This window comes from Microvirga alba, assembly GCF_015694465.1.
GTDB lineage: Bacteria > Pseudomonadota > Alphaproteobacteria > Rhizobiales > Beijerinckiaceae > Microvirga > Microvirga alba.
Genome location: NZ_JADQDO010000002.1, coordinates 571,035 through 800,313, shown reverse-complemented (window position 1 = coordinate 800,313; position 229,279 = coordinate 571,035). Strand labels below are relative to the sequence as shown.

The 229,279-nt window shown below is 63.7% G+C and carries 210 protein-coding genes and 2 tRNA genes (2 of these 212 only partly in view); 128 read left to right on the top strand and 84 right to left on the bottom strand.

The window, feature by feature from the left end:
- Positions 1-1,008 carry the 3' portion of an AI-2E family transporter gene (locus I2H38_RS08035; protein ID WP_196271280.1) on the top strand. 66 nt of this gene lie to the left of the window's left edge, so 1,008 of the gene's 1,074 nt are visible here — the last part of the coding sequence; the start codon falls outside the window, past its left edge; it ends in the stop codon at positions 1,006-1,008.
- An 843-nt stretch (positions 1,009-1,851) separates the two neighbouring features.
- Here the strand turns inward: I2H38_RS08035 and I2H38_RS08030 are convergent.
- The 6 genes from I2H38_RS08030 to I2H38_RS08005 all read right to left on the bottom strand — a co-directional run bounded on the left by I2H38_RS08030 (position 1,852) and on the right by I2H38_RS08005 (position 7,242).
- On the bottom strand, positions 1,852-3,075 hold the full coding sequence (locus I2H38_RS08030) for a hypothetical protein (RefSeq protein ID WP_196271279.1): 1,224 nt from the start codon (positions 3,073-3,075) through the stop codon (positions 1,852-1,854).
- 577 nt (positions 3,076-3,652) lie between these two features.
- Positions 3,653-4,198, bottom strand: coding sequence for a recombinase family protein (locus tag I2H38_RS08025; protein WP_196271364.1), 546 nt, complete (start codon positions 4,196-4,198; stop codon positions 3,653-3,655).
- A gap of 135 nt (positions 4,199-4,333) precedes the next feature.
- Positions 4,334-5,086: a hypothetical protein gene (locus I2H38_RS08020; RefSeq protein ID WP_196271278.1), complete on the bottom strand. Its 753-nt coding sequence runs from the start codon at positions 5,084-5,086 to the stop codon at positions 4,334-4,336.
- Positions 5,083-5,691 carry a hypothetical protein gene (locus I2H38_RS08015; protein ID WP_196271277.1) on the bottom strand — a complete coding sequence of 203 codons (609 nt, stop codon included), beginning with the start codon at positions 5,689-5,691 and terminating at the stop codon, positions 5,083-5,085. The genes I2H38_RS08020 and I2H38_RS08015 overlap by 4 nt, the downstream gene beginning before the upstream one ends.
- A gap of 374 nt (positions 5,692-6,065) precedes the next feature.
- Positions 6,066-7,055 (bottom strand): site-specific integrase, encoded by a 990-nt coding sequence (locus I2H38_RS08010; RefSeq protein WP_196271276.1) that lies wholly within the window; start codon positions 7,053-7,055, stop codon positions 6,066-6,068.
- A gap of 110 nt (positions 7,056-7,165) precedes the next feature.
- Positions 7,166-7,242 (bottom strand) — tRNA-Arg (locus tag I2H38_RS08005).
- Positions 7,243-7,702: 460 nt separating this feature from the next.
- On the opposite strand from I2H38_RS08005, the gene I2H38_RS20900 reads away from it, so the two are divergent.
- Entirely contained in the window at positions 7,703-8,005 is a 303-nt protein-coding gene (locus tag I2H38_RS20900; RefSeq protein ID WP_407664048.1) for a septal ring lytic transglycosylase RlpA family protein, read from the top strand.
- A 133-nt stretch (positions 8,006-8,138) separates the two neighbouring features.
- On the opposite strand, the gene minE is transcribed toward I2H38_RS20900, so the two are convergent.
- The 4 genes from minE to I2H38_RS07980 all read right to left on the bottom strand — a co-directional run bounded on the left by minE (position 8,139) and on the right by I2H38_RS07980 (position 11,014).
- On the bottom strand, positions 8,139-8,402 hold the full coding sequence (gene minE, locus I2H38_RS07995; RefSeq protein WP_196271274.1) for a cell division topological specificity factor MinE: 264 nt from the start codon (positions 8,400-8,402) through the stop codon (positions 8,139-8,141).
- Positions 8,399-9,214: a septum site-determining protein MinD gene (gene minD, locus I2H38_RS07990; RefSeq protein ID WP_196271273.1), complete on the bottom strand. Its 816-nt coding sequence runs from the start codon at positions 9,212-9,214 to the stop codon at positions 8,399-8,401. The genes minE and minD overlap by 4 nt, the downstream gene beginning before the upstream one ends.
- A 21-nt stretch (positions 9,215-9,235) precedes the next feature.
- Positions 9,236-9,949, bottom strand: coding sequence for a septum site-determining protein MinC (minC, locus tag I2H38_RS07985; protein ID WP_196271272.1), 714 nt, complete (start codon positions 9,947-9,949; stop codon positions 9,236-9,238).
- A 129-nt stretch (positions 9,950-10,078) separates the two neighbouring features.
- Entirely contained in the window at positions 10,079-11,014 is a 936-nt protein-coding gene (locus I2H38_RS07980) for a DMT family transporter (protein ID WP_229426585.1), read from the bottom strand.
- Between the two features lie 179 nt (positions 11,015-11,193).
- Between I2H38_RS07980 and I2H38_RS07975 the strand changes: the two genes are divergently transcribed.
- Positions 11,194-12,411: an MFS transporter gene (locus tag I2H38_RS07975; protein ID WP_229426584.1), complete on the top strand. Its 1,218-nt coding sequence runs from the start codon at positions 11,194-11,196 to the stop codon at positions 12,409-12,411.
- Between the two features lie 6 nt (positions 12,412-12,417).
- Here the strand turns inward: I2H38_RS07975 and I2H38_RS07970 are convergent, their stop codons facing one another.
- Positions 12,418-13,440, bottom strand: a complete 1,023-nt coding sequence (locus I2H38_RS07970; protein ID WP_196271271.1) for an NADP-dependent oxidoreductase — start codon at positions 13,438-13,440, stop codon at positions 12,418-12,420.
- Between the two features lie 191 nt (positions 13,441-13,631).
- Between I2H38_RS07970 and I2H38_RS07965 the strand changes: the two genes are divergently transcribed.
- Both I2H38_RS07965 and I2H38_RS07960 read left to right on the top strand, forming a co-directional pair.
- Positions 13,632-14,399, top strand: a complete 768-nt coding sequence (locus I2H38_RS07965; RefSeq protein ID WP_196271270.1) for a sulfite exporter TauE/SafE family protein — start codon at positions 13,632-13,634, stop codon at positions 14,397-14,399.
- Between the two features lie 115 nt (positions 14,400-14,514).
- The gene (locus tag I2H38_RS07960; RefSeq protein WP_196271269.1) at positions 14,515-14,946 is read left to right on the top strand and encodes a hypothetical protein; all 432 of its coding nucleotides are present in this window, start codon (positions 14,515-14,517) and stop codon (positions 14,944-14,946) included.
- A 127-nt stretch (positions 14,947-15,073) separates the two neighbouring features.
- Here I2H38_RS07960 and I2H38_RS07955 read toward each other — a convergent pair whose 3' ends face one another.
- The 5 genes from I2H38_RS07955 to I2H38_RS07935 all read right to left on the bottom strand — a co-directional run bounded on the left by I2H38_RS07955 (position 15,074) and on the right by I2H38_RS07935 (position 24,294).
- Entirely contained in the window at positions 15,074-16,105 is a 1,032-nt protein-coding gene (locus I2H38_RS07955) for a cysteine synthase A (protein WP_196271268.1), read from the bottom strand.
- 118 nt (positions 16,106-16,223) lie between these two features.
- A complete protein-coding gene (locus tag I2H38_RS07950) occupies positions 16,224-20,555 on the bottom strand; it encodes an autotransporter outer membrane beta-barrel domain-containing protein (RefSeq protein ID WP_196271267.1) in 4,332 nt (1,443 codons plus the stop codon).
- A gap of 255 nt (positions 20,556-20,810) precedes the next feature.
- Entirely contained in the window at positions 20,811-22,151 is a 1,341-nt protein-coding gene (locus I2H38_RS07945; RefSeq protein WP_407664039.1) for an aspartate aminotransferase family protein, read from the bottom strand.
- 4 nt (positions 22,152-22,155) lie between these two features.
- Positions 22,156-23,217 carry a phosphotransferase gene (locus I2H38_RS07940; RefSeq protein ID WP_196271266.1) on the bottom strand — a complete coding sequence of 354 codons (1,062 nt, stop codon included), beginning with the start codon at positions 23,215-23,217 and terminating at the stop codon, positions 22,156-22,158.
- A 168-nt stretch (positions 23,218-23,385) separates the two neighbouring features.
- Entirely contained in the window at positions 23,386-24,294 is a 909-nt protein-coding gene (locus I2H38_RS07935) for a LysR substrate-binding domain-containing protein (RefSeq protein ID WP_196271265.1), read from the bottom strand.
- 97 nt (positions 24,295-24,391) lie between these two features.
- On the opposite strand from I2H38_RS07935, the gene I2H38_RS07930 reads away from it, so the two are divergent.
- On the top strand, positions 24,392-25,858 hold the full coding sequence (locus I2H38_RS07930) for a catalase (RefSeq protein WP_196271360.1): 1,467 nt from the start codon (positions 24,392-24,394) through the stop codon (positions 25,856-25,858).
- Positions 25,859-25,917: 59 nt separating this feature from the next.
- Here the strand turns inward: I2H38_RS07930 and I2H38_RS07925 are convergent, their stop codons facing one another.
- Positions 25,918-26,571, bottom strand: coding sequence for an MBL fold metallo-hydrolase (locus tag I2H38_RS07925; RefSeq protein ID WP_196271264.1), 654 nt, complete (start codon positions 26,569-26,571; stop codon positions 25,918-25,920).
- Positions 26,572-26,717: 146 nt separating this feature from the next.
- On the opposite strand from I2H38_RS07925, the gene I2H38_RS07920 reads away from it, so the two are divergent.
- From I2H38_RS07920 to I2H38_RS20895, 4 genes are all read left to right on the top strand, one after another.
- On the top strand, positions 26,718-27,830 hold the full coding sequence (locus tag I2H38_RS07920; RefSeq protein WP_196271263.1) for an S-(hydroxymethyl)glutathione dehydrogenase/class III alcohol dehydrogenase: 1,113 nt from the start codon (positions 26,718-26,720) through the stop codon (positions 27,828-27,830).
- Positions 27,831-27,844: 14 nt separating this feature from the next.
- Positions 27,845-28,684 (top strand): S-formylglutathione hydrolase, encoded by an 840-nt coding sequence (gene fghA, locus I2H38_RS07915; protein ID WP_196271262.1) that lies wholly within the window; start codon positions 27,845-27,847, stop codon positions 28,682-28,684.
- 156 nt (positions 28,685-28,840) lie between these two features.
- Complete coding sequence (locus I2H38_RS07910) at positions 28,841-29,371, top strand: hypothetical protein (protein WP_196271261.1); 531 nt, start codon at positions 28,841-28,843, stop codon at positions 29,369-29,371.
- A 143-nt stretch (positions 29,372-29,514) separates the two neighbouring features.
- Positions 29,515-30,405, top strand: a complete 891-nt coding sequence (locus tag I2H38_RS20895; protein ID WP_196271260.1) for a DUF533 domain-containing protein — start codon at positions 29,515-29,517, stop codon at positions 30,403-30,405.
- A 10-nt stretch (positions 30,406-30,415) separates the two neighbouring features.
- Here the strand turns inward: I2H38_RS20895 and I2H38_RS07900 are convergent, their stop codons facing one another.
- A complete protein-coding gene (locus I2H38_RS07900) occupies positions 30,416-30,976 on the bottom strand; it encodes an NUDIX domain-containing protein (protein ID WP_407664047.1) in 561 nt (186 codons plus the stop codon).
- 356 nt (positions 30,977-31,332) lie between these two features.
- Here I2H38_RS07900 and I2H38_RS07895 point away from each other — a divergent pair, with 356 nt between their 5' ends.
- A complete protein-coding gene (locus I2H38_RS07895; RefSeq protein WP_196271258.1) occupies positions 31,333-32,481 on the top strand; it encodes an OpgC family protein in 1,149 nt (382 codons plus the stop codon).
- 11 nt (positions 32,482-32,492) lie between these two features.
- Positions 32,493-33,251, top strand: coding sequence for an SGNH/GDSL hydrolase family protein (locus I2H38_RS07890; RefSeq protein WP_196271257.1), 759 nt, complete (start codon positions 32,493-32,495; stop codon positions 33,249-33,251).
- A gap of 76 nt (positions 33,252-33,327) precedes the next feature.
- On the opposite strand, the gene I2H38_RS07885 is transcribed toward I2H38_RS07890, so the two are convergent.
- The 5 genes from I2H38_RS07885 to xylF all read right to left on the bottom strand — a co-directional run bounded on the left by I2H38_RS07885 (position 33,328) and on the right by xylF (position 37,846).
- Positions 33,328-34,080, bottom strand: a complete 753-nt coding sequence (locus tag I2H38_RS07885) for an SDR family NAD(P)-dependent oxidoreductase (RefSeq protein WP_196271256.1) — start codon at positions 34,078-34,080, stop codon at positions 33,328-33,330.
- A 22-nt stretch (positions 34,081-34,102) separates the two neighbouring features.
- Entirely contained in the window at positions 34,103-34,528 is a 426-nt protein-coding gene (locus tag I2H38_RS07880) for a GNAT family N-acetyltransferase (RefSeq protein ID WP_196271255.1), read from the bottom strand.
- Between the two features lie 22 nt (positions 34,529-34,550).
- Positions 34,551-35,330, bottom strand: a complete 780-nt coding sequence (locus I2H38_RS07875) for an ATP-binding cassette domain-containing protein (protein ID WP_196271254.1) — start codon at positions 35,328-35,330, stop codon at positions 34,551-34,553.
- Between the two features lie 12 nt (positions 35,331-35,342).
- Positions 35,343-36,641 (bottom strand): sugar ABC transporter permease, encoded by a 1,299-nt coding sequence (locus tag I2H38_RS07870; RefSeq protein WP_196271253.1) that lies wholly within the window; start codon positions 36,639-36,641, stop codon positions 35,343-35,345.
- A 158-nt stretch (positions 36,642-36,799) separates the two neighbouring features.
- Positions 36,800-37,846, bottom strand: coding sequence for a D-xylose ABC transporter substrate-binding protein (xylF, locus tag I2H38_RS07865; RefSeq protein ID WP_196271252.1), 1,047 nt, complete (start codon positions 37,844-37,846; stop codon positions 36,800-36,802).
- Between the two features lie 223 nt (positions 37,847-38,069).
- On the opposite strand from xylF, the gene I2H38_RS07860 reads away from it, so the two are divergent.
- The 3 genes from I2H38_RS07860 (at position 38,070) to I2H38_RS07850 (ending at position 43,160) form a co-directional block, all read left to right on the top strand.
- Complete coding sequence (locus I2H38_RS07860) at positions 38,070-39,278, top strand: ROK family protein (protein WP_196271251.1); 1,209 nt, start codon at positions 38,070-38,072, stop codon at positions 39,276-39,278.
- Between the two features lie 74 nt (positions 39,279-39,352).
- Positions 39,353-42,361, top strand: a complete 3,009-nt coding sequence (gene polA / locus I2H38_RS07855) for a DNA polymerase I (RefSeq protein ID WP_196271250.1) — start codon at positions 39,353-39,355, stop codon at positions 42,359-42,361.
- A gap of 73 nt (positions 42,362-42,434) precedes the next feature.
- Positions 42,435-43,160, top strand: a complete 726-nt coding sequence (locus I2H38_RS07850; protein WP_196271249.1) for a glutathione S-transferase — start codon at positions 42,435-42,437, stop codon at positions 43,158-43,160.
- Between the two features lie 41 nt (positions 43,161-43,201).
- On the opposite strand, the gene I2H38_RS07845 is transcribed toward I2H38_RS07850, so the two are convergent.
- A complete protein-coding gene (locus I2H38_RS07845) occupies positions 43,202-43,624 on the bottom strand; it encodes an OsmC family protein (protein WP_196271248.1) in 423 nt (140 codons plus the stop codon).
- Between the two features lie 139 nt (positions 43,625-43,763).
- Here I2H38_RS07845 and I2H38_RS07840 point away from each other — a divergent pair, with 139 nt between their 5' ends.
- Positions 43,764-44,420: a DUF1345 domain-containing protein gene (locus tag I2H38_RS07840; RefSeq protein WP_196271247.1), complete on the top strand. Its 657-nt coding sequence runs from the start codon at positions 43,764-43,766 to the stop codon at positions 44,418-44,420.
- Between the two features lie 286 nt (positions 44,421-44,706).
- Entirely contained in the window at positions 44,707-46,527 is a 1,821-nt protein-coding gene (locus I2H38_RS07835) for an amidohydrolase (RefSeq protein ID WP_324617361.1), read from the top strand.
- Between the two features lie 79 nt (positions 46,528-46,606).
- Here the strand turns inward: I2H38_RS07835 and I2H38_RS07830 are convergent, their stop codons facing one another.
- The 3 genes from I2H38_RS07830 to I2H38_RS07820 form a co-directional block, all read right to left on the bottom strand.
- Positions 46,607-47,149 carry a regulatory protein RecX gene (locus I2H38_RS07830; RefSeq protein WP_196271245.1) on the bottom strand — a complete coding sequence of 181 codons (543 nt, stop codon included), beginning with the start codon at positions 47,147-47,149 and terminating at the stop codon, positions 46,607-46,609.
- Complete coding sequence (locus tag I2H38_RS07825; protein WP_196271244.1) at positions 47,146-47,892, bottom strand: phosphatase PAP2 family protein; 747 nt, start codon at positions 47,890-47,892, stop codon at positions 47,146-47,148. The genes I2H38_RS07830 and I2H38_RS07825 overlap by 4 nt, the downstream gene beginning before the upstream one ends.
- 223 nt (positions 47,893-48,115) lie before the next feature.
- A complete protein-coding gene (locus I2H38_RS07820) occupies positions 48,116-49,309 on the bottom strand; it encodes a winged helix-turn-helix domain-containing protein (RefSeq protein WP_196271243.1) in 1,194 nt (397 codons plus the stop codon).
- A gap of 185 nt (positions 49,310-49,494) precedes the next feature.
- Here I2H38_RS07820 and I2H38_RS07815 point away from each other — a divergent pair, with 185 nt between their 5' ends.
- Complete coding sequence (locus I2H38_RS07815) at positions 49,495-51,006, top strand: MDR family MFS transporter (RefSeq protein WP_196271359.1); 1,512 nt, start codon at positions 49,495-49,497, stop codon at positions 51,004-51,006.
- Positions 51,007-51,042: 36 nt separating this feature from the next.
- Here the strand turns inward: I2H38_RS07815 and I2H38_RS07810 are convergent, their stop codons facing one another.
- The 4 genes from I2H38_RS07810 to I2H38_RS07795 are packed head-to-tail and all read right to left on the bottom strand — an operon-like array spanning position 51,043 to position 54,828.
- Positions 51,043-52,212 carry an ABC transporter permease gene (locus I2H38_RS07810; RefSeq protein ID WP_196271242.1) on the bottom strand — a complete coding sequence of 390 codons (1,170 nt, stop codon included), beginning with the start codon at positions 52,210-52,212 and terminating at the stop codon, positions 51,043-51,045.
- Entirely contained in the window at positions 52,209-53,162 is a 954-nt protein-coding gene (locus tag I2H38_RS07805) for an ABC transporter ATP-binding protein (protein WP_196271241.1), read from the bottom strand. Before I2H38_RS07805 ends, I2H38_RS07810 begins: the two co-directional genes overlap by 4 nt.
- On the bottom strand, positions 53,159-54,139 hold the full coding sequence (locus I2H38_RS07800) for an HlyD family secretion protein (RefSeq protein ID WP_196271240.1): 981 nt from the start codon (positions 54,137-54,139) through the stop codon (positions 53,159-53,161). Before I2H38_RS07800 ends, I2H38_RS07805 begins: the two co-directional genes overlap by 4 nt.
- Complete coding sequence (locus I2H38_RS07795; protein WP_196271239.1) at positions 54,136-54,828, bottom strand: TetR/AcrR family transcriptional regulator; 693 nt, start codon at positions 54,826-54,828, stop codon at positions 54,136-54,138. Before I2H38_RS07795 ends, I2H38_RS07800 begins: the two co-directional genes overlap by 4 nt.
- 267 nt (positions 54,829-55,095) lie before the next feature.
- Between I2H38_RS07795 and I2H38_RS07790 the strand changes: the two genes are divergently transcribed.
- Positions 55,096-56,649: a helicase HerA domain-containing protein gene (locus tag I2H38_RS07790; RefSeq protein ID WP_196271238.1), complete on the top strand. Its 1,554-nt coding sequence runs from the start codon at positions 55,096-55,098 to the stop codon at positions 56,647-56,649.
- A gap of 104 nt (positions 56,650-56,753) precedes the next feature.
- Here the strand turns inward: I2H38_RS07790 and lptB are convergent, their stop codons facing one another.
- From lptB to I2H38_RS07765, 5 genes are all read right to left on the bottom strand, one after another.
- Positions 56,754-57,644 carry an LPS export ABC transporter ATP-binding protein gene (gene lptB / locus I2H38_RS07785; RefSeq protein WP_407664046.1) on the bottom strand — a complete coding sequence of 297 codons (891 nt, stop codon included), beginning with the start codon at positions 57,642-57,644 and terminating at the stop codon, positions 56,754-56,756.
- The gene (locus I2H38_RS07780; protein WP_229426583.1) at positions 57,641-58,276 is read right to left on the bottom strand and encodes an LptA/OstA family protein; all 636 of its coding nucleotides are present in this window, start codon (positions 58,274-58,276) and stop codon (positions 57,641-57,643) included. The genes lptB and I2H38_RS07780 overlap by 4 nt, the downstream gene beginning before the upstream one ends.
- Positions 58,273-59,010: an LPS export ABC transporter periplasmic protein LptC gene (lptC, locus tag I2H38_RS07775; protein ID WP_196271237.1), complete on the bottom strand. Its 738-nt coding sequence runs from the start codon at positions 59,008-59,010 to the stop codon at positions 58,273-58,275. Before lptC ends, I2H38_RS07780 begins: the two co-directional genes overlap by 4 nt.
- Positions 59,011-59,114: 104 nt before the next feature.
- Complete coding sequence (locus tag I2H38_RS07770; protein ID WP_196271236.1) at positions 59,115-59,729, bottom strand: ribonuclease D; 615 nt, start codon at positions 59,727-59,729, stop codon at positions 59,115-59,117.
- Between the two features lie 129 nt (positions 59,730-59,858).
- Complete coding sequence (locus tag I2H38_RS07765) at positions 59,859-60,368, bottom strand: cytochrome b (RefSeq protein ID WP_324617360.1); 510 nt, start codon at positions 60,366-60,368, stop codon at positions 59,859-59,861.
- A 300-nt stretch (positions 60,369-60,668) separates the two neighbouring features.
- On the opposite strand from I2H38_RS07765, the gene I2H38_RS07760 reads away from it, so the two are divergent.
- Positions 60,669-61,136: a cupin domain-containing protein gene (locus I2H38_RS07760; RefSeq protein ID WP_196271234.1), complete on the top strand. Its 468-nt coding sequence runs from the start codon at positions 60,669-60,671 to the stop codon at positions 61,134-61,136.
- Positions 61,137-61,537: 401 nt separating this feature from the next.
- The gene (locus tag I2H38_RS07755; protein ID WP_196271233.1) at positions 61,538-62,329 is read left to right on the top strand and encodes a hypothetical protein; all 792 of its coding nucleotides are present in this window, start codon (positions 61,538-61,540) and stop codon (positions 62,327-62,329) included.
- A 443-nt stretch (positions 62,330-62,772) separates the two neighbouring features.
- On the opposite strand, the gene I2H38_RS07750 is transcribed toward I2H38_RS07755, so the two are convergent.
- Positions 62,773-62,857 (bottom strand) — tRNA-Leu (locus I2H38_RS07750).
- Between the two features lie 276 nt (positions 62,858-63,133).
- Between I2H38_RS07750 and I2H38_RS07745 the strand changes: the two genes are divergently transcribed.
- Positions 63,134-64,147: a complex I NDUFA9 subunit family protein gene (locus tag I2H38_RS07745; RefSeq protein WP_196271232.1), complete on the top strand. Its 1,014-nt coding sequence runs from the start codon at positions 63,134-63,136 to the stop codon at positions 64,145-64,147.
- A gap of 51 nt (positions 64,148-64,198) precedes the next feature.
- Here I2H38_RS07745 and I2H38_RS07740 read toward each other — a convergent pair whose 3' ends face one another.
- On the bottom strand, positions 64,199-64,915 hold the full coding sequence (locus I2H38_RS07740) for a sulfate transporter family protein (RefSeq protein ID WP_196271231.1): 717 nt from the start codon (positions 64,913-64,915) through the stop codon (positions 64,199-64,201).
- Positions 64,916-65,010: 95 nt separating this feature from the next.
- On the opposite strand from I2H38_RS07740, the gene I2H38_RS07735 reads away from it, so the two are divergent.
- From I2H38_RS07735 to I2H38_RS07720, 4 genes are all read left to right on the top strand, one after another.
- On the top strand, positions 65,011-66,303 hold the full coding sequence (locus I2H38_RS07735) for a flavin monoamine oxidase family protein (protein WP_196271230.1): 1,293 nt from the start codon (positions 65,011-65,013) through the stop codon (positions 66,301-66,303).
- Between the two features lie 285 nt (positions 66,304-66,588).
- The gene (locus I2H38_RS07730) at positions 66,589-67,074 is read left to right on the top strand and encodes a DUF4188 domain-containing protein (protein WP_229426582.1); all 486 of its coding nucleotides are present in this window, start codon (positions 66,589-66,591) and stop codon (positions 67,072-67,074) included.
- Between the two features lie 16 nt (positions 67,075-67,090).
- Positions 67,091-67,528 (top strand): DUF2141 domain-containing protein, encoded by a 438-nt coding sequence (locus I2H38_RS07725; protein ID WP_196271228.1) that lies wholly within the window; start codon positions 67,091-67,093, stop codon positions 67,526-67,528.
- 126 nt (positions 67,529-67,654) lie between these two features.
- Positions 67,655-68,377: an outer membrane protein gene (locus tag I2H38_RS07720; RefSeq protein ID WP_196271227.1), complete on the top strand. Its 723-nt coding sequence runs from the start codon at positions 67,655-67,657 to the stop codon at positions 68,375-68,377.
- Positions 68,378-68,536: 159 nt separating this feature from the next.
- On the opposite strand, the gene I2H38_RS07715 is transcribed toward I2H38_RS07720, so the two are convergent.
- Positions 68,537-68,773, bottom strand: a complete 237-nt coding sequence (locus I2H38_RS07715; protein ID WP_196271226.1) for a hypothetical protein — start codon at positions 68,771-68,773, stop codon at positions 68,537-68,539.
- 634 nt (positions 68,774-69,407) lie between these two features.
- Here I2H38_RS07715 and I2H38_RS07710 point away from each other — a divergent pair.
- Positions 69,408-70,466, top strand: coding sequence for an HAD family hydrolase (locus tag I2H38_RS07710; protein ID WP_196271225.1), 1,059 nt, complete (start codon positions 69,408-69,410; stop codon positions 70,464-70,466).
- A gap of 79 nt (positions 70,467-70,545) precedes the next feature.
- On the top strand, positions 70,546-71,268 hold the full coding sequence (locus I2H38_RS07705; protein ID WP_196271224.1) for a hypothetical protein: 723 nt from the start codon (positions 70,546-70,548) through the stop codon (positions 71,266-71,268).
- Between the two features lie 135 nt (positions 71,269-71,403).
- Here the strand turns inward: I2H38_RS07705 and I2H38_RS07700 are convergent, their stop codons facing one another.
- On the bottom strand, positions 71,404-71,817 hold the full coding sequence (locus tag I2H38_RS07700) for a VOC family protein (protein WP_196271223.1): 414 nt from the start codon (positions 71,815-71,817) through the stop codon (positions 71,404-71,406).
- Positions 71,818-72,132: 315 nt separating this feature from the next.
- Here I2H38_RS07700 and I2H38_RS07695 point away from each other — a divergent pair, with 315 nt between their 5' ends.
- The 5 genes from I2H38_RS07695 to ptsN all read left to right on the top strand — a co-directional run bounded on the left by I2H38_RS07695 (position 72,133) and on the right by ptsN (position 80,702).
- A complete protein-coding gene (locus I2H38_RS07695; protein ID WP_196271222.1) occupies positions 72,133-75,954 on the top strand; it encodes an autotransporter domain-containing protein in 3,822 nt (1,273 codons plus the stop codon).
- A gap of 210 nt (positions 75,955-76,164) precedes the next feature.
- Positions 76,165-77,922: a metallophosphoesterase family protein gene (locus I2H38_RS07690; protein WP_196271221.1), complete on the top strand. Its 1,758-nt coding sequence runs from the start codon at positions 76,165-76,167 to the stop codon at positions 77,920-77,922.
- Between the two features lie 132 nt (positions 77,923-78,054).
- Positions 78,055-79,482, top strand: a complete 1,428-nt coding sequence (gene rpoN, locus I2H38_RS07685) for an RNA polymerase factor sigma-54 (protein ID WP_196271220.1) — start codon at positions 78,055-78,057, stop codon at positions 79,480-79,482.
- 105 nt (positions 79,483-79,587) lie between these two features.
- The gene (gene hpf, locus I2H38_RS07680; RefSeq protein WP_196271219.1) at positions 79,588-80,163 is read left to right on the top strand and encodes a ribosome hibernation-promoting factor, HPF/YfiA family; all 576 of its coding nucleotides are present in this window, start codon (positions 79,588-79,590) and stop codon (positions 80,161-80,163) included.
- 80 nt (positions 80,164-80,243) lie between these two features.
- Positions 80,244-80,702, top strand: coding sequence for a PTS IIA-like nitrogen regulatory protein PtsN (gene ptsN / locus I2H38_RS07675; protein ID WP_196271218.1), 459 nt, complete (start codon positions 80,244-80,246; stop codon positions 80,700-80,702).
- 239 nt (positions 80,703-80,941) lie between these two features.
- Here ptsN and I2H38_RS07670 read toward each other — a convergent pair whose 3' ends face one another.
- The 3 genes from I2H38_RS07670 to I2H38_RS07660 all read right to left on the bottom strand — a co-directional run bounded on the left by I2H38_RS07670 (position 80,942) and on the right by I2H38_RS07660 (position 84,201).
- Positions 80,942-81,664, bottom strand: a complete 723-nt coding sequence (locus I2H38_RS07670; RefSeq protein WP_196271217.1) for an SIMPL domain-containing protein — start codon at positions 81,662-81,664, stop codon at positions 80,942-80,944.
- Positions 81,665-81,851: 187 nt separating this feature from the next.
- Complete coding sequence (locus I2H38_RS07665) at positions 81,852-82,937, bottom strand: polyamine ABC transporter substrate-binding protein (RefSeq protein ID WP_196271216.1); 1,086 nt, start codon at positions 82,935-82,937, stop codon at positions 81,852-81,854.
- 109 nt (positions 82,938-83,046) lie between these two features.
- Positions 83,047-84,201, bottom strand: coding sequence for an aminotransferase (locus tag I2H38_RS07660; protein WP_196271215.1), 1,155 nt, complete (start codon positions 84,199-84,201; stop codon positions 83,047-83,049).
- Between the two features lie 360 nt (positions 84,202-84,561).
- On the opposite strand from I2H38_RS07660, the gene I2H38_RS07655 reads away from it, so the two are divergent.
- From I2H38_RS07655 to I2H38_RS07645, 3 genes are all read left to right on the top strand, one after another.
- A complete protein-coding gene (locus tag I2H38_RS07655) occupies positions 84,562-85,566 on the top strand; it encodes a FecCD family ABC transporter permease (RefSeq protein WP_196271214.1) in 1,005 nt (334 codons plus the stop codon).
- Positions 85,563-86,348: an ABC transporter ATP-binding protein gene (locus tag I2H38_RS07650; RefSeq protein ID WP_196271213.1), complete on the top strand. Its 786-nt coding sequence runs from the start codon at positions 85,563-85,565 to the stop codon at positions 86,346-86,348. Before I2H38_RS07655 ends, I2H38_RS07650 begins: the two co-directional genes overlap by 4 nt.
- A 90-nt stretch (positions 86,349-86,438) precedes the next feature.
- Positions 86,439-88,394: a nucleoside-diphosphate sugar epimerase/dehydratase gene (locus I2H38_RS07645; protein WP_196271212.1), complete on the top strand. Its 1,956-nt coding sequence runs from the start codon at positions 86,439-86,441 to the stop codon at positions 88,392-88,394.
- Here the strand turns inward: I2H38_RS07645 and I2H38_RS07640 are convergent.
- The 5 genes from I2H38_RS07640 to I2H38_RS07620 form a co-directional block, all read right to left on the bottom strand.
- On the bottom strand, positions 88,336-89,268 hold the full coding sequence (locus I2H38_RS07640) for an NAD-dependent epimerase/dehydratase family protein (protein WP_196271211.1): 933 nt from the start codon (positions 89,266-89,268) through the stop codon (positions 88,336-88,338). The two genes, I2H38_RS07645 and I2H38_RS07640, sit on opposite strands and share 59 nt — an antisense overlap.
- Positions 89,265-90,293 carry an MraY family glycosyltransferase gene (locus tag I2H38_RS07635; protein WP_196271210.1) on the bottom strand — a complete coding sequence of 343 codons (1,029 nt, stop codon included), beginning with the start codon at positions 90,291-90,293 and terminating at the stop codon, positions 89,265-89,267. Before I2H38_RS07635 ends, I2H38_RS07640 begins: the two co-directional genes overlap by 4 nt.
- A gap of 1 nt (position 90,294) precedes the next feature.
- The gene (locus tag I2H38_RS07630; protein ID WP_196271209.1) at positions 90,295-91,302 is read right to left on the bottom strand and encodes an NAD-dependent epimerase; all 1,008 of its coding nucleotides are present in this window, start codon (positions 91,300-91,302) and stop codon (positions 90,295-90,297) included.
- Positions 91,303-91,321: 19 nt separating this feature from the next.
- The gene (locus tag I2H38_RS07625; protein WP_196271208.1) at positions 91,322-92,224 is read right to left on the bottom strand and encodes an MBL fold metallo-hydrolase; all 903 of its coding nucleotides are present in this window, start codon (positions 92,222-92,224) and stop codon (positions 91,322-91,324) included.
- Between the two features lie 97 nt (positions 92,225-92,321).
- On the bottom strand, positions 92,322-94,856 hold the full coding sequence (locus I2H38_RS07620) for an ABC transporter ATP-binding protein (RefSeq protein WP_196271207.1): 2,535 nt from the start codon (positions 94,854-94,856) through the stop codon (positions 92,322-92,324).
- A gap of 225 nt (positions 94,857-95,081) precedes the next feature.
- On the opposite strand from I2H38_RS07620, the gene I2H38_RS07615 reads away from it, so the two are divergent.
- From I2H38_RS07615 to I2H38_RS07600, 4 genes are all read left to right on the top strand, one after another.
- Positions 95,082-95,636 carry a hypothetical protein gene (locus tag I2H38_RS07615; RefSeq protein ID WP_196271206.1) on the top strand — a complete coding sequence of 185 codons (555 nt, stop codon included), beginning with the start codon at positions 95,082-95,084 and terminating at the stop codon, positions 95,634-95,636.
- A gap of 232 nt (positions 95,637-95,868) precedes the next feature.
- Complete coding sequence (locus tag I2H38_RS07610; protein WP_196271205.1) at positions 95,869-96,744, top strand: alpha/beta fold hydrolase; 876 nt, start codon at positions 95,869-95,871, stop codon at positions 96,742-96,744.
- A 111-nt stretch (positions 96,745-96,855) separates the two neighbouring features.
- Complete coding sequence (locus I2H38_RS07605; RefSeq protein WP_196271357.1) at positions 96,856-97,353, top strand: MmcB family DNA repair protein; 498 nt, start codon at positions 96,856-96,858, stop codon at positions 97,351-97,353.
- Between the two features lie 172 nt (positions 97,354-97,525).
- The gene (locus I2H38_RS07600; RefSeq protein ID WP_196271204.1) at positions 97,526-98,917 is read left to right on the top strand and encodes a calcium-binding protein; all 1,392 of its coding nucleotides are present in this window, start codon (positions 97,526-97,528) and stop codon (positions 98,915-98,917) included.
- An 82-nt stretch (positions 98,918-98,999) separates the two neighbouring features.
- Here the strand turns inward: I2H38_RS07600 and I2H38_RS07595 are convergent, their stop codons facing one another.
- Both I2H38_RS07595 and I2H38_RS07590 read right to left on the bottom strand, forming a co-directional pair.
- On the bottom strand, positions 99,000-99,557 hold the full coding sequence (locus I2H38_RS07595) for an ActR/PrrA/RegA family redox response regulator transcription factor (protein WP_196271203.1): 558 nt from the start codon (positions 99,555-99,557) through the stop codon (positions 99,000-99,002).
- A 56-nt stretch (positions 99,558-99,613) separates the two neighbouring features.
- The gene (locus I2H38_RS07590; RefSeq protein WP_196271202.1) at positions 99,614-100,999 is read right to left on the bottom strand and encodes an ActS/PrrB/RegB family redox-sensitive histidine kinase; all 1,386 of its coding nucleotides are present in this window, start codon (positions 100,997-100,999) and stop codon (positions 99,614-99,616) included.
- Between the two features lie 258 nt (positions 101,000-101,257).
- Here I2H38_RS07590 and I2H38_RS07585 point away from each other — a divergent pair, with 258 nt between their 5' ends.
- The 4 genes from I2H38_RS07585 (at position 101,258) to I2H38_RS07570 (ending at position 105,097) form a co-directional block, all read left to right on the top strand.
- A complete protein-coding gene (locus I2H38_RS07585) occupies positions 101,258-102,520 on the top strand; it encodes a polyhydroxyalkanoate depolymerase (RefSeq protein ID WP_196271201.1) in 1,263 nt (420 codons plus the stop codon).
- A gap of 76 nt (positions 102,521-102,596) precedes the next feature.
- On the top strand, positions 102,597-103,340 hold the full coding sequence (locus I2H38_RS07580; protein WP_196271200.1) for a M48 family metallopeptidase: 744 nt from the start codon (positions 102,597-102,599) through the stop codon (positions 103,338-103,340).
- A 92-nt stretch (positions 103,341-103,432) separates the two neighbouring features.
- Positions 103,433-104,620, top strand: a complete 1,188-nt coding sequence (locus I2H38_RS07575; protein ID WP_196271199.1) for a multidrug effflux MFS transporter — start codon at positions 103,433-103,435, stop codon at positions 104,618-104,620.
- A gap of 21 nt (positions 104,621-104,641) precedes the next feature.
- Positions 104,642-105,097, top strand: a complete 456-nt coding sequence (locus I2H38_RS07570; RefSeq protein ID WP_196271198.1) for a hypothetical protein — start codon at positions 104,642-104,644, stop codon at positions 105,095-105,097.
- On the opposite strand, the gene I2H38_RS07565 is transcribed toward I2H38_RS07570, so the two are convergent.
- Both I2H38_RS07565 and I2H38_RS07560 read right to left on the bottom strand, forming a co-directional pair.
- Positions 105,083-107,224: a transglycosylase domain-containing protein gene (locus I2H38_RS07565; protein ID WP_196271197.1), complete on the bottom strand. Its 2,142-nt coding sequence runs from the start codon at positions 107,222-107,224 to the stop codon at positions 105,083-105,085. The genes I2H38_RS07570 and I2H38_RS07565 overlap by 15 nt on opposite strands.
- 168 nt (positions 107,225-107,392) lie before the next feature.
- Positions 107,393-108,184, bottom strand: a complete 792-nt coding sequence (locus I2H38_RS07560; RefSeq protein WP_196271196.1) for a class II glutamine amidotransferase — start codon at positions 108,182-108,184, stop codon at positions 107,393-107,395.
- A 170-nt stretch (positions 108,185-108,354) separates the two neighbouring features.
- Here I2H38_RS07560 and I2H38_RS07555 point away from each other — a divergent pair, with 170 nt between their 5' ends.
- The gene (locus I2H38_RS07555) at positions 108,355-109,761 is read left to right on the top strand and encodes a sodium:proton antiporter (RefSeq protein ID WP_229426581.1); all 1,407 of its coding nucleotides are present in this window, start codon (positions 108,355-108,357) and stop codon (positions 109,759-109,761) included.
- A 157-nt stretch (positions 109,762-109,918) separates the two neighbouring features.
- Here I2H38_RS07555 and I2H38_RS07550 read toward each other — a convergent pair whose 3' ends face one another.
- Both I2H38_RS07550 and I2H38_RS07545 read right to left on the bottom strand, forming a co-directional pair.
- A complete protein-coding gene (locus I2H38_RS07550) occupies positions 109,919-111,013 on the bottom strand; it encodes an NAD(P)/FAD-dependent oxidoreductase (RefSeq protein ID WP_196271195.1) in 1,095 nt (364 codons plus the stop codon).
- A 64-nt stretch (positions 111,014-111,077) separates the two neighbouring features.
- Complete coding sequence (locus I2H38_RS07545) at positions 111,078-112,688, bottom strand: phosphoenolpyruvate carboxykinase (RefSeq protein WP_196271194.1); 1,611 nt, start codon at positions 112,686-112,688, stop codon at positions 111,078-111,080.
- A 455-nt stretch (positions 112,689-113,143) separates the two neighbouring features.
- Here I2H38_RS07545 and I2H38_RS07540 point away from each other — a divergent pair, with 455 nt between their 5' ends.
- From I2H38_RS07540 to trxA, 12 genes are all read left to right on the top strand, one after another.
- Positions 113,144-113,842, top strand: a complete 699-nt coding sequence (locus I2H38_RS07540; protein WP_196271193.1) for a response regulator transcription factor — start codon at positions 113,144-113,146, stop codon at positions 113,840-113,842.
- A gap of 23 nt (positions 113,843-113,865) precedes the next feature.
- Positions 113,866-115,674 carry a sensor histidine kinase gene (locus I2H38_RS07535; protein WP_196271192.1) on the top strand — a complete coding sequence of 603 codons (1,809 nt, stop codon included), beginning with the start codon at positions 113,866-113,868 and terminating at the stop codon, positions 115,672-115,674.
- A complete protein-coding gene (locus I2H38_RS07530) occupies positions 115,667-116,116 on the top strand; it encodes an HPr kinase/phosphorylase (RefSeq protein ID WP_229426580.1) in 450 nt (149 codons plus the stop codon). The genes I2H38_RS07535 and I2H38_RS07530 overlap by 8 nt, the downstream gene beginning before the upstream one ends.
- A gap of 89 nt (positions 116,117-116,205) precedes the next feature.
- Positions 116,206-116,607 (top strand): PTS sugar transporter subunit IIA, encoded by a 402-nt coding sequence (locus I2H38_RS07525; RefSeq protein ID WP_196271190.1) that lies wholly within the window; start codon positions 116,206-116,208, stop codon positions 116,605-116,607.
- A gap of 4 nt (positions 116,608-116,611) precedes the next feature.
- Positions 116,612-116,932, top strand: a complete 321-nt coding sequence (locus I2H38_RS07520; RefSeq protein ID WP_196271189.1) for an HPr family phosphocarrier protein — start codon at positions 116,612-116,614, stop codon at positions 116,930-116,932.
- A 289-nt stretch (positions 116,933-117,221) separates the two neighbouring features.
- Positions 117,222-118,622, top strand: coding sequence for an adenosylhomocysteinase (ahcY, locus tag I2H38_RS07515; RefSeq protein ID WP_196271188.1), 1,401 nt, complete (start codon positions 117,222-117,224; stop codon positions 118,620-118,622).
- A gap of 410 nt (positions 118,623-119,032) precedes the next feature.
- Positions 119,033-121,612 carry a sensor histidine kinase gene (locus I2H38_RS07510; protein WP_196271187.1) on the top strand — a complete coding sequence of 860 codons (2,580 nt, stop codon included), beginning with the start codon at positions 119,033-119,035 and terminating at the stop codon, positions 121,610-121,612.
- 20 nt (positions 121,613-121,632) lie between these two features.
- The gene (gene tsaE, locus I2H38_RS07505; protein WP_229426579.1) at positions 121,633-123,198 is read left to right on the top strand and encodes a tRNA (adenosine(37)-N6)-threonylcarbamoyltransferase complex ATPase subunit type 1 TsaE; all 1,566 of its coding nucleotides are present in this window, start codon (positions 121,633-121,635) and stop codon (positions 123,196-123,198) included.
- Between the two features lie 8 nt (positions 123,199-123,206).
- Positions 123,207-123,953, top strand: coding sequence for a nucleotidyltransferase family protein (locus tag I2H38_RS07500; protein ID WP_196271185.1), 747 nt, complete (start codon positions 123,207-123,209; stop codon positions 123,951-123,953).
- A gap of 88 nt (positions 123,954-124,041) precedes the next feature.
- Positions 124,042-127,182 carry a double-strand break repair protein AddB gene (gene addB / locus I2H38_RS07495; protein WP_196271184.1) on the top strand — a complete coding sequence of 1,047 codons (3,141 nt, stop codon included), beginning with the start codon at positions 124,042-124,044 and terminating at the stop codon, positions 127,180-127,182.
- Entirely contained in the window at positions 127,179-130,613 is a 3,435-nt protein-coding gene (addA, locus tag I2H38_RS07490; protein ID WP_196271183.1) for a double-strand break repair helicase AddA, read from the top strand. Before addB ends, addA begins: the two co-directional genes overlap by 4 nt.
- Before the next feature lie 112 nt (positions 130,614-130,725).
- The gene (trxA, locus tag I2H38_RS07485) at positions 130,726-131,046 is read left to right on the top strand and encodes a thioredoxin (protein ID WP_196271182.1); all 321 of its coding nucleotides are present in this window, start codon (positions 130,726-130,728) and stop codon (positions 131,044-131,046) included.
- A gap of 236 nt (positions 131,047-131,282) precedes the next feature.
- Here trxA and dnaN read toward each other — a convergent pair whose 3' ends face one another.
- The 7 genes from dnaN to mutM form a co-directional block, all read right to left on the bottom strand.
- A complete protein-coding gene (gene dnaN, locus I2H38_RS07480) occupies positions 131,283-132,401 on the bottom strand; it encodes a DNA polymerase III subunit beta (protein ID WP_196271181.1) in 1,119 nt (372 codons plus the stop codon).
- Positions 132,402-132,559: 158 nt separating this feature from the next.
- A complete protein-coding gene (dnaA, locus tag I2H38_RS07475) occupies positions 132,560-134,020 on the bottom strand; it encodes a chromosomal replication initiator protein DnaA (protein WP_196271180.1) in 1,461 nt (486 codons plus the stop codon).
- 775 nt (positions 134,021-134,795) lie between these two features.
- Positions 134,796-135,062, bottom strand: coding sequence for a 30S ribosomal protein S20 (gene rpsT / locus I2H38_RS07470; RefSeq protein WP_196271179.1), 267 nt, complete (start codon positions 135,060-135,062; stop codon positions 134,796-134,798).
- A 172-nt stretch (positions 135,063-135,234) separates the two neighbouring features.
- Complete coding sequence (locus I2H38_RS07465) at positions 135,235-136,026, bottom strand: TSUP family transporter (protein WP_407664038.1); 792 nt, start codon at positions 136,024-136,026, stop codon at positions 135,235-135,237.
- A gap of 3 nt (positions 136,027-136,029) precedes the next feature.
- Positions 136,030-136,803: an enoyl-CoA hydratase gene (locus I2H38_RS07460; RefSeq protein ID WP_196271354.1), complete on the bottom strand. Its 774-nt coding sequence runs from the start codon at positions 136,801-136,803 to the stop codon at positions 136,030-136,032.
- Between the two features lie 137 nt (positions 136,804-136,940).
- Positions 136,941-137,735, bottom strand: coding sequence for a DUF2189 domain-containing protein (locus I2H38_RS07455; RefSeq protein ID WP_196271178.1), 795 nt, complete (start codon positions 137,733-137,735; stop codon positions 136,941-136,943).
- Between the two features lie 353 nt (positions 137,736-138,088).
- Positions 138,089-138,970 (bottom strand): bifunctional DNA-formamidopyrimidine glycosylase/DNA-(apurinic or apyrimidinic site) lyase, encoded by an 882-nt coding sequence (gene mutM, locus I2H38_RS07450; protein WP_196271177.1) that lies wholly within the window; start codon positions 138,968-138,970, stop codon positions 138,089-138,091.
- Positions 138,971-139,066: 96 nt separating this feature from the next.
- Between mutM and ubiE the strand changes: the two genes are divergently transcribed.
- The 10 genes from ubiE (at position 139,067) to I2H38_RS07400 (ending at position 146,719) form a co-directional block, all read left to right on the top strand.
- The gene (gene ubiE / locus I2H38_RS07445; protein WP_196271176.1) at positions 139,067-139,816 is read left to right on the top strand and encodes a bifunctional demethylmenaquinone methyltransferase/2-methoxy-6-polyprenyl-1,4-benzoquinol methylase UbiE; all 750 of its coding nucleotides are present in this window, start codon (positions 139,067-139,069) and stop codon (positions 139,814-139,816) included.
- A 1-nt stretch (position 139,817) separates the two neighbouring features.
- The gene (ubiB, locus tag I2H38_RS07440) at positions 139,818-141,383 is read left to right on the top strand and encodes a 2-polyprenylphenol 6-hydroxylase (RefSeq protein ID WP_196271175.1); all 1,566 of its coding nucleotides are present in this window, start codon (positions 139,818-139,820) and stop codon (positions 141,381-141,383) included.
- 16 nt (positions 141,384-141,399) lie between these two features.
- Positions 141,400-141,756 (top strand): DUF4406 domain-containing protein, encoded by a 357-nt coding sequence (locus tag I2H38_RS07435; protein WP_196271174.1) that lies wholly within the window; start codon positions 141,400-141,402, stop codon positions 141,754-141,756.
- The gene (coaBC, locus tag I2H38_RS07430) at positions 141,753-142,982 is read left to right on the top strand and encodes a bifunctional phosphopantothenoylcysteine decarboxylase/phosphopantothenate--cysteine ligase CoaBC (protein WP_196271173.1); all 1,230 of its coding nucleotides are present in this window, start codon (positions 141,753-141,755) and stop codon (positions 142,980-142,982) included. Before I2H38_RS07435 ends, coaBC begins: the two co-directional genes overlap by 4 nt.
- Positions 142,979-143,446: a dUTP diphosphatase gene (gene dut, locus I2H38_RS07425; protein WP_196271172.1), complete on the top strand. Its 468-nt coding sequence runs from the start codon at positions 142,979-142,981 to the stop codon at positions 143,444-143,446. The genes coaBC and dut overlap by 4 nt, the downstream gene beginning before the upstream one ends.
- On the top strand, positions 143,443-143,892 hold the full coding sequence (locus tag I2H38_RS07420; RefSeq protein ID WP_196271171.1) for an RrF2 family transcriptional regulator: 450 nt from the start codon (positions 143,443-143,445) through the stop codon (positions 143,890-143,892). The genes dut and I2H38_RS07420 overlap by 4 nt, the downstream gene beginning before the upstream one ends.
- Positions 143,893-143,970: 78 nt before the next feature.
- Positions 143,971-144,933 carry a cysteine synthase A gene (gene cysK, locus I2H38_RS07415; protein WP_196271170.1) on the top strand — a complete coding sequence of 321 codons (963 nt, stop codon included), beginning with the start codon at positions 143,971-143,973 and terminating at the stop codon, positions 144,931-144,933.
- A 105-nt stretch (positions 144,934-145,038) separates the two neighbouring features.
- Positions 145,039-145,740, top strand: coding sequence for a glutathione S-transferase family protein (locus tag I2H38_RS07410; RefSeq protein ID WP_196271169.1), 702 nt, complete (start codon positions 145,039-145,041; stop codon positions 145,738-145,740).
- 70 nt (positions 145,741-145,810) lie between these two features.
- Complete coding sequence (locus I2H38_RS07405) at positions 145,811-146,008, top strand: hypothetical protein (protein WP_196271168.1); 198 nt, start codon at positions 145,811-145,813, stop codon at positions 146,006-146,008.
- Positions 146,009-146,293: 285 nt separating this feature from the next.
- Positions 146,294-146,719 (top strand): VOC family protein, encoded by a 426-nt coding sequence (locus I2H38_RS07400; RefSeq protein ID WP_196271353.1) that lies wholly within the window; start codon positions 146,294-146,296, stop codon positions 146,717-146,719.
- Positions 146,720-146,828: 109 nt separating this feature from the next.
- Here I2H38_RS07400 and typA read toward each other — a convergent pair whose 3' ends face one another.
- Complete coding sequence (gene typA / locus I2H38_RS07395; protein WP_196271167.1) at positions 146,829-148,658, bottom strand: translational GTPase TypA; 1,830 nt, start codon at positions 148,656-148,658, stop codon at positions 146,829-146,831.
- A gap of 241 nt (positions 148,659-148,899) precedes the next feature.
- On the opposite strand from typA, the gene I2H38_RS07390 reads away from it, so the two are divergent.
- Positions 148,900-149,361: a YybH family protein gene (locus I2H38_RS07390; RefSeq protein ID WP_196271166.1), complete on the top strand. Its 462-nt coding sequence runs from the start codon at positions 148,900-148,902 to the stop codon at positions 149,359-149,361.
- A 136-nt stretch (positions 149,362-149,497) separates the two neighbouring features.
- Here I2H38_RS07390 and I2H38_RS07385 read toward each other — a convergent pair whose 3' ends face one another.
- Positions 149,498-150,730 carry an argininosuccinate synthase gene (locus tag I2H38_RS07385; protein WP_196271165.1) on the bottom strand — a complete coding sequence of 411 codons (1,233 nt, stop codon included), beginning with the start codon at positions 150,728-150,730 and terminating at the stop codon, positions 149,498-149,500.
- Between the two features lie 233 nt (positions 150,731-150,963).
- Here I2H38_RS07385 and I2H38_RS07380 point away from each other — a divergent pair, with 233 nt between their 5' ends.
- The 8 genes from I2H38_RS07380 to trpB all read left to right on the top strand — a co-directional run bounded on the left by I2H38_RS07380 (position 150,964) and on the right by trpB (position 158,510).
- Complete coding sequence (locus tag I2H38_RS07380) at positions 150,964-151,593, top strand: 2-hydroxychromene-2-carboxylate isomerase (protein ID WP_196271164.1); 630 nt, start codon at positions 150,964-150,966, stop codon at positions 151,591-151,593.
- A 302-nt stretch (positions 151,594-151,895) separates the two neighbouring features.
- Positions 151,896-153,593: a 30S ribosomal protein S1 gene (gene rpsA, locus I2H38_RS07375; RefSeq protein WP_196271163.1), complete on the top strand. Its 1,698-nt coding sequence runs from the start codon at positions 151,896-151,898 to the stop codon at positions 153,591-153,593.
- 208 nt (positions 153,594-153,801) lie between these two features.
- Positions 153,802-154,767: a signal peptide peptidase SppA gene (gene sppA / locus I2H38_RS07370; RefSeq protein ID WP_196271162.1), complete on the top strand. Its 966-nt coding sequence runs from the start codon at positions 153,802-153,804 to the stop codon at positions 154,765-154,767.
- Positions 154,768-154,793: 26 nt separating this feature from the next.
- On the top strand, positions 154,794-155,105 hold the full coding sequence (gene ihfB, locus I2H38_RS07365; RefSeq protein ID WP_196271161.1) for an integration host factor subunit beta: 312 nt from the start codon (positions 154,794-154,796) through the stop codon (positions 155,103-155,105).
- A 150-nt stretch (positions 155,106-155,255) separates the two neighbouring features.
- The gene (locus tag I2H38_RS07360; protein ID WP_196271160.1) at positions 155,256-155,606 is read left to right on the top strand and encodes a lipopolysaccharide assembly protein LapA domain-containing protein; all 351 of its coding nucleotides are present in this window, start codon (positions 155,256-155,258) and stop codon (positions 155,604-155,606) included.
- A gap of 55 nt (positions 155,607-155,661) precedes the next feature.
- Positions 155,662-156,609: a bifunctional Delta(1)-pyrroline-2-carboxylate/Delta(1)-piperideine-2-carboxylate reductase gene (gene lhpI / locus I2H38_RS07355; protein WP_196271159.1), complete on the top strand. Its 948-nt coding sequence runs from the start codon at positions 155,662-155,664 to the stop codon at positions 156,607-156,609.
- A gap of 9 nt (positions 156,610-156,618) precedes the next feature.
- Positions 156,619-157,281 carry a phosphoribosylanthranilate isomerase gene (locus tag I2H38_RS07350; RefSeq protein WP_196271158.1) on the top strand — a complete coding sequence of 221 codons (663 nt, stop codon included), beginning with the start codon at positions 156,619-156,621 and terminating at the stop codon, positions 157,279-157,281.
- An 11-nt stretch (positions 157,282-157,292) separates the two neighbouring features.
- Entirely contained in the window at positions 157,293-158,510 is a 1,218-nt protein-coding gene (gene trpB / locus I2H38_RS07345) for a tryptophan synthase subunit beta (RefSeq protein ID WP_196271157.1), read from the top strand.
- A 48-nt stretch (positions 158,511-158,558) separates the two neighbouring features.
- On the opposite strand, the gene I2H38_RS07340 is transcribed toward trpB, so the two are convergent.
- Positions 158,559-159,329: an AAA family ATPase gene (locus I2H38_RS07340; protein WP_196271156.1), complete on the bottom strand. Its 771-nt coding sequence runs from the start codon at positions 159,327-159,329 to the stop codon at positions 158,559-158,561.
- Positions 159,330-159,445: 116 nt separating this feature from the next.
- Here I2H38_RS07340 and trpA point away from each other — a divergent pair, with 116 nt between their 5' ends.
- From trpA to gyrB, 7 genes are all read left to right on the top strand, one after another.
- Positions 159,446-160,285 (top strand): tryptophan synthase subunit alpha, encoded by an 840-nt coding sequence (gene trpA / locus I2H38_RS07335; protein ID WP_196271155.1) that lies wholly within the window; start codon positions 159,446-159,448, stop codon positions 160,283-160,285.
- 163 nt (positions 160,286-160,448) lie between these two features.
- Positions 160,449-161,309, top strand: coding sequence for an acetyl-CoA carboxylase, carboxyltransferase subunit beta (gene accD, locus I2H38_RS07330; protein WP_196271154.1), 861 nt, complete (start codon positions 160,449-160,451; stop codon positions 161,307-161,309).
- A gap of 18 nt (positions 161,310-161,327) precedes the next feature.
- On the top strand, positions 161,328-162,653 hold the full coding sequence (locus I2H38_RS07325) for a bifunctional folylpolyglutamate synthase/dihydrofolate synthase (protein WP_196271153.1): 1,326 nt from the start codon (positions 161,328-161,330) through the stop codon (positions 162,651-162,653).
- Between the two features lie 147 nt (positions 162,654-162,800).
- Positions 162,801-163,961, top strand: coding sequence for a DNA replication/repair protein RecF (recF, locus tag I2H38_RS07320; RefSeq protein WP_196271152.1), 1,161 nt, complete (start codon positions 162,801-162,803; stop codon positions 163,959-163,961).
- On the top strand, positions 163,958-164,716 hold the full coding sequence (locus I2H38_RS07315; RefSeq protein WP_196271151.1) for a CPBP family intramembrane glutamic endopeptidase: 759 nt from the start codon (positions 163,958-163,960) through the stop codon (positions 164,714-164,716). Before recF ends, I2H38_RS07315 begins: the two co-directional genes overlap by 4 nt.
- Positions 164,717-164,719: 3 nt before the next feature.
- Entirely contained in the window at positions 164,720-165,334 is a 615-nt protein-coding gene (locus tag I2H38_RS07310; RefSeq protein ID WP_196271150.1) for a LysE family translocator, read from the top strand.
- Between the two features lie 166 nt (positions 165,335-165,500).
- Complete coding sequence (gyrB, locus tag I2H38_RS07305; RefSeq protein WP_196271149.1) at positions 165,501-167,927, top strand: DNA topoisomerase (ATP-hydrolyzing) subunit B; 2,427 nt, start codon at positions 165,501-165,503, stop codon at positions 167,925-167,927.
- 43 nt (positions 167,928-167,970) lie between these two features.
- Here gyrB and I2H38_RS07300 read toward each other — a convergent pair whose 3' ends face one another.
- The 3 genes from I2H38_RS07300 to I2H38_RS07290 form a co-directional block, all read right to left on the bottom strand.
- Positions 167,971-168,594, bottom strand: coding sequence for a ParB-like protein (locus tag I2H38_RS07300; RefSeq protein WP_196271148.1), 624 nt, complete (start codon positions 168,592-168,594; stop codon positions 167,971-167,973).
- 84 nt (positions 168,595-168,678) lie between these two features.
- Complete coding sequence (locus tag I2H38_RS07295; protein WP_196271147.1) at positions 168,679-169,137, bottom strand: DUF1579 domain-containing protein; 459 nt, start codon at positions 169,135-169,137, stop codon at positions 168,679-168,681.
- 46 nt (positions 169,138-169,183) lie between these two features.
- Positions 169,184-169,924 carry a DUF899 domain-containing protein gene (locus I2H38_RS07290; RefSeq protein ID WP_196271146.1) on the bottom strand — a complete coding sequence of 247 codons (741 nt, stop codon included), beginning with the start codon at positions 169,922-169,924 and terminating at the stop codon, positions 169,184-169,186.
- Positions 169,925-170,003: 79 nt separating this feature from the next.
- Here I2H38_RS07290 and I2H38_RS07285 point away from each other — a divergent pair, with 79 nt between their 5' ends.
- Positions 170,004-170,450, top strand: a complete 447-nt coding sequence (locus I2H38_RS07285; RefSeq protein ID WP_196271145.1) for a MarR family winged helix-turn-helix transcriptional regulator — start codon at positions 170,004-170,006, stop codon at positions 170,448-170,450.
- Between the two features lie 17 nt (positions 170,451-170,467).
- On the opposite strand, the gene I2H38_RS07280 is transcribed toward I2H38_RS07285, so the two are convergent.
- Positions 170,468-171,100 (bottom strand): DsbA family protein, encoded by a 633-nt coding sequence (locus I2H38_RS07280; protein WP_196271144.1) that lies wholly within the window; start codon positions 171,098-171,100, stop codon positions 170,468-170,470.
- Between the two features lie 150 nt (positions 171,101-171,250).
- On the opposite strand from I2H38_RS07280, the gene I2H38_RS07275 reads away from it, so the two are divergent.
- Positions 171,251-171,853 carry a DJ-1/PfpI family protein gene (locus I2H38_RS07275; protein WP_196271143.1) on the top strand — a complete coding sequence of 201 codons (603 nt, stop codon included), beginning with the start codon at positions 171,251-171,253 and terminating at the stop codon, positions 171,851-171,853.
- A gap of 32 nt (positions 171,854-171,885) precedes the next feature.
- On the opposite strand, the gene I2H38_RS07270 is transcribed toward I2H38_RS07275, so the two are convergent.
- The 4 genes from I2H38_RS07270 to I2H38_RS07255 all read right to left on the bottom strand — a co-directional run bounded on the left by I2H38_RS07270 (position 171,886) and on the right by I2H38_RS07255 (position 177,489).
- A complete protein-coding gene (locus I2H38_RS07270) occupies positions 171,886-173,319 on the bottom strand; it encodes an aldehyde dehydrogenase family protein (RefSeq protein ID WP_196271142.1) in 1,434 nt (477 codons plus the stop codon).
- 286 nt (positions 173,320-173,605) lie between these two features.
- On the bottom strand, positions 173,606-174,427 hold the full coding sequence (locus I2H38_RS07265; protein WP_196271141.1) for a MipA/OmpV family protein: 822 nt from the start codon (positions 174,425-174,427) through the stop codon (positions 173,606-173,608).
- Positions 174,428-174,558: 131 nt separating this feature from the next.
- A complete protein-coding gene (locus I2H38_RS07260; protein WP_196271140.1) occupies positions 174,559-176,982 on the bottom strand; it encodes a putative bifunctional diguanylate cyclase/phosphodiesterase in 2,424 nt (807 codons plus the stop codon).
- 30 nt (positions 176,983-177,012) lie between these two features.
- Positions 177,013-177,489, bottom strand: a complete 477-nt coding sequence (locus tag I2H38_RS07255) for a molybdopterin-dependent oxidoreductase (RefSeq protein WP_196271352.1) — start codon at positions 177,487-177,489, stop codon at positions 177,013-177,015.
- A 253-nt stretch (positions 177,490-177,742) separates the two neighbouring features.
- Between I2H38_RS07255 and folE the strand changes: the two genes are divergently transcribed.
- From folE to I2H38_RS07230, 5 genes are all read left to right on the top strand, one after another.
- Complete coding sequence (folE, locus tag I2H38_RS07250) at positions 177,743-178,417, top strand: GTP cyclohydrolase I (protein WP_196271139.1); 675 nt, start codon at positions 177,743-177,745, stop codon at positions 178,415-178,417.
- A 49-nt stretch (positions 178,418-178,466) separates the two neighbouring features.
- Positions 178,467-178,970: a 6-pyruvoyl trahydropterin synthase family protein gene (locus I2H38_RS07245; RefSeq protein ID WP_229426578.1), complete on the top strand. Its 504-nt coding sequence runs from the start codon at positions 178,467-178,469 to the stop codon at positions 178,968-178,970.
- Between the two features lie 137 nt (positions 178,971-179,107).
- Positions 179,108-181,033, top strand: a complete 1,926-nt coding sequence (locus I2H38_RS07240; RefSeq protein ID WP_196271138.1) for a heavy metal translocating P-type ATPase — start codon at positions 179,108-179,110, stop codon at positions 181,031-181,033.
- Between the two features lie 72 nt (positions 181,034-181,105).
- On the top strand, positions 181,106-182,002 hold the full coding sequence (locus I2H38_RS07235; RefSeq protein WP_196271137.1) for a Gfo/Idh/MocA family protein: 897 nt from the start codon (positions 181,106-181,108) through the stop codon (positions 182,000-182,002).
- A 140-nt stretch (positions 182,003-182,142) separates the two neighbouring features.
- On the top strand, positions 182,143-183,054 hold the full coding sequence (locus I2H38_RS07230) for a DMT family transporter (protein ID WP_196271136.1): 912 nt from the start codon (positions 182,143-182,145) through the stop codon (positions 183,052-183,054).
- A 10-nt stretch (positions 183,055-183,064) separates the two neighbouring features.
- Here I2H38_RS07230 and I2H38_RS07225 read toward each other — a convergent pair whose 3' ends face one another.
- The 6 genes from I2H38_RS07225 to I2H38_RS07200 all read right to left on the bottom strand — a co-directional run bounded on the left by I2H38_RS07225 (position 183,065) and on the right by I2H38_RS07200 (position 189,038).
- The gene (locus I2H38_RS07225) at positions 183,065-183,430 is read right to left on the bottom strand and encodes a hypothetical protein (RefSeq protein ID WP_196271135.1); all 366 of its coding nucleotides are present in this window, start codon (positions 183,428-183,430) and stop codon (positions 183,065-183,067) included.
- The gene (locus tag I2H38_RS07220) at positions 183,427-184,980 is read right to left on the bottom strand and encodes a serine hydrolase (protein ID WP_196271134.1); all 1,554 of its coding nucleotides are present in this window, start codon (positions 184,978-184,980) and stop codon (positions 183,427-183,429) included. The genes I2H38_RS07225 and I2H38_RS07220 overlap by 4 nt, the downstream gene beginning before the upstream one ends.
- Before the next feature lie 143 nt (positions 184,981-185,123).
- Positions 185,124-186,065 (bottom strand): ring-cleaving dioxygenase, encoded by a 942-nt coding sequence (locus I2H38_RS07215; RefSeq protein WP_196271133.1) that lies wholly within the window; start codon positions 186,063-186,065, stop codon positions 185,124-185,126.
- A gap of 140 nt (positions 186,066-186,205) precedes the next feature.
- A complete protein-coding gene (locus tag I2H38_RS07210; protein WP_196271132.1) occupies positions 186,206-187,216 on the bottom strand; it encodes a D-cysteine desulfhydrase family protein in 1,011 nt (336 codons plus the stop codon).
- Between the two features lie 45 nt (positions 187,217-187,261).
- The gene (locus I2H38_RS07205) at positions 187,262-188,698 is read right to left on the bottom strand and encodes a M20 family metallopeptidase (RefSeq protein ID WP_196271131.1); all 1,437 of its coding nucleotides are present in this window, start codon (positions 188,696-188,698) and stop codon (positions 187,262-187,264) included.
- A gap of 1 nt (position 188,699) precedes the next feature.
- On the bottom strand, positions 188,700-189,038 hold the full coding sequence (locus I2H38_RS07200; protein WP_196271130.1) for a DUF1127 domain-containing protein: 339 nt from the start codon (positions 189,036-189,038) through the stop codon (positions 188,700-188,702).
- On the opposite strand from I2H38_RS07200, the gene I2H38_RS20675 reads away from it, so the two are divergent.
- Positions 189,037-189,249, top strand: a complete 213-nt coding sequence (locus tag I2H38_RS20675) for a hypothetical protein (RefSeq protein WP_210324699.1) — start codon at positions 189,037-189,039, stop codon at positions 189,247-189,249. The genes I2H38_RS07200 and I2H38_RS20675 overlap by 2 nt on opposite strands.
- 114 nt (positions 189,250-189,363) lie before the next feature.
- On the opposite strand, the gene I2H38_RS07195 is transcribed toward I2H38_RS20675, so the two are convergent.
- Positions 189,364-190,356, bottom strand: a complete 993-nt coding sequence (locus I2H38_RS07195) for a 2-hydroxyacid dehydrogenase (protein WP_196271129.1) — start codon at positions 190,354-190,356, stop codon at positions 189,364-189,366.
- Between the two features lie 285 nt (positions 190,357-190,641).
- On the opposite strand from I2H38_RS07195, the gene I2H38_RS07190 reads away from it, so the two are divergent.
- The gene (locus I2H38_RS07190; protein WP_196271128.1) at positions 190,642-191,175 is read left to right on the top strand and encodes an SH3 domain-containing protein; all 534 of its coding nucleotides are present in this window, start codon (positions 190,642-190,644) and stop codon (positions 191,173-191,175) included.
- Between the two features lie 42 nt (positions 191,176-191,217).
- The gene (locus I2H38_RS07185; protein ID WP_196271127.1) at positions 191,218-191,367 is read left to right on the top strand and encodes a DUF3096 domain-containing protein; all 150 of its coding nucleotides are present in this window, start codon (positions 191,218-191,220) and stop codon (positions 191,365-191,367) included.
- Between the two features lie 5 nt (positions 191,368-191,372).
- On the opposite strand, the gene I2H38_RS07180 is transcribed toward I2H38_RS07185, so the two are convergent.
- Both I2H38_RS07180 and irr read right to left on the bottom strand, forming a co-directional pair.
- The gene (locus tag I2H38_RS07180) at positions 191,373-192,251 is read right to left on the bottom strand and encodes an EamA family transporter (protein WP_196271126.1); all 879 of its coding nucleotides are present in this window, start codon (positions 192,249-192,251) and stop codon (positions 191,373-191,375) included.
- Positions 192,252-192,299: 48 nt separating this feature from the next.
- On the bottom strand, positions 192,300-192,770 hold the full coding sequence (irr, locus tag I2H38_RS07175; RefSeq protein WP_229426577.1) for a Fur family transcriptional regulator Irr: 471 nt from the start codon (positions 192,768-192,770) through the stop codon (positions 192,300-192,302).
- Positions 192,771-192,992: 222 nt separating this feature from the next.
- On the opposite strand from irr, the gene fabA reads away from it, so the two are divergent.
- From fabA to I2H38_RS07090, 17 genes are all read left to right on the top strand, one after another.
- Complete coding sequence (fabA, locus tag I2H38_RS07170) at positions 192,993-193,532, top strand: 3-hydroxyacyl-[acyl-carrier-protein] dehydratase FabA (protein ID WP_229426576.1); 540 nt, start codon at positions 192,993-192,995, stop codon at positions 193,530-193,532.
- A gap of 174 nt (positions 193,533-193,706) precedes the next feature.
- Complete coding sequence (fabB, locus tag I2H38_RS07165; protein ID WP_196271125.1) at positions 193,707-194,930, top strand: beta-ketoacyl-ACP synthase I; 1,224 nt, start codon at positions 193,707-193,709, stop codon at positions 194,928-194,930.
- Between the two features lie 264 nt (positions 194,931-195,194).
- Positions 195,195-196,025, top strand: coding sequence for an enoyl-ACP reductase FabI (gene fabI, locus I2H38_RS07160; RefSeq protein ID WP_324617365.1), 831 nt, complete (start codon positions 195,195-195,197; stop codon positions 196,023-196,025).
- 70 nt (positions 196,026-196,095) lie between these two features.
- Positions 196,096-196,497, top strand: a complete 402-nt coding sequence (locus I2H38_RS07155) for a hypothetical protein (protein WP_196271124.1) — start codon at positions 196,096-196,098, stop codon at positions 196,495-196,497.
- Between the two features lie 60 nt (positions 196,498-196,557).
- A complete protein-coding gene (locus I2H38_RS07150) occupies positions 196,558-197,178 on the top strand; it encodes a LysE family translocator (protein ID WP_196271123.1) in 621 nt (206 codons plus the stop codon).
- Positions 197,179-197,293: 115 nt separating this feature from the next.
- Entirely contained in the window at positions 197,294-197,920 is a 627-nt protein-coding gene (locus I2H38_RS07145; protein ID WP_196271122.1) for a thioredoxin domain-containing protein, read from the top strand.
- Between the two features lie 356 nt (positions 197,921-198,276).
- Complete coding sequence (gene murJ, locus I2H38_RS07140) at positions 198,277-199,800, top strand: murein biosynthesis integral membrane protein MurJ (RefSeq protein WP_196271121.1); 1,524 nt, start codon at positions 198,277-198,279, stop codon at positions 199,798-199,800.
- Positions 199,801-199,867: 67 nt separating this feature from the next.
- Positions 199,868-200,908, top strand: coding sequence for a tryptophan--tRNA ligase (gene trpS / locus I2H38_RS07135; protein ID WP_196271120.1), 1,041 nt, complete (start codon positions 199,868-199,870; stop codon positions 200,906-200,908).
- A gap of 57 nt (positions 200,909-200,965) precedes the next feature.
- Positions 200,966-201,463 carry a universal stress protein gene (locus tag I2H38_RS07130; protein WP_196271119.1) on the top strand — a complete coding sequence of 166 codons (498 nt, stop codon included), beginning with the start codon at positions 200,966-200,968 and terminating at the stop codon, positions 201,461-201,463.
- 362 nt (positions 201,464-201,825) lie between these two features.
- Positions 201,826-202,386, top strand: coding sequence for a NifU family protein (locus tag I2H38_RS07125; RefSeq protein WP_196271118.1), 561 nt, complete (start codon positions 201,826-201,828; stop codon positions 202,384-202,386).
- A 170-nt stretch (positions 202,387-202,556) separates the two neighbouring features.
- On the top strand, positions 202,557-203,144 hold the full coding sequence (locus tag I2H38_RS07120; RefSeq protein ID WP_196271117.1) for a malonic semialdehyde reductase: 588 nt from the start codon (positions 202,557-202,559) through the stop codon (positions 203,142-203,144).
- Positions 203,145-203,232: 88 nt separating this feature from the next.
- Positions 203,233-203,916, top strand: a complete 684-nt coding sequence (tsaB, locus tag I2H38_RS07115) for a tRNA (adenosine(37)-N6)-threonylcarbamoyltransferase complex dimerization subunit type 1 TsaB (protein WP_196271116.1) — start codon at positions 203,233-203,235, stop codon at positions 203,914-203,916.
- A complete protein-coding gene (locus I2H38_RS07110) occupies positions 203,913-204,398 on the top strand; it encodes a GNAT family N-acetyltransferase (protein ID WP_196271115.1) in 486 nt (161 codons plus the stop codon). Before tsaB ends, I2H38_RS07110 begins: the two co-directional genes overlap by 4 nt.
- A gap of 115 nt (positions 204,399-204,513) precedes the next feature.
- Positions 204,514-204,945 (top strand): Fur family transcriptional regulator, encoded by a 432-nt coding sequence (locus tag I2H38_RS07105; RefSeq protein WP_407664045.1) that lies wholly within the window; start codon positions 204,514-204,516, stop codon positions 204,943-204,945.
- Entirely contained in the window at positions 204,942-205,709 is a 768-nt protein-coding gene (locus tag I2H38_RS07100) for a lysophospholipid acyltransferase family protein (RefSeq protein WP_196271114.1), read from the top strand. Before I2H38_RS07105 ends, I2H38_RS07100 begins: the two co-directional genes overlap by 4 nt.
- A 95-nt stretch (positions 205,710-205,804) precedes the next feature.
- Positions 205,805-206,608 (top strand): glutathione S-transferase family protein, encoded by an 804-nt coding sequence (locus I2H38_RS07095; protein ID WP_196271113.1) that lies wholly within the window; start codon positions 205,805-205,807, stop codon positions 206,606-206,608.
- Positions 206,609-206,703: 95 nt separating this feature from the next.
- Complete coding sequence (locus I2H38_RS07090; protein WP_229426575.1) at positions 206,704-207,261, top strand: GrpB family protein; 558 nt, start codon at positions 206,704-206,706, stop codon at positions 207,259-207,261.
- Between the two features lie 22 nt (positions 207,262-207,283).
- On the opposite strand, the gene I2H38_RS07085 is transcribed toward I2H38_RS07090, so the two are convergent.
- The gene (locus I2H38_RS07085) at positions 207,284-207,607 is read right to left on the bottom strand and encodes a DUF930 domain-containing protein (protein WP_196271112.1); all 324 of its coding nucleotides are present in this window, start codon (positions 207,605-207,607) and stop codon (positions 207,284-207,286) included.
- A 583-nt stretch (positions 207,608-208,190) separates the two neighbouring features.
- Between I2H38_RS07085 and miaB the strand changes: the two genes are divergently transcribed.
- From miaB to I2H38_RS06995, 18 genes are all read left to right on the top strand, one after another.
- Positions 208,191-209,549, top strand: coding sequence for a tRNA (N6-isopentenyl adenosine(37)-C2)-methylthiotransferase MiaB (gene miaB / locus I2H38_RS07080; RefSeq protein ID WP_196271111.1), 1,359 nt, complete (start codon positions 208,191-208,193; stop codon positions 209,547-209,549).
- A gap of 19 nt (positions 209,550-209,568) precedes the next feature.
- Positions 209,569-210,645 (top strand): PhoH family protein, encoded by a 1,077-nt coding sequence (locus I2H38_RS07075; RefSeq protein WP_196271110.1) that lies wholly within the window; start codon positions 209,569-209,571, stop codon positions 210,643-210,645.
- Positions 210,646-210,659: 14 nt separating this feature from the next.
- Positions 210,660-211,118, top strand: a complete 459-nt coding sequence (gene ybeY / locus I2H38_RS07070) for an rRNA maturation RNase YbeY (RefSeq protein WP_196271345.1) — start codon at positions 210,660-210,662, stop codon at positions 211,116-211,118.
- 126 nt (positions 211,119-211,244) lie between these two features.
- Complete coding sequence (locus I2H38_RS07065) at positions 211,245-212,264, top strand: hemolysin family protein (protein WP_196271109.1); 1,020 nt, start codon at positions 211,245-211,247, stop codon at positions 212,262-212,264.
- Positions 212,261-213,853, top strand: coding sequence for an apolipoprotein N-acyltransferase (gene lnt, locus I2H38_RS07060; RefSeq protein WP_196271108.1), 1,593 nt, complete (start codon positions 212,261-212,263; stop codon positions 213,851-213,853). Before I2H38_RS07065 ends, lnt begins: the two co-directional genes overlap by 4 nt.
- 50 nt (positions 213,854-213,903) lie before the next feature.
- The gene (locus I2H38_RS07055) at positions 213,904-214,305 is read left to right on the top strand and encodes a helix-turn-helix domain-containing protein (RefSeq protein ID WP_196271107.1); all 402 of its coding nucleotides are present in this window, start codon (positions 213,904-213,906) and stop codon (positions 214,303-214,305) included.
- Between the two features lie 115 nt (positions 214,306-214,420).
- Positions 214,421-215,599, top strand: coding sequence for a methionine adenosyltransferase (gene metK / locus I2H38_RS07050; protein WP_196271106.1), 1,179 nt, complete (start codon positions 214,421-214,423; stop codon positions 215,597-215,599).
- 6 nt (positions 215,600-215,605) lie between these two features.
- The gene (trmB, locus tag I2H38_RS07045) at positions 215,606-216,289 is read left to right on the top strand and encodes a tRNA (guanine(46)-N(7))-methyltransferase TrmB (RefSeq protein ID WP_196271105.1); all 684 of its coding nucleotides are present in this window, start codon (positions 215,606-215,608) and stop codon (positions 216,287-216,289) included.
- Between the two features lie 197 nt (positions 216,290-216,486).
- Positions 216,487-217,110 (top strand): ribosome maturation factor RimP, encoded by a 624-nt coding sequence (gene rimP, locus I2H38_RS07040; protein ID WP_196271104.1) that lies wholly within the window; start codon positions 216,487-216,489, stop codon positions 217,108-217,110.
- A gap of 12 nt (positions 217,111-217,122) precedes the next feature.
- Positions 217,123-218,736, top strand: a complete 1,614-nt coding sequence (nusA, locus tag I2H38_RS07035) for a transcription termination factor NusA (RefSeq protein ID WP_196271103.1) — start codon at positions 217,123-217,125, stop codon at positions 218,734-218,736.
- A gap of 137 nt (positions 218,737-218,873) precedes the next feature.
- Complete coding sequence (locus I2H38_RS07030; RefSeq protein ID WP_324617359.1) at positions 218,874-219,545, top strand: RNA-binding protein; 672 nt, start codon at positions 218,874-218,876, stop codon at positions 219,543-219,545.
- Entirely contained in the window at positions 219,542-222,484 is a 2,943-nt protein-coding gene (infB, locus tag I2H38_RS07025) for a translation initiation factor IF-2 (RefSeq protein ID WP_196271101.1), read from the top strand. Before I2H38_RS07030 ends, infB begins: the two co-directional genes overlap by 4 nt.
- 329 nt (positions 222,485-222,813) lie before the next feature.
- The gene (gene rbfA, locus I2H38_RS07020) at positions 222,814-223,233 is read left to right on the top strand and encodes a 30S ribosome-binding factor RbfA (RefSeq protein ID WP_196271100.1); all 420 of its coding nucleotides are present in this window, start codon (positions 222,814-222,816) and stop codon (positions 223,231-223,233) included.
- Positions 223,234-223,237: 4 nt separating this feature from the next.
- Positions 223,238-224,158, top strand: coding sequence for a tRNA pseudouridine(55) synthase TruB (gene truB, locus I2H38_RS07015; RefSeq protein ID WP_196271099.1), 921 nt, complete (start codon positions 223,238-223,240; stop codon positions 224,156-224,158).
- A gap of 385 nt (positions 224,159-224,543) precedes the next feature.
- Positions 224,544-224,813 carry a 30S ribosomal protein S15 gene (gene rpsO / locus I2H38_RS07010; protein WP_196271098.1) on the top strand — a complete coding sequence of 90 codons (270 nt, stop codon included), beginning with the start codon at positions 224,544-224,546 and terminating at the stop codon, positions 224,811-224,813.
- A 330-nt stretch (positions 224,814-225,143) separates the two neighbouring features.
- Positions 225,144-227,306, top strand: a complete 2,163-nt coding sequence (gene pnp, locus I2H38_RS07005) for a polyribonucleotide nucleotidyltransferase (protein ID WP_196271097.1) — start codon at positions 225,144-225,146, stop codon at positions 227,304-227,306.
- 169 nt (positions 227,307-227,475) lie between these two features.
- A complete protein-coding gene (locus tag I2H38_RS07000) occupies positions 227,476-228,087 on the top strand; it encodes a pyridoxamine 5'-phosphate oxidase family protein (RefSeq protein WP_196271096.1) in 612 nt (203 codons plus the stop codon).
- Positions 228,088-228,151: 64 nt separating this feature from the next.
- A complete protein-coding gene (locus I2H38_RS06995; protein WP_196271095.1) occupies positions 228,152-228,502 on the top strand; it encodes a RidA family protein in 351 nt (116 codons plus the stop codon).
- Between the two features lie 46 nt (positions 228,503-228,548).
- Here the strand turns inward: I2H38_RS06995 and I2H38_RS06990 are convergent, their stop codons facing one another.
- A complete protein-coding gene (locus tag I2H38_RS06990; protein ID WP_229426574.1) occupies positions 228,549-229,049 on the bottom strand; it encodes a BA14K family protein in 501 nt (166 codons plus the stop codon).
- Positions 229,050-229,164: 115 nt separating this feature from the next.
- Positions 229,165-229,279, bottom strand: the end of a protein-coding gene (locus I2H38_RS06985; protein ID WP_196271094.1) for a BA14K family protein. It continues 686 nt past the right edge of the window; the window shows 115 of its 801 coding nt (coding positions 687-801); the start codon falls outside the window, past its right edge — the gene reads right to left on this strand; it ends in the stop codon at positions 229,165-229,167.

Below are 229,279 nucleotides of genomic sequence, written 5' to 3'. Positions count from 1 at the left end.
ATTCTGGCGGTGGTTTTCACCGTCATGGCCGTGGGCCTCAGCCTGGCGCTCCTCTGGATGAATGCCGGAAGCGTGCTTCTCGTCTTCGCAGGCATTCTGTTCGCCTCCTTCCTTGATGCCTGCGCGCACGGGCTCGGCAAGATCCTTCCCGTAAGACGGGCCTGGCGCCTCACGGCCGTCTCTTTGATTCTGGCGGGCGTGCTCGGGATCGCGGTCAGCAGGGGAATTGGCCAAATTCCCGAGCAGGCGCGCTTCCTCATCAATGTCATGGATGCCCAGATCGACGTCCTGCAGCACCGCCTGACAGCGTTCGGGATCGACCTGCTGGGCCCCGAAGGCGGTCGCGACTTCTCTCGCCTTCTGCCCGACCCCGGCCAACTCTTCGGCCACGTCCATCTGGCCATCGGCACAGCGTCCGGCCTCCTCATCAACGCGGTCGTCATCCTGTGTCTCGGCCTCTTCTTCGCCGCCGACCCGGGCGCTTATCGCGACGGTATTCTCCGCCTCGTGCCGATCCCCTCTCGCGGGCGCGTTCGGCAGGTCATGGATGAGATGGGGCAAGTGCTGCGCGGATGGCTTCTCGGCCAACTCGTGCGGGTGGCCCTGGTCGTGGGGACCATGTGGCTTGCCCTCTACCTCGTCGGCCTCCCGGGCGCTTTTCTGCTCGCTCTTCAAGCCGGCCTATCGAATTTCATCCCCTATATCGGACCTTTCGTGGCGAGCGTGCCGGTTGCCCTCGTCGCCATGCCCCTGGGAACCTCGGTCCTCGCCTGGGCGATGATCGTTTATTTTCTGATCCAGAATCTCGACGGCTACGTCATTGGTCCTCTCGTCCACCGCGAGGCGCTGCAACTGCCGCCAGCCTGGACACTCGTCGCGATCATGATCTTCGGATCACTCTTCGGCGTCATCGGCATGGCTCTCGCGACGCCATTGGTCGCGATCGGAAGAGTCGCGGTCTTGCGCTTCTACGTCGAGGACCGCCTGGGCGATCGCGCTGGGGATTGAAAGGGGCCCATCACAGGGGACCGGGATACCGCTCAGCTCGGTCTGGGTGATGTTGGAAGTGGCGCACCCGACACGATTCGAACGTGTGACCTTTGCCTTCGGAGGGCGGCAACACAATTCGATGGTCGGCTGGCTGAGCGTAGGACCTACCTAGCGCGGGCGATAGGAGACCTAAGAAACCCCTTTGAAACCAACGGGAAAACCCATTTGTCACGATTGCGATGCTATTGAGGTATCGCGGGAGTTTCAAGGGGGTCTTAGGATATCGCCGTGACGTTCGATGGGCGTTATTGCTCGTCACTGTGACAAGGAATGTGACAGGCCACGCACGCTAGTCATCCGCTGTTCTTCGGCCCTGCGAAGGCTCATCGTTGTGGCGATTGAACTTCAAGGACAGGCGGTTTGGTGTTGGGCCACTTACCTACCCGAGAGCGACAAATGCCTGTCCTTGGTGAACCCCTACGGAGGGAAATGGCATCCTAGGTGGCCCCTCAGTGTAAGGGGCGATGCAGATGTCGTCGTGGTCGTTTTCCCTCACTGTCAAACTGGCGGCCTCTCTGATGGTACTCCTCATGGAAATGATGGAGGAGCCTTCGTGACTCATGTTGATCGGCTCGTCATCGGGAAAGCCTTCTCTTTGGAGGACGCGAGCGGCGGTGAAGAAGGGCGTGTGGCTTACACAAAGCTCACGGGTTCCGAGGAGCGCAGCGTAGCGCCCCCCGCGGCCTACTGGACGGACGGTGATGTTCATTCTTTTTCTCAAATTTGGATTGTGGACATGAAAAAAAGCCGGGACCGACAAGGGTCACCGGCTCAGGAAGGTGTTTGGAGGACGCGGGACGTTTAAGCGGCCAATCTGCTATCTTGGTCGATGAGCTCGGCCACATGGGAGGCGGCTAACCACCTCTTGAACAGACTTCGCATCCGTTCGGACGGTATCAAGATGGTAATCGGGTCGCCTCTTCGGATCTGACTGCGCCAAATCCACTGGATCATCTCGGAGAGGGCGTGAAGCTCTTCCTGAACCTCGATCCCGCGATCATGAAAATACCGTTTGATCATGGGATTGTAGAAGATGTTACACAGATAGGCCAAGGACCGCTTCTCGATGTAATCATTGGTGCCCTTAGCATTGCAGGGGATGAAGCCCCTTGCATACCGTGCCCCCGACAAGCGCCTCTTCGCTGATTTGAAGGTGGTCCACGCGTTAGCACTTGTCGGTGTCTCGGCTCCTTTCTTGAACCAGTTTTCAAGAACCGCTCTGATTGCTCTGAGATCGCCTTCGCTACGCTTAAGCCAACCAACGGAGAAAGGGTTGGATCGTCCTCGTGAAGCGCCCCAGTTGTTGGCCGATCCCTCATAGACAGAAATCAGGTTCCTAAGCTTCGCCTTCACCTCGGCCTCGTCACAGTGGTCCCACCATGACACAAGGTCCCCATCCTCCAAGGTATTGAGATCATAGCGCAGCCCCGCTCCCTTCAGGTGGGCGGCCATGGGAGAGCCCTCAAACATGTAGGTGAGGACGAACACTTGCTTGAAGCACTGAAGGAAATCCGCAGGGAACTCCCAGATCAACACGCCATCGAAGTTGATCAGATTACCGTTGTCACAGAGGTTCTTGATTGCATCGAACTTCCCTGCGTAGCGACCATGGTCCCTGTTGTTCCAACGAAGCCTATTGGTCTCAGGTTCGACGTACAAATGGCCATCCTTGAGCAGGAGGTTTCTGTCGGAGGCCGATAGCCCCTCAAACATATGCACACTGTCCAACGCCTCATCGATCACAAGGATGTAATTTTGGTCCTTGAGGCTCTCGTAGATGTCTCTCGTGAGCAACGCGAACAGAGCGTGGGTCGTGCAGATGTTGGCCCCCTGGTTCACTAAGGAGGCAAGGTGGTTCAGTTTCCTCCCTTTGACGGGTTGGGGGACACGAAAGTTCAACTGGGGGCACGCCTGACTGATGCGGTCCACCTCAGAGAGAACCGGGGCCACATAAAGAAACCTTGGAGCTAGGCGTCCCAGGTCATCGATACACTTTCCCAAGTAGTTCTTATAGGTATCGTTCATATAGTTGATCATAAAGGTCGTTTTCCCAGACCCCATGATCGAGTCGATTATTGTAATCATATTGTCTTCTGTTAGGATTTATAGCGTTCACTGAGGACAATGCGCTTCCTGACTGATCATTGTGGTGACCAATCTGATTAAGGCTTAGGTGCTGGCTGTGTTGATGAAGCTGAAGGTGAAAAACAACGGGGTGGACACCCTGATTATTCTACCTTCCCCTTCTAAGACTCGGTGCCTGAAACCCTTACTGAGCAAGGTTCTTAGAGCACTAGGTCCAAGTCCAAGGTGGTCAAGACTGGACCACACCATCGGTGGCCACCCTGACGAAGCTGAGGCAAGCTTGGTCGTGTCGAAGGCCCCTGTGTCTCCTAGCCCGCGTTTTTCCTAGAAGGATCACAGGCCCCTAAGCCCGAACGCGCCTTTGTCCAAAAGCGTAGGATCTGGGCATATTTTGATTGTGTTGTTGTGCAATATCAAAGGGTTATGTGGAGAAAAAATTGGGCGTCTCATAAGACGGCATAGACCCAACCTTTGATTGAATGCTAATCAATGATATCTACCTATGGTCTCGGGATGGTCAGTCCGAAAGAATGCGGAACACCGACCGCTCGCCAACGCCAAGCTGTTTCGCGATCTCTCTTTTCGGCACCCCTTGGGAGGCCAAAGCCCTAATCTGATCCGCCTTCGCCCGCGCGGTGGGGGCTCTCCCCTTGTACTTCCTTTCAGCCTTGGCCTTGGCGATCCCTTCCCGTTGCCGCTCCAGCATCATCTCCCGTTCAAACTGTGCGACACTGCCCAGGACGTTCAGCATGAGTTTTCCGGTTGGGGTGTTGGTGTCGATGCCGAGATCAAGGATGCGGAGGCTCACCTTCTTGGCTTCCAGGGCGGCAATGATGTGCCCCAGATGAACCACCGAACGCGCAAGGCGATCCAGTTTGGTGACAAAAAGGGTGTCTCCCTCCCGGACATACTCAAGGGCTGCCTCCAGTGACTCCCTTGGACCCACCGAGGAGGTTTGTTCAAGGAAGAGTTTATCGCACCCAAGAGCCTTCAGGTCACGTTCTTGGGCTTCTAAACCCGCCACTTGGTCGAGGGTGCTTGTTCGTCCGTAGCCCACCAGCATTGTCATGTTTGTCCGCCATTAGGATCTTAAACATAACGGCATAGTGTCTGCCAAAAATCAAGGGTGACTTCTGTGGCAGACAAAATCATCCACGGAGGCTCATGCCACATGGCCAAGGTCTAATGGCGAGGCCGACTATGGGAAACGGTTGGCGCGACTCCAGATTCCATCGAACGCCCGCGCCATTTCACGGGCGAAATTCTGCGACAGCGACACAACCATGCTTTGCTTCTTCGAGATATCCTTCAAGCTGGCACCGACCAAAAGAAGACCGTGTTGATGGATAAAATATCGGTCGTGCAGTTGTCCTGGTGAGGCTTGGCGAATCTCTAACGGGGTCGAGTGTTCCTTTGTGAACGCAGCCAAGTCGCGCTTCAGCTTATTGCTCTCTTGGATGTTTTCCGTGAGCAGTTTGATCGATGTGGATTTCGTGCAAAGGGCCAAATAGTCGATGGTATGATTGTTGATGTAGGTGTCGCAAACTCGGACCTCGCCACTCAGTTGAGATAGAACGTCCTCCAATTTGCGAATGCTGCTCAAAGCCTGTGTGGGGTCGATGAACAGGGGGCTGAGCCCACTGCCAAGAAGTTCGTCCTCTCCTTTTTTCATGACCTGAAACCGGGCAGGTGCTTTACGTCCTGCGCGAGAAGTAGACTGCCTCTCGGTCGAGAGAATTGCGCTAACGCGTTGCCGTGAAACCGCGATTCCGCAAACGTTCTGCAGAACATCGGAGATTTCCCCCGCCGTCAGGCTTATAGCAGCGCCGCCCCATTTCGCGGCAACGAGTATCCAGAGGACTTGAAGGCGATCGGTTGCAAGTGTGTGAACGTCAGGCAACTCCGAAGTGTCGAGCCCGCGGAATACCTCAACATGCGGGCTTGAACTCATTCGCCCTCACTGGCGGATTGTTGACCGCCCCCTTTTGCCTTCTTACCCCGTTTCTTGCGGCTACTGGAGGCCCGCGTGCCCTCGAAGCCTGAGCTGAGAGCATCGTCTCCGACAGCCGTGACGTAGAACTGATTCTTGCTTCGGGGGTCCTCGGCAATCCACCCGGCTTGGACGGCCTTGCCTACATCGCGAGGGAGGTTCCCCGGAACGATTTCTCGTGCGTTCCGAAAGCCAGCCGCAATATCCTCTCTTGAGAACTCGGTCTGACCATCAACCTCTCTTAAGTACGCGCCAACAGCGACTATCTTTGCGAGGTTATTCTTCGCACCAACTTGGTCGAAGTAGTTGCGAAGGGAGAGACGCTGCTCTCCTTGAACTTCCACAGGCTGAAGGGATGGGGCATGGGCTACAGGTGGCGTAGGCTTCGGCGTTACGGATAGACCTGGAACAGGTGCAGCCCCGCCCATACTGATCTGGAGGATTGCAAGAGCAGTGTTTTCATCGACTTGGCGCTCCAAAGTTAGGCCGCCACCCTTCAGAGTCAGGGAGTATTTCTGCTTGACGAATGCATCGTCTGAAGCATCGGTATAGACTTCGTCACTCATATCAGCCCCAAGTTCAACCCACAGCCAAGGTAGGTAATCGGCTTTGCAAGTGCAAGTGGCGCGGAAGGCAGTTCTGGGTAAGGCAAGCGGGTCTGAGATTGCGCAGTTACGCTGCCGCCCTATGCTTCCAAAAAACAGCTAAAGGGTTTGTTGGTTGTTGGACGTGATGCAGCAGTGACGCTCGTTAACCAACACCAGCTTCTAACCGGGTCCTCGTAAGGAGGTCCTTCAGTCCGAGTGTGAGCCCCGCCACTGTAAACTCGGCCCCCCACGCGATGGGTGGCATGGGTATCTTCAAAATCAGAGCTAAAGGTCTTGTCGGTGTTGTTGGACCGACGAGAGCCGAGTGACTTCCAGCCCCATCAGGCTTTGAGCTAACCGGCCCGGTTGAGCTTCTGAGCGATATCCTCAGGGCGCGGGTGGGCATATCGAAAGAGCATCCGGGGGTCTCGATGACCGGATATGAGTGCGACCTCTGGTGTCGAGAGACCATGCTCAAAGAAACGTGACACAGCCTCATGTCTCAGATCGTGGAGTCTGAGGTCCTCCATTCCGACCCTCTTCCTCAACCGCCCCCACGCCAATCTGAGGGCATTGGCTTTAATTGGGAATACGCGTTCTTCGGTTCGCACTAGTGATGACAGAACTTCCAACGCTCGCGGGCTCAACGGAACTGTGCGCGGATCGCCGTTCTTTGTGTGGGCTAACTTTACCGTTCGCCGCTCCACATCTACATCGCGCCACCGGACTGACAGAAGCTCTCCGCGCCTCATTCCGGTCTCAACCGCCAGCAAAATGAACGGTCGCAGATACCAAGCGGACCTCTCCCCAATCGCCTCTATGAGTTTACCCTCCTCGTCGGGGGCAAGGCGTCGGTCTCTGGGCTTAGAATCCTTAGGAAGTTTGATAGCGTGAACCGGGTTGCTCCTTAAGGGCATGTTCCACTCAGCTTTAGCCACCTCAAACATATGCCGCAAAATGACCAACTCACGACGAACGGACGCGGGCTTAACGAGCTTCAGGCGGTCATCCCGGTACTTTGCGGCGGCGGCTCCCGAGAGCTCCCCAACGCACAGCTCTGAGATGGGATGGCGTTGGAGGACCTTCAGGCGCGAACGTTCGGCCCGTTCGCCTCGTTTCGTGGGTGTAACTTCGCTCTCATAACGCGTCAGGAGGTCTGCCACCGTTGTCTTGTCGAGGTCGCGATTGGATGGCGCTCGCTCGGCGCGATCAATCTGGGTTTCAATGCTCCTAGCCCAAGCCGCTGCCTCGCTTTGGCGAGCAAAGCTCTTGGAAATGGGAGGGTGACCCTCGCGTCTCACTTGGACCTGCCAAGAGGCCCCCCGCTTACGGATCGTCGCCATAGTGCGCGTTCCACCTCAACTGTGACATTTGCTGTGACAGGAGGGTGTTTTCAGCGACTTCTCGGGGGCGGCTCTCGAAGCCAATCCCAAGCATTTCAAAAGCTTAAGACTGGCGCACCCGACACGATTCGAACGTGTGACCTTTGCCTTCGGAGGGCAACGCTCTATCCAGCTGAGCTACGGGTGCTTGAGGCGATGAGCCTAGGCTATCTCCCTACCCGATTGGCGGCCCGAGGGCAACCTCCAAGGGGAACCTAGAGCGGGTTGCCGTGTCGGCATCGATGCGCTCGCAAAACTCCCAAAATGCTGTCAAGCGTGGCCGAGCGAGGGATCCGCCCCCTGTTTGTTCCCAATTGTTCCACCAGCTGAAAGTAACAAAACGACGCAGCCTGTTCGGGGCTAGTAGAAGACCGAATTTCCCTATAGCTCGGCGGCGTTTACGCCAGAAAACCAGCCAAGAATTTTGACGTGCCAGCCTATATCTGAAGCTTGGCCTGTCTTATTCTCGCCCCATTAGGCTACAGTTTGCACGCCCTTGCATAACAACAAGGGAATGCAGTGTGACTAAACGAAAAGTAACGTTAGCACTTTCATGTCTATTCATTTCAGCGGCGGCTGTTTCGTCCTCGGCTTTCGCGGACACCCGCATCGACTATCGCAGCGGCAAGCAGATCCAATCCGGCGAGGCCTCGTGGTATGGCCCCGGCTTCCATGGCCGTCGGACGGCCAGCGGGGAACGCTTCAACACCAATGACATGACTGCGGCGCATCGCACCCTTCCCTTCGGAACGCGGGTTCTGGTCGTGAACAAACAGACCGGCCGCTCGGTGGTGGTGCGCATCAATGATCGCGGGCCCTTCGTCCGTGGCCGCGTGATCGACCTTTCCCGCGCCTCGGCGCAGGCCATCGGCATGTCGGGAACAGCGGCGGTCGACGTATCGCAGCTCTAACCGGCCCATCGGGCCAGCCTTCCGCTACCCCGAAACCCGAATTCGGGTTTTGCAATGGCCCCCTCGCCTGCGGCATCTCTGCACGGACGCGAGGGGACCTTTCTCAGAGGTTCCGAACCGGAACGGCGCGGTTCTAAGCGCGGGCCATGCCGGGAGCAGGAATCTCGACCTCGATCTCGAGGGTCGAGAGATCGGCGCCGCGATTCATGCGGACGTGAACCCGGTCGCGCTCGACGGCTACATGGCGGCCGACGACGGCCAGGATCTCTTCCCGCAGCAGCGCCACGAGATCGGGCTTGCCGCCGACGATGCCGCGCTCATGCGCCAGCAGGATCTGCAGGCGTTCGCGCGCAACGGGCGCCGACGTGCGGCGGTTGAACAAGTTCATGAGATTCATGCGGCTCTCCGTCCGAACAGCTTTCCAAGCAAGCCCTTCTTGTCGGAAGGAATCGTCATCTCGACGGATTCGCCTTTCAACCGGCGGGCCGCATCAAAATACGCACGTCCCGGCGCGCTGCCGGGATTGTTCAAGGTGACCGGGCTTCCGACGTTGGATGCGCGCAGAACCTCTTCGCTTTCGGGGATGATGCCGAGAAGCGGAATCGAGAGGATCTCCAGAACGTCGTCGACCTTCAGCATCTCGCCGCGCTCGGCGCGGACAGGGTCGTAGCGGGTGAGCAGCAGGTGCTTTTCCACGCGCTCGCCATTTTCCGCCTTCTCGGTCTTCGAATCGAGCAGGCCGATGATGCGGTCGGAGTCGCGAACGGAGGACACCTCGGGATTGGTGACGACGACGGCGACATCCGCGTGCCGCATCGCGAGCGTCGCGCCGCGTTCGATTCCCGCCGGGCTGTCGCAGATGATCCAGTCGAACTTTTGCTTCAGATCGGCGAGCACACGCGCGACGCCCTCTTCCGTCAGCGCATCCTTGTCGCGGGTTTGCGAGGCGGGAAGCAGCGACAGGTTTTCGATGCGCTTGTCGCGGATCAGGGCCTGATTGAGCTTCGCATCGCCCTGGACCACGTTGATGAGATCGAAGACGACGCGCCGCTCGGCTCCCATCACGAGATCGAGGTTGCGCAGGCCGACGTCGAAATCGATGACGACCACCTTCTCGCCGCTTTGGGCAAGCGCGCCGCCCAAAGCCGCCGTCGACGTCGTCTTGCCGACGCCGCCTTTACCAGATGTTACGACCAGGACTTTCGCCATTGTCGTCTCTCTTTCTCGCTATCAATCCAATGTTGTCAGGATGATCGAATCTCCGTCCAGGTTGACCTGGATCGGTTGACCATGAAATTTTGGGCCGAGATCATCGGCCGTCTTGTAAAGTCCATCGATGGCGATCAATTCCGCCTCGAATTTTCGGCAGAAGATGCGGGCACTGCTCTGCCCCGTGCATCCGGCGATCGCTCTTCCCCGCAGCGCGCCGTAGATATGGATGGAGCCGCCGGCCACAATCTCGGCACCCGAGGCCACGGATCCGAGGATCGTGACATCGCCTTCCGTGTGGATGATCGACTGACCCGACCGCACAGAGCCTTCGACGAGAAGGGCGGTGACCGGCGCGGGTGGGGGAGCGGGTGTCGCGGGCAGGGCCACCGCGTCGAGATCCGGAAAATCGATATCGCCGGCCTGTCGCCCGCCATTGACCGTGGCCGGCATGTCGGCATCGAGAACCGCAGCCGCCGCCCCTTCGAGCCCGATGATGCGGATATCGCGCATCTTGAGCGCGGCGAGGAAAAACTTCAGCTCGGATTTCGACGGCTTGAGAGCCGACACGTCGGCGATAATCGGCCGTCCGGAAAAGAATCCCGGCGAACGCTTCGCGACCTCATCGAGATCCTCGAGCCAATCTCTCAACGGCACTTCCGGCGCGAGAACGAGCGCCAGGAAGGACTTTCCACGGAAGCGAAGAGAGGGGCGGGTGCGAACGGCGATGGTCACGGGCGGTCAGATTCCTGCTGTTCCCCCGATCTCGACGTTTTATGGTTAACGGACGGTTAAATCCGCCGTCGGCGTTAACATTTTTGTGGTGGATGACCTGCGACAAAATGGTCCATTCGCGGAAAATCCTCAGCGCTTGGCCCGGACCCGCTCGCGATAGGCCGTGTAGAGCCCGCTTGCCGCGATGATGGCGGCGCCGATAATCGTCCAGCGATCCGGCAGCGCGCCGAAGACGAGGTATCCCAGCACGCCCGCCCAGATGAGCTGAATGTAGGAAAATGGCGCAATGGTCGATGCGTTAGCGTGACGATAGGCCAGAACGATCAGCCAATGCCCGATGGTCGAGAAGACGCCGACGGAGATGCCAAGCCCGACCTGCCCCAAGCTCGGCACGACCCATACGAACGGCAAGAGAGCGCTCAGCACCACGAAGCCGACGAAAGCCGACCAGGTGAGGGTGGTGATAGCATGATCACGCCCGCTCATCTTGCGGGTGATGACCGCGGCCGCCGCCCAGCTCGCCGCGCCGCCAAGCGGCAGGAGCGCCGCCATGTTGAAAGCGCCCGTCCCCGGGCGAATGACGACCAGCACGCCCAAAAGGCCGACGGCCGCCGCGCTCCAGCGCCGCCAGCCCACGACTTCGCCGAGGAAGACGATCGAAAGCGCCATGATGAGAATTGGCGAGATAAAGTAGATTGCGGTCGCGTCCGCGACCTGAAGAAAGCGCAGGCTTGCCGTGAAGAGCAATGCGGAACCGACGGTACCGAGGCCGCGCAGGACCTGAAGGCCGGGATGCTGCGAGCGCAAGAGCGTGCCACCGCCATTCATCATCAGCAGCGGAATGACGAGGAGCGAGAAGGTTGCGTAGCGCAGCCAGGCGATTTCCACGGCGGGCAACGCGTCCGCAAGGCCCTTGGTGAGAATATCCGAGCCCGAAAAGAAAACGGTGGAGGCGAGCATCAGCACCGTTCCCCACAGCTGCGACTGGACCGGCTTCGCACCGGAATCGCGCTCGACGGGCTTGGCGGACCTCGTCGTCATGGGGGCCGTGGTTTTGGGTGTCATCGGGTTCTCGAAAAGGACAGCATTCAAGGAATCATGATGCGTTTAACAAGCCGCTGGCTCATAAGCGATTGTTCTCGCCGAAAGAGGGCGCAAATGCAGCAACGGCTCCATGCACGCACCGAATACATTAACATCTCGTTGAGGCTGGGCGGGCGGCGCGTTCAGGAGCATACGGGATCATGCAAGTGAGCATGCAGGCTTCGCCAAGGCGGCTCGAAGGCGGAACCCCGGCTTTCCGTCGGTTGAACCTTGCTCTGTTCGCGGCGGGCTTTGCGACCTTCGCCATTCTCTATTGCGTCCAACCCCTCCTGCCTGTCTTCTCGGAAGAGTTTCACGTCAGCGCGGCTGTCAGCAGCTTGTCCCTGTCACTCAGCACGGGTCTGCTCGCCGTCGCGATGCTCGTTGTCGGATCGCTCTCCGAGGTTTGGGGGCGAAAGCCGGTCATGGTGGCCTCGCTGTTCGCGTCCGCCGTGCTGACGATTCTGTCCGCCGCCGCACCCACCTGGCACGCCCTGCTCTTGACCCGCGTGGCGATCGGGGTGTCCTTGAGCGGGCTGCCCGCCGTCGCCATGGCTTATGTGAGCGAAGAGGTCGATTCCAAATCCGTCGGCCTCGCCATGGGCCTTTTCATCGGCGGGAATGCGATCGGCGGCATGTCGGGCCGCCTCATCACCGGCATCCTGACCGATCTCGGCTCCTGGCGGGTGGCGATTGGGGCCATCGGCACGCTCGGGCTTCTCGCCGCGATCCTGGCATGGCGGAGCCTGCCGGCGTCCGCCCACTTCACGCCCCGCCGCGCCGACTTGATGGAGTTGCTGCGGTCTTTCGCGGACCATCTTCGCGATCCGGGTCTGCTCTGCCTCTACGCGGAAGCGTTTCTGCTGATGGGGGCATTTGTGACGCTCTACAACTATCTCGGCTATCGCCTGATGGCTCCGCCCTATCTCTTGAGTCAGAGCGCCATCGGCGCGATTTTCGTGATCTATCTGGTCGGCACCGCCAGTTCGACGATCGCCGGCAGCCTGGCCGACCGGCTGGGCCGACCGCGCGTTCTCGGCGCGATGATTGCGGTCATGCTGAGCGGCGTTGCGATGTCGCTGCTTGGCCATCTCGCCGCGATCCTGGCTGGAATCGTCGCCGTCACCTTCGGCTTTTTCGGCGCGCATTCGGTGGCGAGCAGCTGGGTCGGCAGTCGCGCGCAAAGCGCGAAGGCGCAGGCCTCCGCACTCTATCTCTTCTGCTACTATCTCGGCTCGAGCTTGATCGGGACCCTGGGCGGCGTGTTCTGGGCGTCCTCGGGCTGGTGGGGCATCGCGAGCCTCGTCAGCGTTCTACTGATCGCCGCGCTCGCCGTCGCGCTACGTCTGATCACACTCTCGTCGCGCATGTCCGATTGATGCAATTCAACTTGCGACGCGCACGAGCAACTTGCCGAAATTCTTCCCCTTCAGCAGGCCGATGAAAGCCTCCGGCGCCTTCTCCAGCCCCTCGACCACGTCCTCGCGATATTTGATCTTGCCCTCGCGCAGCCATTGCGACACCTCGCGCTGGAAATCCTGCGCCTGGGACGCGAAATCCCGCACGATGAACCCGCGCAAGGTGAGACGGCGAGACAGGACCGCGCTCATGAGCAGCGGCAGGCGGTCAGGGCCCGGCGGAAGTTCCTTCGCGTTGTAATGGGCGACGAGACCGCAGACCGGCACCCGCGCGAAATCGTTGAGAAGCGGAAACACCGCATCCCAGACCGCGCCGCCGACATTCTCGAAATAGACATCAATCCCTTTCGGGCAGGCCGCGCGGAGTTTGTCCGGCATATCCGCCGCGTAATGATCGATCGCAGCGTCGAAGCCGAGCTCCTCCACGAGATAGCGGCACTTGTCGGGCCCACCCGCGATGCCGACAGCGCGGCAACCTTTCAGCTTGGCGATCTGACCGACGAGGGAACCGACGGGTCCGGCGGCGGCTGCCACGACAACCGTTTCGCCGGACTTGGGCTGGCCGATGTTCAAGAGCCCCGTATAGGCGGTCATCCCCGGCATGCCGAGCACGCCGAGCGCCGTCGAGATCGGCGCGAGCGACGGGTCGAGCTTGCGCAATCCGGTTCCGTCCGACAGGGCATGGTCCTGCCAGCCGGACTGCGACAGCACGATATCGCCGACGGCGAAATCGGGATGACGGGAGGCGACGACCTTGCTGACCGTGCCGCCGACCATCGGCTCGCCGATCTCGACCGGCTGCGCGTAGGACTTGGCCGCGCTCATGCGCCCGCGCATGTAAGGATCAAGTGAAAGCCACCGCGTCTGCAGGAGCACCTGCCCCTCGCCCGGCTCAGGGACCGGCGCTGACTCAAGCCGGAAATCCGACGGTTTTGGCTCTCCCACCGGCCGCGAGGCCAGCACGATGCGTCGACTGGATGCTGCGGGCATTCGGCTCTCCTCCGCATATTGCAATGATCAAGATCGTGCGCGGAAAACCCGGCAGCAGGGACTTTGTTCAAAGATCGTCGGAGCGACCTCTCCCTAGACCTTTAGTCTATGGGCCCCCAAAGCTCCGGCATGTTATCTCCCAATCGCTTCCCCATTTCCCGTCAGATCGCAACGACAAGCCTCATATCATCATGGATTTCTCCACCGCGGTCCTTCTTGCCGCCTCAGGTCTTGCGGCCGGTCTCGTCAATGCCATCGCCGGCGGCGGCACCTTCTTCACTTTCTCGGCTCTTGTCGCGGTGGGTCTTCCGCCTGTCGTCGCCAACGCCACCAGCGCGGTCGCGGTCACGCCCGCCAATCTGGCCAGCGCCTGGGCGTATCGCCGTGAATTGATGGCCAATCTCCGGCGCTTCACGGCGTTGGGAATCGTCAGCCTGATCGGCGGCCTTATCGGGGCGTACATTCTGACGGTGACGGACAACACCGCCTTCCGACGGCTCGTGCCGTGGCTTCTCCTGTTCGCGACCCTGCTCTTCGCCGCAAGCCCGCGCATCGTGGCGCTCGCCCGCGCCATCGGCCGCTCCGAGGGCCACACGCCGTCAACCCGCGCCTGGGCAGCGGGCCTGGCGTTCCAGTTTCTCGTGTCCATTTACGGCGGCTTCTTCGGCGCGGGCATGGGCATCGTGATGCTCGCCGCGCTCGCCATCACCGAGGGTGACGACTTTCATCTGATCAATTCGGCCAAGCACCTGTGCTCGACCCTGATCCAGCTCGTCGCGGTTTGTCTCTTCATCGCGGCCGGTCTCGTCAGTTGGCGCGAAATGTTCATCGTTGGCGCGGCCTCCGTCATCGGCGGCTATCTCGGCGTCGTCTTCGGCCGTCGCCTTTCGCCTGGCGCGATCCGTTGGCTCGTGATCGGCGTGGGCGCGGCCCTGACACTCTACTTCTTCTTAGGATAACCCCACGCCCGAACGCAGGGCCAACACCTTTTTCCGAGCGTCGCCCGATTCACGCCACAACCTTAACCCTAGGTGTCCCGGTGTGATTCGGACCTCTTGCGAAAAGGACAATGCGGTGACTGAAACAAAGAACCTGACGGGACTCGACGGCTCTCAATCAGTCAGCGCCCTCGGCCTGCGCTGGGCCGCGTTACGCGGCATGCTGACCTCGCCGCTGATCATGGTCGAGGACCAGCGGCACCTGCGCGAGGAATTGCTGCGGGAATTGGGCGTGATCGAACATGAATTCGTTTCCCTGCCGTCGCGCAACGCCACGGAAATCTCGGCCAAGATCGACATCGCGAAATCGGCCCTGCGGGACGGCTTGCAGGCCGGGCAATCCTGGCTGATCGAGCTTCTCGACAGCATCCAGAACGATCTTCAGGCAACGAACGCCAAGGTGCCGGGAGCGAACCGCTCCACCGCCAATCTCGCGCGCGCCTATCAGCAGCGGAATGAGGCCGCGGCCCCGGCCGCCTCGGAACCCGAGACAACGCCCGCTGCCTGATGCTCGTTCGAGCGCGCCGCGGCTCTTGGAGCATGATCAGAACAAGTGGAAACCGGCCGTTCGCCCGGATCATGCGGCAACAAGGAATCCGGAGCTTGATCAGGTTTCAAAGAGACATGATCAAGCTCTAGACCAATCCCGGATCGATGGTGCTCTTGCGCTCGAGCCACGCGGGCACCGGCAGGTTTTTCGCGCGTAGGAAATCCGGGTTGAAGAGCTTGGACTGATAACGCGTGCCGTAGTCGCACAGCACGGTGACGATGGTGTGCCCCGGTCCGAGATGCTTCGCGAGGCGGATCGCGCCGGCCACATTGATGCCGGACGATCCGCCGAGGCACAGGCCCTCAAATTGCAAAAGATCGAAGATGACCGGCAACGCCTCCTCGTCCGGGATCTGGAACGCGATGTCGATGGGCGCGCCCTCGATGTTCTTGGTGATGCGGCCCTGGCCGATGCCTTCGGTGATGGACGATCCGGTCGCCTTCAACTCGCCGGTCGTGAAATAACTGTAGAGCGCCGCCCCCATCGGGTCTGCAAGGCCGATGGCGATCTTGGGGTTGCGCTCCTTCAAGGCCATGCCGATGCCCGCGAGCGTCCCGCCCGTGCCGACGGCGCAGATGAAGCCGTCGACCTTGCCTTCCGTCTGCTCCCAGATCTCGGGGCCCGTGGTCTCCCTATGGCCCTGGCGGTTCGCCACGTTGTCGAACTGGTTGGCCCAGATCGCGCCGTTCGGCTCGGATGCGGCTAGACGCTCCGCCAGACGGCCCGAGACCTTCACGTAGTTGTTGGGGTTCGCATAAGGCACCGCCGGCACCTCGATCAGCTCCGCCCCCGCGAGGCGCAGCATATCTTTCTTTTCCTGGCTCTGCGTATCGGGGATCACGATGATCGTGCGAAAGCCCAGCGCGTTGCCGACAAGCGCGAGGCCGATGCCGGTATTGCCCGCCGTGCCCTCGACGATGACGCCGCCGGGTCGCAGCGCGCCGCGCTCGATTGCGTCCTGAATGATGAACAGCGCCGCCCGGTCCTTCACCGACTGCCCTGGGTTCATGAACTCGGCTTTGCCGAGAATGGTGCAGCCGGTCAGCTCGGAAGCGCGACGGAGCTTGATGAGGGGCGTATTGCCGATGGCGGCAAGGATGTCGGGCTTAAAGGTCATGAAGAGGCGCTCTCAAGATCGATCACCGGAGGGATTTTGAGACTCTCAATAGCAGCAAAAAGCCCAATTCAAACGCGCTGTTTCACGCCCATCGACGGTCCCGGCCCGCCGGGAAACCTCAAAACCGCCAGATAAAGTTGCCCTTGAGCGCGTGCTCTTGGGCGCGGTTGCCGATCTGGCCCTGATAGGCCGCTCCGAGCGTGACGGCCCTTGTTACCTGCCAGTCGAGACCGGCTTCCGCCACGAGCGCATTGCGATCGACCGGCGTGCCCGTCACGGTGAACGCGGACGCGCCGCCGCCAAAGGCGAGAAGCGCATTCGGGCTGACGTCGCCATAAGCATAGCGCCAGGCGACGAGCCCTCGCAGATTGACCGGGATTTCTTCGCTCAACCGCGCCTCGGCCCGCACGCCGAGCGTGGTCGTGCCGAGGTCCTGATCCTGCCCATACCCGGTCAGGGCTGCGGGACCGCCATTCTCGGTGAAACCCTCGGTGTGCAACCGCATGGCCGCAAGCCCGATGAAAGGCTCGATCTGGGTACGGCCGCCATCGATGCGATAGCCGAGTTCGCTGAAAGCCTGCAGAGTCGAACCGCGATAGGACGCGCTGAGCTGATCGAAGAAGCCGGGGAAGACCACCCTGCGCTTGGTGTCGATGTCGGTTGCCGCATAGCCCGCGCCGAGGCGAAGTTGGATGCCTCCCCACGCTGCCGATCCATAGAGGGAACCAAAGACGCTCTCGTTCGAGCCTGACGAAAGGCGTGCCTCGACATCGAAGGTCGTGCGCGTGAAACCTCCCGCAACGCCGACGCGATAAGCCCGACGCGGCGCGAACTCCGCTCCGATCATGAAGCCCCCCGTGGCGCTGTCGAGAGCAGCCGCATTGCCGTTGGCGCGCGTCTTGCCCCAGGAGCCGAAGCCTTCGCCCCAGAGCGTGAAGGCGCGCGGGTCGAGATCGGGATAGGGCACGGCGACGGGATCGGGCTGCCCGCGCGGCCGATCCATCGCATAGGCAGCATAGACGCTGCTTCCCGGCACGAAGGCGGGCCCGCGCGACACACCGCGCAGACGGGCCATCAAGGTCTCGGTGACGAGCCCTCCATTGGCGTAGGCCGATGCCGCCGCACTCGCATAAGCCTCACCGGAGAGCCCGTTGAAGGCCTGCCGCGCGCCGGAGACGCTTTGACCGATCACGGCGCGAAAGAGCGGGTTATTCGCGCCGAGCGTCTCGACCGCACCCGCGACGGACGTCTGGTTGCTTGAGGTCGCGACAGACGGGAACGGCACAGGCCCCGATGGGCCCGATGGCCCCGGTGGTCCGCTCTTGCGGGGCAGGGTCAGATCAACCTTCTTCGCGTCATATTCCAGCACAGGGGACAGAAAAGCGAAATCATGGGCAAGGCTGGCGAACGTTCCCGACACGCCGTCCGCGGCCGACAAGAGCGTGTAGCGCGCACCGGGCACATAGGTCCCACCTGGCAGCGTCGTCACGCTGACCGTGCCGCCCTGAAGCTGCGCGGCGCCGGACACGCTGATCCGGTCGTTTCCAACGCCCGGCATGATGCGGACGCGATAGGTCGAGCCCGCCTCGAAGGATGCGTTGCCATCCACATCAAGGCTCTTCGTCAGATTGCCGGGAGCCACGAATGAACCGTTCCGCGCCAGAAGCCCGCCGATCTCGCCAGCGCCGCTCAAGGTCGCGGCATCGGCGACCGTGACGCTGGAGGTGAGAGACCCGTCGACCTGCAAGGTCCCAGCCTGGACGAGCGTTCCGCCCGTATACGTGCTGGTCCCCGTCAGCGTCAGACGGCCTGCCCCGGCCTTCACCAGCGAACCACCGACGCCACCGGACGCGCCGCCGTCATGGAAGCCGCCCTGAACGATGCCATCAGCACCATTGCTGCCGAGCGTCAGCTTGTTGCCACCGAGAAAGACATTCCCCGCGCCTGTGAGTGAACCAATCGCCATCGGCCCGGTATGACCGCTGATGTCCACGTTGCCGCCGGCATTGTTGACGATGGTCACAAGGTCCGCCGTCGATCGCCCGCTGAAATACGCGGTGCCCTTGTCGTTGTTCACGATGCTGGACGTGCCGGCGGAGCTATTGTCGGTAAAGGTGACATAGCCGAAGGCGCCATTCGTGAAACTCGCGGCCTCCGCCGTGCTGGTGTCCGAAAAGGTGACCCCGGTGCGGGCCGCAAGGCTCGACCCCGCATTGTCGAACCGTGCCTGGGCCGCCTTCCCCGCACCCTCGAACAGGATCGTGCTGCCGTTTGTGCTCGTGACACGCGCAGTGCCCGCGCTGGCGTTACCGGCAAAGACGAGCGCGCCATGATCATTGGTGATGGTAGCGCTTCCCGCGGACGCTCTATCGTTGAAGCGCAGATGGCCCCCGTCCATGGTCTTGAGAGACAACGCACCGGCGCTGGCGCTGTCGGAAAAGGTCAATGTCGAATCCGCGCCGTCCACGACAACGGGGCCCGAGCCGAGCGCGCCATCAGTCTTGACGAGGAGAGTGCCTTCGCTGACCTGTGTTCCGCCGCGATAATCGTTGGCCCGCGTCAGACGCAAGAGGCCCGCGCCGGCCTTTTCCAATCCGCCATTGCCGGTGACGAGTCCCGCGAGTGAAAAGTCCTGTCCGGCATCGACGGTCACCCCGCCGTTGCCTGCGCCGAGCGTGACCATGCGCGCGGTCGTAAAGCCTCTTGTCGCGCGCAATGCGCCGCCGTCGAGCCTCACGCCGCCGGATGGAGCGCCCAGGTTGGCGTCGCTTGAGACCGAGACGACGCCACCATTGACCGACGTGCCGCCGGTATAGGTATTCGCCGCCGCCAATGTGAGCGTGCCGGGGCCGATCTTCGTCAGCGCGCTGCCGCTGGCGACACCATCAAACGTCAGCGTGCGACCGGAATCGACGGATACGCTGGGTGCGTTCGCGCCGATCGCGACGAGACGGCTCGAGGCAAAGGTCTCCTTGGCGCGGAACGTCCCGCCGTCGAGCCTCAGATCCCCGGAGGAATCGCCGAGATTGGCATCGCTCGAAACAGCAAGCGTACCGCCCCTGACCCGGGTGGCGCCGGTATAGGTGTTGACGCCGGAGAGGGTGAAGGTGCCTGAACCCTCCTTGACCACGGATCCGTCAATGCCGCCGATCACGCCGGAGAATTCGGTGTCCGCATTGTTCCGGCCGACCGTTAAGGTCTCTGCGCCGAGGGCCACGTTGCCCGCACCGGCGAGCGAACCAATCCGCTGGTTGAAACCATTGAGATCGAGGATGGCGCCACTCGCGATCGTGAAGGTGCTGTTCGGCGACAATCGGTTCATGCCACCGGGCTGCAGCGTCCCTGCGTTGACGTTCGTCGCGCCGGTATAGGTGCTGGTGCCAGACAGTGTCAGCGTGCCCGCGCCGGTCTTCGTGAGGATGCCTCCCGGCCCGTCATTGTCATAGATGGTGCCCGCGAACGACAATGCGTAACCGTTCGTGTCGATCTTGCCGCCTGCCGTATTGATGCCCATGGAAAGATTGGCGAGGGTCACGCTCGCGCCGGCCTGAAGAGTGCCGCCATTGAGAGTGATCTGCCCCAAGCCGAGGGCGTTGCCATGGGTTACACGCAGCGCGCCTTCGCTGATGATCGCCCCCATGTCGAAGGTATTGGCATTCGAGAGCACGAGCGTGCCAGCGCCAGTCTTGATGATTCCCCACGGGTCGTTGCGGCTTCTGATTAGCCCGGCATAGGTCCCGACCGCGCCCGTTCCGACGGTGAAGGCGAGATTGCCTTCGAGGTCCGCCTCATTCGAGATTGTGATCCCGTTCCGGATTTCGAGCGTTCCTCCATAAGAGGTGAGCACCCCGCTCCCGAGCGCATTGTTGTGACCAACGCTGATCGTCGCGTTGTTGTAGAGCTGCGTTCCACCCGTAAAGCTGTTGCTTCCTGAGAGAGATAACGTCCCCCGCCCGTCCCTGATGAGAGCGCCGCCTCCGGAGACGACCCCGTTCAGCGCGAACTGATCCCCCGCATTGCCGCCCCTGACCGTCAGCTGGCTATTGAGCGACAGGTCTTGGTTGATCGTCAGGCTGAAGGGCGCGGTGGGGGCAATGTCGATGGCCGCATCGATCCCGGAGAAGGACAAGCTGCCGCCGGCCAGCGCGCCGAAGGTCCATGCGCCGCCCATCGGGGGCGCCACCGAGAGACGGTTGATCAGAAGAGCGCCGAGATCGTTGTCCGTGCTGAAGACGCTGCCGCCCGTATCGAACACCAGGTTTGCCGTCGGGGAGCTCATGGGCAGAGCTCCAGCCTGCCAGTTGACGAAGTTCGACCACGCTCCGCCGGTGCCCTGGAACGTATAGGTCTGAGCCTGAACCCGCTCCGCGGCGCCAACGGCAACGACTGCAAGCACGATGGCCGTGGATTGCAGCAATGCTTGGCGTTGCCAATGCAGGGGTCGGTTCATGTCTGCGCTCTCCTGAGGGCAAATCATCTGACCGACCTGCACGCACAAGCGGGACACTAAGAATTTATCCTATCTCGTCTATCAGTTTCCGTAAGGTAAGATTCGACTAAAATCCGCTGTGTCGTCAGCGCAACGATTCTATTTTTATCGAGATTGGCAAGCACCAATTCACGCGTTCAAACCAATACAGACAACAACTCAGAGATTCATTCTCGCGGGTCTGCTTCGCTCTGCGGACGAAAAATTCGAACGGTCTCAGAGGGCGGCGAGAGCATCGTCCAGAGTGGCAACAAAGAGGTCCGCGTTCTCCTCCGAGAACACGAGCGGCGGGCGGATTTTCAGGATGTTGGCATGCGGGCCCGCGCCGCTGATGAGAACACCTCGTTCGCGCATATCGTTGATCAGGCGCGCTGTCTCCTGAGCGGCCGGTTCCCGGCTCGTCCGGTCGCGCACAAGCTCGACGCCGACAAAAAGTCCCGCGCCGCGCACATCGCCGATGATCGAATGCTTCTCGGCGAGGTGCTCAAGTCCCCGACGCATGGAAGCGCCTACCTGACGCGCGTTTTCCATCAGGCCTTCGCGTTCGATGACCTCCAGCACGGCCATGCCGACCGCGCACGACACCGGGTTGCCGCCGAAGGTGTTGAAATAACGCGAAGTGCGCCCGAACGCCTGCACGATGTCTGGTTTCGCAATCATCGCCGCCATCGGATGGCCGTTGCCCATGGGCTTGCCGACCGTGACCATATCCGGGAGAAGGCCGTGACGCTCGAACCCCCACATCTGTGCGCCGGTTCGGCCGAATCCCGGCTGCACTTCGTCGGCAATGAAGACCCCACCGGCCGCGCGAATGACATCGACCGCCTTGGCGAGGAATCCCGGCGGATCGGACAAGACGCCGTCGCTCGACAGGATCGTGTCGACGAGCAAAGCCGCAGGCTTGATGCCTTTCGCGCGCATGTCCTCGATTGCGGCGGCAACGTTCCTTGCAAAGACCTCCGCCACATCCTGTCCGCCGCTGCGATACAGATCGGGAGCCGGAACGGTGCGCACGTGGTCGCCGCGCGGCACCGACGGCCCGAGAGACGGCGAAAGCTGCGAGACCGCGTCCGTAACGCCGTGATAGGCGAGTTCCGTGACGATGAAGCCGGTTCCGCCGGTATAGGCCTTGGCGGCGCGCACCGCGAGATCGTTGGCCTCGCTGCCCGTGCAAGTAAACATGACGTTGCCGAGTTCCTTCGGAAACTTGGCGAGCAGCTTTTCCGCATAGTCGAGAATCGTCTCGTGCAGATAGCGTGTATGCGTGTTCAGAACAGCCGCTTGTCGCGACAAGGCCGCGACCACATGCGGATGGCTGTGCCCCACACATGCGACGTTGTTATAGGCATCGAGATAAGGCCGTCCCTCGGGATCGTAGAGCCACACGCCCTCACCGCGAACGATGTGCAAGGGATTCGTGTAGAAAAGGCGATAAGCCGGTCCGAGCAGCCTTTCGCGACGGGCGATCAGATCGCGTTCCCTGTCGTTCAGCCCGGTGGCCTTGCTGGGCACATAGGCGTTGATCATGCCTCCCGCGACATCGGCATTTGTCGACATTCGATCACTCCATATCGCAAGCACGGCGCAGGAAGGCCTGAGCCTCCTGTCGCGAAAGACCCGCCAGACGTTCAAGCCCCGACCAGGCGGCCGGGTTGTTGCGCAGAATATAGTCCCGGTTCTCAGGATGGGTGCTCGCACGCCATCCGCTGATGGCCACGATCAGGACAAGCCGGGTCGCGATCAGGTCAAACAACAAATCGATCTCGGCGCGCTCCAAGGGCGCGACCGCGTGATAGGCCGCGACGAAATCGACGGCCGCCTCCAGCGGGTTTCCAACCTCGGAGAGCTGGTACGCCGCAGCGACGGCGACATCGCAGATAAGGGGCGCGTGCACCAGATCGCCGAAATCCAGAATTCCCGCGACCCGATCGTGATCATCCGGCCGCACCAGAACGTTATGCGGGTTGAGATCGTTATGGATCACTTGCGCGCGCAAGCCCGGCAAGAGCGGCAACGCGTGATGCTCGAAATTGTCGAGAAACCGCGTCGCCAGGGCGCGCCGCCCGGAATCCTGAATATGAACGAGAATCTCGCGCACGCGACTCGCCTGCTTCAAATCCCACAGCAGGTCATGTCCCGCCGCCGGGTGAAAGAAGCCGCGCAGCGCCAGACCAAGCCGGGCCAGGCTGCGTCCAAGGTCGCGCCGTTGCGCGGACGTCCGCTGCACCTTGTGAAGCGGCTCGCCCTGCGTGAAGGTCACAATTCGCACAACCCTGATCGCGGAATCGCCCGAAAAGGGCAGCGACAGCTCGGGCTGGCCATTTCGCGCCCTGACCACATGCTGGATCGGCAGATCGGGATTGACTGATGCCGCATGCAGCAAGGCCTGCGTTTGCATATCGCTGACGCGCCGATCCTCTGCCGGATGCGTGATCTTCAGCACATAGTCCCGGCCGTCCTCCGCCTTGAGATGGAAGTTCTGGTCCCGCTCACTGCTGAGCGGGTGCGCAATGGCGCTCAATCCGTAATGCTCACGTGCCAACACCTCGGCCTCGGCGAGAGGAACGGGGCGCGCCGCCATCGTCAGCGTCTCTCCGATACCGGCTTCATGATCGGCCGTCATGCTCGTGCCCCTCGAAAGCGTATTCCTGCGGACGCTCACGGCTGTAACCGATTTTTCTCGATGAGGCGACCGTCACGCGCAGCCATTCTGCGAGAACATAAATTCGAACCGGCCTGAGGGACTCAGGCCGGGGCATCATGTCGCGCAGTCAGGAGATCGGCCGCCATTTCACGCTCGTGTGGCGGCCTCGCTTTGGCGCGGCTCGGCGATGAGCCTTCCGAGTGCCTCGAAATCCGCCCTCCTTGTGGAGCTGCGCCGCCACACGAGCCCGATGGTTCGCATCGGCGGATCGTCGGGGAATTCGATCAGGGCGACTCGTCGCCGGTCGACCTCGGCCTCGGCGCAAAGTTCCGGAAGCAGCGTAACGCCGTGCCCAGCGGCGACCATCTGCATGATCGTGGTCAGCGAGGCCGCCCCGAGTGCCTTGCGGGCCTGGATGTTGGCGATGGAGCAGAATTGAAGGGCCTGATCCCTCAGGCAATGTCCCTCCTCCAACAACAGCAGCCGCTCGCGCATGAGGCGGCTCTGCAGATCGCTTGCCGACCAATCCCTCGCCGATTTCGCCTGTACGGCGATCAGAAACCTGTCATCGAACAGAGGAAGGGCTTCGAGTTGCGTGTTCTGCACGGGCAAGGCGAGTAACGCGGCATCCAGATCACCGCGGACCAGCTCCTCGATGAGCGTGTCGGTCTGCGTCTCGCGGATCAGGAGTTCAAGAGACGGATAGGCCTTCTCCGAATCCGGGAGAAGCGAGGGCAGGAGATAGGGCGCGACGGAAGGAATGATTCCGAGCCGCAACGGGCCCGTGAGCACGCCATGTTGCTGGCGCGCATATTCATTCAGCTCGCGGACCTGGGCCAGGATCGCCTCGGCGCGCGCCGCGATCTCCTGCCCGGCGGAGGTCAGCATGACCGAATTGCCGCGCCGCTCGACGAGCTCAATCCCAAGCTCACGCTCAAGCTCCTTCACTTGCATGGAAAGGGCGGGCTGCGTGACGGCGCATTGATCCGCCGCCATACCGAAATGCCGGGTGCGGGAGAGGGTTTCAAAGTAGCGAAGTTGTCGGAATGTCACCATGAGGTGATCAGATTATCTTATCGCAGGTCGCAAGCAAAGCGATTGGACCTGATCGACCTTGGCCTGCATCCTGCCATCAGTTTTATGGGAGAGGATGATGACCAAACGCCCCACGATGACCACGACGGCCGGTGCGCCGGTGCCGGACAATCAGAACAGTGTTTCGGCCGGTGAGCGCGGTCCGCTCCTGCTTCAGGATTATCAGCTGATCGAAAAGCTCGCGCATCAAAACCGCGAGCGCATTCCGGAGCGCGTGGTGCACGCCAAGGGTTCCGCCGCCTATGGCACGCTCACGATCACGAAGGACATCACGCGCTATTCCAAGGCGAAGGTATTCTCGGATGTGGGCAAGAAGAGCGAGGTGTTCCTGCGCTTCTCGACCGTCGCAGGCGAGCGCGGCGCGGCGGATGCGGAGCGCGACGTGCGCGGCTTCGCACTCAAAGTCTATACGGAAGAAGGCAACTGGGATCTGGTCGGCAACAACACGCCCGTGTTCTTCGTGCGCGACCCGGTGAAGTTCCCCGATTTCATCCGCACGCAGAAGCGTCACCCTTCGACAAACCTGCGCTCGCCCACCGCGATGTGGGATTTCTGGTCCCTCAGCCCAGAGAGCCTGCATCAGGTCACGATCCTGTTCTCGGATCGCGGATTGCCGCAGGGCTACCGCTTCATGCACGGTTTCGGCTCGCACACGTATTCGTTCATCAATGCACAAGGCGAGCGGTTCTGGGTCAAATTCCACTTCAAATCGATGCAGGGCATCAAGAACTGGACCAACCGCGAAGGCGAGGCTGTCGTCGCCACGGACCGCGAGAGCGCGCAGCGCGATCTCTATGAAGCACTCGAGAAGGGCGAGTTCCCACGCTGGAAATTCTGCGTCCAGATCATGCCGGAGGCGGATGCGGACAAGACGCCCTACAACCCCTTCGACATCACCAAGGTGTGGCCGCATGGGGACTATCCGCTGATCGAGGTCGGCGTGCTGGAATTGAACCGCAACGCCGCGCATTATTTCGCGGAAGTGGAGCAATCCTCGTTCTCGCCATCGAACATCGTGCCGGGCATCGGCTTCTCGCCCGACAAGATGTTGCAGGGCCGCATCTTCGCCTATGCGGATGCGCACCGCTATCGCGTCGGAACGCATTACGAGGCGCTCCCCGTCAACCGCCCGCGCTGCCCGGTCAATCATTACCACGCCGACGGCGCGATGCTGTCCGAGGTCCCGCATCGGGGCGACGCCTATTACGAGCCGAACTCCTTCAACGGCCCGGTTCAGGAGGATCGCTTCGCCGAGCCGGCGCTGACAATTTCAGGCGATGCCGCCCGTTACGATCATCGCGTCGGCAACGACGACTACAAGCAGCCGGGCGACCTGTTCCGTCTCATGACGGCCGAGCAGCAAGGGGCCTTGATGGACAACATCGCCGAAGCAATGCAGGGCGTGCCGGTGGAGATCGTGAAGCGCCAGATCGCCCACTTCTACCGCGCCGACAAGGCCTATGGCCTCGGCGTTGCGAAACGCATGGGCGTCCAGGCAGAGGCTCTGACTGAGGCGGCGGAATAAGTCGTCACTGATCTCCGTCAGCCTCGACGGCCCGGGCTACCCCGGCCTGGGCCGTTTTTTCACTCGATAGGTTCGCCCAGAAGAAACGGGTTGGTGCGCCGTTCGTCGCCGATCGTGCTCATGGGGCCGTGACCGCAGATGAAGGCGACATCATCACCGAGCGGCAAGAGCTTGTCCTTGATCGAACGGATCAGCGCTTTACCGTCGCCGCCGGGCAAGTCGACCCGACCGACCGACCCCTGGAACAGCACATCGCCGACGATGGCGACGCGTTGAGAGGGCGATACGAAAGCGACGCTTCCCGGCGAATGGCCGGGGCAATGCAAAACATCGAGCGTCACCTCGCCAACGGTGACCGTGTCGCCGTCGTTGAGCCAGCGATCCGGCGTGACGGCGCGCGCGCCTTCGATACCGTACATGCGGCCCGTTTCCGGAAGCCGGTCGAGAAGAAACCGATCCGCCTCGTGCGGCCCTTCAACGGGCACGCCAAGCTCTTCCTTCAGGTCGGCCGCGCCTGCCGCATGGTCGATATGGCCGTGGGTAAGGAGGATCTTTTCGACCGTCACGCCGCTCTCGGCGATGGCCTGGCGGATACGGTCAAGATCGCCGCCCGGATCGATCACGACGCCTTTCTTCGTCTTCTCGCTCCACAGCAATGTGCAGTTCTGCTGGAAGGGCGTCACGGGAATGATGGCGGCGCGAAGATCTGACACGGAATAATCCTTTGACTTTTCTCAAGCGCACATAAGCCCTCACGCCGCCGGATTGAAGCCCTCGATATTGCGGCGGCCGCTTCTATTGACCTGGCGTCACCCTGATTCACATAGTCCCTGCACCGAATCAAAAGCGAGACATCAGCATGGAAACCCGGGCCGCCGTGGCGTGGGAGGCGGGCAAGCCTCTCACCATCGAAACCGTTCGTATCGAAGGCCCGCGCGCTGGCGAGGTGCTTGTCGAAGTCATGGCGACGGGCGTTTGCCACACGGATGCCTACACGCTCTCGGGGCTCGACCCCGAAGGGCTGTTTCCGGCCATTCTTGGCCATGAAGGCGCGGGCATCGTGCGCGAGGTCGGCCCCGGCGTCACGACGCTCAAGCCGGGCGACCATGTAATTCCGCTCTACACGCCCGAATGCCGCCAGTGCAAAACCTGCCTGTCGCGCCGTTCCAATCTCTGCACATCGATCCGCGCCACCCAAGGCAAGGGCGTCATGCCCGACGGCACGAGCCGCTTCCGCTGCGATGGCGACACCGTGTTCCACTATATGGGCTGCTCGACCTTCGCGAACTTCACCGTTCTGCCGGAGATCGCGCTCGCCAAGATCCGCGAGGACGCGCCCTTCGACAAGATCTGCTACATCGGCTGCGGCGTCACCACCGGCATCGGCGCGGTGATCTACACCGCGAAGGTATGGCCCGGCGCGAATGTGGTCGTCTTCGGTCTCGGCGGCATTGGCCTCAACGTGATCCAGGGCGCGCGGATGGTGGGCGCGGACAAGATCATCGGCGTCGACATCAATCCCGCCAAGCGCGCCATGGCCGAAAAATTCGGCATGACCGATTTCATCAATCCGAATGAAGTCGGCACCGACAAGGTCGTGCAGGCAATCGTCGATCTGACCGGCGGCGGCGCGGATTTCTCGTTCGACGCCACCGGCAACGTGAATGTGATGCGCCAGGCGCTCGAATGCTGCCATCGCGGCTGGGGCGAGAGCATCATCATCGGCGTCGCGGAATCGGGCAAGGAAATCGCGACACGTCCCTTCCAGCTCGTCACGGGCCGCGTCTGGAAAGGCACCGCCTTCGGCGGCGCGCGCGGACGCACGGACGTTCCGAAGATCGTCGATTGGTACATGGAGGGCAAGATCAACATCGACGATCTCATCACCCACACCATGCCGCTCGACGAGATCAACACCGCCTTCGACCTGATGCACGAAGGCAAGTCGATCCGCTCGGTCATCCTCTACTGATCGGGAGAGCATCGTTGAGCCTTGAGATCGTCTCCCAGTCGCGCTGCTTCGAGGGCACGCAATTCGTCTATCGCCATCTCTCGGTCGAGACCGGCACGCCCATGCGCTTCGCGGCCTACGTGCCGCCACAGGCGGCGCAGGAGGACCTGCCGGTCGTGTGGTTTCTGTCAGGCCTGACCTGCACGGAGGAAAACGTCACGGTGAAGGCGGGCGCGCAGCGCGTGGCATCCGAACTCGGCCTGATTCTGGTCGCGCCCGACACGAGCCCACGCGGCGAGGGCGTGCCGGGCGATCCGGAAGGGTCTTATGATTTCGGCCTCGGCGCGGGCTTCTATGTGGATGCGACTGAGGAGCCTTGGGCCAGGAACTACCGGATGCGCTCCTATCTCGAGCGCGAATTGCCCGCGCTCGTTGCCGAGGAGCTTCCCGCCGATATGGCGCGTCAGGGCATCATGGGGCATTCCATGGGGGGCCACGGCGCATTGACCATCGCGCTTCGCAATCCCGACCGCTTCGCCGCCGTCTCCGCCTTCGCGCCCATCACGTCGCCCCTCAGCTGCCCCTGGGGTGAAAAGGCGCTGTCGCGCTATCTCGGGCCCGACCGCGCAACCTGGCGCGAATACGACGCCTGCGCCCTGATCGAGGATGGCGCGCGCCTGCCCGAACTCCTCGTCGATCAAGGCACCGCCGATGGTTTCCTCGAAAGCCAGCTCAAGCCAGAGCTTTTGGAAGAGGCCTGCCGCAAAGCCGATATGCCTCTGACCCTTCGCCGCCAGGAGGGGTACGACCATTCCTACTTCTTCATCAGCACCTTCATCGAAGACCATCTGCGCTGGCACGCCGCCCGCTTTTGATTGTTCTGGAAGGTGTTGCTTCGCACAGCGTGGGAGGTGACGCAGAGGAATAAATGTTTCTGGAATGATAGAGCGTAGCTATTTGGCCGCATATGCGGTATGAATGCGTTTCGCCGAGCTGAATTTTTCAAAAACATCGATTCCAGAGCATCGCCCATGGACAAGACCCGCGAGCCTCTTCTTACGCCCGATGCCGGCAAGCTTGTCGGAAAAGCCGTCGGACTGACCCAAACCGCCTTGGCCTCCGAGGCCGGACAAGCGGTGCGAGCCGTCATCGCCAAGGGGCCGGACGGGTTGATGCAACACCTGTCCAAGGCCGCAGAGAAACACGCGCCCGATCCCTTGATCCAGGCGCGCATGCTGCTGGCCGAACAGAGCCAGAATTTCGACGTGATGCGCTCGGCCATCGGCAAGATCGGCGAATCCCTGGACCATCTGAACCAGTGCGCGCCGGAAGCGCAGGCCCAAGCCCCGCATATGGCAGCGCTCCTGAACGCCCAGGCCGAGGCCATCCAGGGACTGACCTTCCTCGTCCTCAAGGGGCAACAGGTCCAGTCCGAACTCATCAACGCCATCGACGGGCACTCCCGCAGCAATGCGCCGGGCATGCCCAAATGGATCTACTACGCCATGGGCGGAATGATGATCTGGAGCTTGCTCACCATGGTGTTCTCCAGCATTTTCTAGCGCATGGTCAGGAAAAGTCGGGTCCGGTTTTCCGAAATGATCAAGCGAAATTCTAATGCCGAAAAGAGGCGGCTCTTCTTGCCGTGTCTTTAAGCCGACCCATTATTGTCAGCGCTATTGCATGAATTCGCGGGGGCAGAGTCGTGTTCGACGCCAAAAAACTTCTCGATGCTCTGGGGACGCCAGCAGGTGGCGCCGGACAGGCGACAACACCGGCGGCTGCTCCCGCACCCTCCGATGACGCTGGAAAAAAAGCGAGCGCCAATCCGCTCGGTGCCGGGACGCTTCTGAGCGACCTGATAGGCATCGCTAACCAACCGACGCCTCCTGCGAGTTCCGGAACGAGCGAGGACGGCGCGACGTCGAAGCCGGCCAAGGCCTCTCCTCCGCCGCCCAAGGATCTGACCGATCTCCTCATCGGCAAGGCGCAGGAATACCTGAAGACCCCGCAAGGAAACGCCGCCGTCAACGCGGTCGTGGTCGGTCTGACCAAGGCCGTGGCGAATTCCGAGACCGGTCGCAAGCTGACCGCCTCCGCAAAGGCCAAGGGGACAGCCCTGTTCAACCGCTTCGTGAACAAGGGCGCTCCGGGCACGCCGCTCATTGACGGGCACGCCGCCGGATCGAGCCCGCCCGCGGCGCTGCCGCCCCCTGCCCCTGTGAGCGCGGAGGCCGCCGATGATACTGCCCTTCTCGTGCTACGCGCCATGATCGCGGCCGCCGCAGCGGATGGACGCATCGATGAGGGTGAGCGCGAGCGCATTCTCGGCACGCTCAAGCAGGCGGGAATCGATGGCGAAGGCGTGCACGCCATCGAGGCGGAATTGGCCCACCCCGCGACCGCCGCCGAACTCGCCGCAGCCGTGAAGACGCCGGAAGCAGCGGTGCAGGTCTATACGGCCGCGCGCCGCATCATCACGCCGAACACGGTCGAGGAGCGGGTCTTCCTCGCGCATCTCTCAGGCGCGCTCGGCATCGACCCGCGCATCGTCGCCCAGATCGACGCGGCGGCCTCGGGCGCGATCAAGGCATAAGCGCGAGCCTTCAACGACGCTCGAACAGGGCAGGATGGCGGATCAGCAGGGCTTGGGCGAGAGCGAGCGTTTTCAAGTCCGTGATGGTGTTGTCGCGGACCATGCGGGCGAGGTCGTCGAGATCGACCTCCAGCACCTCGATATTCTCATGCTCCTCGGCGAGCCCGCCCCCTTCGGCGACCCTGTCCGCGAGGGCATAGGGAGCGAGAAAGAGATGTGCGCGCTCCGTTGTCGCGCCGGGGGCTGACCACAAAGCCCCCACCAGCTCAAGCGCGCGGAGGCGAACGCCCGCCTCCTCCATGGCCTCGCGTCGCGCGCAGGCTTCGGGTTCGGCCCCATCGAGCAGCCCGGCGATAACTTCAATCAGCGTGTCGTCGTCGCCACTGTGCATGACAGGCGCGCGAAATTGGCGAATGAGGATCGCCCTTCGCCTGATCGGGTCGTAGGGCAACACGGCGGCTGCATCGCCGCTATCGAAAACCTCCCGCTCGATGAGCCGTCCGTCGGGAATTCGGATGGTCAACAGGAGCAACCGCCGCCAGCCCTCATGGAGGGTGTTCACTTTCGTGATCCGATAATTCCCCACGATCTCGCTCCCCGTCCTGAACACGTCATTGTGATGAAATGCCGCTTCGACGCGATTCGAAAATGTTCGCTGTCGCGGAAAAGCGAAGGACCTCGCTCAAATAATAGTCAGTTGGCTCAAAATCGGCGCGTTTCTGCCGGCGAACGCGACATCGTCATTGATGGGTTGCCTCTTCGGAGCGCATCTGAAATGAGAGGGGCTCGCCAGAAGCACAGATTCGGTTGCGCGGTTGACGGCATCGGGATTCCGATCTGCCTCGGCAATGCCATGTTTTGAATCATGCTTGGCTGAACCCCTTCGCCACCTTGGCGTTCTCTTTCTGCGTTGGTCGGAGTGGATTGATGACAGCACGAAACATCACAATCGATTTCTGGCGTGGCTTCGTTCTCGTCTTCATCTTCATCAATCACATCCCGGGCAATCTCATCGAGCACCTCTCGCCGCGCAATTTCGGATTTTCCGATTCGGCGGAAGCATTCGTTTTCATCGCGGGGCTCTCGGTCGCCTTCGTCTATTACCCCAAGATCCCGCAGGGCGATGTGTTCGGAGTCGTGAAGCGCTGTCTGCGGCGTTCATTTCAACTCTATCGCATGCATCTTCTCCTGACGGCCGCGGCCATTGCCCTTTTCTCGATCGGCTACGAACTCAGCGACGATATCGGGCTGATCGAAGCCGATGGGCGCGACGCTGTCTTCGGCAATACGGCAAAAGGCATCACGGGCATTCTCTTGCTCGGCCACCAACTCGGCTACTTCAACATCCTACCACTTTATATCGCCCTCATGCTCTGGGCTCCCGTGGCGTTGGTCCTAGCGCGCATTCATGTCTTCTTCGCATTGGCGGTTTCCTGCGGGATCTACATCCTCGCTCACACGGGCGTTCTGGAGCTCAAGAGCTGGCCCGAACCGGGAACCTGGTTTTTCAACCCCTTTGCGTGGCAGCTTCTGTTCACCATCGGCATTGCGGCGGGCATCCTGTTCGCAAAGCGACGGCTTCCCCACGAGCGAAGCTTGGTGCTCGGCGCTGCGATCCTCGTCATCGCCTCATTCCTGATCATGACCGAATGCTTCGGGCTTGTTCCGGATCTGCGTGAAATGGTTTTCGAACACCTTGACCTGGGAAAGCAGGATCTTGGCATTTTCCGCCTCGTTCATTTCCTCGCGCTTGCCTACTTGCTGGTTCAACTGCGCGTCGGAGAAGCTCTGGAATCAACGTTCATCGGTCCTGAGCTCATTCGTCTGGGCCGGAACGGGCTGGCTATTTTTGGCGTGGGATCGCTCTTGAGTGCGCTCGGACAGGTCATCATGACGCTCACGGCGGTAAAATCGTCCGCTAGTCCGCAAATGATCGGCATGGTATTTACCGTTCTCGGCGTATTTGGCCTTCTTGCATTGGCGCGATATCTCGAATGGAACAAGCTCAACCCGGCTGGCTCGCAAAAGGGTCAGGCAAAGGGCCTCGGCCTGCCTTTCACATCGACTGGGCAATAGCTGCCTTAAGCTTGGCAATTCTTGTTTTCGCGGGTCCGGCCTCCGCAGACGACACGCTCTGCCGGACCGAAGGGCCGGTCTTTGCGGCGCAAGGCGCTCTCAACGCTTTGGCGAGCAAGCTCTCCGGCCACAAGCCCATTCAGATCCTTGCGATCGGTTCCTCATCCACGGAAGGCATCGGTGCATCGGCGCCACAACTTTCCTACCCGGCCCAACTCGAAAACGACCTCACCGGCCTATGGAACGAGAAGGTGACGGTGATCAATGCCGGAAGGGGCGGTGAGACCGCGGTTCAAACGATCGACCGGCTGCAGGCGGCGCTCACAACCAGCAAGTTCGATCTCGTCATCTGGCAGGTCGGAACGAACGACGCGGTCAACGGCGTCGATGAGGGTCGTTTCCGGGAGATTCTCGAACGGGGTATCTCGGCGGCGAAGACCGCCGGCGTCGATATGATCCTGCTGGACCAACAATATTTCCCAACGATCAAGGACCCCGCCCGCTACGAGACGTTCGTCAAGACCGTCAGCACCGTCGGCAGCGAACGGAAGGTGTCCGTCTTCTCGCGCTACGCCCTGATGAAGCAGTGGAACGACCACTCCGCCAGTGACCTGCGCGGGATGTTGTCCGCCGATGGCTTCCACATGGGCGATCGAGGTTACGACTGCCTCGCCAGCCTGATCGCCCAGGAACTCCAAACGATGGCGGCGGATTCGATTGCGGGGGCAGAACCTCTCTCCAAGACCGTCGCCTCGGCACGCAGACGCTAACGCCTGCAAGCTTCCATCGTAGCGCACGGAAAAGTCCTCGGCCCATCCGTTGGGATGGGCCGAGCCCTCAGGATGCCTAAACCCAACCGCCATCCACGAGATAGCTCTGTGCGGTGATCGCGCCCGCATCGCCCGACGACAGGAACAGCGCCACCTTGGCGATGTCCTCGGGCACGAGTTTGCGCTTCACGCATTGGCGCTTGAGCAATTCCGCCTCGCTTTCCGGCGTCAGCCAGAGATCGATCTGGCGCTGCGTCATGATCCAGCCCGGCACAATGGAATTGACGCGGATGTGCTTCGGGCCCAACTCCCGCGCCAGCGCGCGCGTCAGGCCGACGACGGCGGATTTCGCGGTCTTGTAGGCCGCGAAGGAATCATCGCTCGCCAGATAGCTCGTCGAGCCCATGTTGATAACCGAACCGCCGCCCGCCTTCTCCATGTCGGGCAACACGGCCTGTGCCGCGAAGAACTGGTGATCGAGATTGGTGGCGAAACGCTCGCGCCAATATTCGGGCGTCACCTGATCGATGGTGTGGCGGTCGTCCCGGGCCGCGTTGTTGATGAGAATCGTGATCGGGCCGAGCGCGTCGCTCACGCGCCGGATGGCGGCTTGAAGCGCCGGAATGTCGCGCACGTCGTTGTGCTCGAAATGCACCCGCTCACCAAGGCGCTTCGCCAGCGCCTGCCCAGCCTCCGCATTGTAGTCGAGAATCCCGACCTTGCAGCCCTGCTGATGAAAGGCCTCGGCAATGCTCTCGCCAATGCCGCTCGCGCCGCCGGTGATGAGAACAGACTTGCCTTTGAGAGAGCCGTAAATGGTTTGAGTCATGGTCTATCCGCTCGTGAAAAAATCAAACTTGTCGTTTCCAGGTCATGCCCGGTCGCTCGATGGGCCGGACCTTGAAGCCGAACCGCTCGTAGAAGGGCGCGGAGCCCGTATCGGCGATCAGGCTGACGAAGCCGGTTTCGGGGACATTCTCCTCAAGCCAGTGCATCAGGGCTGACATGATGCGCAAGCCCAATCCCTTTCCCCGATAGTCCGGTAGAACGCCGATATCGGTGACCTGAAACGTGGTGCCGCCATCGCCCACGATGCGTCCCATGCCGATGGCACGGCCTTCATGCTCGATGATGACCGCGTAGAGACCACCGCCGACGCCCTTCTCGGCAGCCATCCGGCTTCTGCGGCCGAGCCCCGTCTGCTCACGAAGAAAAAGGAACTCATCCACCGTCGGAGCGCGCTCGACGAGCGTGAACGGGTCAGAATCAAAAGGCATCGCCAGTCCTTCGGAGAAACGGTCAGCTCGCGCCCGGTCCCGGTGTCGCGCCGGGGGGACATCTGCCGAGGATGATCATGCCGAGCACCTCGTCCTGCGTCACGTCCGTCACGTTCGCCGAGCCGACGAGCTTTCCGTTCTTCATCACGCTGACGCGATCCGCAAGCCCAAAAACGTCATGGATGTCGTGGCTGATGAGGAAGATGCCGATGCCTTCCTTCTTCAGTTGCAGCACGAGATCGGCCACCTGCTGCGTCTCGGCGGGGCCGAGCGCGGCGGTCGGCTCGTCCATGATGAGGACGCGCGCGTTGAAATAGATCGCACGCGCGATCGCCACCGATTGCCGCTGGCCGCCGGAGAGCGCCTTCACCGGCTCCTTGAAGCGGCGGAAATGCGGGTTGAGACGCGCCATCACTTTGCGCGTTTCCGATTCCATCGCCGCATCGTCGAGAGTGCCATAAGGCGTCAGCTTCTCGCGCCCGAGGAAGATGTTGCCGGCGGCATCGATGTTATCGGCAAGCGCCAGCGTCTGATAGATCGTCTCGATGCCGTAGCGCTTGGCGTCGCGAGGCGAGCCTATATCGGCGTGTTCGCCATTCACATAGATCTCGCCCGCATCCGGCTTGTAGGCGCCGGAGAGAATCTTGATCAGGGTCGATTTGCCCGCGCCATTGTGGCCGAGAAGACCGACCACCTCGCCGGGGCGCAGATCGATGGAGACGTCATCGACCGCCTTGATGCCGCCGAAGGCGATGGAAATGTCGCGCATTTCGACGAGAGGCTTCGTACCTTGGTACTGCATGAGAGCCTCCTGTTACTTGATACGGCGGCGATAGAGGCCATCGACCCAGACCGCCAGCACGAGCACCGCGCCGACGACGATGTTCTGCAAGGGCGTATCGACCCCGAGCAGCACCATGCCCGATTGCAGCGATTGCATGACGAGCGCGCCGAGCATGGCCCCGGCGATGGTGCCCACGCCGCCTGCGAGTGACGTGCCGCCGATCACGGCGGACGCGATGACATAAAGTTCGTCGAGCGTGCCCGCGGCATTGGTCGCCGCGTTCAGGCGCGCGGTCGAAATGCAGGCGGAGATGCCGCACAACACGCCCATCAACCCGAACACCTTCATCAGCGCCCAGCGGGTGTTGATGCCCGACAATTCCGCCGCTTCCGGATTGCCGCCGATGGCGAAGACATACCGGCCAAAACGCCGACGCCGGGCGATGAAGGTCATGAACAGCCCGACGATGACGGCGATCATGACCGGCAAGGCAACGCCGTGAGGAATGAAGAGACCGCCCTCAGGCCACGCGATGCCGTTGGCCTCCGCCCAGCGCCGCGCGGTGCCGGCGGGAAGCGGATAGGAATTGGCGATGAACGCCGCGCCCAGCACCACCGCGCAAGCGACGGCCGCAAGCACCGCGTCCGCCCAACCGGGCCGCACGGGAAAGCCGAAACGGACGCGGCGGCGACGGGCAAGGCCGAGCGCTACGACGATGAGGCCGCAGGCGAGCGCCGCGATGATCCATGTGGCGGTCGCCCCGAGCGCGCCCTCGACCCCGCCGCCGAGCGCCTTAAAGCGGGTATCCATGGGCGCGATTGTCTGGCCCGCCGTGACCCACCAGGCAGCACCCCGCCACACCAGCAGGCCGCCCAACGTCACGATGAAGGAGGGAATCGCGAGATAGGCGATGAGCCAGCCCTGAAACAGGCCGATCGCACCACCGATGAGCACCGCCAGCAGCACGGCAAGGGGCGCGGTGAGCCAATGTTCGAGACCGAGCCAGGCGGGCAGCCACCGCACCTGCGCCACGCCGATGATCATGCCGACGACGCCGAGGATCGCGCCCACCGACAGATCGATGTTGCGGGTCACGATGATGAGCACCATGCCGGTGGACATGACCGCGATGGACGCGGTCTGGACCGACAGGTTCCAGAGATTGCGCGGGGTCAGGAAAAACCCGCTGGAGAGGATGTCGAATCCGATCCAGATCACCGCAAGCGCCGCCAGCATGCCAAGCATGCGAAGGTCGATCTCGAGTTTTGAGAGGAGCGAACCGGATGAGACGCTCGGCGGCGGTGCAGTCGTAACAATGGGTGCGTTCATGGCCATATGCGGTGTCATCCCCGGCGAGCGACGCGAGGGCAGGGGATCCAAAGGCGGGGGCACAGGCCCGGATCCCCTTCCCTTCCAGCGGCTTTGCCGCCTCCGGCCGGGGATGACGCGGAGACGGCGATTTCAACGCTGATCGAGGAGGGACAGACTTAATTGCAGGCCTTCGCGGAGCCTGCCTTCACGCCCTGGCAGACCACGTCCTTCGAGACCCAGCCCGCGTCGATGACCACGTTGAGGTTGTCCTTCGTGATCGCAACGGGGGTGAGGAACTTCGCGGTCATGTTCTGCTTCTTCGCACCCTGGTTCCACATTTGCGAACCTGGGATGCCCGCGAGCTTCTTGCCACCGGCGAGAGCCACCGCGATTTCCGCCGCGTTGCGGCCGAGTTCGCGCGCGTCCTTGAACACGGTGACGCTCTGCGTGCCCAGCGCAACCCGGTTGAGCGCCGCCTTGTCGGCATCCTGGCCGGAAACCGGCACGGAACCCGCAAGCCCCTGCGCCGCCAGCGCCGCGATGGAGCCGCCCGCCGTGCCGTCATTGGCCGCGACGACCGCATCGACCTTGTTGTTGTTCTTGGTCAGGAACTGCTCCATGTTCCGCTGCGCGTTGGCAGGCAGCCAGCCGTCCGTATAGGCCTCGCCGACATTCTTGATCTTGCCCGCGTCGATGGAGGGCTTGAGCACTTCCATGGCGCCCGCGAACAGGAAGTTGGCGTTCGGGTCCGAACCGGAGCCCTTGATGAAGACGTAGTTGCCCTCGGGCTTCAACTTCAGCACTTCACGGGCTTGCTGGCGACCGACCTCGACGTTGTCGAAGGTCAGGTAGAACACCTGCGGGATTTCGATGAGACGGTCATAGCCCACCACCGGAATGCCCTCGGCCACGGCCTTCTCGACGGCCGGGCGAATGGCGTCCGAATCCTGCGCCAGCACGATCAGCGCCTTGGCGCCACGGGCGATCAGGCTTTCGATATCGGTGAGCTGCTTCGCGGGCGAGGATTGCGCGTCGGCGGACACATAGGTGCCACCAGCCTTCTCGACGGCGGCCTTGATGGCGGCCTCGTCAGTCTTCCAGCGCTCTTCCTGGAAATTCGACCAGCTGACGCCGACGACGGGGCCCTTGGCCTGGGCGAAGGCGGCCGTCGCCGAAAGGGCGAGGGCGGCAAAGCTGATCAGAGCGTGCTTCTTGGACAACATGTCTTCCTCCTGGGCGGCGCGTTCTTGGGCGAACCCTTGGCGTGGCAGGCTATCGGCCCCGAAAAGGGCGAACGATCTCGGCTCAAGCTGCCACGTTATTTTTCGAGCACGGAAATAATTATCCTGAAACATTGTTCATTCAAGCGGTCACGCTGTTATCATTTGGTTGAAGATCGGTCTTTTTGGCACTTGTTTTATTCGGCGTCTGAATAAATATGGCCGAATGTCGACCATCCCCCTCACCTCCCGCGAAACCGTCCGCAGGCGCCTTCTGGATGTCCTGCGTTGGGAGGGACCCATGGCGCGGGTCGAGATCGGCCAGCACCTCGGCATGAGCCCGGCCACCATTTCGGATCTCACCGCCAGTTTCCTCGATGAGGGCGTCCTCGTGGCCGAGGAATCAAGCGATCCCGTTCCCGGCCTGATCAGGGGCCGCCCGAAAGTGCGCCTGTTCTTCGCAGACACGCTGGGCTCCGTCATCGGCGTCTGGACCGGCTTCAACCGTATCGAGCTGCGCCTCGTGGACAGCGCGGGGCACAACCGGGCGAGCCGCCATATCGAGCGCCCCTTGCGCAATCTCGGCGCGGACGAACTGATGGACGTGCTGGCGGAAACCATCACTGCTTTTGCCCGCGATACCGGTGCGTCCGACGTGAAGGCTATCGGCCTTGCCTGCCAGGGCTACGTGGACACGCGCGATGGCATCGTGGCCTGGAGCCCCGTGCTCGGCGCGCGCGACCTGCCCCTGGCCTCAGGGCTCAGCCAGCGCCTGGGAATGCCAGTGCTGATCGAGAACGACGCCAGCGCCATGGCCTTCGCCATTGCCCAGCGCGACCCCGCCCTGCGCAGCGGGCGCACCGCCTGCCTCATGGTCGGCGACGGCGTCGGCATGGGGTTTCTCATCAATGGCGAGCTTTATCGCGGGGCGCGGTTCGGCGGCAGCGAGTTCGGCCATGTGCGCCTGCGCCGGGGTGGGCCGCAATGCCGCTGCGGGGGGCGCGGTTGCATCGAGGCGTTTCTGGCCGACTACGCCCTGCACCGGGACGCCCAGCTCATCGACCATCGTCCGGCCCCGACCGTGCTGATGCCCGGCGAGGACGCCATGGACGCTATCGTCGCGCAGGCGAGGGCCGGAGACACCGCGCTCCTCAATCTCTTCCGCGAGGCTGGCGAGGTCTTGGGCGACGCGGTCGGCATCCTGATCCAGACGCTCGAGCCCGACCATATCGTGATCTGCGGCCCCGGCACCCGGGCCATCGACCTCCTGCGTCCCTCCTTCGAAGCCGCGCTCGAATCGCAGACGATTCCGGAACTCAGGGCGCTTGCCACCATCCATGTGGTGGAATCCTCCATGGATCTGCTCACCGAAGGCGTCGTCATGCAGGCCCTGCGGGAGCTCGATCTCGACCTGGCGCGGGTGAAGGCTGCATAAACCCATCCCGGCCATAGCCATCCGGCGTCTAAAACACTATCTCTTGGCGGGTCAGTTCCTCACGATCGAGACCCATGGCTTCTTCCCGTCCCGTCAGCGCCGGCGATCACGTTTTCCTCGTCGACGGCTCATCCTTCATCTTCCGGTCCTACTTCCAGTCCATGAATCAGGACTCGAAGTATAACAGCCGGACGTCCGACGGCATGCCGACGGGCGCGGTGCGCCTGTTCGTCACCAAGCTCCTGCAGTTCATCCGCGACGGCGCAGCCGGCTTCAAGCCGACGCATCTCGCCATCGTGCTCGACAAGTCTGAGGGCTCGTTCCGCAAGGAGCTCTACGAGGACTACAAGGGCCACCGCCCGGACGCGCCGGAGGATCTGAAGGTCCAGATGCCCATTATGCGCGAGGCGATCCGCGCCTTCGGCCTGGAGCCCATCGAGCAGGCGCGCTACGAGGCGGACGACCTCATCGCCACTTACGCCCAGGAGGCCAAGGCGCGTGGCGCGCAGGTGCTGATCGTGACCTCCGACAAGGACCTGATGCAACTCGTGGGGCCGCTGGTCGCGTTCTACGATTTCGAATCGGGTTCGAAGGGCAAGCCGGGCTACCGGCCCGAGCGCAATCTCGACGAAGCCGCCGTGACGGAGAAGTGGGAAGGCATTCCACCGGAAAAGATCGGCGACGTGCTGGCGCTGATGGGCGACACCTCCGACAACGTGCCGGGCGTTCCCGGCATCGGATTGAAGACGGCCGCCCAGCTCATCAAGGAATATGGCGATCTCGAAACGCTTCTGGCGCGCGCTAATGAAATCAAGCAACCGAAGCGCCGCGAGACGCTGATCAACAATGCGGACGCCGCGAGGCTCTCGAAGCAGCTCGTCACCCTCGACTGCAACGCGCCGCTGCCGGTTGCCCTCGATTCCTTGAGCCTGCCCGAGCTCGACCCCAAGGCGCTCCTGAGCTTCCTGAAGGCGATGGAATTCAACACCATCACCCGCCGCGTGGCCGAACTGTACGACACCGACCCCGCTACCATCGAGCCCGATCCGCGCCTGATGCCCGGCGGCGAGGCGATCAGGTGGGAGCGTCTCGGTGGGCCCGACGAGAATGGGTCCGCCGCTAGCGCGAGCGCGCCCGCAGACACACTGGAGGGCAGCGCGACGCGCTCTCCGACGAACGGACTCGGCACGCCCTCGCAACTCGCCGCCAAGCGGGCGACGGAGGCCTCCTCGCTCGCCTTCGACCGGAGCGCCTATGAAACGGTCACCAGCATCGAGCGCCTGAAGGAATGGGTCGCGCTGGCCCGCGCGCAGGGCCATGTCGCGGTTGATACGGAAACCAGCGCGCTCGACGCCAACCTCGCCGATCTGGTCGGCTTCTCGCTCGCGGTGGAGACAGGGAAGGCGGCTTACGTGCCGCTTCAGCATCGCAACGATTCCGATTTGTTCGGTGGCGGCATGGTGCCGGGGCAAATTCCGCTCGTCGAGGCGCTCGATGTCGTCAGACCCCTCTTGGAAGATGCTTCGGTTCTCAAGATCGGGCAGAACCTGAAATACGACTGGGTCGTGCTGAAGCGCTACGGCATCGATGTGCACCCCTTCGACGACACCATGCTGATTTCCTACGTGCTCGATGCGGGCAAGGGCTCGCACGGCATGGACGAGCTGTCGCGCCGCCATCTCGGCCATTCGCCGATTCCATTCGGCGAAGTCGCCGGCACCGGCAAGAATCAGGTTTCGTTCGACAAGATCGAGATCGAGAAAGCCACCGCCTACGCGGCCGAAGACGCGGACGTGACCTTGCGCCTGTGGCAGGTGCTGAAACCCCGCCTCGTGGCCGAGGGACGCGCCACCGTCTACGAGACGCTGGAGCGTCCGCTCGTCGATGTGATCGCGCGCATGGAAATGCGTGGCATTGCCGTCGACCGCCAGATCCTGAGCCGCCTCTCCGGCGATTTCGCGCAGGGCCTCGCGCGGCTGGAGGATGAGATCCACGAACTCGCGGGCGAGAAATTCGCCCTCGGATCACCCAAGCAGATCGGCGACATCCTGTTCGGCCGGATGGGCCTGCCCGGCGCGAAGAAGACGCCCTCCGGCCAATGGGCGACGCCCGCAACCCTCCTCGACGAATTGGCGCAGGCCGGTCACGTCCTGCCGGAGAGGATTCTCGAATGGCGTCAGCTCGCCAAGCTGAAATCGACCTATACCGACACGCTGCAGCAGCACATGCATCCGGAAACGAAGCGGGTGCACACCTCGTTCTCGCTCGCCGCGACGACGACGGGGCGGCTCTCCTCCTCCGAACCGAACTTGCAGAACATCCCGATCCGCACGGAAGCGGGCCGCAAGATCCGTCGCGCCTTCATCGCGCCGCCGGGCTCCAAGATCATCTCGGCGGATTACAGCCAGATCGAACTGCGCATTCTCGCCCACATCGCTGACATCCCGCAATTGCAGGAGGCGTTCGCGAAGGGCCAGGACATTCACGCGGCCACGGCGTCGGCGATGTTCGGCGTGCCGCTCGACCATATGACGCCGGATCTGCGCCGTCAGGCCAAGACCATCAATTTCGGCATCATCTACGGCATATCCGCCTTCGGCCTCGCCCAGCGCCTCGGCATTCCAAATGCGGACGCGGCCGCGTTCATCAAGCAGTACTTCGAGCGCTTCCCCGGCATCCGCGCCTATATGGACAACATCAAGACGTCCTGCCGCGAGAACGGCTATGTCACGACCATCTTCGGGCGCGTCTGCCATTACCCGCAGATCAAATCCGGCAACCCGTCCGAACGGGCGGCGGTGGAGCGGCAGGCGATCAACGCACCGATTCAGGGCTCAGCCTCCGACATCATTCGCCGCGCCATGATCCGCATGGAAGACGCCTTGAAAGCCGAGCGCCTTTCCGCGCGCATGCTGCTGCAGGTGCATGACGAACTGGTGTTCGAGGCCCCCGACGAGGAGATCGAGGCGACGCTGCCGGTGATTTCCCGCGTGATGAGCGAAGCAGCCCTCCCCGCCGTGACCTTGAAGGTCCCGCTGTCGGTCGAGGCGCGCGCCGCGCAGAACTGGGACGAGGCGCATTAGCCCATGCGTTCCTAAACGCTGGAACCTCTCGTACCGTCTCATGCGTTTCCCGCCGGAACAGCGGGAGCGGCGCATGGCGTACGAGCTTTATTACTGGCCCGGCATTCAGGGACGCGGCGAATTCGTGCGCCTCGCGCTTGAGGAGGCGGGCGTGGATTATGTCGATGTCGCGCGCGGATCGGCCAAGGACGGGCTTGGTATCCGGGCGATGCTGCGCGTGATGAACGAGGCGGCTCATCCGCCCTTCGCGGCCCCCTTCCTGCGCGACGGCGATGTGCTTGTCGGTCAGACGGCCGCGATCCTGTTTTATCTCGGGCCGAAGCTCGGCCTTACGCCGAAGAGTGAGACCGACCGATTATGGGCGCATCAGATCCAGCTCACCGTCACCGATCTCGTGGTGGAGGCGCATGACACGCATCATCCTTTGTCGATCGAACTCTATTACGAGGACCAGAAGGATGAGGCCGCACGGCGGGCGGCGGATTTCCGAAAACACCGCATTCCGAAATTCATGGACTGGTTCGAGACCATCCTCGACCGCAATCCGGCGGGCGACGCCCATCTCGTCGGGCGCTCGCTGACCTATCCCGACCTTTCCCTGTTTCAACTGGTCGAGGGCCTGTCCTATGCCTTTCCCAAGACCATGAAACGGCTCTTGAAGGACACACCGCGCGTGGCTTCCCTGCACGACGCCGTGAGCAGGCGACCGCGCATCAAAACCTACCTGCAAAGCGAGCGCCGCATCCCCTTCAACGAGGATGGAATTTTCCGGCACTATCCGGAATTGGAGGGACAGTAGCCGGGTTCACCCGCGAAGGGCGGAGCCTCGACGCACCGGCCTCACCCGAGCGCGAAATTCATTGTGATCTCGGCGTTGAGCACCTTCGAGACCGGGCAGTTCTTCTCGGCAAGGCGGGCCAGTTCCTCGAACTTGGCCTTGTCGATGCCCGGCACCTTGGCGCTCAGGGTCAGGGCCGATTTCGAAATCTTGAAGCCCGCGCCCTCGGGATCGAGAGACACCACCGCCTCTGTCGCAAGCTCGGTCGGCGTGAAGCCCGCGCCCTGAAGCTGGAAGGCCAGCGCCATGGTGAAGCACCCGGCATGGGCCGCCGCGATCAACTCCTCCGGATTGGTCCCCTTTTCATTCTCGAAACGGGTCTTGAAGGAATAGGGCGTTGCCGACAGCACACCGGAATCCGTCGTGAGGTGGCCTGTGCCATCCTTGCCGGTGCCCTGCCAAACGGCCTTTGCCTTGCGGTTCATGAGGTTCTCCTTAACGGTTGCGCTCCATGATGTAGGACAGCGTGCCCATGGCACCAGTCCCAAGTGCGTGAAACACTCCTTGGCGCGGATGCCAGGGACGACATGTTAGAGGACGGACTTTCCGACGGATCGTTTTTGCATGAGTGATGTGATCAAGACGCGCGTTCAGGCGTATCTGCGCCCAAGGCTCCTGGGGGCCACGGTCGCCGCCGTGATGGTGTTCGCGGCCCTGCCGGATATCCTTCTGAAAAGCTCGCGGATTCTCGTCGCTTGGGATGTTGGCGTGATCATCTATCTGGTGCTGGCCGCGCTCATGGCCGCCCGCTCATCCATCGGCCGGATGCAGAACCGGGCGAGCGTCGAGGATGAGGGAGCGGCTGTCATCCTCCTCCTCACGCTGACCGCGGCGATCGCCAGTCTCGGCGCGATCGCGGTCGAGCTTTACGGCATCCACGACGATAAGTCGGGTCTGCAGGCCTTCCGTCTCGCAGTGGCCGCCGTCACCATCCTGTGCTCGTGGTTCTTCGTGCACACGATCTTCGCCATCCATTACGCGCATGAATACTACGGCGATGCGGGCGAGCGGCAGGGCCTGACCTTTCCGCATCATTCCAAGCCGGATTACTGGGATTTCATGTACTTTTCGGTCAATCTGGGCGCGGCGGCGCAGACGTCGGATATCATCATCGTGTCGAAGCGCATGCGCCGCTTCGCGCTCGGACACTCGATCCTCTCGTTCCTGTTCAACACCACGATTCTCGCGCTTGCGGTGAATGTGGGGGCGGGGCTGATCTAAGCTCAGGACCTATTAATTCCGCATGATCTGTGATTCACGGTGTCCGGGATGATGTCGTGATGGGTGTCTGCATCGCAGAGCCGCAGCCTATGACAACCCAGATGAGCCAGAGCCTCCGCTAAATCAATTCGCCATCTGCCTAAATTTATCTGATGACCGACATGTTGACCACTAATTCCCAAGGGGAATCGTGCTAACTACATATCGACACTTCTTCATCGATAGAATGCAAAGGCGGTAAATTATGTGCTTGAGCTGCAGTCTCACGGAGACATTTGGGCGCTTTGTGTCTGCTGCAACTAATAAACCGCATCCGACCTTTCAACTGACCGTTAACCGCCGCCGCTTTGTCAGTGGAAGCATGGCTTGCGCGGCAGTTGCATCTTCCGCGATTCTTGGGTCATCTCCTGCCTGGTCCCAACGGGCAGCCAAAACCGAGGCCGACGACGTCAGCGGGCCGCCAACCGTGATTTTTCGGGGCGGAACTGTCTATACCGTCAATCCGGACAGGAAAATCGCTGAAGCCGTCGCCGTTCGAGGCAAGCGAATTCTTGCCGTTGGAACGAATTCCGAGATCGACAAACTCGCAGGATCGACAACGAAGATCGTTGAGCTCGAGGGCCGCATGGTGCTGCCGGGCTTCGTAGAGGGCCATACTCATCCACTCCTGGGCTCGTTCTTTGCCTCCGGTCTGAACCTTCAATTGCCGACGCTCGACGATGCCCTCAAACTGATCGCAGGCTACGCCAAGGATAATCCTACCGGGTTGCTTCGGGGCTTCGGCTGGCGGGTCGATATGTTTCCGCCCGAAGGGCCCAATAGGGCCGATCTGGATCGGATCCTCCCTGACAGGCCGGCCTTCTTCTTCGCCATTGACGGCCACAGCCTGTGGGCGAATACCAAGGCGCTTGAGATGGCAGGCATCAATCGGGATACTCCCGACCCGATCCCGGACTTCAGCTACTTCGTCCGAGACGCCAATGGCGATGCGACCGGTTATATCCTGGAGGTCCCGGCGGTCCTCGCAACGGTCAACGCAATCGAACCGATTTCGATCAGCGCAATGGGCCGCTATCTGGAAGGCTGGTTGCCTCTGGCGGCAGCCGCCGGAATTACCAGTGTTTACGATGCCGGCGTCCCCCCGATCGGCGACGATGAAGGGGCCTTGATCGAGCTATACACGGCCTTGGAGCAGCAGGGGCGCCTGCCATTCCGCGTGGTGGCCTCCAGCATGATGAAGGGGCCACCGGTAGACAAAGCGGCACAGAATGCAGTCGCTCTGCGCAAGCGCATTGATACCGAACTGGTCCAGGCGCGGGTGATGAAGATTGTCGCCGACGGGACCGCCGAAGGATACACGGCGCTTTTGCTTGAGCCTTATGCGGACAGGCCGGACACGATTGGCCAATCTCCGTTCTCTCAAGAGCAGTTGACGCAGATGGTCATGGATGCCGAGGCCGTTGGCATCGATGTCCATATACATGCATGCGGCGAGGGGACGACCCGAATGGCACTGAACGCCATTGAAGCGGCGATCGCTGCGAAGCCCGACTATAACCGGCGACACACCATCGCCCATCTGGTTCTGGTCGATGACGCCGACATGCCGCGTTTTGCCAAGATTGGCCTGACCTCGCAGTATTCCGGAAACTGGATGTGCGCCGATCCCTCTTCGGTGGAAACCCTGATCGAGCGGATTGGTGTCGAGCGACAGAGCAAGATTTACCGGGTTCGCTCTACCCTTGAATCAGGTGCGCGTGTTTCCTTTGGCACGGACTGGCCGGGTGCGGGATACTTCGCAACCTACAAGCCGCTTGATGCGATCCAGATCGCTGTTACACGCCAGTCGATTGGCAAGCCGGATGCGCCCGTCCTTGGACCAGCGGCCGAGAAGCTGGATGTAGAGCAAGCGATCCATGCCAACACCATGGGAGCGGCCTATCAACTACGGCTGGAGAATCAGGTGGGTTCGATCGAGGCGGGTAAGCTGGCGGACCTGATCGTGCTCGAGAAGAATATCCTCTCTGTCGACGTGCACAGTATCGCAAGTGTACACGTGGACATGACCATGATGAATGGCCGCTTTACCCACGGAGGAGCCGCATAAGCCACCCGTCGGGAGCAGGAAGTCTAGGTTCCCTGATGCCGCGTGATCTTTGCGGGCAACCGCATTCCACTTGCCCTGATCACGCTTGCGCGTCCTCAAGTTCCTCGTCGACGACGCGGCGTGCCACATCGAACCGGAAACCCGCGCGAGCAAGCGCTGCCAGATCCTTGTCGCGATAGGGCGCTCGTTCCCCCGGCCGAAAGGGCCCAAGCTTGCGGCGACGGGCGAAGGCGCGGGCGGCGCTGTCCTCGTCGCCCTCCTCGCCGTCGAGAGCTGCGGCGATGGTTGCGCGATCGACACCCTTGGCGGAGAGCTTCGCCTGAATGGCGCGGGCCGAGCCGCCCCGGCGGCGCAAGGTGGCCACGCGGGCCTGCGCGTAGCGTGTGTCGTCGATCAAGCCGACGCGCAGGCTTGTGGCGACGACCTCGTCAATCATCTCATGAAAAGCCGCCGGGTCCTCGCCCCTCAGGCGGCAGCGTTTGTCGACCTTGCGCCGCAGCACGCGGCGCAGGTTATCGGCCGAGGACGCATAGCGTTCGAGATAGGCCAAAGCCGCCCGCTGCAAATAGGCGGGCGTGACCTGTCGCGGCGGCTTGCGGATCGGCGCGGCGTCGTCCGTCATGCGGGCGGTTGTTGGGGTAGAGAGTCCGCTCCGTTCTCCACCCGTCCGCTGCGCTGCAATTGCAGTGCCACAAACCAGCACAGACACGCCCAGGCGGCACCAACGGACCATCCTGCGAGCACGTCGCTCGGCCAATGGACGCCGAGATAGACGCGGCTGATACCGACGAGCAAGGTCATGGCGACCGCGAGTCCCATGATGAAGACCTTGATGCGGCGGCTCTCCTCCACCCGGGTCAGCAGCGCGCCCAGCGTCAGGAAGGTGACGGCGGACAGCATCGCATGGCCGCTCGGAAAACTCGCCGTATAGACGCGCGCCGCATGTGGCACGAGATCGGGGCGCGGCCGATCGAAACCGAGTTTGAGAATTGTGGACAGCAATGTGCCGCCGAGAACCGCGACGATCACCAGAAGCGCTGCCCCTCGTTTCTTCGCCATCAGCAGATAGACGATCGACGCCAGCGTGACGATGGTCAGGACCGCATAGCCGCCCAATCCCGTGATATCGCGCGCGGCTTCCTCCAACCACGACGGCCCGAGCGGGTCGGCCGGGTTTTGCGGGTTGCGCAGAGCCAGCAGCAGCGCGGTGTCGAACCCATGCGTCTCCCCTTCGCGCACCTCGCCTGCGAGGCCCAGGAAAGCCCAGGCGAACAGCCCGAACCCGGCAAGCGAGATCAGAGCACTGATTTCATTGAGGCGAAGGCGCAGCCAAAGCCGGGTGGCGGGAGCAAGAACGGAGGTCATCGGAGAAGAATAGGGTCCTTGTGGTGCGCTGGCGAGAGGCGTGTGTCGTGTCCGCTCTCCTTGTTCGGTCTCGGCCGTCGAATAGTGCAACTCTCCTCCCCCTTGTGGGGAGGAGTTGGAGGTGGGGGTGTGAGCGCCATCATCGAACCAGGTAGCGCCGCCCCCCACCCTAACCCTCCCCGCAAGGGGGAAGGGATAAGCGCTACGCTCAAAACCTTCGTTTCTAAACCCCGAGCCGCCCCTTCCACGCCTTCGGCGCGGCCATGTCGCGAAGGCCGAGCCAACCCGCCATCAGGCGCAGTTCGTCGCCAAGAGCAGGCGCGATCTCGTCAGGCGCGGCGTGATGCTCGGGATGGATCGAGTGGACGATCAGGCGTCCCGCCGCGCGATCCGCCTTCAGGTCGAGGCGGGCGACGATGTCCTCGCCGAGTAGGAAGGGCAGGCAGTAATAGCCGAATTCGCGCTTTTCGGCTGGGGTATAGATTTCGATCCGGTAGTGAAAATCGAACAAGCGCTCCGTGCGCGTGCGCTCCCACACGATGGGATCGAAAGGCGAAACCAGCGCGCGGGCAGCGATGCGCCTGGGAATGCGCGCCTGGGGGTCGAGATAGACCGGACCGCTCCAGTCCTCGACAGTAACCGGGAGAAGGTCTCCCGCCTCGATCAGTTCGGGAATGCGCGCCTTGGCATCCCCCGGACTGAGGCGGAAATAGTCTCGCAGACAGCGTTCGCTGGCGATGCCGAGAGCCCGGATGGAGAGCTTGAGAAGCTCACGCTGCGCCTCCTCCTCCGACGGCGTCGGGGCGTTGAGGATGGCGGCGGGCAGCACCCGCTCCGGCAAATCGTAGAGCCGCTCGAACCCGCGTCTGGTGGCGGTCGTGACCTCGCCGGCCCAGAACAGCCATTCGAGCGCCCGCTTGCCGTCGCTCCAGCCCCACCACGAGCCCTTCCCCTTGCCGCCACCCGTCAATTCGCCCGCACTGAGCGGGCCCCGCGCGGCGATCTCGCGGCGGACTTCCTCAATGAAGGCGCGTTTCTCCTGCCCGAACCGGGCGATGCCGCCATAGGTCCCCTCGCCGCGCGCCGCGCGCGCCATGCGCCAGCGGAACAGGGGATGGAGGTCGAGACGAATCAGCGACGCCTCGTGCCCCCAATATTCGAACGTGGCGCGCTTTTTCGGGTGATAGGCGACCTTTTCCAGAAGCTCGCGCTCATAGGCTCCCAGGCGCGAGAAAAGCGGCATGTAGTGGGCACGCACCAGCACATTGACCGAATCGATCTGCAGCAGATGCGAGCGGTCGAGCGCGCGCGTGAGATGCCGGACGGTCGGCCGGGTCGGCCGCGTTTCGCCGAAACCTTGCGCGGCGAGAGCGATGCGGCGGGCCTGGGAGAGAGACAGACGGGTGCGCTGAGCCATGCGGAACATTCCAAGAACCTCGCCACAGCTAGCGCGATGCTTGGGCGTTCGGCAAGCCTTCTTCCCGAAACCTGCTTTCGGATTTACAGTCCAAGTGTCGGTTTTCGACCCGAACGCATGGCTGCCCTGCAGCGGGGTTTAGGACAAGATAACGGTTGTCCCGTAAACCATCTGCCCGTAACGCGATGGACACGATGGATCAGTCAACGACCAAGACCCTGGAGCAACAACCGAGGCTCGCCCTGAGCCAAGGGGAAATCCGCAAGATCATCTTCGGCGTCATGCTGGCGCTGCTGCTCGCGGCGCTCGATCAGACCATCATCGCGACGGCGTTGCCGACCATCGGCCGCGAGCTTGGCGATCTGGAACATCTGCCATGGGTCGTGACGGTTTATCTCCTGACCGCGACCGCCGTGACCCCGCTCTACGGCAAGTTCAGCGACAGTCACGGCCGACGCATCACCATGCTGATCGGCATCGTCATCTTCATCGTCGGTTCCGTCGCCTGCGCGGTCGCGCCGAACATGCTCGTGCTGATCCTCGCGCGTGGCGTGCAGGGCCTGGGCGGCGGCGGCCTGATCGCGCTCGGTCAAACCATCGTTGCCGACCTCGTCCCGCCGAAGGAACGAGCGAAATATCAGGTCTATTTTGCCAGCGTGTTCATGACCGCAAGCCTTCTTGGCCCGGTTCTCGGCGGTTTCTTCGCGGAGCACCTGCACTGGTCGGTGATTTTCTGGATCAACCTCCCGCTCGGCTTGATCGCCTTCATCATCGCCTTCCATGGGTTGAAAAAACTGCCGCGCTTCGACCGGCCGCACAAGCTCGACCTGTTGGGCGCGCTGCTCCTGGTCGCCGCCACCGTCTCGCTGCTTCTGGCCTTGAGCTGGGGCGGCTTGCGCTTTCCGTGGGGGTCGCTGCCGATCGTAAGCCTTTTCGCCGGCTCGGGGTTGCTCTGGGTGCTGTTCTGGGCGCGCATGAAGGCCGCGCCTGAGCCGCTGATCCCGCCGGGCGTCTTGCACAATCCCGTGGTGCGCATGGGCACGCTCGCCGCTTGTTTCGGCATGGGCACCTATATCGGCCTCACCATTTATCTGCCGGTCTATTTCGAGGCGGTTCGCGGTCTTACCGCGAGTGAATCGGGCCTGGCGCTCATCCCGCTCATGGCCGGCACCGTCATGGGCGCGACCCTGTCCGGGCGCACCATGGCCAAGGTGAAGCACTACAAGCGCCTGCCTCTCGCCGGACTGCTCGTCGCCATGGCGGCGACCGGAGTTCTCACGGCATTCAGCTCGCGGCTTCCGATTTCCGGTATCGAGGTCGTGCTCGCCATCATCAGCATGGGGCTCGGGACGCTCTTGCCGGTTTCGACGGTCGCGATCCAGAACGCGGTCGCGCCGCATCAGCTCGGCACCGCGACCGGCACCGCGAATTTCTTCCGCTCGCTCGGCGGTGCGTTGATCGTCGCGATCTTCGGCGCCATCGTGCTGAGCGGCGCCAATCTCGATGGCGCCGCGAGTTTTGAGACGCTGTCCGCCTCCGTCGCGAAAAGCGGTGTCAACCTCGCCGACATCTTCACCTATGTGTTCCTGGCGGCGGTGGCCGGTTTCGGCCTCTCCTTCCTCTTCCTGCTCGCGATGGAGGAGCGGCCATTGCGCGGCAGCGCGATCAAGGCCGCCGAAGCGGCTGTCGCGGATTGAAACTTAAAGCAGAGACTCAACGTACGGGCTCATGCCCTAATCCAGCGTCTGCCGGAACCGGGCGACCGCGAGCGCCATCGCGGCGAGGGTGAAGAGGGCCAGAGCCAGAACATCAAGCTGCAGGTCAACGAAGGTCGCGCCTTTCAGCATGATGCCGCGCACGATGCGTAAGTAATGAGTCAGCGGCAGCACTTCACCGAAGTTCTGCGCCCATTGCGGCATGCCCCGGAACGGGAACATGAATCCCGACAAAAGCATGTTGGGCAGGAAGAAGAAGAACGACATCTGCATCGCCTGCAGCTGGTTCGTCGCGATGGTCGAGAAGGTGTAGCCGACGGACAGGTTGGCGACGATGAAGAGCAGCGTCAGCGCGATGAGAAGAGGCAGGCTGCCTTCGATGGGCACCCCGAACAGAAGCCGCGCCGCACTCAGGATCAACGTCATCTGCAAGCCGCCGACCACCACATAGGGCGCGATTTTGCCGAGCATGATCTCGACCGGCCGGATCGGCATGGCGAGCAGGCTCTCCATGGTGCCGCGCTCGATCTCGCGGGTCACGGAAAGACCGGTGAAAATCAGCATGGTCAGCGTCAGGATCGTGCCCATCAGGCCGGGCACGATGTTGAGCCGCGTCTCGATGGCCGGATTGTAGCGCAGGTGAACACGCAAATCGTAAGGCGGCTTCTTGGGCGCAAGGCTTGCGGCAGCACCCGTCAACTCGCGAGAAAAGACGGTTTGCGACAAGCCGTTGAGAGCAGCCACCGCGCTTCCCGTGGCGGTCGGATCGGTGGCATCCGCGATCACGAGGATCGCCGGCCTGTCACCCCGGATCAGGTCGCGCCCGAAATGCGCCGGGATCTGCACACCGAACTGCACCTTGCCTGACAGAATGAGGTGGTCGAGATCCTCCTCGCTCGATGCGGATGTGCTGATGTCGAAATAGTCGGTGGCGCGCATCGCAGCGAGAAAGGAGCGTGCAAACGAACTGTCGTCCTGGATCAGCACGGCAGTCGGCAGATGCCGCGGATTGGTGTTGATGGCGGTGCCGAACAGGAGCAACTGCATGAGCGGAATGAAGATCATCGTCGCAAACGTGATGCGGTCGCGGCGCAGCTGCAGGAACTCCTTGATGAAGGTCGCGCGCAGCCGACTGAACGAGGCGCGAAAGCCTCGCGTGCGCCGGTCGACGTCGCTTTCTACGCTCATGCGTAATTGTCCTTGGTCTTGCTCATCAGGTCGATGAACACGTCCTCGAGCGTCGGCTCGCCCTGTGTCCAGACCTGCGGACCCTCGGCGCGCAGAGTTGCCGTCGCCGTATCGAGCTTCGCGCCGTCGCGCCCGCTGACGTGAAGCTCGACGCCGAAGGGCGCGACCATGTCGACGCCGTCGAGCGTCTTGAGATACTCGGCGAGATCCGAAAGATCCGGCCCCGTCACAGTGTAGGTGGAGAGATGCGCATCGGCGACGACCTGCGCGACCGAGCCATGCGCGAGGATCTCGCCATAGGCGATATAGGTGATCTCGTGACACCGCTCGGCCTCGTCCATGTAATGGGTCGAGACGAGAACGGTCAGTCCCTCATGGGCGAGTTTGTGGATCTCGTCCCAGAAATCACGCCGCGCCTTGGGATCGACGCCCGCCGTCGGCTCATCGAGAAGAAGCAGTTCAGGTTGGGGCAGAATACAGGCGCCGAGTGCGAGGCGCTGCTTCCACCCGCCCGACAAGTCGCCGGCGAGCTGATCGGCGCGGTTCTCGAGGCCAAGGCGCACAATGGCATCCTGCGCCGCCTGGCGCGGATGATCCAGGTTGTAGATCCGCGCCACGAATTCCAGATTCTCGCGGATCGACAGATCCTGATAGAGCGAGAACCGCTGGGTCATATAACCCACATGCCGCTTGATGTCGGCGGTCTGCGTGCGGATGTCGTAGCCCAGACACGTGCCCCGTCCGCTATCGGGCGTCAGAAGTCCGCAAAGCATGCGAAGCGTCGTGGTCTTGCCGCTGCCATTGGGGCCGAGGAAGCCATAGATCAGGCCCTTGTGCACCTGCATGGTCAGGTTTTTCACCACCGGCGGACCGCCGAAGGATTTGGTCAGGCCCTCGACGTCGATGACGATGTCCGATTCCGGCTCGGTTGCGACCGCCTGCGCGCTCATGAGCGTTTCTCCGGCGGGATAACGCTCACCGGTTGGCCAACCGGCAAAACATAGTCGCCGATCGGCGTCGCTTCGACACGGAACACGAGCTTGGCCCGCTCCTCCAGGCTGAAGATCACCGGCGGCGTGAACTCCGCGTCATGGGAGATGAAGGTGATCGCGGCGGTCAGCCCCTGCCGGCAATTGTCGCAGGTCACGCCGACCACCTCGCCGAGGGCGATGGTGGAGAGCCGGGGCTCCGGCACGTAGAAGCGGATGCGTCGGTTCCCGGGCGGTAAAAGCGAAAGCACCGGCTGGCCCGCATTGGCCACCTCGCCGGTGCGAAAATAGACGTCCTGCACCTGCGCGTCGGCGGGGGCGTAGACCTTCAGTTTCGCAAGGCGTGTCTCGGCCTGGTCGAGATTGGCTTGCGCCGCCTTGACCGCCGCTTCGGCGGCTCCGATCTCGGCGGTGCGGGCGGTAATGCGCCCGGCCTGGATCTGGCGCTGCACCGCTTCGAGCGCCGCCTTGTCCCGGTCGTTGGTCGCCTTGGCCTGATCGTATGTCGCCTTTGCACTAATGCCGCGCTCGTAGAGCGTCTTCTGGCGATCGAGGTCTGTCGTGGAGAGGGTCAGCTGCGCTTGGGCCTGCCGCTCCTGTGCTTGCAGAATGGCGATCTCTTCCGGGCGTTGCAGGGAGGCCTGGAGATTGGCGAGCTGCGATTGCGTCTGCTGGACGAGCGCCGCCGCTTGATCGCGCTGGGCGAGTTCCATCGACCCTTCGATCCGGAACAGGAACTGCCCGGCCTTGACCTGAGAGCCGGAATCGACGGTCAGGTTTTCGATGCGACCACCCGTCTCCGGGGCGGCATAGACGTAATAGCCCTCCACATAGCCTTGAAATAAATCGTTGCCGCGTTCGCTGCGCAGCACCGCCCAAACGATGGCGCCGCCGATGACGAGGATGAGCGCGAGCGCCGCGAGAAGCTTGCGGTTCATGCCGCTTCTCCCTTCAGCGCCCGCATCAGGAGCGTGAGATGCGCCTCGAACATCGCCTCCATGTCGATGGGCTCCAGTCGCTGGAACAGGTCCGACCAGATCAGCGCGGCGACGCCGGGGGCCACAATCAATTGCGGGAACCGCACCAGTTCGTCCGACTTGAACTCACCCCGCTCGACCGCGTCCCGCGCGATCCGGCGCAGCAGCCCCAGCGCGCGCGTCAGCACCTCGCGGTGATAGAAATCGGCCAATGCCGGAATGCGCTCCGCTTCCACGATCAGAAGCCGCACGATGTTGCGGCGGCGGGTGCCGAGCACTTCCTTGTTGAAGAAGCGGAACAGGGCGCGCAAGCGGTCCTCGGCGGAGGCGTCGAAAGCGGCCAGGCGCTGTTCGATCTCTTCGACAGCGCTGCCTATCCCTGAGCGTATGAGCGCCTCGAACAATCCCTGTTTCGACGGCACGTACAGATAGATCGTGCCCTTGGCGATTCCCGCCCGCGCCGCGACATCCTCCAGCCGGCTCCGCGCGAATCCTTTTTCGGAGAACACGTCGAGGGCGGCATCGAGAATGCGTAGAAATTTGACCTGCCGGTCCTCCTCGCTGCGAGCCGGTGCCCGGCGGCGAGCGAAGGCTCGCTTGCGAAGCGGTTTCGTCCTGGCGAGCACTGGCGATTTCGGCGCGCGGGGCATCTTCCATCACATGACTGACTGGCCAGTCATTTAGGAAGCGCCTTCAGCAACAGGATGGGGCATCGCGTCGCTGGCGGTGGCGTTTCGGGTGGCGCGACCCCTTTGCCTCTCCCTTGCGGGGAGGGGAATTGGCGGCGCCTGCGACCTCACGTCCCCCGCCGCCGCGCGGCAAGATTGTGGACAGGCGGAGTCGTTGTTGCCCTTTCCCGGCTTTTGCCGTGCTAGGAGAAACCGTCATCACCATCGAAGGACGGAATCGGGACAGGAATGAAGGTCGGCATCGACATGGGAATCGCGTCCTCCGGGGCGGCGTCCGGCGGCTCGGCCCTTCTCGATCTCGAGGAGCTTCTGGCGACGCGCCTGCTCGTCCAGGGCAATTCCGGCTCCGGCAAGTCGCACCTCCTGCGCCGTCTGCTGGAGCAGAGCGCGCCCCTCGTGCAGCAGGCGGTGATCGACCCCGAGGGCGATTTCGTCACGCTGGCCGACAAATTCGGCCATGTGGTGGTCGACGCCGCGCGCAGCGAGGGTGATCTTCAGCGCATCGCCGCACGGGTGCGTCAGCACCGCGTCTCGGTGGTGCTCAGCCTTGAGGGGCTCGACACGGAAGCGCAGATGCGCTGCGCGGCGGCCTTTCTGGGCGGCCTCTTCGATGCGGAGCGTGACCTCTGGTATCCGATGCTCGTGGTCGTGGACGAGGCTCAGCTTTTCGCGCCCGCCGCCGCAGGCGAAGTTTCCGACGAGGCCCGAAAAGTCTCGCTCGGGGCCATGACCAACCTCATGTGCCGTGGCCGTAAGCGCGGGCTTGCCGGGATCATCGCGACCCAGCGTCTGGCGAAGCTCGCCAAGAACGTCGCGGCGGAAGCCTCCAACTTCCTCATGGGCCGCACCTTCCTCGACATCGACATGGCCCGTGCGGCGGACCTTTTGGGCATGGAACGCCGCCAGGCCGAGATGTTCCGCGATCTGGAGCGCGGGCATTTCGTGGCCCTCGGTCCCGCCCTGTCGCGCCGTCCGGTGCCGATTCGCATCGGCGCGGTCGAAACCTCGGCGCGCAGCGGCAGCTTCAAGCTCCTGCCTCTGCCGGATCAGCCCACGGAAGATGCGCGCGACCTGATTTTCAAAGCGGGCGAGGCTGAGATCGCGTCGCGTCCCGTCATCCAGCGCCGCGCGCCCCCCCCGCCGCCGCCCGCCACCAACGATCTTCTGGCCCAGCTCGCCCGGACGCGCCCCGCCGCAGCCCCCGAGGCGCCGCCGGAGGTCACGGAAGAGTCGAAGGCCGAGCGCGCCGCAGCGCTCGATGCCATCTTGCGCGAAATTCTCGAGGATCCCGAGGCTGCGTTCCGCACGGTTGCCGTGCTTTATCAGGACTTCCTGGTCCGCTGCCGCATCCGCCGCGTCGGTGGTGAGCCGTTGAACCTGCCCGCCTTCCGCCGCCGTCTCGCGGTGGCCCGCGCCGGCGTCGATACGGCAACGGCGGAAGGATCGGAGTGGGACCGCGCAGTGGCCTTCGCGGCCGATCTGGAAGAAGACATCCAGGGCGTCTATCTGCTCTTCGCCCGCGCGGCGATGGAGAGCGCGCCTTGCCCGCCCGATGGCGAGATCGCGCGCGCCTGCGGCAGCCGTTCGCCGGGCCGCGCGCGCCGTCTTGTGGCCTATATGGAAACCCGCAACATCGTGGTGACCCGCAACGATCCGCGCGGGCTTCGCATCATCGCGCTGCCGGATCTCGGTTGGGAGACGGGTCCGGGCGATCCGAACGCGTTCGAGGAGCCGCTCCCCGCAGCCAGCCAGGATTTGTTCGCACTCGGTTCGGACGCTTAGAGCATGATCAGAACAAGCGGAAACCGGGTGTTCGCCAGGATCATGCGGCAATAAGAAATCAAGCTCTCGAGCCCTTTCCGATCCGATTGAATCGGAAAGGAGCTTTAGAGGCGGAAATCCTCGCCGAGATAAAGCCGGCGCACTTCCTCGTTCGCCACGATGGCGTCGGGGTGGCCCTCGGTGAGCACGCGGCCGGAATGGATGATGTAGGCGCGGTCGATCAGGCCGAGCGTCTCGCGGACATTGTGGTCCGTGATGAGCACGCCGATGCCGCGCCGCGTCAGGTGCCGCACGAGATTCTGAATGTCGCCGACCGCGATCGGGTCGATGCCCGCGAAAGGCTCGTCGAGCAGCATGAAGGTCGGCTCGCCGGCAAGCGCGCGGGCGATTTCGCAGCGCCGCCGCTCACCGCCCGACAGAGCGATGGAGGGCGATTTGCGCAGGCGCGTGATGTTGAACTCTTCAAGCAACGCGTCGAGCTTGCGCTCGCGCTCCTTGCGGCTCGGCTCGACGATTTCGAGCACGGCGCGGATGTTGTCTTCCACGTTGAGGCCGCGAAAGATCGAGGCTTCCTGCGGCAGATAGCCGATGCCGAGGCGGGCGCGGCGATACATCGGCAACTGTGTCACATCATGCCCATCGAGGCTGATGAGGCCACGATCCGCCGAGACGAGGCCGGTGATCATGTAGAAGATCGTGGTTTTGCCCGCGCCGTTGGGGCCGAGCAGGCCGACCGCTTCGCCAGCACGCACGTTCAGCGCCGCGTCATGCACCACGGTGCGGCCGCGATAGCTTTTCTGCAGACCCTTCACCGCCAGCACGCCGGGACCGCCGAACGTGGTCTCACTCTGCAGCCGGTCGAGGAATCCGGACTCGGCGAGATCCACATTGAGAGCGCGCCCATTCAGTGGCGCGGCGGGGGAACGGTTGAAGAAGAATTTCAAGGGACAATCGCTGCGATGGAGGGATCGAGGTGAGCGGGCATTCCGACTCAGTTCGTCGCCGGTTTCTGGGGCTTGGCCTTCGCGCCGGCCTGTCCGGCATCCTGCGAGCCGCTGCCCGGCACGAACAGCGCGCGCACGCGCCCGCCGGGGGCGTTTTCCACATTGGCGACGCCGGTATTGAGGTCATACACCACGCGCTCGCCGCGCGTGACGTTCGGCCCGTCGCTGAGGACCGCGTTGCCGATCAAAAGAATCTTGTTCGCCACGCGGTCGAAAGTGGCGTCGTTGCCGGTGGCGACCTGGGTCTTGGACACGATCGTGACCGGGCCCTTGCAGTCGATCTTCTTGATCGAGCTGTCATCCGTCTGCGGCCCCGCCGCTGCAGGTTGCGCCGAACCGCCCTGACCCTTCTTCTGCTCGTAGAGCACCGTCATGAGGCTGCAGTTCATGGTGGCGTCGCCCTGGACGGCGACCACGTTGCCTGAAAAGACCGCGCGACCTTCCTTGTCGAACACGTCGAGGCGGTCGGCGTCGATCTTGATCGGCTCCTTGCTCGCTCCGAAATTGCCGAAGCCGACGGCCCCCTTGCCGTTTGCTTGCGCCTGCGCCTGCGCGGCCTCGACCCAAAGCGGCGCGGAGAGGAGGAAGGCGCTCGCGAGCGCAGCGGATTTCAGGGTCATCATGGCCGGAAACTTGTCGGTTGCGCCGGGGGAGCCAGCAAGCTCGATCCGGCAGGAGAAGCGGGAGAGGTGGACGATTCGCGGGGCTCGAAGGTGGTGCGGACCCGGCCCTTGAAGTGCATGACCTTGCCGTTTTCGAGCACCTCGAGGCCCATGGCCTCGATAAGGCCGTTGCCGAGGGACACGGTGACGGGCTCCTCGGACAGAACGGTCCCGGCCTTGAAATCCACGAAGGCGGAGCGCAACTGCACCTCCTGGCCCGCATCCGTACGAACGCGCACCTCATGGCGCAGATTCATCTGCTCCTTCTGGGTGTCGAGGACGCCGATGAGGGCTTCGAGCCGCGCGGCGCCGCCCTTGTCGTCGGTGACGATGCGGGCGCGCAGATCCTTCAGCTCGACGAAATTCGGCTTGCGCACATCCTGCGTGGCGGCGCTGGCCGTGACCTCGTAGGGGCGATTGTCATTGCGGAATCCGGTCAGCTTCGGGCTTTCCATCGTCACATTGGTGCCGCTGACCGAGATCGGCCCCAGGGTCAGGCCCTTGATGGTGCGAAAGGGGTCGAGATACGCGATCAGGCCGATGATGACGATTGCCACAAACGCGCCGAGGGGAATCGCCCTCTTGGCGAAACGGACTCTGCGGGAGTGGCGATGCGCCTTGGAGAAGTCGCGCAAACGCGCGCCCGACTTTTCAGCCAGGCGGTCACCTCTCGTGATGCCTCTGCTTCCCGCCAATTTGTAAAGCCCCTTCCGTCTCGCATTGGGAACGGTGCCATGGCGGAAAGCCGTGGCGATGTTATGACGGATATAGGTTTTATGGGGGAAAGTTTAAGACCTCGTCAACTATGGGCGAAGATGTCGGTCTCCGGCCAGCCGATCAGGTCGAGCTGCGCGCGGGTCGGCAGGAAATCAAAGCACTGGTGGGCGATGCCGAGCCGGTTCTCCCGCTCCAGCATCCGGTCGAGCTTCTCTCTCAGGGCGTGCAGATGCAGCACGTCGGACGCCGCGTAATCGAGTTGCGCCTGGGTCAGCGTGTCCGCGCCCCAATCGGAGGATTGCTGCTGCTTGGAGAGATCGACCCCGAGCAACTCCCGCACCAGATCCTTCAACCCGTGCCGGTCCGTATAGGTGCGCACCAGCCGCGAGGCGATCTTGGTGCAATAGACCGGGCGCGGCATCACCCCGAAGGTGTGGAACAGAACCGCGAGATCGAAGCGGGCGAAGTGGAAGATCTTGACCACGCTCTCGTCAGTGAGCACGCGGATCAGATTCTCGGGGCGCGGACCGTCTTTCAGAATTTGCACCACATCCGCGGTGCCGTCGCCCTTCGAGATCTGCACCACGCAGAGCCGGTCCCGGTGCGGGTTGAGGCCCAAGGTCTCCGTGTCGATCGCAATCGCCGGGCCGGGCTGGTAATCCGCGGGCAGGTCGCCGCGATGGAAGCGCGTTGTCATCGAGAGATCCAAAAGTGCAAAAATCCAAATATCCTGGACGGGGCTGTACCCTGTCTGAGCTGGCGCAGCAACGCACGAGAAAAAGCCCCATTGGGGCGAGGCTTTCTCAACGGTGACGTCTGGGCTGCCTCAGGCAGAAAAGCTCATGCGCTTGAGTAAGCCGTCCCGCAGGACGAAATGGTGCCACAGGGCGATGAGGACATGGAGACCGGCGAGGATCAGAATGATCGTCCCGCCCTTCTCGTGCAGATCCCCGATCAGCCCCGCCGGACCCTGCACGGCGCTCGTGAGATTCGGCAGCGTGTAACCCAGAATGCTGACCGGCACGCCCATGCGCGAGGCCGCATACCAGCCGGAAAGCGGCAGGCCGATCATGAACAGGTAGAACACCCCGTGCCCAAGCTTCGCCGCCGCCTTCATGAGCGGACTCATGGTCTCGGGCAGCGCCGGCGCGCCCCTGACGAGCCGGATGGCGAGGCGCGGCACGACCAGCGCCAGCACCGAGAGCCCGAAGGCAAAATGCAGAACCGGCGGATTCACCCGAACACTCCGTCCCCCCTCGCCCGTAAACCAGGCGGCGACGATAAGAAGAGCGACGAGCCAATGCAGAACAACGAGAGCGCGGGGATAACGAGTCACGGGAACCTCCATGAGACCCCGATGCTGACCCAGTTAGTGCGACGCAGCAAATTACATGTTTGTAATGGTTCTAAGGTGGAAGGACTCGCGGAGAACTATCCCGCGCCGCGCAACTCATTCCCTCTCTGGCGATTGTACAGGCAGTCCGAGCATCGCGGCAGCCGGGTCTCAGATTGGTGCGTTTTCCTGAAGGCCCTTGATCGGCAGCATCGCCGCTATCCCAGCGAGGCTCGAGTTTCCGGCCTTGGCGGCAAAGGTCGGCCAGTTGGAGCCATCAGAATTCAGGAACGGAGGTTCGCCATGCGCCCCCTTATCGTCACCGCTGCCTTTCTCCTCGCCACGACAGGCAGCCTGCTCGCCCAGGACCGCCAGGCCGGGCACCCCGTGAAACCCGACCAGATCAAATGGATGCCCGCCCCGCCGGTCCTGCCGAAAGGCGCCGAGGCCGCGGTCCTCTCGGGCGATCCCACCAAGGCTGGGCCGTTCACGATGCGGCTGAAAGTTCCTCCGGGCTACAAGATCCCGGCGCATAGCCACCCGACCGCCGAGTTGATCACCGTTATCTCCGGCAATTTCCATGTCGGCATGGGCGACAAGCTCGACGAGGCAAAGACCGAAAACCTCGGAAGCGGCGGCTTCGTCGATCTTCCGGCCAACATGAACCACTATGCCTTCATGAGCACGAGAACCATCGTGCAGATCAACTCGGAAGGGCCCTTCGTCATCAAATACGTCAACCCGGCCGACGACCCGAGCAAGTCGCAGTGAACGCAGCTCGCGCCTTCCCGCCGTAACGATGCAAACCCGATGGGGATTGTCCTCAGCCCCGCAAACCCCATCGTTCAATCGATTTTGGGATGCTTGCCGGGACCACTCGGGCAGCTTGAGGCCACTGATTTTGCCGAATTTCTTTGCTAATCAACATGTTAGGGTGCTGCTGGCGTCCACGAGAGGACTTAGGTACCGGCAGCGGGCGCTCCAAGGCATGCTTTATAACGGTCTCGAAGAAACCTGATCAGAAGCACACGTCCTGTAATCATAGAAGTTGCGCCTCGTCATCTCTGCTCGATTTTTCTGTGGTCAACTCAACGCGACGTTAACGCGATTTTAAGCTAGGTCTTGCCGAGCGGGTTTGAGTTGGGTTCCCTTAGGGAAATACGGGGGACTCAATGAAAACGAAGAATTTGATCGCGGTATTTGCTATCGCGCCGCTTTTGCTTGCTTGTGTCAGCACCGAAACAGTCCGCTTTCAGGCGAAAAGCAATCAACAGGCGCTGATCCGAGACGGTCGCCAAGCTATCGTATCGAATCGTAAGAACTCCATCGTTCTCGTTAGTCCGGCATCTCGCGAGTTCCAATCTGGGGCTCGCCCGGTCTTTGTAGTAGGTATCAACAATCTCACCAAAAACCCGCTTGAATTTGCGGTAAGCAATATCTCTGTTCACCAGAAAGCTGCGGATGGCAGGGTTTTGGCTCTTCCGGTGAAGACCTACGAGAGTCTCGTGGCAGAGGAGCGGAATAAGCAAGTTGCACGAGCCATTCTCGTCGGTCTCGCAGCTGGTGCGAATGCTGCGGCTGCCTCGCAAGCGGGATATGGCACGGCTCGGGCTAATGTGTATTCAACGACCCACACCCCCTATGGCTCATACAACCGCGTCAGCACAGTCACGTCGTCCTATTTTGACCCGACCGCCAATGCGATTGCTCAGGCGAACGCCTCGGCACAGAACGAGGCGATGATCGCCAGCACGATTGAGCAAGGACGTCAGAACCTCTCAAGCCTTGAACAGGCGGTAATCAAGGACAACACGCTTCTTCCAGGTGAATGGTATGGTGGCCAATTGCACTTTGAGCCGCCTCAGTCCGACGGAAGCGATGCGCCGAAGACTTATCGGATCAACATTGTGGTTGGTTCTGAGGTTCACGAGGTCGAAGTAGTGCAAGAAGCCGTTAAGAGCTAACCAACCAGGCACGTCACCAGCGCTTTCACCGCTTTGGCATTCTCGCTAGACCTCGGAAGTCCTGTGGTCGCCAGTGACCGCTATTTCGGGGCCCATGAGTGCACTGAAGATTGCTCTGGTCACAAAGCCGGGTATCTCTGAGCTGAGAGCAATAGAATTACCGACTCAGCCACCTGCCCTGTATCTAGGAACTCTTGGTCATTCCACGAAGGCTGCTTGGCTTAGCCGAGCACCTGTCGTGCAGTGCCGATCAGGATGATGATGATGGCGGTGAGATTGAGTGAGACCTGCGGTCCGCCTCTCATCGCCTCACTCTTTGACATTCACCTCGAAAGCCCAAAAACAAAAAAGTCCGAGGCATGGCGTATCACCCGTGCATCGCTACGAGTGCCACCATCTCGAACCTAAGATGTTGAATTCTATGTACTAACCCTTGAAAGGGTTGGTGCCCAGGAGAGGACTCGAACCTCCACGGTGTTACCCGCTGCTACCTGAAAGCAGTGCGTCTACCAATTCCGCCACCTGGGCATGCCTTGTCGGCGAGCTTCGTTTAAGGCGGACGGGGCGGCGCGTCAATCGGGGAAAACGATCTTCCGTGCATTCCTTTTTGAAAGCCCCTACGCAAGGGGCGGCCTGTGGCGAGAGCGGGCGGGCGGTGCGCCCCCGCCCCAGCCCCTTCAAGGGGAGCATGGTCTTCCCGGAAAATCCGGATTTCCCTTTTGAGGATCATGCTCTAGAGACGTTTTAAAATTTCCACGTCCAAGGTCCGTTTATCCACGTTGGTGGAGGGACAGGAGGCTTCTCATGATCGGCGCCATTCGCACGCCAGCCCAGCAACTGGTCACGGTTTTCGGCGGTTCGGGCTTTCTCGGCCGCCAGGTGGTGCAGGCTCTGGCCAAGCGCGGTTATCGCATCCGGGTGGCGAGCCGCCGGCCTGATCTGGCGAATTTCCTGCAGCCGCTCGGCACCGTCGGGCAGATTCAGCCGATCCAGGCTAATTTGCGCGATCCCGCTTCCGTGGCCCATGCGGTGGCAAGAGCCGATCACGTCGTCAACCTGGTCGGCATTTTGCAGGAAACCGGCCGCCAGAAATTCGATTCGCTCCAGGCGCAGGGGCCTCGCCTGATCGCGCAGTCCGCTCCGCCCCGCGCGAACATCGTCCATGTCTCGGCGATCGGCGCTGATGCGAATTCCGAATCGGCCTATGCCCGCTCGAAGGCGGCAGGCGAGGCCGGGCTTCTCGAGGCTCGCCCCGACGCGATCATCGTGCGCCCCTCGCTAATGTTCGGGCCGGGCGACAACTTCTTCAACCGTTTCGCTTCGCTTGCCCGGATGCTCCCGGTCCTGCCGTTGGCGGGCGCGGATACCCGCTTCCAGCCCGTCTATGCGGGCGATGTCGCCGAACTGATCGCCAGAGCCGTGGACGGCACGGTGCCGGGCGGCCAGATCTATGAATGCGGCGGGCCGGAAATCCGCACCCTCGAGGCGCTGGTGCAATATGTGCTCGACGTGACCGAGCGCAAACGTCTGATCCTGCCCCTGCCGAATGCGGTCGGCCGCGCGCAAGGGAGCCTGATGGGCTTCCTCGACACGCTCAGCCTCGGCCTGTTGCCGCGCGAATTCGCCATGACCCGCGATCAGGCGATCCTTCTGGAGAAGGACAACGTGGTGTCCGAGAGCGCCATCCGCGAAGGCCGGACGCTGGAGGCTCAGGGCATCAGCCCGACGAATATCGAGGCAATCGCGCCGGCCTATCTGATCCGCTTCCGCAAGACCGGCCAGTTCGACCTCAAGCGCTCGACCGGCTCCAACGCCTGAGATTAACGGCCCGGACAGCCTTCCAGAGCCCATTCGCGGCTCTGGAAAGTCCTATTTTGGCGCAGACCGGATTCCCATGTCTGCAGCCAATGCACGGGCCGCGAGGCGTTTATGCAGATGGACCATCAGCGCCACGCCGAAAATCGGGGTGAGCAGGTTCAGGATCGGCACGACGACGAGCCCGGCGACGATGAAGCCCGCGGCGAATACCGTGCCCCGGTTCTCGACCCGCATCTGTGCGGCTTGCCCCGGCGACTGGAAGCGACCGGCCGCCAGCTCGAAATATTCCCGGCCGAGCAGATAGGCGTTGGCGATGAAGAACACGCTGAAATTCACGCCGGGAATGAAGAACACCAACAGCGCGACGAGGTTCACCAGCAGCGAGAGCCCCGCGAAGCGCAGGCCGTAGAGAACGGCGTGGCCCATGGGCAGCGCCCGCCCCGGCGGATCGGCGGGAAAGTCGCTGCGCTCCACCACATCCGCCACGTCATCGAGGAAGTAGCCCGCGACGATGGCCGAGATGGCGGGCAGGAGATAGATCAACGCCACGATCAGGCCGGCCCCGGCTACGAACGAGGCGAAGCCGTCGAGGAAGGGATAATCCGCGCTGATGGTGTGGTTTTGCAGGAAATAACTGAAAAGGCGCGTCAGCCCGACCCAGACGAGCGCGAGCAAAGCCGCCGTGAGGGCGAGCGATTTCCACAAGATACGCCGCAAAGCGGGCGAAAAGACCTGTCGCGCCGCCGCATAAACCGCCTGAATCAGCATTCGGCAACTCCCGCACGGGGCCTCGACACGGCGCAAAGCGGCCTGAAAACCTGTCCTGGCATGAACTCTCCTGACATGAAGGGCGGACATTACTTATGATTGACCTCGCCGCAAGACGAGGGGTGGAGGAGGCTGTGCACCCTGCCAAGCTGTCGCAAGACCCCGACGTGGTGATCGTCGGCGCGGGTTCGGCCGGCATCAGCGCTGCGCGGCGGCTTCTCGCGGCGGGCCTGAGCGTGAGCATGCTCGAAGCGCGGCACCGCATCGGCGGCCGCACCCTGACGGTTTCGTTGAGCGGCCATCCCGTCGATCTCGGGGCCCATTGGCTTCATGCCGGGCCGATCAATCCGTTGGTGAAACTCGGGCGCGAACGGGGCGAGCTGCTTCGCCGCGCGCCGGTGGAGGGGCGTCTCTTCATCAAGGGGCGGCAGGCGAGCCTCTCCGAGAGCGAGGCGTTCGGCCGGGCCTTCGCCATTGCCGACCGGGCCCTGACGCAAGCGGCCCGTGCGCCTGAGGACCAGCCCGCCGGAAAGGTGCTGCCGCCGCTCGGGCGCTTTGGCCCGCGCGTCGCCGCGATCCACGGTCTCATCTCGGGCCGCCCGCTCGACGAGGTGAGCCTGCACGATTTTCCGAGCATGGAATATGCCGACAACCTCTTCATTGCCGGCGGCCTCGGGGCCTATATCGCGCGTCTCGGCAAAGGCCTGCCGATCCGGCTCGGCACCGCCGTCCATGCCCTCGACTGGTCGGGACAGGGCGTGCGGGTGGAGAGTTCAGCCGGGACGCTGCACGCAAAGGCCGTCATCGTAACGACGCCGATGGCCCTGTTGCAGAAGGACGTGATCCGTTTCGCCCCCGCCCTGCCGCAGCCGGTCGCGGCGGCGATCTACGGCTTCGCGCAAGGGGTCTACGAGCACGTCGTCCTGCATTGGCCGGATTCGCCGTTTCGCGGGCCGGACCGGCTGGCGAGCCTCGTCGGCAAGCACCGCGAACCGCCGGGGCTTCTGACGCGCATCGATGGCGGGCCGTTTCATTTCTTCGAGCTCGACCAGCCCACAGCCGCCCTCCTCGACCACCGGGACGCCGATGCGCCGGGACGCTTCGCGCGGGCGGTTCTGGCCGAGCATTTCGGGCACAAGGCTATCCGCAACTTAAACGTTTGCCGCAGCACGACCTGGCGGCACGACCCGTGGTCGCGCGCTTCCTGGGCCGTGGTGCCGCCGGGACTTGTGGCTGTCCGCGACCAACTGAAAGAGTCGGTCGGCGAGCGGATCTGGTTTGCGGGCGAGGCGCTATCGCGCGCCCAATGGGGCACTGCCGGAGGCGCGTGGGAAGAAGGCGCGCGGGCGGCGGGGGAGATTGTGGAACGGCTGAAGACGCGGGCCTGAGAGGGCTTGGCGCATTGAGCGGGAATGCCCGGGGAGGTCTTTGGAAAGATTTGCTCTACGTCCGTTCGTGACCTGGGGCGGCGGATACGGTCCGGTTTTGCCATGCGCGGAAGCTCACAGCTGTCATGCCGTTCGGCGAAACCAGACATCACGTGCCAAGGACCCCTCACGCACGCGGGGTTGACCTAACGTAAATTCCCCTGCAATGGTCCGAACTACAAAATAAGAATATTAATCCATTCCCGCCAAAGGGGCAGCGAAGAAATGGACCGATGTACCGTCAATTTGGCGGACTATCCTGATCTGGTCGTTCTTTATCTCGGGATGCGGGTGAATACACTTCGCGGGGTGCCGACACTGCTCCGGTTCGGACCTAAAATCTGGGCCGTTGCCGACAATCCGCCGGATGGCCTGCTGGCACACGATAACATCATCTATTCCCTTTTTCCTCTCCATATCGGGATGCGTCAGTATTGGCGGAGCTTCGAGAGCCTTGAGACCTGGGCAAGAAGCGAACCCCACCGTCAGTGGTGGCAAACGTTCCTCAGAGACCCGAAAGGGACCGGCTTCTGGCACGAAGCGTATTTCATGCAGGGGGGAATGGAGACCGTATCGGTCAACGTGCCGGCGCAACTAGGACTTCGAAAATTCGCGCCGGAAGCACCCGCGAAGGGATCTATGTTTTCCGCACGATTACGGGCAGCGCGCGACGGGCAAGCAAGCTCTCCCGCTCCAGTGTCGGAAGACGAGCTTTACCGAAATGGGCATTGAGATGAAGGAACCTTCCATGCGCGCTCATTCGTGCCTGGTTCAAGTATTCGGGACGCTCCTCGCTCTCACTGCTCCAGCCTGTGCCTATGCCGGCCCGATCAATGTCAACATCAACGGTTTGCGCAACGACGTCGGCGTTATCCGCTGTGGTTTGTTCGCCTCCGCTGATGGGTTCCGGGTGCCCGGACGCGAACTGCGCGAAGTCGTCAGCAATATCAATGCCGGGAAGGCTCATTGCGCTTTCAATTCCGTTCCTGACGGATCCTACGCAATTGCCGTTTTTCACGCGCAGAACAACGAGAAGACACTGGAAACCGGGTTGTTCGGGCAACCCAAGCAGGGGGTTGGCTTCTCCCGCAACCCATCGATCACATTTGGTCCGCCGAGCTTTTCGAGCGCCTCTTTCCCGGTGAACGCAAAGCCGGTCAACATCCAGATCGAGATGAAATACTGAGCGCGGCTCCGGTTTTCAGGACCGGACCATCCCAACAAGCATTGTCTGGCAAACTCTTACGAAACTTCAAACGACAAGGGGGCAAAATTGGTCCGACGAAAGGCAGGAGCTAGGAAGCAAGGGCTGTTGCTCTCCGCAGGGATTCTCGCGTTTACCGCGGTCGGTGGAAGCGCGCTGGCTGCAGATGTCGCGTCACCGGCGGCAAACCCGATCTTCGATCCAACTCCTCTCTGGTCTGGTTTCCATCTCGGAATCAATGCCGGGGGCGGCTTTTCAAAAGCGACCTCGGATTTTCGCTATAATCATGGCCCGGTTTTCGGAGCTGTGCCGAACCGGTTCTCTGGCCTGATCGGTGGCATCGGCGCCGGCTACGACTGGCAAGCGGGAGCGATTGTCCTCGGCGCGGAGACTGATTTCCAGTTGGCGGGTGGCCACGGAAGAAAGGCCGCGACTTGTCCAACCGGCTTCTGTGGCGCGGCGATCGACGCGAGCTACACTCAGGATCTTTCCTGGTTCGGAACCGTGCGTGGTCGTCTCGGGTATAGTGCGGGAAACTGGCTTGCCTATGTGACGGGCGGTTATGCGTATGCGAGGCTCGAAACCAAGGCCGTTGCCGTTGCACCCATTGGCGCTGCAAGCGCGAGCTGGAACGAGCTCAAGAATGGATGGGTTCTCGGCGGTGGCGTGGAGGTGATGCTCGCGCCTGGATGGAGCGCGAAAATCGAGGGTCTCCACCTCGGGTTTGGCGAAACAACCAAGACCTGGTCGCCCGCTGCGGCAACCACCATAACCGAGACCAGCCATTTGAAGACCAATCTCGTTCGAGGCGGAGTGAACTATCATTTCTAGGGTCTGATAAGAGCCGATGCGGCGTTCCGATGACCCGACCGGCTCGCGAGCCTTTTGGGCTGCCATCGCGAACCGCTGGGGCTTCTGACGCATCGATGGCGGGCCGTTTCATTTCTTCGAACTCGATCAGCCGCAGCCTCAGCAAAAGGCAGCAATTAGTTATTCCGCTTTGCTGATGTTGCGGTAGCGGCGAAGCAGAGCATACCCGCCTGCGATCAGCAGGAAGGGCAGGCCAGCGCCGGCAACCGGTCCAGGAGCGCCCCTGCTCGACCCGCTGTGCCCGCTGCCGTTAGAGCCCCCTTGCCCGACGCCTTGGCTGCCCTGGCCGCCACCGCCATTGCCGCCTTGGCTGCCGTGGTCACCCCACGATACCCATGAGCGGTGCCATTTCCCCATGGCTTGGGCTGGCAAAGCATATGAGCCACTCAGAGCACAGAACGCGGCCGCGCTGATAAGAATTTTTGTCCAAGGGCGCATAAGAATCATCCCAAGAAGTAGAAAGCACCCAATCCTGCTCTTAGAACCGCTATTCGCAAAATGCCAAAGGGAAGTATGTTTCTAAATTTTAGATTGAGATCGGCTGAAAATCTAACTCGAAAGGCGTAGATTACTTCACTCGCATTAAACTTAGCCTTGATCCTAGCAGATAGCCCCAGCTTGGCATCAAGAACTCAACGGAAACTGTTCAGCTTCGTACTTTCTTGGAGTTTGATTTGTAATTTGCTGACTCGCTTTGCTGGCCTATTTCTTTCTAGGAAAATCATCCGAGTTGCCGGGTCGACGAACTCGATCAGCTGGTACTCGATTTAGCGAAATTTCCGCTTGGGCCGACATCGACCTTGCGATTGTCTGGGACCATAGCCGGTGAACCGCTCGGTGGCGGCCACTTCCGGTGCAAGCTGCACCTCATGGAACTCCCAACGCCTTTGATTTTTGTCAGCGCCCGCGCCATGCGCGGCAGGCACATTTGAACTGTGTTCGAGGCGGCGTCGCGCGCCGATGGTTCGTTCTGTCATAAAGGTCGCCGCCCATGACCATGGCACCGAAAGCCTCTTACGGCATCAGCCGCCGCGCGCTGCTATTGGGCGCGGCGGCGATTCCGGCCTTGTCCGGAACACTCCTTCCCGCCTTTGCGCCCGCGCAGACCCCGGCTGAGCCGTTGCCGTCGTGGAACGACGGTGCGGCGAAGCAGGCGATTCTCGACTTCGTGCGCACCACGACCGACCGCGCAAGCCCTGGCTATGTCGCCCCGGAGGAGCGGATCGCCGTGTTCGACCAGGACGGCACGCTCTGGGTGGAGCATCCGATCTATACGCAGGTCGCTTATTGCCTCGACCGCGTCCCGGCCGTGGTCGCGGAAAAGCCGGAACTCAAATCAGTCGAACCCTTCAAGACCGTTCTCTCCGGCAACCGGGAGGCGATGGCGAAGCTTTCGCTGCCGGATCTCGAAAAAATCCTCGCCGCGACGCTCACCGGCATGAGCGTGGAGGATTTCGAGGCCGATGTAAAAAAGTGGCTCGCGACCGCCCGGCATCCGCGCTGGAAGCGCCCCTATACCGAGCTGGTTTATCAACCGATGCTCGAAGTGCTGCGCGCTTTCCGCGACAACGGCTACAAGACTTACATCGTGACCGGCGGCGGGCAGGATTTCGTGCGCGTTTATTCCGAGCAGGTCTACGGTATTCCACCCGAGCAGGTGGTCGGCAGCGTGGGCGGGACGAAATTCGGCTATGCCAAGGACGGCAAGCCGTTCCTGACCAAGGAGCCGAAGCTGCTGCTCAACGATGACCACGCGGGCAAGCCCGAAGGCATTCACCTCATCATCGGTCGGCGGCCCTTTGCGGCGTTCGGCAACTCGGTCGGCGACCGGCAGATGCTGGAATGGACCGCAGCAGGCGCGGGCACGCGGCTGAACATGCTCGTGCTGCACGACGACGCTGCGCGCGAATATGCCTACGGCCCGGCAACGGGCCTGCCCGCCAGCAAGATCGGCACCTTCACCCAGGCGCTCTACGACGAAGCAAAGAAGAACAGCTGGCCGGTCATCAGCATGAAGAACGACTGGAAGCGGATCTTTCCGTTCGATTAGCCGTCTTGTCTTGGATGCGCAGCTCTTGGATACGCAGCGCGAGTCGCGGCGGGCGGGTTGCCGACGACAGGAGTTTCATATGCTTCGATCAATGAAGGTCCTGGTGGCGCTCGGCATCGGCCTGGCATCGATGCTCGGTTATGCGGAGGGAGCCAGCACGAAGCCAAATTCCTTGACGGCTATCGACATCGCGCTTGAACCGGACGCGACGATGATTCAGCGGGCCGAGGCCGTCAACGCCCGCCTGCTCAAAGTTTTTCCAAAGGGCTTCGCTCTGGGCGCGACGCACCACCCGCACATCTCGATCCTGCAGCGATACGTACACACATCAGACCTCGATAAAGTCTACGCCGCAGTCGACAGGATTCTGGCCAACGAGAAGGCGGCCAGCTGGAACCTAAAGGCGACCAAATACTATGACATTCCCTGGAAGAACATTGGCCTTGCGGGGATCGTCGTCGAGCCGACGGACGATCTGCTTCGGCTGCAACAAGAATTGATCGACGCAGTTGCCCCTTTCACGACAAAAACGGGCAGTGCCGCGGCATTCGTGACCACGCCGGCGGAACCCGGTATCAACAAGCCGACGATCGACTATGTCGCAGCGTTCGTTCCGAAGGCAACCGGCAAGAATTTCAATCCGCACGTCACCGTCGGCATCGCCTCCCGGGATTACCTGAAGACGATGATCTCCGAACCGTTCGACGCGTTCACGTTCTCGCCCTCGGGAGCGTCCGTTTACCAGCTCGGCGATTTCGGAACAGCCCGCAAGAAACTCAAGGCATGGGAGTTGAAGCCCTAAGGCTCCGGCCTGTTCGAACAGGGCTCGCCCGAATTGTCAGAGATGCAGCCGCAATCGAGTCGATCAGATGATTGCTTTCTTGCGGCGCGAGGCTGACCAACCACGGGTGACGTCTTCGCCGGACAACGCCGCCTCTCAGTAGATTTGCCATAGCCCCGGCGTCGCGAGTTCCAGAAGGTGGCCATCGGGATCGCGGAAATAGATGCTCTTGCCGCCTCTCATCCAGCTCGTGCGTCCCTCGATTGCGACGCCGTGAGTTGTCAGACGCTCCTCCCACGCATCGAGTTCATCCGCATCCACCGCCAGCGCGATGTGCTGGGGCCCGCTTCCGTCATGGGGAGGGATGGTGCCGCCGGGGAGCTCCGTGGGTTCGGTCGAGGCGCCCCGTTGAAACAACAGAAGAACGCTGCGTCCCGCAACGCCGTAGGCGCAGAGCCGTTGATCGGCAAAGAGGGGCTTGAGCTGCAAGACCGTCTCGTAGAAGGCCCGCGCCCGGGGAAGTTCATCCGCATACAAGGCCGTTTCAAGAACTCCGTTCAGACGCGGCATTGAGGGTTCTCCTGCGTGAAAATGCTCACCTGCAAAACGGTATTCAGATCCGCCGCGAAACGCAGCCTGGAAGTGAGAACGTCAGGTTGATCAAGGACCTGCCCGAAAGCAACAGCTGCAACATGGGGGCTTTTACTCGTCTTGAACGCTCCCAAGCGATGCAACGACGATGCGCTTCCGCAACGTCCTTGATCGGTCGAGTGATGATTTAACTAACAAAAACAACAAAATTAGAATTTTATTAACCTTAATGATCTGTTAATTCACTGAACGACAATGCTCCCGCGTCAGGGCACAGGAATAAACAGTGATTCGATGCTGAGGGGCCGCAAGGACAAGAAACATCGTTGCGCCGCCCGTTCCGTGCGACTGAATTTTCTGTCCGCTATTTCCGCCAACGTTTTTGTCCTCACGTATCCTTCCTACGCGCAGGCGCAACAGATCGACGCCGGTTCCGGCGAGACGAAATCTGTCCCTGCCTCGGTCACCACCAATTCCCAACCCGCTCTGCGGGCCCATGACGGCGGTCAGGTTCAGGGTGGGCCGAGCGTCATCACCACCACAGGCGACTATGCGCATGGCGCCCTCGCCGAACAGGCCGGGGCGATTGATCTGGCCTTCGGCTCGATAAACACTGTCGGCCGATCGGCCTTGGGGCTCTATGCGTTTGGCGCCGGCAGCAGCGTGACGAGCAGCACGGATGCGACGACGACGGGAGACGAAGCTCACGCGGTATTCGCGCGGGCCGGCGGCATCGTCAACTTGACCGGCGGGCTCCTGCGGACGTCAGGCTCTTCGGCTTATGGTCTGCTGGCGGACGGCAACGACAGCAAAATCGACAGTCGCGCCATCATTATGGTTTCCGGCCCCAACGCGAATGGCGCGGCTGCGACCAACGGCGGCGTTATTGTCCTCAATGGCGGAACGATCAACGTATCGGGCATCGCGGGATACGGCCTTTATGCCTTCGGCATCGGGAGCTCGATTCGAAGCGCGATCAATGTCACGACGACGGCGGATTACAGTCATGGCGCTTTCGCTCAAGGGGGCGGCGCGCTCAACCTGATGGCAGGGACGATTTCGACCTCCGGCGCGTCCGCCGCCGGGCTTCTTTCGGAAGGGATCGGCACGCGGATTACCTCATCGGCCGATACGTTCACGAGCGGAGCGGATTCCGTCGGCGTCCTTGCGCGATTCTCCGGTTTCACGGAGCAGGCGGGAGGGCTGATCTCGACCAGCGGAGCCAGATCGCACGGCCTGTTATCCACCGGCGCTGGTTCACAGATCAAGAGCGCAGGATCCGTTCGAACAAGCGGCAACGACGCTGCCGGCGCATTCGCCGATGCGGGCGGCTCCGTCATTCTCAGAGACGCTTCGGTCACCACTTCAGGAGCGTCCGCAGCGGGTCTCCTGTCGAATGGAACCAGAAGTTCCATCACAGGCCGCGCGAATGTCAGCACATCGGGTCAGGCGTCCTATGGCGCGCAGGCGGTCAACGCGGGCTTCGTCTCCCTGACGGGCGGCACGATCGCAACCGCCGGAGCATACGCTCAGGGAATCCGCTCCATCGGCAATGACAGCGTTGTCGAGAGCGCGGCACAGGTGACGACCTCAGGCCAGGGCGCTGCGGGTATCGCCGCGCTGTCGGGCGGCACGGTGCGTCTGCTCGGCGGCTCCGTTGAAACGAGCGGGACCGGGGAGGCGATTTATGCCTTCGGTCTCGGCAGTCTTGTGACTGGACGGACCGATGCGGCGACGAAGGCGGACGGAATCGCGGCTGCTCTCGCCGACGGACGCGGCACGATTTCGCTCATCGGCGGCGCGATCAAGACTTCCGGCGTACAAGCACCGGGCCTCGCCGCGACTTATGGCGGCGCACTCTCGGCCAGCAATGTTTCCGTGACGACCACCGGCGCAGGGAGCGCAGGCATGTACGTAACGGCGGCGTCGCTGGAGCTTGAAGGAAGCCGCATCAATAGCAGCGGCGCGGGCGTGAAAACCATCGGCAATGCGTCGGTCGCCATCGGCAATTCTTCGGTAACGAGCGGCGCGTCGATGTTCGACGCCGCCTTCGATCTGGCTGGTCAGAGGGCGACTTTCGACATCCGCGGTTCCAATCTTCTCGGAGTCGGAAGTCTTCTCAACGTGGCGCGCGGTGACAATGGCCAAGACGGCATTGTCACGTTGACGCTCGACGGCAGTGAAGCGACCGGAAATCTTTTGGATCGCGAGACAAGGACATCCGGATATACGAGCGTCGTTTTGCGGGGCGGCTCCCGTTTGACCGGCGGCCTCGACGGTATTCAGCGCCTTACCCTCGATCTCGGAACCTGGTCCCTGGCGGGGCCGGTCAATGTCTCTCTCGTTGAAGTCGGCCCGTCCGGCGGCACGCTCGATACGCCGAATCCGACCATCTCTCTCTCGGCGCCGCTGACGGGATCGGGCGCGCTCAAGAAAACCGGGATCGGGCTGCTCGATCTGACGGGCTTCAGCTCCCTGTCCGGTCCCACCTTCGTTCAAGCGGGGCAGCTCGCAGTCAATGGTTCGCTCGCCAATTCCGCTGTCACGGTCGCCGGCGGCGCGGTCCTGTCGGGGAGCGGAACGATCGGCGGCTTGACGGCGCAGAGCGGCTCAATGATCGCCCCCGGCAACGCGAGCATCGGCACGCTCCATGTCGCCGGCAATGTGCGTTTCCTTCAAGGGTCTGTTTACGCGTTCGAGGCCAACGCCGCCGGCCAATCCGACCGCATTGCCGCCACGGGGCAGGCGATCTTGTCCGGGGGCATCGTGAACGTTCTGCCCGATCGGGGAGCGATCTTTCGCGCCGATAGTCCCTACTTCATCCTGACGGCTTCCGGCGGCGTTTCCGGGACCTTTGAGGGAACGTCGAGCGCCGACTTCGCCTTTGTGACGCCGACGCTCGGTTATACCGAGGACGCCGTGACTTTGACGCTGCGGCGCAAGGCGGATTCGTTCTCGTCGGCGGCGCTGACGAGGAACCAGTATCGAACTGCTGCCGGGATCGAGGCGCTCGGAGCCGGAAACCGGCTCTACGACACCGTCCTGGGCTCAAGCCTGCCCGGCGCCCGTCTGGCCTTCGATGCGTTGTCGGGCGAGGCGCACGCCTCAGCCGTCACCTCCGCCTATGGCGATGCCCGGCTGATGCAGAACGCCATCCTGTCCCGCCTGCGCCAGCCGCTATACGGAAACCCCGCGCGTTTCGTTCAAGGCTTCTACGGAGAGACCTTCGCCGCAGATCGGCCCTGGATGGGCGCGTATCCCGTGGCGGTGGTGGTGCCGGTCGTCGATCCCAACCGCTTCGACATCTGGGGCGAGGGCTTCGGCTCCTGGAGCCGGACGCGCGGGAACGGCAATGCCGCGACGCTCGAGGAATCCACCGGCGGGTTCGTCCTTGGGGCCGATGCCACCCTCAACCAGAAATACCGCATCGGGTTCGCGGGCGGCCTCACGCGGACCTCCTTCGATGTCGACGGCCGCCTGTCCTCGGGGGCGAACGAGAGCATCTTTGGAGCGCTCTACGGCTCGACGCAGTGGCGGGCGGTCAACCTGCGGCTCGGCGCCTCGTACGCGGGTCACGACATCGATACCCAGCGAACCATCACCTTCCCCGGCTTCTCCGATCAGACGAGCGCCTCCTACGATGGCTCGACGGTGCAGGCTTTTGGCGAGGTGGGCTATCGCTTCGATGTCGCCCGCATGCAAATCGAGCCCTTCCTCGGCGCTTCCGTGCTGCGCCTGCACACGAACCGCTTTGTCGAGAACGGTGGGGATGCGGCGCTCACGGGTCTCGCGCGGGACTACGACCTCGCCACGACGACCATGGGCGTGCGCGCCGAGGCTCGCCTGGACAAGAGCCTTCCGCTGGCCCTGCGGGGCCTCGTGGGCTGGCGGCGAGCCTATGGCGATGTGGAGCCCGACGCTCTATTGGCCTTTGCGGGAGGCGCGTCGGCCTTTGCGGTGTCGGGCACACCCATCGACCGGAATGCGCTGGTCGCGGAAGCGGAGCTCAACTGGCAGGCCGGCAGGACCACGAGCCTGGGCATGGCTTATTCCGGCCAGATCGGACCGCGCGCTCAGGATCACGGGTTGAAGGCGAATTTCACCTCGCGGTTCTGAATGGCGCGCAGCGACGAGCGCGTATGACTCACAACAGAAAATGGACTATCTTGGCCTGGCGTATGTGACGTCCCACGAAGACGTTGCCTGCTTTGTGTTTCCGGGATCACGTTGCGGACGCCCTCGTCCGGCGGAAGGCCTGAAATGAGCGAGCGCCAACCCACGGAACTCGGTCGCAGGTGGCTTGGTTCTGGGCAGGCCCGCGGTCCCATGAATCCCATCATCGACAATCCCATCATCGACCCGCGCCTCGGTGATGTGGAGGATGACACCTCCAGCACGAAGCAGCGGTCGCTCCTTGCCATCGCCGGAAGCCTGCTCGCCGAAGTCAACCTGCCGAGGCTCGCACTGGCCTGGATTGTTCTGATCATTCTGCCGGGGATCCTGCTCGGCATTGCTCCCTTGATCGTCTCCGCGTGGTTTGGGTCTCTTTCCCGGGCATTTGCGGCATCGCTCGGGGGAGTGTGGGCCTTTACTCTTCTCGCACTGGCTGTCGGATTCGGATGGCTGGGCGGTCGGCCGCTCGTCCGGGCGGCAGAGCGCGGCTTCTGGTCCCTGAACTCCCTCGCCGTTCAGCCAGGCTATGCCCTCTGTCGCGAAGGGTTGCGGCATCTGGTCGAGCTCAGGCTGGCGCCAAAAGTTGATGCGCGGCGGCTGGAGCGCCTGCGCGCCGCCACGGCGCTCGGTGCCGGATTCGTGGCCTGCGGATTCGGTTTGTGCGCCGCCGCTTTGGCCTGGCCATCGTCACGCTGGATCGGCGAGGTCGTCGATCTCACGACCCCGCACCGACTCATCGTGCCGGCGCTTGCGAACACCATCGTCCTGCTGGGCTCCTATTCGGCGGTTGCCGCTCTTCTCTGGGGCATCGCCGACGCCACGATGCAGCAACCTCGCGACCTGGCGAGCTTCGCCCTGCCGTCGGGCCGTCCAACATGGCGCATCGCTCACCTCTCGGACCTCCATGTGGTGGGCGAGCGTTACGGGTTTCGTATCGAGAGCGGGCGCGGCGGCCCGCGCGGGAACAATCGATTGGCCCGTGTTCTTGCCCGACTGGATGAGATCCACGCGAACAATCCAATCGATATCATTCTCGTTACCGGCGACGTGACGGATGCCGGCCGCTCCGCCGAATGGGCGGAGTTTTTCACGGCGCTCGACCGCCATCCGCGGCTCGCGGAGCGGATGCTTTTGCTCCCCGGCAATCATGATGTGAATGTGGTCGATCGCGCCAATCCGGCGCGTCTCGATCTTCCGCTGAGCCCCGGCAAGCGGCTGCGCCAGATGCGCGCGCTCTCGGCCATCGCCGCGGTGCAGGGGGATCGCGTCCGGGTTGTCGATCCTACGAGCGGACAACTCGGGGACACGCTCTCGGTCGCGCTAGCGCCACACCGCGCCGCGATCGCCGCCTTCGCGGATGCGGGGACGATGCGCCTCTCGTCTGGCCTGGCGAAAATTTGGGCCGAGGCCTTTCCGATGGTGTTGCAGCCCAGCTCAGACGACGGGCTTGGCGTGGTGCTGCTGAACTCGAACGCCGAGACGCATTTCTCCTTCACGAACGCCCTCGGCCTCGTCCCGGCCGAGCAAGCGCATGGTCTCGCGGCCGTTATTTGCCAATTCCCCCGAGCCCGTTGGGTCGTGGCGCTCCACCATCATCTCGTGGAATATCCGAAGCCCGCGAAAGCCTTCTCGGAGCGGATCGGGACGGCTTTGATCAACGGCAGCTGGTTTCTGCGTCAGCTCCGGCCACTTGAAGGCCGCGCCGTCGCGATGCACGGCCATCGCCACATCGACTGGATCGGCGAATGCGGCGGCATCCGCATCGTCTCGGCCCCGTCGCCCGTCATGGAGGCGAAAAACGACGCACCGACGCATTTCTACCTGCACACGCTGGGCGCGGATTCCGGCGGACGGCTCTGTATGATGCCTCCCGAGCGGGTCGACATTGCCGGTGAAACGGCCGCGTCGTGAACGCAGCTGCTACGATTGTCCGGCAAGATTTTTGCCATGCGGTCAGGCTCCTTGCCTTTTGACGGCGGGCGGATGGCGCAGTACACCTAACAGGGCGTGGTCCGACCACGCAGAGGTTTGCTGGATGCCGTCATGAATTCAATGCAACGGCTGGAGCTTCGTCAGGGGCAATCCCTGGTCATGACTCCCCAATTGCTTCAATCCATCAAGCTCCTGCAGCTCTCCCATCTCGAGCTTGCCGCCTATGTGGAAGCGGAGCTTGAGCGCAATCCCTTGCTGCAGGAAGCCGAAGGCCGGAGCGCGGCCGCACGCGCCTCCCCGGCAAAACCAAGCGCCGCCAGCGAGCCGACCACGCCGCGTATCGTTCCCCGCCCGACCCCCGCACCCAGCCCCACTGCCGCGTCAGGGGCTTCCGTGCGCACTTCAGGTGCGGCCGCGAGCGAGCTCGGGGCCGACCTCGAAGCAACCCTCGCCCGCTCCGTCAGCCTGGCCGAGCATCTCGAAACGCAGCTCGATCTCGCGACCGCGGACCCGCAGGCCCGGGCCATCGGCCAGCACCTGATCCACAGCCTCAACGAGGCGGGCTACCTGACCGACGATGTGGCGGAGATCGCCACGAGGCTCCAGGTCGCGCCGCAGCAGGTGGAGGGCATGGTCGCGCTGATCCAGAGCTTCGATCCGCCCGGCATCGGCGCACGCAACCTGTCCGAATGCCTGTCGCTGCAGTTGAAGGAGCGCAACCGTCTCGATCCGGCGATGGAGATTCTCCTCGGCCGCCTCGATCTCGTCGCCAAGCGTGACTTTGCGACCCTCAGACGCCTCTGTGGGGTCGATGAGGAAGACCTCGCCGACATGCTGGCGGAAATCCGCCGTCTCGAGCCGAAGCCCGGTCTGGCTTTCGCGCCAACGCGGGTCGATGTGCTCATTCCCGACGTCTGGGTGCGTCCCGCGCCCGAGGGCGGCTTCATCGTCGAGCTCAATCCCGATACCCTGCCCCGCATCCTGCTCGACCGCTCCTATTACACCCGGGTCGCGCAATCGGTTCGCAACGCCACCGATAAGAATTTCCTGTCGGAGTGCCTGCAAAGCGCAAGCTGGCTTACCCGCAGCCTCGACCAGCGGGCACAGACGATCCTCAAGGTCGCGACCGAGATCGTGCGCCAGCAGGAGGGGTTCTTCCGTGAGGGCGTCGCCGCCCTGCGTCCCCTGACCCTCAAGGACGTGGCGGAAAAAATCGACATGCATGAATCCACCGTGTCGCGCGTGGTGGCCAACAAGGCCGTCGGCACGGCGCGGGGGTCCATTGCGATGAAGTATTTCTTCACCGTCGGCCTCGGCCAAGCCGGTCATTCCGCCGAAGCCGTGCGCCATCGAATCAAGCAGCTCGTCGCGGCGGAAATGCCGGGGGCTGTGCTCTCGGACGATGCAATTGCCCAAAAATTGAAGGTCGATGGCATCGAGATCGCCCGGCGTACCGTCGCCAAGTATCGGGAGATTCTTCAAATTCCCTCATCGGCGGATCGCCGCAGGATGAGGAAGTTCCAGGCGGGGCGCGTGTGAGGCGAAAAGATCGAGGCTTGTATTGAGCGCAGGAAACATCATCATCTGACGTAGCGTCAGGAAATTCGGAAACTGGTGCTCAACAAGAAGCAGGAGGAAGTCGATATGACATTGAGGGTATCCGGTAAGAATCTCGATATCGGCGAAGCCCTTAGGTCCCAGGTCGAGGCGCGTGTGGCCAGTGCCCTGACAAAATATTTCAACGGAGGTTATTCAGGCCATGTGACCGTGACCCGTGACGGCACGGGTTTTCGCACGGATTGCGTGCTCCATCTGGATTCGGGCATGATGCTCGAGGCGACCGGCGCGGCCCAGGACGCCTATGCCAGCTTCGACCAGACCGCCGAGCGCATCGAAAAACGCCTGCGCCGCTACCGGCAGCGACTCAAGGAGCACGCGCCCCAGTCGAACGGCCGCAATGTCAGCCTTCAGGCTCCCGATTCCGTCTTCGAGACGCCGTCAGACGAAGCCGTGGAGGAAGAGGCCTACCATCCCGTCGTCATCGCCGAGACCACGAAGCCGTTGCACCGCTTGTCGGTCAGTGACGCGGTGATCCGGCTCGATCTGACGGGCGCGACGGCCCTCGTATTTATCCACGCTAGCACCGGACGCGTGAACGTCGTATATCGCCGCGGCGACGGAGCGATCGGATGGGTCGATCCGCCGCTGGCCCAACCTTGACGGGCCATGTCCCTTTGGCCTGAGAATTGCTTGGAACGGCGCAAGACCGTATCGGCTTCACAACAGATGCAGCGTGATCGATGCCTTTGCTCGACTTTCTAGACTCCCAGGCCGTGTTGCCGGCGTTGCGCGTCAACGGCAAGAAGCAGGCTTTGCAGGAGCTGGCGGCCCACGCGGCCCGTCTCACCGGTCTCGATGAAGGCACCATCTTCGAGGCCCTTCTGCAACGCGAGCGCCTTGGCTCGACCGGAATCGGCGAGGGAATCGCCATTCCGCACGGCAAGCTCCCGGGCCTGACCAAGATTTTCGGTCTGGTGGCGCGACTCGAGAAGCCCATCGACTTCGAGGCCCTGGACGGGCAGCAGGTCGATATTCTTTTCCTGCTCCTGGCCCCGGAAGGGGCCGGCGCCGATCACCTCAAGGCCCTGGCGCGGGTCGCCCGGGTTTTGCGCGAGCCCGGCCTTGTGGACCGAGTCCGCGCGACGCGGGAAAAGGATGCCCTCTACGCGATCATGACCGAGCTGCCGCAGGCGGCTTAAGGCCGCCTGCCCAACTTTTCTTGTCGTCATTCCCATCCGGTCGACACCGGTGCACCAGTGTCATTCCGGGGCCGCTTAGCGGAGCCCGGAACCCATAGACGCTGGCGAGTCAGGATGAGAGGCGACGGCTGTCGGTGCAGGTTTTTGACAAACTCAGCGTTTATGGGTTCCGGGCTCTCGCTTCGCTCGCCCCGGAATGACGGGAGTGGGCGTCCGCTCCTTAGAAAAGGGGCACGACATCAAGGCTTCGGGGCCATTTCCCAGACGAGCTGGACGCTTGCCGTGTAGCGGATCGTCGCCGGGGGCACGACCGGCACGCTTTCCGCACCCTTGGCCATAGCCAACGACATCCGCATCTCGGGCTGCGGCTCATAAGGCTGAGCCGATCCGTCCCTGATCTCGAGCAAGCGGCCCAGGCCGACGCCCGCCGCGCCGGCATAGACCTCGGCCTGGCGCTTGGCGTCGCGCACGGCGGCCTCGCGGGCCCGGTCGCCGCCCTCTTCCTGCCGGTCGAGACTCCAGCTCACGGATTGGAAGGTCAGGTCGCCGCTGGCGAGGAGCTCGCCGGCGAGACGCCCGACGCCGTCAAGGTCGCGGGTGATGATTCGCAGCTGGTGATTGGCCGAGAAGCGCGGAGCCTTCACCTCCTTGCCGTCCGGTCCGATCTGCTGCGGGGTCTGGAAGACCTGAAAATTCGCGGTCTGGATGTCCTCTTTCTTGATCCCGAGGCCCTGGATACGGGCCAGAACCCGTTCCGTCGCGGTGCGGTTGGCGCTCGCCGCCGCCGCCACGGTGTCGGCCTGGGTGCCAACGGTCACCATGATACGGGCGAAATCGGGCTTGAGTTGAACTTCGCCGGTCCCCATCACGCTGATCGTTGCAACCGGCGGCGGGGCGGTTTCGGCAAAGGCGGGGGTGGCCAGGGTAAAGGCGGCCAAAGCCGCCGCCATAAGGATGCGCATGGTTGGTTTCATCTCCTGGAGCTTGACCATTGAAACACGATCAAGCTCTCGATTTCTTGTTGCCGCATGAGTCCTTGCGAACAACCGGTTCCCGCTTGTTCCGATCATGCTCTCAAACGACTGCTCCGCCCGGAGGCGGAGCAGGAAGGCCCATTGCTATGATCCGGGACGGATCCTGAGCGGCGGATTAACGGCCGGTCTTCACCCGCGTCCACAACCGGGTGACGGTCCGTTGTGCGCGCTCGTCATAGGCGGTGTTGGTGAACAGCCGCTTGAACGTCGCGTCGTCCGGGTAGATGCCCGGATCCTTGAGGATTTCGGGCTTCACGAACTGCTTCGCGGCAAGGTTGCCCGACGCGTAGGAGACAAAATTCGTGTTCATGGCGGCAATTTCGGGGCGCATCATGAAATTGATGAATTCATGCGCCTCGGCCACGTTCTTCGCGTCGGTCGGGATGGCGAAGCTGTCGAACCACATCAGCGCGCCTTCACGCGGGATGATGTAGGAGACCTCGACGCCGTTCTTGGCTTCCTCGGCGCGCTTCATGGCCTGGATCATGTCGCCCGAGTAGCCCACCGCCACGCAGATATCGCCGTTGGCGAGCGCGTTGATGTACTCGGACGAATGATACTTCTGGATATTGCCGCGAATGCGAAACAGGGCGTCGCCGGCCCGGTTCAGATCCTCGGTCCGCTTCGAATCCGGGTTGATTCCGAGGTAGGCGAGCACGCCGGGGAAGAGATCTTCCGGCGAATCGAGCATGTAGATGCCGCAGGCCTTCAGTTTCGAGGAAATCTCGGGCTTGAGCACCAGATCCCAGGTGTTGAGCGGCATGTCGCCGAGGATCGCCTTGACCTTCTTGGCGTTGATGCCGATGCCCGTGGTGCCCCACATATAGTTGACGGCGTATTGGTTGCCCGGATCGAACACGGACAGGCGCTGCGTGATCTCCGGCCATTGGTTGGAGAGGTTCGGCAGCTTCGCCTTGTCGAGCTTCTGGAAGATCTTGGCGCCGATCAGGCGCTGCAGGAACGGTCCTGAGGGGACAACGATGTCGTAGCCCGACTTGCCTGCGAGCAGTTTCGTCTCGACGATCTCATTGTTGTCATAGGTGTCGTAGACGACCTTGATGCCGGTCGTCTTCGTAAACTCGTCCAGCGCCTTGGGGTCCACGTAATCGGACCAGTTATAGACGTTGACGGTACGCTGCTGAGCGGACGCGGCGGTCACGAGGCCAAGGCTGAGGATGGCTGATACGAGAGTGCGGATCATCGCAAGCGGAACTCCCAAGGGGTTAGAGACCTCGAGAGGCTAAGAGGTTCCGCGAAAAGAAACAATGTTGAAGAGGGGCGCAAAACGGTGCTCCCCAAGGGGTTTTTGCTCAGGCTGCCTTTTTGGCCACTTTCGCCAGCCGCTCGAGCCCGGCGTCCAGGGTCTCGTCCTTCTTGGCGAAGCAGAAACGCACCACGTTCTTCACCGCGCCTTCCGCATAAAAGGCCGAAACCGGGATCGCCGCGACGCCGAAATCCGTCACGAGGCGGCGGCAGAAGGCGACATCATCCGTCTCACCCAAAGGCGCGATGTCGATGTTGAGAAAGTAAGTGCCCTGGCTGGGGATGACGTCGAAACCCAGGGTCTTGAGCCCCGCCGTGAAGCGGTCTCGGCTGCGGGTGAAATCGCGCCGCATGGTCTCGAAATAACCGTCGTCCTTCCCCAAGCCGTAGGCCACGGCGGTCTGGAGGTTGGGAGCGGTGGTGAAGGTGAGGAATTGGTGGGCCTTCGCCAGCACTTTCATCAGATGCGGCGCGGCGCAGACGAAGCCAACCTTCCAGCCGGTGAGGCTGAAAATCTTGCCCGCCGAGCCGATCTTCACCGAGCGGTCGCGCATGCCCGGAAGACCGAGCACGGTCTGATGGCGGCGTCCGTCGAAAACCACATGCTCCCACACCTCGTCCGAGATGACGATGGCGTCGTAGCGGCGGCAGAAATCCGCAAGCAGAGCAAGATCCTCGGGCGAAAAGATCGTCGCCGTGGGGTTGAGCGGGTTGTTGAACAGAACCGCCTTGGTCTTGGGCGAAAACGCCTTGGCGAGTGCCTCCTCCGTCAGCCGGAAATGCGGCGGCTGGAGCGTCACGAATTTCGGAATGCCTCCCGCCAGCCGCACCAGCGGCAGATAGGCGTCATACATGGGCTCGAACAGCACCACCTCGTCGCCGGGCTCGACCAGGGCGAGGATCGCTCCGGCGAGCGCCTCCGTCGCGCCCGACGTCACCATGACTTCGCTCGTCGGGTCGAGATCGACGCCCTGCCAGCGCTTGTAATGGGCGGCGATGGCCCCGCGCAGCTCCGGCAACCCCATCATGGGCGGATATTGGTTGTAGCCGTTGAGCACCGCATCAGCGGCTTTTCGCCGGACGTCCTCGGGGCCGGGATCGTCGGGAAAACCTTGGCCGAGATTGACCGCGCCGGTCTCCCGGGCAAGCCCCGACATCACCTCGAAGATGGTGGTGGGGATGTTGGCGAAGATCGGGTTCATGCCGCGCTCCGGTCTGGCGATGGCGTTTGGTTGACCCGGTTCGTAGCACGGAAGACGGACAAGATCGAACCGACATTCTCACGCTTCGTCACGGCCGAGCCCTCCGCCGTCATTCCGGGGCGAGCGGCAGCGAGAGCCCGGAACCTATAAACACTGACGGTTCCGGAGAATGCCAAGCGGGAGCGGATACCTCGTCCTGCCCCGCCAGCGGCTATGGGTTCCGGGCTCGCCTGCGGCGCCCCGGAATGACGAAGAAGGGAGCGTTGCGACAGGGGGTGAAGTGCGGGCGCTAGCGATGGCCAAAGGTGACTCCCGCCCCCACACTTGCTATCGCGGAGGCGGAAGCAACCTATCCGGCGCATGTCCCGTACACCCTCGCCTTTGAACCTCGGCCTGGCGGCCCTGCTCGCGATGCTCGCCATCGCGTCGCTCGCCATCGGCCCCGCCCCGATTTCGCCCTTGATGGCGGCGAAGGCGCTTGTCTCGGATCAGGGCTCGGCGAGCATCGTCGTGCGCGAAATCCGCCTGCCGCGCACTCTGCTCGCGCTCATGGTCGGCTGGATCTTCGGGCTCACGGGGGCGAGTTTGCAGGGGCTTTTGCGCAATCCACTCGCCGACACGGCCGTGTTCGGCGCGCCCCAGGCTGCCGCTTTGGGAGCGGTGATCGTGCTCTATTTCGGCGTGGTCGGGGCCTTGTCCTGGGTGTTGCCGATCGCCGCCATCATCGGCGCGCTTCTTTCCATTGCGCTCGTGGTGACGGTCGCGGGCCGCAACGCGACGGTCGTGGTGCTGGTTCTCGCCGGGCTTGCGGTCGGAAGCCTTGCGGGCGCGGGCACGGCGCTTGCCATCAGCCTCTCGCCCAACCCGTTCGCCGTGACCGAGATCGTGTTCTGGCTTCTCGGCTCCTTCGAGGACCGGTCCAGCACCCATGTCGTTCTGGCGCTCCCCTTCATTGTCGTTGCGTCCTTGATGATCCTCTCCGCCTCGTCCGGCCTGCGGGCCCTGGCACTGGGGGAGGAGACGGCCAGGAGCCTTGGAGTGAATATGCCCCTGCTCAGGCTTCTGATCGTCGGGGGCGCCGCCGTCGGTACGGGGGCGTCGGTGGCGGTCGCGGGCTCCATCGGCTTCGTCGGCCTCGTCGCCCCGCATCTGGTGCGCCCCTTCGTCGGCTACGACCCCGCGCGGACATTGCTGCCAGCGGGCCTCATCGGGGCAATCCTTCTGCTCGCTGCCGATTGCGCGGTGCGGCTCATTCCATCGAGCGTCGAGGTCAAGATCGGCGTTCTGACCGCGCTCCTCGGCGTGCCGTTCTTTCTCTGGGTCATCGCGAGGCGAAAGGCCGAGCTTGCGGAGACCCCCGCATGATGCGCCTTGCCGCAACATCCCTCTGTGTCGATCTCGGACGCCGCCGGGCGCTGGACGCCGTCGATCTGATTCTGGGACCGGGACGCCTGACCGTCATCGTCGGCCCCAACGGGGCGGGCAAGACGACCTTGTTGCGGGCGCTGGCCGGGTTGATTGCGCCCGCCGCGGGCCATGTCACGCTCGACGGCGCACCCGTCGTCCGGATGCGCGCGTCCGAGCGGGCCCGGACCATCGCCTATTTGCCGCAGGGCGGCAGCGTCGCCTGGCCCCTGCCGGTGACGAACGTCGTCGCCCTGGGCCGTTTGCCGCACGGCGAACAACCCGATTCTCTGTCCGCCGCCGGGCGCGAGGCTGTGGCGGATGCCATCGCGGCGGCCGACCTGAAGGGTTTCGAGGACAGACCCGCGACCGAACTCTCCGGCGGCGAGCGCGCGCGCGTGCTCCTGGCCCGGGCGCTGGCGACGAAGGCTCCCGTGCTCCTGGTGGACGAGCCCGTCGCCGCGCTCGACCCGCGCCATGAGCTCACGGTTCTCCAGGTCCTGAGAGCCCACGCCAAGGCCGGTGCGAATGTGGTCGCCGTCATGCACAACCTGACGCTCGCGGCCCGTTTCGCCGACGCGATCGTGCTTCTCGACCAGGGCCGGGTCCAGGCCCATGCCGCTCCGGCCGAGGTGTTCACCGAGGCGCAACTGGCCGCCAGTTTCGGCATCCGCGCCCATGTTTCCCATGCGGAAGGCGGCCTCGTGGTGGTCGCGGAAAGCGCGCTGCCGGAGCCCCGATAACCGGCTCTTGGAGCACAAGACCGCAGCCTACCTCAGATTGACAAAGGCAAAAGCGCGGCTGATACCGCCTTTCGCAAGGTGGCAGGGCCTATGAATCGCCAGGATTTCAAGAAAACACTCATCATCTTCCATGATCTCGTGATGACGGCGGTCGCCGTCATGGCGACGTTCTTCGTGCGTTTTGAAGGATCTCTTCTTCAGGAACGCATCAGCCATCTGCCGCTCTTCCTGCCTCCCTTCGTGGCCTTCGCGGGCGTGGTCTACTGGTTCTTCCAGCTTTATCGCTCGAAGTGGCGCTTTGCCTCGCTGCCCGATCTGTTCAATATCTTCCGCGCGACGAGCGTTTTGGCCCTGACGCTGCTCGTCATCGACTACATCCTGGTCTCGACGCAGCTCTCCAGTCTCTTCTTCGGCAAAATCACGATCGCGCTGTACTGGCTGATCCAGATGTTCCTTCTGGGCGGTCCGCGCCTGGCCTTCCGGTATGTAAAATACGCCCGTTCCCGCAATACGCTGGAGCGGGACGCCAACACCCCGATCCTGCTGCTCGGACGCGGCACCGACATCGAGGTGATGTTGCGCGCCATCGAGACCGGGACCGTCAAGAAGCTTCAGCCGAAGGGCGTTCTGTCCTATCGCGCCGACGACCTCGGCCAGTCGATCCGCGGCGTGCCGGTGCTCGGCACCTTCGTCGATCTCGATCAGGTCATTCAGGACTTCCAGGAGCGTGGCACCCCGATCCGCCGCCTCGTCGCGACCCCGAGCGCGCTGGCTCCCGAGGCCCATCCGGACATGCTGATCGCGCGCGCCCGACGCCTCGGCCTGCCGCTGGTGCGAGTCACGAGCTTAGGGGAAGGCATGCGCGACGCCGAACTCGCGCCGCTCGAAATCGAAGACCTGCTCCTGCGCCCGACGGTGCAGATCGACCGGCAGCGGCTGGAGCATTTCATCCGCGGCAAGCGCGTTCTGGTGACGGGCGGCGGCGGCTCCATCGGTTCAGAAATCTGCAACCGTGTCGTCGCCTTCGGGGCGAGTGACCTCCTCATCGTCGAATTCTCCGAGCCGTCCCTGCACGGCATTCTGGAAAATCCGAGCATCCTGGCGAGCGACACGAAGGTGGACGGCGTCATCGCCGATGTGCGCGACCGCGACCGCATCTTCGACGTCATGAACGAATTTCGCCCGGACGTGGTGTTCCACGCCGCAGCCCTCAAGCACGTGCCCTATCTCGAGAAGGATTGGACCGAGGGCATCAAGACCAACGTGTTCGGCTCGGTGAACGTGGCCGATGCGGCGGTCGAGGCGGGGGCAGGCGCCATCGTCATCATTTCGACCGACAAGGCCATCGATCCGGTCTCCATGCTCGGCGCGACGAAGCGCCTGGCCGAGATGTACGGGCAGGCGCTCGACGCGGAATTCATGGGCCGCAACGGCGCGACGCGCATCATCGCCGTGCGGTTCGGCAACGTGCTCGGCTCGGTCGGCTCGGTGGTGCCGAAATTCAAGGCGCAGATCGCGCGCGGCGGGCCGGTCACCGTCACCCATCCCGACATGGTGCGCTATTTCATGACCATGCGCGAAGCGGCCGATCTGGTGCTCACCTCCGCCTCTCACGCGGATGACGAGGGCCGGCTGCAGACGGACGGGGCCAACAACGATGAGCGCGCGTCCGTCTATGTGCTCAAGATGGGCCAGCCGGTGCGCATCTATGAACTCGCCGAGCGCATGATCCGTCTCGCGGGCTTCGAGCCGGGGGAAGACATCGAGATTTCCGTCACCGGCACGCGCCCCGGCGAGCGCCTGCACGAAATCCTCTTCGCTCGCGAGGAGCCGCGCGCCGAAATCGGAATCGACGGAGTGATGGCGGCAAAGCCCGTTTTTGCCGACCGCGCCAAGGTCGATCGCTGGCTTGAGACTCTGGTCGAGACCCTGGCTGCGGGCGACCGCAAGGCGGCGGAGCGGGTGTTCGAGGACGCGATTCCCGAATTCAAGCGCCGCGAGCAAGCTCCCGAGCCAGCTGCGCCAGCGCGTCTCGCGTCGCGGTAACCGGCTCCCAGCCAAGCTGGTTCAACGCCTTCGGGCTCGCGACGAGCGAGCCCGCGAGCCGCTCATAGGCTTCCGTCCGCCCCGTGAGCGCTGCCGCGCCTTTCAAGAAAAGCGACGGCACCGGGATCAACCCCGGACTACGCCCGAGACCGGCGCGAAGGGCGGCCACGATCTGCGGCACCGTCACCGGCTCCGGATCGGCCACGATGAAGGGCCGCCTGAGAGGTCCTTGCGCCTTCAGCACCGTGTCCACCGCTGCCGCCAGATTGTCGAGCGAGAGCAGCGAGCGCTCAGCTTTGAGCCCGCCGAGGGGCAGAGGCCAGCGCGACTGCGCGAGCGCCAACAGCGCCGCCATGTTGCCCTTCACCCCAGGCCCATAGACGAGCACCGGCCGCAAAGCCGCCCAGTCGATCGACAGCGCGCTCAATCCCTGTTCGGCTTCAAGCTTGGAGCGACCATAGGCATCGGTGGGGCACGGCTCCTGGTCTTCGGTCAGGACGATTGCGGCCGTCGGTCCGCTCTGGGCGCGGATGGAGGAGAGGAAGACAAAGCGTTTCACGCCCGCCCGCTCCGCTCCTTGCGCCAAGGCGATGGTGCCCTGCGTGTTGATGGCGCGGTAATCGTCTTCCGGCCGTCCCGACATGGCATGAGCCAGGCCCGCCGAATGGATCACCGCATCCACGTCGCGCAAGGCGGCTGACATGTTCTGCGGCGAGGCGATGTCGCCGATGACCGCGCTCGACGCGCCCGGTGGCACCTCCGAGGGACGGCGCAGCAGCACGCGCACCCGATAGCCGCGCTTCGGCAACTCGCTGAGCAGATGACGGCCGATGAAGCCGGTCGCACCGGTCAGCGCAATCAGGGGAGCGTTCATCGCGAAACCTCCGGGCGGCGTGTCGAGAAATGCCTGAGCAGCAGACTGACGAGAGCGACGCCCGCGACCAGACTCGCCGCCTGGGCAAGAGCGGACGGCCAGATGATCGTCACCGCCGCGAGACCGCCAAGCATGATGTTGAGCGCAAAGACATGCCCGCTCACCGACAGGGCCGAGAAGCCGTTATCGGTGGCCCGCTGGTAGAAATGGCTGCGATGGGCCTCCCACACTTTCTCGCGTCGCGCCAAGCGCCGCAGCAGGGTTATGGTGGCATCCATCAGGTGATAGAGCGGCAAAAGGATCGCCGCCGCCAGCGCACCGGTCCCGGCGAGTTGCAGCAGCAGCCAGCCGACCAGCAACCCGATGGGGAGCGAGCCGACATCGCCCATGAAAAGGCGGGCAACCGGCTTGTTGAAAGGCGCGAAGCCGAGAAGCGCGCCGCATAGAGCGGCGGCGGCGAGGGCCGCCAGCGGCGACAGCGGGCCGAACACACCGAGGAGCGCCAGAAAAGCGGTGATCGGCACCATTTCGGCCACGGTGATCCAGTCGAGTCCATCCATGAAATTGACGAGGTTCACGAACCAGACCCCGGCCAGGATGAGGAACGCGCGCTCAAGACCGAGAGGAATAGCGTCGGGGAAAACGCGCGCGTCACTCGTCAGCACAACCGCCGCCACGGCGATGACCTGAAGCGCAAGGCGCGGTCCTGCCGGCAGCGGGCGGATGTCGTCGATGGCCCCCACGAACGCCAGCACGATCGTCGAGGTTGCGAGGATCGCAAAAGTGCTTGAGGAGGCTCCCAGAGCGGCGGCCACCGCGATCAAGACGATCACGGTCGCGACGATGATTGCGATGCCGCCCCCTTGCGGCGTCGGCACCTTATGGCTGGAGCGCGCGTTGGGACGCGCCAGGGCGTAGCGGATCAGCAGCGGCTTCAAGACGACGATCAGCAGAGCCGACAAGGCAGCCGAGGCGATGAGAACGATAGACAGAGTGATGAGAATCGGAAGGTGAGCGGAGATCATGTCAGGCGCCGTGGTAAGTCTTGTACCACGCCACGAAGCGGCGCACCCCCTCCTCCAGGGAGATCGAGGGCGCGAAGCCCACGTCGCGGCGCAGATCCGAGACGTCGGCGCGGGTTTCCAGCACGTCGCCGGGAGGCAGGGGCTTGTCGACCCGGATCGCTTTTCGGCCGAGCGCATCCTCGATGAGCGCGATGAGGCGGTTCACCTCTTCCGGGTTGTCGTTGCCGATATTGTAGACCCGGTGCGGCGCGGCGCTGGTCGCCGGATCGGGGTTTTCAGCGTTCCAGGCCGGATCGGGTGAGGCCGCCCTCCCGACGAGGCGCACGATGCCTTCCACGATGTCGTCCACATAGGTGAAGTCGCGCCAGACCTTGCCCGCGTTCGCGACCTGAATCTCGCGGCCCTCGGCGATGGCGCGGGTAAAGGTGTAGACCGCCATGTCCGGCCGTCCCCAGGGGCCATAGACCGTGAAGAAGCGAAGCCCGGTGGAGGGCAAGCCGAAGAGATGGGCATAGGAATGCGCCATCATCTCGTTCGCCTTTTTCGTCGCGGCATAGAGGCTGATCGGGTGGTCCGCCGCGTCGTGCTCCGAGAACGGCAGCTTGCGGTTCGCGCCATAGACCGAGCTCGACGAGGCATAAACCAGATGCTCGATGCCGCCATGACGGCAAGCCTCGAGCATGTTGGTGAAGGCGACGAGGTTGGACGTCACATAGGGCTGCGGATCGACGAACCGCACGCCGGGCTGTGCCGCGAGGTGGATCACCCGCTTGAACCGATGGCGCTGGAACAGGTCTTTGGTCGCCTGCGCGTCGGCGAGATCGAGGCGCTCGCCGAGAAACGTGTTGTGCGGGGTCAGGTTGGCGAAGCGGGCCTCTTTCAACGCCACGTCGTAATAAGGCGTGAAGCTGTCGACGCCGACTACATGGTGGCCTGCCTTCAGGAGGCGCTGCGCCACGTGGAAGCCGATGAAACCGGCCGCGCCCGTGACGAGGATGGGAGCTGACATTGAAGAAGACCCGCGTCTGTTAGATCGCGGGCACCTTAGCGGCCTGCATCCGATCCGCAACCGCTTCCCTAGCAGGAGCAAGCGCGATGCCCTGGCGCTCGCGGGCAATGAAGGCTGTCGGCATCACGGCTTGCATCTCCTTCTCGGCGGCTTTCAGGAACGCGTCGTCGTGGCCGGGATAGAGATGGAAGATCGCCAGGGCCTTCACCCCGGCGGCCTGGGCGAGTTCGACGCCCTTCTGCCAGGTCGAATGACCCCAGCCCTGGCAATGACTGTATTCCGTGTCCGAGAACATGCCGTCGTAAATCATCAGGTCGGCGTTGCGGATGAAAGCGGCGAGGCCCTGATCCGGCCAAGGGTCGCTATGCTCCACGTCGCTGATGTAGCAAACGCTTCTGCCTCGGTGATGGAAACGGAAACCGGTCGCCCCGCCCGGATGATTCAAAGGATGGGTTCCGACGCTGATGCCATCGTCGAAAGTCAGGGTTTCACCCGCCTTGAAGCCGTGATGCTCGAATCGGGTCGGAAGCTGTTCGAGGCGGATCGGAAAGAGCGGAGGCGAATAGAGCCGGTCGAGCGAGGCCTTGGCGCTTTCACCGTCGAGATTGCCGCAATACGTGCGGACAACACGGTCCTTGCCGAGCAGCGCCGGCTTGAAGAACGGCAGGCCGCTCACATGGTCCAGATGCAGGTGACTGAGAAGAATATCGACCTTCGCCGGGGCCGCAGCGCCGAGTGAGGCCCCCAAGGCGGAGAGCCCGGTTCCGGCGTCGAGGATGAAAAGGCGCTCGCCGCACCGCACCTCGACACACGGAGTATGGCCGCCGAACTCGACGAATTGCGGGCCTGACGCACAGGTCGAGCCACGGACCCCCCAGAATCTGATCTGGAGCGCGTCAACCGATGCAGCTCGCCTAGTCATTTTAGCATCATCGCCAATCTGGCACCCGTTCGATGTGCGATAGCGCACACCAAGGCAGGTGACCGCGAGTTGCGAGGGCGGTCAAGGCTAAAAACTGTCACGCCGGGACCGCCTCGCGCTCCCGGACGCGACTCTCCGCCACCGGCTCTCCGCGTTCGAAACGAATAACGGTGTCGAAAGGCGGTTGATCCATCGCCGCGGTGACTTCCGGCGTCACAAGGATCAGGCCCTGTCCCACCCGCGAGCGGCGCAGGTTCGCGACAAGCTTGTCGGCGGCGGGACCCGGCAGGCCGTCGAGCGCGCGCTGCACGACGAGAATATCCGGCTGCCGCACAAGGCAGCGCACCAGATCGACCGCAGCGATCTCGCTCAAGGTGAGATCGTTGCCCTGGATGTCGATGGGCATGTTGAGGCCGATGCGCGACACCTCGGCATCGAGGCCGCGCTCGGTGAGCACCCGGCGGATCACGCTCTGCACAGCATCGGCGGCCCCCGCCTGATCGGAGGCGATGCGCCCGAACAGCACATTGTCCTGAACGCTGGCCGCCGCGCAGAAACGGTTCTGGTCATAGAATTCGATGGCGGGCTGGAGGCTGACCGGCAACATGCGGGTGAAATCCGCGCGCGCGCTCAGAATGCGTGCCTCCATGGCCTCGTCGAGAAGGCCCAGGCGGTGTCTGCTCTCGTTGTAGCGCAAGGCAAGGCCGATCAGGCGCTCCTGGTCGCGCCCGGTCTGCACGCCGCGCCGTCTTTCGGTTCGCCGTTCGACCAGATCCTCGAAATAGGTGCGGTCGGTCGCGGAAAAGAAGCCGAAACGCTCGAAAAGCGGGTGGCCGTCGGGGATCTCGGCGAAGATTTCGATCATGCTGGTGGCGATCGACAGGCCGATCCGCGCGAGCGGCTTGGTCAGGTCCTCGGCTTCCAGGATCGCCCGCACGAAGGGATGGCCCGACAGCCGATCCTCCCGGAAGGTGTCACCGATCGCCTTCCCGAACAGAAGGTTTTCGCCCAACGTCGCGTAGCGATTGTAGCGCTCGGCGTTGAAGGGGTCGACGAAGTGGTCGAGCGCCTCGCGCGCGAGGGCCGTCTGGACGGCGCGGCGGGACTCCACGAGAGCGGCGGCGATCTCCGGCTCGCGCTTCGGGTTGAGGGTGCCCGAAAGGCCCCGCGCATGGGTCAGCCGGTCGAGGCCGGCGACCGCGATGGCCTCCGACAGGCGCCGCTCGATGTCCTGTTCCGGGGCGGCCGCGCCGTAGAGGAGATTTTCGCGCAAAGTGCCGGGGATCAGGATTGTTTCGCCTGCGAGAGCAATGCGGTGGACGCGCTCGATGGGGTCGATGGCGGCCAGATCGGCGCCACCGAAAGCCAGATGCCCGGTGGAGGGCTGGAGCTGACCGCCGATGAGGGCCGCAAAGACGCGCGGACCCGAATCCCCGTCGCCCACAAGGGCCACATGGGACGGAAAGGCGAGGTCGAGGTTTACGCCGGTGATCCGGGTGCCGGTCGCGGGGTCATAGGCCGACACGCCTTGCGCGACCAGGGCGCCGCTCTTCGGCAGGGGCGCGGGGGTTTTGGGCTGATCGTGCGGATGCAGGGCGATCAAGCCCTGGGCGACGTCCGACAGAAGCGCGTGGGCGCGATTGGCGAGACGCTGCCACAGGATCAACTCGCGGACGCCGAACGCGGCGAGGCCGGCTGCGAGGATGCTGGCGGCGAACGCGCCCGCCGTCACCGGACGGTCCGGCGTGAGCCAGACGCCGAGGGCCAGAACGGTCAAGGGCGCGAGCATGAGGACGGTCGCGGCGAGCGATTCGGTCAGCGCGAGACGTCGCTCCCGCGTTTCGACGGGTCGGTGGCCTGAAACCATAGCCCGGCGCACCCGGTCCCGCTCATAGGGGCCCGTTCCATGAGCCCTCACCGCAGGCACGCGGTGCCGCAGGTCGGCCAAAGCCGCTTCGGTGGTCTCGCCGTCCCGGTGCCGGGCCTTGACCGCGTTCACCCGCAAGGCCAGGCGGTGGGCATTCACCACGCCCCCGAGGGCCAGAACGACGGTGAGCGCCGCGCCGAGCCGCCAATCGGTGGCCAGCACATAGGCGACCGCGAGCCCAACCATGCCGCCCAGCCTGACCGGGACGAACAGCGCGGACCCGAGAATGCTGCCTTCACGGGCCAGTGTGACGCTGCCGAGGGCGGTCATCGTTTCGACCTCGTCCTGCGCCGAGGGCGGGGCCTTGAGCACCGCGTCCAGAATGGCCGCCCGAATTCGGGCCAGAACCGCCGCGCCGATGCCGACCGCAATCCAGTCGAGGACGGTCAGGGTGAGGGCGATGAGGAGCGGCACCAAAACCACGCCGCCGATGGAGGCTATCGCGAAAGCCGAGCGATTAAGCGCGAAGCCCGGAAAAAGCACCAACGGTTCCGCCCGCACGGTTCCGAAGGGAGTGATGGCGATGCGCAGGAAAGCCGAGGTCGCCTCCAGCACCTCGCCACCCGCCAGCGCGCGGTCCACAACGATGCGGACGAGATCGAAGCCGAGAAGAAGGAAAAGTCCGGCGATCGTCAGAAGCAGGAACCCGAAAACATGCCGAAGCGGTTTCGTCTTCCAGGCGAGGCGCAGCGGATCCCGCTCCATGAGAGCTCCCAGGGTCGTTCAAACGAGCTGACGTTAGAGCATGATCCGCAAAAAGTGGAATCCCCTCTCACACGAAAAGGCATGTGCGAGCAGAAGGATAAAGGCCCTCCACCGACGCGCTGAGCGCTTGGTTGAGCCCGCGACCTCTTTTCCTCTCGTCGGCGGGGCCTTCGACTCTATCTCCCCTTCCTGGGATCGCAGATGAGGGAGGATCGATCATTGCCGATGACATCATCTCTTCCGTTCGATTCGTTGTTCCAGCTCGTCGTCGATCTGCCCTCACGCAGACCCGCGCCCGGATTGCCGCGCCGGCTGGCGGTTCTGTTTCGCGAGTTGTCGCAGCCTCGATCCGGCCGCTCCGCCGAGGAAATCGAGGATCAGATCTGGGCGCTCTGGGTGTCGCACGAGGACCGGGCGGCGGAGGAAATCATGGCGGCGGCCATCGAGGCCATGGGCGCGGGTTCGCTCCACGAGGCTGGCCCGCTGCTCGACGAGCTCGTCGCGCGCTATCCCGACTGGCCCGAGGCCTGGAACAAACGCGCGACCCTCGCCTCCATCGAGCAGCGTGACGCGGACAGCCTGGAGGACATCAAGCGCACGCTCGAGCTGGAACCCCGCCATTTCGGCGCCATCTCCGGATTTGGCCAGATCTGTCTCCGGCACGGTCATCTCAACGAGGCCCGCGCGGCCTTTCAGATCGCCCTTGCCTTCGATCCGCATCTGGAGGCCTTGCGCGAGATTCTCGACGATCTCGCTCCGCAGAATCTGATGCTGCATTAGATTCTCGCGGAGACGGGTGAAGGATGGGGCCTTGAACCCAATCGCTCGTCTTGCAACAACAATACGTCGATTCCCCTCAACAGAGGTCACCATCCGTGCCCCTCGTACGTTAGCGACGCTACCCTGGAACGAAAATCACAGGCATTGGACCCGGAGCGCCGGGCCCTTTGTCATGCCCTTTTCGTGCCGAAACGCCTGTTTCGGCCAGATATCGTTTGTTGAGGTACTACCCATGTCTACGCTTGGGGCGACCAAGGATGTGGTCGCGCGCGGAACGGTTCGTTCCGGAATTTTTACGCTGGGCTATTCTATCGAAGGCGAAGGCAAGCCAGCCCTCGTGATCGGCAGTTCCGTCTACTATCCGAGAACCTTCTCGGCCGGTCTGCGAAAGACGTTGAAACTGGTCTTCGTCGACCATCGCGGGTTCGCACATTCTTCGAAGAATGTGGCGAAGTCGGAATACGATCTCGACATCGTTCTCGACGATATCGAGCGGATTCGGGGGCATCTGGGGCTCACGGACATGGTCATCATCGGCCATTCCGGTCACGGATACATGGCGTTGGAATACGCAAAGCGCTATTCGCGGCACGTGTCCCATGTCGTTCTGATCGGTACCGGCCCGAGCCACAGCCCGGCTCACGCGGCAATGACGGAGCAGCATTGGCAGGAGGCGGTCTGCCCGGAACGGAAGGCCAGGCTGGAGAGCGATCTTCAATCGCTGCCCGCGGAGATCGCGGCATCGCCGGAGACACGCTTCGTCACCTATTGCGTGCGGATGGGCGCGCGAAGCTGGTATGACCACACCTTCGATGCTTCCGCGTTGTGGAGCGGCGTCCATGTGAACATGGATATGTTCGACACCTTATGGGGCGAGGTCTTTCGCGACATCGATGTCACGAAGGGTCTCGATGATCTCGACATTCCGGTGTTCATCGCGCTTGGCCGGTTCGACTATCTGGTCGCGCCTTACCATGCGTGGGAACCCTATCGGCAGAGCTTCCGGGACCTGACGGTCAGGGTGTTCGACCGAAGCGGCCACACCCCACAACTGGAGGAGAGCGCGGCGTTCGATGCAGAACTCCTTCGGTGGATTGCCGCCCGCTGAAAGCAATCTTCGGCATTGATGACGTCGAGAGGCCGTCGAAGGACGGCCTCTCATTTCAGCGCGACAAAGATGGCATTTGCAGGCAGCGCGCGGCTGCGTAGTCTGAAATCCATGTCCGATTCATCCACGATCCTTAACCCTCAGCCGCTTCTTCCGCCGGACGGCCGGCAGTCGGCGACAGCGGCCGGCATCCAGCGCGGCGTGCGCCGTCTCTTCGCGCAGCTCGGCCATGTGACGATTCCCGAATTCACGCTGGCCAGCGGCCGACGTGCGGATGTCATCGCGCTCTCCGCCAATGGCGTGCTCACCATCGTCGAGATCAAGTCGAGCGTCGCCGATTTTCGCGCCGACCGGAAATGGCCCGATTATCAGGATTTCTGCGACCGGTTCTATTTCGCAGTGCCGGAGAGCCTGCCCCTCGACATCCTGCCGGAGGATCGCGGCCTCATCGTCGCCGACAGTTTCGGCGCGGCGATCCTGCGGGAGTCGGTTCATCACCCGCTCGCCGGCGCCCGCCGAAAGGCGGTGACCTTACGTTTCGCCCACGCGGCGGCGATGACGCTGCACGCGCTTGCTGATCCCGACGCGGTGTTCGACGGACGGCTTTGAAGTCTTTGCTGGGAAGCCGGAACCTTAGGGCATTCTTGGAGATATTCCGGCGCATTCCTCATCGAGAACGATGAATCCGAGTCAATACACTACGTTATCTCTTTACTGATACGATATTTCGTGCAAAAGACGCAAGCAGGTAAATCGGTATATACCTTTCAAGGATACATTCATGGCGACGATCGTTGGCACACGCGGCATTGATATTCTAATCGGCACCGAGCTCCCAGATTCGATTTATGGGGATACGGCAGGTACTTTGAACTTTGGCTACGGCGGCAACGACAAGCTGTTCGGCCTCGGCGATAACGACAAGCTATTCGGCGATGCGTTGACAATCACTGCAGCCGGTATCGGCGGCGCTGACTACCTCTATGGCGGAGCCGGCAAGGATTACCTTTATGGCGACGCCTTCTCACTCTTGCGTTACGCCAGAGGCGGGAATGACGTCCTCAAGGGCGGCGCCGGTTCCGATGCTCTCTACGGCGACGGCTACACGATGAAGAACTACGCGAAGGGCGGCGCCGACGTGCTCTTCGGCGAGGATGGCGACGACATCATTGTGGGTGATGCCTCCTACATGTGGAACTCGACTCGTGGCGGCAACGACAAGCTGTACGGAGGCAACGGTAACGACGTCCTGATCGGCGACGCGACGCAGATGCATGACAAGGCCGTCGGCGGCGACGACTATCTGCACGGTGGTGCAGGCAACGACCAGTTGCGCGGCGATGCGTATCTCATGGATGGTTATACCCGCGGCGGCAATGACAAGCTCTTTTCCGGGACTTCGTACGATTTCGGAGCGGAGTTCCTTTACGGTGATGCCGTGAAGATGCTGGGCCACGCGGTTGGCGGCAATGATCTAATCTATGCCACAGAGAGCCAGAACGCCCATGTCGCCGGCGACGCAGAATTCATGAGCGATTTCACGCGCGGTGGCGACGACGTAATTTACGGTGGCAATGCCTATGGCGACGCCAGCAGCATGTCCGGATATGCCCAAGGCGGCAACGACGTGATCTACGCCAAGGCTGGCACCACGCTGATTGGCGCTGTCTCTGGCGGCCCGGCCGGCGATGCGGGGACGATGTCGGGCAATACCGTTGGCGGAAACGACACCATCTATGGCAGCTTTGGCAATGAGCAAATCTTTGGAGATGCTCGCGATGCATCCGGAAATGCACGGGGCGGCAACGATCTGATATTCGGTGGTGCCGGTAATGACGAAATCTACGGCGATTTCCTAGGCGTCCAGGGTAATTTGGTCGTCGGTGGGAACGACACGATCCACGGTGGCGCGGGCAACGACCTGATCTTCGGTGGAGGCGGCGCTGATCGATTCGTCTTCGCCGCAGGAGATGGTTTCGACACAATCGGTGACTTCTCGCGCAGCCAAGGCGACAAGATCGACCTGACCAGCTTCCACCTCAAGGATTTTGCTGCGCTGACGATTCGCGACAATGCCGCTGGCAGTGCGGAAATTCTCTTGCCGTCGGAGGGCAAAATCACTCTCACCGCCATGAAGGCTGCCATGTTGATGGCGACCGATTTCTATCTCTAAGCAGCGACATACCCTGCCAAACGATCGGCCGGCCTCCGAAACGAGGTCGGCCTTTTCATTTCCGGGCCATATTGAGATCGCCCTAGCGCGGCGCGCGCTTCGCCAAGATCCGCTGCAGCGTACGGCGGTGCATGTTGAGGCGACGCGCCGTCTCCGAGACGTTGCGGCCGCAGAGTTCGTAAACCCGTTGGATATGCTCCCAACGCACCCGGTCGGCGGACATCGGGTTTTCCGGCGGGGTCGCCCGCTCACCGGGTTGGGCCATCAGCGCCGAGTGGATCTCGTCCGCATCGGCCGGTTTGGCGAGATAGTCGAACGCACCCATCTTCACGGCGGTCACGGCGGTGGCGATGTTGCCGTAGCCGGTGAGAATAACGCCGCGCGCATCGGGGCGCCGGTTCTTCAATCGCTCGATCACGTCGAGCCCGTTGCCGTCGCCAAGCCGCATGTCGATGACGGCAAAGGCGGGGGCGTCCGATTCGATCGCGGCCAATCCATCGGCCACGCTCTCCGCGACGCGGACCTGATAGCCGCGCATTTCCATCGCGCGAGCAAGACGGGTGGAAAACGGCCGGTCGTCGTCCACGATCAAGAGGCTCTTGTCGACACGGTCCTCAAACGCAACGGGCGCGTCGGCCATCAGAACATCTCCCTGCATCCTGAGAAGACTCCTTGCGCGAAGTGAGCCTGGAAAGCTCACTCACTCATATGGGAATTCTTCCCCTCGTCTTCGAGAGCCGCTTCAGAAACTCCCTGCGGCGATATTGCCGCACCCTGGTCAAACGCATGACGCGGCCAAACGATCCGTGCGACGGCCCCGGAAGCGGGCGGAACCGCGTTCGTGAGGGTCAATTGCGCTCCGGAGCGTTCGAGCAGGGTCTTGGCAATGAACAGCCCCAGCCCTAAACCCGACCCGCCGAATTCCTCGCCCAGCTCGGATCGCTTCGCGGCGTTTCGCGTCGTGACATAGGGCTCGCCGACGCGCAGCAGGATGTCGGGCGCATAGCCCGGCCCGTCATCGCTGATCGTGATCGAGACCTCCAGCGGCGTCCATGCCGCCGTAATCGTGACGCGGCTCCGGGCGAAATCGGCGGCGTTGTCGAGAATGTTGGACAATCCGTAGACCACGCCGGGGCTTCTGCGCGCGAGCGGCTCGCGTCCCTCGCCCTGGCAGACGACATCGATGGGGAGGCCAAGGGGACGATGCGGCGCGACGATCTCCTCGACCAGCTGGCTGAGCGAAATCGTCTCCAGAAAACCGGCCTGATCCTGATCCATGGAGGTCAGCTTGGTCAGGATCGTCCGGCAACGCTCGACCTGCTCGCGCAAAAGCTTCAAATCCTCCGCGATGGGGCCCTCCTGGGGCATCGCATGGTCGAGCTCCTTCGCGACGAGGGCGATGGTGGCGAGCGGCGTGCCGAGTTCGTGGGCCGCCGCCGCCGCCAGACCGTCGAGCTGGGACAGGTGCTGCTCGCGGGCGAGCACCAGTTCGGTCGCCGCAAGCGCTTGAGCAAGCTGGCGCGCTTCCTCGGCCACGCGCCAGGCATAGATGCCGGTGAAGACGATGCCGAGCAGGATCGCCGTCCAGATTCCGGTGACATAGAGAAAGGGCAGGCTCAGGCTCTGGCCGGGAAACCAGGGCAACGGCCGGTGCGCGAGCACGAGCAGGGTCGCGGCGCCGACCGCGAGAAGCCCCAATCCGAGGGTCCGTTCCGGCGTCAGGGAGGCGGCCGAGATCAGGACGGGCACGAGAAACAGCAGCGAAAACGGGTTCGTGAGGCCACCGGTCAGGTAGAGCAGGGCCGCGAGCTGCAGGATGTCGAAGGCGAGAAGGGCCGTCGCGGCGTTGTCGCGGAGCCGGTAACTGGCCGGGTAACGGATGCGCAGGATCAGATTGACCCAGATCGAGGCTGCGATCACCAGGAAGCAAAAGCCGAACGGGAGGTGGAAACCCAGACCGAACCGCACCCCTGCCACGGCGACCGATTGACCGGCAATCGCGATCCAGCGCAACCGGACCAGGGTGTCGAGCCGCAGGTGCCGAGCGTCGTGGGACAGGCGCGTCCGTTCCATATCAACCATTATTCACAAGGATAGGGTCATTCGTTGATTCGCCAAGAAAGTCCGTGCAGATCGACGATTTTTTCAGCCCTTTTTCCCATATCGGGATCAAAAGCCCAGCAAATCACCCAATTCTCAGGAGAAGAAGGGTACGGAATCAGGGTGCGTCCTTAACGGCATTGCAATTAAATCCGGGAACTCTCATCTTGACGCTGTGGTTGAGGATAAACCCAACTCGCTTTGCGGGGACAACAGGGTACCCAGCCCCTGGGGATGACGATGAACTTATCCTATTATTGGTACGAGACCGCGCATTGGCTTTTGGGCCCCGCCCGCGCGGCCACCGATGTCACGAAAACGTTATTCGAAAGTCCGGGCAACCCGTTTACCAACACCCCTTACGGTCGGACCGTAACGGCGGCGTGTGAGCTGTTCGAGCGAACCACCCGGCGCTACGGCAAACCAGAATTCGGCCTTCCCACCACCGTGATCGACGGCGAGGCAGTCCCTGTCACCGAGCGGATCGTCTGGGAGCGGCCCTTCTGCGAGGTCATTTCCTTCGACCGGGACCACCCGCGCGCCAAGGCGCAGCCGAAGCTTCTGATCGTCGCCCCCATGTCCGGCCACTACGCCACCCTGTTGCGCGGCACTGTCGAGACGTTTCTTCCGACCCATCAGGTCATGATCACCGATTGGACGGATGCCCGCATGGTGCCACTGGCGGAAGGCTCCTTCGATCTCGACGATTACATCGACTACATGATCGCCATGTTCCGTTCCTTCGGGCCGGATCTGCATGTGATGGCGGTGTGCCAGCCGGCCGTGCCGGTGATCGCCGCGATTGCCCGCATGGAGGCCGAGGACGACCCCTGCACGCCGCGCTCGATGATTCTCATGGGCGGCCCCATCGACACCCGGCGCTCGCCGACGGCGGTCAACCAGCTCGCCGAAGAGCGCGGAATCGAATGGTTCCGCCAGCATTGCGTCAGCAAGGTGCCCCCGGCCCATCCGGGTTTCTGGCGCAGCGTCTATCCAGGCTTCCTGCAGCTCTCCGGCTTCATGGCTATGAATCTCGACCGACATGTGAGCGCTCATTGGGAGATGTTCAATCATCTCGTCGACGGCGACGGCGATTCGGCCGAGAAGCACCGGGACTTCTATGACGAGTATATGGCCGTCATGGACCTGACCGCCGAGTTCTACCTTCAGACGGTCGACAAGGTCTTCGTGCGGCACGAATTGCCCAAGGGCGAGATGATGCACCGGGACAAGCCGGTGGATCTCATGGCGATCCGCCGCTGCGCCATCATGGCGATCGAGGGCGAGCGCGACGACATTTCGGGCGTCGGCCAGACCCTGGCGGCGCTGGAACTCACGCCGAACCTGTCATCGGACAAGAAGCTCTACCACCTGCAAGACGGGGTCGGCCATTATGGCGTCTTCAACGGCTCTCGGTTCCGGGCTGAAATTGCTCCTCGAATCGTTGAATTCACTCAGACGCACGAGCGAGAGCCGGCCCGAAAGAAGCCGTCAAGATCATAACCCTGCGCAAAAGCCATTCTTAGCAGCGGCAAACGGCTGCGCTGACAAAGACCCATCGGCGGGGCAGATTGCGGATATGAGATCCGCCCTGTTCCGCCGCGTTCCTGCGGACCCCCCTCACCTCAGGGTTTCCCATCAAGGCCAGACCTTCAAGGTCGCCTTGAAACGCCGGCCCACGGCCAAACGCATCACCCTTCGCGTGTCGAACGCCACGGGCGAAGTGGTGCTCACCATCCCCGAGCGCACCGATATCGGCCTTGCGCAGCGCTTCGCTGACAGTCACAGCAACTGGATTGCGACGCGGCTCGCCAAGGTGCCCAAACGGGTGCTGTTCGAGCCGGGTTCGCTCGTCCCTTTACGCGGCGTGCCGCACAAGGTCGTCCATTGGTCGAGTATTCGCGGCATCACCCGGGCAACCACGGGCAGCGCGGGCGAGCCGATCATCGCGGTCACGGGCGATCCGGCCCATGTCACCCGCCGCGTGCAGGACTTCCTTCAAGGCGAGGCCCGGCGTGATTTCTCCGAGGCGGTCAAGCGCCACACCGCCGCGCTCGGCGTGCCGGCGCGGCGCATCACCGTCCGAGACACCAAGAGCCGCTGGGGCTCCTGCTCGGCCAACGGGGCGCTGAACTTCTCCTGGCGCCTCATCATGGCTCCGCCCTTCGTGCTCGATTATCTTGCCGCTCACGAAGTGGCGCATTTGCGCGAGCTCAACCATTCCCAGCGCTTCTGGAAGCTGACCTACCAGCTCTGCCCCCGCACGGACGAGGCCGAGGCCTGGCTGAAGACCTACGGCAGCGCCCTGCACCGATTCGGATGAGGGCTGCCTCCATCCGTCAAAAACGCATGAAGGCGTGACAGCGCGGGCTTTTCGGCTTAGGCCGGAAGAGTTCTTTCCTGTTGCATTGTTCCATGCTCAAGCCCGACACTCTCGCTCTTACTGTCGTCCTGGCGCTGCTGACCGCGATGGGTCCGCTCTCGACGGACATGTATCTGCCCTCCCTGCCGGTCATCGCGGCGGAACTGAAGGCCAGTACCGGCCAGACCCAGCTCACCCTCTCCACTTTCCTGCTGGGGTTCGCGGCGGGGCAATTCGTCTATGGCCCCGTTTCCGACCGGGTCGGCCGCAAGCCGGTGCTGCTGTTCGGCCTCGGGCTCTTCACGCTGGCGAGCATGGTCTGCGCGCTCGCGCCCACCATCGAGGCTCTGACCCTGGCGCGCTTCGTGCAGGCCTTCGGAGCATCCGGCCCCGTCGTGCTCGCCCGCGCCGTTGTCAGAGACCTCTATGACGGTACGCGCGCGGGTAAGGAATTGTCGCGCATGGGATCGATCATGGGTGTCGTTCCGGCGGTCGCTCCCGTCTTCGGCGGCCTTGTCGCGCAGGCGGGCGGGTGGCGCATGAACTTCATCGTGACGATCCTCAGCGGTGCAGCGCTCGCCGCAATCGTCGCCTGGCGCCTGCCCGAGTCGATCCGCGCGAAGTCGGACCTGCCCCTGTCGTTTCTCGCGATCCTCAAAGGGTTTCGCACGCTCATGAAGCATCGCGGTTACCGGGTCTACGTGCTCCTCTCGACGCTCGCCTATGGCGGGCTTTTCGCCTTCATTTCCGGCTCGTCCTTCGTGCTCCAAGGCCTCTACGGCCTGGACCAGCTCCCTTATGCCTTCTCCTTCGCCTTCATGGTGGTCGGTTACATCGCCGGAACGTCGCTGGCGCAGCGCATCGTCGGGCGGCGCGGGCTCGACGGCACGATCAAACTCGGAACCATCAGCCTCGCGCTCGGCGGGATGACGATGGTGGTGCTCGTGGCCTCGGGCGCAACCTCCTCCTTGGCGATCACGGGGCCGATGGCGATCTACGCGCTCGGTGTCGGCCTCACCATGCCGCAATCCATGGCGTCCGCGCTGATGCCGTTCCCGGATCGGGCGGGAGCGGCCTCATCGCTTCTCGGCATCTGCCAGATGACGGCGGCCGCCATCCTCGGCATCGTGCTTGGCCAAAACCTCGGCGCCTCCGCCCTGCCCCTGCCGCTGGCGATTGCGGGGACAGGCGTTCTGGCGCTCGCCGTCTTCTTGGGCACCGAGCGGGCGCGGCAGGGTTAGATGTCGTTGGGGGGCTTTCTCATGTGGCGCGCGTTGCTGCTCGGCGGTGTACTCGTTCCGGTGTTCATCTTCGCGGTCATTACCGTCAGCACGCTCGGATTCGGCATCCTGATCCCGGCTTTCGGCCTCGGGATCCTGTCCACCAGCTGGCCGGAACTTTTGATATGGGCGGCCTTGGTGACGCTCCTTGTGCTCCCCGTCGTCGCGCGTCGCGCGGGGGGCAATCCGACCCCTTATCTGGTCGCTGGCACGGTCGTGGGAGCGATCTTTCCAATCGCCGCCCTTGCCATCACCATCGCGGCGACGGGGGCGATCAACCTTCTTGGCGACACCTCGAAAGCCAATCTCTCCGATTTCGCCATCATCTCGGCCTGCCTCGGAGCGACAGGCATCGTCGTGGGGGGCGGGATCGCCTTTTTCTACTTCCTGCTGGCCCAGCTTTTCGTCTTCCGGCGGAAATCGCTAAAGCCCGAATAAACGCTCCAGCAGGTTTTTCTGGCGGCTCGGCTTCTGCGCCGGCGCGACCCAGCCGCTTTCCGGCGGTTGGGGGGCCGTGGTGCCGAACAGGCCCGCGAGAGGTGCATCGGAAGGCCTCGGCATGAAACGGTCGCTGCCGGGGAGCGGCACGGGCTGCTTGTCCTTCAGCGCCACCTTCATGAATTCGTGCCAGACTTCGGTCGGCAGGTTGCCGCCGGTGACGCGCTTGGTCAGCGACCCGTCGTCATTTCCCAGCCAGACGCCCGCCACCAGATTGCCGGTGAAGCCGACGAACCAGGCATCCTTGTAATCGTTCGTGGTTCCGGTCTTGCCGGCCATGATCCAACCGGGGATCTGAGCCTTCTTCGCCGTGCCGATGACAAAGGTGTTGTGCATCATCTCGTTCATCATCGCGACCGCGTTCGGATCGATGACGCGTCCCAAGCCGCCGGCGTTTGAGCGCTTGTAGACGACCTTGCCGTCCGTGCCCTTCACCTGCTCGATGACGTAGGGAATGACCCCGGTGCCGCCATTGGCAAAGGCGGCGTAGGCCGCGACCAATTCGAGCGGCGTCACCTCAGAGGTGCCAAGCGCGAGCGCCGGAACGGCCTGGAGGGGCGAGGAGATGCCGAGTCGTTGTGCGGTCTGTACCACCGCCTTCGGGCCGACCTCCAGGTTGAGCTTGACCGCGATGGTGTTGAGAGAGAGCGCCAGCGCGTCGCGCAAGGTGAGTGGGCCGCGATAGCCGCGATCGTAGTTCTCCGGCTGCCAGCCCTTGTAGTTGACGGGCGAATCCTCGCGCACCGTGTCGGGGGTCAGGCCGCGCTCGATGGCGGTGAGGTAGACGAAGGGCTTGAACGACGAGCCGGGTTGGCGGCGGGCGGTCGTCGCCCGGTTGAACTGGCTCGTCTCGTAATTCCGGCCGCCGACGAGCGCCCTGACCGCGCCGTCCGGCTGCAGGGCGACGAACGCGCCCTGGCCGACGTTGAACTTCTGCCCCTTGGCGTTGAGCTCGTCCACCAGCGACCGCTCGGCGGCGCTTTGCAGGGCGGGCTCGATGGTGGTCTGGACCACGATGTCGGATTCCACCGTGCCGACGAAATCATCGAGCACGTCCATCACGTAATCGGCGGCGTAGTTGACGGAGCCCGCCCCCTGGGGCTTGAGGGGCTGCGCCGGCGCGCCGAGCGCGGTCTTGGTCATGCCCGGAGTGATGAAGCCGAGTTCGTTCATGGCCGCGATCACGAGTTCGGCGCGGGCCTGGGCGGCTTCCCGGTTGCGGTTGGGGGCAAGACGCGACGGCGCCTGGACGAGGCCAGCGAGCACCGCTGCCTCCGAGAGGGAGACCGCGCGGGCGGATTTGCCGTAATAGCGCTGGGCCGCCGCCTCGATGCCATAGGAGCCGGCGCCGAAATAGACCCGGTTCAGGTAGAGTTCGAGGATCTGGTCCTTGGAGTAGTTGCGCTCCAGCCAGAGCGCCAAGATCGCTTCCTGGATTTTTCGCGAGGCGGTCCGCTCCTGGGTCAGGAACAGGTTCTTGGCGAGCTGCTGCGTCAGGGTCGATCCGCCCTGCATGCCGCCGCCGCGCCGGGTGATGTTGCGGAACACCGCGCGGGCGATGCCGACCGGGTCGATACCGTAATGGTCGTAGAAGCGCCGATCCTCGATGGCGACGAAGGCCTTTGGCAGATAGGGCGGCAATTCCTTGATCGAGACCGTGCGCCCGCCCATTTCGCCCCGGTTGGCAAGGAGCGTGCCGTCGCTGGCCAGGATAGCAATATTCGGCGGCCGCTTGGGCACGGTGAGCTGATCGATCGGCGGCAATTGCGCGGCGTAATAGGCGACGACGCCTCCGACTGCGATCACGCCCCAGAGGCAGAGCACCACGCCGGCGTAAAACAGCTTGCCCAGAAAGGAGCGGCCCGACGAGCGGCCGCGCTTGCGCTTCGCCTTCTTGGTGCGGGGCGCGCGACGGATCGGCTTGTCGCCATCGTCATCATCGGTGCGGCGGCGACGCGACATGGTTCCCCCTGCCCGATCCTCTGGCGAGAGGTGAAAATCCTGGCCCCCCGCATCGGCTGCGGGCGCGTCGAAGACCGGCTCGCGCCGATCACGTCCGTTCGCCACTCGAAAACCCCGTTGTCCTGCGGCTGGTATGGTCCAGCCTTGGCATGTTCTGAGGCATGGTAATTGTGGCGGTTTAAGGGGCGGTTAAACCTTGTTTCACGGGAAATTGCCGCGATTGCGGCTGCCGCCCCACCACGAGCCTCGTTTTTCAGATGTGCGGGGCCGGTTTTAAGCCGCGAGCCGGCTCATCGCCTCGTTCAGGCATTCGACCCGGACCGCCTCGCCCGCCCGTGCGACGAGGGTGCAGCCCTTGGGCACTTCGCGCCAGCCGCGATCCTTGTCGTCGATGGGCTCGGAAACCACCAGAAGACCACCCCGCTCCTCGCGGAAATAGAGGGTCGGCGGCTTGGCATCGCAGGACCAGCGATAAGCGAAAAGGCTTTCGCCGTCGGTGAAGGCAGCCGTGAACTTGAACGGTTCGTCGATCCCCGCCTCGTCCATCAGGCAGCGCACGGTCTTCAAGGTGCGCGCCATGGCGGCGACCGGGTCCGCGCCGAGGCCGTTGGCGAGCGCAAGAAGGAAGATCGCCTCCGAATCCGTGGTGCCGACGCGCGTGTCGTACAGGTCATCGGGGATCAGCGCCTCGAGGCGGCGCTTGATGCGGCCATAGCCGCCGATCTGCCCGTTATGCATGAACAGGTGCCGCCCATGCGTGAATGGGTGGCAGTTCGAGCGGGTGGTCGAGGTGCCGGTGGACGCGCGCACATGGGCGAAGAACAGGCGGGAGCGGACCTGATCGCACAGGCTTCGCAAATTCTCGTCGGACCAGGCGGGGCGAACCTCCCGATAGAGGCCGGGCTCGTTTCGCTCGCCATACCAGCCAATGCCGAACCCGTCGCCGTTGGTCCCCGTCTTGGCTTCAACGGCATGAAGCGATTGATGGACCAGCGAATGCGCCGGAGCGCAGACCAGATCAGCGAGGAAGATCGGCTCTCCCCGATAGGCAAGAAAGCGGCACATCGGTCCTTATCCCAAAGCGCTTTTGTGCGCCCTCGTACGACTTTTTGTTACTATCTTTCCATCAAGCTGAATAGCCGGTTAATGGCCAAGCCGTTGCGGCCCTTTTCTCCATCCCCTAAACCTTGACCATCAACGACGACGCCGGCCAAACCGGTGAGGGGGATGAATCCATGCTTCGCGTGATGAGCCTGGCGCTTGCCGCCGCCCTGACCCTTTTGCCCGAAGCCGCCTTCGCGGCGGAACTCGACGGGCGGTCCTTGGGCTTCATCTGGGCGCTGCCCTTCGCCGGCATTCTCCTGTCCATCGCCCTGTTTCCGCTGCTCGCGCCGGAGGTCTGGGGACATCATCAGGGCAAGATCGCGGCCCTGTGGGGCCTGCTGGTCCTCGTTCCCATGGCCCTGAGCGAGGGGCCGACGACAGCCTTGCACACGCTCGCCCATACGGCGTTCCTCGAATACATCCCCTTCATCCTGCTGCTGCTCGCTTTGTTCACGGTGGCGGGCGGCATTCTGGTGCGCGGCAACATCCACGGCGCGCCCGTCACCAACACGGTACTTCTGGCCATCGGGACGGTGCTCGCGAGTTTCATCGGCACGACCGGCGCGTCGATGGTGATGATCCGCCCCGTGCTGCGCGCCAATGACGACCGCAGACACAATGTGCATGTGGTCGTGTTCTTCATCTTCCTGGTGTCGAACGTCGGCGGCTCGCTGACGCCGCTCGGCGATCCGCCGCTGTTCCTCGGCTTCCTGCGCGGCGTCGATTTCTTCTGGACGACGCGCCATCTCCTGCCGTCGACGCTTTTCGTCAGCGGCCTGCTGCTGGCGCTGTTTTTCCTGGTGGATCGCTTCATCTACAAAAAGGAAGGTCGCACCCGCCCCGATCCGACGCCGGACAATCCGGTACGCATCGATGGCGGAATCAATTTCGTGCTGATCGCAGTCATCATCGGCGCGATTTTGATGAGCGCGACGGTGGATCTGGGCCGCTTCACGCTCGCCGGCAGCGAGATCGAAGTCGCCAATATGGTTCGCGACCTCATCATGATCGCCGTCACCGCGGTCTCGCTCGCGCTGACCCCCAAAGCGAACCGTTTCGATAACGGTTTTTCGTGGGGACCGATCCTGGAAGTCGCGAAGCTTTTCGCGGGCATCTTCATCACCATCATTCCCGCGCTCGCGATGCTCAAGGCGGGTGCAAGCGGGGCCTTCGCGCCGCTCGTGGCGCTGGTGACGAATCCAGACGGCAGCGCCAACAACGCCGCGTATTTCTGGCTCGCGGGCGGCCTGTCCTCGTTCCTCGACAATGCGCCGACCTATCTGGTGTTCTTCGAGCTGGCGGGCGGCGATCCGCAGGCGCTGATGACCAAGGGTGCGCTGACGCTCGCCGCCGTCTCGGCGGGCGCGGTGTTCATGGGCGCGAATTCGTATATCGGCAACGCGCCGAACTTCATGGTCTACGCCATCGCCCGCGAGGGCGGCGTGAAGATGCCGAGCTTCTTCGGCTATATGCTGTGGTCGGGCGCGATTTTGCTACCGACGTTCCTGATCGCGACGTTGGTGTTTTTCGGGGGATAATCGCTCGCGTCATTCCGGGGCCGCGAAAGCGGAGCCCGGAACCTATAAACACTGCCGGTTCAGGAATACACGCGATGTGCGCCGTAGTGCTTTATCCGGATACTCTCATGTTTATGGGTTCCGGGCTTCGCCTGCGGCGCCCCGGAATAACACAGCGTCAAGTCCGAAGCCGCTCCGCCACATCCTCCGCAATCGACAAGCTCGATGTCAGGCCGGGGCTCTCGACGCCGAAAAGCTGGACGAGGCCGGAAACCCCGTGCTCGGCTGGGCCATCGATCACGAAATCCGCCGCCGGTTCGCCGGGACCCGTGAGCTTGGGGCGGATGCCGGAATAATCCGGCGTCAGGGCCCCATCCGGCAGGCCCGGCCAATAGCGCCGGATCGAGGCGTAAAAGCTCTCCGCGCGGCGCGGATCGACCTCGTAGACCTCGCTCTCGATCCATTCCACATCCGGCCCGAAGCGCATGCGGCCGTTGAGGTCGAAGGTGACATGCGTGCCCAAGCCGCCATCGACGGGGGCGGGATAGATCAGGTGCGAGAAGGCGGGCTTGCCGAGGCAGCCGAAATAATTGCCCTTGGCGAGCACGAGGCGCGGCACGCGTTCCTGGGGGTATCCTTCCGTCGCATGGCCAAGGGCCTGCGCGCCGAGACCAGCCGCGTTGATGATGACGTCCACCGGCAAAACCGCCGGTTCCGCGCCGCCCACATGGGCCTCCCAAGCATTGCCTGCTCGCGTGATACGCTCGACCGGGGCATGGAAGGCGATCATGCCGCCCGCCGCCTCAAAGTCGCCCTGGAGCGCCAGCATCAGCGCATGACTGTCGATGATGCCGGTTTCGGATGAGAGAACAGCGCCGGTGCAAGCGAGGTTGGGTTCAAGCGCTTTCGCCTGTTCGCCGGTCAGGAAGGACAGGCCCTCGACCTCATTGGCAATGCCCTGGGCGTAGATGGCTTCAATCTTGGCCTGTTCGCGCTCGTTCGTCGCCACGATGAGCTTACCGCATTTCGCGTGCGGCACGCCGTGGCTTTCGCAGAAATCGTAGAGCATCCGCCGCCCAGCGACACAGTGGCGGGCGCGCAGCGAGCCGGTGGGGTAGTACATGCCCCCATGGATCACCTCGCTGTTGCGCGAGGAGACACCGTTGCCGATGCCGCCCGTCGCTTCCGCGACGATCACGCTATGACCGCGCAGAGCCAACGCGCGGGCGATGGCAAGCCCGACGATTCCGGCTCCGATGACAAGAGCGTCCATCTTCCGAACCCTCAACGAAAAACGGCGGCCCGAAAGCCGCCGTTTTCAAGATACAGGGAATGCCTCAGGCCGCAATCGATGTCTGAGGGGCTGCGGCGCGCACGTCGGCGTCCACATGCTCCTCGAAGCGCTTGAAGTTCTCGTTGAACATGTCGACGAGGCGCTTCGCGGTCTGGGCGAACGCGGCCTTATCCTGCCAGGTCTTGACCGGATAAAGGATATGCGGCTCGACGCCCGGCACCGAGGTCGGCACCGCGAAGCCCAAATAGGGATCGCGGCGGAAATCGGCGCGGGAGAGCGAGCCGTCGAGGGCCGCCGTCAGGAGACGACGCGTGACCCGGATCGGCATACGGCGGCCGGTGCCGTACTTGCCACCCGTCCAGCCCGTATTGACCAGCCAGCAATCCACATGGTGCTTGGCGATGAGATCGCGCAGCAGGTTGCCGTAGACCGAGGGATGACGCGGCATGAAGGGCGCGCCGAAGCAGGTCGAGAACGTCGCCTCCGGGTCCTTCACGCCCTTCTCGGTGCCCGCGACCTTCGCGGTGTAGCCGGAGAGGAAGTGATACATCGCTTCCGCAGGCGTCAGCTTGGCGATGGGAGGCAGGACGCCGAAGGCATCGCAGGTCAGCATCACGATGTTTTTCGGAACGCCCGCGCGGCCGGTCGCGCTCGCATTGGGAATGAAGTCGAGCGGATAGGCGCAGCGCGTGTTTTCGGTCTTCGACGCATCGTCGAAATCGGGCACGCGGGTGATCGGGTCGATCACCACGTTCTCCAGCACCGTGCCGAAACGCTCGGTGGTGGCGAAGATCTCGGGCTCCGCCTCGCGGGACAGGCGGACGGTCTTGGCGTAGCAGCCGCCCTCGAAATTGAAGACGCCGTTCGGTCCCCAGCCGTGCTCGTCGTCACCGAGCAGGATGCGGTTGGGATCGGCGGAAAGCGTCGTCTTGCCGGTGCCGGACAGGCCGAAGAACACGGCGACGTCGTTGGCGTGGCCCACATTGGCGGAGCAATGCATCGGCATGACGTTCTGCGGGGGCAACGCGAAATTGAGATAGGTGAAGACCGACTTCTTCATCTCGCCCGCATAGGACGTGCCGCCGATCAGCACGATCTTGCGCGTGAAGTCGCAGGCGATCACCGTTTCCGTGCGGCAGCCGTGGCGGGCCGGATCGGCCTTGAACGAGGGCAGGTCGATGATGGTCAGATCCGGCACGTAGCTCGCAAGCTCCGTGAGTTCCGGACGGATCAGCAGATTGCGGATGAACAGGGAGTGCCAGGCGAATTCGGTGAAAACCCGCGCCTTGACCCGGTAGGCCGGATCGGCCCCGCCATAGAGGTCCTGCGCGAACAGTTCCTTGCCTTTCGCGTGGGCCAGGAAATCATGCAGCAATGTGTCGAAATGGCCGGGGGTGATGGAGCCGTTATTGTCCCACCACACGGTGTCCTCGGTGGTGACGTCGCGCACCACGAACTTGTCCTTGGGCGAACGGCCCGTATGCACGCCGGTCTCGGCGAGCAGCGCGCCACCCTTGACGAGCTTGGTCTCGTTGCGGATCAGGGACTGCTCGTAAAGCGCGGGCGCTTCAAGATTCCAGTAGACCCGTTTGAGATTGCGAAGGCCGAAAGCCTCAGCGCCATGCGCGCTGTTGAAGACGCCGATAGTGTCCACGAAAGACTTCTCCTGATCGCCAGCTGCCGGACGGCCTCAAGGATGTGCCGCCGACGGATGGCCGCCATGTGGTTCCCGTTCAGGTGGCGCCGGCCAAGTCTTTCGCGCCCGTGCCTTCCCGCAAGGGACGAAATTGGTTCAGGCGACGTCACCGTCAACTGAGGTCGTTCCATGACATTCTATTTTCCTTCAGGCTAGGCCTCTTGAGGGGTCGGCGGCGAATTTCTGCGATTATGAGATAGCGTTCAGCCCGCTTGCAGCGACCCCGGCCGTTCATCTCCGGTTGTGATAACGCACGCTAAAGCCTGTGATTAAGGCATGCCTCTGGTACTTCGCATCCGCGAACCTTATTTAGGCCATGAGAAAGGCGCAGTTGGGCACATTTTTGGGCCTCCCGCGTTGCCAGGCCGGACCTGCCGATGACGGCCAAACAGAGTTCTAGCAAGGAAGAGTTCATGCCAACGATCGCTCTTGTCGATGACGATCGCAACATTCTCACCTCGGTTTCGATCGCACTCGAGGCGGAAGGCTACCGGATCCAGACCTACACCGATGGCGCCTCGGCCCTCGATGGCCTGAAGCATGCCCCGCCGGACCTTGCGATCTTCGACATCAAGATGCCGCGCATGGACGGCATGGAGCTGCTCCGTCGCCTGCGCCAGAAATCCGATCTGCCGGTGATCTTCCTGACCTCGAAGGACGAGGAGATCGACGAGCTGTTCGGCCTCAAGATGGGCGCGGATGACTTCATCCGCAAACCCTTCTCGCAGCGTCTCCTGGTCGAGCGGGTCAAGGCGGTCCTGCGCCGTTTCGCGCCCAAGGATCAGACGGCCCCCCGCGAGGCCGACGCCAAGGCGCTGGAGCGCGGTCAGCTGAAGATGGACCCGGAGCGTCACGCCTGCACCTGGAAGGGCGAGCCGGTGACGTTGACCGTGACCGAATTCCTCATCCTGCAAGCGCTCGCCACCCGGCCCGGCGTGGTCAAAAGCCGCAATGCGCTCATGGACGCGGCCTATGACGATCAGGTCTATGTGGACGACCGCACCATCGACAGCCACATCAAGCGCCTGCGCAAGAAGTTCAAGTCTGTCGATGACAACTTCGAGATGATAGAGACGCTCTACGGCGTCGGGTACCGATTCAGGGAAGGCTGACGCTCAGCATCCTTGGGAACGGCATGAAAGCTGACTCCATCAACGTCGAGACGGGCGGCGACGACCACGCCGCCCCGCAAGGATTCCTGGCGCGGCTGAAGCATTTCGGCCGCACGCTGTCGTTGCGCGCCTCGTCCAGCCTGACGCGGCGGATCGTGGTGCTGAACCTTGCCGGGCTGGTCGCGCTTCTCGTCGGCTTTCTCTACCTCAATCAGTTCCGCGAGGGCCTCATCGAGGCGCGGGTGCAGAGTCTGCTGATCCAGGGCGAAATCATCGCCGGCGCCATCGCCAGTTCCGCGACGGTGGACACCAACGCCATCACCATCGATCCGGACAAGCTCCTCCAGATGCAGGCGGGCGAGACGGAGCGCTTCAACGACGACAATCTCTCCGCCCTCGAATTCTCGATCAGTCCCGAACGGGTCGCGCCCCTGCTGCGCCGTCTGGTGACGCCGACGCGCACCCGCGCCCGCATCTTCGACCGCGAAGGTTCGCTGCTTCTCGATTCCAGGACGTTCTATTCCCGTGGCGACATCCTGCGCCTCGATCTTCCGCCGCCGGTCGCGGAGGAGGATACGAGCTATATCGAGCGCGGCTGGAATGCGGTTCGCGGGCTGTTCAGGCGCAAGAAGGGCACCGTGCTGGAAGAGCCGGGCCCTGCAAACGGCAAGACGCTGCCGGAAGTGCAGCAGGCCTATGGCGGCAAGCAGACGAATGTGGTGCGCGTCAACGCGCGCGGCGAAACCATCGTGTCCGTGGCAGTGCCGATCCAGCGCTTCCGCACGGTCCAGGGCGTGCTGCTGCTTTCCACGCAGGAAGGCGACATCGACGCGATCATCGCTTCCGAGCGCTTCGCCCTGCTCCAGGTCTTCCTGGTGGCGGCCCTGGTCATGATCGTGCTGTCGCTCCTGCTCGCAGGCGCCATCGCCGGTCCGGTCAGGCGTCTGGCGGAAGCAGCCGAGCGTGTGCGCTGGGGGACGAAATCGCGCCAGGAGATCCCTGATTTCACCAACCGTTCGGATGAGATCGGCCACCTTTCCGGCGCGCTGCGCGACATGACGAAGGCGCTCTACAACCGGATCGATTCCATCGAGAGCTTCGCGGCGGATGTGGCGCACGAATTGAAGAACCCGCTCACCTCGCTGCGCAGCGCGGTCGAAACCCTGCCGCTCGCCCGCAGCGATGATTCCCGCCAGCGGCTGATGTCCATTATCCAGCATGACGTGAAGCGTCTCGACCGCCTCATCAGCGACATCTCCGACGCGTCCCGTCTCGATGCGGAACTTGCCCGCGCCGATGCGGAACCGGTCGACATGGTGCGCCTGCTCGAAGCGGTGGTCTCGGTCGCCAACGAGCGCCGTCGCGCGCATGATCCGCAGATCGCGCTCACCGTCGAGCGTCAGCCCAAGCCCCGCGACGCGTTCGTCGTTCGAGGCTATGACAGCCGCCTCGGACAGGTGTTCAACAACCTGATCGACAATGCACGCTCGTTCTCGCCCCCGGACGAGACGGTGAGAGTGACCCTGCGTCGCCGCAAGGCGGATATCGAGATCGTGGTGGAGGATAGCGGGCCCGGCATCGACCCGGATGCCCTCGACCGGATCTTCGAGCGTTTCTACACCGACCGCCCCGAACAGGGCTTCGGCCAGAATTCGGGCCTCGGCCTGTCGATTTCGCGCCAGATCGTCGAGGCGCATCGTGGCACCATCAGGGCTGAGAACCGGCTCGGGCCGCCGGATGAGAACGGCGAACCCCGACGCCTCGGGGCCCGCTTCATCATCCGCCTGCCGACGGATACCCAGAAGGGATCGGGAACCCGTGACCATGCCTGAGACGATTCACGGCTCCTGCGTGGTGGTGGGTGAAGCCGGGCTTCTGATTCGGGGCGCGTCGGGGGCCGGCAAATCGACATTCGCGCGCGACATCCTGCTTCACGCCGGCCGGGAGGGGCGGTTTTGCCGCTTGGTCAGCGACGACCGGACACGCATCGCGCCGCGTCACGGGCGTCTCGTGGCGTCTCCCGTACACCCTCTCGCCGGGTGCATCGAGGTGCGGGGCATCGGAATCGTCCGGCAGCCCTTCGAACAGGCCGCCGTCATTCGCCTCGTGATCGACCTCTGCGAACATTCGTCGCGCTACCCCGACCCGCAAGATGCCACCATTGTTCTATGTGGCGTCGTGCTCCCTCGCGTCTTCTCCCAAAGTGGGGCACTCTTCGCAGACATCGTACTGGGCCGCTTGAGTGGTGTTTGCGACACGGTCGTGACACTGTGATGAACTTTTCCTCTCAATGCTCTTGCGCTTAGCTTCGCGGTGCACAAAATAGCGGCTCCGCTCCTAGGAGCGATCGGACCTGTAACATTATGATAGGAATGGTGCTCGTCACCCACGGGCAGCTCGCGACGGAATTCAAAGCCGCGCTTGAGCATGTGGTGGGTCCTCAAGAGCAACTTGAAACGATTACGATCGGCCCCGACGACGACATGGAGACACGGCGCAAGGACATCATGGACGCCGTGTGCCGGGTCAATTCGGGGTATGGCGTCGTGGTCCTCACCGATATGTTCGGGGGAACGCCCTCGAATCTGGCCCTGTCGTGCATGAACGGCGGGGCCGTCGAGGTCGTTGCCGGCATCAACCTGCCCATGCTCATCAAGCTCGCCTCCGTCCGGGATGAGGAATCCCTGACCGATGCCGTCTTCCACGCTCAGGAAGCCGGGCGAAAATACATCAACGTCGCCTCGCGCGTTCTGTCCGGGAAGTAAGAAAATGGATCAGCCCCTCGATCAGGATTGTCCCCCGGCGCCTGTCCCCGAGGGAGCCGAGGTTCGCGAGCTTCCCATCATCAACCGCCGCGGCCTGCACGCCCGCGCCTCGGCGAAATTCGTCCAGACCGTCGAACGCTTCGAATCCGCGGTCACCGTCACCCGCTGCGGCGAGACGGTCGGCGGCCGCTCGATCATGGGTCTTCTGACCCTCGCCGCCGCCCAGGGCACGACCATCACCGTCACCGCCAAGGGCGAGGACGCGGACGCGTGCCTCCAGGCCATCGGCGATCTTTTGGCCAACCGGTTCGGCGAAGACGAGTAAGACCCAAAAGGGTTTAGTACCTCTCGCTCTGTCATTCCGGGGCCGCGAAGCGGAGCCCGGAACCCATCAACGCTGACGGTACCAAGAAACCGTGTGGGGACCGCCTCGTCTTTTCCTGACACGCGGGCGTTTATGGGTTCCGGGCTCGCCTGGGGCGCCCCGGAATGACCAACCCGTGGCGCTTGTCCCAGAACATATAAAGACATCTTTATATCTTGATTGCCTCTGCCGCGGCTCTCTGCTAGAGACTGCGGCAATTCAAACCCCAAGGGTGCACGGAGAGGCCATCATGGCTCAGGATTACATCGTCAAGGACATCTCGCTCGCCGATTTCGGCCGCAAGGAAATCTCGATCGCCGAGACCGAGATGCCGGGCCTCATGGCCATCCGCGAAGAATACGGCCCGAAGCAGCCCCTGAAGGGCGCGCGCATCGCCGGCTCGCTCCACATGACCATCCAGACCGCCGTGCTGATCGAGACCTTGAAGCATCTCGGCGCGGACATCCGCTGGGTGTCGTGCAACATCTATTCGACCCAGGATCACGCCGCCGCCGCCATCGCCGCCGCCGGCATCCCGGTCTTCGCCTATAAGGGCGAGACGCTCGTCGAGTATTGGGACTACACCGCCAAGCTGTTCGACTGGCATGGCGGCGGCGTGCCGAACATGATCCTCGACGACGGCGGCGACGCCACCATGCTCGTCCATCTCGGTCTTCGCGCCGAGCAGGGCGACGTGGCCTTCCTCGAGAAGCCCGGCGCGGAAGAAGAGGAAGTCCTCTTCGCGCTGATCAAGCGCCTGCTCAAGGAAAAGCCCAAGGGCTGGTTCGCGGAAGTCGCCAAGTCCATCAAGGGCGTCTCGGAAGAGACCACCACGGGCGTGCACCGCCTCTACATCATGGCCAAGGAAGGCAAGCTTCTCTTCCCGGCCATCAACGTCAACGACTCGGTGACGAAGTCGAAGTTCGACAACCTCTATGGCTGCCGTGAATCGCTCGTCGACGGCATCCGTCGCGGCACGGACGTGATGATGGCCGGCAAGGTCGCCATGGTCGCCGGCTTCGGCGACGTGGGCAAGGGCTCGGCGGCGTCGCTTCGCCAGGCCGGCTGCCGCGTGCTGGTGTCGGAAGTCGATCCGATCTGCGCGCTCCAGGCCGCGATGGAAGGCTATGAAGTGACCACGATGGAGGACGCTGCTCCCCGCGCCGACATCTTCGTCACCGCCACCGGCAACAAGGACGTCATCACCATCGAGCACATGCGCGCGATGAAGGACCGGGCGATCGTCTGCAATATCGGCCACTTCGACAACGAGATTCAGGTCGCTGGCCTGAAGAACCTCAAGTGGAACAACATCAAGCCGCAGGTGGACGAAATCACGTTCCCGGACAACCACCGCATCATCCTGCTCTCGGAAGGCCGCCTCGTGAACCTCGGCAACGCCATGGGTCACCCGTCCTTCGTGATGTCGGCTTCCTTCACCAACCAGACGCTGGCCCAGATCGAACTCTGGAACAACGCCGGCAAGTACGAGAAGAAGGTCTACACCCTGCCGAAGCACCTGGACGAGAAGGTCGCCTCGCTGCATCTCGAAAAGATCGGCGTGAAGCTCACCAAGCTGCGTCCCGATCAGGCCTCCTATATCGGCGTGAAGGACACCGGCCCGTTCAAGCCGGATCACTACCGCTACTGATCCGACGTTCCATACGTCGAACGCGAGAAAGCCCGGCAACCGCCGGGCTTTTTCTTTGAGCGGTCGTGGGGACATTCCCCTCCCCACCAGGGGGAGGGAACGGGGCCGCGCTTCACAACAAGGGTTGCGCGCCACGCGAAAAACCACACCTTATGCAAGCTCTATCAACACCTTGTGCACAGGCTCTCCAAAGGACGCTTAACGGGACCTTAACCCTCTTCCTGGCGGAGTCACCGGTAGTCTAAAGTGAGCGCGATTCGCCCGGTTGGTTTGATTTCAAAAACGATGCCGGCAGTTCCGTTCATGTGTTGTCGAGCAGCCCCTCCGCCGCGTCTTGAAAGACCGGCGCAGGCCTGGATGATTTTTGGCCCGCGTTTTGGGCCGCGAGAGATTAGGAAGGACAGCGCGGCATGGCCGGGCATTGGCAGCGTCATGACGGCAGGGGAGGCCCGACGGGACATCTCGTCGCCAAGGGCCGCACGCCCCTGACCCTCGCCTTCCTGGCAGGGACCTCCTGGCCCGCTCTCGCCGCCGACCTCACCCTTCCGTCCTTGCCCGTCCTGCGCGAGAAGACCGAGGAACTTCTGGGTGCTCTGCGCAGCTTCGATCTTCACAACGCCTCCTATTTCGGCCTCTCCATGGGGCTCGTGGCCTTCTCCACCGCCGCCGCCCTGTTGCTGTTGCGCCAGCAGCGGATTTCCGCGCGGCGCGAGCGTGCCCTGCGGGCCGAATTGAGCGCCTTGCGCGGCGCGGACGATCTCGCCACCCTCCTCATGGGCTCCGAGCGGCAATTGCTGGTGAGCTGGCAGGGCCGGGACGGGGAGCCGCGTTTCGAGGGCGATCCTTCCATCGTCGCGGACGGTGCGACCGCCAAGCGCGCGCTGGCCTTTGGCGCATGGCTTGCGCCTGCCGACGCCGCCTTGCTCGACGGCGCGCTGGAACAATTGAAGCAGCGCGGCGAGAGCTTCCGCCTCACCGCGCGCAGCCTCGACAATCGCTACATCGCGCTGGAGGGCCGCACCATCGGCGGCCGCGCGATCCTGCGCCTGCGCGACGTCACCGGCGACCGGGCCGAGCTTCTGAAAGCGCGCGCGGATCTCGGCGCGGCGCGCAACGATCTGCGCTCCATGACGATGCTTCTCGACTCCGTCGCCTATCCGCTCTGGATTCGCGATGCCGAGGACAAACTCGTTTGGGCGAACCAGGCCTATCTGCGCGCGGTCGAGGCGACGAATATCGAGGATGCGGCGGCGCGCTCGCTCGAACTCCTGAACCAGCAGACGCGGAATGAATCCGTCCGCCAGCGCAAGACCGGCGGGACCTACTCCGCCCGCGTCACCGCCGTCACGGCGGGGCAGCGCTCCGTTCTCGATGTGGTCGAACGTCCGACGGCGGGCGGCAGCGCGGGCATCGCCGTCGATGTCTCAGAACTCGAATCGGTGAGGACCGATCTGCAGCGGCAGATGAACGCGCATGTGCGCACCCTCGACGAACTGGCCACCGCCGTCGCGATCTTCGACGGATCGCAGAACCTGATCTTCAGCAACGCCGCCTATCAGCGCTTGTGGGGCCTCGATCAGGCTTTTCTCGCGACGCGTCCCACGGACAGCGAAGTGCTCGACCGTCTGCGCACCGCGCGCAAGCTGCCCGAGCAGGCGGATTTCCGCGCCTGGAAAGCGGATGTCCTCACCGGCTATCGCGCGGTGGAATCGCATGAGACCTGGTGGCACCTGCCCGACCGCCGCACGATCCGCGTCGTCATCAATCCGAACCCGCAAGGGGGCGTGACCTATCTCTTCGACGACGTCAGCGAGCGCGTCGAACTCGAATCGCAGGTGAACGCCCTGACGCAGGTGCAGAGCGAGACCCTCGACACATTGAAAGAGGGCGTCGCCGTGTTCGGCTCGGACGGACGCCTCAAGCTGCACAACCGCGCCTTCGCGGAAATGTGGAGCCTGCCGGCGGGCCTCAAGGTCGAGCACCCGCATATCGACGCGATCATCAAGGCTGGCCGCCTGCTCGCGCCGCAGGAAGAGCCGTGGATCGACATTCGCGGCGCGGTGGCCGGCCTTGCCGATATGCGCATGGGTCTGAGCTGCCGCATGGAGCGGCGCGATGGCTCCGCGCTCGATTGCACCGCGCAGCCGCTGCCGGACGGCGCGACGCTTCTGACTTTCATCGACGTCACCGCGAGTGTCAGCGTGGAGCGGGCGCTGACCGAGCGCAACGAGGCGCTGGAGCGCGCTTCGCGCCTGCGCGACGATTTCGTGCACCACGTCTCCTACGAGCTGCGCTCGCCGCTCACCAATGTCATCGGCTTCGCGCAGCTTCTCGGCGACGAGACGGTCGGCGCGCTCAATCCGCGCCAGCGCGAATATACTGACCACATCATGCGCTCCGCCGCGGCGCTGCTGGCGATGCTCAACGACATTCTCGACCTCGCCTCCATCGATACGGGCTCGCTCGAACTGGTGCCGGAGATCGTCGATATCCGTTCGACCATCGAAGCGGCCATGCGGGGGCTTGAGGATCGGCTCGCGGAATCGTCGCTTCACGTCGCCATCGATGCACCCGCCGACATCGGCTCCTTCGTTGCCGACGGCAAGCGCGTACGGCAGATCCTGTTCAACCTGTTGTCCAACGCGGTCGGCTTCTCCTCGCCCGGTCAGACGATCCGCGTGAGCGCGCGCAAGATCGGCGGCGAGGTGGTCTTCCACGTAAAGGACCAGGGTCGCGGCATGCCGCCGGAGATCAAGGCCCGTGTCTTCGAGCGTTTCGAGAGCCACACGCTCGGCACCCGTCATCGCGGCGTGGGCCTGGGCCTCGCCATCGTGCGCTCCTTCGTGGAGCTGCATGGCGGCCGGGTCGAATTGTCGTCGGCGCCGGAGCTGGGAACCACGGTGACCTGTATTTTCCCCAATGAAAGGCAGGAATCGCCCTCCGATGGCCGTTCCACGCGCAATGCGGTCCCCCCGCTTGCCGCCGAGTAGGAACAGCGATGGTGAATGGAATGGCCCGCAGCCTCGAGGAACATGGCTCACAACCCATCTGGATCGTGACGCTTCCCGACCACGACGCGACCGAGCACCTGGCGCGGATCATCGCCGAGGAAGTGCGCCCCGGCGATCTCGTGACCCTCTCGGGTGGTCTCGGCGCGGGCAAGACGACGTTCGCACGCGCGCTCGTGCGCACGCTTGCGGGCGATCCCGAGCTTGAAGTGCCGAGCCCGACCTTCACTCTCATGCAGGTCTATGAAAGCGCGCGCCAAGCCATCGTGCATGCGGATTTCTACCGCCTTTCAGGCGGCTACGAACTGGTTGAGCTGGGCTGGGAAGAAACGACGGAGAACGCCGTCACCCTGGTCGAGTGGCCGGAGCGCGCGGATGATGCGCTCAAGTCCGAGCGCCTCGACCTCCGGCTCGATCTCGCGCCCGGGGGCGGGCGCATTGCGACGCTCACCGGCACCGGCGCCTTCGCGCCCCGGCTCGTGCGGCTGAAAGCATTCCAGACCCTGGTCATACGCAGCGGCTGGCAGGACGCTGCCCGCCTGCCCATGCCGGGCGATGCCTCGGTGATCCGCTCCTATGAGCGCCTGGTGAAGCCGAATGGCGAGACCGCGCTTCTGATGATCTCGCCGCCGCGCCCGATCGGGCCGGCAGTGCGCCGGGGCAAGCCCTACACGACCATCGCAAAGCTCGCCGAGACGGTGAATGCCTTCGTCGCCATGGACAAGGGTTTGCGCGCCTTGGGTTTCAGCGCGCCGCGGATTTATGGCGAGGATCTCAATGTCGGGCTTCTGCTGATCGAGGATCTCGGCAATGAGCCGGTGGTCGATGACAACGGCCCGATTCCGGAACGCTACGCGGAAGCGACGCGGGTTCTGGTGAGGCTCCACGGCACGACCCTGCCGCAGGTGCTCCCCGTCGCCGACGGCATCGACCATGCCATTCCGCCCTACGATCTCGAAGCGCTTCTGATCGAGGTCGAGCTTCTGGCGGATTGGTATGTGCCCCACATCATCGGCACGCAGCTGTCGGGCTCGGCGCGGGCGGAGTTCGTCAATCTGTGGACCGAAGCGCTCGGTGAGATCCTCGCCGGGCCGACCACGTGGACCTTGCGCGATTATCACTCGCCGAACCTGATCTGGATGCCGGAGCGGGAAGGATTGAGCCGCGTCGGCCTGATCGATTTCCAGGACGCGGTGCTGGGCTCGCCCGCTTATGACGTCGCCTCGCTGCTGCAGGATGCGCGCGTCACCGTGCCGCCCGATCTCGAATTGAAACTCATCGGCCTCTATGCCCGCGAGCGCAAAGCCGCCGAGCGCGATTTCGACGTCGCGGCCTTCGCCCGCGCCTACGCCATCATGGGCGCGCAGCGCGCCACCAAGATCCTGGGCATCTTTGCCCGCCTCGACCGGCGCGATGGCAAGCCGCATTACCTGAAGCATCTGCCTCGGATAGAGAACTACCTCATCCGCAATCTTGCCCACCCGGCCCTGGGGAAACTCAAGGTCTGGTACGAGACCTACCTGCCCCGCCTCATCCCTCATGCGGACGATCCGCCCCTCGCGCCTTGAGCTGATCCGTGCCCCCATCATCCTCGCCCAAAACCGCCATCGTTCTCGCCGCAGGGTTGGGCAAGCGCATGCTGCCGATCACGGCGACGATGCCGAAGCCCCTCGTGCGCGTCGGCGGCAGGACCCTGATCGATTTCGCCCTCGACCGCCTGGACGAGATCGGCATGGAAACGGTGGTGGTGAACGTGCACCACTTCGCCGACATGCTCGAAGCGCACCTGCGCACCCGCATCGCGCCACGCATCGTCATCTCCGACGAGCGCGCGGAGGTGCTGGAGACCGGCGGCGGCGTGAAGAAGGCGCTGCCGGTTCTAGGGCGCGGATCGTTCATCACCTTCAATTCGGATTCGATCTGGATCGAGGGCGAGGAGCCGAACCTCGCCCGCCTCGTCGCGGCCTGGGACCCGGAGCGGATGGACATTCTCATGCTCGTCGCCCCGCGCGAAACCAGCGTCGGCTATGAAGGCAATGGCGACTTCAGCATGAACGCGGATGGCGGCTTGCGCCGGCGCGGAGCGAACCCGAGTGCACCCTTCGTCTATGCGGGCGTCGCCATCGTGAAGCCGGACCTCGTGGCGGACACGCCCGAAGGGCCATTCTCCGCCAACGTGCTCTATGACCGCGCCATCGCGAAGAACCGCCTCTACGGCTTGCCCCTTGACGGCCAATGGCTCCATGTTGGCGAGCCGCAGGCCATCGCGGAGGCGGAAGAATGCCTGGCGCGCCATCGTGCGCCCGATCTGATGAGGGCTTGAATCGCAATCCACTCCAGGGACTTTTATTTTGCCGCATTTTCCGAGCCAGAACCGGTTCCCACTTCTGCGGAAAATGCTCTGAGGATTCATGGTGTCACGCGACGCACGCGTCTTTTCCATTCCCTCCGGCTGCCCGTTTCTGCCAACCCTGGTCGAGGCGCTGGCGGATGGGCGCCTCATCGGCACATTGCCGAATGATCCCGCGGCCCTCGCCGACATCACCATCTTTGTCCCGACCCGCCGTGCGGCGCGCGCGCTGATCGCGTTGCTCGCGGAGCAGGGCGCCGGCCGGGCGCAACTCCTGCCGCGCATCGTGCCGCTCGGTGAAACGGACGAGGCCGAATTCGAGCTGACCGGGCTGGAAGGCACGCCGCTCGAAGAAGCCGCTTCCCTGAAGCCGCCAATCCCGCCGCTCGAACGTCGCCTCATCTTCACGAGGCTGGTGCAGCGCTGGTCGCAACAGGTGGATCGCGCCCTTCTGCAGCTCGGCCCCGGCGTGCCCTTCATGGTGCCCGCGTCCCCCGCCGATGCGGTCAATCTGGCAGGCGATCTCGAAACGCTGATGGATGCTTTCACGACCGAGGGCATTGATTGGCACGCGCTCAATCTCGCGGTCGATGCGGATTATTCGCAGTATTTCGAGATCACGCGCCATTTCGTGCAAATCGCCAGCGAAAGCTGGCCGGAGATCTTGGCCGAGCGCCAGGCCAGCGACCCGGCGCAGCGCCGCCAGACGCTGATCGAGGCGGAGGCGAAGCGTATCGCCCGCGAGCGCCCAATGTGCCCCATGATCGTCGCCGGCTCGACCGGCTCGGTGCCCGCGACAGCGAATCTCATGGCCGCCATCGCGCGCCTGCCCAACGGCGCGGTGGTGCTGCCCGGTCTCGACACGGAACTGGATGAAGACAGCTGGGCCACCATCGGCGGCATGGGAGACGACGAGACCGACCCCGTCCACACCCACCCCCAGGCCGTATTGCGCCGCCTCATCGACCGGCATCTGCGAATCCCGCGCTCCGCGATCACGGTATTGGGCGATGCGCCTGAGCAGGCGAAAGCGCGCACCCGCCTGCTCTCGGAAGCGTTGCGCCCGGCGGCGACCACGGATCGCTGGTCGCTCATCGCGCCCGAGGACCGTATCGCGCTCAGCGAGTGCGGCTGTTCGGGTCTCACCGTGGTCGAGGCTGTGGACGAGCGCGAAGAGGCGTTTTCCATCGCCATCGCCTTGCGCGAAACGATCTCCCATCCCGACCGCACGGCGGCGTTGATCACCCCGGACCGGGCGCTCGCCGCCCGCGTCACGGCGGAACTCGCGCGCTGGGATGTGGCGGTGGACGATTCGGCGGGCATGATGCTCGCCGACACGCAAGCCGGGCGTCTCGCGCGCCTCGCGGCGGAAGTCGCAGCCGAGGACTTGCGGCCGGTGCGGCTCCTGGGCCTTCTCGCGCATCCCCTCGTTCGCCTCGGCCTGCCCCGCGCCACCATCGAACGCGCGGCGAGCATTCTCGAAATCGGCGTGCTGCGCGGCCCCGCCCCGGCGAAGGGGATCGAGGGATTGCGCGCGGCTCTCGCCAACCGCCGGGCAGAGCCGAATTTTCGCGCACCGCGCCCTGAAAAGCGACTGACCCCCGTCGATTGGGATTTGGCCGACGAGGTTTTGCAGCGGCTTGAGGTCGCCTTTCAAGGATTCACCGCTCTGGCGGACGGCACGACCGATCTCATGGCGCTACCGGCAGAACATCGCCGCGCGGTCGAGATTTTGTGCGCCCTACCCGATGGCGAGATGCAAGCCGACGATCATGATGCATCGAGCGAAACGCTGGCCGCCTTGTTCGACGATCTCACCCTCTCGCAGATCGACGGAATCGAAGGCCGCTTCAGCGACTATCCCGCCTTCTTCACCGCGCTCGCGAAGCAGCGCACGTTGAGCCCCTCGCCGCGCTCGACCCATCGCCGCTTGAAAATCCTCGGCCTGCTCGAAGCGCGTCTTCTCTCCGTTGACCGCGTCGTGCTCGGCGGGCTCGATGAGAGCGTCTGGCCGCCGCGCACGGTGACGGATGCATTCCTCAACCGGCCCATGCGAGCCCGCGTCGGTCTCGCGCCGCCGGAGCGCCGCATCGGCCAGACAGCGCACGATTTCGTGCAGGCGCTCGGCACCCATGATGTCGTCATCACCCGCGCGCAGAAACGCGACGGCTCGCCCATGGTGCCCTCGCGGTTTCTGCAACGGCTGAAGGCCTTCACCGGCAAAGAGATCTGGCACGGCATGGTGAAGGCGGGCGACCGCTATCGCCGCCTCGCGCGCCATCTCGACACCCCGCAAGCAGCGCCGCCCTTGCCACGTCCGCGCCCGAAGCCTGATCCGGCGCTGTTTCCGCGCAGTCTCAGCGTCACCGAAATCGAGACGTTGGTGCGCGATCCCTATTCGATCTTCGCGCGCCACATCCTCAAGCTCGACGCGCTCGACGCTGTCGCCGTCGCACCGGGCGCGGCCGATCGCGGCACGATCATTCACGATGTGCTCGGAGGCTTCGCGCAAGCCTATCCGAAGGCTCTGCCCGCGAACGCGCTCGCGGATCTTTTGGCGCGCGGTGTCGAGGAATTCGCCGACATCGCGAAGGCGTTCCCCGAGCTTCACGCGGAATGGTGGCCGCGCTTCAAGCGGCTTTCTGTCGCCTTCGTCGAATGGGAAGAGGAGCGCCGGCCCGATCTTACCGAGGTGTTCGCGGAGCGCTCCGGCAAACTGGCGATTCCGCTCGCGGATGGCTCGTTCTTCACCTTGCGCGCCCGCGCCGACCGGATCGAGCAGCGCCGCGATGGCGGCTTCGCCATCATCGATTTCAAAACCGGCCAACCACCCGGAACCCGCGAGGTCTACGCAGGCTTCTCGCCGCAGCTGACCCTTGAGGCGATGATGCTGATGAAGGGCGCGTTCAAGGACATGCCGACGGCAAAAGAAACGCCGGACCTCATCTATCTCCACACCACCGGCGGACGCGAGCCGATGAAGCCGCGCGAGATCAAGCCGGGACGCGACGAGACCCGGCCCGTCGCCGAGATCGTGGAGGAGCATCGCCGCCGTTTCGAGGGCATGATCATTCGTTACGCGAAGGGCGAGGCGGCTTATGTCTCGCGGCCCTTCCCGAAATATGCGCGCCGCTTTTCCGAATACGATCACCTCGCCCGCGTGAAGGAATGGTCGCTCGCGAGCGGTGGAGAGGGCGAATGAGCAACGATATCGTCGTTCCGGTCCACACCGAGCACGCTCAGCGCCGCGCCGCGAATCCGCGCGCCTCGGCGTGGGTGTCGGCCAATGCAGGCGCGGGCAAGACGAAGGTCCTGACCGACCGCGTCGTGCGCCTGTTGCTTTCCGGTTCGCCGCCGGGGCGAATCCTGTGCCTCACCTTTACAAAGGCCGCCGCCGCCAACATGGCGATCCGCGTGTTCGAGCGGCTCGGCAAATGGGTGACGCTCGACGAAGAAAGCCTGATCCAGGAGCTGACGGAGCTTGAGGGCGAGCGGCCTACGCCCGAACAGGCCCGCCTCGCGCGCACCCTTTTCGCCCGCGCGGTCGAGACGCCTGGCGGCTTGAAGATCGACACCATCCACGCCTTCTGCGAACGGCTTTTGCATCTCGTGCCCTTCGAGGCCAACGTGCCTGCGAGCTTCACGGTTCTCGACGAGAACCAGATGGACGAGATCTTGGCCGACGCCACCGCGAAAGTGTTGGCGGAAGCGACGGGCGACCGATCCCACGACCTCAAGGAGGCGCTTGCGACCATCAGCATCGAAGCGGCGGGTGACGCGCTGACATCGGCGCTCAACGCCGCTTTGCGCTGCAAGGATTTTCTCCACGATCCGGATGGCATCACGAAGCTGGGAAAAGTGCTGGGTCTGGCGCCGGAAGAGACGGTCGGCGTCATTGAACGCGCGATGCTCGAAGACGGGTTGCCGCCGAGCGAGTGGCCCGCCATCGCGCAAGAGCTACGCACCGACAAGAAGACCGATCAGGAGCGTGCCGATTGCCTGATCGCCGCCGCCAATGCCGAGACGGTTGAGGAGCGGCTCCGGCATTATTTCTCGATCTTCCTGACCGATACCGGGAGCTTACGCGCGGAATCGCGCTTCGTTACGAAATCGGTCGACCCGGCGTTGAAGGAAAGATTACTCGCCGAGCAGCAGCGCCTGTGGGCTCTCATCGACAAGCGCAAAACCGCCCGCGCGGTCGAGCGCACGGCGGCGCTGTTCACGCTCGCCGCCGCGATCAGCCGTCACGTCGATGCGGCGAAAGCCCGCCTTGGCGCGCTCGACTTCCAAGACCTCATCGACAAGACCCTGCACCTGCTCTCGCGCGGCGACGCGGCCTGGGTTCTGTATAAGCTCGATCGCGGCATCGACCATGTGCTGGTCGATGAAGCGCAGGATACGAACCCCGAGCAGTGGGAAATCTTGCGCCGCATCACCGAGGATTTCACCGCCGGATTCGGCGCCGGCGGCGCGCGGGTGCGCACGCTCTTCGCGGTCGGCGATCCCAAGCAATCGATCTACGGCTTTCAGGGCGCGGCGCCGCAGGAATTCGAATCGAGCCGTCAGGTCTGGGCGCGCAAGGTGGGCGAGGCCGAACTCGCCTTCGAGGATGTGCGGCTGACCGTCTCGTTCCGCTCGACCCGGGCCGTGCTCTCGGCGGTGGATGCGACGTTTGCCGTCGAGCGGCACTTCAAGGGCCTGTCCTTCGAGGACAAGGCGGTGGGCACCGTGCATGAGAGCGCGCGCCCGAACGCGCCGGGCGTCGTGGAACTCTGGCCGACCGAAACGCCCGTGGAGGAAGAAGAGCCCGACGCCTGGGTGCTGCCCATCGACGAACCGGAACAGCAGGCACCGCCCGTCGTCGTGGCGAGACGCATCGCCAGCGCGGTGAAGCACTGGACGACGCGCGGCGACGAGACGGGTCGTCTCTGGAACGCGGGCGACGTGCTGGTGCTGGTGAGAAAACGCGGCGCGGCCTTCGAGGCGGTGATCCGCGCGCTGAAGGAAGCGGGCGTGCCGGTGGCAGGCGCGGACCGGCTCAATATCGGCGAGCATATCGCTGTGCTCGATCTGGTGGCGGCGGGACGCGCGGCGCTTTTGCCCGACGACGACCTGACCCTCGCCACCGCGCTCAAATCGCCCCTCGTCGGGCTGACCGACGACGACTTGATCCGCATCGCCGCCCCGCGGGCTGAGACCGAATCGCTCTTCGCCGCCCTGGAGAAGCATGCTGACGCTGGCGATGCGATCGCCAGGCGTGGCCTGGAGGCGCTCGGCGCCTGGCGCGCGCTTGCACGCAACCACGGCCCGTTCGGCTTCTTCGCCACTTTGCTCGGCCCCATGCAGGGACGCTTGCGGCTCGTGGCGCGGCTGGGGAGCGAAGCGGGCGATGCCATCGACGCATTTCTGACCTTCGCGCACCAATCGGAACTGACCGAGACGCCTTCGCTCACGATCTTCCTCAACCGGTTCGAATCCGCCGCGCACACGATCAAGCGCGACCTCGATTCCGTGAACGACGAGGTGCGGGTGATGACGGTGCATGGGGCCAAGGGGCTCGAAGCGCCGATCGTCATTCTCATCGATGGCAGCGAGGTCCTGGGCCGCGACCCGCCGCTGTTGCGGCTTCAAACCCGCGGCGGTGAAACGATCCCGGTCTGGTCCTCAGGCAAGAACGCCGATTCGGGCGTGATGGCCGAGGCCCGCGCGATTCTGCACGCCAAGGGTTTGGAGGAGCATAACCGCCTGCTCTACGTCGCCATGACCCGCGCCAAGGACCGCTTGGTGATCGCGCCCTATCTCACCGGCCGCAAGGAAGCGCCACCGCAGGAGGCCTGGGGCGAGATGATCCGTAATGGGCTTCTGGACAAGGCAGGCGGGCTGGAAGAGGACGAGGCCCCTTACGGCCCGGTCGCGATCTGGCGCGACGGCACGCCGCTGGCAACGCCCGCGTCCGAAGCGGACACCGCAGCGATGGAGCCCCTCGACGTGCCGGATTGGCTGACCCGCCCGGCCCGCGCCGAGCCGGAGCCGTTACCACCCATTCGCCCCTCGAGCGCGCTCGGCGCGGCGGACCGGATGGCGCGTCCCGGGGACGGCCCCTACGCCCCGGATGCGCGCCTGCGCGGCACGTTGGTCCATGCCCTTCTCGAACGCCTCCCGAACCTGCCGCCGGAGCGCCGGGAGGCCATGGCGCGCGCCTATGTGAAGGCCCGCGCGCCGCGCCTGCCCGCCGATCTGCACGAGGCCGTCATTGCCAACGCCCTGAACGTCCTCTCCCACGAGGCGCTTGCGGCCCTGTTCGGCGAAGGGTCGCGCGCGGAAGCGCCGATTGCCGGGCGGATCGAGACCGCGGATGGGGAGATCATGGTCTCAGGCCAGATCGACCGGCTCGCGGTGCGCGACGACGAGGTGCTGGTGGCCGATTTCAAGACCACCGCGAGAGCGCCCCGGCCGGGAGCCCCCGCGCCAAAGGCTTATGTGGCCCAGCTCGCCCTGTACCGGGCGCTCTTGAAGGACATTTATCCCGGCCGAAAGGTGCGCGCCTTCCTGGTCTGGACCTCCGGGCCGGTGATCCACGAGGTGATGGAACCGGACCTTGAATCCGCTCTTACCCTCATCAAAGCAGCGTGATGCGACGGACCCCTCGCTTGATTCCGAACCGGGCGGTTCTTAACTTGAGCCACCAAAGAGCGACTCGGGAATCAGTCGAGTCGCATGAATTTAAGCCAACAAAGGTGATGTAATGGCGACCATGAAGGTGACCGATGCGAGCTTCTCGCAGGATGTCCTGAATTCCTCCGAGCCCGTCGTGGTCGATTTCTGGGCCGAATGGTGCGGCCCGTGCCGCATGATCGGCCCGGCTCTCGAAGAGATTGCGACCGAGATGGCCGGCAAGGTGAAGATCGCAAAGGTCAATGTGGACGAGAACCCGCAGATTTCCTCGCAGTTCGGCATCCGCTCGATCCCGGCCCTGATGATGTTCAAGGGCGGCAAGGTCGTGGCCCAGAAGATCGGCGCCGCCCCGAAGGGCGACCTCGCCAAGTGGATCCAGGCTTCGGCTTGAATTCAGGCCTCATGGGCTGACGAAGAGGGGCCGAACGGCCCCTTTTTCGTGCGTGTCGTCATCCCGGACGCCTTCGAGGCGCGCTGACAATCACGATGGCGCTCGATTGTCATGGCCGGGCTTGTCCCCGGCCATTTCGATTGGAGAAGCGCGCCCTTCGGGATCGCGATCACCGGGACGAGCCCGGTGATGACAGGCGAGGGGCAGGATTGGGGGAAGGATCCCGGACCCGAACCTTACACCCGCATCGGCATCAGGACGTAGAGCGCGGGCGCGCCCTCGCGGTCCTGCACGATGGTCGGCGAGCCGGGATCGGCGAGCTTGAACAGGGCGGTGTCGCCATCGAGCTGGGACGTGATGTCGAGGAGATAGCGGGCGTTGAAACCGATATCGATGGGCGCGGAATCGTAATCGACCTCGATCTCTTCCGTCGCGCTGCCCGAATCCGGGTTGTTGACGGTGAGCGTCAGGCGGCCCTCATTGAGCGCGAGTTTTACCGCACGACCGCGTTCGGAGGAGATGGTGGAGACGCGGTCGACGGCTTTCGCGAAATCGCCCCGCTCGACGGTCAGCAGCTTGTCGTTTCCGCTTGGAATGACGCGCTGGTAATCGGGGAAGGTCCCGTCGATCAGCTTGGAGGTCAGCACCACGCCGTCGAAGGTCAGGCGGACCTTGGCCGACGACAATTCGATGGTAACGCTCTCGCTGCCGTCCTCGACCAGCTTGACGATCTCGGCCACCGCCTTGCGCGGGATGATCACACCCGGCATGCCCTCGGAGCCGATGGGTGCGGCCATCTCGACCCGGGCGAGACGGTGCCCATCGGTCGCGACCGCGCGCAGCATCGTCGCGCCGCCGACATCCAGCGTGTGCAGGTAGATGCCGTTCAGGTAATAGCGCGTCTCCTCGGTCGAGATCGCAAATTGCGTCTTCTCGATCAGGCGCTTGAGATCGACTGCCTGGAGCGCGAAGCTGTGCGGCAGGTCACCGGCGGCGAGATCGGGGAAGTCGCTCTCGGGCAGAGCCTGCAGCATGAAGCGCGAACGGCCGGAACGAATCTGCATCTGCCCCGTGTCGCCGGTCATCTCGAGCGAGACCTGCGCGCCATCCGGCAATTTGCGGACGATGTCGTAGATCATGTAGGCGGGGATCGTGGTCGAGCCCGCATCGGTGATGTCGGCGGGAATGGTCTCCGTCACCTCGATGTCGAGGTCGGTCGCCTTGAGACGCAAGGAACCGTCTTCCGCGCGCAGCAGAATGTTCGACAGGATCGGAATCGTGTTGCGGCGCTCGACAACGCGGTGGACATGGCCCAGCGCCTTCAGAAGGGCGGCGCGCTCGACAGTAACTCTCATAACCCAACACCGTTTTCGTTGGAATTTTTGTCTCGACCGACCATCGGCGGGAGAGCCGGGCGATCAAGCGGGGCGGCAAGATTGGCTAAGGTTGCCCGAGAAAGCAAGGTCGCGCCTCACTTTACTCAACAGCCGTCACTTGCGGTTGTGTCGCGGCCTTATTCCTGCAGCATCCGCTTGAGGAGTTCGACCTCATCGCTCAGCGCGTTATCCTCGCCGATCGCCTTCTCGATCTTGCGCACAGCATGGAGAACGGTGGTGTGATCGCGCCCGCCGAAGCGGCGGCCGATCTCGGGCAGGGAGCGCAACGTGAGCACCTTGGACAGATACATGGCGATCTGGCGCGGCCGTACCACGGCGGCGGTGCGGCGCTCGGACAGGATGTCCGAGCGGGAGACGTTGTAGCGCGAGGCCACGAGCTTCTGGATGTCCTCGATCTTGACCCGCTTCGGCTCGCGGTTGCGCACCAGATCGCGGATCGCGGTCTCGGCGGTCTCGAGCGTGATCGCCGAACTGGTCAACGTGGCGTGGGCCAGAAGCCGGTTCACGGCCCCTTCCAGGTCGCGCCCATTCGCCGTGATGGCGCGGGCGACGTAGGACACCACGTTGGGGCCAACCTCAAAGGTCGGGTGAACGCCCTTCAGGGCCTCGATGCGGGTGGTGAGGATCGAGGCGCGCAGGGCCTCGTCCAGCGCACCGACCTCGACCACCAGACCGCCGGCAAGGCGGGAACGCACGCGCTCGTCCAGGCTCTCCAGATCCGCCGGCGGACGGTCCGCCGCGACCACGATCTGGCGGCCCGCGTCGATGAGCGCGTTCAGGGTGTGGCCGAATTCCTGCTGGATCTGCTTGCCCTGGATGAACTGCACGTCGTCGATGATCAGAAGGTCGATGCCTCGAAGACGCTCCTTGAAGGCGAGCGACGTCTGCGCCTTCAGGGAAGCGACAAAGCCATACATGAAGCGGTCGGCGGTCAGATAGATGACCCGGCGGCCTTGCGCGCGCACCTCGTGGCCGATGGCGTGCAGAAGATGTGTTTTGCCTAAGCCGACGCCCGCGTGAAGATAGAGCGGGTTGTAGAGAGCAGGGCCGGTCTGATGATGGGCGACCCGGTCAGCCGCCGCATGGGCGAGGGCGTTGGAGCGGCCGATGATGAAGCTGTCGAAGGTCAGGCGCTGATCGAGGGGGGCGCCGCCGAGATCGGAGGCTTCGTTGCGCTCGTCGAACTGAATCGGCGCGGAAAGGGATTTCTGCTCCGCCGGCACGCCGGCTCCGGACAGCGTCGTGACATTGCTCGGCCGGGGAGCCTCGGGCGCGCGCCGAACAGGAGCAGGCTCACGGCCGAGGGTGCTGCGCACACCGATGCTGACCCGCTCCACATGTGCGGTCTCGGCGCGGTACACGGCAAGGACCCGGTCGGAATAATGAGACTCGATCCAGCTCTTCAAGAAGCGGGTGGGGACCGTCAGATAGGCGCAACCATCGCCGATGGTGTCGAGCTCCAGGCGTCCGAACCAGCTGGCGAAGATATCCTCGCCCAGCTCCGCCCGCAGACGGCGCTTCACCCGCGCCCACACGTCGGAAGCCGATTGTTCACTCGAAGCCGCGATGCCAGACATCAATATCCCCCTTTTCGAGACCGGGCCCCTTGAGGTCCGGATCTCGCGCCACGACCGGTTTCTGAACGCGAAAGACAAAATCGTCTCGCAGGTCGCCCCAAACCGGCGTCCCTAATTACTCAAGACTATGTTTTTGCATTTAAGTTGAGACGGTCCTGAGCAGACCTCTCAAGAACATCCTCTCAAGCTATTCCAAGTGAACTCTTGGCCAAGGGCATGTTCTTCGCTTGCTTCCTAGACGCGTGAAACAATGCCCTATCCCCGTATATGAGCTCTATACCTTGCCACTTGATTGGATGACTTCGCGGCGGACCGCTGAAGTAAGGCGACCTTACACAGGGGGTGGGGGGGGTGCAACACGGGTCAACCGCCGGTTCCGGCTCCTGCCACGCTTGGACGGGTCCACAGGCTCGTCCACAGGTTTTCAAGTCAGCTGAGAAAGCCCTGACTCTTCAACCGATTCACAGTTTCGCGAAGGGGTCGCGAGGGGTCGGAAAAAGAGTTTTTCCGCAACTTTGATTCAGGCGCGATTCGGGCGGTTTTAGGGACAGATTCCGATGCCTCGCGAACCTTTGCCTGCTAAGCCTCTGACAAATATGTCATTTTTGTGCGCGCTTTCAAGCCGGAGTAAGAGTTGCCGCACCCCGAGATCGGCACATGAAGTCAAGGGGGCGTGTGGATAAAAGAGACGGCTATCGATCCTGTTGCGGGCATGAAAAAACCCGGCTCGAAGGCCGGGTTTGATCTGTCTCGATGACAACGGGTCGAGGCGTTTTTAAGCGCTCAGAGCCTTGATGCGGTGAGCCAGGCGCGACACCTTCCGCGAAGCCGTGTTGGCGTGCACGATGCCCTTCTGGGCGGCGCGCATCATCTCCGGCTCGGCGGCGCGAAGCGCAGCCACGGCCTCGTTGCGGTTGCCGGCGGCGATCGCCTCTTCGACCTTGCGGACGAAGGTGCGCATGCGGCTGCGACGGTTCCGGTTGATCGCGGTACGCTTCGCGATCTTGCGGGTCATCTTCTTGGCGGACACGGTGTTGGCCATGGCCAATCCTCGTTCTTTAAAAATCCGATGCGGCCAGCCGGGCTTGTTGAAGCTACTCGCGGCGATCGGTTGATTGAATGGAAACCGAAGAGCCCGCGGGACGCGCAGGCTTGTGTGAGGCGGCTTATAGACGCGACTAGGTTGAACGTCAACGGCGGCCTGCCTTTGCGCGTCAAAAAAGCGCCTTCAGAGCCAACCGCCAGGGATTCGCCGGGTCGAGAAGAAGCTTCAGGGCCATGAGACTCGACACCACGACGAGCAGCGGCCGGATGATCCGGGAGCCGAGCCGCATGGCGAGATGCGAGCCGATCTGAGCCCCAATAAACGAGCCTGCGGCCATCACGAGGCCGAGCGGCCAGATCACCATGCCGGTCGCGGCAAAGAGGGTGAGGCTGCCGCAATTGCTTGCCAGGTTGAGCAGTTTCGTATGGGCGGTCGCCCGCACGACCCCGTAGCCGAGGAGAGTCACGAAGGCGAGCATATAGAAGGAGCCGGCACCCGGCCCGAAGATGCCATCATAGAACCCGATGGCGACCGGGACGGTGAGGCCGAAGGTCAGCGCCGTCAGGCGCGCATGGGCGTCCGTATCCCGCACCTTGGGCGAGAGAGCGAAGAACAGGGCGATCCCGATAAGCAGGACCGGGATCACGCCATCGAGCACCGGGCGCGGCAGAAACCGGACGCTGAGCGCCCCGGCGATGCCGCTGATGAAAGCGATGGCCGCGAGAGGCCAGGTCACGCGCCAATCGATCAACCCCTTGCGGCCGAAGGTATAAGTGGCGGAAGCGGCGGCGAAGGATCCCTGCACCTTATTCGTGGCGATGGCGTGCGCCGGATCGAGCCCGGCCAGAAGCAGGGCGGGCAGGGTCAGAAGCCCGCCGCCCCCGGCGATGGAATCGACGAAACCGGCCAGCAGGGAGATCGCGGCCAGCGCCGCGATCATATCGAATCCAAGGTCAGCCACGATTTAGCGATCTTTAAATTGGGGCGCGCGCTTCTCGACGAAGGCGGCCATGCCTTCCTTCTGGTCGGCGGTGGCGAACATGGCGTGGAAGACCCGCCGCTCGAAGCGGATGCCTTCATTGAGCGTGGTTTCGTCGGCGCGGTTGATGGTCTCCTTCGTCATCATGGCGATGGGAAGGGACATGGAGGCGATGGTGTCCGCCGTCTTGAGGGCCTCGGTCAGAAGGTCCGCCACCGGCACGATGCGGGCGACGAGGCCGGAGCGTTCGGCTTCCTCGGCGCCCATCAGGCGACCGGTCAGGCACATTTCCATGGCCTTGGCCTTCCCGATCAGGCGGGTCAGGCGCTGGGTGCCCCCCATGCCCGGCATGACGCCGAGCTTGATCTCGGGCTGGCCGAACTTGGCGTTGTCGGCGGCGATGATGAAATCACACATCATGGCGAATTCGCAGCCGCCGCCGAGCGCGAAGCCCGCCACCGCCGCGATCATGGGCTTGCGCCGGTTCGCCACCCGGTCCCAGCCGGCAAACTGATCGTCGGAATAGATCTGCGGGTAGGAGAGGCTCGCCATCTCCTTGATGTCCGCGCCCGCGGCGAAGGCCTTGTCCGAGCCGGTGATGACGATGCAGCCGATGCCGTGATCCGCCTCGAAGGCGTCGAGGGCCCGGTTCACCTCACCGAGCAGGGTCGAATTGAGAGCGTTCAGGGCCTGCGGCCGGTTGAGGGTGATGAGACCCACCTTGCCGCGTGTTTCGACGAGAATCGTTTCATAGGCCATGGTTTCATAGGTCATGCCGCCGCTCCCTCGATGAAGGGCTCACCGGTTAAGCGAGGCGTCGAGGCTCGGCAAGGGAAAATCGACCATCGGAAAATGAAAGCCCCGCCGAGGAGCCGGCGGGAGCTGTTTCACGTGTCCTATTGCGCCACGAGCTTGCGATAGAGGTGCCAGGTGGCATGGCCCAGGATCGGCAGCGTTACCGCGAGACCGAAGAACAGCGGGATGAAGCCGATGAACAGACCCGCCGCGACGATCAGCGCCCAGAGCGCCATGGGGACCGGATTGGCCATGACCGCCCTGATCGAGGTTTGAATGGCCGTCCCCAAGCTGACGTGGTGGTCGACGAGCATCGGGAAGGAGACCACGCTGATGGCCAGCACCACGGCGCTGAAGACGAGGCCGGCCAGATTGCCGACGATGATGACCGCCCATCCCTGACGGGTCAGGAAGATGTCCTGCAGGAACATGGAGAGCGATTGCGGGACGTGATTGCCGAACGCCGACTTATAGATCGCTTGCGCCGCGCCCATCCACATCAGGAAGATTGCCAGGAGCCACACGCCGAGCGCCACGATGGACCCCAGGCTGGGTCCCTTCAGCACATCGGAAGCGGCGGTCCAGGAGAAGACCTCTCCTCTTTCACGCTGCCGGCTGAGTTCATAAAGACCGAGGGCGGCGAAGGGGCCGAGAAGCGCGAAGCCCGACATGAGCGGGAACAGCAGGGGCAGAACCTTGTAGCCGAAGCTGTAGCGCGCCAGGAAAAGGCCGAGAACCGGATAGATCAGGACGATGAAGAAGGCGTGCGTCGGCATCGCCTTGAAATCGTCGAGCCCCTCCATGAGGGATTGTTTGAGATCGGCGACGCCGATCTTGCGCACGATGGGCTCGTCCAGCGGCGCGTTGATATTGTCGATGGCGTCGAGTTTCGCCATGGCATTCACCTCCCGAACACAGGTTCAAGCGGTTACGACCTACGTGATGCAGTGAGCCCATTGCCCCCAAAAAAGGCCGCTGTTATCGCGGAGCCGCAACCTGCATATCGACGAAAGTGATTGTACCCTTTTCGGGCCAAGCTGTCGCCTGAAAGCCGATCACATATTGGCAACGACGACTTTTGCGGCCCGGTTCCGTCGAAAGCGTAGGAGGGAGCCTCAAACCCTCATCCCGAGGAGCCGCGAAGCGGCGTCTCAAAGGAGTGGTTCAGAGGGCGCTGGGATCCTCCTTCGAGACGCCATTCCTGTCGGAACGGTTCCTCAGGATGAGGCCTTAGCTGTGGCAATGGGCCCTATTTCTGGCATTTCGGACAATAAAAGGTAGAGCGGCCCGATTGCACGAGGCGCGTCACAATCCCCGAGCAGCCCGGCGTGACGCACGGTTCGCCCTCCCGGTCATAGACGCGGAAGCGGTGCTGGAAATAGCCGAGCGTGCCGTCGACCTTCGCGTGATCGCGTAAAGTGGAGCCCCCGGCCTCGACCGCCTCGTTCAGGACGTCGCGGATGATCTCGGCGAGGTGGTGGGCCTTTTTCGTCGGCAGGCCCTTCTTCGACGCAAGCGATCCGGCGGGCGCTTCGGGGTGCAGGCCGGTCCGGAACAGGGCCTCGCACACATAGATATTGCCCAAGCCCGCGATCAGGCGCTGGTCGAGAAGGGCGGCTTTCAAGGGCGTACGCTTGCCCATGAAGAGCCGGGCGATGGTGTCGCCTGAGAGTTCGTTCCCGAGAGGCTCGATCCCCATGTTCGCGAAATGGCGGCAGGTTGCGATCTCGGGTCGGGGCACCAGATCCATGAATCCGAAGCGGCGGGTGTCGTTATAGGTGACGACGGCTCCGTTCGAGAGGGTAAACACCACATGATCGTGCGGGCTCTCACCCCCCGAGGTCTGATAGAAGCTGCCGGGCTCCCGGGTGGACCCATCCCTGGTGACGAGGAAACGCCCGGACATGCCCAGATGCATCACCAGCACCTCTCCGGACGAGAGATCGGCCAAGAGATACTTGGCCCGGCGGCTGAGCGCCGTCACCTCCTGCCCTTCGAGCCTTTTGGCGAAGCGGTCGGGGAAGGGAAAGCGCAGATCGGGCCGCCTTTGGGCGACCTTGGTGAAGCGGGCGCCGACCATGGCGGGCGCGAGGCCCCGGCGGACGGTTTCGACTTCGGGCAGCTCGGGCATCAACCATCTCTGTCGTTGATCAGGCCGTTTACATAGCCTTCCGGGCGCGGTTCCGCTATGGATCGCGGTAACAGGCGACGAGAGGTTTTGAGAGTCATGACCGAGGAAAAGACCCATTTCGGGTTCCAGTCCGTGCCGTTGACCGAGAAACAGGGCCGCGTCAACGAGGTCTTCCACTCGGTCGCGGGCCGCTACGACATCATGAACGACCTGATGTCGGCGGGCCTCCACCGCCTGTGGAAGAACACCCTCGTCACATCCTTACGGCCTCCGCGCGACCGGCCCTTCCGGCACCTGGACGTCGCCGGCGGCACCGGGGACGTGGCCTTCCGCATTCTCGACGCGGCCGGGCCGCAGACCCATGTCACCGTGCTCGACATCAATGGCGACATGCTCAATGTCGGGCGCGAGCGGGCGGGTCACCGCTATGACGGCCGCATCGATTTCGTCGAGGCCAATGCGGAGGTCCTGCCGTTCGAATCGAAGAGTTTCGACGCCTACACCATCGCCTTCGGCATTCGGAACGTGCCGCGCATCGATGAGGCGCTGAAAGAGGCTTATCGGGTGCTGAAACCCGGCGGCCGCTTCATGTGCCTGGAATTCTCGAGGGTGGACGTGCCGCTTCTCGACAAGGTCTACGATGCCTATTCCTTCAACGTCATTCCGAAGATCGGCCAGATGGTGACGGGGGATGCGGAATCCTACCAATATCTCGTGGAGTCGATCCGCCGCTTCCCGACGCCCGCCGCCTTCGCGCGGATGATCGAGGAGGCGGGTTTCAAGCGTGTCACGCACCGGGCCTTGACCGCGGGCGTCGTCAATATCCACTCCGGCTGGAAAATCTGACGTGATCGGCAGCATCGTCCACCTCTCCCGCAATCTTCGCGCCGGCTGGGTGCTGGCCCGCGAAGGCGCGCTCGCGCTCGTCGATCCGAACGTGCTGCCGCCCTCCGCGCGGCTGACCCTGCGGCTGGCCCGGGTCATCGAGCGGCGCAAGGCGGGTGACGGCGCGGCGCGGCTCTCGGCAGCGCTGACGAGGCTTGGCCCGTCTTATGTAAAGTTCGGCCAGTTCCTGGCGACCCGCCCCGACATCGTCGGCGTGGCGGCGGCGCTGGATCTCGAACAATTGCAGGACCGGATGCCGCCCTTCCCGCGTGAGGAAGCGGTGCGCACCATCGAGGCGGCCTTGGGCCGCCCGATCGACGACCTCTTTCTGGAGTTCAGCGAGCCGATCGCGGCCGCCTCCATCGCACAGGTCCACAAGGCGCGCATCAAGACACCCGAGGGCGAGGAAACCGTCGCGGTGAAGGTGGTGCGCCCCGGCGTGCGCGCGGGCTTTGCCCGCGACCTGCAGGCCATGCGCGCGGCGGCTCGTCTCTTCGAGCGCGTCGTTCCGGAAGCGCGCCGCCTGAAGCCGATGGAAATCGTGGAGACGCTTGCCCGCTCCGTCGCGGTCGAGATGGATTTGCGCCTCGAAGCCGCCGCCATGTCGGAACTCGCCGAGAACACCAAGGACGATGCCGATTTCCGCGTTCCGACGCCGGAATGGACGCTGACCGCCCGCGATGTTTTGACCATCAGCTGGATCGACGGCATCCGCCTCAACGATCTCAAGGCGATCGAAAATGCCGGCCTCGACCGCGTCGAGCTGGCCCGCACCGTCCTTCAATCCTTCCTGCGTCATGCCATCCGCGACGGGTTTTTCCACGCGGACATGCATCCCGGCAATCTGTTCGTGGACGCGAAAGGCCGCCTCGTCGCGGTCGATTTCGGCATCATGGGCCGGCTCGGCATGAAGGAGCGCCGCTTTCTCGCGGAAATCCTCCTCGGCTTCATCCGTCGGGACTATCGCCGGGTGGCGGAGGTGCATTTCGAGGCGGGCTACGTGCCGCCGCACCATTCGGTGGAAGATTTCGCGCAGGCCATCCGCGCCATCGGCGAACCGATCCACGATCGCCGCGCCGACGAGATTTCGATGGCCAAGCTGTTGACCCTGCTGTTCGAGATCACCTCGCTTTTCGACATGGCGACGCGCATCGAACTCGTCATGCTGCAGAAGACCATGGTCGTGGTGGAGGGCGTGGCGCGTAATCTCAATCCGAAACTCGACATGTGGACCACCTCCGAGCCCGTGGTGCGCGAATGGATGGAACGCCATCTCGGCCCCATCGGCCGCGTCGAGCAGGGGGCTCAGGGATTGTGGACGCTCGCCGGCGTCGCCGCCGGTCTGCCCGACCTCGCCTTGCGCGCGGGGCGGGTGCTGGCTCAAGTGGAGGGCGTGACGGCCAACGGCGTGACGCTCGATCAGGAGAGTCTAACCGCCATCGGCCGGGCCGAGGCGCGCGGCAATCGCTGGGGCACACTGGCCTTGTGGATCATCGCGGGCTTGCTCGCGGTTCTGGTCTTTCAATAGGGACGCGGGCAGCCTCATGTGGATCTGGGTATGCGGTCCCTATGCGACAGGCGGCGCCGATCGCCAGCAGAGAGCGGCCAATTTGCGGATTCTGAACCAAGCTGCCCTAGAACTCTTTCGGCGAGGGCACACGCCCGTTATCGGCGCGAACATGGCCTTGCCGATGATCGACGCGGCAGGCATGGACGATGCATCTCACGACATCAGGCTTCCGCTTTCGCTGGCGCTTCTGGAAAAGTGCGATGCCTGCCTGCGGATCGGCGGGGAATCCAGGGGATCGGACATCGAGGTGGACCGGTTCAGGGCGTCCGGTCGTCCGGTTTTTTCATCGATGAATGATATTCCCGACGCAGCGAAGGATACCGCGCCGTGACATCTTCCCTCGCAGGTTCTCTCGCAGGCAAGCGCATCCTCCTCATCATCGGTGGCGGGATCGCGGCCTACAAATCCCTCGATCTCATCCGCCGCCTGCGCGAGCGTGGGGCCTCCGTGCGCTGCATCCTCACCGCAGGCGCGCAGCACTTCATCACGCCGCTTTCGGCCTCCGCCATTTCGGGGCAGCGCTCGCATACCGATCTCTTCGACCGGGAAGACGAGGCCGATATCGGCCATATCCGTCTGGCGCGGGACGCGGACCTCGTCGTCGTCGCGCCGGCCACCGCCAACACCATGGCGAAGATGGCGGGCGGCGATGCGGACGATCTCGCCTCGACGGTGCTTCTCGCAACCACGCTGCCGATCCTGATTGCGCCCGCCATGAACGTGCGCATGTGGCTGCATCCGGCGACGCAGCGCAATCTCGGCGTCCTCCAGGCCGACGGCGTGCACATCGTCGGTCCGAACGAGGGCGCGATGGCGGAGGCCGAAACCGGTCCCGGCCGCATGTCGGAACCGCTTGAAATCGTCGCCGCCGTCGAAAAGCTTTTGTCGCCGTCCGGTGCGCTCTCGGGCAAGCACGCGCTCGTCACCGCAGGGCCGACCCATGAGCCCATCGATCCGGTGCGCTACATCGCCAACCGCTCGTCCGGAAAACAGGGATACGCCATCGCCCGCGCGGCGGCCGATGCGGGCGCGCGGGTCACGCTCGTTTCCGGCCCGGTCGATCTGCCCGATCCGCCCGGCGTGAATGTGGTGCGTGTGGAAAGCGCCCGCGAGATGCTCGCCGCCGTCGAGAAGGCGCTGCCCGCCGACATCGGCATCTTCGCGGCCGCGGTTGCCGATTGGCGCGTGGCTCATGCGGGCGAGCAGAAGATCAAGAAAATCGGCGACGCGTCATCCGCGCTTTCGCTCATCGAAAACCCCGACATCCTCGCCACCCTATCCCACCGCAAGGAGGGCCGCCCGCCGCTCATGGTGGGTTTCGCCGCCGAGACGGAGAAGGTCATCGAGAACGCGCAGCAGAAGCTTTTGAGAAAAGGCTGCGATCTCATCGTCGCCAACGACGTCTCCACCGCAACCGGCGTGATGGGGGGCGATCAAAACACGGTTCATCTGGTCTCGGCCGCCGGTGTCGAAACCTGGCCGACCCTTTCGAAAACCGAGGTCGCCCGCAAGCTCGTGGAGCGTTTGAGCGACCTTGCCGGAGCAATGCCTTCATGACTCATCTTCTTCGCATCCAGCGTCTGAGCCACGCCGAAGGACTGCCGCTGCCGCGTTATGAGACGGCGGGCGCGGCAGGCATGGACCTGATCGCGGCGAACGCGGACGACGCGCCCGTCGTGCTCGCGCCCTCGCAGCGCGCGCTTGTCCCGACCGGCCTCGTGCTGCAGCTGGAACCCGGCTTCGAGGCGCAGGTGCGTCCGCGCTCGGGTCTTGCCCTCAAACACGGCGTCACGGTTCTGAACGCGCCCGGCACCATCGATGCGGATTATCGCGGCGAGGTGCAGGTGTTGCTCGTCAATCTGGGTCAGGAGCCTTTCACGATCACGCGCGGCCTGCGCATCGCGCAGATGGTGGTCGCGCCCGTCACCACGGTGACCCTCGTCGAGGTGGCGAATGTGGATGAGACCGCCCGCGCCGCCGCCGGCTTCGGATCGACCGGGATGGTGAGGAATCTGGGATGAACTCTCTGTCCCGCCGCTCGCTTCTCGCCATTGCCGCGGTCACGGATATCGCGCTTCATGCCCGCCCGATGCCGGTTTCGGCCAAGGCGCTGGCGGCGCGGCACAATCTGCCGCCACGCCATCTCGAACCGGTTCTCCAGGCGCTCGTCCGGCAAGGTATCCTGAAGGGTCTGCGCGGGCCACGCGGCGGCTACGAACTAGCGCGCGAGCGCCGCCGCGTCACGGCGGGCGACATCGTGCGGGTGGCCATGTCGGCGCAGGACGAGGAGGGTTCCTCGCCGGTGCCGGAATCCCGCCTCGCCGAGGCCGTCGTCGCGCCGCTCATCAAGCGCGGAACCGATGCCTTCCTGGCTGAATTGGATCAGGTGACGGTGGACGATCTCTGTCATCGCGCGCAGGCGGAAGGCGTGGTCGAGGCGATGTCTCCGGTCGATTTTACAATTTAGAATGTAGAATAATCTATTTATCGACATGTTTCGCGTAAAGAGATAAAAAGCCCATTGTCATGTCTTGAGGAGACTTCCATGGCTGAATCCGCCAACAAGCCCGGCCGCGGCAAAATCTACGGTTCCATCACGGATACGATCGGCAACACCCCGCTCGTGCGCCTGAACCGTTTGCCGAAGGAATATGGCGTCGACGCAGAGATTCTCCTCAAACTCGAGTTCTTCAATCCGATTTCAAGCGTGAAAGACCGCATCGGCGTTAGCATGATCGATGCGTTGGAAGCGCAAGGGATCATCAAGCCGGGCGCGACGCTCATCGAACCGACCTCGGGCAATACCGGCATCGCGCTGGCCTTTGTCGCGGCGGCGCGGGGCTACAAGCTGATCCTGGTGATGCCGGAGACCATGTCCATCGAGCGCCGCAAGATGCTCTCCTTCCTCGGCGCGCAGCTCGAACTCACCCCCGGCCCGCTCGGCATGAAGGGCGCGGTGGCGAAGGCTGAGGAATTGAACAAGGAGATCCCCGGCTCGATCATTCCGCAGCAATTCCGCAATCCGGCCAACCCGGAGATTCATCGCAAGACCACGGCGGAAGAGATCTGGAACGACACCGACGGCAAGCTCGACGCCTTCATCGCGGGCGTCGGCACCGGCGGCAGCATCACCGGCGTCGGCCAGGTGCTGAAACCGCGCCTGCCGAACCTCAAGGTGATCGCGGTGGAGCCGGAGGATTCGCCGGTTCTCTCGGGCGGCCAACCCGGCCCGCACAAGATCCAGGGCATCGGGGCCGGATTCGTGCCGGAGGTGCTCGACCGCTCGATCCTCGACGAGGTCGTGACCGTCGGCAACCAGACCGCCTTCGACGTGGCGCGCAAGCTTGCGAAGCTGGAGGGCATTCCCGGCGGCATCTCCACGGGCGCGAATGTCGCGGCGGCTTTGGAGATTGCGGCGCGGCCCGAATTCAAGGGCAAGCGCATCGTCACTCTCGCCCCCTCCTTCGCCGAGCGCTACATTTCGAGCGCGCTGTTCGAAGGCATCTGAGACCTCTCAAGACAGCATTTGTCAGGGCGGCCCGAGGCCGCCCTTTTCTTTTGCGCGTGCTTCCACATGTTGGCAAAGGGTAAGCTGAACAGAGGAATGCTCTTCATGACATCCGACACCGCTCCGATCCGCCTCTTCTCCGGTCCGTTGAGCATGTTCGGCGCGAAGGCGCAGATCGCGGCTCACGAAAAGGGCCTCGATTTCGAACTCATCATGGTGCCGTTCGAGATGAGGCGGCTCTACGAGCCGAAGCATCCCGAGGTGGTGCGGATCAATCCGAAGAAGCAGGTGCCGGTCCTGATTCACGGCGACGTGGAGATTTTCGACTCGACCCAGATCTTTGAGTATCTCGAAGACCTGAAGCCTGCTCCCGCGCTCTGGCCGGCGAGCCGGGCCGAGAGGGCACAGGCCCGTCTCATCGAACACAAATCCGATGAGATCTACTTTCCGCCCATCATTCGATTGATGAGCTTGCAGGACGTGCTGGAGGACCCTGTGGCGATCGCCGCGCGCGAGATCACGGCAGATTTCTACGAGGACATGGAAGAGACCTTGGGGGACAGCGAGTTTCTCGCCGGCTCCTATTCCTTCGCCGACATCGCCTTCTACATGGCGCAACTTTTTGGTGCGCGCATGGGTGCAGGCATGACCGACGCGACACCGAAGCTTCTGCAATGGCGCGCGCGGATGACGGAGCGCTCCGCCGTGCGGCGCGTTGTCGGGCCGATGGCAGCTTTTCTGGTGTCGGAGGGGCGTCCCTTGCCCACTTTCATGGCGGACCTCGCGCCATCCGCTGCGGCGACCTGATCCGCAAGCTTGGCCAGAACCGCTGTCGTTCGGCGCGGTTGTCTTGAATCGATGGTTCAAGGAGTGCGTGATGGCCGAGAAGAAACGCCCGTCCGGTAGTCTCGGGAATCGCGAGGATCGCGGCGGCGGCAAACCCGGAAGTGACGAGCACAAGCTTCCGGCGGCAGGCCCGCATGCCAAACCGGAATTGACGAACCCCGATGCGACGCCGGGCACAGGCGCTCTGCCGGAGCCCGGACAACCCAACGCGGATTCGACGAGCGGATAGACGCGAGGATTTTCACCGTCCTCCACCTTAGCCTTCCACCCTCAATCCTCATCCTGAGGAGATCACGCAGTGACCGTCTCGAAGGAGGTTCCAGAGCGCTGGAGACGTCTCGTCCTTCGAGACGGTGCTTCGCACCTCCTCAGGATGAGGCTCCTTTCGGCAGATCAGCTTGCGCGTCCGGCATTCTCGCATCGGCGGCGATGATGAGCTTTTTCCAGCTCCACAGTTGATTTTCGGAACTGTGGACACATCATCGTGAAACTGAAGCACAAAGGGGAAGCCGCCATGGCCAAGCTTATTTTCGTCAACCTGCCCGTCAGCGACCTTGAACGCTCGACCGCGTTCTATGAAGCGATCGGCGCCGAAAAGAACGAGCAATTTTGCGATGCTACCGCGTCGTGCATGGTCTTCTCCGAAACCATCCACGCGATGCTGTTGACCCATGACAAGTTCCGCCAATTCACGCCGAAGAAAATCGCCGATGCGCGGGTGGTCAGCGAAGTCCTGATCTGTATCTCGGCGGATAGCCGCGAGGATGTCGACGCGATGGTCGGCAAGGCTCGCGCCGCCGGCGGAACGCTCGATCCCACCCCGACGCAGGATTTTGGCTTCATGTATGGCCGCAGCTTCGAGGACCCGGACGGGCATATCTGGGAAGTCATGTGGATGGATGTCGCGGCGGCTCAGGCAGCCATGGCGGCGGACGCCTGATCCGCAGTCGGCCTTCGCCCTTTCGCGCTCAGCCGACACTTTTCTCGGATCCATATGAAGAAGGCCGCCCTTGAGGGCGGCCTTCTTTCTGTCTCGGTTGTCGAAGCCCTTAAGCGGTCAGCGCTTCCTTCGAGCGCTCGGCGCGCTTGCGGTCGTTGGGGTCAAGAACCGCCTTGCGGATGCGGATCGACTTCGGCGTCACTTCCACCAACTCGTCGTCCTGAATCCAGGCCAGCGACTTTTCCAGCGTCATGCGGATCGGCGGGGTCAGGCGCACCGCTTCGTCCTTCGAGGTGGTGCGGATGTTGGTGAGCTTCTTGCCCTTGAGAACGTTCACTTCGAGATCGTTCTCGCGGTTATGCTCGCCGACGATCATGCCCTGATAGACCTTCCAGCCGGGCTCGATCATCATCGGGCCGCGATCTTCCAGGTTCCACAGCGCGTAGGCGACAGCCTCGCCCTGGTCGTTGGAGATCAGCACGCCGTTGCGGCGGCCGGCGATCTCACCCTTGTAAGGCTCGTAGGCATGGAACAGGCGGTTCATGATCGCGGTGCCGCGCGTATCGGTCATCAACTCGCCCTGATAGCCAATGAGGCCACGGGTGGGGGCGTAGAACACGAGACGCTGACGGTTGCCGCCGGAGGGGCGCATCTCGACCATGTCGGCGCGGCGCTCGGACATCTTCTGCACCACGACGCCGGAATGCTCCTCGTCCACGTCGATGACCACTTCCTCGATCGGCTCGAGAAGCTGGCCGGTGGCCTCGTCCTTCTTGAACACGACGCGGGGACGCGACACGGCGAGCTCGAAGCCCTCGCGGCGCATGGTCTCGATCAGGATGGCGAGCTGCAATTCGCCGCGCCCGGACACGTAGAACGAGTCCTTGTCGGCCGCTTCCTCGATCTTCAGCGTCACGTTGCCTTCCGCTTCCTTGAACAGGCGGTCGCGGATCATCCGGCTCGTGACCTTGTCGCCCTCGGTGCCGGCGAGCGGGCTATCGTTGACGATGAAGGACATGGTGACGGTCGGCGGATCGATCGGCTGCGCCTGGATCGCGACCTCGTTCTCGGGCGCGCAGAAGGTGTCGGCCACCGAGCCCTTGACCAGTCCTGCGATGGAGACGATGTCGCCGGCCTCGCCCAGCTCGATCGGCTGGCGCTCCAGGCCACGGAAGGCGAGAATCTTGGACACGCGGCCCGTCTCGACCACGTTGCCGTCACGGTCGAGCACCTTGATTGCCTGGTTCGGCTTCACCGAGCCAGACGAGATGCGGCCGGTGACGATGCGGCCCAGGAAGGGGTTGGCTTCGAGCAGCGTTCCGAGCATGCGGAACGGACCCTCCTCGGTCTTGGCCGGGGGCACATGCGCGAGCACGAGATCGAACAGGGGGGCTAGGCCCTGGTCGCTCGGGCCTTCCGGCGACTTGGCCATCCAGCCGTTGCGGCCTGAACCGTAGAGGATCGGGAAGTCGAGCTGCTCGTCGGTGGCGTCGAGCGCCGCGAACAGGTCGAACACCTCGTTGATGACTTCCTGGTGGCGGGCGTCGGGCCGGTCGATCTTGTTGATGGCGACGATGGGACGCAGGCCGATCTTCAGGGCCTTGGACACCACGAACTTGGTCTGCGGCATCGGGCCTTCGGCCGCGTCCACGAGAACGATGGCGCCGTCCACCATGCTCAGGATGCGCTCCACCTCGCCGCCGAAATCGGCGTGGCCGGGCGTATCGACGATGTTGATGCGGGTATCCTTCCAGACGACCGAGGTCGCCTTGGCGAGAATCGTGATGCCGCGCTCTTTCTCGATGTCGTTCGAGTCCATGGCGCGCTCTTCCACGCGCTGGTTCTCGCGGAAGCTGCCCGACTGGGAGAGCAGCTTGTCGACGAGGGTCGTCTTGCCATGGTCGACGTGGGCGATGATGGCGATATTGCGCAGCTTCATAAGGGCTCTTTCAAAGCAAAAACCGTCCGGCTGCGGGGGCCCGCTTGGCGCACTCTCTCGAAACCGGAAAAGGGAAATCGTGCGATGCAATATAGTGATGAGCCTCCCCCGGCAATAGGGCGAGGCCGATTCGCGCGCCTCAACGGCTTGGAATCGTCGAAAAAACGCGCCTCGCCCGGGAGCTAGGTAGGCCGCTACCTGCCGTTATAACGTCAGAAATCTTTCGGGGGAGACCGATCCAATGCCAATGACGCGAACGGGGGCGCTTGTCGCCGGCCTGCTTTTTTGGGGCGTTTCCGGCCCGGCTGCAGGGCAAACGATGCCGGCGGAGCAATTGATGGAGGCCGATCGGGCCTTCAACGCCATGGGGCAAAGGGAGGGCGTCGGCAAAGCCTTCATCGCCTATGCGGCGGATGCGCCCATCATGCTGCGCCCACCGAACATGCCGATCCTCGGGAAAGCTGAGCTGGTCGAGGTCTTCTCGAAGGTGACGGACTCGTCCTTGACCTGGGAGCCCCTGAAGGCGGAAATCGCCGGGAGCCAGGATCTCGGCTACACGTTCGGGCGCTACAAGGTCCACCAGAACGGCGAGGTCAAGCTCCACGGGGCTTACGTGACCATCTGGAAGAAGCAGCCGGACGGCTCGTGGAAATACGTGCTCGACGGCGGCGGCGCGACGCCGCGAGAGGTACAGAAGCCTTAATGCCTTTTGTCGCTGTCACTGCCGCTCCCGTCATGCTCGGCCTTGCTCGGCGTCGAGCGTGGCAAGACGTGGATGGCCGGGACAAGCCCGGCCATGACGGCTGATGCCTGGAGCTGATCTAGGCCGCGAAGGCTCCTTACAGTCCCAGCTTCTTCTTGCGCTGAGCCAGCGTCCGCAACCGAAGGGCGTTGAGCTTAATGAAGCCCGCGGCGTCGCGGTGGTCGTAGGCCACTGCGCCCTCTTCGAAGGTCACGAGGTCCTGGTCGTAGAGCGAATAGGGGCTCTCGCGGCCGATGAGGTGGACGCCGCCCTTGTAGAGCTTGAGCTTGACCTCGCCGGTGACGAATTCCTGGCTCTTGTCGATCATGACTTGGAGCATCTCGCGCTCCGGCGAGAACCAGAAGCCGTTATAGATCAGCTCGGCATATTTCGGCATCAGCTCATCTTTCAGGTGAGCCGCGCCCCGGTCGAGAGTGATCGACTCGATGCCGCGATGGGCGACATAGAGGATCGTGCCGCCGGGGGTCTCGTACATGCCGCGGCTCTTCATGCCGACGAAGCGGTTCTCGACCAGGTCGAGGCGGCCGATGCCGTTGATGCGGCCGAGTTCGTTGAGCTTGGCCAGAAGGTCGGCGGGGCCCATCTTCTTGCCGTCGATGGCAACGGGATCGCCCTTCTCGAAAGTGATCGAGATCACGGTCGGCTTGTCGGGCGCGGATTCCGGGTCGTTGGTGCGGGAATAGACGTAGTCCGGCACTTCGACCGAAGGATCTTCCAGCACCTTGCCCTCCGAGGAGGCATGCAGGAGGTTGGCGTCCACCGAGAAAGGAGCCTCGCCGCGCTTGTCCTTGGCGATCGGAATCTGGTGCTGCTCGGCGAAGGCAATGAGCTGTTCGCGGGAGCGCAGGTCCCATTCGCGCCAGGGGGCGATGACGGTCACGTCCGGCTTCAAGGCGTAATAGCCGAGCTCGAAACGGACCTGATCGTTGCCCTTACCCGTCGCGCCGTGGGAGACCGCATCTGCGCCGACCTTTTCGGCGATCTCGATCTGCTTCTTGGCGATCAGAGGACGGGCGATGGAGGTGCCGAGCAGGTAGAGACCTTCATACTGCGCGTTGGCGCGGAACATCGGGAACACGTAGTCGCGCACGAATTCGTCGCGCAGGTCCTCGATGAAGATGTTTTCCGGCTTGATGCCGAGAAGCTCGGCTTTCTTGCGGGCCGGCTCCAGCTCCTCGCCCTGGCCGAGATCGGCGGTAAAGGTCACGACCTCGCAGCCGTAGGTGGTCTGCAGCCACTTGAGGATGATCGAGGTGTCGAGGCCGCCGGAATAGGCGAGCACGACCTTGTTCACGCGCTTCTCAGCCATAGTCTTGATGTCCAGAATGATACGGAACCCGCGACTTAGAACGGAAGCTCAACCGGCGCAACGGGCAATTGATCACCCTCCAGGTGATATGCGTCCACGGCATCCCCGGTCGGAAATGGCTGAACTGCCTCGAAATGCGCGGATCGGCTAGGCATCCGGCCGGGGAATGACGAGCCGGCTCCGGATTGGCCCCTCACGCTCCGAACGATCTTTGACCACGAGAGGTGATCGCGATGCACCGGCCGGTCCTTGAATTCTGGTACGAATTTGCCTCGACCTATTCCTATCTCGCCGCCATGCGCATCGAAGCGGCGGCCGAGGAGGCAGGCGTCGCCCTGCTCTGGCGGCCGTTTCTGCTCGGGCCGATCTTCGCCGCTCAGGGCTGGACCACCTCGCCCTTCAACCTCTTTCCCGGCAAGGGCCGCTATATGTGGCGCGACATGGAACGGGAGGCGGCCCGCCTCGGCCTTCCCTTCTACCGGCCCGATCCTTTTCCGCAGAACGGGTTGCTGGCGGCGCGCATCGCTCTTCTCGGCGGCGATCATGGCTGGGGCCCCGCCTTTACCCGGGCGGTCTATACGGCGGAGTTCGGCCAGGGCCGCGACATCAGCGATCCGGTCGTCTTGAGCGAGCTTCTGACCGAGCTCGGCGTCGATGCGACAAGCGCGCTGGAAAAGGCGGAGACGGACGCCAACAAAACCCGCCTGCGCCGCATAGGGGAAGAGGCCCAGTCGCGTGGCATCTTCGGCGCGCCCACCTTCTTTGCCGAGGATAGCGAGATGTTCTGGGGCAACGACAGGCTGGAACGGGCCCTCGAATGGGTCGTGAGCGACCGCGCCCGCCGGACCGACTTCGTCGTCTGATCCGGCTCTGCGAAAAGCTTGTTTCCCACGGCAAAGTGCACTAAATGAGCGTCTTATCCGAGAAGACGCCGGTCAAGACGGTGCAGATGGGGTGCGCGCAAGCGTGCCCTTGTGGCGTTTAAGCCGACGTCCTTTCGGGTAAAGCGTTTCCATCCGTCGATGATACGCCGGCCCGCTTTTTTGAAGCGGTATGCCTTGTGACATGGCCCTCAAGGGGCGTCCCTGGCAGCGGCGGGTGGAGGCGATCCGTAACACGAGCCGCCGGCGTTGCCCCTTAGAAATTGGGCCATTCAGGAGAACCTATGTCCGTAGCTATGCAACAGCCGAGCCGTGAAGACTTCGCGGCCCTGCTCGAAGAATCCTTCCGTACGAACGAGATCAGCGAAGGCTCGGTCGTGAAGGGCAAAGTGGTCGCGATCGAGAAAGACGTCGCGGTCATCGACATCGGCGCGAAGACCGAGGGACGCGTCGCCCTCAAGGAATTTGCCGGCCCCAACCGCGACCGTGAACTGAAGGTCGGCGATGAGGTCGAGGTTTACGTCGAGCGCATCGAAAACGCGCTGGGCGAAGCCGTCATCTCGCGCGACAAGGCTCGCCGCGAAGAGTCGTGGGTCAAGCTCGAGAAGGCCTTCGAGGCTCAAGAGCGCGTCAACGGCGTCATCTTCAACCAGGTCAAGGGCGGCTACACCGTCGATCTCGACGGCGCCGTGGCGTTCCTGCCGCGCAGCCAGGTCGACATCCGTCCGGTGCGCGACGTCACCCCGCTCATGGGCGTGGCTCAGCCGTTCCAGATCCTCAAGATGGATCGCCGCCGCGGCAACATCGTCGTGTCGCGCCGCACGGTTCTCGAAGAGAGCCGCGCCGAGCAGCGCTCCGAGCTCGTGGCCAACCTCGAAGAGGGTCAGGTCATCGACGGCGTGGTCAAGAACATCACCGAATACGGTGCGTTCGTTGATCTCGGCGGCATCGACGGCCTGCTGCACGTCACCGACATGGCATGGCGCCGCGTGAACCACCCGTCCGAGGTCGTAACCATCGGCCAGACGGTCAAGGTCAAGATCATCAAGATCAACCACGAGACGCACCGCATCTCGCTCGGCATCAAGCAGCTCCTGGCCGATCCGTGGGAGGGCATCGCCGCCCGCTACCCGGTCAACGCCAAGCTCAAGGGCCGTGTCACGAACATCACCGATTACGGTGCGTTCGTCGAGCTCGAGCCGGGCATCGAAGGCCTGATCCACGTCTCCGAGATGTCCTGGACGAAGAAGAACGTCCATCCGGGCAAGATCATCTCCACCTCGCAAGAGGTTGAGGTCGTGATCCTCGAAGTCGATCAGGTGAAGCGCCGCATCTCGCTCGGTCTCAAGCAGACCCTGCAGAATCCGTGGGATGCCTTCGCCGAGAAGCACCCGGTCGGTTCGGAAGTCGAAGGCGAGGTCAAGAACAAGACCGAATTCGGTCTGTTCATCGGTCTCGAGAACGACGTCGACGGCATGGTCCACCTCTCGGACCTCGACTGGAACCGTCCGGGCGAGCAGGTCATCGACGACTTCAAGAAGGGCGATATCGTGCGCGCCCAGGTTCTCGACGTCGACGTCGAGAAGGAGCGCATCTCGCTCGGCATCAAGCAGCTTGCGGGCGACCCCTTCGCGGAAGCCGGCGAGATCAAGAAGGGCCAGATCGTCACCTGCGAGGTTCTCGAGGTGAAGGACGGCGGCCTGGAGGTGAAGATCGTCGATACCGATCTCTCCACCTTCATCAAGCGCAACGAACTCGCCCGTGACCGCGCCGACCAGCGCCCCGAGCGTTTCGCTGCCGGTGAGAAGCTCGATGCCCGCGTCACCCAGTTCGACCGCAAGGCTCGCCGCGTGACCGTCTCCGTCAAGGCCCTCGAGGTCGCTGAGGAGAAGGAAGCCATGGCGCAGTACGGCTCGGCCGATTCGGGCGCGTCGCTCGGCGACATCCTGGGTGCTGCCCTCAAGGCCAAAGACAAGAAGTAATCAGGCGATCCCGGACTTCGGTCCGGGGTCTCCTCTCTTCAAGAACCCGCGCGGGTCCCTCGCGCGGGTTTTTTGTTGGCTGGATGCCTTGCCGCCCTATCTGCGTTCGCCATAGGGTGCCCCTTCACAAGCCTGGGCATGATCCGGAAGGGCGGCACCGCCTTTTTCGAAAAGAACATGTGGTAACAAGAGATTAGAGCCGAATTTCATGTCCGTTGATGCTGAAGTCATTGCCGATCGCCGCCGGTTGCGCCGCAAGCTCACGTTCTGGCGCGTGGCCGGCCTTCTGGGCCTGATCGCGGCCGTCCTTGCTCTCGGCTACTCGGCCGCAGACCGGGCGGGGTTTGTCCCGGGAGAGGCCCATGTGGCGCGTGTCTCCATCAATGGTTTCATCGCGGGCAGCCAGCGCCTCGCCGATCTCATGGACCGGGTCGGCCGGGCTCCCTCGGTGTCGGGCGTCGTGATTTCGATCAACAGCCCCGGCGGCACCACCACCGGCTCCGAAGAGCTTTACCGGAACATCCGCAGGCTCGCCGAGCGGAAGCCGGTCGTGACCTTCGTGGACGGCACGGCGGCTTCGGGCGGCTACATCACCGCCATCGCAGCCGACCACATCGTCGCCCGCGAGACATCGCTGGTGGGCTCCATCGGCGTGCTGTTCCAGTATCCGGACGTCTCTCAGCTTCTGGGCAATATCGGCGTGAAGGTGGAGGCGGTGAAATCCTCGCCCCTGAAGGCCGAGCCGAGCGGCTTCAATCCCACCAGCCCGGAGGCCCGCGCGGCGTTGCAGCAGGTGGTCAACGACACCTATGACTGGTTCAAGGGCCTGGTGCGCGAGCGGCGGCATTTGAGCGACGGCGAGCTGGCCGCCGCCTCCACCGGCCAGATTTTCAGCGGCCGCCAGGGCGTACCCTTGAAGCTCGTCGACAAGCTCGGCACCGAGCGGGACGCGATCGCCTGGCTCGAACAGGAAAAGGGCGTGCGCAAGAACTTGCCGGTGCGCGAGTGGAGGCAGACCGGTGGCCCGGGCTTCTCGATCTTCGCGGCCGCCGCGACCGGTGCCGATCTGCTCGGCTTCGAGGGAGCTGCCGCAGCGTTCCGTCGCGCCTCCACGAGTGCGCAGGGCGGACAACTTGACGGTCTTCTGGCTGTCTGGCAACCTTCGGAAAAATAAAGCAGCGTCAAACAGATAACCGTTACATGATCAAATCAGAACTGGTGCTCAAGATCGCTGAGCAGAATCCGCATTTGTATCAGCGCGACGTCGAGAACATCGTGAACGCGATTCTCGACACCGTCGCCGATGCCCTAGCGAGAGGCGACCGGGTGGAGCTGCGTGGCTTCGGCGCGTTCTCGGTCAAGAAGCGGGACGCCCGCACCGGTCGCAATCCGCGCACCGGCGAATCGGTCTCGATTTCGGAGAAGGTCGTACCCGTCTTCAAGACCGGCAAGGAAATGCGCCAGCGCCTCAACGCTTCGCCCGAGCCCCTGAAGGCCGCCGCCGCCCGCTAGACCGTTTGTCCTCGAAAGTGGATGCTGATTCCGAAGCCGGTTTCGGATTCGTGGGACCGAGTCCTAAATGGTTGGACAATCGCGTGTCTCCTGCCGGCGAATCGATCTCCGCTCGGCAAAAGACATGCTCCGAACTGAAAAGAGGCGCGCGTGATTCGCTTTCTCAAGGCGCTGGTTCTTCTTCCCGTCGCGATTCTGATCGTCCTGCTCGCGGTTGCGAACCGTGGCGTGGTCACGCTTTCCCTTGACCCCTTCTCGCAGGATGCGCCGGAATTCGCGGTGCAGGTGCCGCTTTTCGCCGTGATCTTCGCCGCCGTCGCCATCGGCGTCCTGATCGGCGGCACGGCGACATGGATCGCGCAAGGCAAGCACCGCCGCGCCCGCCGCCAGTTCAAGCGCGAAGTGTCCCGGCTTCGGGACGAGGCCGAGCGCCTGCGCGCGCAGACCCCGATGCCGGTCCTGCCGGCTTCCTTGCCGCCTTCGCAGCCCCCGACTTTCTAGGGGTTCGATCCGGCGCTTCCTTCCGCCTTCCGAAACAGAACCGTCAAAGAGCATCATGCGCGTCATTACCTCCGCCGAAATCGATCGGGTTCTCACCTTCCCCACTCTGATCGACGCCCTGGCGGATGCCTTTCGCAGCGAAGTCGTGACCCCGGTTCGCCATCACCATGAGATCGAGCGGTCCGGCGCCCATGGGACCCTCCTGCTGATGCCGGCCTGGACCGGCTCCGCCATGGCGGATGGCTTCCTCGGCGTGAAAATCGTCACCGTCTTTCCGGACAACGGGGCGAAGAACCTTCCCAGCGTGCTCGGCACCTATCTGCTGATGGACGGCGCGACGGGCGCGCCCCTCGCGGGGCTCGACGGCACGCGCCTGACCGCGTGGCGCACGGCCGCCGCCTCGGCGCTGGCGGCCCGGTTTCTGGCGCGGAAAGATGCAAGCCGCATGGTGATGGTCGGCGCGGGCGCGCTCGCCCCCTTCCTCATCCGCGCGCACACAAGCCAGCGCCCGATTCGCGAGGTTTCGCTGTGGAACCACCGGCCTGAACGCGCCGAGAGCGTGGCGGCGGAACTGCGGGCGGAAGGGCTGCCCGTCACCGCCGTGACCGACCTCGAACAGGCGGTGCGCCAGGCGGACATCGTCTCCTGCGCGACGCTGTCATCCGATCCCATCGTCAAGGGCGCGTGGCTGAAACCCGGCGCGCATCTCGATCTCGTCGGGGCGTTCAATCTCAACATGCGCGAATCCGACGACGAAGCGGTGCGGCGCTCTGAAGTCTATATCGACACCCAGGCCGCGAAGAGCGAGGGCGGCGACGTGGCGCTGGCCCTTCAGGGCGGCGCGATCCCCGAGAGCCATGTGAAGGGCGATCTCTTCGATCTCTGCCGCAAGCCCGTTGCGCGCAGCGACGAGGCGATCACCCTGTTCAAGTCCGTGGGCACGGCCCTTGAAGACCTGGCTGCGGCGATGCTGGTCTGGCGCGCCCTGCCGCAATCATCGTAGCATTGGGCCATGAATCATCTGGTCAAGATCTGCGGGCTCTCCACGCCCGAGACCCTCGACGCCGCCTTGCAGGCCGGTGCGGATCTCGTCGGGTTCGTGCGCTTTGCCAAAAGCCCGCGCCATGTGGATCTCGCTCTCGGTCAAAAACTCTCCGCGCAGGCGAAAGGCCGGGCGCAACGGGTGGTTCTGCTGGTCGATGCGGACGACGTGGCCATCGCCGATGCCGTCGAGGCGCTCGCCCCTGACCTGTTGCAGCTGCATGGTCATGAGACGCCGGAGCGCGTCGCCGCCATCCGTGCGCGGTTCGGGCGGCCGGTCATGAAGGTCTTCGGCATCGCTGAAGCCGCCGATCTTGCGGTGCTCGACGCCTATTCCGACATCGCCGACCATTTCCTTCTCGACGCCAAGCCGCCGCCGATTGCGGAGGCTCTGCCCGGCGGCAACGGGTTGCCCTTCGACTGGCGGCTCCTCACCGGGCTTGACCCCCGCCTCTCCTTCATGTTGTCAGGAGGGCTCAACCCCGGCAACGTGGCGGAGGCGATCAGGCTCACCAGGGCTCGCGCCGTCGACGTATCGTCGGGTGTGGAAATCAAACCGGGTGTCAAAGACCCGGTTAAAATCGAGGCCTTCGTGAAGGCCGCAAGGGCCGCGTTTGCCGTGCCCGTATTGTAAGGCGAAGAACCGTGTCAGCTCCGGCTCAACCCAATTCCTTCCGCACCGGCCCCGATGAGCGCGGGCACTTCGGCATGTTCGGCGGGCGCTTCGTCGCCGAAACGCTGATGCCGAACATCCTGGAATTGGAAAAGGCCTATGACGAGGCCAAGGCCGATCCGTCCTTCAAGGCGGATATGGATTCCTACATGGCCCATTACATTGGCCGCCCGAGCCCGCTCTATTTCGCCGAGCGCATGACCGAACATCTCGGTGGAGCCAAGATCTACTTCAAGCGCGAAGAGCTGAACCATACCGGCGCGCATAAGGTGAACAACGTGCTGGGCCAGATTCTTTTGGCCCGCCGCATGGGCAAGAAGCGCATCATCGCGGAAACCGGCGCGGGCCAGCACGGCGTCGCGACCGCCACGCTGTGCGCGCGCTTCGGCCTTGAGTGCATCGTCTATATGGGCGCGGTCGATGTGGAACGGCAAAAGCCCAACGTCTTCCGCATGAAGATGCTCGGGGCCGAGGTCGTGCCGGTGCAATCCGGCACCAAGACCTTGAAGGACGCCATGAACGAGGCGCTGCGCGATTGGGTCACCAATGTCGCGGACACGTTCTACTGCATCGGCACGGTGGCGGGTCCGCATCCTTATCCGGCCATGGTGCGCGATTTCCAATGCGTCATCGGCAACGAGACCCGCGTGCAGATGATGCAGGCCGAAGGCCGCCTGCCGGATTCCCTCGTCGCCTGCATCGGCGGCGGCTCGAACGCCATCGGCCTGTTCCATCCCTTCCTCGATGATCGTGGCATCGAGATCTATGGCGTCGAAGCGGCGGGCCATGGCCTCGACAAGCTCCACGCCGCGTCCCTCTCCGGCGGTCGCCCCGGCGTGCTGCACGGCAACCGCACCTATCTCCTCATGAACGAGGACGGGCAGATCCAGGACGCGCACTCGATCTCGGCCGGTCTCGACTATCCCGGCATCGGCCCGGAACACGCGTGGCTCCACGATGTGGGCCGCGTGAACTACATCTCGGCCACGGACGACGAGGCTTTGGCCGCCTTCCAGCTCTGCTCGAAGCTCGAGGGCATCCTCCCGGCGCTCGAGCCGAGCCATGCGCTCGCCAAGGTCATGGACCTCGCGCCCACGAAGCCGAAGGATCACCTGATGGTCGTCAACATCAGCGGCCGCGGCGACAAGGATATTCCGCAGATTGCGGAGATTCTGGGGGCGAAGATCTGAGGCGGAACTTTTACCTCTCCCCCCGCGGGAGAGGTGAGGAAGCCTTCATCAGTCGTCCATCATGGTCTCGATGAACAATTCCGGATCGAGGCAAAATTCCCTCAACAGCCGGAAATGCTGCGTCTGCTCCAACGTGATCGGCTCCAAGCCGTACTTTGAGAGACCGAGGAGACGCGCGCCCGGATAGGCCATCAAGATGGGCGAGTGCGTTGCCATGATGACCTGACAGAATCCGGAGCCGTCCATCCGGCGCAGCAGCTTGAGAAATTCGATCTGGCGTGCCGGAGACAAGGCTGATTCGGGCTCGTCGAAGATGTAAAGGCCTTGGGCCTTACAGCGCTCCTCGAAAAATCGCAGGAAGCCTTCGCCATGCGAGTGCGATAGGAAATCAGGCCCTGCTCCGCCCGATTCCGTCGCGGCCTGATCAAGATAGGGGGAAACCGAGAAGAAGCTTTCGGCCTTGAAGAACCAGCCCTTCGTCACCTTCGGCAGCCACCCTCCGCGAAGGGCCTGCGCCAATTGTCCGCCCATGGCTTCAACGGCTTGCGAATGATCGACCGGCCTGTATCCCTTTCCGCCGCCGGCTTCGTCATAACCGGCAAGGGCGGCAATTCCCTCCAGGAGGGTGGACTTGCCCGCCCCGTTTTCCCCCACGATGATCGTCACCGCGCCGTCGAAATCGATTGAGAAATCTCCCCGTTGGAAGATCGGCAGGCAAAAGGGATAGGTCGACTTATCGACGACGCGGTTTTCATCCCACCACACACGCCTCAGGTACGGAGCGCGCATCGTCGTCATCTGAGCGCCGGTCTTCGCCATGGGATTTGCCCTGCGGTTCCTGCCAAGGAACGGTTATCGAAATGATATCTCAATCTCATAACCGCCATGTGAGATCACTGTCCACATCTCGCCATTCCCGTGCTATGGCACCACCCATGACACAGCGCATCGAAGCCCGTTTTGAAAAGTGCCGCGCGGAAGGCCGCGCCGCTCTCGTCACCTATGTCATGGCCGGGGACCCGGATCTCGAGACTTCGTTCGAGATCATGCGGAACCTGCCGAAGGCAGGCGCCGATATCGTCGAGTTCGGCATGCCGTTTACCGATCCCATGGCCGACGGCCCGGCGATCCAGGCGGCGGGCCTGCGTTCGCTTAAAGGCGGCCAGAACACCATCAAGACCCTCGATCTGGTCCGCCGCTTCCGTAGGGAAGATTCCGACACGCCGATCATTCTCATGGGCTATTTCAACCCGATCTACGTCTATGGCGTGGACCGCTTCCTGAAAGACGCCAAGGAGGCGGGCGTCGACGGCCTGATCGTGGTCGATCTGCCGCCGGAAGAGGACGATGAGTTGTGCCTGCCGGCCTTGAGCGCGGGGCTCGCCTTCATCCGCCTCGCCACGCCGACGACCGACGACAAGCGGCTTCCGGCAGTGCTCGCCAATACGGCCGGGTTCGTTTATTACGTTTCCATCACCGGCATCACCGGCGCGGCGACCCCCGACTTCGGCAAGGTCTCCACGGCGGTGGAGCGCATCAAGCGGCACACGCCGCTTCCCGTCGTGGTGGGCTTCGGCGTGAAGAACGGGGCGCATGCGGCGGCCATCGCCAAGGGCGCCGATGGGGTTGTGGTCGGCTCGGCGCTGATCGATGCCCTGAAAGGCACGCTCGACCCGCAAGAGCGCGCCACCTCGCGCTCGGTCGAGGCCGTCACCACATTGGTGAAGGAATTGAGCGAAGGCGTGCGGTCCGTGTCGAAGCGGGCGGCGGCCTGAAAAACACAAGCATCCTCATCCTGAGGGGCCGCGAAGCGGCGTCTCGGAAGGTCAGGATGCGGTTCCAGAGGGCGTGGAGACGCCCTCGTCCTTCGAGACGGCGCGATGCGCCTCCTCAGGATGAGGGCTCCGGCGCGTTCCGGAAGCAGAAAGGTTAAGAATCATGAACTGGATTTCCGAAGTCGTCCGCCCGAAGATCAAGACGCTCTTCAAGCGCGAGACGCCGGACAACCTCTGGATCAAGTGCCCGGAAACGGGTCAGGTCGTGTTCCACAAGGACGTGGAGGCGAACCAGTGGGTCATTCCCGGCTCCAACCACCACATGCGTGTTTCGGCGGCCCAGCGCCTCGGCCTGATGTTCGACGGCGGCACCTGGCTCGATGTGGCCCTGCCGGAAGTCGCCATCGACCCGTTGAAATTCCGTGACAGCAAGCGTTACGTCGACCGCCTGAAGGACGCCCGCGCGCAGACCGGCATGCAGGACGCGTTCAAGGTCGGCTATGGCCGGGTCGAGAGCGTGCCGATGACGATTGCCGTTCAGGATCTGGGGTTCATCACGGGCTCGCTCGGCACGGCAGCGGGCGAAGCGTTCATCAAGGGCGCTGAGACGGCCATCGAGAAGAAGACGCCCTATGTCGTCTTCACCGCTTCGGGCGGCGCGCGGATGCAGGAAGGCATTCTCTCGCTCATGCAGATGCCCCGCACGACGATCTCGATCCGCCGGCTGCGCGAGGCGAAGCTGCCTTACATCGTCGTGCTCACCAATCCGACCACGGGCGGCGTCACCGCGTCCTATGCCATGCTGGGGGATGTCCACATCGCCGAGCCCGGTGCGCTCATCGGCTTTGCCGGCCCGCGCGTGATCGAGCAGACCATTCGCGAGAAGCTGCCCGACGGCTTCCAGCGCTCCGAATATCTGAAGGACCACGGCATGGTCGACATGGTCGTGCATCGCCACGAGCTTAAAGCCACCGTCGCGCGGCTCGCGCGCCTCCTCACCAAGACCCCGGCGGTTGCCGCGTAAGTTGTCGAGAGCAGGGTGATGGATTCCTCCGATGCGCTAATCGCGCGCTTTCTTGGCCTGCACCCGAAGGCGATCGATCTGTCGCTCGGGCGTATTCAGCGGCTCTTAGGAGAGCTCGGGCATCCGGAACGCCGCCTGCCGCCGACGATCCATGTGGCGGGCACCAACGGCAAGGGCTCGACGATCGCGTTCATGCGGGCGATTCTGGAAAGTGCCGGACTTGCCGTGCATGTCTACACCTCACCGCATCTGGTGCGCTTCCACGAGCGCATTCGCTTGGGCCGCATCGGCGGCGGGCAATATGTGGAGGAGGACCGTCTCGTCGAGGCGCTGCGCCGGTGCGAAGCGGTGAATGCGGGCCAACTGATCACGGTGTTCGAAATCACCACCGCCGCCGCGATCCTGTTGTTTTCGGAAGAACCGGCGGATGTGCTTCTTCTCGAGGTCGGTCTCGGCGGGCGTTTCGACACGACAAACGTGATCGACAATCCGGTGGCCGCCGTCGTCACCTCCATCGGCCAGGACCACGCGGAATTTCTCGGCACGTCGTTAGCGGGCATCGCGCGCGAAAAGGCGGGCATCTTCAAGCGCGGCTGCCCCGCCATCATCGCCACGCAGGATTATCGCGAGGCGGATGAGGCCTTGTGCGCCGAGGCGGAGCGTGTCGGCGCAACCCCGATCGTCGTCGGCGGGCAGGATTTTTCCGTCCACGAGGAAGGCGGAAGGCTCGTCTATCAGGACGAGAAGGGCCTGCTCGATCTGCCGTTGCCGAAGCTCATCGGTCGCCATCAATTCATCAATGCGGGAACGGCCATCGCCGCGCTTCGCGCCGCGGGTTTCGAGAAATTCGAGACCTCGGCTTTTGAAGCCGGATTGACCCGCGCCGAATGGCCCGGGCGCTTGCAGCGTCTCACCAAGGGTCGCTTGCCGGAGATCGCGCCGGAGGGCTGCGAGCTGTGGCTCGATGGCGGCCACAACCCCGATGGCGGGCGCGTGCTTGCCGCCGCCATGGCGGATCAGAGCGAGCGCAGCGACGCGCCGCTCGTGATCATCGCGGGAATGCTCGGCACCAAGGATTCGGAAGCCTTCTTCAAGAACTTTCTGGGCCTCGCACGTGAGGTGATCGCGGTGCCGATCGCCGGCCAGATCGCATCGCGTCCGGCGGAAGAAGTGGCGTCCATCGCGCAAAGCGTCGGGCTGACAACCTCGATCCAGCCCAGCGTCGAATCGGCTCTCGCTTCGCTCCACAACCACGTCTGGGACCACCCGCCCCGCGTGTTGATCTGCGGCTCGCTCTATCTCGCGGGTGAAGTGTTGGCGGCAAACGGCACGCCGCCGCAATAGGATCTCCCCACTCCCGTCCTGATCGTCACCGGGCTCGCCCCGGTGACCCCGATCCGCGCGGCGGTTCGTTCGGCACGGCCGGGACAAGGGGAAGAGGCCGCCAACGCGCTTGATCTTTGCATCCGGCTCCCGGAAAGAAGATCTGTCATGCCCTCAAATTCTCCGCCTGCTTCGCGCATCGCGCGCCTGATGCTCCAGGATTTTCGCACCTATGCGAGCCTGGACCTCGCGGTGTCGCGCCCGCTCGTCGCGCTCGTCGGCGAGAACGGGGCGGGCAAGACCAACGTGCTGGAAGCGATCTCCCTCTTCATGCCGGGACGGGGGTTGCGGCGCGCGGAACTTGCCGAGATGGCGCGCAACGGCGGCCCGGGCTCCTTTGCCGTCTCGCTCACCCTCGACACCCCTTACGGCGAACATCGCCTCGGGACCGGGATCGAACAGCCGGGCGAGGGCGTGCGGAGTTCGCGCACCTGCCGCATCGACGGTGCGAGCGTCTCCTCCCCCACCGTGTTTGCCGAATTCCTACGCCTCGTCTGGCTGACGCCCGATCTCGATGCCCTGTTCCGGGGGCCGGCGGGCGACCGCCGCCGCTTCCTCGACCGCTTCGTGCTCGCGGTCGACGCCGAGCATGGCGCGCGGGTCAACGCGCTGGAACGCGCCTTGCGCTCCCGCAACCGGATTCTGGAGGAGAGCCCCGATAACCGCTCCTGGCTCGACGCGATCGAGCGCGAAGTGGCGGAGCTCGGCATCGCTGTCGCCGCCGCGCGCCGGGAGACCGTGGCAAGGCTCGCGGCCCTGATCCTGGAAACGCGCGAGGAGGCTTCAGCCTTTCCCTTCGCCACCTTGAGCCTCGACGGCGAGATCGACCATCTCGTCACAACCCTTCCCGCCGTCGATGCGGAGGACCGTTATCGGGCGATCTTGCGCGAATCCCGCCCCCGCGACCGCGCCGCCGGGCGCACGCTCATCGGTCCCCAGGCGACGGACCTTCTCGTACGGCACGGGCCGAAGGACATTCCGGCCAACACCGCCTCGACGGGCGAGCAGAAGGCGCTCCTGATCGGCCTCGTCCTCGCCCATGCCCGGCTCGTGGGCCGCATGAGCGGCCTTGCGCCTTTCGTCCTCCTGGATGAGATCGCCGCCCATCTCGACCCGAGACGCCGCACCGCGCTTTTCGACGCGCTCGAAAGCCTCGGCGGACAGGTGTGGATGACGGGAGCCGATCCGAGCCTTTTCGCCGAATTGCAGGGGCGGGCCGATCTGTTGCACGTCACCGCCGGCCATATCGAGCCTTCGAACCCCGCATGACTTTTGCACGCCCTTTCTTCACCTTGAGCGGCCTCGGTCTCCTGGGCGTCCTTGCGATGATTCCGGTTCTGGAGCGCGCCGTGGCGCAGCTTCGCCAATTGCCGAACGGGCCTCAGATGCCCGATGCCGCCCTGACCGCGATTCTCCTGGTGCAGCCGACGCTCTTTCTCCTGGTTGCCGTCGCGCTGGGCGTGGCTCTCGCGGAGAAGGCCGGATTGACCTCGCTGCTGCTTCGTCGCCTGCGCGGCCGCGCGATCTCGGGCGCGGGAGCTTGGGCGGCGACGCTCCTCGTTGCTATCGCCGCCGCGACCGCCGTCGCAGCGGCGGATCTGATCCTGCGCCATCTGTTTCCGGCATCCCTCGCGGGTTTGCCCCGTCTGGATGACGCCACTCTTTCCGTGGTCGGTCTGCTCTATGGCGGCATCACCGAAGAATTGATGATGCGGTTCGGGCTGATGACCCTGCTGCTCTGGCTTGGCATCCGCCTGGCGGGGAACCGAAATCCCTTCATCGTCTGGCTCGCGATCCTGCTCTCGGCTCTCGCCTTCGCGGCGGGCCATCTCCCGGCCCTGACAGGAATGGGGCCGCCGGACACGGTCCTGATCGTGCGGACGCTCGGCCTCAATGCCGCCTTGGGGCTCATCTACGGATGGCTCTATGCCTATCGCAGCCTGGAACACGCCATGCTGGCGCACGCCGCCAGCCATGTCGTATTCTGGGCCGTGACACCGCTTCTCGTCGCTCTGGGATTGTGATTCATGGATCTCGCCGGCCTCCTGGTCTTCTCCACCGCCCTGTTCATCGCCGCCGCTTCACCGGGACCCGGCATCGCGGCCATCGTCGCGCGGGTTCTGGGGCGGGGCACTAAGGGTGCGGTGGCGTTCACGGCCGGCATCGCCATCGGTGACGTGGTCTGGCTGACCTTCGCCATCGTGGGCCTCGCTGCTCTCGCGCAGGCCTTCCACGAGGTCTTCCTGGTCATCAAATGGGCCGGCATCGCGTACCTGCTTTTCATCGCCTACAAGCTTTGGACCGCGCCGGCCGAGGCGCGCGAGGTGGAGGCCAATCCGGTCTCCGAGCATCCGGCCAAGCTTTTCCTCGGCGGAATTGCCGTCACCCTGGGCAATCCGAAGGTCATGGTGTTCTACCTCGCCCTGCTGCCGACGATTCTCGATCTCACCCGTGTGACGATGCTGGGCTATGTGGAGCTGGTGGCCGCGACCCTGGCGGTGCTGACTGTGGTGCTGGGGGCCTATATCGTGCTCGCCGCTCGCGCCCGGCGGCTGTTCACGAGCGCGAAGGCCATCAGGGCCCTGAACCGGACCACGGGAACGGTGATGGCGGGCGCAGCGGCCGCAATTGCGGCACGTTGAGGCGACGCGGCCCGGATGCCGGACTTTTCCAAGCCTTTTCGCGGCCTTTCCCCGCGCGCGTAGGCGCGCGGGGGTGAAATTTCAACAAAAAGTGCCTAAATACTTGATCTAACGAATCAAACGACAGAGCGTGCACTGCTTCCCGCCGCGCTCCGAAGGACCCCAAATGGCTGAACCCGCAGCGAACGTGAATGCCGATGCCTATGGCGCGGACTCGATCAAGGTGCTCAAGGGCCTTGATGCGGTGCGTAAGCGGCCGGGCATGTATATCGGCGATACCGACGACGGCTCGGGCCTGCACCACATGGTCTATGAGGTGGTGGACAACGCCATCGACGAGGCGCTCGCCGGCCACGCCACCGAAGTGACCGTCACGCTCAACGCCGACGGCTCGGTGACCGTGACCGACAACGGCCGCGGCATCCCGACGGACATCCACCCGGGCGAGGGCATCTCGGCGGCCGAGGTCATCATGACCCAGCTCCATGCGGGCGGTAAGTTCGACCAGAACTCCTACAAGGTTTCCGGCGGTCTGCACGGCGTGGGCGTCTCGGTGGTGAACGCGCTGTCGAGCTGGCTCAAGCTGCGCATCTATCGCAATGGCAAAGCGCACGAGATCGAGTTCCGTCATGGCGACGCCGTGGCCCCGCTGGCCGTCGTCGGCGACGCAGAAGGCAAGCGCGGCACGGAAGTGACCTTCCTGGCCTCGACAGAAACCTTCACCATGGTGGAATACGACTACTCCACCCTTGAGCACCGCCTGCGCGAGCTCGCCTTCCTGAATTCCGGCGTGCGCATCGTCCTCACCGACAACCGCCACGCCGAGCGCAAGCGCGAAGAGCTGATGTATGAGGGCGGCGTCGAGGCCTTCGTGCGCTATCTCGACCGCGCCAAGACGCCGCTGATCCAGCAGCCCGTCATGATCCGCTCGGAAAAGGACGGCATCGGCGTCGAGGCGGCGCTCTGGTGGAACGACTCGTACCACGAGAACGTCCTCTGCTTCACCAACAACATCCCGCAGCGCGACGGCGGCACGCACCTTGCGGGCTTCCGCGCCGCCTTGACCCGTCAGGTCAACGGCTATGCGGAATCCTCCGGCCTGACGAAAAAGGAAAAGGTTTCGCTCACCGGCGACGATTGCCGCGAGGGCCTGACCGCTGTCGTCTCGGTGAAGGTGCCCGATCCGAAATTCTCCTCGCAGACCAAGGATAAGCTCGTTTCCTCGGAAGTGCGTCCCGCGGTCGAGAACGTGCTCAACGAGGCGCTGAACAACTGGCTCGAAGAGCATCCGAACGAGGCCAAAACCCTCGTCGGCAAGGTGGTGGAAGCCGCCGCCGCCCGTGAAGCGGCGCGTAAAGCCCGCGAACTCACGCGGCGCAAGGGCGCGCTCGACATCGCGTCGCTGCCCGGCAAGCTCGCCGATTGCCAGGAGCGCGATCCGTCGAAATGCGAAATCCTCCTCGTCGAGGGCGACTCGGCCGGTGGCTCCGCCAAGCAGGGCCGCGACCGCGCTTTCCAGGCGGTTCTGCCGTTGCGCGGAAAAATCCTCAACGTCGAGCGCGCGCGCTTCGACAAGATGCTGTCGAGCCAGGAAATCGGCACGCTGATCACCGCGCTCGGCACCGGCATCGGGCGCGAGGAATTCAACCCCGACAAGCTGCGCTACCACCGCATCATCATCATGACCGACGCGGACGTGGACGGCTCGCACATTCGCACGCTACTGCTGACGTTCTTCTTCCGCCAGATGCCGGAGTTGATCGAGCGCGGGCACCTCTACATCGCGCAGCCGCCGCTCTACAAAGCGACGCGCGGCAAGTCGTCGATCTATCTCAAGGACGAGCGCGCGCTCGAAGACTTCTTGATCGATGCGGGCATCGACAACGCATCGCTGCGTCTCGAATCGGGCGTCGAGTTCCAGGGCGATCAGCTGAAGGGCCTGATCGACGAGGCCCGCCTGGTGCGGCAGGTTCTGTCGAGCCTTCACTCGCGTTACAATCGCAAGGCGGTGGAGCAGGCGGCGATCGCCGGCGCACTACGCCCCGACGTGGTCGACGATCCGGAGCGCGGTGCCGCCGCCGCGACCTATATCGCACAGCGTCTCGATGCGATTTCCGAAGAACTCGAGCGCGGCTGGACCGGCGAGGTCCGCGAGGGCGGCTACGTGTTCTCGCGCGTCGTGCGCGGGGTGAAGCAGGTCGCCCTTCTCGACCAGGGGCTCATCGCCAGCCAGGAAGCCAAGAAGCTCGACGAGCGCGCGAAGTCCCTGCAGGACGTCTATGCCAAGCCGGCTGCGCTGGTTCGCAAGACCGACGAGATGCAGATCGACGGACCGTTGACGCTCTTCACGTCCGTCCTCGCCGCCGGTCGCAAAGGCTTGCAGCTGCAGCGCTATAAAGGTCTGGGCGAAATGACCGCCCAGCAACTCTGGGAAACCACCCTCGACCGCGACGTGCGCTCGCTGTTGCAGGTGAAGGTGAAGGACACCACCGACGCCGACGATCTCTTCGTCAAGCTCATGGGCGACGTGGTGGAACCGCGCCGCGAGTTCATCCAGGAGAACGCGCTCAGCGTGGCCAATCTCGACGTTTAAGTTTGGAAGAAGTGGAGCGCATTCCGATCCAACGGAATGCGCTCTACCCGGAATCGCTTTGGGGACCGCACCAGCCGGGCAGATATTCAGCCTGACGGCTTTTGGCGAAGTCGAGCGCCTGTTCCAGGGCCTGCTCGAAACTGTCCTCCAACAACTTTCTCTTCACGTTCCGACGAAGAAAGTCGGCCCACAAAAATTCGCTGTAGAGCGTCGTGTCCTTGGCGTATCCGCCCACGCGCCGGAGTTCACCCGCTAGCGAGCGGAAGGGATCATCGACAAGCCCGTCGACCGATTTCGGAATGTCCCGATGGGTCTTCAATTGGCCTTTCGCGTCATAGACGTGCATCCAGTTCTTGTGCGCGAGCACGTACCAGAACGCATCCTTCTCCAGGCCGCTCAGATCCGCCACAACCGAGGTCAGGATATGCTCGACACCTTCGCGGTGGAGCGCCAGCGCCAAGTGGTGATGGTCGAGAATGTAGCTCCGCCCCTTTGGTCCGAGGACCACCGGAATCATGTGCGTGCCCAAAAACTGCGCGCCCTTTTTCCCCTTCTCACGCCAGCGGCGGCGTTTCTCCTCGACTTCCCGCATGCCGACCGTGATCTGCGTGGGGCGCAGATCTTCAAGCGGGACAGGCTTAAGGACCGGCTCTCGAACATCTTGCATGGTCGCGCTCCAGGCGGATTGCCCGGTATTTTAGAGCGCTCGGACGATCCGACCATGGCCGCCTGCGGCCCCATCCGAGGTCCGTTATTTATTGCGCCGATACCGCGCCGACATCACCTCTTTCCACGTGCCATCGTCGTTGAGCATCCGCGAGGTGAGCACGCGGCGGTCGTCGTCCTCGAAGGCGATGATGTCCTGATATTTGGCGCGCCTCCCTTCGGTCCAGAAATCGGGGCCTTCGGTTTCCAACGTGAGCACGTTTCCCGTTTCGTCGAGCGCGCCCTCGTAGAGCCACATGTGGCTCATCATCGAGCCGACCCAGGTGCCGATGTAGCGCTTCTTGTGCGGATCGTAGCCGAGCGTCATGATCGTCGTCGCCGCGCCGCCACCGGGCATTTCGCCCTCCCCCTCCGCAACGACCCAGATGCCATCCAGCGAGCGGACGTTCTCCGACCATGAGGTGGGCGCTTCATCGGAGGTCATGATCCATTCGCCGGCCAATTTCTGCAGCCATTGATGTTCCTTCAGCGGTTCAGCCTTCATGGTGTTCTCCCTCTTTCTTGTTTCACGTCGACATTTCGGCGGGGCGTCAGCCGTCGGCGCCGCAGCAGGCATGGAGGTTGGCGGCAGCCTCATACTCGTCATGGCGGCGCACCCAATCCATGATGGTCGTCTCGTTGCGGCCCTTGGGCGCACGATCGAGAAACATGAAAGCGCCGAGCATTTCTTCAAGGCCCCGCGCGTAGGTCGAGTAGGTGTGGAACACGTTGCCCGCATCGTCCCTGTAGAAAGCGCTGAGGCCGGGAAGCTCCTCGAACGCGTTCGCCGCATCGAGGGACGCGAAATTGTAGAGCACCGGGCCGTTCGCGAGCTGATCCTTCGTGAAGGACACGTGATAATCGTAGTTGAAGTCGTTGCCGGACGAGGAGGCCCAGGGGAAGCGCCAGCCCATGCGCTTTCTGTAGGCTTCAATCTCATGCAGCGTCGCGCGCGACACCGCCATCAACGTCACGTCGTGGTGGTTCAGGTGGATCAGCGCACCGCCGAAGTGATCGGCGAGGAGGGAGCAGCTGGGACAGCCGGCCTCCCACCCCGGCCCGAACATGAAATGATAGACCATGAGCTGACTGCGGCCGTCGAACAATTCGGCCAGGGTCTTGCGGCCGGTCGGCGTATCGAAGACGTAGTCCTTCTCGACCTTCACCCAGGGGAGCGCCATGCGCTCCTCGTTGAGCTTGTCGCGAAAATGCGTGAACTCCTTCTCGCGGGCGAGAAGGGCCTTGCGCGCGGCGACCCATTCCTCCTGCGATACGATCCGGTTGTGCTGCATGGTGGTCATCCTCCGGTTTCGAGCGACGGTGTTGCGGTCCGGTCTTGACTTAATACGTTGATACCAACATTATTAACTCATGTCAAAATCCGCCGTTCTTCCGTTCGAGACCACCCTTCTGGTTCGCGATACCTGCCTCTGTCTTCATGTGCAGCGCGCCGCGCGGGCGCTCGCACGACGTTTCGATGAGGCGCTGCGGCCGGTCGGTCTCACGAATGGACAGTTTTCGCTGCTGATGTCATTGAACCGCCCCAACCCCGCGAGCATGGGCTCGGTGGCCTCTCTGCTCGCCATGGACCGCACAACCCTGACCGCCGCGCTCAAGCCGTTGGAGCGGCGCGGGCTTGTCGCGGTGACGGCGGACCCGAAGGATAGGCGCAGCCGCCTGATGACGCTGACGCCGGAGGGCCGAAGCTTGCTCGCGAGCGCCGTTCCGATCTGGGAGAGCACGCACGCCAGGGTCGAAGATCTTCTTACCGGGAGCGATCCGAACGGATTACGGAGCAACCTTCGCGCGCTGTCCTGATCCCACGCACGCGCACCCTATTCCGCGAAGGCGGGAAGCCTCTTGAGAGCGTCCAAGAATTCGCGCGGCCTGCCGTAGAATTGCTGATGCGGCAACGCGTAGAGATTGCCCTCGTGTTCGAGGATGAGGCTCGGAAAACCGCCAAGCCCAAGGCGCGCCATGAGACCCCGCGTCTCGTCGATATGCGCATCGACAGGGATGGCACGAAAGGCTTCGGTGAACGCGTCCTCGCGAAATCCGATTTCAGCGGCGAGCGATGTGAGCACCGCATCCTCCACGACCCGCCTTCCATCGACATAATGCGCATGTTGAATCGCGCCCAGCATGGTCAGCGCCCGCGTGGGATCAAGGCTTTGCGCCGCCAGCACCGCCGCGATGGTCGGGCGCGAATGGAACACGGTTTTTTCATCCGGCAGCAAACCGTCGAGATAGGCGGAGCCGAAGGTCTGGCCGCTCAATTCGGCGATCCGACCATCGGCCGCACGGATCATGTCGCGCTTGGGCGGTGGCAGATGCGTCGGCTCGGCCCAGAGCCCGCCGCCATGAAGCCGAATCTCCAGGCCCGGGATCGTGCTCAGCACATCGACCAGAGGCTTGGCCGCGTAGCACCAACCGCAGAGCGGATCGTAGAAATAATGGACAATCGCCATCCTTCGCTCCTCAAACGCGCGTCGCGGTCTGCCTTCGTATCACCCACCCCGCACCACCTGACAAGGAGCGAACGGTCCCATCGCCTCTTGCCATGACGCAGGAGCGCTCAATCTCTCCGTCTTCGGTTTCATGTGAAGGGAGAGGGCGCCATGAGCGGCAAGAAGATTTTGATGATCGTTGGCGATTTCGGCGAGGATTACGAGATCATGGTACCGTTCCAGGCCCTTCTCGCGGTTGGTCACACGGTCCATGCGGTCTGTCCCGAGAAGAAGGCGGGCGACGCCATCGCGACCTCGATCCACGATTTCGAGGGCCAGCAGACCTATTCCGAAAAGCGCGGGCATAACTTCACGCTCAACGCCTCCTTCAGCGAGATCACGGCGGAGAACTACGACGCTCTTGTCATTCCCGGCGGCCGTGCTCCTGAATATCTGCGCCTGAACGACAAGGTCATCGCAACGGTGAAGCATTTCTTCGAAACCGGAAAGCCGGTCGCCGCGATCTGCCACGGCGCGCAAATTCTCGCCGCTGCCCGCGTGCTCGAAGGCCGCACCTGCTCCGCCTATCCCGCCTGCCGCCCCGAGGTCGAACTTGCAGGCGGCACTTATGCCGACATCGCCATGGATGCAGCCGTGACCGACGGCAATCTGGTGAGCGGCCCGGCCTGGCCCGCACACCCCGCCTGGATCTCCCAATTCCTCAAGGTGCTCGGAACGCAGATCCAACATGCAATCATCGCCAAGGCGGCGTGACGCATCTGCAAATCTCGCGAGCGCGACTGCCGTCAGGCGGTCGCGCCGTAGCCGAACATCGACTTGATCTCTAAAAATTCCTCGAACCCGTACCGGCCCCATTCGCGACCGTTGCCGGATTGCTTGTAGCCGCCGAAAGGCGCGGCGTTGTTGCCGGCCCCGCCGTTGAGATGCACCATGCCGGCCCGGATCTGCCGCGCGACGCGCCGTGCGCGTCCAAGATCGGCGGACATCACATGGCTCGACAGGCCGTAGACCGTGTCGTTCGCAATCGTGATGGCCTCTTCCTCCGTCTCGTAGGGCAGGATGCTCAGGACCGGCCCGAACACCTCTTCCCGCGCGATGGTCATGTCGTTCTTCACATCGGCAAAAACGGTCGGGCGGACATAGTAGCCGCGGTTCAGTCCGGTGGGCCGCCCCGTGCCGCCGGTCACCAGCGTCGCGCCTTCGGCGATGCCCTTGGCGATCAGGTCCTGAATGCGATTGAACTGGATCTCGCTGACGACGGGGCCCATGCTCGTGCCCTCGTCGCGCGGATCGCCGACGACCTGGGCCTCGGCGAGGCGACGGGCGATGTCCGACGCGTCCTTCTGCCAGGCCGCGGGGACAAGCAGCCGCGTCGGCGCGTTGCAGGATTGGCCGCTGTTCCTGAAGCAGATACGGGCGCAATTGGTGACCGCCGCTTCGAGATCCGCATCATCGAGAACGATGAAGGGCGACTTGCCTCCAAGCTCCTGGCTGACCCGCTTGACCGTGTCCGCTGCCGCCTTCGCGACCTGTATGCCAGCCCGCGTCGAACCGGTGAACGACACCATGTCGATGCCCGGATGGCTTGCGATGGCATGACCCACCACGGGCCCATCGCCGTTCACCAGGTTGAACACGCCCGCGGGCACGCCCGCCTCGTGCAGGACCTCCGCGAAGACGATCGCCGAAACCGGCGCGACCTCGCTCGGCTTCAGCACCACGGTGCATCCGGCGGCGAGCGCCGGGCCGACCTTGCAGGCGATCTGGTTCAGGGGCCAGTTCCACGGGGTAATGAGGCCGCAGACGCCGATCGGTTCGCGGGTCACGAGGGTGCCGTCGATCGCCTCGTCGAACTCGTAGGTTTTCAAAACCTCGAGAATGCGCGTCAGGTGCGAGAGCCCGGCCGCCGCCTGCGCCGTCTTCGCCAGCGTGAGGGGCGCCCCCATCTCGGAAGAGATGGCGTCCGCAATGTCATCGCTGCGCCGGCGATAGATCGCGATGATGGATTCAAGCAGACCCACCCGCTCCTGCCGGCTGGCGCGCGCGTAGGATGGGAAGGCGCGGCGCGCCGCATCGACCGCCCGGTCGACATCGCGTCCGTTACCAAGGGCGATGCGCGCGAACGGTTCCTCGGTGGCGGGATTGATCACGTCGATGAGGCGCGGCTCATCCGCCTCGACCCAAGCGCCATCGACATAGAATCGGTCGTAAGTGGACATCCTGCTCATCCTTGTTGAATCGCCTGAACACGGCTCCGATCACGGCCGCCCGAAAAGCGCCTGCTGCCATGACGCGACGCATCTTTCATCGGTTGAGTCAGTTGACCCAATCGGCGGCCAAGGCGTCAAGGTCGGACACTGCCCGCGTCAACGCTGGACCGTAGAGACCAGGAAGAGCGGGTGAGAAAGGCGCTCTCACCGACAACGCTTGGACCAAAAATCTCGAGCTGGCGAATGGAGTTTGGAGAGGCCCTCTTTCCCGAGGGCCTGCACAATCGCGTTTTCGTCAGAGACCCGTGTCGAACGAGTACGAAACGGTCAGGCCGACGCCGATCTGGTTCTCGGAGCCGAAGCGCTTGACGATCGGGCTGTTGGCGGCATCGCTCACGAGGCGCTTGTACGACACGAACGCCGTGGTCGACCATTGCTGCGACCAATCATAGCTCAGACCAGCCGTCGCTCCGACCGAGGTGATGCCGCCGGAGGGGTTGTAGGGCGTCACCAACCCGTTCACAGCCGCTTCGAAAGGCGTCACGCCGAAATAGGTCTGGGTAAATTCGCTGTCGCCGAGTGCGAGGCGCGGCCCGAGCGAGAGAATGAAGGCGCCGAGCCTCTGCACCCAATCGATGCCAAGATCCGCAACGAAGCCGTCATGCCCGTTGACGCCATGCCGGATTTCGGCGCGTGCGCGCAGGAAGTCCACCGGCCAGTATTCGAGGAAGAGACCGGGCTCCACGGCCCAGTTGATCTTCTCGAGGCCGTAAAGGCGCCGGTCGTTCTTGAGGTAACGACCACCCTGGAACCGCCCCACCACGCCGAAACGGAAAGCCGAATCCTCGAGAACCGAGAAGCTCAGGCCGTCATCGGGCGCGCTGAAGCGCTGGGGCGCGCCCGCGCGACGGAAGCTGATGGACGGGTACCCGATGGCGCTGAAATCGTCGGAGCCGGGATAGGACGACCCGACACCGAGATTGCCCTTCACGGTCGCGATCCAGCCCGAGGCGGGGATCGGTGCGGGAGCCGAAAGCGGGTCGGCCGCGAAGGCGGGAGTCACGGCCGAACCGAGCGCAAGGAGAGTGACGAGAGCTGGATTCTTCCAAAGACGCATGACATTTCCCAAGGGCAGGTTCAACGGGCCCGTTCAGACCGCAAAACGCGCATCAGGTCAAGCAACCACAGGAGAAAAAATGCTTGTCCGCGGCCGGGTTTTGCGGCGTCGCCAAACAGAGACGTTGGGCATCAAGCGACTTCCGTACTCGGCCTGAAGTGCCCGAGGGAAAAGACCAATTCGCGGATGCTTTTCGGTCGCGCGAAATAATAGCCCTGGACCTCGGTGCATCCGGCGGCGCGGAGCTGAATGAATTGATCCTCGGTTTCGACTCCCTCGGCGGTGGTGGACATGCCGAGGCTCTCGCCCAACCGCGTAATCGAGTGGACGATCGCCAGACAATCGGCCCGCGAGGACAGCTCGCGCACGAAGGATTGGTCGATCTTGATCTTGTCGAACGGAAAACTGCGCAGATAACTCAAGGACGAGTATCCCGTACCGAAATCATCGAGTGCGATGCGCACGCCGAGGCCACGCAGCTGGTGCAGGATGGCGAGCGTCGATTCGTTGTCCTGGAGCAGCACCGACTCGGTGATCTCCAGTTCCAGCCGGTCGGGGCCAAGCCCCGAATTCGCGAGCGCGGTGACGACACTCGATACGAGGCCCTTGTTGCGGAACTGGACCGGGGAGAGATTGACCGCGACCTTGATGTCGCGCGGCCAGATCGCGGCATCCGCGCAGGCTTGGGCGATGACCCATTCGCCGAGCGGCGAGATCAGGCCGATATCCTCCGCGATCGGGATGAACTCCCCCGGGGAGATCAGGCCTCGCTCCGGGTGCCGCCAACGCAAAAGCGCTTCGAAACCGGTAATCTCGTTCTGCGCGATATTGACCTGAGGCTGGTAGAAAAGCTCGAACTCGCCTTGTGCGAGCGCCTTGCGCAGATCCACTTCCAGCACGCGGCGGGCCTGCAATTGCACGTCCATCGCGGGCTCGAAGAACCGGAACGTGCCCCGTCTGTCGGACTTGGCGCTATAGAGCGCGAGGTCGGCATGTTTCAGCAATTGATCGGGGGATACATCGCCATCCCTGGTGAGCGCGATTCCGACGCTCGTCCCGATCACCACTTCCTGGCCGTCGAGGTCGTAGGGTGCGCCCAGCAGCTCGACGATGCGCGCGGCGAGCGCGGCGCAGGCCTGGGGGTCTGAGGGCGTGATCTGCAGCACTGCGAATTCGTCACCGCCGAGGCGGGCCACGACATCGCCTTCCCGCACACAGCTCAAGAGCCGGGCGGCAACCGTCTTCAAGAGCAGGTCTCCGGTTTGGTGGCCGAGCGAATCGTTCACGTCCTTGAAGCGGTCGAGATCGAGGCAGAGCACCGCGACGGCGATCTCGTGGCTGCGCGCGGAAGCAAGCGCGTGTTCCATGCGCTCGCGAAACAGCACACGGTTGGCAAGGCCCGTCAGGGCATCGTGGTGGGCCATGTAGGCGATCTGCGTTTCGGCGCGCCGTCGCTCGGTGATGTCCTCATAGGTGGCCAGCCAACCGCCGGCCATCATGGGCTGATGCGACACCGCCAATGTGCGTCCGTCCGGCTGGCCTTGGATGAACGAGGCAGGCCGTCGGCTGCGGATCAGATCGAGTTGCTCGGCGCAGATCTGCCTGAGGGCCGACGCGCCCTCCCACCCCTGCAGCTCGCCGAGGGTCACGAGGCTGCTCATCGTGGTTCCCGGCTGCACCGTCTTGTCGAGACCGAAGAGTTGCGCGAAGCGGGCATTGAACACGATGATCCGGTCGGAAGGATCGACCATGCAGAGGCCGTGCGACATGTTGTTGAGCGCCGCATTGAACCGCTCGTTCTGCGTCCGCAGCTCAAGCCCCTGGATCTGGAGCGCTTCGTTTCGAACCTGCACCTCTCCATAGGCCTCGCCGAGCGCCTTGTTGGCTTTTCCGAGCTGTGCCGAGGTGCGCCGCAGGTCTTCCGTGAGATCGTGCAGTTCCCGGTGCGCCCGCGCCAGCAAGCGGTTGTGCCAACCGAGAAGGCCTATCAGGAGAAATCCGCAGACGATCAGGCCTCCCGCAAGGCCGGAGAACAACCTGTGCAACCTGATGAGTTCGTGCTGATCCTCGGTCACCCGGACCGCGCCATAGTGATTGGCCGAGGAGGCGAGACCCAGGATCCTGGGTTCAAGCGGCGCCAGAAGCGCCAGGGCTTCCCTGGCCGCGCCCGGAGTCTCGATCTTCGCGATAAGCGGTTCGGCGGCGGCGAGAACTTCATTCAGCCGCTGGACCGCGGATTGCCGTTCCGGGTCGCGCCTCACGAAATCCTGGAACTCCCCGTCATCGAGGAGCTTCGCTCTGTTCAGGAGAACGTCGAAGCGTAGTTCCACATCGTCCCGCGTCACCCCGCTCCCCGGAACATCGAACGCGGTGAGGCGCTGTTCGAGCCGTGTGAATTCGGAAACCGCCTGACTGGCGAGCCAGGAGGTGTTGTAGCGGGCGACCTGCTTCAATGCCTCCTGACGCTCGACGATGGTATTCGAGATATAGGCTGCGGACAGAAGAAAGCAGCCAATGACGACGGAGAGCACCAGTTTCAGTATGCGCAGCGACAATGGCTCGCCCTCCAGCGCTTCAGCCGCGAGTTACTTGATAACGATCTTGGCGACCTGCCAGACCGAACGGCCGTAGAAGGTCTGGCTCTTCAGGTCAGGATTGCTGTCGAAGGGGTAGATGACGAAGAGGGGACCTTTGTCGCGAACGGGCATGTATTCGCCATTCCGCTTGAGGGCCAGGATCACATTGTACTTCGCGAAATCCTCGACCGGAATCTCGCTGGTGTAATCATTGAGCGCCACGATGAGCGCGCGCTCCCCCACAGCTCCGACATGCTTGAGCAACTTGTCGAGCAGAATGCCTTCGAATTTCACCGGGCCGTTATACCATGGCGTGGTCGTTTCCACGGTGACCATGCCCAGCGCTTCCAGCATCGGGCGGTCGAACTGGGCGGTGTCGTCCTTGTTCGTCGTGTCGATCCGACCTGCGACCGTGAGGATCGGCTTTTCCGTGGGAGTGGCAAGGGACCCCGCCGTCACAGGCGTGACGTTGAGAGATCCCATCATTACAAGCAGCCCAAGCGTCAACCTCTGAGCGATCTTCGAAGCGAACATGCCAATCTCCGGTTTATTCCGTAAGGACAAAGCGCATAAATCCTATCATTCTTTTTGCGAGCCTCAAATTTGTTCTCCAAATTCGAGTGTAAGCAGTTTATGAGTAGGTTATATTCATGCACTTTATGTGAATCTAGCACGTTATATTTAACAGGACGTTAGGGAATGTGGCCCTATTCGAAGGTCGGCAGCGTATAGGATTGCTATGAATTTCCACCCTCGCGAAATGAATCTGTCTCGGCTCTGCAACGAGGCCTTGGACGAGCCGATCGGCGATGCGGAGCGCTCCGCCATGATCGCGGATGCCTCCAAGAAGCTCGAAGAGCTCTTCGACATTCTCCGGATCGATCATCAGAACGATCACAACACCCGCGACACGCCCCGTCGCGTCGCGAAAATGTACGTCGAGGAAATCCTCCAGGGTCGCTACACGGCTCCGCCGCGCATCACCGAATTCGAGAACGTGCACGCATACGACCAGTTGATCGTGACCGGTCCGATCGAACTGCGTTCCATGTGCGCGCACCATCTCATGCCGATCTACGGCTATGCCTATATCGGCATCCTGCCCGCGGCGGATGGCAAGATCATCGGATTGTCGAAATACGACCGCATCGTCGAACACTTCGCCTCCCGGCTCCAGATCCAGGAGGAACTCGTCAAGCAGATCGGCGACTACATTGTCGATATGACGAAGCCGCGTGGATTGGCGGTGCGCATCAGTGCCGTCCACATGTGCAAGACGCAGCGAGGCGTTCGCTCGAGCCGCCGCAGCCGCATGGTCAATACCTGTTTCTGGGGTGATCTGGGAGCGTCCGGCGAGTTGAAGAGCGAGTTTCTGAATGAATGCATCGCGCTCGACCGCGCTGGATCCGAATAGGCGATCCCGCCCGCATCCGCCGTCACAATCTCCACGTGAGAGAGTTGTCATGAATCTGTCGGTCGCAATGCCCTCCCTCGGCCCCGCGCGCTCGCCCGAGGCGCGCGAAATCTATCGCTCCACCAAAACCTACGATCACGTCGAAGGTCTCTCGTGCTGCTTCCGGCAATGGCGCGCCACGCATTCCCATTGCCGCTTGATGCATGGCTATGCGCTTGCCTTCAGGTTCGTCTTCGCCACCCACGAACTTGATGAACGGAACTGGTGTTTCGACTTCGGCGGCCTGAAGCCGGTCAAGGAATGGCTCAAGACGATGTTCGACCACACGATGCTGGTGGCCGAGGACGACCCCGAATTGCCGCGCTTCGAGCAGCTTCAGCAGGCCGGCCTGGTCGATCTGCGCGTGCTTCCCGCCGTCGGCTGCGAGGCCACGGCCAAGTTCGTGTTCGATTATGTCGCCGCGTTCGTCCGGGAGCAGACCGGCACGCGGGTCTGGCTCGAGAGCGTCGAGGTCAAGGAGCATGGCGGCAATTCCGCCATCTATGGGCGGTGAGACCGTAAGGTCATCATTCAAAATGCGGGAGCCGGTTTTGGGGCGATGCGCCCCATGCATCCCCCGGGCGACCGCCCTAAATTTTCCCCGAGGGACGTGAGCGCGACAGCCGTGCTCGACGGCCCGGGGAATTGTTGATGCCGGCTCTTGAGAGACAAGCCTCGCCCACCTCATCCGTGCCCGGGGTGCCCGGACTGAGCGTCCTGCGCAAGGTGCAACGGGCGAGCCGCCCGATTCTGGTCGCCGTGCCGGCCATCGGCCTCGTGCTCGGGGTCTGGGCGCTCCTGTCAGGGTTCAAGCCTTGGGCCGGGCCGATCTGGGCCGCGGCCACGGTTCCGGTCCTCGCCATGCTGACGATCGAAATCGTCGCCAGCCTGCGGCGGGGCGAGGTGGGCCTCGACATCGTCGCCGCCCTGTCGATGACCGGCGCGCTGGTTTTCGGCGAATACCTCGCCGCCGTCGTAGTCGCGTTGATGTACGCGGGCGGGCAATATCTGGAGAACTATGCCGAGCGCCGCGCCAACCGGGAAATGACCGCGCTTCTCTCTCGCGTGCCGCGCAAGGCCATGCGCTATCAGGACGGCAAGCTGGAAGAGATCGGCCTCGATGCGGTCGCGCCGGGCGACAGGCTGCTGATTCGGCGCGGCGACATCGTGCCGGTCGATGGCATGGCGGAAAGCGGCATCGCGGTTCTCGACCAATCGGCGCTGACGGGAGAGTCGATTCCCGTACAGCTCGGAACCGGCGATGCGGTGATGAGCGGATCGACCAATGTCGGCGACGCCTTCGATCTCGCGGCCACGCACCGGGCCGCGGAGAGTACCTATGCGGGCATCGTCCGGCTGGTCGAGGCCGCGCAGCGCTCGAAAGCCCCGATGTCCCGCCTCGCCGACCGCTTCGCCATGGTGTTTCTCGCCGTCACGGTCGTGCTTTCCGGCGGAGCATGGCTCTTCACCGGCGATCCGATCCGGGGGCTCGCGGTGCTGGTCATCGCGACGCCTTGCCCGCTGATCCTCGCGGTTCCGGTCGCCATCGTGTCGGGCATTTCCCGCGCCGCGAAGGCAGGCATCCTGGTCAAGGGGGGCAAGGCGCTGGAGACCCTGGCGCGGGTGCGGGCGCTCGTCATCGACAAGACCGGCACGCTCACCCACGGCGAGGCGCGCGTGACCCACATTCAACCCATGGGGAGCTTGAGCACGGACGACCTGTTGCGGATCGCCGCGTCGCTCGATCAGGCGTCGAAGCACATCATCGCCCGCGCCTTGGTGATCGAGGCGCAGAAGCGCGGCCTGACGCTGGCGCTGCCGACCGAGGTGGTCGAAACCCCGGGCGAGGGCCTTACCGGGCGCGTGGATGGAATGAGCGTCGCGGTCGGCGGGCGCACCTTCGTCGCCACGCGGACGCCGGGCGCGAAACACACCCTGGCCGGCGGCACACACCCGGTGGGCGCGGTGACGGTCGCCGTCGCCGTGGACGGTCAGCTCGCGGGAATCATCGTTCTTGCCGACGAATTGCGCTCCGGCACCGCGCATCTGCTTCACGACCTGCGCGCACAGGGTCTGAACCGCATCGTGCTAGCGACGGGAGACCGGCCGGATGTGGCCCATGCGGTGACCGCGGGTCTCCCGTTCGACGCGATCCATTCCGAGCTGACGCCCGAGAGCAAGATCGCGGTCGTGAAGGCTGAGAAGCCGAACGGACCTGTGATGATGGTTGGTGACGGCGTCAACGACGCGCCCGCGCTCGCGGCGGCCGATCTCGGCGTCGCCATGGGCGCCAAGGGGGCGGCGGCCTCGGCGGAAGCCGCCGACGTGGTGCTGCTCGTCGACCGGCTCGACAGGATTTTGCTGGGCATCCAGATTGCTCACCGATCGCGCAAAATCGCCCTGCAAAGCGTCTATGTGGGGATCGGCCTCTCCTTCCTCGGCATGATCGCGGCGGCGTTCGGCTACCTCACCCCGGTCGAAGGTGCGCTGATCCAGGAGGTCATCGACGTGGCGGTGATCCTTAACGCCCTGAGAGCCTTGCGCGGCGGCACGGAGGCCGCGGCCGCCCCCAATTAAATCCTCATCTCCGCTCGCTCCGCGCGCGAGAAATGCCTATACGCCCTCACGATAAGGGTGAGGGACATCGCGATGGCACATGGCGTCGGCGTTCTGGGTCTCGGCGTCATCGGCCGCCGGTTGATCGAAGGGTTCAAGGCCAATCCCCAATTCGACGTGATCGCCGGATACGATCCGAGCCCCGTCGACGTCGATGTGCCGCGTGCGACAAGCGTTCAGGACCTCATCGACAATCCGGCGATTGCCTGCATCTATATCGCCACTCCCCCCGCGACCCATGAAGACCTCGTGCGGGCCGTGGCCCGCGCGGGCAAGGCGATCTTCTGCGAGAAGCCGCTCGCCGCCTCGCGGTCTTCCGCGACGGCTTGCGTGGAGGTCGCGCTCCATGTTCCCGCCGCCGTGAACTTCCCCTTCGCGACCGCTCCGGCCGCTGTGCGGCTGAAGGAACTCGTGGAAACGGGGGCCTTGGGAGAGGGGCTCTCGGCGCATCTGAAAGTCCGGTTCAAGACCTGGCCGCGCGGTTGGCAACACGGCGCGGCGGGATGGCTCGCAGGTCCCGAACAGGGCGGCTTCACCCGCGAGGTCGTGTCCCATTTCGTGTTTCTGGCGCTGCGTCTCTTCGGCCCCGCCACCTTGATCGAGCGACAGGTCGAGCGCGGCGCATCGGGCACGGAGACCCGCATCCGCGCGACGTTGCAATTCGCCCATTGTCGTCTCACCATCGACGGCGCGGTCGAGGGCGAGATCGACGACCTCAACCACTTCGAAGTCAAAGGCTCCAAGGGCTCCGCCGTCATGAGCGACTGGTACCGCCTGCGCCATGCGAGCGGCGACATCGAACCGGCGCGGGCGGATGGCGGCCAGATCGCGGAACTCGCCAAGCTCCTCGCCGGAGAGCCCTGTCGCCTCGCGACGATGCCGGAGGCGGCGGCGGTCGTCGACATCGTTGAAGGCATTCTCTCCCGATAGAGCCGAGCCGCGAGGCAGATCGCGCCTCGCCAGGATCGCGCTTCACCAGGATCGCGCTTCGCTTTGAAAAGTCCTCTTGTCATCCCATCGGGCGTCCCCAATTCTCGCGCCCGATCAAATCACCCCACGGGTCCCGCGCCATGAGCATTGCTACCTCCAAGCCCTTCGGGCGCGGGTCCTTCGACCTCGTCACCGCTTTGTCCGTCGTCGTGACGATTCTTGCCTGGGCCTCGGCTTTTCCGGCCATTCGCGCCGGTCTTCAGGCGTTCGGACCCATCGAGCTCGGCGCGGTGCGGTTTGCCATCGCGGCCGTTCCGGCAGCGCTGTTTCTCCTGATCACGCGCCCGGGCTGGCCGACGCTTGCGGATTCCTGGCGGCTCGCCGTGGGTGGCGTCCTCTTCGTCGCGCTTTACACCGGTTTGCTCAATATGGGCGAGAAGACCGTCTCGGCGGGGGCCGCGAGCTTCATCATCAACGTCAATCCCATCATCACGGCGGGGCTTGCCATGTTCGTGCTCGGCGAGCGCTTCAGCGCGCGCGCCTGGACCGGCACGGCTCTGTCGTTCTTCGGCATCGGCCTTATCGCGCTTGGTGAGGGAAACGGCCTGCGGCTCGACACGGGCGCGTTGCTGATCCTCGGCTCGGCTGTCTGCGCCTCGGTCAGCACCGTGGTGCAAAAGCCGCTTTTCACCCGGCACCGGCCGCTGGCCGTCTCGGCCTGGAACATGGTGCTCGGGGCTCTCGTTCTCGCACCGTGGTTGCCTCAGGGAGCACGCGAGTTCTCGGTTGCGTCCGATGAGGCGATCGTCGCGGTGGTTTATCTCGGCATCGTGCCGAGCCTGATCGCCTATGGCACCTGGGCCATCGCGCTCTCGCGCCTGCCGGCGAGCCGCGCCTCGAATTTCATGTATTGCGTGCCGCCGGTCGCGACGCTTCTCGGCTTCCTGTGGCTCGGCGAGGTGCCGACTCTGCTCGGCGGCATCGGCGGCGCGATGGCGCTCGCGGGCGTCGCCATCGTCAATTGGCGCCGGAACGCACCGCGCAAGCGCTGACGGAACCGGATCACCAGCCGCGCTGGCGCTTGATCATGTTCTTCTGCATGTTCTTCTGCGCCCGCCAGTAATCCTTTTCGGCCTCTTTCTGCATCCGGTAATAATCGCGGATGCGTTCTTTGCGGCTTGTGGAATTGCGGTACTGATTCCAATCGTAATGCCGGTCGTGGACAGACGGTTCGTCATCGCCGCTGAAGAGCTCGAAGAGGGGCAACTGCGCCGGAATCAGATGGGGCGGGTGAATCTCGACCGGAGCGGCGCGAGGCATGGCGACCGCGCCGTTTCCGGTCTCGGCGAGGCCGAAAGCCGTGAGGATCGCGGCAGCCAGGATGATGCGCTGCGTCAACGTCATGGGCTTTTCTTTCATGGCGATCACGGTTGCCGCTCCAGCACGTGTGGCAGGCTCGGCGCGAGCCAGCGCATTCGCTTGATCGCGCCACTGTCATCGCGCTCGAAACGCACTTGCGTCACCGGGTCGTCGCCTCCCAGCGCGACCACCGGCGCGAAGGGGCCCGTCGGATCGAGACGCGCGTTGAAGGTATCCGTATCGAGCTGCTCCAGGGTGAGCGTGGCGTCGGTCTCTTCAAGCTTGATCTGGAGCTTTGTTGCCGCGAGCTGCACCGTGGCGTCACCGATGATCGACGAGGCGTAATTGCCCGCGAAGGACGACAGATCCTGTGGCGGGAAGACGCGCTTGGCCCGCGCCTCCTTCTGCCGCTCTTCCTCCTGCTTGGCGCGCATCGCCTCCAGGGCAAGCGCCACATTGTCGACGGCGTCGTTGCCCATGACGCGATCGTAGAACCATTGCGCGGCTGCGTCGGGAAGGCCGGTGTTTTCCAGGTTCGAGAGAATGACGATGCCGAGATCCCGGTCGGGCACGAAACCAGCATGCGCCCCAAAACCCGACGTGCCGCCATTGTGCCAGATGATGCGCCCGTTCGGCGTCGCGTTCACGACCCAGCCGACCGCGTAGGCCGTGCGTTCGCTGATCGCGACGCGCGGCGTCCAGGTAACGTCGAGATTCTTCTCCGAGACGATGAAGCGATCCTCGAACTGGCCGCGCCCGAGTTGCATGCGCAGCCATTGCGCCATGTCGGGAATGTTGGAGTTGAGAGCGCCCGCCGGGCCGAAGGCATAGGGAAACGAGGCGTGGAACGGAATCGCGACGGGATCGGCCTTCGTCGTCCGATGTCCGGTCGCGTGATCGGGCGCCTTTTCGATGGCTTCCGGCGTCGCCGTGGTCGAGCTCATGCCCAGCGGATCGAGGATGTTCGCCTTGACCACCTCCGACCAGGATGACACGCCCGCCTTCCTGGCGAGGATCTCGCCCGCGACGATGTGGGGAATGTTGACGTAGGTGAAATCGGACCGGAACGTCGCCGTGATCGGCGCATCCCGCAAGGAATGGATCAGCGTGGCCCGATCATAGCCGAGCAGGCTCAGGGCGTCGTTCACATAAGGCGTGAAGCCCCCGCGCTGAGCGGCGAGATCGAGCACGCGGAACTCGCGCCCGATCCACGGATCGCTGAGCTGGAATTCGGGCATCAGATCCGAGACGCGGGCGCTCCAGCTGAGCTTGCCGGAATCGACCGCTTGCGCGAGCGTCGTGCTCAAGAACGCTTTCGTGGTCGAGCCGATCTGGAAGATGGTGTTGGGACTCACCTGATCGGGCTTGCCCCGTTCCCTGACCCCGAAACCCTTCGCATAGATCAGCTTGTCGTCATGCACGATGCCGACCGCCACCCCCGGCACCTTGAAATCCTTCATGCCGGATTGCAGGTAGGTCTCGAATTCCGGAATCAGCCTGGTGATCCGCTCCCGAATCGCGGAAGCGTCGCCAGGGCCCTGCGCCAGGACCGGAGGCGCACCCGCCAGCGACAGGGCGAGCGCGAGCGCGGCGCTGCATGAGGATCCGAACGGCGACATCTGAGCAGCCCCTCCACTACGCGTTACGTAGAGGCAATGGTGTCAGAACTCGACGCTCCCTTCAATGCGAAACCACCCAAAAATTCCTAAGGCGGAGCCCCTCCCCCGGACACCCGACGGGAGGGGCTTCGAATCGGAAGGCCCTACAACGGCTTCAGCCCGGCCTCGATCTGCGCCCGGCGCGGCTCCAGGAAAGGCGGTAGCGCGAGACGCTCGCCGAGCTTGTCCATGGGCTCGTCGGTGGCGAAACCCGGACCATCGGTAGCGATCTCGAACAGGATGCCGTTCGGCTCGCGGAAATACAGGCTCTGGAAATAGTAGCGGTCGATCGGCCCGCTGGAGGGAGCCCGGATCGTCTTCAGCCGCTCCGCGCATGCGAGATAGGTCTGCTCGTTGGGCGTGCGGAAGGCGACGTGATGCACCCCGCCCGCGCCCGGTTGCGCCGGGGGCAGATTGGGCTCGACCGCCACATGAAGCTCCGCCGCCGGACCGCCCGCGCCCATCTCGAACACATGAACCGGCGTCTCGCCCGAGCGGTATTCCCGGGCCGCGCGCATATCCATGCCCGCCGTCAGAACCAGCGCGGTGCGCTCGAGCTTCGGCACGCTCAACGTAATGGGACCGAGACCGCGGATCTGATGTTCCGGCGGGACCGGGCTTTTCAGCCACGGATGGGCCTCGTCGCCCTCACCGCCGTCATCGACGAGCGCCAGGCGCTGGCCCTCCGGGTCCTCGAAATCGAGCCAGAGCCGTCCGTCGCGCTCGACGATCTTCTGGTGCGCGATGTTGAGCGTCTCGAAGCGCTCCTTCCACCATTGCAGGGTTTTTTCGCCGTTCACCCGCAGAGCGGTTCCGGCGATGCTGTGCGTACCGCGCCGCTCACGCCCCACCGGCCAGTCGAAGAAGGTGATGTCGGTGCCCGGCGAGGCGAGGCCGTCGCCGTAGAACAGGTGATAGGCGCTCACATCGTCCTGGTTCACGGTCTTCTTGACGAGCCGCATGCCGAGGGCCTGCGTGTAAAAGGCATGATTGCCGGCCGCGTCGGCGGTCACGGCGGTGAGATGATGAATTCCGGTAAGCTGCATGGTGCTCTCCATCGCTGCGTTGCGATGAAGATATGATTGCAGGAACGCAGGCGCGAGACCCGTTATCGCCAAAACAACATTGCGAAAACGCAAGAAAGGGCCTGAGATCAGCCTGGGCTGTCAATGCCGCGACAGGTCAGTCAGGCTCCATCGCTTGCGAAGACTTCGTCATACGCGAACAACGCGACGCTGCCGCCTGTGTGCCAAAACAGAACCCGGTCGTCCGGCCTGAAAGTGCCCTCGCGAATGAGGGCGATCAACCCGGCCATGGCCTTGCCCGTATAGACCGGATCGAGCAGCAATCCTTCCGTGCGGGCCACCAGGCGCACCGCCTCCGCCATGGCCTCGGTCGGCATCCCGTAGCCGGGGCCGACGAAGCGGTCGTCGATCAGGATGTCGGAAAATCCCTCGCTGCCAACGACGGCAGCGGTCTTTTCGACAAGGCCGCGCACGCGATGAATCGCCTCCTCACGCTTGCGGCTCACGCTCACGCCGAGCACGGGGAGATCGACTTCGCGCGCCGCGAACCCGACGACGAGACCGGCATGGGTCCCACCGCTTCCTGTTGCCAGCACGACATGGCTGAACCGGACGCCCAGCGCCGCTGCCTGGTCCAGGACCTCGGCGGCGGCATCCACGTAGGCGCGGGCCCCGACGGCGTTCGATCCGCCAACCGGGATGACATAGGGGCAACGTCCCTCCGCCTCGCAACGGGCCGCGATGTCCGCCATTGCAGCATCGGGATCGGCGCTCCCATCGAGGAAGCGGATATCCGCCCCGAAGAGGCGATCGAGGAGGAGATTCGCGCTTTTGTGATACGCGCTGCTGCGATCCGGGACCGAGTCGGTCAGAACAAGGATGCAGCGCAGGCCGAGCCGAGCCGCGGCGGCTGCGGTCTGTCGCGCGTGATTGGATTGGATGCCGCCGGCGGTAACGATCGTATCGGCGCCGAGCGCCAAAGCCTCAGCCATCAGGTATTCGAGTTTTCGGGCCTTGTTGCCGCCACCGGCAAGCCCGGTCCCGTCATCCCGTTTGACCCAGATCTCAGGACCGCCAAGAACCCGCGTCAGGGCCGTAAGCGGCTCGAGCGGGGTCGGCAGGCTTGCGAGCGGCACTTTTTGAGGGGCCTCGGACGTACTGAAATCGCTCATCGCACCCATTCCTTGCTGTGTCGCTTCGCCATCACCCGTTGACCGTCACGCCGCCTTGCCGTGCAGATCATCCGGAGTCACGTCCGGCGGGATCGGGCAGACGTAAGGCTTGCCGCCGGTGCGTTCCTTCAGCTCAGCCTTGGCGCGGGCGATGAGATCCGGGTTGCGCAAGCAATCCGCGGCGGTGGAGGCCATGGCCTTGGCCGCGAGCACCATGCCCTTGTGGGCGGCGGGAAGATTGCCCTGCGTGACGAGTTGCCAGGTGTGGAAGGCGGTGCCGACGGCAAAGCATGCCGCATGGCATTGGGCGGTCGGCACGACCCAGCTCACATCGCCCACATCGGTCGAGCCCATCATCACGCCTTCACGCTCCGGCATGGCGAGCACGCCGTCATGCAGCGCCTTACCCTTGAGGACGGAGCCATGCGACTTCACACTCTCCTGAATGTCCGCGTGCGTCAGCGCGGCTTTTTGCAGCTTGTCCGCGAACGCCACATCCACCGCATCGAAAGCGGGCGGCCCGAGACGCTGCATGTTTTCGTACATCGCGTCCTGCAGCGCCTTGTTCGGCACGATATTGGATGTCGCGTCGGTGATTTGCACCTCGACGCTCGTCTCCGTCATCAAGGCTGCGCCTTCGGCGATCTTCTTCACGCGCTCGAAGAGGGTCATCGCATCGGGAAGATGCGGCGAGCGCACGAGATAGAGCGATTCCGCGTAAGCCTGCACGACGTTCGGCGCGATGCCACCCGTGTTGGTGGTGGCATAGTGGACGCGCGCATCAGACGGCATGTGCTCACGCATGTAGTTGACGCCGACATTCATCAGCTCCACCGCATCGAGCGCGCTGCGCCCGAGATGCGGCGAGGCGGCGGCATGCGCCGCGCGGCCCTTGAATCGAAAGTAAGCCTGCACGCAGGCAAGCGAGCTCATGGTCGAGACTTCGTTGATGACATTCGGATGCCAGCAGAAGGCCGCGTCGAGATCGTCGAACAGCCCTTCGCGCGCCATGAACGTCTTGCCCGAGCCGCTCTCTTCCGCCGGGCAGCCGTAATAGCGCACGGTCCCGGCGATGCCCTCGCCTTCGAGCGCGTCTTTCAGCGCCACGGCAGCCAGCGCCGAGCCGGAGCCGAGAAGGTTGTGGCCGCAGCCGTGGCCGGGAGTGCCGGATTTCGTCGGCGCGTGTTCCGTCAGGCCGGATTTCTGCGCGAGATCGGGCAGCGCATCGAACTCGCCCAGGATGCCGACGATGGGACCGCCCTGTCCGGCCTCCGCGATGAAGGCTGTCGCCATGCCGCCCACATTGCGGGTCACGCGAAAACCTTCGGCTTGAAGCATGGTGATCTGCTCTTCGACCGCGCGATGCTCCTCGAAGGCCAGTTCAGGCATGGCCCAGATCCGGTCGCTCGAATCGCAGAAGGCCTTGCTCTTGGCGTCCACGCGCCGGGCGATTTCTTCGAGGCTCAGGCTGTCGTTGTTCATTTCAGGAAAAACCTTCCATCAGACGTCCGTCAGCAAGTCTTATCCTTCCCGACGTCGTTTCGGAAGAACGCGCATCGACGGCAGGGACGATGTCACGCGATCGCGGTGCGGTGAAGCCGAGACATTCCCGCCAATAGCGTTGATGGGCGTCTCGATCCGGAGCGGGATCGTCCCCGGCAAGTCCGATTTCGCGCAACTGGCTTTCGCTGAGTTCGGCAATGGCGAGGCGGGTGCGCCTGATCGCCCAGCGATGGCGAAGTCCTTGCCATGTCGTTCCCAGGAAGCTGGCGGTTCCCAGCGCCCCGGCAAGGGGGCTGCTGGCAGTCGTTGAAAGAGCCATGATCCACAATCCTGTTGTTCGGATTGGAAGATCGCTCGAAAAGCCTCATTCGTCCCGCATGATCCCTTCGCTGGCGACCGAAGCGTTCGAATTCGAAGCTTCTTGGGCGGAAGGGCTGCTTTTGTTAGGCGGCGAACTCGCCCGCTCTCAGCCGGTCGACGGTGCGACCCTGCAACCGAAAAACCGTATCCTGCGGCTCGGACAGATGTAGCGCGGCCTCGTTGTCGAGGCCGGATCTTGCCCAGGAGGCCGTGTGCTAAAGGCGCAAACGCTCAAGCTCGACACGACCCACTTGGAAGGCCCCACCGAACGCCAGGCTCCCGCCTCACAGCATGCTCGGCAACACCCGGTCCGGCGGCTTGTGGCCGTCGATGAAGGCTTTGATATTGACGATGACCTTTTCGCCCATGGCGATGCGGCCCTCGTGGGTCGCGGAGCCCATATGGGGTAACAGCACCACCTTGCCTTGCTTGGCGAGTTTGACGAGGCGCGGATTGACCGCGGGTTCCTGCTCGAACACGTCGAGGCCCGCGCCGCCGATGGCCCCGGCCTCGATGAGGCGGGTCAGCGCGGTCTCGTCGATGATCTCGCCGCGCGCGGTGTTCACCAGGATCGCGTCGGGCCGCATCAGCTTGAGGCGGCGCGCGGAGAGCAGGTGGTAGGTCGCGGGCGTGTGCGGGCAATTGACGGACACGATGTCCATGCGGGCCAGCATCTGGTCGAGGGATTCCCAATAAGTCGCCTCAAGCTCCGCCTCGATCTTCGGCGGCACGTGGCGACGGTTGTGATAGTGAATCGACAGGCCGAACGCCTTGGCGCGGCGGGCGAGCGCCTGGCCGATGCGGCCCATGCCGACGATGCCGAGGCGTTTTCCGGTGATGCGGCGGCCGAGCATCCAGGTCGGCGCCCAGCCGGCCCATTCGCCCTCGGGAATGACCCGCGCCCCTTCCGGAATGCGGCGGGCGACAGCGAGAATCAGCGCCATGGTCATGTCCGCCGTGTCCTCGGTGAGGACGCCGGGCGTGTTCGTGACCGTGATGCCCCGGGCCAAAGCCGCCGGCACGTCGATATTGTCGACGCCATTGCCGAAATTGGCGATGAGCTTGAGGTTCGGCCCGGCCTCCGCGATGACCGAGGCGTCGATCTCGTCGGTGATGGTCGGCACCAGCACATCGGCGGTTTTCACCGCCTCGGCCAGCTCCGCGCCCGAGAGCGGCTTATCCTCAAGGTTCAGGCGCGTGTCGAAGAGTTCGCGCAGGCGCGTCTCGATCACGTCGGGCAGACGGCGGGTGACGACGACGACAGGTCTCTTTTTCATCGGCTCGCGATGCCCCATCCCTCGAAAAGCCACAGGAGATGAAGAGGGCTTTCACGCTCTCTTAACCCTGTTTCGGCGAGTATCGCGCATGATCCGCCGAAGTGGTAACGGTTCGGCGATAAGATCATGCGCCAATTCAATTGTTTAGAGCGTATTCGTGCAAGACAGCGGGAATTCCGCTCTAGCCGGCCGCGCTCTAAAGGCGACGAGCCGCCGCGTGGCGGGGCTCGCAAAGCTTCTCTACCAGAGGCTTTCCTTTAGACAAACCCAACCTTGAGGGGGATCATGCGCAAGTTCGTTCTCGCCATCGCCTTGCTCGGCTTGAGCACGGCGTCGACCTTGGCGCAGCAACCCCCGGGCGGCCGTCTGGGGACCGGACTTCCCGTGCCCCGCTACGTCAGCCTCAAGACCGACCGGGTGAATTTACGCGAGGGCCCGTCCAAGGACCACCGGACGGCCTGGGTGTTCCAGCGCGCGGGCCTGCCGGTCGAGATCATCGCCGAATACGAGACCTGGCGCCGCATCCGCGATTCGGAAGGCACGGAGGGCTGGGTGCTTCACTCCCTGCTGTCGGGCCGCCGCACCGGGCTCGTCATGCCCTGGGCCAAGGGCAAGATTGCCTCGATCAACCTGCTGGACCGCGCCGACGACAGGGGCGGCACCGTCGCTCAGCTCCAACCGGGCGTGATCGCCAACATCAAGACCTGCGACGGCACCTGGTGCCGCATCGTAATTATCCTCGAACGGGCGCGCGACGTGGACGGCTATGTCCGCCAGGACAAGCTTTGGGGCGTCTATCCCAACGAAAAGGTCGAATAGGCCTCGATCTTACCCCGCTAGAAAACCGGAAAGTCCGACTGCATGACTCTGTCCTTCAGCCTGAAGAACATCCTGCCGATTCTCGCCCTGATCCTCGGCATCGCCTCGATCGTCGCGCCGCGTTTCCTCAACGTCTTCGTCGCGATCTTCCTGATTGCGTTCGCCCTCGTGGGCTTCGGGCTGCTGCGGTAACCGCCTTAAGCCGGCCATAGGCGCCGGGCGAGGCGTAGGCCGAACACGTTCGTCGCAAGGCCGAGAATGATCACCGCGCCGCCCACGGCCTCGATCGGCCGCATGGCTTCTCCGAGGATGAGCCAGGAGCCGATGATTCCGGCCACCGGCACGAGCAGGGCGAAGGGCGTCACCGTCGCCGCCGGGTGGCGGGACAGCAGGTGCGCCCAGACGGCGAAGGCGAAGACCGTGGTCGGATAGGCGAGATAGGCCGCCGACGCGAGCGTGCCCCAATCGAGATGCACGAACGCATTCACCACCTGGGTTGGTCCGTCGAGCCAGAGGGACATCGCCAGCAGCGGAATCGGCGGAATCAGGCTGGCCCAGACCACGAAACCAAGCATGTCCACGCGGCCCGCGCGCTTGGAAATGATGTTGGCCACACCCCAGGCGGCAGCGGCGGCGACAGTCATGAGAAACGGCACCGCGCCGCTGCCCGCAAGACGGGGCCAGGCGATCAGCACGAGGCCCAGGCAGGCCACGACCCCGCCGACGATCTGGTGCGGGCCGGGCCTTTCCCCCATGAGAACGGCGGCGAAGAGGATCGTGAAGAACACCTGCGCCTGCATGACGAGGGAGGCGAGGCTTGCCGGCATGCCGATGGCGATGGCCGCAAAGAGCAGGCCAAACTGGGCGACCCCGAGAAAAAACCCGTAACCGATCAGATTGCGCCAGCTCGTCTGGGGCCGGGGCACGAAGAAGACGACCGGCAGCGCCGCGAAGATGAAACGCAGGGCGCACAGGACGAGCGGGGGCGTGGTGCCAACGCCGATCTTGATGACGACGAAGCTGAGGCCCCAGATAACCGTGACGACCAGGGCAAGCAGGACATGGCTGAGCGGCATGAAAAAACTCGATGGCCGCTCAGGAATGAAGGCCGAATGGATCGGCGACTAGGCGGCCTTGCGCCGCAGGCGCACGATGACCTCGACACCGGCCACTTCCATGCCGGGCGGGGGCTCGGGCAGGTCTTCCACGCTCACGCCGGAAGCGGGCATGTCGACGAGCTCGCCCTCTTCCTCCAGGAAGAAATGGTGATGCTCGGTCGGGTTGGTGTCGAAATAGGACTTGGACCCGTCAACCGCGAGCTGGCGCAGAAGGCCGGCTTCCGTGAACTGGTGCAGGGTGTTGTAGACGGTGGCCAACGAGACCGGGACGCGGGCCTTCGAGGCCTCGTCGAACAGCACTTCCGCCGTGATGTGCCGGTCGCCCTTGCCGAACAGGAGCCAGCCCAGGGACACGCGCTGCCGGGTCGGGCGCAAGCCCACGCGACGCAGCTTGTCCCGCAACTCGGACAGGGGGCACCCCTTCCGGTGGGCGGGAGCGGTCGTCGACTCGATATAGGCGGCTAAGGGATCGGACATCGTCGGAACAGAAACCTGGAAAATGCGCTTCTACCATTGAAATAATAGGAAAGCGAGGCTCCGGCGACAAGGCTGACCAAAGGCGCACGCGGCCGACGCCGCCAAAATCCAGTCCAAAAGTGCGCTCCCCCTGATGGTCCCTTTGATGGACGGCAAAGCCTGTGCTACCAGAGCCCCATTCCGATGGTCTCGGGAGGTTTCCGGGGCCGCTTTTGCGATGTGATGAAAGGGTCGGCACCCGGCATGGCGCGCCAGTCGAGCTACTCCTACGAAGACCTTCTCGCCTGCGGGCGCGGAGAAATGTTCGGTCCCGGCAATGCGCAATTGCCGCTGCCGCCGATGCTGATGTTCGACCGCATCACCTCCATCGGCGAGGACGGCGGCGAATATGGCAAGGGCCACGTGCGCGCCGAACTCGATGTGCGGCCGGATCTCTGGTTTTTCCCCTGCCATTTCAAGGGCGATCCGGTCATGCCGGGCTGCCTGGGCCTCGATGCCCTGTGGCAGTTGGTCGGCTTCTACCTCGGTTGGGGCGGTTCCGCGGGCCGCGGCCGGGCGCTCGGTGTCGGTGAGGTGAAGTTCTCCGATCAGGTGCTCCCGAGCGTCAAGAAGGTGGTCTACGGCGTCGATCTCAAGCGCGTTTTCCGCTCCAAGCTGGTGCTCGGCATCGCCGATGGCTGGCTCGAGGCGGACGGCCGCCGGATCTATGAGGCCAAGGACCTGCGGGTCGGCTTGTTCCAGACGGAAGCGGCCGCCGGCTAAATCCTAAAATCCCCGGCTCACGGTTGAGATTGAGCCGGGCCGATCTTACGTCTCACGAGCATGATCCGGAACCGAAGGGTCCGCGTTAGCGAAAAGTGGAACCCCGTTTTTCCGACACGATCATGCCCCAAGACGCTCTGGGTCGGCATGAAGTTTCTATGAAGAGGTTAGGCTATGAGACGCGTCGTCGTCACCGGAATGGGCATCGTTTCGTCCATCGGCAACTCCACGCAGGAGGTTCTGGCCTCGTTGCGGGAAGCGAAATCCGGCATCAGCAAGGCTGCGGACTATGAGCGGCTCGGTTTCCGCTGCCAGGTTCACGGCGCGCCGACCCTGAACGCGGAAGAGCTCGTCGACCGCCGCGCCATGCGCTTCCACGGCGGCGGCACGGCCTGGAACCATGTCGCCATGGACCAGGCGATCCGCGATTCGGGCCTCGAGGAGAGCGACATCTCCAATGAGCGCACGGGCATCATCATGGGCTCGGGCGGCCCTTCGACCCGCGTCATCGTGGAAGCGGCCGACATCACCCGCGAAAAGGGGCCCAAGCGCATCGGCCCGTTCGCGGTGCCCAAGGCCATGTCTTCGACTGCCTCGGCAACGCTTGCGACCTGGTTCAAGATCAAGGGCGTGAACTATTCGATCTCCTCGGCCTGCGCGACTTCGAACCATTGCATCGGCAACGCCTACGAGATGATCCAATACGGCAAGCAGGACGTGATGTTCGCCGGCGGCTGCGAGGATCTCGACTGGACCCTGTCGTCCCTGTTCGACGCCATGGGGGCCATGTCCTCCAAGTACAACGACACCCCGGCGACCGCCTCCCGCGCCTATGACGCCAACCGCGACGGCTTCGTCATCGCCGGCGGCGCGGGCGTGCTGGTGCTGGAAGAACTCGAACACGCCAAGGCGCGCGGCGCGCGCATCTACGGCGAGATCGTCGGCTACGGCATGACCTCGGACGGCTACGACATGGTCGCCCCCTCGGGCGAAGGCGCGGTGCGCTGCATGCGCATGGCGCTGAAAGACGTCAAAACCCCGATTGACTACATCAACCCGCACGCTACCGCGACGCCGGTCGGCGACCTGAAGGAGATCGAGGCGATCCGCGAGGTCTTCGGCTCGGGCGAGAAATGCCCGCCGATCTCCGCCACCAAGTCGCTCACCGGCCATTCGCTCGGCGCGACCGGCGTGCAGGAGGCGATCTACTCGCTGCTCATGATGAAGAACGGCTTCATCTGCGAGAGCGCCCACATCCAGGAACTCGATCCCGCCGTCGCCGACATGAACATCGTGCGGACGCGGATCGACAACGCCAAGATCGACACGGTTCTTTCGAACTCGTTCGGTTTCGGCGGCACCAACGCCACGCTCGTCTTCAGCCGTTACGCGGCCTAAAGCATGGTCCGGAGCGCTGGAAAACCGGCTCTCCGACAAGACCATGCGCGTCAACGGGACCTTCTGGAGCGTTTTCGATCCCGTGAGATCGGAAAAGCTCTGGAAAGACGAACGTCACATCATTGAGACATCTGCATGCGAATCCCTGATCGACCAGGGAGACCTCGCATGGATATGCTCACCGAGATTGCCAGAACGGCTCGCGACGAACGCTGCGACACCAACGAGCAGCGCGGAGCAGAGCCGGAGCATAGGGGGACCCCAGTGAACGGTCTGATGCACGGAAAACGCGGCCTCATCATGGGTGTCGCGAACGACCACTCCATCGCCTGGGGCATCGCCAAGACTCTGGCGGAGCACGGCGCGGAACTCGCCTTCACCTATCAGGGCGAGGCGCTCGGCAAACGCGTGGCGCCGCTCGCCGCATCGCTCGGCTCCAACCTCGTCGTCCCGTGCGACGTCGAGGACATCGCCTCCGTGGACGCCGCTTTCGAGGCCCTCGACAAGCACTGGGACAGCATCGACTTCGTGGTTCACGCCATCGGTTTCTCCGACAAGTCGCAGCTCAAAGGCTCCTATGTGGACGTCACCACGCGTGAGAATTTCTCGCGCACCATGGTGATCTCCTGCTTCTCCTTCACGGAGATCGCGCAACGCGCGGCCAAGCGCATGAAGAACGGCGGCTCGCTCCTGACGCTGACCTATGGCGGCTCGACGCGGGTCATGCCGAATTACAATGTGATGGGCGTGGCAAAGGCGGCGCTGGAAGCGAGCGTGCGCTACATCGCGTCCGATCTCGGCCCCCAGGGCATCCGCTGCAACGCCATCTCGGCCGGCCCGGTCCGCACGCTTGCAGGCGCGGGCATCTCGGATGCGCGGATCATGTTCAGCTATCAGAAAGCGCACGCGCCGCTGCGCCGTTCGATCACCATCGAGGATGTGGGCGGCTCGGCGCTCTATATGCTGTCCGACCTCTCCAGCGGCGTGACCGGCGAGATCCACTACGTGGATTCCGGCTACAACATCATCTCGATGCCGCGCCCGGATGTGCTGAAGGCCCAGGATGCAGCCGGCGTGACGGGTGAGGACGCTTAAATCCCGTTCGAGTACGAACTCTTCGCCAGGGTCTCATGATACCTGGCGAAGTCAGCCCATCGACCGCGCCATGATGCTCACCCGCCGACAGGCTCTCGCCGGCCTCGCCTTCTGTCTCGTGCCCGCGACCGGCATGGCGCTTGAGCGGGACACTCTCTTCAACGTCTCGACCCGCCTCGTCGAGATTTATCAGGCGGGCGATGCCGCCGCCCTGCACGGGATGCTTTCGCCCGACCTCCAGGCGCAATATTCGCCGGACGCGCTCGCTTCGTGGCTCCGCGAGGTCAACGCCAAGTTCGGGCCGTTGCAGCGCATCAGCCTGCCGATTTCAGGCACTCGGGCCTATGCCATCTTCGCTGCCTATTTCGAGCGCGCCCCGAGCGACATGTTTCTCGAACTCGACCCGCAAGGCCGGGTCGTGGTCTGGACCTTGAAGAACGATTCCGGGGCGGTCGCGCTGCGCAAGCGATAGGTGCGGCGGTTCCGCGCCTGTGATAGCCAATGGCATCGGCTTTCAATCGAGAACCCTGCCATGACCCAATACACCGTTTTCCTGTTGGCGTTCGCCGCGTCGGCGGCCGCGCCCGGCCCGGAAATCGCGGGTCTTCTGGCGCGAGCCCTGTCGAACGGGATGTTCGCCTCGCTGCCTCTGGCGCTCGGGATCATCCTCGGAAAACTCGTGATGCTCACGGCGGCGGTGGTCGGCCTGTCCGCCCTGATCGAGGTCTTGGGCCCGATGTTCGTCGCGCTGAAATTCGGCGGTGCCGCCTATCTCATTTGGCTCGGCATCAAGAAATGGAAGAATGCCGGACGCGTGCTGGCGGCAACAGAGGCGACGAAGCCCTTGAACTTCGCGACCGAGATCGGCCTTGGCCTCGCCATGACCCTCTCGAACCCCATCGCCATCGTCTTCTACATGGCGCTTCTGCCCGGCGTGATCGACGTGTCCGGAATCACCCTGGCGAGCTACGCGATCCTCTGCGCCATTATCACCGCCGTGATGATCGCCATCGCACTGGGTTACGGCCTCGTGGCGGAAATCGCGCGAAAGCTGTTCTCTTCCTCGATGTCGAAGGCGCGCATCGACCGCTCTGCGGGCGCGATGATGGTCGGAGCCGGAATCCTGATCGCCGGCCGCTCCGCGACGACGTGAGCGCCAAACCTGGTGACGAGAGCGGCCATCACGAGGGCGTGAGAAGGCGCATCCGGCCTTGATATGGCCGCGCTTGAGCGGCACGAGAGCGTCGTTCGCACGAGAATCAATCCCCATGATCCTGTCCCGCCGTACGCTGCTTGCCGGTCTTGCCCTGTCGGGCGCAAGCGCTCCCGCCTTCGCGCAAACCGCGCCGGAACCTCAGAAGGCACCAATCGAACTCATCGAGGATACGCTCGATCTGCCTTCCGTCGTGAGGCTCGGCCACGCCCATGGCGATGTGATCATGATCGAGTATTTCGATTATAACTGCCCCTGGTGCAAACGCTCCGCGCAGGATCTGCCGAACCTTTTGAAGGCCGAGCCGGACCTGAGCTATGTGCTGGTCAATTTCGCGGTGCTCGGCTTAGCCTCGGTCACGGCGCACAAGGCGGCTCTCGCCTATCTCCAGCTTTACGGACCTGAGCGCTATCTGCCGCTCCACCTCGCCCTGTTCCGTCTGCACGGAGCCGTTGACGGGACCCGCGCGCTGGCGGAAGCCGAGCGCCTCGGCGGCGACCGCAAGCGCCTGACCGAAGCCGCCGACAGCGAGCGCACCATCCAGTGGATGAAGGATGCGTTGAAGCTCGGCAATTCCCTGGGCCTCGTCGCCACCCCGTCCTTCCTGGTCGGCGCCGAATCCTATGTGGGCGGCATGACGCTGGCCCAGAAGCGCGAGGCGATTGCGCGGGCGCGGGGGTAGGACGTCGACCGCCATTCTCTCATCGAAGAGGTGATTGGGGCCGCCTCTCGATCCCCCTTGGCTTCCCTCAGCTGCGCTCCGCCCGAATCTGGCAAGCGCGACCGTTCACCCTCCCCCTTGCGGGGAGGGGTGGGGGTGGGGGTGGTTCGACCGGGTGAGCGATTGAGCGTTTGAGTGATCCAAACACCGTATTCACCGGGGCGCTCCGGTGTCGGGCTATGCGCTCCGACTTTTCGACCCCCACCCCTAACCCCTCCCCACAAGGGGGAGGGAAGAAACCAGAGATCGCCGAGCTGACCTCCAAAACATCGCGATCCCTTAGACAATTCTGCTGGAAAGGCTTATCGCGAAGGAGCATGTCGCTCATCCGCTCCTCCCTTCTCGTCGGGCTCGGCGCCGTCGCGTCGCGGGTCTTGGGCTTTGTCCGGGACATCCTGTTCGCGCAGGCGCTCGGCGCGGGACCGGTCGCGGATGCTTTTCTTGCCGCCTTCCGCCTGCCGAATCTGGTCCGCCGCATCGCCGCCGAGGGCGGGCTCAACCCGGCGCTGATCCCCGCGCTGAGCCGTCTCGAACCGGATGAATCGGCGAGGGTCGCGGGCGATGTCATCACCGTCTTCGCCTTGGGGCTCATCGCCCTGACAGGCCTCGTCGAGGTGGCAGCGGGACTCATCGCCTTCGTGCTCGCGCCCGGCCTTCAGGGCGATGAGGGGACATTGGCCCTCGTCGCGCTTTATACGCGCCTTAGCTTTCCCATGGTGGTTTGCGTCACTCTCGCCTCCGTCGGCGCGGCTCTGCTGAACATCAGGGGTCGCTTCACCGCGACGGCTCTGGCCCCGCTCGCCGTCAATCTCGGTCTGATCGCGGCAATCATCGCCCTGGAGAACGCCGACACCCTGCCTATCGAGCGCAAAGCGATCTGGCTTGCCGTCGCCTCCAGTCTCTCCGGCTTCGTCCAGCTCGTGCTGGTCGCCATAGCTCTCTGGCGCAGCGACGGACGCATGATGCGGTTTCGCCTGCCGCATTGGTCGCCAACCCTGAAAAGCCTGCTGCTCGCAGGCGTTCCCGCCCTTGTGGCGAGCGGCGCGGCGCAGCTTTTCATTCTGGTCGGCACGCAGATCGCCTCGTTCTGGCCGTCAGGCGTGTCCTGGCTCTATTACGCCGACCGGGTCGTGCAATTGCCCGTCGGTCTGATGGCGGCGCTGGGCTCGAGCGTGCTCTTGCCCGAACTTGCCCTCCGGCATCGGACGGGCGAAGCGAACGGCATCATCGCCGCGCAGAACCGGGCGCTCGAAATCGCCCTGCTCCTGGCGCTCCCGGCCTGCGTCGCCCTCGGCATTCTGGCGGAACCGGTCGCCTCCGTGCTGTTCGCGCGCGGGGCCTTCACGGCGTCCGATGCGCAAGGCACCGCCCTCGTCCTCATGGGTCTGAGCCTCGGCCTGCCCTTCGCAACGCTCGGCAAGGTCTTGAGCCAGACCCTGTTCGCGCGCGGCTCCTTGCGCGGAACGCTGCTTGCCACCGGCATCGGGATCCTCGTCACCATCGGTGCGGCCCTGCCCCTGGGGGCGGCGTTCGACATGACCGGCATCGCCATCGGCATCAGCCTCGGCTGCCTCGCCCACGCCGCAGCGCTCAGCGTCCTTCTCAAGCGATTCGGCCTTTGGGCGATCGATCGGGCGCTGGTGACAAAGCTTGTCCAGATCGTTGCCGCCACCCTCGTCATGAGCCTCGGTCTCGTGACCGCGACGGCGCTCATCCCGCCCTCCGGCCCCCTGACGCTCGCCGGCCTCTGCCTCGGTGGATTGGCGCTTTACGCCGCCGCCGCTGTCCTGACCGGCGCGGTGAAGCGGGGCGATCTGGCCCTGCTGGCGAAAAAACCTTAAGACCGCTTGCATCGCGGCCGGGCCCTGTCATAACCCCGCCGCGACAAGCGTGGGAGTTTTGAAGACGATGGCGAAGTTCAAGGAGCTCGTGTTCTCGGGCGTTCAGCCGACCGGGAATCTCCATCTCGGCAACTATCTCGGAGCCATCAAGCGTTTCGTGACCATGCAGGACACGCACGACTGCATCTATTGCGTCGTCGACATGCACGCGATCACCGTGCCGCAGAACCCCAAGGATCTGACCCGCCAGATCCGCGAGGTCACCGCCGCGTTCCTGGCCGCCGGCATCGACCCCACGCGCCATATCGTCTTCAACCAGTCGCAGGTTTCCGAACACGCCGAACTCGCCTGGGTTTTCAACTGCGTCGCCCGTCTCGGCTGGCTGAACCGCATGACCCAGTTCAAGGACAAGGCCGGCAAAGACCGGGAGAACGCGTCCGTCGGCCTCTACGCCTATCCGAACCTGATGGCGGCCGACATCCTTGTCTATCGCGCCACCCATGTGCCGGTGGGCGAGGACCAGAAGCAGCATCTCGAACTGACCCGCGACGTCGCGCAGAAATTCAACAACGATTGGGCCGAATCGATTGCCGAGCAGGGTTTCGGCGATGCCTTCTTCCCGCTCACCGAGCCGCTGATTCAAGGCCCCGCGACCCGGGTCATGTCGCTGCGCGATGGTTCGAAGAAGATGTCGAAATCGGACCCGTCCGACTATTCGCGCATCAACCTGACCGACGACGCCGACACCATCGCCCAGAAGGTGCGCAAGGCGAAAACCGATCCCGAGCCGCTGCCGAGCGAGGTCGAGGGCCTGAAGTCCCGGCCCGAGGCCGAAAATCTCGTTGCGATCTACGCCGCGCTCACCGACACCACGGCTGAAGACGTGCTGCGCCAGCATGGCGGCTCGCAATTCTCCGGCTTCAAGGCCGCCCTCGTGGACGTGGCGGTGGCCAAACTCGCCCCCATCGCCGACGAGATGCGCCGCCTCATGGCCGATCCCGGCCATATCGACGCAGTCCTGGCGGACGGCTCGGCCCGCGCCCGGGTCATCGCCTGCGAGACCATGAATGCGGTCAAGGACATCGTCGGCTTCGTTCGCGCGCGCTGACTTGCTCCCGGCGCAAGAGCAGGGCAGCATCGCTTTCTCGATGCAGGAGACCGTGCTGTGAGCGGCAAGCGCCGATCGTATGAGACCGGCCACCGGCCCAAGTTCCTGGTGGTGATCGACAAGACGCCGGAATGTGCCCGCGCCATCCATTTCGCCTCGCGGCGCGCGGCGCGGACAGGCGCGAGCATGATCATGCTCGCCATCGTCGACCCGCCCGACAATTTCGAGTGGATCGGCGTCGGCGAAGCCATGGTGGAAGAAGCCAGCGTCGCGGCAAAAAAAAGCCTCGATGCGGCGGCCCGCGAAGCCCGCAACGCTGCGGGCGTGGAGCCTGAACAAGTGATTCGCGTGGGCAACCGCGCCGAGGCGATCACCACGCTCATCAATGAGGACGAGGACATCTCCTTCCTCGTGCTGGCGGCGGGAACGAGCAAGGACGGCCCCGGCCCCCTGGTCTCGACGCTCGCCGGAAAAGCCTCCTCCACCTTCCCGGTCCCGATCGTCATCGTGCCCGGCTCCCTGAGCGACGAAGAAATCGACGCGTTGGCGGGGTGAACGGGAGCCTTCGCCGTCATTCCGGGGCGCCGCAGGCGAGCCCGGAACCCATAAACACCGGCGGTTTAGTAAAAGACGCAACGGATGTCGCTGCGGGCGATCCCGCGCCGTTGGCGGTTACGGGTTCCGGGCCCCGCTTTCGCGGCCCCGGAATGACACCATCAGGAATCACCGCCCGGTCGAACCGCCCCCACCCTCAATCCCTCCGCGCAAGGGAGGAGGGAAGTTGCCCCACTGAAGTTGCCCCGCTCTTGGAATCCCTCAAAGTCCGATCCACATTGGCTCCGGAACCTGTTAGAACAATTCCAAGACGATCTTTCTGACCCACTCGCCGGCCTTGAACCGGCGCTGAGGAAAAAACGATGTTCATTCAGACTGAAGCGACCCCCAATCCCGCCACCTTGAAGTTCCTGCCCGGCCGCGTCGTGATGCCGGAGGGTACCTTTGAGGCGCGCAATGCCGAGAATGCAGGCGTCTCGCCGCTGGCCGGACGGCTGTTCGCCATTCCGGGCGTGACCGGCGTGTTTTTCGGCTACGATTTCATCACCGTCACGAAGGCCGATGGCGAGTGGCAGCACCTGAAGCCCGCGATCCTCGGCGGGATCATGGAGCATTTCATGACCGGCGCGCCCCTCTTCACGAACGCCGACGCGGCGATCCAGGAGGACGGCGAAGAGTTCTTCGACGAAGCGGATGCCTCGACCGTCGCCACCATCAAGGAACTGCTCGAAACCCGTATCCGCCCGGCGGTCGCGGGCGACGGCGGCGACATCACCTTCCGGGGTTTCAAGGACGGCATCGTCTATCTCGTCATGAAGGGCGCCTGCTCCGGCTGCCCGTCCTCGACGGCGACGTTGCGCAACGGCATCCAGAACCTGCTGCGCCAATTCCTGCCGGATGTGCGCGAAGTGCAGGCTGTTTGAGGCAGCGCCCCGGACGGGAGAGCATGATCAGAACAAGTGGAAACCGGTTGTTCGCCCGGATCATGCGGAAATTAGAAATCTTGAGCTTGATCAGGTTTCAAAGTGACATGATCAAGCTCTAGAATCACCGGCGCGGTCTTTTGGGCCGCGCTTTTTTCTTGGAGGCTTCCGTGTCCGCCCTGTCCGACGACGCCCTCGATCAGCTCTTTCGCAACGCCCGCACCTTCCGCTGGTGGCAGGACAAGCCGGTCAGCGCGGAGTCCTTACGCGCGGTGGCCGAACTCGCCAAGCTTGGGCCGACCAGCGCCAATTCCACGCCGGCCCGCTTCGTCTTCGTGGTCTCGCCCGAGGCGAAGGAGAAGCTGCGGCCGCATCTGGATGAGGGCAATGTGCGCCAGACCATGAGCGCGCCCGCCACCGCCATCGTGGCCTACGACACGGAATTCTACGAAAAACTCCCCTACCTCAATCCGCATTCGGATGCGCGAAGCTGGTTTGCCGGCAAGCCCGCCGCCATCGAGGAAGGCGCGTTCCGCAACTCGTCCATTCAAGGCGGGTATCTGATCCTCGCCGCGCGCGCGCTCGGGCTCGATTGCGGGCCGATGTCGGGCTTCAATCGCGAGGGTGTGGACGGGGCGTTCTTTCCCGACGGCAAGATCAAATCGAACTTTCTCGTCAATCTCGGCTACGGACTGCGGGAAAAGCTGCATCCCCGCCAGCCGCGTCTGGCGTTTGAGGATTTCTGCACGATCGCCTGAGAAGGGCCGCGCGGGCATGTCATTGCAAAACCGGTTCCCACCGGTCCGGATCTTGTTCTAAAGAGACAGGATCAGACGGAGACGAAGTTTGCGCGTCCTTGCCATCGATACCGCCCTCGGCGCCTGCTCGGCCTGCATCTTCCAGGCGGGTGAGGCTGAGCCGCTGGCCAGCGAATCCATCGCCATGGAGCGCGGCCACGCGGAGGCCCTGTTGCCGCTGCTCGACCGGCTGTCCTCGCACGTGGAGGGCGGGTTCGACAGCCTCGACCGGGTCGCGGTGACGGTCGGACCGGGCAGCTATACCGGCCTTCGGGTCGGCATCTCCGCCGCGCGCGGCATCGGACTGGCGCTGGGAATCCCGGTGATCGGGGTCGCGACGCTCTCGGCCTTTCTCGCTCCCCTCATGGCGGGCAACCAGCGTGGCCTGTTCACCGCCGCCATCGATGCCAAGCACGGGCACATCTATATCCAGGCCATCGCATTTGGCGGACGCACCATCATTCCGCCGGGCCTGATGAACTACCGCGACGCCCTGCGCCTTCTCGGCTCCGGCCCGCTCCTGGTCACGGGATCGGCGGCGACCGCGCTTGCCGCGGAGGCCCGCGCCCAGGGAATCGAGGCCATCATCGGCGAATCGACCCTTGCGCCCGACATCGCCTGGGTCGCGCGCCTCGGCGCTATCGCCGATCCGGCCCAGGCCCTGCCGAAACCGCTCTACCTGCGCGATCCCGACGCCAAGCCGCAGGACGGAGCGCGAATCGCCCGCCGATGAGCTTCCTCGACCGGATCTTCCGGCCCCCCAGCGCCCGCATCGAGGCGGTCGGGACCGAGACTGCCGCTCAGCTCGCGGCGATCCACGCCTCCGCTTTCGCGCGGGCCTGGAGCCCGCTTGAATTCGAGCGCCTGCTCGGCGAACGCGGCGTCATCGGCGATGGGCTGTTTCTCGGACGCGAGACCCGGCCCGTGGGTTTTGCCCTGTCGCGAATCGTGCTCGACGAAGCGGAGATCCTCACCATCGCCATCCGAAAGGAGGCGCGCGGACGCGGCCATGCCCGTCCGCTCCTGAAGCAGCACCTGGAGGGGCTCTCCCGTAAGGGCGTGGCCAAGGTTCATCTCGAGGTCGAGGAGGGCAATGCCCCGGCGCTCGCCCTCTATCGCCGCCTCGGCTTCAAGGAGATCGGGCGCCGCCCGGCCTATTATCTCAAGCCCGACGGAACGCGGGTGGCGGCGGTCACGATGGCGTTGGACTTGTGACTTCACGGCCGGGCGAAAAGTCCGAATGAGCGGGGTATATAGCCCCAGCCCCGTTGGTCCCCTATAAGCATCCGCAAGGAGTGGGTCAGCCTTGGCTTTACGCAACACCACATCGATCAGACCGCGCCGGTCGGACGCCATCGAGCGCGCCTGCCGCGAGAAGGGCTTGCGCATGACCGGCCAGCGCCGGGTCATCGCGCGCATTCTCGACGCCGCGGCCGACCACCCCGACGTGGTGGAGCTGCACCGCCGCGCGGCGGCGGTGGACGAGCGCATCTCGCTCTCGACCGTCTATCGGACCGTGAAGCTTCTGGAGACGCAAGGCATCATCGAGCGGCTCGATTTCCGCGACGGCCGCTCGCGCTACGAGCAGGCGGCGCGCGAGCACCACGACCACCTGATCAATCTCGAAACCGGCGCCGTGATCGAGTTCCAATCGGACGAGATCGAGGCCCTGCAGACAGAGATCGCCCGGCGGCTCGGCTACAAGGTCGTCTATCACCGGCTTGAGCTTTACGCGGTGCCGATTCCGAAGGACGACACGTGAGGCGGATCGGCGTTGGACTGAAACTCTTCGTCCTGGCCCTCTGCAGCCTCCTCCTGATCCCGCTCCAGATGGTGGCGATGCGGTTCGGCTGGCAGGTCATGCACGTCGCGCCGATGTGGTTTCACCGGATCTTTCTGCGCCTCTTCAGCCTGCGCGTCGTCGAAAAGGGCACGCCGCCCGGGGACGATGCGACGCTGGTTCTCGCCAATCACGTCTCCTGGCTCGACATTCCGGTCATCGGCTCGGTTCATCCGCTCTCCTTCATCGCCAAGTCGGAGGTCGAGACATGGCCCGTCATCGGGCTGTTCGCGAAGCTGCAACGCTCGGTCTTCATCGACCGCCAGCGCAAGAAGGCGACGGCGGAAGTCCGCCACGCGCTCGCCCATCGTCTGGTGAAGGGCGAGGTGATGGTCTTGTTCGCGGAAGGCACGACGGGGGATGGCAACCGGCTCCTGCCCTTCCGCTCCTCCCTCGTCGGTGCGGCCCAGACGGCGTTGATGGATGACAGCATCGAGCGCGTCTATCTCCAGCCGCTCGCCATTTCCTACACCCGCCGCAACGGCCTGCCGGTGACCCGGCGCGAGCGCCCGGCCATCGCCTGGTATGGCGACATGGAACTCGCGCCCCATCTCGGCTTGTTCTTCCGCGACGGTCCCATCGACGCGGTGGTGACCTGGGGCGAGCCGGTTCCCTTCAACGGCAACCGCAAGCAGGCGACGGCGGAAGCCGAAGCGGCCATCCGCAAGGCGGTCAAAACTTCCTAAGCGACATTCATTCTCAAGGATTCCGGCGCCTTCGCTTTACAGGTCCGCTCCTTGCGGTTGAATGGATTTTTCGACCGATTGCCCAGGAGAGAACGATGCGAGCGAAGCCGATCGTCTACCACATTCCGGTGTGCCCATTCTGTCAGCGGATCGAAATTCTGCTGAATCTCAAGGGGCATCCCGATGCCGTGGAATTCCGCGTCGTCGACATTACCAAGCCGAGAGATCCCGAATTGCTGCAAAAGACGCGCGGGACAACGGCACTTCCCGTTCTGGAGACCGCGGATGGACGCATTCTGAAGGAAAGTCTCGTCATCCTGCAATATCTCGACGAAACGGTCCCGGGCGTTCAACAGCGCCGCGCCGATCCCTTCCAACATGCGGTCGAAAGGATGCTCATCGCCAAGGAGGGGCCCTTAATCTCCGCAGGCTATGCGTTCGTCATGAACCAGGACCGCGATGCACTCCACTCTCACCAGGAGAGACTTCTGCGGTCGTTCTCACAGATCGATGATTTCCTGCGCGAACACAGCCCCCAGGGTGATTTTCTGTTTTCGGATTTCGGGCTCGCCGAAGCGGTTTTCACGCCGATCTTCATGCGCTTCTGGTTCCTTGAGTATTACGAGGGCTTCGACCTGCCGGCGAACGGTGAATTCGAGAGGGTTCGACGTTGGCGACAGGCGTGTCTGGCGCATCCCGCGGCCCAGCAGACATCGCGCGAAGAGATTCTGAAGCTCTACTACGACTATGCTCTCGGAGCGGGGAACGGCGCTCTGCTGCCGGGGCGGACGAGGTCGAGCTTCGTTTTCGAACCGCACTGGAAGACCCGTCCATGGCCCCCGGCCGATAAGTACGGTCAACCGGCAAGCGATGAAGCCCTGGGATTGTTGGCTGGATAGGGGACGTCCGCCAACGTCCGAAACGATGTCATTCGGGTCGCCTCCGCCGACTTCCGCTCTGCACCCGTTCCGATCTTCGCGCCAGCTCTTGCTGCATGAGGACAATTACGAAGGTCATCAGATTGCCACCGCCCTTCAAAGTCGAGTTGTTCCCGCATGATCCTCGCTGGTCCGAGCGCGCCGGAGCAGAAGGCGACGCGCTCGCGGCCATTCTCGGATCGACTTTGCTGACCGTCCACCATGTCGGTTCGACAGCCATTCCCGGCATATCCGCCAAACCGATCTTGGATCTCCTGCCTGTGGTCACGAACTTGTCGGAACTGGACAGGCGCAAGAGCGCGATCGAGGCTCTTGGTTACGAGTGGTGGGGCGAGTACGGATTGCCAGGGCGGCGCTACTGCACGAAGGTCGACCTCGATACCGGGCGCAGGCTGGTCCAGCTTCATTGCTATGTGGACGGATCCTCGGAAATCGAGCGCCATCTCGCCTTTCGCGATTATCTGCGCGAGCGACCGGAGATTGCGCGCGCCTACGATGAGGAGAAGGCGCGTTGCCAAAGCCTTCACCCCGACGACTCGCACGCCTACAGTGATTGTAAGGACGCATGGATCAAGAAGATCGAGGCAGAAGCGATGGCGCGCTATCGATCCTGAGGCGCTCGCGTTCCAGCGCCTTCTAATAGATCGCCGGAAGATTGTGCGCCTCCCAAAGCTTTTTCGGAATCGTTTCACCGACCAGGAACTCGAAGGCCTGCACCGTTTGTCGGTCAGCCTTGAGCTGGCAGGTGAATTTCAAATTGTACCATTGCTGGTGGCTACGAAACGCGGCTCCCTCGGCCAGGACCGTGTTCTTGCCGATTTTCACATCCGCCATGGCGTAAGCAACGACGCGGTCGGGCTGAAACTGCGTGAACGCGGCCACGATCTGCGCAATGGCCTCAAGGCCGCAGAGTTGCTCCATGCGTGTTTCTTCCTCGAGGAGCGGAAGCGTCGTCCTCATGGCTCGGCTCCCTGGATGGGAGAGGACATCGCCGGATAGAATTTTCGTTGCGCGGATCGTTCCCGGATTCTGGGATTTCGGCTCGACGGGAGGCGGCTCAGGCGTCGAGAAAACAGGATCCGCGCCGCTCCGGAGGGCCGTTGCGATCCCAGGCTCGGATTGCGGTGGTCGCTCGTCCGCACCCTGAGGCCTTTCGGGGGCGAGAAACTCGTCCCATTGCTCGGGCGTCCAGATTTCAACGAGGACGCTCTCATCGAGCGGCGCGGGGGACCGCTTCAAGCTGAATGGAACAAGAAAGGCCGACGCCGCCAAGAGATGAAGAACCAGCGAGACCGGAAGGCCCCGTACCGCCGCATCGGAGGTTTTCGAAAGGAACCGGGCTTTTTTCGTTCCACGGGCTCCTCGTGGTGCCGGTCCGGAAGAAAATCCTTATTTCGGTGCATCTTGGCAGGAATGCGGCGCCCCCATCGGGGTCGCCGTGCAATGCCGCGACAGGCCAGCTATTCTCTTGAGGCCGCAAAAGGCGTAAACAACGCTCATTCTTCGCCCGCCACGGGTATTTCAAGCAACAGGCTCGTTCAGCGTGAAAAAAGTCTTCGTCAAATCCTACGGTTGCCAGATGAACGTCTATGATGCCGAGCGCATGACGGACCTTCTCGCGACAGAAGGGTACAGCGAAACCAAGGCAATGGAGGAGGCGGATCTCGTCATCCTCAACACCTGCCACATCCGCGAGAAGGCCGCCGACAAGGTCTATTCCGAACTCGGTCGTGTGCGCGAATTGAAGGAGGAGCGCGAGGCGCAAGGCCGCGAGACCAAAATCGTGGTCGCGGGCTGTGTCGCCCAGGCCGAGGGCAAGGAAATCCTGCGCCGGCAAACCGCCGTGGACGTGGTCGTCGGCCCGCAGAACTATCACCACCTGCCCGACCTGTTGAAGCGCTCGAAAGCGGAACGCCTCGTCGACACCGAATTCCCGATCGAGGACAAGTTCGATCACCTGCCCGCGTTGCAGAAAAGCCGGATTCAGAGCCGGGGCGTGACCGCCTTCCTGACCATCCAGGAAGGTTGCGACAAGTTCTGCACCTTCTGCGTGGTGCCCTATACCCGCGGCGCGGAAGTCTCCCGCCCGGTCGCCAGGATTCTCGACGAGGCGATGCGGCTGGCGGATGCGGGCGTGCGCGAGTTGACCCTCATCGGCCAGAACGTCAACGCCTATCATGGCGAAGGCCCCGACGGGTCTTCGTGGACGCTGGGACGCCTGCTGCGGCGTCTCGCGGAGGTACCGGGGATCGCGCGGTTGCGCTACATGACCAGTCATCCGCGTGACATGGATGATGAGCTCATCTTGGCCCATGGCGATCTGCCCGCGCTCATGCCTTACCTGCACTTGCCCGTGCAATCCGGCTCCGACCGGATTCTCGACGCCATGAACCGTAAGCATACGAGCGACGAATATCGCCGGCTGATCGAGCGGATCCGCAAAAGACAGCCCGATCTCGCCCTCTCCTCCGATTTCATCGTCGGTTTTCCCGGCGAGACGGACGCGGAATTCGAGGAGACCATGCGGCTGGTGGCCGATGTGGGCTTCGCGATGTCGTTCACGTTCAAATACAGCCCGCGCCCCGGCACCCCCGCGGCCGAGCTCGCGACGCAAGTGTCCGAAGAGGTGAAGTCGATGCGTCTGGCACGGTTGCAAAACCTGTTGGAAACCCAAAGACAGGCTTTCAATCACGGAACCGTCGGTCAGACTCTGGACGTTCTCTTGGAGAAGCCGGGCCGTCACCCGGGCCAGATCGCAGGCAAGTCGCCCTATCTGCAACCGGTGCAGTTCGAGAGCGATGCGCACCAGATCGGCGAGATCGTGACGGTGCGAATCGTCAGGGCAGGCTCCAACAGCCTGTTCGCGGAGTTGATCGGGACCGGTGACAAAGTCGCCGCCTAAACAACATGAGGAGAGGCATTTGAGGCCAGCGGACAACGTGACCGCACGAGCGCAAAAGGGCCGGAGCCCCGCAAGCTTACATCCAGGCGTCGAGGAAGAGGCCGAGATCATCCTCACCTTCGACGACAATCGCCTCGCCAGCCTTGTTTTCGGGCAATACGATCAGAACCTCGCCCATCTCGAGCGACGCTTGAGCGTCACCGCCATCGCCAACGGCAACCGGGTGACCGTCAAGGGTACGCCGGAAGCATCCGAACTCGCCCGCAGGGTGCTGGAGGGGCTCTATGAGCGCGCCCGCCAGGGCGTGACGCTGGCTCCCGGCGACGTGGATGGGGCGATTCAGGAAAGCAACCTGCAGGGCAGTCTCTTTCCCACCGCCGAGGCCGCCATTCCGGGCCTGACCGCCTTCGACCAGATCGCGACCCGCAAACGCGGCCCGGTGCGCGCCCGCAACGCGGCGCAGAACGCTTATATCAAGGCGCTCAAGCAGCACGAGCTGGTCTTCGCGGAAGGTCCCGCCGGCACCGGCAAGACCTGGCTTGCGGTCGGCTATGCCGTCTCGCTTCTGGAGCAGGGACAGGCGGATCGCCTGATTCTCTCGCGCCCCGCCGTCGAAGCCGGCGAACGGCTCGGCTTCCTGCCCGGCGACATGCGCGAAAAGGTCGATCCCTATCTGCGGCCGATCTACGACGCCCTCTATGATTTCATGGAGGCGCGGCACGTGGACCGGGGCCTTCAGACCGGCATGATCGAAATCGCGCCGCTCGCCTTCATGCGCGGGCGGACCCTTACCAACGCGGTCGTGCTGCTCGACGAGGCGCAGAACACCACATCGATGCAGATGAAAATGTTTCTGACCCGTCTCGGCGAAGGGTCGCGCATGATCATCAACGGCGACCCGACCCAGATCGACCTGCCTCCGGGCCAGAAATCCGGGCTGATCGAGGCCGTGCGGATTCTCGACGGAGTCGAGGGCATCGCTCGCGTCACCTTCAAGGAACAGGACGTGGTGCGCCACGATCTGGTGCGCCGCATTGTGACGGCCTATGACGCAGCCGGCCGGCAGGAGCCGTCGCAACAGGACCGAAGGACGTGATCGAACTCGACATCATGATTGAGGGGGGCGATTGGGCCCGCCTCGACGACGTGGAAGCTTTAGCCCAGCGCGCCGCTGAGGCTGCGGCAGCCGTCGCGGACGAGGCCGACGAGGATTTCGAGATCAGCGTTCTCCTGACCGACGACGCCGCGATTCGCGAGCTGAACCGGACCTGGCGGGGCAAGGACAAGCCGACGAACGTCCTCTCCTTCCCGGCCCCGGAACAGCCCGGCGCGACAGGCCCTCGCCATTTGGGCGATATTGCATTAGCTTATGAGACGTTGGTGCGGGAATCCGAGGATGAGTCCAAGGACCTGTCGCACCATTTCGCCCATTTGATCGTCCATGGGGTCCTGCATCTTCTCGGCTACGACCACGAGGTCGAGGCGGAGGCGGAAATCATGGAAGCTCTCGAGGTGAAGGCGCTCGCCACCCTTGGCATCGCCGATCCCTATCGCGATATGGCAGCATGAACGGCAGACGTTTGGAGCATTTTACGCAAAAGTGGATTCCGGTTTTGCGAAAAGAAAATGCGGCAAGATAGGACCTTCAGGAGCGGTTCCCTGCAGGGAATGCTCCGAGGCTGAAACTCAAAAGCAATGAACGAAGATCGAAGTCGTAACGACACCTCGGTTCGGACCTCTCCGGACCCTGAAGGCTTGCGCGATCACTGGTATGACCGGCTCCTGATCCGCCTTGGCCTGAAGACCCGCGATTCCATTCGCGAGGATCTCGAAGACGCTCTCTCGGAAACCGTCGAGGACCCGGACTTCTCGCCCAAGGAACGGGCGATGCTGAAGAACGTGCTGAGCTTCCACCGCATCCGGGTCGACGATGTCATGGTGCCCCGGGCCGACATCGTGGCGGTGGCCATCGATACGACGCTGGGCGATCTGCTCAATCTCTTCCGCTCCGCCGGTCACTCGCGCCTGCCGGTCTACGGCGACACCCTCGACGACCCCAAGGGTATGGTCCATATCAGGGACTTCCTGGATTTCATCGCCATGCGGGCCGATGCCGGTGCATCGGAATCGGGCGCCAGTGACGACACCCCGCCGCCGAGCCTCGGCCAGATCGATCTGTCCCAGACGCTCGCCTCCGCCAACATTCTGCGGCCTGTCCTCTTCGTACCCCGGTCCATGCCCGCCATCGACCTTCTGGTGCGCATGCAGGCGACCCGCACCCACATGGCCCTCGTCATCGACGAATATGGTGGCACGGACGGTCTGGTCTCCATCGAGGACCTGGTCGAGATGGTGGTCGGCGACATCGAGGACGAGCACGACGACGCCACCGAAATCATGATCGTGCCGAACCCGGACGGCACCTTCACCGCCGACGCCCGCGCCAGCCTCGACGAGATCAAGGAGAGCCTCGGAATCGACCTGACCGACGAGGACAGCGCCGAGGATATCGACACCATCGGCGGCTTCATCGTCACGCTCGCCGGACGCGTTCCCTCCCGCAACGAGCTGATTCTCGGGCCCGGGAATCTGGAATTCGAGGTGCTCGACGCCGATCCCCGCCGAGTGAAGCGCCTGCGCATCCATCGCCGCGACGCCGCGCCCGCGGCAGAGGCGGAATCAACCTCATCCCCCGAAAGCGCTGTCGCCGGATGATCTCGCTTGCTGACCGCGTCGTTCTCGCGCGGGGATGGCGCCGCGCGCTGGTGGCCATCTTCGCCGGCGCGGTTGGGGCCGTGGCGATGCCGCCCTTCGGCGTTGTGCCCGCACTCGCCGTCTCCCTGACCCCGGCCATCTGGCTGCTCGACGGCACGCGCAAAAGCCCCTCCCTGGCGGCGGGCCTGAAATCGGCAGCAATCCTCGGCTGGCTCTGGGGTTTCGGCTATTTCGTGGCCGGACTCTGGTGGCTCGGCGCAGCCTTTCTCGTGGAGGCGGATCAATTCGCCTGGGCCCTCCCCTTCGGGGTCTTCGGCCTGCCGGCGCTTCTCGCCTTCTTTCCCGCCTTCGGGTTTGCTCTCGCCCGCGCCCTCTGGACCCCGGATGCCTGGCGGATCGTGACCTTCGCGGCCTGCCTGACCATCAGCGAGTGGCTGCGCGGAAACCTTTTCACCGGCTTTCCCTGGAACAACCCAGGCATGGCGCTCGGCCAGAATATCTGGCTGATGCAGACCGCCTCGCTCGTCGGCCTGTACGGCCTGACCTTTCTTTCCGTCGGCATCGCGTCCGCCCCCGCCCTCCTCGGCACCGGCCGCACCCGCCCGGAGCGTTGGACCGCGCCCGCGCTCGCTCTCATCGCGCTCGCCGCCATGGCGGCTTTCGGGGCCTTGCGGGTTCCGGGCGAGCCCGTGGCCCAGGTGGAGAATGTACGCCTGCGCCTCATGCAGCCCAACCTGCCGCAGGACGCCAAGTTCAACCCCGACAATCGCCAGGCGATCATGCGGCGGTATCTCACCATCAGCAGCGCCCAACATGACGGCCATCCGCCGACCCACATCATCTGGCCTGAATCAGCGTTCCCCTTCCTTCTCCATCGCGATCCGGCCTCGCTCGCCCAGATCGGGGCCCTCGTGGGGCGCGACGCGATCCTGATCACGGGTGCTGCCCGCATGGATCAGCCATTGCCCGGGGAGGCCGTCGGCAAGTTCTTCAATGCGATCCAGGTCATCGACGGACAGGGCACGATCCTCAGCTCCTACGACAAGGTGCATCTCGTCCCGTTCGGCGAATATGTGCCGAAATTCCTCGACGCGGCGATTCGGGCCGTGGGCCTGCGCCAGTTCGTGCATATCCCCGGCGGCTTCGAGCCGAGCGAGAGCCGCGCCACGCTGGCCGTTCCCGGTCTGCCCGCGGTGGCTGCGACAATCTGCTACGAGGCGATCTTTCCGGGTGAGATTCTCCCCGACGGGCCGCGCCCCGACATGATCCTCAACGTGACCAACGACGCGTGGTTCGGCCAGACGCCGGGGCCTTATCAGCACTTCGCGCAGGCCCGTTTGCGGGCCGTGGAAGAAGGACTTCCCTTGGTTCGGGCCGCGAATACGGGAATTTCTGCCGTCGTCGATCCGTATGGCCGCGTGGTCGCAAGCTTGTCCCTCGGCGCGGAAGGCGTGCTCGACGCGTCCTTGCCCGTCGCAATTTCCGCAACTGTTTCCGGCCGATACGGAAGGTTTGTTTTGACGGCCACGCTAGTGATCTGCTTAATGGCCTCCATCGCACGCCAAAGGCGGCGATTGTCTCCTATATAGAAAAAAAGAGACATTCCTTTGGGGCAGATCTGACAAGGAATCGTGAGCCAATGAAGAAGTCGACCGGCTCGATCGATAAGGAAATCGGTAGCAGGGTGCGTATGCGCCGTATTTCAGTCGGCATGAGCCAAGAAAAACTTGGCGATATGCTTGGCCTGACCTTCCAGCAGGTCCAGAAATATGAAAAAGGCACCAATCGCATCAGCGTCGGACGCCTTGTCGACATTGCCAAGATCCTTGGCGTCGACATCCCCTTTTTCTTCAACGGCATCAAAAGCATCAAGGCAGACGCCGGATTCGCAGAAGAAGAAGCGCCTCCCTATATCTCGGAAGTCATGTCGACGCCGGAGGGGCTTCAGCTCATTCGGACCTTCACGAACATCAAGAATCCCAAGGTCCGTAAGAGTATTGTCCAGCTTGTGTCCGCCCTGGCCTCCCAGGACGACCAGTAACGTTCGTCAAAAAGAACGTGTCCGCTTGACCTTTCTATCGGCCTGCGGCATGAGCAAGACTGAATGCCTGCCGAAGCGGGCCCGTTTGCCGTGCCAGATTTAAGGGAACTGTGTCGTGCGCCGTTCAAGCTATCTTTTCACGAGCGAGTCCGTCTCCGAGGGACATCCTGACAAAGTCTGCGACCGGATCTCGGACGCGGTCGTCGACGCTTATCTGGCGGCGGAGCCGGAAGCGCGCGTGGCCTGCGAAACGCTGGCCACCACCAATCGCGTCGTCATCGCGGGTGAAGTGCGCGGTCCCGAATCGATCACCAAGGATCGGGTCATTGAGCTCGCCCGCGATGCCATCAAGGACATCGGCTACGAGCAGGAAGGCTTCCACTGGAAGAAGGCCGAGGTCGACGTTTATCTGCACGCCCAATCCGCGCATATCGCGCAGGGCGTGGACGCCGCCGGCAACAAGGACGAAGGCGCTGGCGACCAGGGCATCATGTTCGGTTACGCCTGCAACGAAACGCCGGAGCTCATGCCGGCGCCGATCTTCTACGCCCACAAGATCCTCGAAGACCTGACCCAGGCCCGCAAGGCCAAGGCGAACGGCGCCGCAGTTCTCGGCCCGGACGCCAAGAGCCAGGTCACCGTCCGTTACGAGAACGGCAAGCCCGTCGGCGTAACGCAGATCGTGCTCTCGACCCAGCATCTCGACGAGAACCTGTCTTCCGAAGAAGTGCGCGCAATCGTCGAGCCCTATATCCGCAAGACCCTGCCCGCAGGCTGGGTTTCTCCGGAAACGATCTGGCACGTGAACCCGACCGGCAAGTTCGTGATCGGCGGCCCCGATGGCGATTGCGGCCTCACCGGCCGCAAGATCATCGTCGATACTTACGGCGGCGCGGCCCCGCATGGCGGCGGCGCGTTCTCCGGCAAGGATCCGACCAAGGTCGACCGCTCGGCGGCTTACGCAGCGCGCTATCTTGCCAAGAACGTGGTGGCTGCCGGCCTCGCCGATCGCTGCACGCTCCAGCTCTCCTACGCCATCGGCGTGGCCAAGCCGCTTTCGATCTATGTGGACCTGCACGGAACCGGCAACGTCGACGAGGCGAAGCTCGAGGCCGTTCTGATGGAAGCGGTGGACCTGTCGCCGCGCGGCATTCGCACTCATCTCGGCCTCAACAAGCCGATCTACGCCCGCACCTCGGCCTATGGCCATTTCGGCCGCAAGCCGGATGCCGATGGCGGCTTCTCATGGGAGCGGACGGACCTCGCCGGCACCCTCAAAACCGCGCTGAGCTAAACCTCGATGAGCGAAGCCTTGGAACGGACCGGCGCCTTTTTCGGGCGCCGGAAGGGAAAGAAGCTTCGCGCCGGACAGGATGACCTCGTCCAGAATCTGTTGCCTGCCATCCGCGTGACGCCGGGTGTTGCCCCGGCGAGCCTGTTTTCGAACGGCGACGCGCGGAAAACCTGGCTCGAAATCGGCTTCGGCGGCGGCGAGCATCTCGCCGCCCAGGCCCGCGCCCACCGCGACATCAATTTCATCGGCTGCGAGCCCTTCGTGAACGGCATGGCGAAACTTCTCGCCGTCATCGACGAGGACGGGCTCGACAATATCCGGGTCTGGGACGACGACGTCACGGATCTCTTGCCGACCCTGCCCGATTCCTGCCTCGACCGGGTCTATATCCTCTATCCCGACCCTTGGCCGAAGCGCCGCCAACGCAAGCGCCGCCTGGTTTCCGACGAGACGCTGACGATGCTCGCGCGGGTCCTGCGCCCGGGCGCGGAACTGCGCTTTGCCAGCGACATCGACGATTACATCGGCTGGGTGCTGGCCCGCGTGCTGCGCTCCTCCGATTTCCGCTGGACGGCCGAGCGCCCGGACGATTGGCGCAAACCCTATGAAGGCTGGCCCGGCACTCGCTACGAGGCCAAGGCCCAGCGGGAAGGTCGCGTGCCGTCCTATTTGACCTTCGTGCGGGTTTAACCCCCTCAGGTGTCATTCCTGGCCCGTGCGGGCCGCCGGGGATGGATAAACCGGCGCAACTCCAGTCCTTGCATTCCGGAGTAGAGAGCGATATATCCGTCAGGTCAGTTCTGGTTGCAGTGTTAGCTGCTTGTCAGAGTGGGCCCCGCCGGGTCCGCTCTTTTTTATTGCTCGAACGCCAGAGCTTGCGGAGAGCCATGACGAACGCACGCGACAAGCGTCTCATTACGGAAAACGGCGTGGCCGCCCGGGTGGCGGCGATTGTAGAGCCTGTGATCGAGGATCTCGGCTTCAATCTGGTGCGCGTGAAGGTTACGGGCACCAACGGTTGCACGGTGCAGATCATGGCCGAGCGGCCGGACGGCACCATGTCGGTAAGCGATTGCGAGACCGTGAGCCGGGCGATTTCGCCGGTTCTGGACCTCGAGGATCCGATTTCCACGGCGTATTACCTCGAAATTTCCTCGCCTGGGATCGACCGACCGCTCGTACGCGCCAGCGATTTCGAGCGCTGGACCGGATACGACACCAAGATCGAGATGGCCGTGCCGGTCGCGGGCCGCAAACGCTACCGGGGTTTTCTCCGCGGCGTGGAGGGCGAGACGGCCGCCGTCGAATTGCCGGACGTGAAAGAGGGCGAGGAGCGGATCGTGCGCCTCACCTTGACCGATATCGGCGAGGCCCATCTGGTTCTGACCGATGAATTGATCCGCGAGTCGCTGCGCCGGGGCACGGCGCCGACCACGGATGACCTTGACGACGAAACGGATGTGGAGACCGCGCCTGAACCGGGCGACCCACAAACCAAGACATCCAAGTAAGGAGCGACCTCGATGGCTATTAGCGCCAACAGGCTGGAACTCTTGCAGATCGCGGATGCGGTCGCGCGTGAGAAGGTGATCGACAAGCAGATCGTGCTCGATGCAATGGCCGACGCCATCGCCAAGGCAGCGCGCTCCCGCTACGGCGCCGAGACGGACATCCATGCGGAGATCAACCCGAAGACCGGCGAGTTGCGCCTGTCGCGGCATCTCCTGGTGGTGGACGACGCCGCGCTTGAAAACGATTCGCGCGAAATCGCCCTGTCCGAGGCGCGCAAGCGCAACCCGGCGGCCCAGGTCGGCGACGCCATCTCCGAGACCCTGCCCCCGTTCGATTTCGGCCGCATCGCGGCCCAGTCGGCCAAGCAGGTGATCGTGCAGAAGGTGCGCGACGCCGAGCGCGACCGTCAGTATCAGGAATACAAGGACCGCATCGGCGAAGTCGTGAACGGCGTCGTCAAGCGCGTCGAATACGGCAACGTGATCGCCGATCTCGGCCGTGGCGAGGCAATCATCCGCCGCGATGAATTGATCCCGCGCGAAACCTTCCGCCCCGGCGACCGCATCCGCGCCTATCTCTTCGACGTGCGCCGCGAGGCCCGTGGGCCGCAGATCTTCCTGTCGCGCACGCATCCGCAGTTCATGGCGAAGCTCTTTGCCCAGGAAGTGCCGGAAATCTACGACGGCATCGTCTCGATCCAGGCGGTGGCCCGCGATCCGGGTTCCCGCGCCAAGATCGCGGTGATTTCGCGCGACTCGTCCATCGATCCGGTCGGCGCCTGCGTCGGTATGCGCGGTTCGCGCGTCCAGGCCGTCGTCGGCGAATTGCAGGGCGAGAAGATCGACATCATTCCGTGGTCGCAGGACCAGGCGACGTTCATCGTCAACGCGCTCCAGCCCGCGGAAGTGGTCAAGGTGGTGCTCGACGAGGATGCCGACCGCATCGAGGTGGTGGTTCCCGACGATCAGCTCTCGCTCGCCATCGGCCGTCGCGGCCAGAACGTGCGGCTTGCCTCGCAGCTCACCGGCTGGGACATCGACATCCTGACCGAGGCCGAGGAATCCGAGCGCCGTCAGAAGGAATTCGCCGAGCGCACCGAATTGTTCATGAATGCTCTCGACGTGGACGAGGTCGTCGGTCAGCTGCTGGCTTCGGAAGGCTTCCGCTCGGTCGATGAAATCGCCTACGTCGATTCCGCCGAAGTGGCTACGATCGAAGGCTTCGACGAGGACACGGCGAGTGAAATTCAGGAACGCGCCCGGGAATACCTGGCCCGTATCGAGGCCGAGAACGAGGCCCGCCGCACGGAACTCGGCGTCGCCGACGAGCTGAAGGAGATCGACGGCGTCACCTCGGCCATGCTGGTGGCCTTCGGCGAAAACGACATCAAGTCGATCGAGGATCTGGCCGGCTGCGCCACCGACGATCTCGCCGGCTGGACGGAAGGCCGGGGTCCGGAGGCGGTCCGCTACAAGGGTGCTCTCGACGGCTTCGACGTCTCCCGCACTGACGCGGAGGGCATGATCATGGCCGCCCGCGTGAAGGCGGGCTGGATCGAGGCACCGGTGGAAACCGAGGAATCGGCGGATGATGCCGAGACCACGGCCGAAGCCGACGCTTCCTAAACGGTCATGGTCAGCGCATCGTGCGGAAAAGTGGATCCGGTTTTCCGCGCGAGCGATGCGCTCATTGAGAAGAAAGCATCGAATGATCCCGAAAGTGGCTTCCACTTTCGGGTTCGATGCCAGCGAGGACAGAACCCGTGCCGCGGCATGAACCGGAGCGCACCTGCATCGTTACCCGCACGGCTCAGCCGTCGGCGGGGCTGATCCGGTTCGTCCTCTCGCCTGATCATCAGGTCGTCTTCGACCTGAAACACAAGCTTCCGGGCCGGGGTGTCTGGGTCACGGCCCGCTCCGACCTGGTGGAAGAGGCGGTCAAGCGCCGCCTGTTCGCCCGCGCCTTCAAGGCCGAGGTCAAGGTTTCGGGGACGCTCGCGGCCGACATCGAGCAAGTGCTCCGGGACGACCTGCGCCAGAGCCTGGCCATGGCCAATAAGGCTGGCGCGGTCGTGACCGGTTTTGGAAAAGTCGAGTCGGCTATCCTTGAAAAACCTCTCGCCGCCCTTATTCATGCCGCAGAAGCGGCCGAAGATGGGCGGCGAAAGATCGCGAATCAGTTGCGTAAACGCCTCGGCGAGGCAATATCAAGCGTTCCGGTCATCCTAGATTTGTCAAATGACGAATTGGGTTTGGCATTAGGCCGGTCACATGTGATACATGCTGCCCTCGTCGCGGGCGCTGGGAGCGACGGCTTTCTAAACCGCTGGCATCGTTACCGCTCCTATTGCGGCACCGACGCCGATCAGGCTGGCCTCGAAACCGAGACCGGCGAACCGACGAATTTGAAACCGCAGGATATTGAGGCGGAATGACCGATACGAAAAACCCGGGCGACAAGACTCTGCATGTGTCGCCCAAGACGCTTTCATTGAAGCGCCCCGTCGAACAGGGCGTGGTGCGCCAAAGCTTCTCCCATGGCCGCTCGAAGGCGGTCGTGGTCGAGACGGTGAAGCGTCGCCCTGTCGGAGCGGGCGGAGCGCCCGAACAGAAAGCCGCGCCGCCGCAGGCGCCGGCTCCGGTAACTGCCGCGCCGAAAGTGGCCCAGCAGGGTCGGCCGCAGCGGTCGGGCGGATCCTCGTCGAACGCGCCCCGTTCAGGCGTTGTGCTGCGCACGCTCTCCGACCAGGAGCGCGATGCCCGCGCCAGCGCGCTGATGGATGCCCGCCGCCGCGAGGAAGAGGATCGCAAGCACCAGGAGGAAGAGGCCAAGCGTCGCGCCGAGCGTGACGCGGCCGAAGCCGTGGAGCGTGCCGCCGCAGAGGCCCGCAAGCGCGAGGATGACGAGCGCCGCCGGCAGGAAGAAGAACACAAGCGTGTTGCCGCGGAGCAGGCCCGCCGCCGTCTCGGCGAAGAGGCCGCTCCGGCGCCCGCCCCCCGTCCCAGCACGGGTGCACCGCAAGGCGCACGCCCCGAGAGAGGTCCCTCGGATCGCTCGGGCGAGCGCAGCTTTGGTGACCGCCCCCGTCCGAGCGGTGACCGGCCCGGTGGCGAGCGCAGCTTTGGCGATCGCCCACGTCCCAGCGGCGACCGGCCTGGCGGCGAGCGTTTCGGCGATCGCTCCGGACCCCGTCCGGGCGGCGCAGGTCCGCGCCCCGGTGGTGGTTTCGGTGGCCCGCGCAGCGGCGGTGGCACGACCGGCGGTCGTCCGCCAAGCCTCAACCACATGGCCCGTCCTGCGGCGCCCGTTGTGCCCGATCCGTCTACGGCGAAGCCGAATACCCGCACCGCACCGCCCGTCGCGACCCGCGCCGTGGTCGTGGACGACGAGGAGGGGAGCCGCACGATCCGGCGCCCCGGCGTGGCGGCGAAGCCCGCCGCGCTTCCCAAGACGCCCAAGGCCGCTCCCGGCGAGGAGAAGCGCCGTGGCCGCCTGACGCTGTCCACTGCAACCTCCGGCGAGGACGAACGCACCCGTTCGGTCGCCTCGTTCCGCCGCCGCACGCAACGCCTGACCGGTCATCGGCAGGTCGAGCAGAAGGAAAAGATCGCCCGCGAAGTCATCATCCCCGAGACAATCACGATTCAGGAACTCGCCAACCGCATGTCGGAGCGCGGCGTGGACGTGATCAAGCTGCTCATGAAGCAGGGGCAGATGCACAAGATCACAGACGTGATCGATGCCGACACCGCTCAGCTTGTGGCCGAAGAACTCGGTCATACGGTGAAGCGCGTGGCCGAGTCGGACGTGGAAGAAGGTCTGTTCGACACGGTGGACGTGGGCGAAAACCTTACCTCTCGCCCGCCGGTCGTGACCATCATGGGTCACGTCGACCACGGCAAGACCTCGCTGCTCGACGCCATTCGCAAGACCAACGTGGTCTCCGGCGAAGCCGGCGGCATCACGCAGCATATCGGCGCCTATCAGGTAACCTCGCCGCTCGGCGGCAAGATCACCTTCATCGACACGCCGGGTCACGCGGCCTTCACCGCCATGCGCGCCCGCGGCGCGAAGGTGACGGATATCGTCGTGCTGGTCGTGGCCGCCGATGACGGCGTCATGCCGCAGACGATCGAGGCGATCACCCACGCGCAGGCGGCCGGCGTGCCGCTGATCGTGGCGATCAACAAGGTCGACAAGCCCGACGCCAAACCGGACCGCGTGCGCACCGAATTGCTGCAGCACTCGATCGTGGTGGAGTCTCTGGGCGGCGAAACCCTCGAATTCGAGGTGTCCGCCAAGACCGGCCAGGGTCTCGAGACCCTGCTCGAAGGCCTCACGCTGCAATCCGAAATCCTTGATCTCAAGGCCAATCCGGAACGCTCGGCGGAAGGTACGGTCATCGAGGCGAAGCTCGATCGCGGTCGCGGTCCGGTCGCCACGGTGCTGGTCCAGCGCGGCACGCTGCGCACCGGCGACATCGTCGTCGCCGGCGCCGAATGGGGCCGCGTGCGTGCGCTCATCAACGATCTCGGCGCCAATGTGAAGGAGGCTGGTCCCTCCGTTCCGGTCGAGGTTCTGGGCTTCAACGGCACGCCGGAAGCGGGCGACCGCGTTGCGGTGGTGGAATCGGAGGCCCGCGCCCGCGAGGTCACCGAATACCGCACCCGCCAGAAGCGCGAGCGTCAGGCGGCCCGCATGGGTTCGGCCGGCCGCACCCTCGCCGACATGATGCGCGACCTGAAGGCCGGAGCCGGCCGCAAGGAATTCCCGCTCGTGGTCCGCGCGGACGTGCAAGGTTCGGCGGAAGCCATCGTCGGCGCGCTGGAAAAGGTCGGCAACGACGAGGTTTCGGCCCGCATCATTCAGTCGGGTGTCGGCGGCATCTCGGAATCGGACATCACTCTGGCCGAAGCCTCCGGCGCCATCGTGCTCGGCTTCAACGTGCGCGCCCACAAGGAAGCCCGCGAGGCGGCCGAGCGTGCGGGCATCGAAATCCGCTACTACAACATCATCTACGATCTCGTGGATGACGTGAAAGCAGCGATGTCGGGCCTTCTCGCTCCGACGCTGCGGGAAGAGCGGCTCGGCGAAGCGCAGATCCTGGAAGTGTTCAACGTGTCCAAGGTCGGCAAGATCGCAGGCTGCCGCGTCCTCGACGGCGTGGTTCAGCGTGGCGCTCATGTCCGCCTCATCCGCGACAACGTGGTCATCCACGAAGGCCGCTTGAGCCAGCTCAAGCGCTTCAAGGACGATGCGCGCGAGGTCACGGCGGGCCAGGAATGCGGTATGTCCTTCGAGAACTACCAGGACATGCGCCAGGGCGACCTGATCGAGTGCTATCGCGTGGAAGAGGTGAAGCGGACGCTCTGAGTATGATTCAGAAAAGCGGAATCCGGTTTTCTGAAATGATCATACGACTCTGAAGCCCCGCTTCGAACACTCCGGAAGCCCTCATCCTGAGGAGGTGCGAAAGCACCGTCTCGAAGGACGAGGGCATTTCCAGAGCGCGATGGAGCCACCTTCGAGACGCCGCTGACGCGGCTCCTCTGGGTGAGGCCCACAAGCATACCCACATCGCTCCAAAGGCATCGCCCCTGCGTTCATGGAACGCCGAAGGCGGTGTCCATGGCTTCCGGGCTCGTGTTTCGCACGCCCGGGAATGACGAACCTGTTTCCGGTCCAATCCCGGGGGTGAAAAAATGGCTAAACGTTTCGAACAAAATACCGGCCCCTCGCAGCGCCAGCAGCGCGTGGCCGAGCTCGTGCGCCATGCGCTCGCCGAGGTTCTCTCGCGCGGCGACGTGCAGGACGACGTGCTCACAAAGCACGTCATCACGATTCCGGAAGTGCGCATGTCGCCGGATCTCAAGCTCGCGACGGCGTATGTCATGCCGCTCGGCGGCAAGGACGAGGACGCCGTGATCAAGGCGCTCGACAAGCACAAGAAGGTGCTGCGCCAGGAAGTCGCGCGCCGGGTGAACCTGAAATTCGCGCCCGATCTGCGTTTCCGCCGCGATGAAAGCTTCGACGAGGCCGCGCGCATCGATGCGCTGCTCCGCACGGAAAAGGTCCAGCGCGACACCGCCAAGCCCGCGCCCGACGACGATAACGACGAGTAATTTGATGACGGAAGAACGACCGCAACGCCGGCCCCAGGGCGACCGGCCGAAGAAGCGCGACGTCAATGGATGGATCATCCTCGACAAGGGCGTGGGCATGACCTCGACCCATGCGGTCGCGGTGGTCAAGCGCGGGCTCTCGGCCAAGAAGGCCGGTCACGCGGGCACGCTCGATCCGCTGGCCTCCGGCATTCTGCCGATCGCGCTCGGCGAGGCGACCAAGACCGTGCCCTTCATCATGGACGGTCGTAAATCCTACGTCTTCACCGTCGCCTGGGGCGCGGAGACCAACACCGACGATTCCGAGGGCGAGGTGGTCGAGCGGACGGACAAGATTCCGGCCGCCGCCGAGATCGAAGCCCTGCTGCCGCGCTTCATCGGCCAGGTGCAGCAGGTGCCGCCGCGCTTTTCCGCCATCAAGATCCAGGGCGAGCGCGCCTACGACCTCGCCCGCGACGGCGAGGTGGTGGAATTACAGGCCCGCACCGTCGAAATCGATCGGCTCGCGCTGGTGCACCACGAGGGCAACCGCTCCGTGCTCGAAGCCGATTGCGGCAAGGGCACCTATGTGCGCGCGATCGCTCGCGACCTCGGCCGCGCGCTGGGTTGCCTCGGCCATATCGCGGCGCTCCGGCGCACCCGGGTCGGCCCGTTCACGGAAGCCGACGCGGTGGTCGTCGACGATCTCGCCACCGATCCGGCCGCTCTGCGCCCGGTGGAAACCGCGTTGAGCGAAATTCCCGCGATCGCGGTCAGCCGCGACATGGCCGCGCGCCTGATGCGGGGCCAGTCGATCATCCTGCGCGGCCGCGACGCCCCGATCTCCGGCAAGATCTACGCCACCTGCAACGGCGTTCTCGTCGCTGTCGGCGATGTGGAAAAGGGGGAGCTTGTGCCGCACCGGGTGTTCAATCTCGGGGCGTAAGGTGGACAGGAAGCGCCGTCATTCCGGGGCCGCGTAGCGGAGCCCGGAACCGATGAACGCCAACGGTGCCGGATTTTCCGCGGCGGCACCTGAACCGCTAGTGGCTATGGGTTCAAGCATCACGCTTCGCTCGCCCCGGAATGACGGGGTGGGGTCAAGGAACCCCATCCTCTTGCCCCGCTTCGGGAAAAACGAAATCTCTGGCGCTTGCGCCGTTTTCGTGTATGGTGCGCCCACTTCCCGCAGGCGTTGCTTGCGAGATTTCGTCGGACGATCAGACCGCGCTGGACGACATCCCGGCCCGGCCTTCCCCGACGAACCGGACCTTTTCGCTCTTCAAAAGGGCAAGGTCTTTTTTAACAAACCCGAACCGAAAGGATATGCGATGTCGATTACGGCTGAGCGCAAGAACGCGCTTGTGAAGGAATTTGCTCAGAAGCCTGGCGACACCGGTTCTCCGGAAGTGCAGATCGCCATTCTGACCGAGCGGATCAACAACCTCACCGGCCACTTCAAGACCCACACGAAGGACAACCATTCCCGTCGTGGTCTTCTGAAGCTCGTCTCGCAGCGCCGCTCGCTCCTCGACTACGTGAAGAGGAAAGAAGAGAGCCGCTACAAGGCCATTATCGAGAAGCTCGGCATCCGCCGCTAACTTCTCCGAAACTTCCGTCCGGGGCTCGGGCCCCGGACGGCCTCCAGAGCATGATCCGGAACCACCAGTCCGAATAGTGGAATCCGGTTTTCCGAGAAGATCATGCTGAAACAAAGCATGGAGCTGGTGCTCAAGGACACGGTCCAAGCAGATTCAGCTCCGACGCCGACGAGAGAGATCCCGGCGTTCTCAAAAGGATGCGGATGACGCGATGGCCATGGCAGGATCGCAAGAGGCTTCGACAGGCAGGGCGCTTTCGCCCACTGCGGAGCGTCTTGCCGTCTTGCTCATGGCATCGAGCCCCCGCCCTGTCATGAAAGACAAAACCACATGTTCGATATTCAACGCGAAGAACTGATCTGGGGCGGGCGCAAGCTCACGCTCGAGACGGGCAAGATGGCCCGTCAGGCCGACGGCGCCGTCATCGCCACCTATGGCGAGACCACCGTGCTCGCCACCGTCGTGTCCGCCAAGGAGCCGAAGGCAGGCATCGATTTCTTCCCGCTCACGGTGAACTACCAGGAGCGCACCTACGCCGCCGGTCGCATTCCGGGCGGCTATTTCAAGCGCGAAGGCCGTCCGACCGAGAAGGAGACCCTGGTTTCCCGCCTCATCGACCGTCCGATTCGCCCGCTCTTCCTTGAAGGCTACAAGAACGACACCCAGGTCGTCGTGACCGTGCTCTCGCACGATCTCGAAAACGATCCGGACATCGTCGGCCTGGTCGCGGCCTCCGCCGCCCTGACCCTTTCCGGCGTGCCCTTCATGGGCCCGGTGGGTGCTGCCCGCGTTGGCTATATCGGCGGTCAGTACAAGCTGAACCCGTCGCTCCAGGAAATGGAAGAGACCTCCCTCGACCTCGTCGTCGCCGGTACGGCCGACGCGGTGCTGATGGTCGAATCCGAGGCCAAGGAACTGGGCGAAGACGTGATGCTCGGCGCCGTGATGTTCGGCCACAAGCACTTCCAGCCGGTGATCGAAGCCATCATCCGCCTCGCCGAGAAGGCCGCCAAGGAGCCGCGCGACTATAAGCCGGCCGACGTCTCCGACGTGGAGAAGGCCGTTCTCGACATCGCCGAGAAGGATCTGCGCGAAGCCTACAAGCTCACCAAGAAGCAGGACCGCTACAGTGCCGTCGACGCCGTGAAGGCGAAGGTGTTCGAGGCGCTCTGCCCGGCTGAAGGTGAAGCCAAGTTCGAGGCCGAGAAGGTCAAGGCCGTGTTCAAGGACGCGCAGGCCAAGGTCGTGCGCTGGAACATTCTCGACACCGGCACCCGCATCGACGGCCGCGATCTCAAGACCGTGCGCTCGATCGTCTCCGAAGTCGGCGTTCTGCCCCGCACCCACGGCTCGGCTGTGTTCACCCGCGGTGAGACGCAGGCTCTCGTGGTCGCCACGCTGGGCACCGGCGAGGACGAGCAGTACATCGACCAACTCGAAGGTACCCGCAAGGAAACCTTCCTGCTGCACTACAACTTCCCGCCCTACTCCGTTGGTGAGACGGGCCGCATGGGCTCGCCCGGCCGCCGCGAAATCGGCCACGGCAAGCTCGCCTGGCGCGCCATCCACCCGATGCTGCCCCCGAGCCACGAGTTCCCCTACACGATCCGCGTCGTGTCGGAGATCACCGAGTCGAACGGCTCGTCCTCGATGGCGTCCGTCTGCGGCGGCTCGCTGGCGCTGATGGATGCGGGCGTTCCGCTTCGCCGTCCGGTGGCGGGCATCGCCATGGGCCTCATCCTCGAGGGTGAGCGCTTCGCGGTCCTGTCCGACATTCTCGGCGACGAGGATCACCTCGGCGATATGGACTTCAAGGTGGCCGGCACGGATCAGGGCATCACCTCGCTCCAGATGGACATCAAGATCGCCGGCATCACCGAGGAGATCATGAAGATCGCCCTCGACCAGGCGAAGGACGGCCGCGCCCACATCCTGGGCGAGATGAACAAGGCGCTCACCGCGCCGCGCGCCGAACTCGGCGAGCACGCTCCGCGCATCGAGACCATGCAGATCCCGGTCGACAAGATCCGCGAAGTCATCGGTTCGGGCGGCAAGGTCATCCGCGAGATCGTGGAAAAGACCGGCGCCAAGATCGACATCAACGACGACGGCCTCATCAAGATCGCCTCTGCCGACGGCAAGTCGATCAAGGCGGCCTATAACTGGATCCGCTCCATCGTCGCCGAGCCCGAGATCAACACGATCTATGAAGGCACCGTCGTCAAGGTGATGGAATTCGGCGCCTTCGTGAACTTCTTCGGTTCGCGCGACGGCCTCGTTCACATCTCCGAGCTCGCCAAGAACCGCGTCGGCAAGGTCACCGATGTGGTCAAGGAAGGCGACAAGGTGAAGGTCAAGTTCCTCGGCATGGACGAGCGCGGCAAGGTCCGTCTCTCCATGAAGGTCGTGGACCAGGAGACCGGCGAAGACATCACCGAGAAGCTCAAGGCCGAACGCGAAGCCGAAAAGGCCAAGCAGGCCGCCGGCGAGTAACGGCGTTAAAGCCTCAAGTTTAAGTGGAAAGGGCGGCTTCGAGCCGCCCTTTTTTGTTGTTTTCGCGGCCCCGAGAATGCGCCATCACGCTGAACGAGAACGTCGGTCGCTCCTTGTTCAACGAATGGACGCTGTTGATTGTGCGGCCAAAGTCGCGTCAAATCCGGTCATGACCACCATCTCGACACTCCCCGCCCTCGAAGCCCTCTATGGCGAAGCCGGCGAAGCTTCCATCGTCAAGGAAACGGATCGGATCGTGCCGGTTTACCGCGCCTTCATCGAGGCCTCGCCTTTCGCGGCGCTGGCGACGCGCGGGCCGGAGGGCTTGGATTGCTCGCCGCGCGGCGACGGGCCGGGGTTCATCCGGGTACAGGATGAGAAAACCCTGCTGTTGCCCGACCGGCGCGGCAACAACCGCATCGATTCGCTTCGCAACATCGTGCGCGATCCGCAGGTCGCGCTGCTGTTCCTGATCCCCGGCATCGGCGAGACGTTGCGCGTCAATGGCCGTGCGGTGATCTCGGTGGAGCCAAGCCTGCTCGCAAGCTTCGCGGTGGATGGAAAAGCGCCGAAGAGCGTTCTCGTCATCACGGTGGATTCGGTTTTCTTCCAATGTTCGCGCGCCATCGTCCGCGCGGATCTGTGGAATCCGGACAAGCATCTGTCGCGCAAGGCCGTTCCGAGCGCGGGCGAGATGATCGCGGCGCTCAGCCAAGATCGTCTCGGCGGCGAGGCCTATGACAGGGCGTTGCCCGAACGGGTGAAAACAACTCTCTATTGATGCCTTGACCTGAGGCGAAAGCGCATCGACAAAGCAGGCCTCGTTTTTCCAGAAGGATATTCCCATGACGATCCAGCGCATCAAGCCCGGCCCCCGCATGAGCGGCGCGGTCGTTCACGGCAACACGGTTTATCTCGCCGGTCAGGTCGCGGCTGAGACCGCCGGCAAGAGCGTCGGCGAGCAGACGAAGGAAATTCTCTCGATCATCGACGGTCTTCTTGGCGAGGCGGGCACGGACAAGACCAAGATCCTGATGACCAATATCTGGCTCACCGACATGGCGACGTTCCAGGAGATGAACGCCGTGTGGGATTCCTGGGTGTCGCAGGGCAACACGCCCGCCCGCGCGACGGTCGAGGCGAAGCTCGCCGCGCCGCAATACAAGGTCGAAATCGCCGTCATCGCGGCGAAGTAAGTTAAAAAAGGGCCCCGGAAGGGGCCCTTTCTTCACGCATTTCGGATCACGGGCACGGATGCCGCAGGCCGTCATAGCCCAGATAGGTGCCCGAAGCCGGATCGTAGGACCGGAAGCGCTGCGCGCAGTAATTCACGCCGACGGGCGCAACGCTTCCCGTTACCAGCGGCTCCGACGCGAGCGCGCCTGCGGCGAGCGCTCCGGCAGCGAGGCCCGCCGCCCCATAGCCGTAGTAGCCGCCATACCGGCGATAGCCGCCGTAATAGGCCCCGCGAGCGTAGGGTCGGCCATAGGCATAGCGCCCGCCATAGACGCCTCGGCGATAGGCGACGTGGCGATAACCTCCGCCATAGCCGCCCCGCACTCCGACCGATCTCCTATAAACGGCGCGGGCATACTGCGTCACCAGCTGGTCCCGTTGAATGAGCTGCTGAAATTTCGCCGAGGGAGTCGCCTGGGGCGCCGCTTGGGCCGATGCCGGACCGGCAAAGAACGAAGCCGGCGCGAGCGCGGCGCTGGCCAAGGCAGCGATGATGAGTTTTCGCATGAGACCGCTCCTTCCTGATTTCGCGTGATGGCGAACGTCCCGCCGGAACGAGCGCTCCCCTCAGAAAAGGCCGATGGGCCCCGAAGGGCCCATGGCTTGTGTTGTTACATTCAGGCTAGAAGCAGAGATGCCGTTGACCGTCCGGGCCCCAGAAGGTGTCCGAGATCCGATCGTATGTCGGGAACCGACGCGAGCAATAGGAGATCCAAGTCTGGCCCGCCCATTGCGGG

Coding starts and splice junctions, on each gene's coding strand:
- minE (WP_196271274.1), bottom strand. CDS start 8,402: ATGAATCTCATGAACTTGTTCAACCGCCGCACGTCGGCGCCCGTTGCG.
- I2H38_RS07575 (WP_196271199.1), top strand. CDS start 103,433: ATGCTCAAGCCCGACACTCTCGCTCTTACTGTCGTCCTGGCGCTGCTG.
- I2H38_RS08020 (WP_196271278.1), bottom strand. CDS start 5,086: ATGAGTTCAAGCCCGCATGTTGAGGTATTCCGCGGGCTCGACACTTCG.
- nusA (WP_196271103.1), top strand. CDS start 217,123: ATGGCTATTAGCGCCAACAGGCTGGAACTCTTGCAGATCGCGGATGCG.
- I2H38_RS07695 (WP_196271222.1), top strand. CDS start 72,133: ATGCTGAGGGGCCGCAAGGACAAGAAACATCGTTGCGCCGCCCGTTCC.
- I2H38_RS07885 (WP_196271256.1), bottom strand. CDS start 34,080: ATGACTCAAACCATTTACGGCTCTCTCAAAGGCAAGTCTGTTCTCATC.
- I2H38_RS07180 (WP_196271126.1), bottom strand. CDS start 192,251: ATGCCGCTCAGCCATGTCCTGCTTGCCCTGGTCGTCACGGTTATCTGG.
- lhpI (WP_196271159.1), top strand. CDS start 155,662: ATGCGCGTCATTACCTCCGCCGAAATCGATCGGGTTCTCACCTTCCCC.
- irr (WP_229426577.1), bottom strand. CDS start 192,770: ATGTCCGATCCCTTAGCCGCCTATATCGAGTCGACGACCGCTCCCGCC.
- I2H38_RS07595 (WP_196271203.1), bottom strand. CDS start 99,557: ATGGCCGACGCGCCCGTTGCGTTTGAGGACCGTGTCGACAAGAGCCTC.
- trpA (WP_196271155.1), top strand. CDS start 159,446: ATGACACAGCGCATCGAAGCCCGTTTTGAAAAGTGCCGCGCGGAAGGC.
- dnaA (WP_196271180.1), bottom strand. CDS start 134,020: ATGTCTGGCATCGCGGCTTCGAGTGAACAATCGGCTTCCGACGTGTGG.
- I2H38_RS07635 (WP_196271210.1), bottom strand. CDS start 90,293: ATGATCTCCGCTCACCTTCCGATTCTCATCACTCTGTCTATCGTTCTC.
- I2H38_RS07410 (WP_196271169.1), top strand. CDS start 145,039: ATGACATCCGACACCGCTCCGATCCGCCTCTTCTCCGGTCCGTTGAGC.
- rpsT (WP_196271179.1), bottom strand. CDS start 135,062: ATGGCCAACACCGTGTCCGCCAAGAAGATGACCCGCAAGATCGCGAAG.
- I2H38_RS07830 (WP_196271245.1), bottom strand. CDS start 47,149: ATGACGGACGACGCCGCGCCGATCCGCAAGCCGCCGCGACAGGTCACG.
- gyrB (WP_196271149.1), top strand. CDS start 165,501: ATGGCTGAACCCGCAGCGAACGTGAATGCCGATGCCTATGGCGCGGAC.
- I2H38_RS07510 (WP_196271187.1), top strand. CDS start 119,033: ATGGCCGGGCATTGGCAGCGTCATGACGGCAGGGGAGGCCCGACGGGA.
- I2H38_RS07555 (WP_229426581.1), top strand. CDS start 108,355: ATGCTTCGCGTGATGAGCCTGGCGCTTGCCGCCGCCCTGACCCTTTTG.
- I2H38_RS07255 (WP_196271352.1), bottom strand. CDS start 177,489: ATGATGGGATCTCTCAACGTCACGCCTGTGACGGCGGGGTCCCTTGCC.
- I2H38_RS07860 (WP_196271251.1), top strand. CDS start 38,070: ATGTCGACCATCCCCCTCACCTCCCGCGAAACCGTCCGCAGGCGCCTT.
- ihfB (WP_196271161.1), top strand. CDS start 154,794: ATGATCAAATCAGAACTGGTGCTCAAGATCGCTGAGCAGAATCCGCAT.
- I2H38_RS07650 (WP_196271213.1), top strand. CDS start 85,563: ATGATGCGCCTTGCCGCAACATCCCTCTGTGTCGATCTCGGACGCCGC.
- I2H38_RS07245 (WP_229426578.1), top strand. CDS start 178,467: ATGAATCTGTCGGTCGCAATGCCCTCCCTCGGCCCCGCGCGCTCGCCC.
- rpsO (WP_196271098.1), top strand. CDS start 224,544: ATGTCGATTACGGCTGAGCGCAAGAACGCGCTTGTGAAGGAATTTGCT.
- I2H38_RS07735 (WP_196271230.1), top strand. CDS start 65,011: ATGATTGACCTCGCCGCAAGACGAGGGGTGGAGGAGGCTGTGCACCCT.
- hpf (WP_196271219.1), top strand. CDS start 79,588: ATGACATTGAGGGTATCCGGTAAGAATCTCGATATCGGCGAAGCCCTT.
- I2H38_RS07405 (WP_196271168.1), top strand. CDS start 145,811: ATGGCCGAGAAGAAACGCCCGTCCGGTAGTCTCGGGAATCGCGAGGAT.
- minD (WP_196271273.1), bottom strand. CDS start 9,214: ATGGCGAAAGTCCTGGTCGTAACATCTGGTAAAGGCGGCGTCGGCAAG.
- fabA (WP_229426576.1), top strand. CDS start 192,993: ATGAAAGGGTCGGCACCCGGCATGGCGCGCCAGTCGAGCTACTCCTAC.
- trpS (WP_196271120.1), top strand. CDS start 199,868: ATGGCGAAGTTCAAGGAGCTCGTGTTCTCGGGCGTTCAGCCGACCGGG.
- recF (WP_196271152.1), top strand. CDS start 162,801: ATGCCCTCAAATTCTCCGCCTGCTTCGCGCATCGCGCGCCTGATGCTC.
- I2H38_RS07825 (WP_196271244.1), bottom strand. CDS start 47,892: ATGACCTCCGTTCTTGCTCCCGCCACCCGGCTTTGGCTGCGCCTTCGC.
- I2H38_RS07540 (WP_196271193.1), top strand. CDS start 113,144: ATGCCAACGATCGCTCTTGTCGATGACGATCGCAACATTCTCACCTCG.
- I2H38_RS07880 (WP_196271255.1), bottom strand. CDS start 34,528: ATGCCTTTTGATTCTGACCCGTTCACGCTCGTCGAGCGCGCTCCGACG.
- I2H38_RS07770 (WP_196271236.1), bottom strand. CDS start 59,729: ATGACAACGCGCTTCCATCGCGGCGACCTGCCCGCGGATTACCAGCCC.
- I2H38_RS07000 (WP_196271096.1), top strand. CDS start 227,476: ATGACCACCATCTCGACACTCCCCGCCCTCGAAGCCCTCTATGGCGAA.
- I2H38_RS07625 (WP_196271208.1), bottom strand. CDS start 92,224: ATGACTAGGCGAGCTGCATCGGTTGACGCGCTCCAGATCAGATTCTGG.
- I2H38_RS07585 (WP_196271201.1), top strand. CDS start 101,258: ATGAACTTATCCTATTATTGGTACGAGACCGCGCATTGGCTTTTGGGC.
- I2H38_RS07325 (WP_196271153.1), top strand. CDS start 161,328: ATGGATTCCTCCGATGCGCTAATCGCGCGCTTTCTTGGCCTGCACCCG.
- I2H38_RS07300 (WP_196271148.1), bottom strand. CDS start 168,594: ATGCAAGATGTTCGAGAGCCGGTCCTTAAGCCTGTCCCGCTTGAAGAT.
- mutM (WP_196271177.1), bottom strand. CDS start 138,970: ATGCCCGAGCTGCCCGAAGTCGAAACCGTCCGCCGGGGCCTCGCGCCC.
- I2H38_RS07760 (WP_196271234.1), top strand. CDS start 60,669: ATGCGCCCCCTTATCGTCACCGCTGCCTTTCTCCTCGCCACGACAGGC.
- addA (WP_196271183.1), top strand. CDS start 127,179: ATGAGCAACGATATCGTCGTTCCGGTCCACACCGAGCACGCTCAGCGC.
- I2H38_RS07790 (WP_196271238.1), top strand. CDS start 55,096: ATGAAGGTCGGCATCGACATGGGAATCGCGTCCTCCGGGGCGGCGTCC.
- I2H38_RS07980 (WP_229426585.1), bottom strand. CDS start 11,014: ATGACACCCAAAACCACGGCCCCCATGACGACGAGGTCCGCCAAGCCC.
- I2H38_RS07660 (WP_196271215.1), bottom strand. CDS start 84,201: ATGAACCCGATCTTCGCCAACATCCCCACCACCATCTTCGAGGTGATG.
- I2H38_RS07615 (WP_196271206.1), top strand. CDS start 95,082: ATGACATCATCTCTTCCGTTCGATTCGTTGTTCCAGCTCGTCGTCGAT.
- I2H38_RS07295 (WP_196271147.1), bottom strand. CDS start 169,137: ATGAAGGCTGAACCGCTGAAGGAACATCAATGGCTGCAGAAATTGGCC.
- I2H38_RS07935 (WP_196271265.1), bottom strand. CDS start 24,294: ATGGTGACATTCCGACAACTTCGCTACTTTGAAACCCTCTCCCGCACC.
- I2H38_RS07385 (WP_196271165.1), bottom strand. CDS start 150,730: ATGGCTGAGAAGCGCGTGAACAAGGTCGTGCTCGCCTATTCCGGCGGC.
- tsaE (WP_229426579.1), top strand. CDS start 121,633: ATGGCCCGCAGCCTCGAGGAACATGGCTCACAACCCATCTGGATCGTG.
- I2H38_RS07950 (WP_196271267.1), bottom strand. CDS start 20,555: ATGAACCGACCCCTGCATTGGCAACGCCAAGCATTGCTGCAATCCACG.
- I2H38_RS07185 (WP_196271127.1), top strand. CDS start 191,218: ATGACTCTGTCCTTCAGCCTGAAGAACATCCTGCCGATTCTCGCCCTG.
- I2H38_RS07290 (WP_196271146.1), bottom strand. CDS start 169,924: ATGCAGCACAACCGGATCGTATCGCAGGAGGAATGGGTCGCCGCGCGC.
- I2H38_RS07150 (WP_196271123.1), top strand. CDS start 196,558: ATGACCCAATACACCGTTTTCCTGTTGGCGTTCGCCGCGTCGGCGGCC.
- I2H38_RS07850 (WP_196271249.1), top strand. CDS start 42,435: ATGGCGTACGAGCTTTATTACTGGCCCGGCATTCAGGGACGCGGCGAA.
- I2H38_RS06990 (WP_229426574.1), bottom strand. CDS start 229,049: ATGCGAAAACTCATCATCGCTGCCTTGGCCAGCGCCGCGCTCGCGCCG.
- I2H38_RS07630 (WP_196271209.1), bottom strand. CDS start 91,302: ATGTCAGCTCCCATCCTCGTCACGGGCGCGGCCGGTTTCATCGGCTTC.
- I2H38_RS07910 (WP_196271261.1), top strand. CDS start 28,841: ATGGACAAGACCCGCGAGCCTCTTCTTACGCCCGATGCCGGCAAGCTT.
- I2H38_RS07755 (WP_196271233.1), top strand. CDS start 61,538: ATGAAAACGAAGAATTTGATCGCGGTATTTGCTATCGCGCCGCTTTTG.
- I2H38_RS07820 (WP_196271243.1), bottom strand. CDS start 49,309: ATGGCTCAGCGCACCCGTCTGTCTCTCTCCCAGGCCCGCCGCATCGCT.
- I2H38_RS08030 (WP_196271279.1), bottom strand. CDS start 3,075: ATGAACGATACCTATAAGAACTACTTGGGAAAGTGTATCGATGACCTG.
- xylF (WP_196271252.1), bottom strand. CDS start 37,846: ATGTTGTCCAAGAAGCACGCTCTGATCAGCTTTGCCGCCCTCGCCCTT.
- I2H38_RS07805 (WP_196271241.1), bottom strand. CDS start 53,162: ATGAGCGCGCAGGCGGTCGCAACCGAGCCGGAATCGGACATCGTCATC.
- I2H38_RS07920 (WP_196271263.1), top strand. CDS start 26,718: ATGGAAACCCGGGCCGCCGTGGCGTGGGAGGCGGGCAAGCCTCTCACC.
- I2H38_RS07845 (WP_196271248.1), bottom strand. CDS start 43,624: ATGAACCGCAAGGCAAAGGCCGTTTGGCAGGGCACCGGCAAGGATGGC.
- I2H38_RS07605 (WP_196271357.1), top strand. CDS start 96,856: ATGTCCGATTCATCCACGATCCTTAACCCTCAGCCGCTTCTTCCGCCG.
- I2H38_RS07740 (WP_196271231.1), bottom strand. CDS start 64,915: ATGCTGATTCAGGCGGTTTATGCGGCGGCGCGACAGGTCTTTTCGCCC.
- I2H38_RS07970 (WP_196271271.1), bottom strand. CDS start 13,440: ATGCCCGCAGCATCCAGTCGACGCATCGTGCTGGCCTCGCGGCCGGTG.
- I2H38_RS07520 (WP_196271189.1), top strand. CDS start 116,612: ATGGATCAGCCCCTCGATCAGGATTGTCCCCCGGCGCCTGTCCCCGAG.
- I2H38_RS07190 (WP_196271128.1), top strand. CDS start 190,642: ATGCGCAAGTTCGTTCTCGCCATCGCCTTGCTCGGCTTGAGCACGGCG.
- I2H38_RS07085 (WP_196271112.1), bottom strand. CDS start 207,607: ATGAGGACGACGCTTCCGCTCCTCGAGGAAGAAACACGCATGGAGCAA.
- rpoN (WP_196271220.1), top strand. CDS start 78,055: ATGAATTCAATGCAACGGCTGGAGCTTCGTCAGGGGCAATCCCTGGTC.
- I2H38_RS07125 (WP_196271118.1), top strand. CDS start 201,826: ATGTTCATTCAGACTGAAGCGACCCCCAATCCCGCCACCTTGAAGTTC.
- rbfA (WP_196271100.1), top strand. CDS start 222,814: ATGGCTAAACGTTTCGAACAAAATACCGGCCCCTCGCAGCGCCAGCAG.
- polA (WP_196271250.1), top strand. CDS start 39,353: ATGGCTTCTTCCCGTCCCGTCAGCGCCGGCGATCACGTTTTCCTCGTC.
- addB (WP_196271184.1), top strand. CDS start 124,042: ATGGTGTCACGCGACGCACGCGTCTTTTCCATTCCCTCCGGCTGCCCG.
- ubiE (WP_196271176.1), top strand. CDS start 139,067: ATGACCGAGGAAAAGACCCATTTCGGGTTCCAGTCCGTGCCGTTGACC.
- I2H38_RS07285 (WP_196271145.1), top strand. CDS start 170,004: ATGTCAAAATCCGCCGTTCTTCCGTTCGAGACCACCCTTCTGGTTCGC.
- I2H38_RS08015 (WP_196271277.1), bottom strand. CDS start 5,691: ATGAGTGACGAAGTCTATACCGATGCTTCAGACGATGCATTCGTCAAG.
- ptsN (WP_196271218.1), top strand. CDS start 80,244: ATGCCTTTGCTCGACTTTCTAGACTCCCAGGCCGTGTTGCCGGCGTTG.
- I2H38_RS07665 (WP_196271216.1), bottom strand. CDS start 82,937: ATGATCCGCACTCTCGTATCAGCCATCCTCAGCCTTGGCCTCGTGACC.
- I2H38_RS07090 (WP_229426575.1), top strand. CDS start 206,704: ATGAGGACAATTACGAAGGTCATCAGATTGCCACCGCCCTTCAAAGTC.
- I2H38_RS07270 (WP_196271142.1), bottom strand. CDS start 173,319: ATGTCCACTTACGACCGATTCTATGTCGATGGCGCTTGGGTCGAGGCG.
- I2H38_RS07230 (WP_196271136.1), top strand. CDS start 182,143: ATGAGCATTGCTACCTCCAAGCCCTTCGGGCGCGGGTCCTTCGACCTC.
- I2H38_RS07350 (WP_196271158.1), top strand. CDS start 156,619: ATGAATCATCTGGTCAAGATCTGCGGGCTCTCCACGCCCGAGACCCTC.
- I2H38_RS07240 (WP_196271138.1), top strand. CDS start 179,108: ATGCCGGCTCTTGAGAGACAAGCCTCGCCCACCTCATCCGTGCCCGGG.
- I2H38_RS07420 (WP_196271171.1), top strand. CDS start 143,443: ATGAACTCTCTGTCCCGCCGCTCGCTTCTCGCCATTGCCGCGGTCACG.
- I2H38_RS07815 (WP_196271359.1), top strand. CDS start 49,495: ATGGACACGATGGATCAGTCAACGACCAAGACCCTGGAGCAACAACCG.
- I2H38_RS07640 (WP_196271211.1), bottom strand. CDS start 89,268: ATGAACGCTCCCCTGATTGCGCTGACCGGTGCGACCGGCTTCATCGGC.
- dnaN (WP_196271181.1), bottom strand. CDS start 132,401: ATGAGAGTTACTGTCGAGCGCGCCGCCCTTCTGAAGGCGCTGGGCCAT.
- I2H38_RS07340 (WP_196271156.1), bottom strand. CDS start 159,329: ATGGCGAAGACCGGCGCTCAGATGACGACGATGCGCGCTCCGTACCTG.
- infB (WP_196271101.1), top strand. CDS start 219,542: ATGACCGATACGAAAAACCCGGGCGACAAGACTCTGCATGTGTCGCCC.
- I2H38_RS07690 (WP_196271221.1), top strand. CDS start 76,165: ATGAATCCCATCATCGACAATCCCATCATCGACCCGCGCCTCGGTGAT.
- I2H38_RS07975 (WP_229426584.1), top strand. CDS start 11,194: ATGCAAGTGAGCATGCAGGCTTCGCCAAGGCGGCTCGAAGGCGGAACC.
- I2H38_RS07265 (WP_196271141.1), bottom strand. CDS start 174,427: ATGCGTCTTTGGAAGAATCCAGCTCTCGTCACTCTCCTTGCGCTCGGT.
- ybeY (WP_196271345.1), top strand. CDS start 210,660: ATGATTGAGGGGGGCGATTGGGCCCGCCTCGACGACGTGGAAGCTTTA.
- I2H38_RS07195 (WP_196271129.1), bottom strand. CDS start 190,356: ATGAAAAAGAGACCTGTCGTCGTCGTCACCCGCCGTCTGCCCGACGTG.
- accD (WP_196271154.1), top strand. CDS start 160,449: ATGAACTGGATTTCCGAAGTCGTCCGCCCGAAGATCAAGACGCTCTTC.
- truB (WP_196271099.1), top strand. CDS start 223,238: ATGACGGAAGAACGACCGCAACGCCGGCCCCAGGGCGACCGGCCGAAG.
- I2H38_RS07200 (WP_196271130.1), bottom strand. CDS start 189,038: ATGGCTCTTTCAACGACTGCCAGCAGCCCCCTTGCCGGGGCGCTGGGA.
- I2H38_RS07310 (WP_196271150.1), top strand. CDS start 164,720: ATGGATCTCGCCGGCCTCCTGGTCTTCTCCACCGCCCTGTTCATCGCC.
- I2H38_RS07710 (WP_196271225.1), top strand. CDS start 69,408: ATGACCATGGCACCGAAAGCCTCTTACGGCATCAGCCGCCGCGCGCTG.
- I2H38_RS07145 (WP_196271122.1), top strand. CDS start 197,294: ATGATCCTGTCCCGCCGTACGCTGCTTGCCGGTCTTGCCCTGTCGGGC.
- I2H38_RS07380 (WP_196271164.1), top strand. CDS start 150,964: ATGCACCGGCCGGTCCTTGAATTCTGGTACGAATTTGCCTCGACCTAT.
- I2H38_RS07945 (WP_407664039.1), bottom strand. CDS start 22,151: ATGTCGACAAATGCCGATGTCGCGGGAGGCATGATCAACGCCTATGTG.
- I2H38_RS07215 (WP_196271133.1), bottom strand. CDS start 186,065: ATGCAGCTTACCGGAATTCATCATCTCACCGCCGTGACCGCCGACGCG.
- I2H38_RS07940 (WP_196271266.1), bottom strand. CDS start 23,217: ATGACGGCCGATCATGAAGCCGGTATCGGAGAGACGCTGACGATGGCG.
- I2H38_RS07745 (WP_196271232.1), top strand. CDS start 63,134: ATGATCGGCGCCATTCGCACGCCAGCCCAGCAACTGGTCACGGTTTTC.
- I2H38_RS08010 (WP_196271276.1), bottom strand. CDS start 7,055: ATGGCGACGATCCGTAAGCGGGGGGCCTCTTGGCAGGTCCAAGTGAGA.
- I2H38_RS07780 (WP_229426583.1), bottom strand. CDS start 58,276: ATGATGACCCTGAAATCCGCTGCGCTCGCGAGCGCCTTCCTCCTCTCC.
- I2H38_RS07390 (WP_196271166.1), top strand. CDS start 148,900: ATGCCAATGACGCGAACGGGGGCGCTTGTCGCCGGCCTGCTTTTTTGG.
- fabB (WP_196271125.1), top strand. CDS start 193,707: ATGAGACGCGTCGTCGTCACCGGAATGGGCATCGTTTCGTCCATCGGC.
- I2H38_RS07525 (WP_196271190.1), top strand. CDS start 116,206: ATGATAGGAATGGTGCTCGTCACCCACGGGCAGCTCGCGACGGAATTC.
- murJ (WP_196271121.1), top strand. CDS start 198,277: ATGTCGCTCATCCGCTCCTCCCTTCTCGTCGGGCTCGGCGCCGTCGCG.
- I2H38_RS07210 (WP_196271132.1), bottom strand. CDS start 187,216: ATGAGCGATTTCAGTACGTCCGAGGCCCCTCAAAAAGTGCCGCTCGCA.
- I2H38_RS07620 (WP_196271207.1), bottom strand. CDS start 94,856: ATGGAGCGGGATCCGCTGCGCCTCGCCTGGAAGACGAAACCGCTTCGG.
- I2H38_RS07435 (WP_196271174.1), top strand. CDS start 141,400: ATGTGGATCTGGGTATGCGGTCCCTATGCGACAGGCGGCGCCGATCGC.
- I2H38_RS07095 (WP_196271113.1), top strand. CDS start 205,805: ATGCGAGCGAAGCCGATCGTCTACCACATTCCGGTGTGCCCATTCTGT.
- rpsA (WP_196271163.1), top strand. CDS start 151,896: ATGTCCGTAGCTATGCAACAGCCGAGCCGTGAAGACTTCGCGGCCCTG.
- I2H38_RS07705 (WP_196271224.1), top strand. CDS start 70,546: ATGCTTCGATCAATGAAGGTCCTGGTGGCGCTCGGCATCGGCCTGGCA.
- I2H38_RS07600 (WP_196271204.1), top strand. CDS start 97,526: ATGGCGACGATCGTTGGCACACGCGGCATTGATATTCTAATCGGCACC.
- typA (WP_196271167.1), bottom strand. CDS start 148,658: ATGAAGCTGCGCAATATCGCCATCATCGCCCACGTCGACCATGGCAAG.
- I2H38_RS07610 (WP_196271205.1), top strand. CDS start 95,869: ATGTCTACGCTTGGGGCGACCAAGGATGTGGTCGCGCGCGGAACGGTT.
- rimP (WP_196271104.1), top strand. CDS start 216,487: ATGACGAACGCACGCGACAAGCGTCTCATTACGGAAAACGGCGTGGCC.
- I2H38_RS07930 (WP_196271360.1), top strand. CDS start 24,392: ATGACCAAACGCCCCACGATGACCACGACGGCCGGTGCGCCGGTGCCG.
- I2H38_RS07280 (WP_196271144.1), bottom strand. CDS start 171,100: ATGGCGATTGTCCATTATTTCTACGATCCGCTCTGCGGTTGGTGCTAC.
- I2H38_RS07155 (WP_196271124.1), top strand. CDS start 196,096: ATGATGCTCACCCGCCGACAGGCTCTCGCCGGCCTCGCCTTCTGTCTC.
- I2H38_RS07810 (WP_196271242.1), bottom strand. CDS start 52,212: ATGAGCGTAGAAAGCGACGTCGACCGGCGCACGCGAGGCTTTCGCGCC.
- I2H38_RS07955 (WP_196271268.1), bottom strand. CDS start 16,105: ATGACCTTTAAGCCCGACATCCTTGCCGCCATCGGCAATACGCCCCTC.
- I2H38_RS07315 (WP_196271151.1), top strand. CDS start 163,958: ATGACTTTTGCACGCCCTTTCTTCACCTTGAGCGGCCTCGGTCTCCTG.
- I2H38_RS07670 (WP_196271217.1), bottom strand. CDS start 81,664: ATGCGCATCCTTATGGCGGCGGCTTTGGCCGCCTTTACCCTGGCCACC.
- I2H38_RS07800 (WP_196271240.1), bottom strand. CDS start 54,139: ATGAACCGCAAGCTTCTCGCGGCGCTCGCGCTCATCCTCGTCATCGGC.
- I2H38_RS07875 (WP_196271254.1), bottom strand. CDS start 35,330: ATGCAGTACCAAGGTACGAAGCCTCTCGTCGAAATGCGCGACATTTCC.
- I2H38_RS07460 (WP_196271354.1), bottom strand. CDS start 136,803: ATGGCCTATGAAACGATTCTCGTCGAAACACGCGGCAAGGTGGGTCTC.
- I2H38_RS07275 (WP_196271143.1), top strand. CDS start 171,251: ATGAGCGGCAAGAAGATTTTGATGATCGTTGGCGATTTCGGCGAGGAT.
- I2H38_RS07205 (WP_196271131.1), bottom strand. CDS start 188,698: ATGAACAACGACAGCCTGAGCCTCGAAGAAATCGCCCGGCGCGTGGAC.
- I2H38_RS07725 (WP_196271228.1), top strand. CDS start 67,091: ATGCGCGCTCATTCGTGCCTGGTTCAAGTATTCGGGACGCTCCTCGCT.
- I2H38_RS07065 (WP_196271109.1), top strand. CDS start 211,245: ATGAACGAAGATCGAAGTCGTAACGACACCTCGGTTCGGACCTCTCCG.
- I2H38_RS07400 (WP_196271353.1), top strand. CDS start 146,294: ATGGCCAAGCTTATTTTCGTCAACCTGCCCGTCAGCGACCTTGAACGC.
- I2H38_RS07580 (WP_196271200.1), top strand. CDS start 102,597: ATGAGATCCGCCCTGTTCCGCCGCGTTCCTGCGGACCCCCCTCACCTC.
- I2H38_RS07530 (WP_229426580.1), top strand. CDS start 115,667: ATGCCTGAGACGATTCACGGCTCCTGCGTGGTGGTGGGTGAAGCCGGG.
- I2H38_RS07535 (WP_196271192.1), top strand. CDS start 113,866: ATGAAAGCTGACTCCATCAACGTCGAGACGGGCGGCGACGACCACGCC.
- folE (WP_196271139.1), top strand. CDS start 177,743: ATGAATTTCCACCCTCGCGAAATGAATCTGTCTCGGCTCTGCAACGAG.
- I2H38_RS07055 (WP_196271107.1), top strand. CDS start 213,904: ATGAAGAAGTCGACCGGCTCGATCGATAAGGAAATCGGTAGCAGGGTG.
- I2H38_RS07235 (WP_196271137.1), top strand. CDS start 181,106: ATGGCACATGGCGTCGGCGTTCTGGGTCTCGGCGTCATCGGCCGCCGG.
- lnt (WP_196271108.1), top strand. CDS start 212,261: ATGATCTCGCTTGCTGACCGCGTCGTTCTCGCGCGGGGATGGCGCCGC.
- I2H38_RS07455 (WP_196271178.1), bottom strand. CDS start 137,735: ATGGCGAAACTCGACGCCATCGACAATATCAACGCGCCGCTGGACGAG.
- I2H38_RS07550 (WP_196271195.1), bottom strand. CDS start 111,013: ATGGACGCTCTTGTCATCGGAGCCGGAATCGTCGGGCTTGCCATCGCC.
- ahcY (WP_196271188.1), top strand. CDS start 117,222: ATGGCTCAGGATTACATCGTCAAGGACATCTCGCTCGCCGATTTCGGC.
- dut (WP_196271172.1), top strand. CDS start 142,979: ATGACTCATCTTCTTCGCATCCAGCGTCTGAGCCACGCCGAAGGACTG.
- I2H38_RS07795 (WP_196271239.1), bottom strand. CDS start 54,828: ATGCCCCGCGCGCCGAAATCGCCAGTGCTCGCCAGGACGAAACCGCTT.
- I2H38_RS07590 (WP_196271202.1), bottom strand. CDS start 100,999: ATGGTTGATATGGAACGGACGCGCCTGTCCCACGACGCTCGGCACCTG.
- I2H38_RS08025 (WP_196271364.1), bottom strand. CDS start 4,198: ATGCTGGTGGGCTACGGACGAACAAGCACCCTCGACCAAGTGGCGGGT.
- I2H38_RS07645 (WP_196271212.1), top strand. CDS start 86,439: ATGAATCGCCAGGATTTCAAGAAAACACTCATCATCTTCCATGATCTC.
- I2H38_RS07700 (WP_196271223.1), bottom strand. CDS start 71,817: ATGCCGCGTCTGAACGGAGTTCTTGAAACGGCCTTGTATGCGGATGAA.
- I2H38_RS07840 (WP_196271247.1), top strand. CDS start 43,764: ATGAGTGATGTGATCAAGACGCGCGTTCAGGCGTATCTGCGCCCAAGG.
- I2H38_RS07895 (WP_196271258.1), top strand. CDS start 31,333: ATGACAGCACGAAACATCACAATCGATTTCTGGCGTGGCTTCGTTCTC.
- I2H38_RS07715 (WP_196271226.1), bottom strand. CDS start 68,773: ATGGGGAAATGGCACCGCTCATGGGTATCGTGGGGTGACCACGGCAGC.
- I2H38_RS07110 (WP_196271115.1), top strand. CDS start 203,913: ATGAGCTTCCTCGACCGGATCTTCCGGCCCCCCAGCGCCCGCATCGAG.
- I2H38_RS20675 (WP_210324699.1), top strand. CDS start 189,037: ATGATCCACAATCCTGTTGTTCGGATTGGAAGATCGCTCGAAAAGCCT.
- pnp (WP_196271097.1), top strand. CDS start 225,144: ATGTTCGATATTCAACGCGAAGAACTGATCTGGGGCGGGCGCAAGCTC.
- trmB (WP_196271105.1), top strand. CDS start 215,606: ATGAGCGAAGCCTTGGAACGGACCGGCGCCTTTTTCGGGCGCCGGAAG.
- I2H38_RS06995 (WP_196271095.1), top strand. CDS start 228,152: ATGACGATCCAGCGCATCAAGCCCGGCCCCCGCATGAGCGGCGCGGTC.
- I2H38_RS07965 (WP_196271270.1), top strand. CDS start 13,632: ATGGATTTCTCCACCGCGGTCCTTCTTGCCGCCTCAGGTCTTGCGGCC.
- I2H38_RS07655 (WP_196271214.1), top strand. CDS start 84,562: ATGTCCCGTACACCCTCGCCTTTGAACCTCGGCCTGGCGGCCCTGCTC.
- cysK (WP_196271170.1), top strand. CDS start 143,971: ATGGCTGAATCCGCCAACAAGCCCGGCCGCGGCAAAATCTACGGTTCC.
- I2H38_RS07220 (WP_196271134.1), bottom strand. CDS start 184,980: ATGTCGCCGTTCGGATCCTCATGCAGCGCCGCGCTCGCGCTCGCCCTG.
- trxA (WP_196271182.1), top strand. CDS start 130,726: ATGGCGACCATGAAGGTGACCGATGCGAGCTTCTCGCAGGATGTCCTG.
- I2H38_RS07570 (WP_196271198.1), top strand. CDS start 104,642: ATGTGGCGCGCGTTGCTGCTCGGCGGTGTACTCGTTCCGGTGTTCATC.
- I2H38_RS07870 (WP_196271253.1), bottom strand. CDS start 36,641: ATGAACGCACCCATTGTTACGACTGCACCGCCGCCGAGCGTCTCATCC.
- I2H38_RS07560 (WP_196271196.1), bottom strand. CDS start 108,184: ATGTGCCGCTTTCTTGCCTATCGGGGAGAGCCGATCTTCCTCGCTGAT.
- sppA (WP_196271162.1), top strand. CDS start 153,802: ATGTCCGTTGATGCTGAAGTCATTGCCGATCGCCGCCGGTTGCGCCGC.